213 protein-coding genes, 4 tRNA genes and 2 riboswitches (1 of these 219 only partly in view) are annotated in these 222634 nt (G+C 65.7%); of the genes, 103 read left to right on the forward strand and 114 right to left on the reverse strand.

Annotated features, from left to right (window positions below):
* Nucleotides 1–7 precede the first annotated feature (7 nt).
* Entirely contained in the window at nucleotides 8–667 is a 660-nt protein-coding gene (locus tag ACU0AG_RS01730; protein WP_482780531.1) for a hypothetical protein, read from the reverse strand.
* A 202-nt stretch (nucleotides 668–869) separates the two neighbouring features.
* A tRNA-Ser gene (locus ACU0AG_RS01735) sits at nucleotides 870–960 on the reverse strand.
* A 356-nt stretch (nucleotides 961–1316) separates the two neighbouring features.
* Here ACU0AG_RS01735 and ACU0AG_RS01740 point away from each other — a divergent pair.
* Nucleotides 1317–2414, forward strand: coding sequence for a peptidylprolyl isomerase (locus ACU0AG_RS01740; protein WP_482780532.1), 1098 nt, complete (start codon nucleotides 1317–1319; stop codon nucleotides 2412–2414).
* A 116-nt stretch (nucleotides 2415–2530) separates the two neighbouring features.
* Here ACU0AG_RS01740 and ACU0AG_RS01745 read toward each other — a convergent pair whose 3' ends face one another.
* The 3 genes from ACU0AG_RS01745 to hemF all read right to left on the reverse strand — a co-directional run bounded on the left by ACU0AG_RS01745 (nucleotide 2531) and on the right by hemF (nucleotide 6019).
* Nucleotides 2531–4621: a RelA/SpoT family protein gene (locus ACU0AG_RS01745; RefSeq protein ID WP_482780533.1), complete on the reverse strand. Its 2091-nt coding sequence runs from the start codon at nucleotides 4619–4621 to the stop codon at nucleotides 2531–2533.
* An 88-nt stretch (nucleotides 4622–4709) separates the two neighbouring features.
* Nucleotides 4710–5099 carry a hypothetical protein gene (locus ACU0AG_RS01750; protein WP_482780534.1) on the reverse strand — a complete coding sequence of 130 codons (390 nt, stop codon included), beginning with the start codon at nucleotides 5097–5099 and terminating at the stop codon, nucleotides 4710–4712.
* 62 nt (nucleotides 5100–5161) lie between these two features.
* Nucleotides 5162–6019 (reverse strand): oxygen-dependent coproporphyrinogen oxidase, encoded by an 858-nt coding sequence (gene hemF, locus ACU0AG_RS01755; protein ID WP_482780535.1) that lies wholly within the window; start codon nucleotides 6017–6019, stop codon nucleotides 5162–5164.
* Nucleotides 6020–6134: 115 nt separating this feature from the next.
* Here hemF and pdeM point away from each other — a divergent pair, with 115 nt between their 5' ends.
* Nucleotides 6135–6842, forward strand: coding sequence for a ligase-associated DNA damage response endonuclease PdeM (gene pdeM, locus ACU0AG_RS01760; protein WP_482780536.1), 708 nt, complete (start codon nucleotides 6135–6137; stop codon nucleotides 6840–6842).
* A 22-nt stretch (nucleotides 6843–6864) separates the two neighbouring features.
* Here the strand turns inward: pdeM and ACU0AG_RS01765 are convergent, their stop codons facing one another.
* Nucleotides 6865–7386: a winged helix DNA-binding protein gene (locus ACU0AG_RS01765; RefSeq protein WP_482780537.1), complete on the reverse strand. Its 522-nt coding sequence runs from the start codon at nucleotides 7384–7386 to the stop codon at nucleotides 6865–6867.
* A 281-nt stretch (nucleotides 7387–7667) separates the two neighbouring features.
* On the opposite strand from ACU0AG_RS01765, the gene infC reads away from it, so the two are divergent.
* The 7 genes from infC (at nucleotide 7668) to ACU0AG_RS01800 (ending at nucleotide 15270) form a co-directional block, all read left to right on the forward strand.
* Nucleotides 7668–8186, forward strand: a complete 519-nt coding sequence (gene infC / locus ACU0AG_RS01770; RefSeq protein ID WP_482780538.1) for a translation initiation factor IF-3 — start codon at nucleotides 7668–7670, stop codon at nucleotides 8184–8186.
* Nucleotides 8187–8449: 263 nt separating this feature from the next.
* Complete coding sequence (locus ACU0AG_RS01775; protein ID WP_482780539.1) at nucleotides 8450–9577, forward strand: DUF547 domain-containing protein; 1128 nt, start codon at nucleotides 8450–8452, stop codon at nucleotides 9575–9577.
* Between the two features lie 83 nt (nucleotides 9578–9660).
* Complete coding sequence (locus ACU0AG_RS01780) at nucleotides 9661–10773, forward strand: DUF547 domain-containing protein (protein ID WP_482780540.1); 1113 nt, start codon at nucleotides 9661–9663, stop codon at nucleotides 10771–10773.
* Nucleotides 10774–10892: 119 nt separating this feature from the next.
* The gene (locus tag ACU0AG_RS01785; protein WP_482780541.1) at nucleotides 10893–12086 is read left to right on the forward strand and encodes a DUF547 domain-containing protein; all 1194 of its coding nucleotides are present in this window, start codon (nucleotides 10893–10895) and stop codon (nucleotides 12084–12086) included.
* 89 nt (nucleotides 12087–12175) lie between these two features.
* Nucleotides 12176–13633: an SLC13 family permease gene (locus ACU0AG_RS01790; protein WP_482780542.1), complete on the forward strand. Its 1458-nt coding sequence runs from the start codon at nucleotides 12176–12178 to the stop codon at nucleotides 13631–13633.
* 17 nt (nucleotides 13634–13650) lie between these two features.
* On the forward strand, nucleotides 13651–14484 hold the full coding sequence (locus ACU0AG_RS01795) for an SDR family NAD(P)-dependent oxidoreductase (protein WP_482780543.1): 834 nt from the start codon (nucleotides 13651–13653) through the stop codon (nucleotides 14482–14484).
* A gap of 39 nt (nucleotides 14485–14523) precedes the next feature.
* On the forward strand, nucleotides 14524–15270 hold the full coding sequence (locus ACU0AG_RS01800) for a rhomboid family intramembrane serine protease (RefSeq protein WP_482780544.1): 747 nt from the start codon (nucleotides 14524–14526) through the stop codon (nucleotides 15268–15270).
* A 7-nt stretch (nucleotides 15271–15277) separates the two neighbouring features.
* Here ACU0AG_RS01800 and ACU0AG_RS01805 read toward each other — a convergent pair whose 3' ends face one another.
* On the reverse strand, nucleotides 15278–15811 hold the full coding sequence (locus ACU0AG_RS01805; protein WP_482780545.1) for a J domain-containing protein: 534 nt from the start codon (nucleotides 15809–15811) through the stop codon (nucleotides 15278–15280).
* Nucleotides 15812–15971: 160 nt separating this feature from the next.
* On the opposite strand from ACU0AG_RS01805, the gene ACU0AG_RS01810 reads away from it, so the two are divergent.
* Entirely contained in the window at nucleotides 15972–16121 is a 150-nt protein-coding gene (locus ACU0AG_RS01810; RefSeq protein WP_482780546.1) for a hypothetical protein, read from the forward strand.
* A gap of 3 nt (nucleotides 16122–16124) precedes the next feature.
* Here the strand turns inward: ACU0AG_RS01810 and pal are convergent, their stop codons facing one another.
* From pal to hisB, 12 genes are all read right to left on the reverse strand, one after another.
* The gene (gene pal / locus ACU0AG_RS01815) at nucleotides 16125–16643 is read right to left on the reverse strand and encodes a peptidoglycan-associated lipoprotein Pal (RefSeq protein WP_482780547.1); all 519 of its coding nucleotides are present in this window, start codon (nucleotides 16641–16643) and stop codon (nucleotides 16125–16127) included.
* An 81-nt stretch (nucleotides 16644–16724) separates the two neighbouring features.
* A complete protein-coding gene (gene tolB / locus ACU0AG_RS01820) occupies nucleotides 16725–18122 on the reverse strand; it encodes a Tol-Pal system beta propeller repeat protein TolB (RefSeq protein WP_482780548.1) in 1398 nt (465 codons plus the stop codon).
* Between the two features lies 1 nt (nucleotide 18123).
* The gene (locus ACU0AG_RS01825; protein WP_482780549.1) at nucleotides 18124–18987 is read right to left on the reverse strand and encodes an energy transducer TonB; all 864 of its coding nucleotides are present in this window, start codon (nucleotides 18985–18987) and stop codon (nucleotides 18124–18126) included.
* 11 nt (nucleotides 18988–18998) lie between these two features.
* Nucleotides 18999–19439, reverse strand: a complete 441-nt coding sequence (locus tag ACU0AG_RS01830) for an ExbD/TolR family protein (RefSeq protein ID WP_482780550.1) — start codon at nucleotides 19437–19439, stop codon at nucleotides 18999–19001.
* Entirely contained in the window at nucleotides 19439–20146 is a 708-nt protein-coding gene (tolQ, locus tag ACU0AG_RS01835; RefSeq protein ID WP_482780551.1) for a protein TolQ, read from the reverse strand. The genes ACU0AG_RS01830 and tolQ overlap by 1 nt, the downstream gene beginning before the upstream one ends.
* Nucleotides 20147–20150: 4 nt before the next feature.
* Nucleotides 20151–20612, reverse strand: coding sequence for a YbgC/FadM family acyl-CoA thioesterase (locus ACU0AG_RS01840; RefSeq protein WP_482780552.1), 462 nt, complete (start codon nucleotides 20610–20612; stop codon nucleotides 20151–20153).
* A 96-nt stretch (nucleotides 20613–20708) separates the two neighbouring features.
* Complete coding sequence (locus ACU0AG_RS01845) at nucleotides 20709–21089, reverse strand: histidine triad nucleotide-binding protein (RefSeq protein ID WP_482780553.1); 381 nt, start codon at nucleotides 21087–21089, stop codon at nucleotides 20709–20711.
* Between the two features lie 3 nt (nucleotides 21090–21092).
* Nucleotides 21093–21428, reverse strand: a complete 336-nt coding sequence (locus tag ACU0AG_RS01850) for a phosphoribosyl-ATP diphosphatase (RefSeq protein ID WP_482780554.1) — start codon at nucleotides 21426–21428, stop codon at nucleotides 21093–21095.
* A gap of 100 nt (nucleotides 21429–21528) precedes the next feature.
* Nucleotides 21529–22290 (reverse strand): imidazole glycerol phosphate synthase subunit HisF, encoded by a 762-nt coding sequence (gene hisF / locus ACU0AG_RS01855; RefSeq protein ID WP_482780555.1) that lies wholly within the window; start codon nucleotides 22288–22290, stop codon nucleotides 21529–21531.
* Entirely contained in the window at nucleotides 22287–23018 is a 732-nt protein-coding gene (gene hisA, locus ACU0AG_RS01860) for a 1-(5-phosphoribosyl)-5-[(5-phosphoribosylamino)methylideneamino]imidazole-4-carboxamide isomerase (RefSeq protein WP_482780556.1), read from the reverse strand. Before hisA ends, hisF begins: the two co-directional genes overlap by 4 nt.
* Nucleotides 23015–23641 (reverse strand): imidazole glycerol phosphate synthase subunit HisH, encoded by a 627-nt coding sequence (hisH, locus tag ACU0AG_RS01865; protein WP_482780557.1) that lies wholly within the window; start codon nucleotides 23639–23641, stop codon nucleotides 23015–23017. Before hisH ends, hisA begins: the two co-directional genes overlap by 4 nt.
* Nucleotides 23634–24242: an imidazoleglycerol-phosphate dehydratase HisB gene (hisB, locus tag ACU0AG_RS01870; protein WP_482780558.1), complete on the reverse strand. Its 609-nt coding sequence runs from the start codon at nucleotides 24240–24242 to the stop codon at nucleotides 23634–23636. Before hisB ends, hisH begins: the two co-directional genes overlap by 8 nt.
* Before the next feature lie 101 nt (nucleotides 24243–24343).
* Between hisB and ACU0AG_RS01875 the strand changes: the two genes are divergently transcribed.
* The 6 genes from ACU0AG_RS01875 to ACU0AG_RS01900 all read left to right on the forward strand — a co-directional run bounded on the left by ACU0AG_RS01875 (nucleotide 24344) and on the right by ACU0AG_RS01900 (nucleotide 27158).
* Entirely contained in the window at nucleotides 24344–24829 is a 486-nt protein-coding gene (locus ACU0AG_RS01875; protein ID WP_482780559.1) for an SspB family protein, read from the forward strand.
* Nucleotides 24830–24834: 5 nt separating this feature from the next.
* Nucleotides 24835–25254, forward strand: a complete 420-nt coding sequence (locus ACU0AG_RS01880; RefSeq protein WP_482780560.1) for a hypothetical protein — start codon at nucleotides 24835–24837, stop codon at nucleotides 25252–25254.
* Between the two features lie 42 nt (nucleotides 25255–25296).
* Nucleotides 25297–25947 (forward strand): guanylate kinase, encoded by a 651-nt coding sequence (gmk, locus tag ACU0AG_RS01885; RefSeq protein ID WP_482780561.1) that lies wholly within the window; start codon nucleotides 25297–25299, stop codon nucleotides 25945–25947.
* 247 nt (nucleotides 25948–26194) lie between these two features.
* Entirely contained in the window at nucleotides 26195–26407 is a 213-nt protein-coding gene (locus ACU0AG_RS01890; protein WP_069309421.1) for a cold-shock protein, read from the forward strand.
* Nucleotides 26408–26500: 93 nt separating this feature from the next.
* Complete coding sequence (locus tag ACU0AG_RS01895; RefSeq protein ID WP_482780562.1) at nucleotides 26501–26713, forward strand: hypothetical protein; 213 nt, start codon at nucleotides 26501–26503, stop codon at nucleotides 26711–26713.
* 91 nt (nucleotides 26714–26804) lie between these two features.
* Nucleotides 26805–27158, forward strand: a complete 354-nt coding sequence (locus tag ACU0AG_RS01900) for an HPF/RaiA family ribosome-associated protein (protein WP_482780563.1) — start codon at nucleotides 26805–26807, stop codon at nucleotides 27156–27158.
* A gap of 24 nt (nucleotides 27159–27182) precedes the next feature.
* Here ACU0AG_RS01900 and ACU0AG_RS01905 read toward each other — a convergent pair whose 3' ends face one another.
* Nucleotides 27183–28388 (reverse strand): hypothetical protein, encoded by a 1206-nt coding sequence (locus tag ACU0AG_RS01905; RefSeq protein ID WP_482780564.1) that lies wholly within the window; start codon nucleotides 28386–28388, stop codon nucleotides 27183–27185.
* A 70-nt stretch (nucleotides 28389–28458) separates the two neighbouring features.
* Nucleotides 28459–29694 (reverse strand): FAD-binding domain-containing protein, encoded by a 1236-nt coding sequence (locus ACU0AG_RS01910; protein ID WP_482780565.1) that lies wholly within the window; start codon nucleotides 29692–29694, stop codon nucleotides 28459–28461.
* Between the two features lie 65 nt (nucleotides 29695–29759).
* Between ACU0AG_RS01910 and ACU0AG_RS01915 the strand changes: the two genes are divergently transcribed.
* Together ACU0AG_RS01915 and ACU0AG_RS01920 are read left to right on the forward strand one after the other, a co-directional pair.
* Nucleotides 29760–30191 (forward strand): COG3650 family protein, encoded by a 432-nt coding sequence (locus ACU0AG_RS01915; protein ID WP_482780566.1) that lies wholly within the window; start codon nucleotides 29760–29762, stop codon nucleotides 30189–30191.
* Nucleotides 30192–30217: 26 nt separating this feature from the next.
* The gene (locus ACU0AG_RS01920) at nucleotides 30218–30625 is read left to right on the forward strand and encodes a GFA family protein (RefSeq protein WP_482780567.1); all 408 of its coding nucleotides are present in this window, start codon (nucleotides 30218–30220) and stop codon (nucleotides 30623–30625) included.
* Nucleotides 30626–30631: 6 nt separating this feature from the next.
* On the opposite strand, the gene ACU0AG_RS01925 is transcribed toward ACU0AG_RS01920, so the two are convergent.
* On the reverse strand, nucleotides 30632–32095 hold the full coding sequence (locus ACU0AG_RS01925; RefSeq protein WP_482780568.1) for a S41 family peptidase: 1464 nt from the start codon (nucleotides 32093–32095) through the stop codon (nucleotides 30632–30634).
* Nucleotides 32096–32346: 251 nt separating this feature from the next.
* Between ACU0AG_RS01925 and ACU0AG_RS01930 the strand changes: the two genes are divergently transcribed.
* Both ACU0AG_RS01930 and ACU0AG_RS01935 read left to right on the forward strand, forming a co-directional pair.
* Entirely contained in the window at nucleotides 32347–32940 is a 594-nt protein-coding gene (locus tag ACU0AG_RS01930; RefSeq protein WP_482780569.1) for a YbhB/YbcL family Raf kinase inhibitor-like protein, read from the forward strand.
* 27 nt (nucleotides 32941–32967) lie between these two features.
* Nucleotides 32968–33219, forward strand: coding sequence for an SWIB/MDM2 domain-containing protein (locus ACU0AG_RS01935; protein ID WP_482780570.1), 252 nt, complete (start codon nucleotides 32968–32970; stop codon nucleotides 33217–33219).
* Between the two features lie 40 nt (nucleotides 33220–33259).
* Here the strand turns inward: ACU0AG_RS01935 and ACU0AG_RS01940 are convergent, their stop codons facing one another.
* From ACU0AG_RS01940 to ACU0AG_RS01950, 3 genes are read right to left on the reverse strand one after another with little or no spacing between them, the layout of a single operon-like run.
* Entirely contained in the window at nucleotides 33260–33466 is a 207-nt protein-coding gene (locus ACU0AG_RS01940) for a DUF3253 domain-containing protein (protein WP_482780571.1), read from the reverse strand.
* A gap of 23 nt (nucleotides 33467–33489) precedes the next feature.
* Nucleotides 33490–33888, reverse strand: coding sequence for a DoxX family protein (locus ACU0AG_RS01945; RefSeq protein ID WP_482780572.1), 399 nt, complete (start codon nucleotides 33886–33888; stop codon nucleotides 33490–33492).
* A complete protein-coding gene (locus ACU0AG_RS01950; protein ID WP_482780573.1) occupies nucleotides 33885–34340 on the reverse strand; it encodes a cupin domain-containing protein in 456 nt (151 codons plus the stop codon). Before ACU0AG_RS01950 ends, ACU0AG_RS01945 begins: the two co-directional genes overlap by 4 nt.
* A gap of 52 nt (nucleotides 34341–34392) precedes the next feature.
* On the opposite strand from ACU0AG_RS01950, the gene ACU0AG_RS01955 reads away from it, so the two are divergent.
* The gene (locus ACU0AG_RS01955) at nucleotides 34393–35685 is read left to right on the forward strand and encodes a dipeptidase (protein WP_482780574.1); all 1293 of its coding nucleotides are present in this window, start codon (nucleotides 34393–34395) and stop codon (nucleotides 35683–35685) included.
* Here ACU0AG_RS01955 and ACU0AG_RS01960 read toward each other — a convergent pair.
* The 7 genes from ACU0AG_RS01960 to ACU0AG_RS01990 all read right to left on the reverse strand — a co-directional run bounded on the left by ACU0AG_RS01960 (nucleotide 35663) and on the right by ACU0AG_RS01990 (nucleotide 42424).
* Entirely contained in the window at nucleotides 35663–35815 is a 153-nt protein-coding gene (locus ACU0AG_RS01960) for a hypothetical protein (protein WP_482780575.1), read from the reverse strand. The genes ACU0AG_RS01955 and ACU0AG_RS01960 overlap by 23 nt on opposite strands.
* Before the next feature lie 84 nt (nucleotides 35816–35899).
* Nucleotides 35900–36340 (reverse strand): DUF1810 domain-containing protein, encoded by a 441-nt coding sequence (locus ACU0AG_RS01965; RefSeq protein ID WP_482780576.1) that lies wholly within the window; start codon nucleotides 36338–36340, stop codon nucleotides 35900–35902.
* A gap of 16 nt (nucleotides 36341–36356) precedes the next feature.
* The gene (gene dapD / locus ACU0AG_RS01970) at nucleotides 36357–37193 is read right to left on the reverse strand and encodes a 2,3,4,5-tetrahydropyridine-2,6-dicarboxylate N-succinyltransferase (RefSeq protein ID WP_482780577.1); all 837 of its coding nucleotides are present in this window, start codon (nucleotides 37191–37193) and stop codon (nucleotides 36357–36359) included.
* Nucleotides 37194–37258: 65 nt separating this feature from the next.
* The gene (locus ACU0AG_RS01975) at nucleotides 37259–38329 is read right to left on the reverse strand and encodes a phosphotransferase family protein (protein WP_482780578.1); all 1071 of its coding nucleotides are present in this window, start codon (nucleotides 38327–38329) and stop codon (nucleotides 37259–37261) included.
* Nucleotides 38329–39417, reverse strand: coding sequence for a Zn-dependent alcohol dehydrogenase (locus tag ACU0AG_RS01980; RefSeq protein ID WP_482780579.1), 1089 nt, complete (start codon nucleotides 39415–39417; stop codon nucleotides 38329–38331). The genes ACU0AG_RS01975 and ACU0AG_RS01980 overlap by 1 nt, the downstream gene beginning before the upstream one ends.
* A gap of 94 nt (nucleotides 39418–39511) precedes the next feature.
* A complete protein-coding gene (locus ACU0AG_RS01985; RefSeq protein WP_482780580.1) occupies nucleotides 39512–40849 on the reverse strand; it encodes an acyl-CoA dehydrogenase family protein in 1338 nt (445 codons plus the stop codon).
* A gap of 78 nt (nucleotides 40850–40927) precedes the next feature.
* Nucleotides 40928–42424, reverse strand: a complete 1497-nt coding sequence (locus tag ACU0AG_RS01990) for an MFS transporter (RefSeq protein WP_482780581.1) — start codon at nucleotides 42422–42424, stop codon at nucleotides 40928–40930.
* Nucleotides 42425–42647: 223 nt separating this feature from the next.
* Here ACU0AG_RS01990 and ACU0AG_RS01995 point away from each other — a divergent pair, with 223 nt between their 5' ends.
* The 3 genes from ACU0AG_RS01995 to ACU0AG_RS02005 all read left to right on the forward strand — a co-directional run bounded on the left by ACU0AG_RS01995 (nucleotide 42648) and on the right by ACU0AG_RS02005 (nucleotide 45908).
* A complete protein-coding gene (locus tag ACU0AG_RS01995; RefSeq protein ID WP_482780582.1) occupies nucleotides 42648–43841 on the forward strand; it encodes an acyl-CoA dehydrogenase family protein in 1194 nt (397 codons plus the stop codon).
* A 114-nt stretch (nucleotides 43842–43955) separates the two neighbouring features.
* The gene (locus ACU0AG_RS02000) at nucleotides 43956–45095 is read left to right on the forward strand and encodes an acyl-CoA dehydrogenase family protein (RefSeq protein WP_482780583.1); all 1140 of its coding nucleotides are present in this window, start codon (nucleotides 43956–43958) and stop codon (nucleotides 45093–45095) included.
* 3 nt (nucleotides 45096–45098) lie between these two features.
* Nucleotides 45099–45908, forward strand: coding sequence for an SDR family oxidoreductase (locus tag ACU0AG_RS02005; RefSeq protein WP_482780584.1), 810 nt, complete (start codon nucleotides 45099–45101; stop codon nucleotides 45906–45908).
* Between the two features lie 207 nt (nucleotides 45909–46115).
* Here the strand turns inward: ACU0AG_RS02005 and ACU0AG_RS02010 are convergent, their stop codons facing one another.
* From ACU0AG_RS02010 to ACU0AG_RS02035, 6 genes are all read right to left on the reverse strand, one after another.
* A complete protein-coding gene (locus tag ACU0AG_RS02010) occupies nucleotides 46116–46799 on the reverse strand; it encodes a hypothetical protein (RefSeq protein WP_482780585.1) in 684 nt (227 codons plus the stop codon).
* Between the two features lie 56 nt (nucleotides 46800–46855).
* Entirely contained in the window at nucleotides 46856–47401 is a 546-nt protein-coding gene (locus ACU0AG_RS02015) for a Swt1 family HEPN domain-containing protein (RefSeq protein ID WP_482780586.1), read from the reverse strand.
* A gap of 28 nt (nucleotides 47402–47429) precedes the next feature.
* Entirely contained in the window at nucleotides 47430–48083 is a 654-nt protein-coding gene (locus tag ACU0AG_RS02020; RefSeq protein WP_482780587.1) for a DUF5343 domain-containing protein, read from the reverse strand.
* Between the two features lie 464 nt (nucleotides 48084–48547).
* Nucleotides 48548–50419 (reverse strand): phosphomethylpyrimidine synthase ThiC, encoded by a 1872-nt coding sequence (gene thiC / locus ACU0AG_RS02025; RefSeq protein ID WP_482780588.1) that lies wholly within the window; start codon nucleotides 50417–50419, stop codon nucleotides 48548–48550.
* A 44-nt stretch (nucleotides 50420–50463) separates the two neighbouring features.
* Nucleotides 50464–50572: riboswitch (TPP riboswitch) on the reverse strand.
* A gap of 78 nt (nucleotides 50573–50650) precedes the next feature.
* Nucleotides 50651–51226, reverse strand: coding sequence for a hypothetical protein (locus ACU0AG_RS02030; RefSeq protein ID WP_482780589.1), 576 nt, complete (start codon nucleotides 51224–51226; stop codon nucleotides 50651–50653).
* Nucleotides 51227–51395: 169 nt separating this feature from the next.
* Entirely contained in the window at nucleotides 51396–52679 is a 1284-nt protein-coding gene (locus ACU0AG_RS02035; RefSeq protein ID WP_482780590.1) for a metal-dependent hydrolase family protein, read from the reverse strand.
* A 138-nt stretch (nucleotides 52680–52817) separates the two neighbouring features.
* Here ACU0AG_RS02035 and ACU0AG_RS02040 point away from each other — a divergent pair, with 138 nt between their 5' ends.
* Nucleotides 52818–53558, forward strand: coding sequence for a DUF2059 domain-containing protein (locus ACU0AG_RS02040; protein ID WP_482780591.1), 741 nt, complete (start codon nucleotides 52818–52820; stop codon nucleotides 53556–53558).
* A gap of 6 nt (nucleotides 53559–53564) precedes the next feature.
* Here the strand turns inward: ACU0AG_RS02040 and ACU0AG_RS02045 are convergent, their stop codons facing one another.
* Nucleotides 53565–54488: a MipA/OmpV family protein gene (locus tag ACU0AG_RS02045; protein ID WP_482780592.1), complete on the reverse strand. Its 924-nt coding sequence runs from the start codon at nucleotides 54486–54488 to the stop codon at nucleotides 53565–53567.
* A gap of 142 nt (nucleotides 54489–54630) precedes the next feature.
* On the opposite strand from ACU0AG_RS02045, the gene crtY reads away from it, so the two are divergent.
* From crtY to ACU0AG_RS02085, 8 genes are all read left to right on the forward strand, one after another.
* The gene (gene crtY / locus ACU0AG_RS02050; protein ID WP_482780593.1) at nucleotides 54631–55893 is read left to right on the forward strand and encodes a lycopene beta-cyclase CrtY; all 1263 of its coding nucleotides are present in this window, start codon (nucleotides 54631–54633) and stop codon (nucleotides 55891–55893) included.
* Entirely contained in the window at nucleotides 55890–57452 is a 1563-nt protein-coding gene (locus ACU0AG_RS02055) for a phytoene desaturase (RefSeq protein ID WP_482780594.1), read from the forward strand. Before crtY ends, ACU0AG_RS02055 begins: the two co-directional genes overlap by 4 nt.
* Nucleotides 57449–57871 (forward strand): hypothetical protein, encoded by a 423-nt coding sequence (locus ACU0AG_RS02060; RefSeq protein WP_482780595.1) that lies wholly within the window; start codon nucleotides 57449–57451, stop codon nucleotides 57869–57871. The genes ACU0AG_RS02055 and ACU0AG_RS02060 overlap by 4 nt, the downstream gene beginning before the upstream one ends.
* Nucleotides 57868–58449, forward strand: a complete 582-nt coding sequence (locus ACU0AG_RS02065; RefSeq protein WP_482780596.1) for an LOG family protein — start codon at nucleotides 57868–57870, stop codon at nucleotides 58447–58449. The genes ACU0AG_RS02060 and ACU0AG_RS02065 overlap by 4 nt, the downstream gene beginning before the upstream one ends.
* Before the next feature lie 10 nt (nucleotides 58450–58459).
* A complete protein-coding gene (locus ACU0AG_RS02070; protein ID WP_482780597.1) occupies nucleotides 58460–59413 on the forward strand; it encodes a phytoene/squalene synthase family protein in 954 nt (317 codons plus the stop codon).
* Between the two features lie 155 nt (nucleotides 59414–59568).
* Nucleotides 59569–60066 (forward strand): hypothetical protein, encoded by a 498-nt coding sequence (locus tag ACU0AG_RS02075; protein ID WP_482780598.1) that lies wholly within the window; start codon nucleotides 59569–59571, stop codon nucleotides 60064–60066.
* Entirely contained in the window at nucleotides 60063–61952 is a 1890-nt protein-coding gene (locus ACU0AG_RS02080) for an acetyl/propionyl/methylcrotonyl-CoA carboxylase subunit alpha (protein ID WP_482780599.1), read from the forward strand. The genes ACU0AG_RS02075 and ACU0AG_RS02080 overlap by 4 nt, the downstream gene beginning before the upstream one ends.
* 226 nt (nucleotides 61953–62178) lie before the next feature.
* Nucleotides 62179–63732, forward strand: a complete 1554-nt coding sequence (locus tag ACU0AG_RS02085) for an acyl-CoA carboxylase subunit beta (protein ID WP_482780600.1) — start codon at nucleotides 62179–62181, stop codon at nucleotides 63730–63732.
* An 87-nt stretch (nucleotides 63733–63819) separates the two neighbouring features.
* Here ACU0AG_RS02085 and ACU0AG_RS02090 read toward each other — a convergent pair whose 3' ends face one another.
* Complete coding sequence (locus ACU0AG_RS02090; RefSeq protein ID WP_482780601.1) at nucleotides 63820–65097, reverse strand: MFS transporter; 1278 nt, start codon at nucleotides 65095–65097, stop codon at nucleotides 63820–63822.
* 128 nt (nucleotides 65098–65225) lie between these two features.
* On the opposite strand from ACU0AG_RS02090, the gene dinB reads away from it, so the two are divergent.
* On the forward strand, nucleotides 65226–66344 hold the full coding sequence (gene dinB, locus ACU0AG_RS02095) for a DNA polymerase IV (protein ID WP_482780602.1): 1119 nt from the start codon (nucleotides 65226–65228) through the stop codon (nucleotides 66342–66344).
* On the opposite strand, the gene ACU0AG_RS02100 is transcribed toward dinB, so the two are convergent.
* From ACU0AG_RS02100 to ACU0AG_RS02130, 7 genes are all read right to left on the reverse strand, one after another.
* Complete coding sequence (locus ACU0AG_RS02100) at nucleotides 66341–66814, reverse strand: NUDIX hydrolase (RefSeq protein ID WP_482780603.1); 474 nt, start codon at nucleotides 66812–66814, stop codon at nucleotides 66341–66343. The genes dinB and ACU0AG_RS02100 overlap by 4 nt on opposite strands.
* On the reverse strand, nucleotides 66814–67428 hold the full coding sequence (locus tag ACU0AG_RS02105) for a 6-phosphogluconolactonase (protein ID WP_482780604.1): 615 nt from the start codon (nucleotides 67426–67428) through the stop codon (nucleotides 66814–66816). The genes ACU0AG_RS02100 and ACU0AG_RS02105 overlap by 1 nt, the downstream gene beginning before the upstream one ends.
* A gap of 71 nt (nucleotides 67429–67499) precedes the next feature.
* Nucleotides 67500–67961 (reverse strand): Dps family protein, encoded by a 462-nt coding sequence (locus ACU0AG_RS02110; RefSeq protein WP_482780605.1) that lies wholly within the window; start codon nucleotides 67959–67961, stop codon nucleotides 67500–67502.
* Between the two features lie 121 nt (nucleotides 67962–68082).
* Nucleotides 68083–68646: a hypothetical protein gene (locus ACU0AG_RS02115; protein WP_482780606.1), complete on the reverse strand. Its 564-nt coding sequence runs from the start codon at nucleotides 68644–68646 to the stop codon at nucleotides 68083–68085.
* 6 nt (nucleotides 68647–68652) lie between these two features.
* Nucleotides 68653–70017 (reverse strand): alkaline phosphatase PhoX, encoded by a 1365-nt coding sequence (locus ACU0AG_RS02120; RefSeq protein WP_482780607.1) that lies wholly within the window; start codon nucleotides 70015–70017, stop codon nucleotides 68653–68655.
* A 10-nt stretch (nucleotides 70018–70027) separates the two neighbouring features.
* Nucleotides 70028–71077, reverse strand: a complete 1050-nt coding sequence (locus ACU0AG_RS02125; protein WP_482780608.1) for a phytase — start codon at nucleotides 71075–71077, stop codon at nucleotides 70028–70030.
* 12 nt (nucleotides 71078–71089) lie between these two features.
* Nucleotides 71090–73918 carry a TonB-dependent receptor gene (locus ACU0AG_RS02130; protein WP_482780609.1) on the reverse strand — a complete coding sequence of 943 codons (2829 nt, stop codon included), beginning with the start codon at nucleotides 73916–73918 and terminating at the stop codon, nucleotides 71090–71092.
* Between the two features lie 198 nt (nucleotides 73919–74116).
* On the opposite strand from ACU0AG_RS02130, the gene ACU0AG_RS02135 reads away from it, so the two are divergent.
* The 5 genes from ACU0AG_RS02135 to ACU0AG_RS02155 all read left to right on the forward strand — a co-directional run bounded on the left by ACU0AG_RS02135 (nucleotide 74117) and on the right by ACU0AG_RS02155 (nucleotide 81018).
* On the forward strand, nucleotides 74117–74911 hold the full coding sequence (locus ACU0AG_RS02135) for an SDR family oxidoreductase (protein ID WP_482780610.1): 795 nt from the start codon (nucleotides 74117–74119) through the stop codon (nucleotides 74909–74911).
* 132 nt (nucleotides 74912–75043) lie between these two features.
* A complete protein-coding gene (locus ACU0AG_RS02140) occupies nucleotides 75044–76114 on the forward strand; it encodes an NAD(P)-dependent alcohol dehydrogenase (protein WP_482780611.1) in 1071 nt (356 codons plus the stop codon).
* A 250-nt stretch (nucleotides 76115–76364) separates the two neighbouring features.
* Nucleotides 76365–77339, forward strand: a complete 975-nt coding sequence (locus ACU0AG_RS02145) for a DUF6733 family protein (RefSeq protein ID WP_482780612.1) — start codon at nucleotides 76365–76367, stop codon at nucleotides 77337–77339.
* Nucleotides 77340–77815: 476 nt separating this feature from the next.
* Nucleotides 77816–78592 carry a TorF family putative porin gene (locus ACU0AG_RS02150; RefSeq protein ID WP_482780784.1) on the forward strand — a complete coding sequence of 259 codons (777 nt, stop codon included), beginning with the start codon at nucleotides 77816–77818 and terminating at the stop codon, nucleotides 78590–78592.
* A gap of 128 nt (nucleotides 78593–78720) precedes the next feature.
* Complete coding sequence (locus ACU0AG_RS02155; protein ID WP_482780613.1) at nucleotides 78721–81018, forward strand: penicillin acylase family protein; 2298 nt, start codon at nucleotides 78721–78723, stop codon at nucleotides 81016–81018.
* 6 nt (nucleotides 81019–81024) lie between these two features.
* On the opposite strand, the gene ACU0AG_RS02160 is transcribed toward ACU0AG_RS02155, so the two are convergent.
* The 5 genes from ACU0AG_RS02160 to rtcR are packed head-to-tail and all read right to left on the reverse strand — an operon-like array spanning nucleotide 81025 to nucleotide 88842.
* On the reverse strand, nucleotides 81025–82017 hold the full coding sequence (locus tag ACU0AG_RS02160) for a DUF2891 domain-containing protein (protein WP_482780614.1): 993 nt from the start codon (nucleotides 82015–82017) through the stop codon (nucleotides 81025–81027).
* On the reverse strand, nucleotides 82008–82958 hold the full coding sequence (locus tag ACU0AG_RS02165) for a DUF979 domain-containing protein (RefSeq protein ID WP_482780615.1): 951 nt from the start codon (nucleotides 82956–82958) through the stop codon (nucleotides 82008–82010). The genes ACU0AG_RS02160 and ACU0AG_RS02165 overlap by 10 nt, the downstream gene beginning before the upstream one ends.
* Nucleotides 82955–83626, reverse strand: a complete 672-nt coding sequence (locus ACU0AG_RS02170) for a DUF969 domain-containing protein (RefSeq protein WP_482780616.1) — start codon at nucleotides 83624–83626, stop codon at nucleotides 82955–82957. Before ACU0AG_RS02170 ends, ACU0AG_RS02165 begins: the two co-directional genes overlap by 4 nt.
* Entirely contained in the window at nucleotides 83623–87192 is a 3570-nt protein-coding gene (locus tag ACU0AG_RS02175; protein ID WP_482780617.1) for a hydantoinase B/oxoprolinase family protein, read from the reverse strand. The genes ACU0AG_RS02170 and ACU0AG_RS02175 overlap by 4 nt, the downstream gene beginning before the upstream one ends.
* A gap of 51 nt (nucleotides 87193–87243) precedes the next feature.
* On the reverse strand, nucleotides 87244–88842 hold the full coding sequence (rtcR, locus tag ACU0AG_RS02180) for an RNA repair transcriptional activator RtcR (RefSeq protein WP_482780618.1): 1599 nt from the start codon (nucleotides 88840–88842) through the stop codon (nucleotides 87244–87246).
* Between the two features lie 257 nt (nucleotides 88843–89099).
* On the opposite strand from rtcR, the gene ACU0AG_RS02185 reads away from it, so the two are divergent.
* From ACU0AG_RS02185 to rtcA, 3 genes are read left to right on the forward strand one after another with little or no spacing between them, the layout of a single operon-like run.
* Nucleotides 89100–90326, forward strand: coding sequence for an RtcB family protein (locus tag ACU0AG_RS02185; RefSeq protein ID WP_482780619.1), 1227 nt, complete (start codon nucleotides 89100–89102; stop codon nucleotides 90324–90326).
* 33 nt (nucleotides 90327–90359) lie between these two features.
* Nucleotides 90360–90782: a hypothetical protein gene (locus ACU0AG_RS02190; protein ID WP_482780620.1), complete on the forward strand. Its 423-nt coding sequence runs from the start codon at nucleotides 90360–90362 to the stop codon at nucleotides 90780–90782.
* A complete protein-coding gene (rtcA, locus tag ACU0AG_RS02195; protein WP_482780621.1) occupies nucleotides 90779–91807 on the forward strand; it encodes an RNA 3'-terminal phosphate cyclase in 1029 nt (342 codons plus the stop codon). Before ACU0AG_RS02190 ends, rtcA begins: the two co-directional genes overlap by 4 nt.
* Nucleotides 91808–92078: 271 nt before the next feature.
* Here the strand turns inward: rtcA and ACU0AG_RS02200 are convergent, their stop codons facing one another.
* From ACU0AG_RS02200 to ACU0AG_RS02215, 4 genes are all read right to left on the reverse strand, one after another.
* Nucleotides 92079–93293, reverse strand: a complete 1215-nt coding sequence (locus ACU0AG_RS02200) for a hypothetical protein (protein WP_482780622.1) — start codon at nucleotides 93291–93293, stop codon at nucleotides 92079–92081.
* The gene (locus ACU0AG_RS02205) at nucleotides 93290–93841 is read right to left on the reverse strand and encodes a hypothetical protein (protein WP_482780623.1); all 552 of its coding nucleotides are present in this window, start codon (nucleotides 93839–93841) and stop codon (nucleotides 93290–93292) included. Before ACU0AG_RS02205 ends, ACU0AG_RS02200 begins: the two co-directional genes overlap by 4 nt.
* A 115-nt stretch (nucleotides 93842–93956) precedes the next feature.
* A complete protein-coding gene (locus ACU0AG_RS02210; protein ID WP_482780624.1) occupies nucleotides 93957–95042 on the reverse strand; it encodes a hypothetical protein in 1086 nt (361 codons plus the stop codon).
* Entirely contained in the window at nucleotides 95039–95797 is a 759-nt protein-coding gene (locus ACU0AG_RS02215; protein ID WP_482780625.1) for a hypothetical protein, read from the reverse strand. The genes ACU0AG_RS02210 and ACU0AG_RS02215 overlap by 4 nt, the downstream gene beginning before the upstream one ends.
* A 346-nt stretch (nucleotides 95798–96143) precedes the next feature.
* Here ACU0AG_RS02215 and ACU0AG_RS02220 point away from each other — a divergent pair, with 346 nt between their 5' ends.
* Nucleotides 96144–97010, forward strand: coding sequence for a hypothetical protein (locus ACU0AG_RS02220; RefSeq protein ID WP_482780626.1), 867 nt, complete (start codon nucleotides 96144–96146; stop codon nucleotides 97008–97010).
* A 59-nt stretch (nucleotides 97011–97069) separates the two neighbouring features.
* On the opposite strand, the gene ACU0AG_RS02225 is transcribed toward ACU0AG_RS02220, so the two are convergent.
* Nucleotides 97070–98911 carry a sensor histidine kinase gene (locus ACU0AG_RS02225; protein ID WP_482780627.1) on the reverse strand — a complete coding sequence of 614 codons (1842 nt, stop codon included), beginning with the start codon at nucleotides 98909–98911 and terminating at the stop codon, nucleotides 97070–97072.
* Nucleotides 98908–99636 (reverse strand): response regulator, encoded by a 729-nt coding sequence (locus ACU0AG_RS02230; RefSeq protein WP_482780628.1) that lies wholly within the window; start codon nucleotides 99634–99636, stop codon nucleotides 98908–98910. Before ACU0AG_RS02230 ends, ACU0AG_RS02225 begins: the two co-directional genes overlap by 4 nt.
* A gap of 137 nt (nucleotides 99637–99773) precedes the next feature.
* Here ACU0AG_RS02230 and ACU0AG_RS02235 point away from each other — a divergent pair, with 137 nt between their 5' ends.
* Nucleotides 99774–100367, forward strand: a complete 594-nt coding sequence (locus tag ACU0AG_RS02235; protein ID WP_482780629.1) for a DUF3617 domain-containing protein — start codon at nucleotides 99774–99776, stop codon at nucleotides 100365–100367.
* Between the two features lie 243 nt (nucleotides 100368–100610).
* Here ACU0AG_RS02235 and ACU0AG_RS02240 read toward each other — a convergent pair.
* The 8 genes from ACU0AG_RS02240 to ACU0AG_RS02275 form a co-directional block, all read right to left on the reverse strand.
* Nucleotides 100611–100684, reverse strand: a tRNA-Gly gene (locus tag ACU0AG_RS02240).
* Between the two features lie 60 nt (nucleotides 100685–100744).
* Entirely contained in the window at nucleotides 100745–101863 is a 1119-nt protein-coding gene (locus tag ACU0AG_RS02245) for a cobalamin-independent methionine synthase II family protein (RefSeq protein WP_482780630.1), read from the reverse strand.
* Complete coding sequence (locus ACU0AG_RS02250) at nucleotides 101860–102669, reverse strand: alpha/beta fold hydrolase (RefSeq protein ID WP_482780631.1); 810 nt, start codon at nucleotides 102667–102669, stop codon at nucleotides 101860–101862. The genes ACU0AG_RS02245 and ACU0AG_RS02250 overlap by 4 nt, the downstream gene beginning before the upstream one ends.
* Nucleotides 102670–102696: 27 nt before the next feature.
* Entirely contained in the window at nucleotides 102697–103242 is a 546-nt protein-coding gene (locus ACU0AG_RS02255) for a VOC family protein (RefSeq protein ID WP_482780632.1), read from the reverse strand.
* Nucleotides 103243–103271: 29 nt separating this feature from the next.
* The gene (gene wrbA / locus ACU0AG_RS02260) at nucleotides 103272–103874 is read right to left on the reverse strand and encodes an NAD(P)H:quinone oxidoreductase (RefSeq protein WP_482780633.1); all 603 of its coding nucleotides are present in this window, start codon (nucleotides 103872–103874) and stop codon (nucleotides 103272–103274) included.
* A 16-nt stretch (nucleotides 103875–103890) separates the two neighbouring features.
* Nucleotides 103891–106113 carry a TonB-dependent receptor gene (locus ACU0AG_RS02265; protein ID WP_482780634.1) on the reverse strand — a complete coding sequence of 741 codons (2223 nt, stop codon included), beginning with the start codon at nucleotides 106111–106113 and terminating at the stop codon, nucleotides 103891–103893.
* Nucleotides 106114–106353: 240 nt separating this feature from the next.
* Complete coding sequence (locus ACU0AG_RS02270; protein ID WP_482780635.1) at nucleotides 106354–107172, reverse strand: IclR family transcriptional regulator domain-containing protein; 819 nt, start codon at nucleotides 107170–107172, stop codon at nucleotides 106354–106356.
* Nucleotides 107153–108313, reverse strand: a complete 1161-nt coding sequence (locus ACU0AG_RS02275) for a CaiB/BaiF CoA transferase family protein (protein ID WP_482780636.1) — start codon at nucleotides 108311–108313, stop codon at nucleotides 107153–107155. The genes ACU0AG_RS02270 and ACU0AG_RS02275 overlap by 20 nt, the downstream gene beginning before the upstream one ends.
* A 92-nt stretch (nucleotides 108314–108405) precedes the next feature.
* Between ACU0AG_RS02275 and ACU0AG_RS02280 the strand changes: the two genes are divergently transcribed.
* The 4 genes from ACU0AG_RS02280 (at nucleotide 108406) to ACU0AG_RS02295 (ending at nucleotide 113693) form a co-directional block, all read left to right on the forward strand.
* Nucleotides 108406–109188 (forward strand): citryl-CoA lyase, encoded by a 783-nt coding sequence (locus ACU0AG_RS02280; RefSeq protein ID WP_482780637.1) that lies wholly within the window; start codon nucleotides 108406–108408, stop codon nucleotides 109186–109188.
* A 57-nt stretch (nucleotides 109189–109245) separates the two neighbouring features.
* Nucleotides 109246–110613, forward strand: coding sequence for a M24 family metallopeptidase (locus ACU0AG_RS02285; RefSeq protein ID WP_482780638.1), 1368 nt, complete (start codon nucleotides 109246–109248; stop codon nucleotides 110611–110613).
* Nucleotides 110614–110694: 81 nt separating this feature from the next.
* On the forward strand, nucleotides 110695–112200 hold the full coding sequence (locus tag ACU0AG_RS02290) for a CoA-acylating methylmalonate-semialdehyde dehydrogenase (protein ID WP_482780639.1): 1506 nt from the start codon (nucleotides 110695–110697) through the stop codon (nucleotides 112198–112200).
* Between the two features lie 188 nt (nucleotides 112201–112388).
* Nucleotides 112389–113693: a lipopolysaccharide biosynthesis protein gene (locus ACU0AG_RS02295; protein ID WP_482780640.1), complete on the forward strand. Its 1305-nt coding sequence runs from the start codon at nucleotides 112389–112391 to the stop codon at nucleotides 113691–113693.
* Nucleotides 113694–113696: 3 nt separating this feature from the next.
* Here the strand turns inward: ACU0AG_RS02295 and gcvPB are convergent, their stop codons facing one another.
* From gcvPB to gcvT, 5 genes are read right to left on the reverse strand one after another with little or no spacing between them, the layout of a single operon-like run.
* Nucleotides 113697–115253 carry an aminomethyl-transferring glycine dehydrogenase subunit GcvPB gene (gene gcvPB / locus ACU0AG_RS02300; RefSeq protein WP_482780641.1) on the reverse strand — a complete coding sequence of 519 codons (1557 nt, stop codon included), beginning with the start codon at nucleotides 115251–115253 and terminating at the stop codon, nucleotides 113697–113699.
* Nucleotides 115253–116626, reverse strand: a complete 1374-nt coding sequence (gcvPA, locus tag ACU0AG_RS02305) for an aminomethyl-transferring glycine dehydrogenase subunit GcvPA (protein WP_482780642.1) — start codon at nucleotides 116624–116626, stop codon at nucleotides 115253–115255. The genes gcvPB and gcvPA overlap by 1 nt, the downstream gene beginning before the upstream one ends.
* A gap of 34 nt (nucleotides 116627–116660) precedes the next feature.
* Nucleotides 116661–117431, reverse strand: coding sequence for a hypothetical protein (locus ACU0AG_RS02310; RefSeq protein WP_482780643.1), 771 nt, complete (start codon nucleotides 117429–117431; stop codon nucleotides 116661–116663).
* 35 nt (nucleotides 117432–117466) lie between these two features.
* Nucleotides 117467–117835: a glycine cleavage system protein GcvH gene (gcvH, locus tag ACU0AG_RS02315; protein ID WP_482780644.1), complete on the reverse strand. Its 369-nt coding sequence runs from the start codon at nucleotides 117833–117835 to the stop codon at nucleotides 117467–117469.
* 3 nt (nucleotides 117836–117838) lie between these two features.
* Nucleotides 117839–118978, reverse strand: a complete 1140-nt coding sequence (gcvT, locus tag ACU0AG_RS02320) for a glycine cleavage system aminomethyltransferase GcvT (protein ID WP_482780645.1) — start codon at nucleotides 118976–118978, stop codon at nucleotides 117839–117841.
* 166 nt (nucleotides 118979–119144) lie between these two features.
* Nucleotides 119145–119245, reverse strand: a riboswitch (glycine riboswitch).
* Nucleotides 119246–119386: 141 nt separating this feature from the next.
* Between gcvT and ACU0AG_RS02325 the strand changes: the two genes are divergently transcribed.
* On the forward strand, nucleotides 119387–120586 hold the full coding sequence (locus ACU0AG_RS02325) for a cation:proton antiporter (RefSeq protein WP_482780646.1): 1200 nt from the start codon (nucleotides 119387–119389) through the stop codon (nucleotides 120584–120586).
* A 45-nt stretch (nucleotides 120587–120631) separates the two neighbouring features.
* Here the strand turns inward: ACU0AG_RS02325 and ACU0AG_RS02330 are convergent, their stop codons facing one another.
* From ACU0AG_RS02330 to ACU0AG_RS02360, 7 genes are all read right to left on the reverse strand, one after another.
* Nucleotides 120632–121840, reverse strand: a complete 1209-nt coding sequence (locus ACU0AG_RS02330) for a serine hydrolase domain-containing protein (RefSeq protein WP_482780647.1) — start codon at nucleotides 121838–121840, stop codon at nucleotides 120632–120634.
* A 31-nt stretch (nucleotides 121841–121871) separates the two neighbouring features.
* Nucleotides 121872–124484, reverse strand: coding sequence for a methionine synthase (gene metH, locus ACU0AG_RS02335; protein WP_482780648.1), 2613 nt, complete (start codon nucleotides 124482–124484; stop codon nucleotides 121872–121874).
* Nucleotides 124485–124578: 94 nt separating this feature from the next.
* Entirely contained in the window at nucleotides 124579–125622 is a 1044-nt protein-coding gene (locus ACU0AG_RS02340) for a homocysteine S-methyltransferase family protein (protein ID WP_482780649.1), read from the reverse strand.
* Complete coding sequence (gene metF / locus ACU0AG_RS02345) at nucleotides 125619–126551, reverse strand: methylenetetrahydrofolate reductase [NAD(P)H] (RefSeq protein WP_482780650.1); 933 nt, start codon at nucleotides 126549–126551, stop codon at nucleotides 125619–125621. Before metF ends, ACU0AG_RS02340 begins: the two co-directional genes overlap by 4 nt.
* Nucleotides 126548–127540: an ArsR/SmtB family transcription factor gene (locus tag ACU0AG_RS02350; protein WP_482780651.1), complete on the reverse strand. Its 993-nt coding sequence runs from the start codon at nucleotides 127538–127540 to the stop codon at nucleotides 126548–126550. The genes metF and ACU0AG_RS02350 overlap by 4 nt, the downstream gene beginning before the upstream one ends.
* An 83-nt stretch (nucleotides 127541–127623) precedes the next feature.
* A complete protein-coding gene (gene galK / locus ACU0AG_RS02355) occupies nucleotides 127624–128799 on the reverse strand; it encodes a galactokinase (RefSeq protein WP_482780652.1) in 1176 nt (391 codons plus the stop codon).
* 31 nt (nucleotides 128800–128830) lie between these two features.
* A complete protein-coding gene (locus ACU0AG_RS02360; protein ID WP_482780653.1) occupies nucleotides 128831–130300 on the reverse strand; it encodes a sodium:solute symporter family transporter in 1470 nt (489 codons plus the stop codon).
* 102 nt (nucleotides 130301–130402) lie between these two features.
* On the opposite strand from ACU0AG_RS02360, the gene ACU0AG_RS02365 reads away from it, so the two are divergent.
* Nucleotides 130403–132493: an alpha-galactosidase gene (locus ACU0AG_RS02365; protein ID WP_482780654.1), complete on the forward strand. Its 2091-nt coding sequence runs from the start codon at nucleotides 130403–130405 to the stop codon at nucleotides 132491–132493.
* Nucleotides 132463–134403, forward strand: a complete 1941-nt coding sequence (locus ACU0AG_RS02370; RefSeq protein WP_482780655.1) for a beta-galactosidase — start codon at nucleotides 132463–132465, stop codon at nucleotides 134401–134403. Before ACU0AG_RS02365 ends, ACU0AG_RS02370 begins: the two co-directional genes overlap by 31 nt.
* Here the strand turns inward: ACU0AG_RS02370 and ACU0AG_RS02375 are convergent.
* A complete protein-coding gene (locus ACU0AG_RS02375) occupies nucleotides 134400–135287 on the reverse strand; it encodes an NAD(P)H-binding protein (protein ID WP_482780656.1) in 888 nt (295 codons plus the stop codon). The genes ACU0AG_RS02370 and ACU0AG_RS02375 overlap by 4 nt on opposite strands.
* A gap of 109 nt (nucleotides 135288–135396) precedes the next feature.
* Between ACU0AG_RS02375 and ACU0AG_RS02380 the strand changes: the two genes are divergently transcribed.
* Nucleotides 135397–137121, forward strand: a complete 1725-nt coding sequence (locus ACU0AG_RS02380; protein ID WP_482780657.1) for an N-acyl-D-amino-acid deacylase family protein — start codon at nucleotides 135397–135399, stop codon at nucleotides 137119–137121.
* 17 nt (nucleotides 137122–137138) lie between these two features.
* Here ACU0AG_RS02380 and ACU0AG_RS02385 read toward each other — a convergent pair.
* Nucleotides 137139–137212: transfer RNA gene (locus ACU0AG_RS02385), tRNA-Cys, on the reverse strand.
* Nucleotides 137213–137350: 138 nt separating this feature from the next.
* Between ACU0AG_RS02385 and ACU0AG_RS02390 the strand changes: the two genes are divergently transcribed.
* The 6 genes from ACU0AG_RS02390 (at nucleotide 137351) to arsH (ending at nucleotide 141861) form a co-directional block, all read left to right on the forward strand.
* Nucleotides 137351–138130 carry an acyl-CoA thioesterase gene (locus ACU0AG_RS02390; RefSeq protein WP_482780658.1) on the forward strand — a complete coding sequence of 260 codons (780 nt, stop codon included), beginning with the start codon at nucleotides 137351–137353 and terminating at the stop codon, nucleotides 138128–138130.
* A 346-nt stretch (nucleotides 138131–138476) separates the two neighbouring features.
* Nucleotides 138477–139016: a hypothetical protein gene (locus tag ACU0AG_RS02395; RefSeq protein ID WP_482780659.1), complete on the forward strand. Its 540-nt coding sequence runs from the start codon at nucleotides 138477–138479 to the stop codon at nucleotides 139014–139016.
* Nucleotides 139017–139180: 164 nt separating this feature from the next.
* Entirely contained in the window at nucleotides 139181–139549 is a 369-nt protein-coding gene (locus ACU0AG_RS02400; protein ID WP_482780660.1) for an ArsR/SmtB family transcription factor, read from the forward strand.
* A complete protein-coding gene (locus ACU0AG_RS02405) occupies nucleotides 139542–140060 on the forward strand; it encodes an arsenate reductase ArsC (RefSeq protein WP_482780661.1) in 519 nt (172 codons plus the stop codon). The genes ACU0AG_RS02400 and ACU0AG_RS02405 overlap by 8 nt, the downstream gene beginning before the upstream one ends.
* Nucleotides 140057–141112: an ACR3 family arsenite efflux transporter gene (arsB, locus tag ACU0AG_RS02410; protein ID WP_482780662.1), complete on the forward strand. Its 1056-nt coding sequence runs from the start codon at nucleotides 140057–140059 to the stop codon at nucleotides 141110–141112. The genes ACU0AG_RS02405 and arsB overlap by 4 nt, the downstream gene beginning before the upstream one ends.
* Nucleotides 141109–141861, forward strand: a complete 753-nt coding sequence (gene arsH / locus ACU0AG_RS02415) for an arsenical resistance protein ArsH (RefSeq protein ID WP_482780663.1) — start codon at nucleotides 141109–141111, stop codon at nucleotides 141859–141861. Before arsB ends, arsH begins: the two co-directional genes overlap by 4 nt.
* An 11-nt stretch (nucleotides 141862–141872) precedes the next feature.
* On the opposite strand, the gene ACU0AG_RS02420 is transcribed toward arsH, so the two are convergent.
* The 7 genes from ACU0AG_RS02420 to ACU0AG_RS02450 all read right to left on the reverse strand — a co-directional run bounded on the left by ACU0AG_RS02420 (nucleotide 141873) and on the right by ACU0AG_RS02450 (nucleotide 146480).
* Nucleotides 141873–142697 carry a crotonase/enoyl-CoA hydratase family protein gene (locus tag ACU0AG_RS02420; RefSeq protein WP_482780664.1) on the reverse strand — a complete coding sequence of 275 codons (825 nt, stop codon included), beginning with the start codon at nucleotides 142695–142697 and terminating at the stop codon, nucleotides 141873–141875.
* A gap of 81 nt (nucleotides 142698–142778) precedes the next feature.
* Nucleotides 142779–143174 (reverse strand): winged helix-turn-helix domain-containing protein, encoded by a 396-nt coding sequence (locus tag ACU0AG_RS02425; RefSeq protein WP_482780665.1) that lies wholly within the window; start codon nucleotides 143172–143174, stop codon nucleotides 142779–142781.
* Nucleotides 143171–143593 carry a JAB domain-containing protein gene (locus tag ACU0AG_RS02430; protein WP_482780666.1) on the reverse strand — a complete coding sequence of 141 codons (423 nt, stop codon included), beginning with the start codon at nucleotides 143591–143593 and terminating at the stop codon, nucleotides 143171–143173. Before ACU0AG_RS02430 ends, ACU0AG_RS02425 begins: the two co-directional genes overlap by 4 nt.
* A 67-nt stretch (nucleotides 143594–143660) precedes the next feature.
* Nucleotides 143661–144176, reverse strand: coding sequence for a hypothetical protein (locus ACU0AG_RS02435; RefSeq protein ID WP_482780667.1), 516 nt, complete (start codon nucleotides 144174–144176; stop codon nucleotides 143661–143663).
* The gene (locus ACU0AG_RS02440; protein ID WP_482780668.1) at nucleotides 144173–144517 is read right to left on the reverse strand and encodes a hypothetical protein; all 345 of its coding nucleotides are present in this window, start codon (nucleotides 144515–144517) and stop codon (nucleotides 144173–144175) included. The genes ACU0AG_RS02435 and ACU0AG_RS02440 overlap by 4 nt, the downstream gene beginning before the upstream one ends.
* A gap of 27 nt (nucleotides 144518–144544) precedes the next feature.
* Nucleotides 144545–145159: a hypothetical protein gene (locus ACU0AG_RS02445; protein ID WP_482780669.1), complete on the reverse strand. Its 615-nt coding sequence runs from the start codon at nucleotides 145157–145159 to the stop codon at nucleotides 144545–144547.
* Between the two features lie 121 nt (nucleotides 145160–145280).
* Nucleotides 145281–146480, reverse strand: a complete 1200-nt coding sequence (locus ACU0AG_RS02450; protein ID WP_482780670.1) for an LL-diaminopimelate aminotransferase — start codon at nucleotides 146478–146480, stop codon at nucleotides 145281–145283.
* A gap of 173 nt (nucleotides 146481–146653) precedes the next feature.
* On the opposite strand from ACU0AG_RS02450, the gene ACU0AG_RS02455 reads away from it, so the two are divergent.
* The 6 genes from ACU0AG_RS02455 (at nucleotide 146654) to ACU0AG_RS02480 (ending at nucleotide 152973) form a co-directional block, all read left to right on the forward strand.
* On the forward strand, nucleotides 146654–148576 hold the full coding sequence (locus ACU0AG_RS02455) for a PHA/PHB synthase family protein (RefSeq protein WP_482780671.1): 1923 nt from the start codon (nucleotides 146654–146656) through the stop codon (nucleotides 148574–148576).
* 112 nt (nucleotides 148577–148688) lie between these two features.
* Nucleotides 148689–149438 carry a phasin family protein gene (locus ACU0AG_RS02460; protein WP_482780672.1) on the forward strand — a complete coding sequence of 250 codons (750 nt, stop codon included), beginning with the start codon at nucleotides 148689–148691 and terminating at the stop codon, nucleotides 149436–149438.
* A gap of 251 nt (nucleotides 149439–149689) precedes the next feature.
* Complete coding sequence (gene clpS / locus ACU0AG_RS02465; protein ID WP_482780785.1) at nucleotides 149690–150028, forward strand: ATP-dependent Clp protease adapter ClpS; 339 nt, start codon at nucleotides 149690–149692, stop codon at nucleotides 150026–150028.
* Nucleotides 150029–150118: 90 nt separating this feature from the next.
* Nucleotides 150119–151348 (forward strand): LptF/LptG family permease, encoded by a 1230-nt coding sequence (locus tag ACU0AG_RS02470; protein WP_482780786.1) that lies wholly within the window; start codon nucleotides 150119–150121, stop codon nucleotides 151346–151348.
* 6 nt (nucleotides 151349–151354) lie between these two features.
* Nucleotides 151355–152464: an LPS export ABC transporter permease LptG gene (lptG, locus tag ACU0AG_RS02475; RefSeq protein WP_482780673.1), complete on the forward strand. Its 1110-nt coding sequence runs from the start codon at nucleotides 151355–151357 to the stop codon at nucleotides 152462–152464.
* Entirely contained in the window at nucleotides 152461–152973 is a 513-nt protein-coding gene (locus tag ACU0AG_RS02480) for a GNAT family N-acetyltransferase (RefSeq protein WP_482780674.1), read from the forward strand. The genes lptG and ACU0AG_RS02480 overlap by 4 nt, the downstream gene beginning before the upstream one ends.
* Before the next feature lie 15 nt (nucleotides 152974–152988).
* On the opposite strand, the gene ACU0AG_RS02485 is transcribed toward ACU0AG_RS02480, so the two are convergent.
* Nucleotides 152989–154068, reverse strand: a complete 1080-nt coding sequence (locus tag ACU0AG_RS02485; RefSeq protein WP_482780787.1) for a fatty acid desaturase family protein — start codon at nucleotides 154066–154068, stop codon at nucleotides 152989–152991.
* 172 nt (nucleotides 154069–154240) lie between these two features.
* On the opposite strand from ACU0AG_RS02485, the gene ACU0AG_RS02490 reads away from it, so the two are divergent.
* Both ACU0AG_RS02490 and ACU0AG_RS02495 read left to right on the forward strand, forming a co-directional pair.
* Nucleotides 154241–155401, forward strand: a complete 1161-nt coding sequence (locus ACU0AG_RS02490; RefSeq protein WP_482780675.1) for an N-acetyltransferase — start codon at nucleotides 154241–154243, stop codon at nucleotides 155399–155401.
* Between the two features lie 421 nt (nucleotides 155402–155822).
* Nucleotides 155823–156611 (forward strand): response regulator, encoded by a 789-nt coding sequence (locus ACU0AG_RS02495; RefSeq protein ID WP_482780676.1) that lies wholly within the window; start codon nucleotides 155823–155825, stop codon nucleotides 156609–156611.
* 134 nt (nucleotides 156612–156745) lie between these two features.
* Here the strand turns inward: ACU0AG_RS02495 and ACU0AG_RS02500 are convergent, their stop codons facing one another.
* Entirely contained in the window at nucleotides 156746–158488 is a 1743-nt protein-coding gene (locus ACU0AG_RS02500) for a CHASE domain-containing protein (protein ID WP_482780677.1), read from the reverse strand.
* Nucleotides 158489–158652: 164 nt separating this feature from the next.
* Here ACU0AG_RS02500 and ACU0AG_RS02505 point away from each other — a divergent pair, with 164 nt between their 5' ends.
* On the forward strand, nucleotides 158653–158880 hold the full coding sequence (locus tag ACU0AG_RS02505; RefSeq protein ID WP_482780678.1) for a NepR family anti-sigma factor: 228 nt from the start codon (nucleotides 158653–158655) through the stop codon (nucleotides 158878–158880).
* Nucleotides 158877–159500 (forward strand): sigma-70 family RNA polymerase sigma factor, encoded by a 624-nt coding sequence (locus ACU0AG_RS02510; protein ID WP_482780679.1) that lies wholly within the window; start codon nucleotides 158877–158879, stop codon nucleotides 159498–159500. The genes ACU0AG_RS02505 and ACU0AG_RS02510 overlap by 4 nt, the downstream gene beginning before the upstream one ends.
* 165 nt (nucleotides 159501–159665) lie before the next feature.
* Here ACU0AG_RS02510 and ACU0AG_RS02515 read toward each other — a convergent pair whose 3' ends face one another.
* Both ACU0AG_RS02515 and ACU0AG_RS02520 read right to left on the reverse strand, forming a co-directional pair.
* Nucleotides 159666–160274, reverse strand: a complete 609-nt coding sequence (locus ACU0AG_RS02515) for a superoxide dismutase (protein ID WP_482780680.1) — start codon at nucleotides 160272–160274, stop codon at nucleotides 159666–159668.
* Between the two features lie 74 nt (nucleotides 160275–160348).
* Nucleotides 160349–161659 carry a dicarboxylate/amino acid:cation symporter gene (locus ACU0AG_RS02520; protein ID WP_482780681.1) on the reverse strand — a complete coding sequence of 437 codons (1311 nt, stop codon included), beginning with the start codon at nucleotides 161657–161659 and terminating at the stop codon, nucleotides 160349–160351.
* Nucleotides 161660–161757: 98 nt separating this feature from the next.
* Between ACU0AG_RS02520 and glmM the strand changes: the two genes are divergently transcribed.
* The 3 genes from glmM (at nucleotide 161758) to thiD (ending at nucleotide 164231) form a co-directional block, all read left to right on the forward strand.
* Nucleotides 161758–163095: a phosphoglucosamine mutase gene (gene glmM / locus ACU0AG_RS02525; RefSeq protein ID WP_482780682.1), complete on the forward strand. Its 1338-nt coding sequence runs from the start codon at nucleotides 161758–161760 to the stop codon at nucleotides 163093–163095.
* 96 nt (nucleotides 163096–163191) lie between these two features.
* Entirely contained in the window at nucleotides 163192–163416 is a 225-nt protein-coding gene (locus ACU0AG_RS02530; RefSeq protein WP_482780683.1) for a DUF1272 domain-containing protein, read from the forward strand.
* Nucleotides 163413–164231: a bifunctional hydroxymethylpyrimidine kinase/phosphomethylpyrimidine kinase gene (gene thiD, locus ACU0AG_RS02535; protein ID WP_482780684.1), complete on the forward strand. Its 819-nt coding sequence runs from the start codon at nucleotides 163413–163415 to the stop codon at nucleotides 164229–164231. The genes ACU0AG_RS02530 and thiD overlap by 4 nt, the downstream gene beginning before the upstream one ends.
* A gap of 6 nt (nucleotides 164232–164237) precedes the next feature.
* Here the strand turns inward: thiD and ACU0AG_RS02540 are convergent, their stop codons facing one another.
* A complete protein-coding gene (locus ACU0AG_RS02540; RefSeq protein WP_482780685.1) occupies nucleotides 164238–165125 on the reverse strand; it encodes an LOG family protein in 888 nt (295 codons plus the stop codon).
* 95 nt (nucleotides 165126–165220) lie between these two features.
* Nucleotides 165221–165294: transfer RNA gene (locus tag ACU0AG_RS02545), tRNA-Gln, on the reverse strand.
* Between the two features lie 185 nt (nucleotides 165295–165479).
* Between ACU0AG_RS02545 and ACU0AG_RS02550 the strand changes: the two genes are divergently transcribed.
* Together ACU0AG_RS02550 and ACU0AG_RS02555 are read left to right on the forward strand one after the other, a co-directional pair.
* The gene (locus ACU0AG_RS02550) at nucleotides 165480–166691 is read left to right on the forward strand and encodes a Ppx/GppA phosphatase family protein (RefSeq protein WP_482780686.1); all 1212 of its coding nucleotides are present in this window, start codon (nucleotides 165480–165482) and stop codon (nucleotides 166689–166691) included.
* A complete protein-coding gene (locus ACU0AG_RS02555; protein WP_482780687.1) occupies nucleotides 166688–167347 on the forward strand; it encodes an RlmE family RNA methyltransferase in 660 nt (219 codons plus the stop codon). Before ACU0AG_RS02550 ends, ACU0AG_RS02555 begins: the two co-directional genes overlap by 4 nt.
* A 34-nt stretch (nucleotides 167348–167381) precedes the next feature.
* Here the strand turns inward: ACU0AG_RS02555 and ACU0AG_RS02560 are convergent, their stop codons facing one another.
* Complete coding sequence (locus ACU0AG_RS02560; protein WP_482780688.1) at nucleotides 167382–168080, reverse strand: c-type cytochrome; 699 nt, start codon at nucleotides 168078–168080, stop codon at nucleotides 167382–167384.
* 119 nt (nucleotides 168081–168199) lie between these two features.
* On the opposite strand from ACU0AG_RS02560, the gene ACU0AG_RS02565 reads away from it, so the two are divergent.
* The 8 genes from ACU0AG_RS02565 to bla all read left to right on the forward strand — a co-directional run bounded on the left by ACU0AG_RS02565 (nucleotide 168200) and on the right by bla (nucleotide 176406).
* On the forward strand, nucleotides 168200–169093 hold the full coding sequence (locus tag ACU0AG_RS02565) for a prephenate dehydratase (protein WP_482780689.1): 894 nt from the start codon (nucleotides 168200–168202) through the stop codon (nucleotides 169091–169093).
* Nucleotides 169094–169165: 72 nt separating this feature from the next.
* The gene (locus ACU0AG_RS02570) at nucleotides 169166–169861 is read left to right on the forward strand and encodes a hypothetical protein (protein ID WP_482780690.1); all 696 of its coding nucleotides are present in this window, start codon (nucleotides 169166–169168) and stop codon (nucleotides 169859–169861) included.
* Nucleotides 169858–171141, forward strand: coding sequence for a DUF4350 domain-containing protein (locus tag ACU0AG_RS02575; protein WP_482780691.1), 1284 nt, complete (start codon nucleotides 169858–169860; stop codon nucleotides 171139–171141). The genes ACU0AG_RS02570 and ACU0AG_RS02575 overlap by 4 nt, the downstream gene beginning before the upstream one ends.
* Nucleotides 171138–172100 (forward strand): AAA family ATPase, encoded by a 963-nt coding sequence (locus tag ACU0AG_RS02580; RefSeq protein WP_482780692.1) that lies wholly within the window; start codon nucleotides 171138–171140, stop codon nucleotides 172098–172100. The genes ACU0AG_RS02575 and ACU0AG_RS02580 overlap by 4 nt, the downstream gene beginning before the upstream one ends.
* Nucleotides 172101–172104: 4 nt before the next feature.
* Nucleotides 172105–173478: a DUF58 domain-containing protein gene (locus ACU0AG_RS02585; protein ID WP_482780693.1), complete on the forward strand. Its 1374-nt coding sequence runs from the start codon at nucleotides 172105–172107 to the stop codon at nucleotides 173476–173478.
* Nucleotides 173475–174542 carry a stage II sporulation protein M gene (locus ACU0AG_RS02590; protein ID WP_482780694.1) on the forward strand — a complete coding sequence of 356 codons (1068 nt, stop codon included), beginning with the start codon at nucleotides 173475–173477 and terminating at the stop codon, nucleotides 174540–174542. Before ACU0AG_RS02585 ends, ACU0AG_RS02590 begins: the two co-directional genes overlap by 4 nt.
* Nucleotides 174539–175477, forward strand: coding sequence for an RDD family protein (locus ACU0AG_RS02595; RefSeq protein ID WP_482780695.1), 939 nt, complete (start codon nucleotides 174539–174541; stop codon nucleotides 175475–175477). The genes ACU0AG_RS02590 and ACU0AG_RS02595 overlap by 4 nt, the downstream gene beginning before the upstream one ends.
* Nucleotides 175474–176406 carry a class A beta-lactamase gene (gene bla / locus ACU0AG_RS02600; protein ID WP_482780696.1) on the forward strand — a complete coding sequence of 311 codons (933 nt, stop codon included), beginning with the start codon at nucleotides 175474–175476 and terminating at the stop codon, nucleotides 176404–176406. Before ACU0AG_RS02595 ends, bla begins: the two co-directional genes overlap by 4 nt.
* Nucleotides 176407–176541: 135 nt before the next feature.
* On the opposite strand, the gene ACU0AG_RS02605 is transcribed toward bla, so the two are convergent.
* A complete protein-coding gene (locus ACU0AG_RS02605; RefSeq protein ID WP_482780697.1) occupies nucleotides 176542–177609 on the reverse strand; it encodes an isoaspartyl peptidase/L-asparaginase family protein in 1068 nt (355 codons plus the stop codon).
* A 75-nt stretch (nucleotides 177610–177684) separates the two neighbouring features.
* On the opposite strand from ACU0AG_RS02605, the gene ACU0AG_RS02610 reads away from it, so the two are divergent.
* A complete protein-coding gene (locus ACU0AG_RS02610) occupies nucleotides 177685–178197 on the forward strand; it encodes a GNAT family N-acetyltransferase (protein WP_482780698.1) in 513 nt (170 codons plus the stop codon).
* Here ACU0AG_RS02610 and ACU0AG_RS02615 read toward each other — a convergent pair.
* Nucleotides 178194–179132 (reverse strand): alpha/beta hydrolase, encoded by a 939-nt coding sequence (locus tag ACU0AG_RS02615; RefSeq protein WP_482780699.1) that lies wholly within the window; start codon nucleotides 179130–179132, stop codon nucleotides 178194–178196. The two genes, ACU0AG_RS02610 and ACU0AG_RS02615, sit on opposite strands and share 4 nt — an antisense overlap.
* Nucleotides 179133–179191: 59 nt before the next feature.
* Nucleotides 179192–179929, reverse strand: a complete 738-nt coding sequence (locus tag ACU0AG_RS02620; RefSeq protein WP_482780700.1) for a hypothetical protein — start codon at nucleotides 179927–179929, stop codon at nucleotides 179192–179194.
* Nucleotides 179930–180076: 147 nt separating this feature from the next.
* On the opposite strand from ACU0AG_RS02620, the gene ispG reads away from it, so the two are divergent.
* Genes ispG through ACU0AG_RS02645 form a run of 5 tightly spaced genes read left to right on the forward strand, consistent with a single transcriptional unit; the run spans nucleotide 180077 to nucleotide 183987 of the window.
* Nucleotides 180077–181231, forward strand: a complete 1155-nt coding sequence (ispG, locus tag ACU0AG_RS02625) for a flavodoxin-dependent (E)-4-hydroxy-3-methylbut-2-enyl-diphosphate synthase (protein ID WP_482780701.1) — start codon at nucleotides 180077–180079, stop codon at nucleotides 181229–181231.
* The gene (locus ACU0AG_RS02630; protein WP_482780702.1) at nucleotides 181228–181743 is read left to right on the forward strand and encodes a thioredoxin family protein; all 516 of its coding nucleotides are present in this window, start codon (nucleotides 181228–181230) and stop codon (nucleotides 181741–181743) included. Before ispG ends, ACU0AG_RS02630 begins: the two co-directional genes overlap by 4 nt.
* Nucleotides 181740–182285: a manganese efflux pump MntP gene (locus ACU0AG_RS02635; protein WP_482780703.1), complete on the forward strand. Its 546-nt coding sequence runs from the start codon at nucleotides 181740–181742 to the stop codon at nucleotides 182283–182285. The genes ACU0AG_RS02630 and ACU0AG_RS02635 overlap by 4 nt, the downstream gene beginning before the upstream one ends.
* A gap of 7 nt (nucleotides 182286–182292) precedes the next feature.
* A complete protein-coding gene (locus ACU0AG_RS02640; protein ID WP_482780704.1) occupies nucleotides 182293–183240 on the forward strand; it encodes a histone deacetylase family protein in 948 nt (315 codons plus the stop codon).
* A 45-nt stretch (nucleotides 183241–183285) separates the two neighbouring features.
* Entirely contained in the window at nucleotides 183286–183987 is a 702-nt protein-coding gene (locus tag ACU0AG_RS02645) for a murein L,D-transpeptidase catalytic domain-containing protein (RefSeq protein ID WP_482780705.1), read from the forward strand.
* Between the two features lie 19 nt (nucleotides 183988–184006).
* Here ACU0AG_RS02645 and ACU0AG_RS02650 read toward each other — a convergent pair whose 3' ends face one another.
* Nucleotides 184007–185422 (reverse strand): L,D-transpeptidase family protein, encoded by a 1416-nt coding sequence (locus ACU0AG_RS02650; protein ID WP_482780706.1) that lies wholly within the window; start codon nucleotides 185420–185422, stop codon nucleotides 184007–184009.
* Nucleotides 185423–185616: 194 nt separating this feature from the next.
* Here ACU0AG_RS02650 and ACU0AG_RS02655 point away from each other — a divergent pair, with 194 nt between their 5' ends.
* From ACU0AG_RS02655 to ACU0AG_RS02675, 5 genes are all read left to right on the forward strand, one after another.
* A complete protein-coding gene (locus ACU0AG_RS02655; protein ID WP_482780707.1) occupies nucleotides 185617–186513 on the forward strand; it encodes a DMT family transporter in 897 nt (298 codons plus the stop codon).
* Nucleotides 186514–186633: 120 nt separating this feature from the next.
* On the forward strand, nucleotides 186634–189306 hold the full coding sequence (gene acnA, locus ACU0AG_RS02660) for an aconitate hydratase AcnA (RefSeq protein ID WP_482780708.1): 2673 nt from the start codon (nucleotides 186634–186636) through the stop codon (nucleotides 189304–189306).
* A gap of 7 nt (nucleotides 189307–189313) precedes the next feature.
* Entirely contained in the window at nucleotides 189314–189811 is a 498-nt protein-coding gene (locus tag ACU0AG_RS02665; RefSeq protein WP_482780709.1) for a rhodanese-like domain-containing protein, read from the forward strand.
* Nucleotides 189812–189988: 177 nt separating this feature from the next.
* Nucleotides 189989–190990 carry a hypothetical protein gene (locus ACU0AG_RS02670; RefSeq protein ID WP_482780710.1) on the forward strand — a complete coding sequence of 334 codons (1002 nt, stop codon included), beginning with the start codon at nucleotides 189989–189991 and terminating at the stop codon, nucleotides 190988–190990.
* A gap of 3 nt (nucleotides 190991–190993) precedes the next feature.
* Nucleotides 190994–191341 carry a hypothetical protein gene (locus tag ACU0AG_RS02675; RefSeq protein ID WP_482780711.1) on the forward strand — a complete coding sequence of 116 codons (348 nt, stop codon included), beginning with the start codon at nucleotides 190994–190996 and terminating at the stop codon, nucleotides 191339–191341.
* 567 nt (nucleotides 191342–191908) lie between these two features.
* Here ACU0AG_RS02675 and ruvB read toward each other — a convergent pair.
* A complete protein-coding gene (gene ruvB, locus ACU0AG_RS02680; RefSeq protein ID WP_482780712.1) occupies nucleotides 191909–192949 on the reverse strand; it encodes a Holliday junction branch migration DNA helicase RuvB in 1041 nt (346 codons plus the stop codon).
* A 115-nt stretch (nucleotides 192950–193064) separates the two neighbouring features.
* The gene (ruvA, locus tag ACU0AG_RS02685; protein ID WP_482780713.1) at nucleotides 193065–193673 is read right to left on the reverse strand and encodes a Holliday junction branch migration protein RuvA; all 609 of its coding nucleotides are present in this window, start codon (nucleotides 193671–193673) and stop codon (nucleotides 193065–193067) included.
* A gap of 248 nt (nucleotides 193674–193921) precedes the next feature.
* On the opposite strand from ruvA, the gene aroC reads away from it, so the two are divergent.
* A complete protein-coding gene (gene aroC / locus ACU0AG_RS02690; RefSeq protein ID WP_482780714.1) occupies nucleotides 193922–194992 on the forward strand; it encodes a chorismate synthase in 1071 nt (356 codons plus the stop codon).
* Between the two features lie 59 nt (nucleotides 194993–195051).
* Here the strand turns inward: aroC and ACU0AG_RS02695 are convergent, their stop codons facing one another.
* On the reverse strand, nucleotides 195052–195324 hold the full coding sequence (locus ACU0AG_RS02695; protein WP_482780715.1) for a hypothetical protein: 273 nt from the start codon (nucleotides 195322–195324) through the stop codon (nucleotides 195052–195054).
* A 474-nt stretch (nucleotides 195325–195798) separates the two neighbouring features.
* Between ACU0AG_RS02695 and ahpC the strand changes: the two genes are divergently transcribed.
* The 5 genes from ahpC to ACU0AG_RS02720 all read left to right on the forward strand — a co-directional run bounded on the left by ahpC (nucleotide 195799) and on the right by ACU0AG_RS02720 (nucleotide 202667).
* Nucleotides 195799–196365: an alkyl hydroperoxide reductase subunit C gene (gene ahpC / locus ACU0AG_RS02700; protein WP_482780716.1), complete on the forward strand. Its 567-nt coding sequence runs from the start codon at nucleotides 195799–195801 to the stop codon at nucleotides 196363–196365.
* Nucleotides 196366–196585: 220 nt separating this feature from the next.
* The gene (gene ahpF, locus ACU0AG_RS02705; RefSeq protein WP_482780717.1) at nucleotides 196586–198175 is read left to right on the forward strand and encodes an alkyl hydroperoxide reductase subunit F; all 1590 of its coding nucleotides are present in this window, start codon (nucleotides 196586–196588) and stop codon (nucleotides 198173–198175) included.
* Nucleotides 198176–198443: 268 nt separating this feature from the next.
* Entirely contained in the window at nucleotides 198444–200648 is a 2205-nt protein-coding gene (gene katG / locus ACU0AG_RS02710) for a catalase/peroxidase HPI (RefSeq protein ID WP_482780718.1), read from the forward strand.
* Between the two features lie 85 nt (nucleotides 200649–200733).
* Complete coding sequence (locus ACU0AG_RS02715; RefSeq protein WP_482780719.1) at nucleotides 200734–201378, forward strand: class I SAM-dependent methyltransferase; 645 nt, start codon at nucleotides 200734–200736, stop codon at nucleotides 201376–201378.
* 116 nt (nucleotides 201379–201494) lie between these two features.
* Nucleotides 201495–202667 carry a GNAT family N-acetyltransferase gene (locus ACU0AG_RS02720; RefSeq protein ID WP_482780720.1) on the forward strand — a complete coding sequence of 391 codons (1173 nt, stop codon included), beginning with the start codon at nucleotides 201495–201497 and terminating at the stop codon, nucleotides 202665–202667.
* A 10-nt stretch (nucleotides 202668–202677) separates the two neighbouring features.
* Here the strand turns inward: ACU0AG_RS02720 and ACU0AG_RS02725 are convergent, their stop codons facing one another.
* A complete protein-coding gene (locus ACU0AG_RS02725) occupies nucleotides 202678–204690 on the reverse strand; it encodes a hypothetical protein (RefSeq protein WP_482780721.1) in 2013 nt (670 codons plus the stop codon).
* A 166-nt stretch (nucleotides 204691–204856) separates the two neighbouring features.
* On the opposite strand from ACU0AG_RS02725, the gene ACU0AG_RS02730 reads away from it, so the two are divergent.
* The gene (locus ACU0AG_RS02730; protein WP_482780722.1) at nucleotides 204857–207178 is read left to right on the forward strand and encodes a trypsin-like serine protease; all 2322 of its coding nucleotides are present in this window, start codon (nucleotides 204857–204859) and stop codon (nucleotides 207176–207178) included.
* 103 nt (nucleotides 207179–207281) lie between these two features.
* Here the strand turns inward: ACU0AG_RS02730 and ACU0AG_RS02735 are convergent, their stop codons facing one another.
* Nucleotides 207282–207533: a hypothetical protein gene (locus ACU0AG_RS02735; protein WP_482780723.1), complete on the reverse strand. Its 252-nt coding sequence runs from the start codon at nucleotides 207531–207533 to the stop codon at nucleotides 207282–207284.
* Nucleotides 207534–207579: 46 nt separating this feature from the next.
* Complete coding sequence (locus tag ACU0AG_RS02740) at nucleotides 207580–209556, reverse strand: TIR domain-containing protein (RefSeq protein WP_482780724.1); 1977 nt, start codon at nucleotides 209554–209556, stop codon at nucleotides 207580–207582.
* Between the two features lie 232 nt (nucleotides 209557–209788).
* Here ACU0AG_RS02740 and ACU0AG_RS02745 point away from each other — a divergent pair, with 232 nt between their 5' ends.
* The 4 genes from ACU0AG_RS02745 to ACU0AG_RS02760 are packed head-to-tail and all read left to right on the forward strand — an operon-like array spanning nucleotide 209789 to nucleotide 211466.
* Nucleotides 209789–210622: an SPFH domain-containing protein gene (locus ACU0AG_RS02745; RefSeq protein ID WP_482780788.1), complete on the forward strand. Its 834-nt coding sequence runs from the start codon at nucleotides 209789–209791 to the stop codon at nucleotides 210620–210622.
* Nucleotides 210623–210628: 6 nt separating this feature from the next.
* Entirely contained in the window at nucleotides 210629–210844 is a 216-nt protein-coding gene (locus ACU0AG_RS02750) for a type II toxin-antitoxin system antitoxin (protein ID WP_482780725.1), read from the forward strand.
* Entirely contained in the window at nucleotides 210837–211130 is a 294-nt protein-coding gene (locus tag ACU0AG_RS02755) for a hypothetical protein (RefSeq protein ID WP_482780726.1), read from the forward strand. Before ACU0AG_RS02750 ends, ACU0AG_RS02755 begins: the two co-directional genes overlap by 8 nt.
* Before the next feature lie 39 nt (nucleotides 211131–211169).
* Nucleotides 211170–211466 (forward strand): hypothetical protein, encoded by a 297-nt coding sequence (locus tag ACU0AG_RS02760; RefSeq protein WP_482780727.1) that lies wholly within the window; start codon nucleotides 211170–211172, stop codon nucleotides 211464–211466.
* A 370-nt stretch (nucleotides 211467–211836) separates the two neighbouring features.
* On the opposite strand, the gene ACU0AG_RS02765 is transcribed toward ACU0AG_RS02760, so the two are convergent.
* The 10 genes in view from ACU0AG_RS02765 to tssB are tightly spaced (at most 59 nt apart) and all read right to left on the reverse strand, a layout consistent with a single transcriptional unit that may run on beyond the window.
* Nucleotides 211837–212904: a hypothetical protein gene (locus ACU0AG_RS02765; RefSeq protein ID WP_482780728.1), complete on the reverse strand. Its 1068-nt coding sequence runs from the start codon at nucleotides 212902–212904 to the stop codon at nucleotides 211837–211839.
* Nucleotide 212905: 1 nt separating this feature from the next.
* A complete protein-coding gene (locus ACU0AG_RS02770) occupies nucleotides 212906–213340 on the reverse strand; it encodes a hypothetical protein (RefSeq protein WP_482780729.1) in 435 nt (144 codons plus the stop codon).
* Between the two features lie 14 nt (nucleotides 213341–213354).
* Nucleotides 213355–216018 (reverse strand): type VI secretion system ATPase TssH, encoded by a 2664-nt coding sequence (tssH, locus tag ACU0AG_RS02775; RefSeq protein WP_482780730.1) that lies wholly within the window; start codon nucleotides 216016–216018, stop codon nucleotides 213355–213357.
* Nucleotides 216015–217058 carry a type VI secretion system baseplate subunit TssG gene (gene tssG / locus ACU0AG_RS02780; RefSeq protein ID WP_482780731.1) on the reverse strand — a complete coding sequence of 348 codons (1044 nt, stop codon included), beginning with the start codon at nucleotides 217056–217058 and terminating at the stop codon, nucleotides 216015–216017. The genes tssH and tssG overlap by 4 nt, the downstream gene beginning before the upstream one ends.
* Complete coding sequence (gene tssF / locus ACU0AG_RS02785; RefSeq protein WP_482780732.1) at nucleotides 217022–218878, reverse strand: type VI secretion system baseplate subunit TssF; 1857 nt, start codon at nucleotides 218876–218878, stop codon at nucleotides 217022–217024. The genes tssG and tssF overlap by 37 nt, the downstream gene beginning before the upstream one ends.
* Entirely contained in the window at nucleotides 218878–219408 is a 531-nt protein-coding gene (tssE, locus tag ACU0AG_RS02790; protein WP_482780733.1) for a type VI secretion system baseplate subunit TssE, read from the reverse strand. Before tssE ends, tssF begins: the two co-directional genes overlap by 1 nt.
* Before the next feature lie 2 nt (nucleotides 219409–219410).
* The gene (locus tag ACU0AG_RS02795) at nucleotides 219411–220202 is read right to left on the reverse strand and encodes a type VI secretion system accessory protein TagJ (protein WP_482780734.1); all 792 of its coding nucleotides are present in this window, start codon (nucleotides 220200–220202) and stop codon (nucleotides 219411–219413) included.
* 30 nt (nucleotides 220203–220232) lie between these two features.
* Nucleotides 220233–220715 carry an Hcp family type VI secretion system effector gene (locus ACU0AG_RS02800; RefSeq protein ID WP_482780735.1) on the reverse strand — a complete coding sequence of 161 codons (483 nt, stop codon included), beginning with the start codon at nucleotides 220713–220715 and terminating at the stop codon, nucleotides 220233–220235.
* A gap of 41 nt (nucleotides 220716–220756) precedes the next feature.
* Nucleotides 220757–222244, reverse strand: coding sequence for a type VI secretion system contractile sheath large subunit (tssC, locus tag ACU0AG_RS02805; protein ID WP_482780736.1), 1488 nt, complete (start codon nucleotides 222242–222244; stop codon nucleotides 220757–220759).
* Nucleotides 222245–222303: 59 nt separating this feature from the next.
* Nucleotides 222304–222634, reverse strand: partial view of a type VI secretion system contractile sheath small subunit gene (tssB, locus tag ACU0AG_RS02810; RefSeq protein WP_482780737.1) — the 3' portion only. The gene runs 188 nt beyond the window's last position; 331 of the gene's 519 nt are visible here — the last part of the coding sequence; its start codon lies beyond the right edge, outside the window; the stop codon is at nucleotides 222304–222306.

The following is a 222634-nucleotide window of genomic DNA, read 5'->3' on the forward strand; positions in this document are numbered from 1 at the left end:
GGAGGGATCAAGCGCCGGCGGGCCGGGCGACAGTGGCAGGTGGCGGAGACGAGGGCAGCGGCGGGGACGGGGGCGGGCTGTGATAGACCAGCGCGGACAGGCCCAGCCATGCGCCGAACATCAGCAGATAGGGCCAGCGGCGCGGCCACAAGGCGGCGACCAGCAGCGTCGTTGCCGCCGTGCCCCCCAGCGCCAGCAACACCGCACCCGCGCCGCCGGTGCCGCCTCTTGCAAGAGCGCTATGGATCGCGGTGCTGGCCCATTGCGCGGGCAGCAGCGCCAGCAGCCAGCGGGGCAAGGCATCGGGCGCGGCCCATGCCGTGGCCACCATCGCGCCCTCGCCCGCGACCACGGCCAGCGCGATCCACCAGCCCCGCGCTCCGGCAGAACGGGCAAACAGCGCGCCTCTCGCGGCAAAGCTGATGCTGGCGACAAGGCAGGCGAAGGCGGCGGAGATGGGATGCGCAGGCGGCGCCATGCCCAGCCAGTGCGCCAGCAGGGCCAGCCCTGCAGCCGCCACCAGCCCCGCCGCCACGCCGGCCCACAGACGCCCGGCGACAGCCGCCGCGATCATCCCCGCCCCCATCAGCGCGACTGCCAGCACCGGCGCGATCACCCCGCCGGCCCGCACGTCGCCCAGCAGCACAGCCGTGACAGGAAGGATCACGCCAGCCAGCAACGCAGCCAGCCAGCCCCGGCAAAGCAAGCCCCGAGGCCCGTCAGACGATAGGGATTTCATCGCCGCGACAGTGGTTCAAGTGCTGCGTGTTGTCGAGCGCCAACGCCCGCAGCGCAAGCCGCCGCGCCATCGGGCAACGCGAGTGATCGCGCGACTGTTACCGGCAACCCGGCGTCAGACAGATGGTAGGTGGCGGAGCAGGAGGGATTCGAACCCTCGATACGCTTTTGACGTATACACACTTTCCAGGCGTGCGCCTTCGACCACTCGGCCACTGCTCCGTGCTCCTTCGTGCGCTACCGCTTCGCTGCTTGAGCGCGAGGAGGTCGCCGTCGGGGGCAAGGCTGGGCCGATAGCGGCGAACGGCGCGCTCTGCAAGGCGACAGGTTTGGCCGCGTGCCGGAATCGTGGTAAGGGAGTCGCATTGGCCAGCGCTGCGCGGATCCGGCATTCCCTGCGAACGCTGCTATCGAGAACCCCTTTCCGCCCTCCAAAACGCGTGGAAAGGGGTTTTTGATTTTGGGGAATGGGTTTTAGGCCCACCCCCAACCCCTCCCGCGAGCGGGAGGGGAGCGAGACTTTGGCCGGATGCAATCCGGGCCTAGTCGCAGCGGGGTGGGCATGGCACTATGCCCGCATGAACAAAGCCTTCCTCGCCGCTGCGACGGCCCTCGCCCTTGCCCTGCCCGCTTCCGCTCAAGAGGAGCCGAAGGGGGCCCCCGCCCCATCCGAAATCGTCGCCGCCGCGCCCAAGAGCGAATGGGTGGCGATCCCGGCGGAGGATCTGCTGGTGATGACCCTTGCGCCCGATGCCGAGGGCAAGCCGCGGCAGGTGGTGATCCAGCTGATGCCCGCGCCCTTCTCGCAAGGCTGGGTCCACAACATCCGCCTGTTCGCCCGCGCCAAGTGGTATGACGGCATCTCGGTTAACCGGGTGCAGGAAAATTACGTCACCCAGTGGGGCGATCCCAACTACGACAATCCGGAAGCGACCGGGAAGCCGAAGCCGCTGCCCGAGGGGCTGAAGGTGATGGGAGAGGCGGAGTATCTCGCGCCCGATCTGCTCGCCGTGCCAGATCCGCGCGGGCGGCCTCGGATGAACTATAGCTTGGGTGCGACGATGATACGCAATGCCATGATCGCGACGAATGGCGGTGTGGTGGTTCCCGAAGCGTTTCGAGAAGCTCTGCAAAAGGGAACGCCTCCAGCCAGCGAAGAGCCGCCCCGGATGGGGGATGCCTATGCTGATTTTGTCACGCTGGCCTTGGGCTGGCCGCTTGGCGGAACCATGGGGGATGAAGGCAATCCGTTCTGGCCCGTCCACTGCTACGGCATGGTCGGCGTGGGGCGGAACTACTCCCCCGACACAGGCTCCGGCGCCGAGCTCTACACTGTGATCGGCCATGCGCCGCGCCACTTGGATCGCAACATCGCGCTCGTCGGCCGAGTGATCGAGGGGATGGAGCACCTCTCTTCGCTGCCTCGCGGATCGGGCGCGCTCGGGTTCTACACCGCCGAGGAAGCCGCCAAGCGTACCCCAATCCTGACGGTGCGGGTGGCGAGCGATCTTCCGGCGGGCGAGCAACCACGCTTCGAATACCTCTCCACCGAGAGCGGCACCTTCGCCCGCTATGCCGAAGCCATCGCCAACCGCCGCGATCCCTTCTTCATCGTGCCCGCTGGCGGCGCGGACATCTGCAACATCCGCGTGCCGGTGCGGCGGGTGGAGGAATAATCGTCATTGCGAGCGTAGCGAAGCAATCCATGGGCCGGCCTCGCCCCCGCTGATAGTTTAGGGCCATGGATTGCCACGTCGCCTGCGGCTCCTCGCAATGACGAGATAACGCGGCTTTACTGCCGCTCCGCCTGCGCCACCGCGTCGCTGGCGCGCAGGGCGGAGATGATGCGGTTGAGGTGCGCGGCGTCCTCCACCTCGACCTCGACATCATAGGTCACGAAGGGATGGTCGATCTGCGCCTGCATCAGGGTGATGATGTTGGCCTTGTTCTGGGCGAAGATGCCCGCCATTTCCGCCAGCGTGCCGAGCCGGTCGTAGATCGTCACCGACAATTGCCCCGCCGCCCCGACCGAACGGTTGCCCCAGGCAAGGTCGATCCAGTCGCTGTCCACCCCGTTCGCCAGTTCCATGCAGTCGATCGCGTGGACCAGCACGGTGTCGCCCTTGCGACGGATGCCGACGATGCGGTCACCCGGCACCGGATGGCAGCAGGTGGCGAGTTCGAAGGCGACGCCGGGCGTCAACCCGCGGATCGAGATGGCTTTCTCGCGCCGTTCCCAGTGCTCGTCTTCCTCGATGCCTGCGGTGCAGCCGGGGACGAGCGCCTCCATCACCTCGCGGTCGGCGATCTTGGCGGCGCCGATCGCGTACATCAGGTCGTCAGGCTCCTCCATGCCCAGCCGTTCGACAGCGGCGCGGATCGCCTTCTTGCCGATGCGGGCGGGGACGCGGGCGGCGATTTCATCGAACAGTTTCGATCCGATCGCGGCGACTTCGGCACGCTCCTTCATCCGCACGGCGCGGCGGATCGCGGCGCGGGCCTTGCCGGTGACGACAAAGCCCAGCCATGACAGCTGCGGCACGGCGTGGGGGTTCTTGATGATCTCCACCACATCGCCATTCGCCAGCGGGGTGCGCAGCGGCATGTGCCGCCCGTTGATCTTCACGCCCGCCGTCTGCGTGCCGAGATTGGTGTGCACCGCGAAAGCAAAATCGACCGCCGTCGCCCCCTTGGGCAGCTGGAACAGCGCGCCCTTGGGGGTAAAGGCGAAGATGCGATCCTGATAGATCGCCATGCGCGTGTGTTCGAGCAGTTCTTCGGCATCGTGGCTGGCATCGACAATCTCGATCAGGTCGCGCAGCCAGCCCACCGCGCCGTCGGGCTTGTCGCCCTGCTTGTAGGCCCAGTGCGCGGCGAGGCCGAATTCGTTGGTGCGGTGCATGTCCCGCGTGCGGATCTGCACTTCGACCCGCATCGAGTTTTCGTACATCAGCGAGGTGTGCAAGGACCGGTAACCGTTCGATTTCGGCGTCGAGATGTAATCCTTGAACTTGCCCGGCAGGAACTGCCAGGTGGTGTGCAGGATGCCCAGCGCCCGGTAGCAGTCCTCCTCGCTTTCGGTGATGACGCGGAAGGCCATGATGTCGGTCACCTGTTCGAAGCTGACATGGCGTTCGGCCATCTTGTGCCAGATCGAATAGGGGTGCTTCTCGCGCCCGTAGACTTCGACCTTCAGCCCCGCTTCGGCGAGGCGCTGCTTGATCCTGAGCGCGATGTCGTCAACCTGCCCGCCATCCTGCGAGCGCAGCTGTTCGAGCCTGCCGGTGATGGTGGCATAGGCCTCCGGCTCCAGCTCGCGGAAGGCCAGCGCCTGCATTTCGTGCATGTATTCATACATCCCCACCCGCTCGGCGAGGGGGGCGTAGATATCCATCGTCTCGCGCGCGATGCGCTGGCGCTTTTCGGGCTTCTTGATGAAGTGCAGCGTGCGCATGTTGTGCAGCCGGTCCGCCAGCTTGACCAGCAGCACGCGGATATCCTCGGACATGGCCAGCAGGAACTTGCGCAGGTTTTCGGCCGCGCGCTCGTTTTCCGGCATGGTCTCGATTTTCGAGAGCTTGGTGACCCCGTCCACCAGCCGCGCGACCTCGGGGCCGAAATGGGCCTCGATGTCCTCGATCGTGGCGAGTGTATCCTCGACCGTATCGTGCAGCAGCGCGGTGATGATGGTCGCCTGATCGAGCTTCAGGTCGGTCATCAGCCCCGCGACTTCGACAGGGTGGCTGAAATAGGGATCGCCGCTCGCGCGCTTCTGCGTGCCGTGCTTCTGCACGGTGTAGACATAGGCGCGGTTGAGCATCGCCTCATCGGCGGCAGGGTCGTAATCGAGGACCTTTTCGACAAGTTCGTACTGGCGCAGCATCACCGGATGATGTGCAGTCGCATCGGCCTATCGGCAAGTGGGCAATTGCGCGGGGCCAAGGTTTTTGCAGCCCCCGCAGACGGATGCCTCATCCGCCGAACGGCTCGCAGGCACCGGCGTAGCGTTCGACCAGCGCAAAGAAGCCCTCTCCGTCTTCCTTTTCCATGATGCCTTCGATTTCGGCCTGGATCCGGTTGGCCACGGCCTCGAAATCGGTGGCGACCTTCATCTGGTCATCCGGCTTTTCGGCCAGCGCAGCATTGATCCACTCTTCCCCCTTGGCGGCGGCAAGCTTCCCCTCCTCGGTCTCGTCCCCGAGAAACCCGGACATGAAGGCGTTGATCACCGCGCATTCGAGCTTGGTCTGGTACGGCGCTTCGGCCGGCGCGCGCTTGGCCGGTTCCTGCGCGGCAAGCCCCGCCGGAGCAAGGATCAGAGCGAAAGCCGGAGCCACCGCGAGAAATGAGCGAAACAGCATTGCGGGATACTCCGGCAAGGTGGTTGGGGTAAGTGCGGACGCGTTTGCGACAACGCCGCGCGTTATGACCACGTGGCTCTGGGCGGCAGGCTCATCAGAATGGCGTCGATATTGCCGCCGGTCTTCAGCCCGAAGATCGTGCCGCGGTCATAGACGAGGTTGAACTCGGCATAGCGGCCCCGGTATTCGAACATCTGCGCCTCGTCGGCGGCGTCGAAGGGGGTGTTCATCCGGCGGCGCACGATGCGCGGGAAGACATCGAGGAACTGCTCGCCGATATCCCTGATGAAGGCGAAATTGGCCTGCCAGCCTGCATCATCGGCGCATTCCAGATGGTCGCAGAAAATCCCGCCCACCCCGCGGTGGACCTGCCGGTGCGGGATGTAGAAATAATCCTCCGCCCACTTGGCATAGCGTTCGTAATAATCGGCCCCGTGCGGATCGCAGGCGGCCTGCATCGCGGCGTGGAATTCGACCGTGTCCTCGGCATAGGGGATCGGCGGATTGAGGTCCGCGCCGCCGCCGAACCACGCCTTGGTCGTCGTCAGGAAGCGGGTGTTCATGTGCACCGCTGGCACGTGCGGGTTGCTCATGTGCGCCACAAGGCTGATGCCGGTGGCGACAAAGCCGGGGTTTTCGGCGCTCGCGCCGTTGATCGAACCCGCAAACTCCTTGGCAAAGCTGCCGCGCACGGTCGAGACGTTGACCCCGACCTTTTCGAACACCTTGCCCTTCATCAACCCCTGCACCCCGCCGCCGGGATCGGGATTGCCTTCTTCCTCGCGCTGCCAGGGGGTGTAGCGGAAGGCAGCGTCAGAACCGGCCTCGCGCTCGATGCTCTCGAATTCGGCGCAGATCCGGTCGCGCAAGTCTTCAAACCACGTGCGCGCCTGCGCCGTGTAAGGTGTCCAGTCCGTCATACATCCCCGTCCGTCATTCAAACCGCACCATAGGCGAGCCAGCGCGTCGCACAAGCCAGACTTTTGCCCGCAGGCACGGTTGCAAAGCCCGGTCTTTGCAGGCAGAGCGGCGCAGATGGTTCCCGCTATGTTCGCCCCCTTCCCCTTCGCCGGACACGAGCTGCTGCTGGGCACAGGGCGTGCGCTTTACTGGCCGGCGGAACGGGCGCTGCTGGTGGCCGACCTGCATCTGGAAAAGGCGAGCTGGTTTGCCGCACGCGGCCAGATGCTCCCGCCCTATGACAGCCGCGACACGCTGGAGCGGCTGGCCGATGCCGTGCGGCAGACGGGCGCGCGGCGGGTGATCACGCTGGGCGACAATTTCCACGACGATGCGGGCGCCTTGCGGCTGGATGCCCATTGCACCGGGATGCTCGAGGCGCTCACGCGGTCGCTCGACTGGGTGTGGATCACCGGCAACCATGACGAGGAACTGCCCAAGGGCTTCGGCGGGACGATCGTGCCCGAACTGGAAGTCGGCGGTGTAATCCTGCGCCACGAGGCCCGCGCCGGAGAGACCGCGCCCGAGCTGTCGGGCCACTATCACCCCAAGCTGCGCGTCAATGTTCGCAACCGCCACATCGCCCGCCCCTGCGCCGTGCTGGGGCGCAGTGCCGGCGGGGCCGAGCGCATGATCCTGCCTGCTTTCGGCACGCTCACGGGCGGGATGGACGCGGGCGCTCCGGAAATCCTCGCCGCGCTTGCTCCGGCCCGGCGGATCGAGGCGCTGATGCCTGCCAAAGGGCGCATCGCCCGCTTTCCGCTGTGGCAGGCGGCAGCGTAGAACACCTGCCGCCCATACTGCCTCAGGCGCCCAGCGTTTCGAGGGCAGACCCGACTTGCAGCACACCCCTGCAGGTCAACCGGACGAGCGTTCGCCGCTTGTCGGCCTCGCACCCTTTACGCTCGACAAGACCCGCAGCTTCGAGCCGCTCAAGAATTCGTAGTGAAGTTGTTTCTGGGCACCCTGAAACAAGTTGAAGCGATTTCGTCGATGCGGGCACGCCTTTGTAGAAGTTTTGAAACAGCTCCAACAGCATGTGCCAGGCAGGCTGGCGGACAAATTCGCAACCGACAATACGCTCCCATTTTCTTGCCCTGCCGGCCTCCGCCGACGCAAGCTCTGCCAGTCTTGCCGCATCCTTGACGATTCGGCTGAACTTTTTCCATTCCGAGAAATCAAGCGGCGAATTATCATTTGTTGGTTCCGAAGAAAAATCGCCTGATGTTTTTATCAAACTATCTGCGAATCTGCTATTTTCGGCAGATTCAAATTCATCCTGAACCCACTCAGCAACTTTATTCACATCGGACATTTCGACCACCATCGCTTGAAGTCGCAACATCCCCCACCCCGCAATCAATCATCATGTAAATTCATGTTAATCACAAACAATACGGAATTGACAATGGAGTTTTTGCTTCTTCTTTCGATTCGCGGGACAAATTTGATCCATTCCGGTTGGAAACGGCCCATCATCGCGGATCGCGGCCACAGTTCAGCGGCACCGAGACTCCATCTAGCCTTCACTCGCGCTTTGGCATAAAGAGCGCGCAGCAAGCAGCTACCACAGGAGAACACCCCATATCACGTCCGCCCCGGCGCTCGTTGGCCCCGCCCGTAAAAAGTGGCCCTCGTTTTGATCAGATGATCAATGTCCCCAAGGTTCGCGTCATTGATGACGAAGGCGAAAACCTTGGCGTGATGTACACCCGCGAAGCGATCGAGCAGGCCAATGAAAAGGGCCTGAACCTCGTCGAGGTGTCCCCCAACGCGGACCCGCCGGTGTGCAAGTTCCTCGATGTCGGCAAGTATCGTTACGAGGCGCAGAAAAAAGCGAACCTCGCGCGCAAGACGCAGAAGACGCAGGACATCAAGGAAGTGAAGATGCGTCCGAACATCGACACGCATGATTATGATGTGAAGATGCGCAACGTGCACAAGTTCATCGAGAATGGCGACAAGGTGAAAATCACCCTGCGCTTCCGCGGGCGCGAAATGGCGCACCAGCACCTCGGCATGGATCTGCTGAAGCAGGTGCAGGACGACGTGGCCGAATATGCCAAGGTCGAAGCCTTCCCGCGGCTGGAAGGCCGCCAGATGCTGATGGTGCTCGCGCCCAAGTAAGGGTGCGCGCCATCCGGCAATGAGTCAGCATGAAGGGCGGGCCGCAGGGCTCGCCCTTTTTCGTTTCGGGCTTCCGACGAGCGGCATGGATGCTCGACAAAGTGCTGACGGAAACCGATTGCGGGCAACATCGTTGGCAGGGTTCATGCTATTGAAATCAGGATGGTGAAAAGCTCGCCAGACCCTGTCCAGACCCGTTTAGACCCAGCTTAGCCCCCTTTCAGGCCCCTTCGGGGGCATGTTTCACGGGAAACATTATCGCCATGCCGTTCCTGCCCCCGCTCCGCTCCGCCCTGCTTGCCGCAGCCGCCCTGCTGGCCGCCCCGGCCCTCGCCCAGACCCCGCTGGGCGAGGCCGAAGTGGCACGGTTTGCCCCGTCACAGAACCCGACCAATGACGGGATCGACTATTCGATCTGGGATGAAGCGATGAAGAACATCGTCATTTCCATGGGCCCGAGCCTGCGCGAAAGCGCCCCGCGGCCCGATCCCAGCTTTGGCACAAGGCGGCAATACGGCCATGTCTCGCGTTACCGGCTGGAAGGCACGCGGGTGATGTTCAGCTTCCTCGATGCCGATGTGATCGCCAGCTTCACCGAGTATCGCAAGGATCTGGAGAACACCGCCGATCTCGTTGATATCCAGTCGCTTTCCCGCAACGAACAGCTGGCTTACTGGATCAACCTCCACAATGTCGCGATGGTCGAACAGATCGCCAATGCATGGCCGATCCGCCAGCCGCGCGAGATCATGGTGGGCGGCGTCCCGCTTGATGAAGCCCGGTTCATCACCGTCGAAGGCATCAAGCTGTCCCCGCGCGATATCCGCGAGAAGATCGTCTATCGCCACTGGAAGGATCCGGCGGTGATCTACGGCTTCTGGCGCGGCGAGATCGGCGGCCCCTCGCTCCAGCGCGAGGCGTTCAATGCCGATAATGTCGGACGCCTGCTGCAACGCGGCGCGGCCGATTTCGTCAACTCGCTGCGCGGCACGCAGGAACTCGGCGGCCGTCTGCAAGTCTCGGAAATCTATCGCGAAGCAGCCCCGTTCTTCTTCCCCGATTTCGAGAATGATCTGCGCAACCACCTCGCCCGCTATGCGGACGAGGCGACCTCTGCGCTGCTGTCCAAGACCAGCGGAGCCGAACCGGCGATCGTCGAGCACGACATTGCCGATCTCGAAGGCGGCGTGCGCGAGCCGACCTATTCGAACATCACCTCGAACGGGGTCGCCACCAGTTTCCGCATCCCGCAGAGCATGGCGGCCCTGCTCAAGGAGCGCGAGACCAAGTTCCAGGAGATCATCCGTCAGGGCCGCACCGGCACGGTGACCTTCAGCAACATCGCCCTGCCCGATGATCCGGCGGACAAGGAAAAGGACGAGGTTGAATAGGATCCTCGCACAGGATCGGCTTATCCGTTTGAAGTAAAACACCCTTCCGGTTAAGGTTCACACGTCTGACCGGAAGGGATGCGATGTTGCGCGAAACGGCGATCTTGCTGGCAGCGGGAAGTTTTCTGGCTGCACCGGCGTATGCGACAAACCCTGCCGCGCCCGGCCCGGCAGCGGCCGAAGCGGATAGTTTTGCCGCATTTGCCCCCCGTCCCGACGGACGCGATCACCGGCTGGATTACGCGGTCTGGACCGAAGCTCTGGCTGCCTTTGTCGTGTCGATGGGCCCGCCGCTGCGCAAGGTTCCCCTCGGCGTCGCCGCTCCGCCCGGAACCCGGATCAAGCTGGGCCCCAACTCGTTCTACCGGCTTGACGGTTCGATGATCGGTTTCAGCATGATCGACCGCGAGGTGATGGCCAATATCGCCCGCTACCGCCGCGAGCTTCAGGCGGTGGCCGATACGATCGACATACAGGTCCTGCCGCGCAACGAACAACTCGCGTTCTGGATCAACCTCCACAATGTCGCGATGGTCGAAAAGATCGGCGAAAGCTGGCCCATTCGCCAGCCGCGCGACATTCTGATCGACGGCGCTCCGCTGGAAGATGCGCGCTTCATCACCGTGCAGGGCATGGCCCTGTCGCCGCGCGATATCCGCGAGCGGATCGTCTATGCCAACTGGAAGAACCCGGTGGTGATCTATGGCTTCTGGCGCGGCGAGATCGGCGGCCCTGCCATCCAACGGACCGCATTTGACGGGCGCGACATCGCCGGCCAGCTCGAAATGTCCGCCCGCGAATTCGTCAATTCGCGGCGTGGCACCGAAAAGCGCGGCGACACGATGCATGTTTCGCGGTTCTATACCGAGGCTTCGCCCTTCTATTTCCCCGATTTCGGCCCTGATCTGCGCGATCATCTGGCCCGCTATGTCGATGGAACAATGATCAAGGCGCTCGCGGAAACCTCGCTGATCAAAGCGACCATTTACGAATATGATATCGCCGATCTTTCCGGTGGGGCACGCTCGAACCCCTTCTTCGCATCCGGGCGCCTCGATGCCGGTGTGGCGCGAATGCTGGCCGAGCGGGCTCGCAAATTCGAATATATGCGCCGCGAGAAGATCCCGACCTATACCATCACCTTCAGCAATATCACTTTGCCCGGAGACCCGCCGGACAAGGGGGTAGTGGAATAGCAAATCTTCGTGAAGTTGCATTCATCGCAGGTTTATCAGATTGAGATAGCTTGCCTTTTGGACGGGCTGAACTTTCTGGTGGGAGAGATGGCATGCTGCCGAGAACCGTTGTTGCACTTATGGCCGGAACGTTCCTGGCCGTTCCTCAGATCGCCGCAGCCACAACGCCCGATGCGCACGGAAAGGCCGGAGAACCGCAACGCCATTTCGTCCCCGGCCTGCCATCGGCTGATGCCAAGGCGTCACCTTCCGATGCACGGCTGGCAATCTTCACGCCGACCAGCGATCCGATCCGCCACACCATCGATTACGAAATCTGGGACTTCGCGCTCAAGCAATTCGTCCTCGCGATGGGGCCGTCCGAACGCAAGGGCTCGTCATGGCCTGCGCCGATCGCAGGGACGCGGCTGAAACAGGGGCCGCAATCGCGTTACCGGATGGAAGGTTCGATGGTGCTGTTCCGCTTCTTCGACCAGAAGGTGATCGACAGCTTCACCGAATATCGCCAGGATCTGGAGAGCGTTACCGAACAGCTCGACATTTCGGCCCTGCCGCGCAACGAACAGCTTGCCTTCTGGCTGAACCTCCACAATGTCGCGCTGCTCGAACAGATCGCGCGGAGCTGGCCGGTGCGCGAACCGCGCGACATCATGGTCGGCGGCGAGCCGCTGGACGAAGCGCGGTTCATCACTTTGCGCGGGGTGCCGGTTTCGCTGCGCGATATCCGCGAGAACATCGTCTATCGCCACTGGAAGGATCCCAAGGTCATCTACGGCTTCTGGCGCGGCGAGATCGGCGGGCCCGCCTTGCAGCGCGACGCCTTCACGGGCGCCAATGTCAGTTCGCTGCTCGATGTTGCCGCAGCAGACTATGTCAATTCGCTGCGCAGCACCCAGAAAATGGGCCAGACGCTTCACGTTTCGCGCCTTTATGGCGAGGTCGCACCATTCTACTTCCCCGATTTCGAGAAGGATGTGCGCACCCATCTGGCGAAATATGCCGAGGAGCCGGTCGAAGCGGCACTGGCGAAGACGAGCGTAACCCGGGCGACGATCCGCGAGGCCGACATCGCGGACCTGCATGGGGGCACGCGCCCGATCAATTACATGTTCGGCGGCAGCCTGCCGGGCGCGATGGATGATCCGCTGGGCGAAGAGTGTGCCCAACTCATCGGACCGGCGGCGTGCAATGTGCTCAAGGAGCGGAACACCAAGCTGCGCCGGATGCAGCGCAACGATCAGCCGACTGCGCGGGTATATTTCTCCAATATCGATATGCCCGGCGATCCGCCGAACAAGAACGCGGTCGAATAGGGCGGCAGACCGGATAAGGCCATGGGGCTTGCCGCTGGCGGCGGCTTGCTGATAGGCCCTTGGCCCATGGGCAAGGGACAAAGCCAAGCATGACCGCACGCCGGATCGGCCTCGCTCTCGGCCCGCTGGCCTTTGCGCTGGCCGCGCTGGTTTCGCCGCCCGCCGGGATGCCGGCCGGGGCATGGCTGGTGGCGGGTCTGGTGGTGTGGATGGCGGCCTGGTGGATGACCGAGGCTGTGCCGCTGGCGGTCACTGCGATGCTGCCGTTCGTTGTGCTGCCGCTGGCAGGCGTGGCCAGCGCCGAGGCGACGGCGGCGACCTATTACTCCCCGATCCTGTTCCTGCTGCTGGGCGGCGCGTTCATCGCGCTGGCGATCGAGCGCACCGGGCTGCACCGGCGGCTGAGCCTTGCGATCCTGCGGGTGGTGGGAGCAAAGGGCGGCCCGGCGCGCTTGCTGCTGGCCTTCATGATCTCCGCCGCGCTGCTCTCGATGTTCATCTCGAACACCTCGACCGCGCTGATCATGATGCCGATGGCGCTCGCCGTCCTCGAAGGCGGAACGCCCTCAAGCAGCGAAGCGGTAGGGCAACACGCCCCGCCCTCAAGCAGCGAAGCGGTAGGCCAACAAGAAGGCATTTACGGCGCGCTGCCCATGGGGATCGCCTTTGCCGCCAGCATCGGCGGGCTGGGCACGATCGTCGGATCGCCGACCAACGCGATTGCGGTCGGCCTGCTCGACGAGATCGCCGGCGTGCGGATCACGTTTGCGCAGTGGTCGCTCTACGGAGTGCCGCTGGTGCTGCTCTCGGTGCCGCTGGCCGCATGGATCGTGGCGCGGGTGCAGCGGGTGGCGGCACATCCCTTCGATCTGGCCGCAGCGCGGGCGGCGATTGACAGCCACAGCGCCTGGAGCGCGCCCGAAAAGCGGCTCGCGCTGCTGGTGACGCTGACCTTTATCGGGTGGGTGACGCAACCGCTCCTCGCCGCACAGCTGCCCAAGGGCGCGTGGACCGATGGCACCATCGCGGTGATCGCGGCGCTCGCGCTGTTCCTGCTGCCCGATGGCACGGGCCGCCCGCTGCTGGTGTGGAAAGAGGCCGACCGCGCGCCGTGGAGCGTGATCTTCATGTTCGGCGGCGGGCTGGCGCTGGCAGGCGGGATGCAGGCTTCGGGCCTCGCGGAATGGATCGGGCAGGCCTTGCTGCCGCTGGAGGCATGGCCGCTGCTGCTGGTCGCACTGGCGGTGGTCGCGCTGGTGATCGTGGTGACAGAATTCGCCAGCAACGTCGCCACCGCCACAGGCATTATCCCTGTCGTGGCCGCACTGGTGGTGGCGCTGGGGGCCGATCCGGTGCTGCTCGCCCTGCCCGCCGCGCTGGCGGCCAGCTGGGGCTTCATGTTGCCGGCCGGAACGGGGCCGAATGCCATCGCATGGGCGACGGGCCGCATCCGGATCGAAGCGATGGTGAAGGCAGGCGTCCTGCTTGATCTGGCAGGAATCGCGCTGATCACCGGCGTGGTATGGGGCATCGCGGCGCTGACCTAGGCGCAAGGGAGACAATGATGACCGACAACCGCAAGCCCGTGTTTCTGGTGATCGGCGCAGGCGCAGGGATCGGCGGCAATGCCGCTTTGCGCTTTGCCACGGGCGGATACCACGCGGTGCTCGCCCGCCGCAGCGACGAGGCGGGGCTGGCGCGGCTGGTCGGAGCGATCGAGGCAGCGGGCGGCTCGGCCAGCGGAACGCTGCTCAACGCGGCAGAGGACGGCGCGATCGAGGAACTGGTCGCGCGCACCGAACGCGAAATCGGCCCGATCCATGCCGCGCTCTACAACCTCGGCGCACAGATCGGCAACCGTGCGCTGGACCAGACCCCGCACCGGATTTTCGAGCTCGGCTGGCGGCTCGGCACCTATGGCGTGTTCCGGCTCGCCCATGCGCTGTTCCCGGCGATGGTCGAGCGGGCGAAGACCGGCGCACACGGCACGCTGCTGGTCACCTCGGCCACCGCGGCAGTGCGCGGCAATGCCGGGCAGCACAGCCACGCGGCAGCGATGGGCGGGCGGCGGATGCTGTGCCAGACCCTCAACGCCGAATTCGCCCCCCAAGGCGTGCATGTGGCGCATGTGGTGGTTGATGGCGCAGTCGATGCCCCCGATACGCTCGGCAAGCTGCTGGGCGACCGCTACGAGGCGTTCAAGCAGCGCAAGGGCCGCGAGGGGATCATCGATCCGGCGGCGCTGGCCGAAACCTACTGGCATCTCGCCCACCAGCCGCGCAATTGCTGGAGCCACGAGGTCGATGTGCGCCCGTGGACCGACGTGCCGTGGTGGAACGACAACCCGGACCCGCAGATCGACAGCAAAGGGAAGGGGTTTGCAGGGCCAAAGGATTAGCAACCGGCGGCCGGTTCTGCGATACAGGCCGCCTCAGCCGTGACCGCAAAGACCCTGATGAGCTTTCTCCAGCGCCAAGAGCCCGAACAGCCCCCCGAACCGCTGTTCCAGCCGGAAACCTATGTCGATCGGGTGATCGAACGGCAGCGGCGCATCCCCGGCATGGTGCTGGCTGTGCCGATGGTGATCGCCTTTGGCTGGCTCCTATGGGATCAGGGCAGCATGATCGGCTGGGCGGTATCCGGGCCGCGTCTGGCCGAGGGGCGGTTCGAACTGATCGTGCTGCACATGTTTGCCCATGGCGGGCTGATGCACATCATCTTCAACCTTTCCGCGCTGGCGGCGCTGGGGCCTGCGGTGATGGAGCGGCTTGGCCCCTTCTCCCTACGCAGCTTTGCCGCTTTCATGGCGCTGTTCCTCGCCTCGGGCCTTGGCGGCATGGTGTTCTGGCTGGCGCTCAACCCTGCCAGCACGGTCCCGATGCTCGGCGCTTCAGGGGCGATCTTCGGACTGCTCGGGTTCCTGATGCGCCAGCCCGATCCGCACGGGGTGCCGGTGCCGTTGCTGAGCCCGCAGCTTGGCAAGGCCTTTGTCGAATGGTTCAAGCTGCACATTCCGCTGGTGGCGCTGTTCGCCATCCCGCTGCTGCTGGGCGGCAGCAATTTCGGGCTTGCGTGGGAATCGCACCTCGGCGGTTTTCTCGCCGGAATGCTGCTGTGCAAGGTGGTTTGGGGGTGGAGTGGCGGGCGCGCCGACTGGGTGCCTGCCGATAACGATCCGTTCTAGCGGCGGGTCACCCGCGCCATTCGCGGCGTTCTTCGGCAGCGCGCAGGACTTCGTAGCTGGTCTGGATCAGCTGGAACTGCCGCGCCGCCTCGGCATCGCCCGGTTTCACGTCGGGATGCACTTCCTTGGCGCGGGCGCGGTAGGCCTTCTTGATGGCGTTGAAGTCGGCATCAGCCTCCAGCCCCAGCACCTCCAGCGCGCGCATCTCATCGGCGCTGCGCGAACCGTCGCCCGATCCCGCCCAGCCATAATGCGCCGCCTCGGCATAGCCCGCGTTCTCGCGGCGTTCGGCCTTGGCGCGTTCTTCCTTTTCGGCCTGTTCAAGCCCTTCGAAGTAATCCCACTTGGAATTGTATTCAGCCGCGTGGCGTTGGCAGAAATACCACCGCTCGCGGCTGTTGGGGGCCTTGGGCGCCGGACAATTGCCCGGTTCATCGCAGCCGTGGCGGTCACAGATGCGCACCTGCGCGGCTTCCTGCGACGAGCCATAGGCTCGCCAGCGCGGAAAACCCCAATCGAGCGAACGCCTTGCGCGGGTCATCGCCGGGCACCGCCGGGGCGGAGAGATATGTCGTTGGTCGATGGCATCAGGCGCTCAATCTAGGCGCTGTGGCGCAACAAGGGAAGCGGTGAGAATACAGGAACCAGTTTCAAACTGAAATGTTGCACCGCAAAAGCCGATAGCCTAGAAAGACCGCGTGATGAGCCAGCAACTGACCCTGTCGAGCCTGTTTTCGGTGCTTGCGCTGGCCGCCCTGTGCGTCGTTACCAGCGTGCGCGATCTGGCGGGCGATGATGCGCCGGCGATCGCGGTGCAGGCCGAGCTTGCGCCCGGCCTGCTGGACAGCTGATCGTCAGTTGATGATCACGCTCGCGGCGCGGCGGTTCTGCGCCCACGCGCTTTCGTTCGAAGCCAGCGCCACGGGGCGTTCCTTGCCGTAGCTGACCACCGAAATACGGGCCGGATCAACGCCGAGGCCGACGAGATAGTTCTTGGCCGAATTGGCGCGCTTTTCGCCCAGCGCGAGGTTGTATTCGCGGGTGCCGCGTTCGTCGGCGTGGCCTTCGATGGTGAAGGTGATCTGCGGATAGCGCGCGAAATACTGCGCCTGTGCCTGCAAGGCGGCGGCATCCTGCGAATCGATGTTGAAACGATCGGTATCGAAATAGATCGTGGTCGAGTAACCGACGGCCGCGGCGAAGTGCGCCTGAGAGCCGACCTGCGGGCCGGTGGGCTGCACCTGCGGGGTCGGCTGCGGGGTCGGCGTGGTGTTCACCGGCGGCGGGGGAAGCTCCTCGGGCGCCTTCTTGGCGCAGGCGGCGAGCGTGGTGGCCGATGCCAGCAGCAGGATCGTTGCAAGCCTGGTGTTCATCACGTTTTCCTTTCTTGTTCTTGCGGGGGATTGAAACTGTGGGTTTCTACTGAGGAAAGGGGCGAAAATATGGTGGCGTAACTAAGGACGGATCGGGCCCCATGCCGGGTCGGATGCATCGACCGGCGTGGGCAGGCGGCGTTCGTTCTGGCCGGTCAGATCGACCTGCCAGATGGCCGAACGGCCGGTGTTCTGTTCGGTGCGGAAGAACTGGATGATGCGGCCGTTGGGCGCCCAGGTGGGGGCCTCGTCCTGCCAGCCGCGGGTCAGCACGCGCATGGCGCCGCCGCTGGTGTTCATCACCGCGATGTTGAAATCGCCGGCGATCCGCGTGAAGGCGATCTGGTCGCCGCGCGGGCTCCATTCGGGCGTGGCGCAGCGTCCGCCGAAGAAGCTGATGCGCTTCTGGTTCTTGCCGTCGGCATCCATGATGTAGCACTGCTGGCTGCCCGAACGGTCGCTTTCGAATACGATCTTGGATCCATCGGGCGAATAGCTGCCACCCACATCGATGCCGGGATTATCGGTCAGCTTGATGCTCGCACCGCCCGTGGCGGGGACACGGTAGATGTCGGTATTGCCCGCCACCGCCATTGAATAGAGGATGTATTTGCCATCGGGCGACCAGCGCGGGGCAATGGTGGGGTTGCGGTTTTCGGTCACCAGCGTCTGCTTGCCCGTGCCGATGTCATAGACATAGATGCGCGGGTTGCCGTCGACGTAGGAGAGGTAGAGAATCTTCGAATAGTCGGGCGAATAGCGCGGGGTCAGCGCGGTGGCGCTGCCCAGCGTCAGGAAGCGGTGGTTGGCACCGTCGCTGTCCATGATCGCCAGCCGCTTGACACGGCGATCCTTGGGGCCGGTTTCGGCGATGTAGGCAATGCGGCTGTCGAAGAACGGGCTTTCGCCGGTGAGCCGCGAGAAGATCAGGTCGGAGCACTTGTGCGCCGCGCGACGCCAGTCGGCAGGGCCCACCACCCAGCCTTCGCGCACCAGCTCGTTCTGGAGCGCCACGTCATAGAGATAGCAGCCGACCACCAGCCGCCCGTCGTCCCGTGCGCGGACATAGCCGTGCACCAGCATTTCGGCATTGCGCCCGCTCCACGTGCCGAATGCGGGCGCGGTGATCTGTGCGAAAGCGGGTTGGGGCAGGCTGTCGGGGCCGACCGGCTTGAACAGCCCGTTGTTCCTGAGATTGGCGGTGATCACACGGGCAATCTCGCGCCCCAGCGCGCCGGTGCCGTTCTCGTTCGCGGGCGTCGGACGTTCGCGGTCGGTGGCGAAGGCGGGGATGGCGATGCCGATGTCGGACCATGCGCTTTCATCGGTGACGGTGCCGCGCAGCGGGCCTTCATCGTCGCCTTCAACCGCGATGCTTTGCACCGGCGCGTCCTCACCCACCGGCGCGCCAAGGTCTTGCGCAGCGGCAGGCGCGGCAATCAGCGCGGCGGTAAGGAGCAGAAGATACGTCTTGGTCATGTCAGAGCCTTCGGTCGAATTGCCATTCGAGCGCTTTCCAGCGGTCGTAGAATTGTTCGGGCAGATTGAACGGTGCCGCCCGCTGTACGGCGCGGATCGCCCGCTCGCAATGAAGCCCGGCCTGCGGGCGGTTGCTCTCGGTCACGCTGGCCGGATCGGTGCGGCAGCGCGGGGTGCCGCGCAGGGTCCCGTCCGGAGCGAGATCCCAGCTCACGGTGGAAATGAGCAGCTCCGCCTCAAGCCCCGAAGGCGCGGTCCAGTGCGGACGCAACTGGCGGGTGATCGCCGATGACAGGGCGGCACGCTCTGCCGATCCGAACCTTGCAGCGGGAGCGCGGGTTTCCTGGGTGGAGGTGGAAGAGCCTTTGCCTTCGAGGAAGTCATCACCGATGCGGCTGCCCCCGCTGCGCTCGGCGGTGCGGGTCGGTGACGGACTGCTGCTGGGCCGCGGCGCGGGCGCCGAACTGGCGGTGGGCGCCGGCGTGCGATCAGGCCGCGACCGGTCGCGAGCGGGCGCGGGCGAGGTTGGTTTCGGCGTCGGACGCGGCGCCGCACTTGGCTGCGGCTTGGGCTGTGGTGCGGGCGTGCGTTCTGCCCGCTGGGGCGGCGCAGGAGCAGGTTCGGGCGCGGGCGCAGGCTCGGGCGCAAGCGTCGGCGCCACCGAAGCGCGGCTTTCGGCAACCGGATCGGGCGATGCCGCCTCCAGCCCCACCTCGGTCGCAAGGCTCACCGTCATCCGTTCGGGGAAAACCGAAACCTCGCTGCGGACCGTCTGCATCAGCAGCACGGCCACCAGCGCGCCATGCAGCACCAGCGCTGCGGCGAGGCCGATCTTCTCTTCGTTACGGAGCGCGGTTTCTCCCATCCTGTCCTCGGTTATGGGGCCGAAACTGAACCGTCGGTGACCAGCGAGATGGAAGTGAAGCCCGCACGCCCCAACTCGCCCATCACCGCCATCACGCGGCCGTAATCAAGGCTGCGATCACCGCGCAGCACGATCAGCGGCGGCTCGCCCCCGCGATCCAGCGCTTCGAGTGCGGCGGGCAGCCCGCCTGCGGGCACGGCGGCGTCTTCAATATAGATCACGCCCGCACGGTCGATCGAGATGGTGATCTGGTCCGGCTGCTCCTCCACCGGCGCGGCGCGGCTTTCGGGGAGTTCGACAGGCACACCGACCGCAGGCAGTGTCACCGTGACCATGAAGATGATCAGCAGCACCAGCATCACGTCGACCAGCGGCGTGACGTTGATCTCCGACATGGCTGCGCGGCGGCCGCGCTTGCCACGGCGGCGCGAAGAGGAAACACCCATGCCCATCAGGCGCGATCCAGTTCGCGGCTCAGCCCGGTGTGGAGCTTGTCGGCAAAGCGCTGGAGCCCCGCCTCGTAGCGATCCACCGCCCCGCCGAAGCGGTTATAGGCGATCACCGCCGGAATGGCCGCGAACAGGCCGATGGCGGTCGCAAACAGCGCTTCGGCGATGCCGGGAGCGACCACGGCGAGGCTGGCGCTCTGCTGGGCGCCGATCTGGAAGAAGCTGTTCATGATTCCCCACACCGTGCCGAACAGGCCCACGAACGGCGCAACCGAGCCGACCGTGGCGAGGAAGTTCAGCCGCCCGGCCAGCGCGTCGGCTTCCTCGGCGATCTGGCTGTCCATCGCCGCGCCAATCCGTTCGCGGGTGGCGTTGCGATCCACCGGCTGCTTGGCGGTGGACTTGCGCCATTCGTCCAGCCCTGCGGCAGCGACACGGGCGGCGGGCACTTCCTTGCGCACCGCCTTGGTCAGCAGCGCCTCGCGGTCGCGCTGTTCCCAGAACTCCGCCTCATACTCGCGCGACTTCTTCGTTAGCCCGCCGATCCGCATCGAGAACGAGACGATGATCATCCACACCCAGATGCTCGCAAGGATCAGCCCGATCATCACCGCTTGTACGATGATATCGGCCTGAAGGAAGAGCTCGACCGGATCGAGCCGGGTCGGAGCGGGGGCGGCGGCAGCGGCGCTGAGCAGGGCGAGCGTCACGGTGTCAGTTATCCTCGTTCATGAATGTCTGGAAAGCAGCGCGCCATGCGGCAGGCTGGCGGCGCGGGCGGCCATCGAGCGTGATGAAGCCAACGCGCAGGCTGGCCTCGCACAGGTCTTCGCCGCCGCGCGCCCCAATCCTTCGCGCAATCTGGTGCATCCGGCACGATGCCGCGCCCAGCTCGGTGCAGCGGGTTTCGATCACCACATCGTCATCGAGCCTGGCCGGGCGTAGATACTTCAGGTTGACCTCCGACAGCGCATAGGCCCCTTCGCCACTCTCGATCGCGGCGCGCTGGTCGATGCCCAGCAAGCGCAGCAGATCGGACCGCGCGCGTTCGAACCAGCGCAGGTAGTTGGCGTGGTAGGTGATCCCCGACAGATCGGTATCCTCGTAATAGACGCGCACCGCATAAAGATGCCGCGCACCATCGAGGATTCCGCCGGGAGGGTTCGGAGAGGTCATTTGGAGAGGCTCGAATACATCATTCGGTCAAAAGCCTGCCTTGGCTGAAGCTGCGATGAACGGTGCCTTATCAGCGCCGAATGGATGCAATTCTCGCTATCTGCGCAGGATCATCGGTCCCAGTGGCTGGCCGCCGAAGATATGCACGTGAAGGTGCGGCACCTCCTGCCCGCCGTGCTGGCCGATATTGGCGAGCAGGCGGTAGCCGGGTTCGACCAGCCCCTTCATCCGCGCCACTTCGCCCACCGCGCGCACGAACCCTCCGATTTCGGCATCGGAGGCCTTGGCGCTGAAATCGTCCCAGCTGACATAGCGGCCCTTGGGGATCACCAGTGTGTGCACTTCGGCCTGCGGGTTGATATCCTCGAAGGCGAAGGCCCAGTCATCCTCGTAGACCTTCCTCGAGGGGATTTCCCCGCGCAGGATCTTCGCGAAGATATTGTTGTCGTCGTAAGGCAGGGTCGGGTCGATCGGCATGGGTTACTCCGTGCGGGAGGCTTTTTCGGCGAGGCCGGACACGCCCTCGCGCCGGTCGAGTTCGGCGAAGACCTGTTCCAGCGCCACGCCCTTTTCGGCGAGCAGCACGATGAGGTGGAACAGGACATCCGCCGCCTCGCCCACCAACTCGGCCTCGCCCCCGGCGAGCGCGGCGATCACCGCTTCGGTGGCTTCTTCGCCGAGCTTCTGGGCGATTGTCTTGAGCCCCTTGGCGTGCAGCTTCGCGACATAGCTCTCCTCAGGCGAGGCGGTGAGGCGCTGGGCGATGGTCGCTTCGAGGCGGGCGAGGGTTTCGGACACTTCGGCTTCTCTCGTCATTGCGAGCGCCGCAGGCGCGCGGCAATCCATGGACCGCGCCGCGTCGCAATCGGACGGGTCTGGCCATGGATTGCCTCGCTACGCTCGCAATGACGATAATTCAACCGCGTGCGGGCAAACCTGCCGCCCGCAATGCCGCATGGGCCTCGGCGATGGTGTGGTGGCCGAAGTGGAAGATGCTCGCGGCGAGCACGGCACTGGCATGTCCCTTTGTCACCCCTTCCACGAGGTGTTCGAGGCTCCCTACCCCGCCGCTGGCGATAACCGGGACGCTGACAGAGTCGGCAATCTCGCGTGTCAGATCGAGGTCGTAGCCGGCTCTCGTGCCGTCACCGTCCATCGAGGTGACGAGCAATTCGCCAGCGCCCAGATCGGCGACCTTGCGGGCATACTCCACCGCATCGATGCCGGTGGGCTTCCTGCCGCCATGGGTGAAAATTTCCCAGTTGCCCCGCGGCGTGCGGCGCGCATCGACGCTGGCGACCACGCACTGGCTGCCGAAGCGCTCCGCGATCTCGCCCACCAGTTCGGGCCGCGCCACCGCCGCGCTGTTCACCGCCACCTTGTCCGCCCCCGCCAGCAGTAGCGCGCGCGCATCCTCGGCGCTGCGCACCCCGCCGCCGACCGTCAGCGGCATGAAGCACACCTCCGCCGTGCGCCGCACCATGTCGAGCAGCGTCCCGCGCCCTTCGTGGCTGGCGGAAATGTCGAGAAAGCACAGCTCGTCCGCCCCAGCGGCGTCATAGGCGCGCGCCTGCTCGACCGGATCGCCCGCGTCCTTCAGGTCGACGAAGTTCACGCCCTTGACCACGCGGCCATCGGCCACGTCGAGACAGGGGATGACGCGGATGCGGACAGTCATTGGGCGCGTGCGCCCATCGCAATCGCCGCTGCCAGATCGAGCCGCCCTTCGTAGAGCGCGCGGCCCGTGATCACCCCCTCGATCCCCTCATGCGCATGGAGCGAGAGGATGTGGATGTCGTCCAGCCCCTTTACCCCGCCGCTGGCGATCACCGGAATGTCGACGCGGCGGGCGAGGTCCACCGTCGCCTCGATGTTCACGCCCTTGAGCAGGCCGTCGCGGCCGATGTCGGTGAACAGCAGGCTGGCGACGCCTGCGTCCTCGAAACGGCGAGCGAGATCGGTGACGGGCACATCGGAGACCTCCGCCCAGCCCTCGGTCGCGACCATTCCGTCGCGCGCGTCCACGGCGACGACGATGCCGTTTTCCCATTCGCGGGCCATTTCGCGCACGAATTCGGGGTTCTTGAGCGCCGCCGAACCCATCACCACCCGCGCCACGCCGAGGTTGAACCAGCCCTCGACTGCCTTGGCATCGCGGATGCCGCCGCCGAGTTGCACATAGCCGGGGAAGGCCTTGACGATGGCCTCCACCGCCTCCCGGTTGCGGCTTTCGCCGGCAAAGCTGCCGTCCAGATCGACGACATGGAGGTGCTCCGCCCCGGCCTCGGCGAAGATCAGCGCCTGTGCGGCGGGGTCATCGCCGTAGATCGTGGCGCGATCCATGTCGCCTTCGGCAAGGCGGACGACCTGGCCGCCCTTCAGGTCGATGGCGGGGAAAATGATCAAGGGAACCACTCCAGAAAACGCCGGAGCGTGGCGAGGCCATAGGCCTGGCTTTTCTCCGGGTGAAACTGCACGCCGAGGATATTGCCCTTCGCCACGGCGGCGACCAGCCCCTCGCCATGATCGGTCATCGCGGCGATGTGGTGCGGATCGGTGGCGGCGAAATGATAGGAGTGGAGGAAATAGGCCTCCCCCTCATCGATCACCGCGTGATCGCGCGCATGGGGCAGCATGGCGACATCGTTCCAGCCCATGTGCGGCACCTTGATGCTCGCGTCCGAAGGCGCGATCAGCCGCACTTCGCCCGGAATCCAGCCGAGGCCGGGGGTCTCGCCATGCTCAAGGCCGCGATCCGCCAGCAATTGCATCCCCACACAGATGCCGAGGAACGGCGCGCCGCCCACATGGACGCGCTCGGTCATCGCTTCGACCATGCCCGAAATTGCGCCCAGCCCTTCGGCACAGGCCTTGAAGCTGCCGACGCCGGGTAGCACGATCCGGTCGGCCGCGCGCACGACATAGGGATCAGCGGTCACAGTCACCTGCGCCCCTGCTGCCTTCAAGGCATTGTGCACAGAATGAAGGTTGCCCGCGCCGTAATCCACGAGGGCGACCACCTCACCCACCGAGCTGCCCCTTGGTGCTCGGGATCGCGCCGCCCTTCCTCGGGTCGCGCTCGACTGCCTGCCGCATCGCGCGGGCGAAACCCTTGTAGAGGCTTTCGCAGATGTGGTGGTTGTTGGTGCCGTAGAGCAGCTCCATGTGGAGCGTGATCCCGGCGCTCTGGCTGACGGAGTGGAACCAGTGCTCGATCAGCTCGGTGTCCCATTCGCCGAGCTTTTCCTGCGTGAACTTCGCCTTCCACACCAGATAGGGCCGCCCCGAAATGTCGAGCGCGACGCGAGAGAGCGTCTCGTCCATCGGCGAATAGGCCGCGCCGTAACGCCCGATCCCGGCCTTGTCCCCCAGCGCGTTGCTGATCGCCTGACCCAGCGCAATCGCCGAATCCTCGGTGGTGTGGTGCTGGTCGACATGCAGATCGCCCTCCACCTTCATCGTCACATCGATCAGCGAATGGCGGCTGAACTGTTCGACCATGTGATCGAGAAAGCCGATCCCGGTCGAAACGTCATAGGCGCCCGTCCCGTCGAGATTGACGGCAATGGCGATCTTGGTCTCGGTGGTGTTGCGCTCTACCGAGCCGGTGCGGGCGGGGGAATTGGGCATAGGCCGCGCTATAGTCGGCTGCGCCGCCAAGACAAGTCATCCGCGAAAGACCCGCAAGGGGCTTGACCAAGGCCGCATGTCCCGCCACCAAACCAGCTATCATGAGCACCGAAACACCCGACAGCCTGATCCCCTACGACGAGATCGTGCAGGAAGCCCTGCGTGCCGTGGTCGGCCGGGTGCTCGGATCGATCGTCAGCGGCGGGGGCACGTTGCCGGGCGCGCACCATTTCTACATCACCTTCAAGACCGGCGCGCCGGGGGTTTCGATCCCGCCGCACCTGCGCGAACGCTTCCCCGATGAAATGACCATCGTGCTCCAGAACAAGTTCTGGGATCTGGAAGTCCTCCCCCACAGCTTTTCGGTCAGCCTTACCTTCAACCAGGTGCCGGCCAAGCTGACGATCCCCTTCGCCGCAATCACCGCATTCGTTGATCCGGCAGTGGATTTCGGGCTGCAATTCCAGGCTGCTGTCGAGGAACTCGAGCCCGAGGCGCACGAGGATGCCGAAAATGACGGGCCTGATGGCGACGGCGATGGCGATGGCTCTAACGTCGTCACCATCGATTTCGGGCGCAAGAAATAGGCGCCATGGCGCGGGGCAAGGGGCTGATCCGGCGGAAACGCGGCGGCGATCCGGCGCCCGTTCCCGCCGCACCCGACAAGGCCGAACCGACCGGTCCGGGCGGCCTGCCGCTGCCCAGCCCGGTCGCCGGTACCAATCTGGTGATCGCCGACATCGTGCTGCGTGCCGCAGGCGGTCTGCTGCGTGACCGGATGGAAAAGGGCCTGCTCATCAAATCCTATGACGAGGCCAAGGCGGAACGTCTGGTTGACGGCCGCAGCCTCGCAACCAGCATCGCGCTGTGGGGGGCCAGCAGCCTTGCCCGCAAGTCGCCTCTGGGGCTGGCCGTCGTGGCAGGAGGGCTCGCCGCCAAGGTCTTTTATGATCGCGGCAAGCGACTGGAAGCGAAACGCCGGGCGCGCAAGGACGGAACCGGCGAATCCTGACCGCCCCTTGATTTGTGCCGTCCGGTTGGGGCAACGGGGCCTATGGGCGACTCCACACACCATTCCGACGATCATCTCCACCGCCGCGGGCTGATGTTCATCCTGTCCTCGCCATCGGGCGCGGGCAAGACCACGCTGTCGCGGATGCTGCTGGCCAAGGATGCCGAAATCAAGCTGTCGGTCTCGGCCACCACCCGCCCGCCGCGCCCCGGCGAGGTGGACGGCGTGCACTATCACTTCGTCAGCTCCGAACGCTTCCAGCAGATGGTGGACGAGGATGATTTCTACGAATGGGCCGAGGTGTTCGGCCACCGTTACGGCACGCCCAAGGGGATCATCCGTGCAGCGCTGAAGGAAGGGCAGGATTTCCTGTTCGATATCGACTGGCAGGGCACCCAGCAGCTTTACCAGAAAGACCAGCAAGACGTGGTGCGGGTGTTCATCCTGCCACCTTCGATCGACGAGTTGCACCGCCGCCTGAAGGGCCGTGCCACCGACAGCGCCGAGGTCATCGCCGCCCGCATGGAGCGCGCCCGGGCAGAAATCAGCCACTGGGACGGCTACGACTACGTGATCATCAACGATGATGTCGATGTGTGCTTCGCCAAGGTCTGCGCGATCCTCGAAGCCGAGCGGATGAAGCGCCAGCGCCAGACCGGGTTGATCCCCTTCGTACGCGGGTTGATGGCTTAGGGCGGCACAGAGCAGTCCAGCGTGTATGGCCCGAAATTAGGTAATCGGGCAGACTTGTGCTAAGCACGTGCCGCTGACGTCGAAATTTGCGACGGACTTCGAAATTTGCGCTCCGCCGCTTGCCACGGGTTCAGCCCACCGGCCCCGGCGTTAACCAGACGACGACTTCCTTTCATCGGACGATAACGCACTACCCCTGCGCGCATTTCGCGTGCGGGCAACCAGTTGTTCTTGAAAGGAACATCGCATGAGCAAGACCGGAACCGTAAAGTTCTTCAACACCGACAAGGGCTATGGCTTCATCCAGCCCGACGATGGTTCGTCGGACAGCTTCGTCCACATCACTGCCGTGCAGGCCGCCGGCATGCACAGCCTCGATAAGGACCAGCGCCTGAACTACGAGCTCGAAAAGGGCCGCAACGGCAAGGAAAGCGCCGTCAACCTTTCGGCTGCCGACTAAGCGAATACCGGTCGGGCGGGGCGCGCATGATGCGTTCCGCCCGCCACCCAGAATGCCTCCCGCCTACCCCCCTCTCACGGCAGGACACCCCCGATGGCACAGACCTACGAATTCTACAGCGAACGCGCCGATGAAGCTGCGGTGCTCGCGGCCAAGGCGACGCTCGACAATGTGCGTGAACGCGAATTGCGTTCGGAAAAGACATGGCGCGGCCTCGCCGAACAGGCGCGCAAGACCGCCGAGGAACGGGTGAAGGCCGATGCCGTGCGCGCCGAAAAGCGTGCAGCAGAGAGCCTGATCTCCTGAACGGCCTGCCCGATTCCGCTGGAAAGCGGGGCGGGCGATCCCCATATTCTCCTTGGGCAACAGGTTACTGAACCCACAAGGAGACGATGCCATGAGCACCATGCAATTCCAGTTCAACACCGATAGTTCGGTGATGGGCACGCAGGAAGTCGCCACCCGGATCGAGGCGCAGGTGCGCCAGCGGCTTGCCCGCTTCGCCGACCGGCTGACGCGGCTGGAAGTGCATGTGAGCGACGTCAACGGCCGCAAGCACGGCGCGGATGACAAGCACTGCACGATCGAGGCACGCCCCCGCGGCAGTCGTCCGATCGGGGTCACCGGCAAGGCTGCCGATGTCGATGCCGCAGCGCGGATTGCGGCAAGCACGCTGGCCGAACGCCTGGAACGGGTGTTCGGCAAGGCCGAGCGGCACCGCCACGACCCCTCGCCCGACAAGCAGATCTGAACCCTCGGGGCGTGAGGGGCTAATTCACAGCCCCTTGCGCCCGAACACCCTGCCGCGCAGGCCGCGCCCGGAGAGGCTCGGCAGGCCCGGCTGGCCGGGGCTCGGCGCGATCACCGGTGCAGGCGGCGCGGGCTGCGGCGGCGGAGCATCGCCCCGGGTGCGCACTTCGAACCGCCCGCCGATCCCCTCGGCCAGCTTGCGCTTTTCACCCCATTCATTGGCAAGCGCCATCTTCGCGTCCTGATCCGCCGGCATGATTGCGGGCGGAAATGCGCGGTCGTTGAAGGCGTTGGCGTCCGGCACGTGGTCTTCGGCGACGAAGTTGTGCGCGACGTGTTTGAGCGGCACGAGTTCGTAGATCGGCATGTCCGCCGGTTCGGGCTCCGCATAGCCGATATCTGCACCGGCATCGTGGTGCAGCACGCGATAGGACAGGCTGCGGTCTTCCGGCCCGAAGGTGTCGCCATCGGGAATGACATAGCCGTTCGGCATGGTCGCCACCCGCAGGAAGGCAAGGATCGTTTCAAAATTGGCAGCCCAGGGCAGAACGCCGGGCTTGATCAGGATCTCGCGACCCAGCCAGTGGCGTGCGCCGAAGGTGCGGATGCCGACCAGCGACGGTTCCCCGGGCGCGGATTGCGGGCCGAACAGGAACGGGTGGATATGCAGCGGGCCGGGTGCGGGCATGGCGGCAAGCCTGTCGCAGGCCTCCCCCGCCAGAAGCTGGTCGGACTGGGTCCAGTGCACCGCCAGCGGCATCGCATCTTCAGAGGCGATGCGGGTCATCAGCGACAGCACGGCAAGTCGGCGTTCGAACTGGGCCTGCGTGGCACCTTCGCGCGGGCGCCCGATCTGCGCGAACATCGCGGCGATCTTCGGATCCTCGTCCACCCCGCCGAGCACCCCGTGCGAGACTTCAAGCAGGATGTGGCTTTGGGTGCGGGCAAGGCGCTGGCGGATATCGGGCGTGACAATGCCGGTGTAGGCCGAAGACAGTGCCCCGCGGAACACCTGCGCATCGCACGCGCCGTTCACATATTCGAAGGTCAGCATCAGTTCTTCCGCGCCGTTGAACAGGCGGTAGAAGCGGCCCGGATTGGCTTCGGAGACGTTGAAGCTGGCGCCCGATTTCATCCCCTCGATCCGTGCGAAGGTGCGCATGATCGCTTCGAGGTTGTCGAGCGGGCGGTCGAACAGCAGGGCGGCCTGAAGGCGGTTGGGGTAGAGCATTTCGGTGTGCGGCCCTTGGGCGGATAACAACGCCCCGGCTTACCCCAACAAGGTTAAGGCAGGGTTGAAACTATCCCGCGCCCCCGATGCCGCATTGCCGCAGAACGCCGTCAATGGCCTTGGCAACGCCGAAAAACCCTGCCTTGGCATGCGGCCATGTGGTGCGATCAAGCTCGCCGAGCAGGGTGACCACCCGCCCCTTGGCGACCAGCGGCGCAAGATCCGGCCACAATGCGTCGCGGGTCCAGCCGGCGGGAAGATAGGGCAGCGCGACCAGATCAACCCCGGCAGCATCCAGCATCGGCCTCAGCCGTTCACCCTCGCGCCATTGCACCCCCTGACAGCCGAACGCGGCGGCCGCTTCGGCCATGCCGCCGGCCACCGCCGCATCGGCAAAGCCCCGGGCCAGCGCGCCGACCTGACCGGGCGAACGGGCGCCGGGACGCGCCGCGCCGATCACCAGCTCCGGAGCCGCAGGCAGACCGAGCGGGGTGTGGTGCGCGGCTTCATCATGCAGCAACAAGGCAAAGGGCCGCGTCAGATCGGCGGCAGTGACCGGTGCCGGCAAATCGAGCTTCTGGCGGCCATACTCCTGCGCTTCTTCCAGCGGTTCGGCATCATCGGCCAGCCCCTGTGCGGCCAGCGGGCCGTGCGGATGTCCGGCGGTGTAGCGCGCGATATTGTCCGCCCGCGCAAGATAATGCTTGCCCTTGGTATGCAGGCCCCCGACCCAGCGCCACGACAGGTTGTTCGACGCCGCATCGCCATCAACCAGATGGCGCAGGAAGAAGTCCGCCCCCAACCGCCAGTCGAGCCGCAGGGTGAAAATCCAGATGCTGGCAAACCACATGCGGGCGTGATTGTGGAGATAGCCGGTCTCCACCAGTTCCCTTGCCCAGAGATCGAAGGCGGCGATCCCGGTGCGGCCCTCGGTCGCCGCAGTGTAAGCGGTGCGCAGCCCGGCATTGCGCTCCAGCGCCGCCAGAGCGCCGTCGCGGCCCGCGCAGTAATCGGCCCAGATCGCCGGGCGCTGTTCGAGATAGCCCTTGAAATAGACCCGCCAGAACACCTCGGCGATGAACTTTTCCGCCGCACGCGGGCTGTGCTGGCCGAGAACGGCGTCGAGCACTTCGGGTTCGCCGATCAGGCCTGCATGGAGCCAGGGCGAAAGCTGGCTGACATTCGCCCGCCCGCCCGGCGCAGGGCCATCATCGTGGTTGCGGGTATCGGCATAACGGCGACCGGCGGCGGGGAGAAATGCGGCTAGGCGGTTCAGCGCGGCGGCGCGGGTGGGGGCGAAGTCCATGGGCGGGCAATGCCTTGGCGGGCGCATGGTTCCGGCCTATCCTCTGGCATCAAGGAGAGACCGCCATGATCCACCGCCCTTCGCCCCTCGCTGCCGTTCTGGCGCTCGGCCTTGCAGCCTGCACCCCCGCGCAGGACGGGATCGACCCAGGCGGCGAAACTTTCGATCAGGTCGCCGCGGACGAGGTCGTCACGCTGGTCGGCACCGAACCCTTCTGGAATGTGCGGATCGATCAGGGCAGCGCCCGTTACAGCAACCCTGAACACCCCGAAGGCTTCGACTTCCCCGTTACCCGCTTTGCCGGAAACAACGGGCTCGGCTTTTCGGGTGAGTTGTTTGGCGACCCCTTCACCGCCACACTCACCCCCGGCGATTGCAGCGACGGGATGAGCGATCGCACCTTCCCCTTCGTCGCCACTATCGCTTTGGGTGAGGAAACCTTGCGCGGCTGCGGCTATACCAGCAGCCAGCCGTTCACCGGCGACGCTGCGCCATAGGGCGCGATGGAACAGGGGGAGAGACCATGACGATCACCGGAGGCTGCCTGTGCGGCAAGGTGCGCTACACATGCGAAAGCGATCCGCTGCTGTGCGTGACCTGCCATTGCAAGAATTGCCAGCGGCAGGCGGGCAGCAGCCTGTCGGTCATCATCGGCGTGCCCGAAACCGCCGTTGCCTTCGAAGGCGAGCTGACCACCTATAACGACACCGGCGATAGCGGCGCGACCGTGCGGCGGCAGTTCTGCGGCACCTGCGGCTCGCCCGTGTTCACGCGGGTCGAAAGCCCGCCGGGGATGATGTTCATCAAGGCCGGGACGCTGGACGACACCAGCATCCTCAAGCCCGCGTTCCATTGCTACACCAAGAGCAAGCAGGACTGGGTCGATCTCGGCGAAATTCCCGGCTTCGAAACCGTGCCCGAAGGCCTGTAACAGGGGTCAGAACAGGCCGGGCAGATCGTGCTGCGCGGCGTTGGGCCGTTCCGGCTGGAGCGGCTCGCGCTCGGGCAGATCAAGGCCCAGCCGCTGGCGCTGTCCTTCTGCGCCCTCGCCCTTGTCCGCCGCCTGCCCGCTGGCCGAAAATGCGGCGCACGATCGCCCGCCGAGGAAATCGAGTGCCGCCGCGATCGAGGCTTCGCGCGGGTCGCCGAAGGGACGCAGGATATCGTCCCCTGCACGACAGGCATTGGGCACCACGCTGGCAAGGCCGGTAAAGTAGTTGCCCTGATTGCTGGCGTTCACAGTCTGGAACGTCACCGCCCGCACCCGAAGGTCGCAGGCCGACAGGTCGAACCCGAACTGTCCCACCGGCTTGCCGAAGGAATTGCTCCCCACCAGCGCCATGTTGGTGCCGAGATAGGGGATCATCGAATTGATCACCAGCTCGCTGGCAGAGGCGCTGGCGCTGGTGGTAATGAAGGCGATGCGGGTCGGAGCGATGGCGTTGGCCTCGCTGCGGAAGGTGCGGGTCTCGTTCCGGTCAGCCTTGCTGGCGCGCAGCACCGTGCGGCTCCACACCTGCCCCACGCGCCCTGCGCCCATCAGGTCGCCCATTGTGTCGGCCACATCGACCAGCCCGCCGCCGTTGTAGCGCAGGTCGATGATCAGTTCGGTCACGCCCTGCGCGGCGAACTGGGCGAAGGCTTGCCGCAGCTGGTTCGACGCATCGGCGACGATGAAGGTGCGCAGGTTGAGATAGCCGACCCGCTTGCCGCCATCATTGAGGATCACCGCGCCATAGCGGTCGGAAACCGGATCGAGCGCGAAGTCGGTCTTGGTGATACTGCGCTCGATGGTGGTTCCGTCCGGCTGGACAAAGCGCAGGACCCGCGCCACCCCGGCAGTCGACGGGCCGAGCGCATTGACCACCGCCTGCGTGCCGCCGCTCGCGAACAGGCTCGACACGGTCTGGAGGTTCGCGCTGCTGGTGCCGATCGCGGTAATCTCGCTCCCGCGGTCGAGCCCGGCCGCCAGTCCGCTCGCGCCTTCATAGGCCTCCACCACGAACACGCGGCGGGCGGCGGTGTCATAGTTCAGGCGGATGCCGAACCCTGCGCTCGATCCGGAGTTGATGAGCGCATTTTCTTCGGCGATCGAGGTGGCGAAGGTGAAGCCGCGATCACGGCTCTGCGCCCGTGCAGGGGCCACGCGCGCGTCGAGATAGGATTGCAGGTCGCTGAAGGATGCCGGGTTGGCATTGGCCAGAAGGTCAGGAAACAGATACCATTCGTTCAGGACATTGTCGGCGAAGGTCTGCTGGTCGCGCAGGGCGCAGCCGTTCCCGCCCGTGGGCGGCGTTCCCCCGCCACCACCGGTCGGCGGGGTAGACGATGATCCACCGCCTCCGCAGGCGACAAGGCTGAAGGCCAGAACAAGGCTCAAAGCGGTGCGACCGGCGGTCATGTCAGGCGGCAACTCCGTGTTTCGCGGGCAGTCGGGACAGAGCGGTTTACCGCTGCCCGAGGGCGTGGGATGCAATTTTGCCCCGCATCGGGCAAGCGGCGGAGGGCGAAAATCATCCGGAAATCGCCAAAACCGTGACCATTTTGCCTGCTTTTGCAGGGTTTTCCGCAAAAACCGGCGAAAACTTGACCCTCAAGCCTCGTTTCTCGTGTCACGCTGGACTAGCACGGCGGGGATGGAACGACAGAATCATGACTGATTTTCCGGACTGGCTCGCATCTGCGGTGCCCGCGCCTGCACGTCATCCCGGTCTCGCCGTGGCGAAGCTGGGATCGGCGCAGACGCTGGCGCGCGGGGGTTTTGCGCTGACCAGCCCGGCCTTCCGCGCCGGCGACGAACTCGATCCGAGCTTCACCGCCTGCGAGGAAGATGCTGTTGCCCCGCCGCTGGAATGGAGCGCCCCGCCGCCCGGTTCGCAGGAACTGGTGCTGGTGGTGGAAGACGCTTCGGCCAAAGGTGCAGAACCCGCTTGCCACTGGCTGGTGTGGGGCCTTGCCGGACAACGCGGCAAGCTGCTCGAAGGCGAAGTGCCGCCGCGCACCGGCAAGAATGCTTTCGGCAATTCCGAATGGCTGCTGCCCGACCCGCCCGAGGGCGAGACGCGCCATTACCTGTTTCAGCTGTTCGCCACCGACCTTCCGCTCGTGCTGATGCCGGGCGCTGGCCGGGCGGAACTGCTCGCGTCGCTGCAAGGGACGGTCACGGCCTGCGCAGTGCTCCATGCCACCTTCACCGGCGGAGGAGAGGAGGATGCGGGCTGGGATGATGACGATGATCTTGATTAACCTGCCACAAAGACAAGGGAGTAAATGATGGCTGGAACGACCAACGCACTGCAAAAGCCGGTCAACCTTTCGGGTGATCTCGAAGCCGTGATCGGCAAGGGCCCGATGACCCGCGCCCAGGTGACTTCGAAGGTGTGGGAATACATCAAGGCCAACGGCCTGCAGGACACCACCGACAAGCGTCAGATCAATCCCGATGCCAAGCTGGGCGCGGTGATCGGCAAGGACCAGATCTCGATGTTCAAGATGACCGCAGCGGTCTCGAAGCACCTCAGCTAAGCCTGCCGGTGCCCCTGCGGCACCCGGCCATGGCCAGACATCAGCGGCGCGCGATCCGGTAGGGTCCGCGCCGCTTTTGCATGGGCAGGCCTTTCCACGAAAGCGCGATGTCCCCCGCGGCGACGAGGCTGTCCACTGCTGCGTGAACGGCGTCCATTTCACGGCGCCAGTCGCCATCCGGCCCGGCCAGACGGCGCGCTGCTTCGCTCGGGCAGATGGTCGCGCCCTCCGCTCGCTGGTCAAGCAATGCCCGGATTGCCCCGGCAGGCGTCAACCGCGGCTCCGGCGCAGCGGCAGGCATTCACCGACCCACAATGCCAGCCAGATGATCACCGGCTGCGCGATCATCCGCGGAATGTGATAGGCAAGACCCAGCCCTCCATCGGGCCGCGCCATGTCGATGATGAAGTGGTTGATATTGGCAGGCCAGACGCACAACGCATAGGCCGCCAGCCCCCGCCCTGCCGCCCGGCGCAGCGCGGGCGAGAAGGGCTGGATCAGCCCGATGCTGCCGAGCAGTTCGGCAATGCCCGTCCACAGCACCACGGCCTCCGGCGCGGGCACCCACGCGGGCATGATGGTGAGGAAAGGCTCAGGCCGGATCAGGTGGATGATGCCCGCCAGCGCATAGAACGCCGCGAGCAGCCAGCGGAAGACCGCGCGGATCACGCCGCCGCTCCCGCACCCGGTTCCCAGCCCGGCGGTGCAAGGGTGAACCCGGCAAAATCGAACCCCGGCACCACCACGCAGGACACCAGCGTGTAACCGAAGCGCGGCTTGCCGTGGCAGCGCGCCGCCTGCCATTCTCCCGGTTCGACCAGTCCCTGCAACTGCTGCCCGGCCATCACATCACTGCCGAGGATCACCGACCGCACCGGCCCCGCGTCACCAGCCGCCAGCCGCAGTTCCAGCGGATCGCCCGCCTGCCACAGCCACAGCTCGGCGGCATCGACCGTGTGCCAGTGCGAGGCCTCGCCAGCGCGGAGCATGAAGATGATTGCGGTGCCTTGGGCCCGCCCATCCGTCCCGACCTGCCCCCGCCAGGTTTCGCGATACCATCCGCCTTCGGGATGGGCGGCAAGGCGCAATTGTTCGATCAGTTCTGCCGCGCTATCACCCATCGCCTGTTCCTTGCCCGTGTTTCCGGGCGCTCTACCTTCGGGAGGCTTGCCCATGCAACTTTTCGCGCCCTCGCGCATCGCTCTTGTCGCCGCATTGCTGCTGGCGAACCCGCTGGCTGCGCAGGAAGCGCTGGTCGATCCCGCCACCGCGACCGCCAATGCCGCGCTGGAGGCCGCGCCGGTGTTTGACGGGCATAATGATGTGCCCAACCAGCTGCGCGCCCGCGTCGCCAACCAGATCAACGCTTTCGATTTCGAGGATACCACGCACACCGGCGCGGCCCATCCGCAAGGCGCGGTGATGCAGACTGATCTCGCCCGCCTCAAGGAAGGCAAGGTCGGCGCGCAGTTCTGGTCGGTCTATGTGCCCTCGAACCCCGACGAGCCCGAAGCGGTGCAGCAGGTGATCGAGCAGATCGACGTCACCAAACGGCTAATCGCCCGCAACCCGCAGGCCCTGCGCTTTGCCACCACTGCCGACGAAGTCGAGCGCGCCATGGCCGAGGGCCGGATCGCCTCGCTGCTGGGCATGGAGGGCGGACATTCGATCGGATCGAGCCTTGCGGTTCTGCGGCAGCTCCACGCGCTCGGCGCACGCTACATGACGTTGACCCACAACAGCAACACGCCGTGGGCCGATGCTGCGACCGACAATCCGAAACATGGTGGCCTCAGCGAATTCGGCAAGGATGTGGTGCGCGAGATGAACCGGCTGGGGATGCTGGTCGATCTCAGCCATGTCAGCGAGGAGACGATGCTCGATGCGCTGGACGTGGCCAAGGCGCCGGTGATCTTCAGTCACTCCGGCGCGCGGGCGGTGAACGGCCACCCGCGCAACGTGCCGGATTCGGTGCTACGGCGCCTGCCCTACAATGGCGGGATCGTGATGGTGGTGGCGCTGCCGGGCTTCCTCAACGAGGAGCGCCGCCAGTGGTTCGCCCGCCGCTCTGCCGAGGAAGCACGGCTGAAGGCGCTATGGCAGGGCCAGCCTGCGACGGTGAGCGAGGCGATGGCGGCGTGGGACAAGGCGCACCCCGAACCGGCAACGACGATCCAGCACATGGCCGACCATATCGACCACATCCGCGAAGTGGCTGGCGTCGAATCGATCGGTATCGGCGGGGATTTCGACGGGATGCCGTCCGGCCCGGTCGGGTTCGAGGATGTGCGCGGCTATCCGCTGCTGTTCGCGGAACTCGCACGGCGCGGCTATTCGCAGGCCGAGCTTGAAATGATCGCCAGCCGCAACGCGCTGCGGGTGATGCGCGCCGCCGAAGCCTACGCCGCCAGCGTTGCCGGCATGGCCCCGATCGAAACGCTGATCAGCGCGCCAGCGCCGGAATGATCCAGACCGCACTCATCGCGATCACGGCGAGCGCAAGGCTGTAACCCAGCACATAGCGCAGACCCGTATTGCTGACCGCGCCGCGGGCAGCTTCGTCGTTGATGCGGATTGCTTCGTTGTGATCGGCCATTGCTGCTCTCCCCGTTATTGTTGACGTTACGGAAATGCCTTCCGTAACGTCAATCAACCATGGGCGCGGCGAATGGTTCCGCAATCAGGATGATGGGCGTTCGAGCAGGGCAAGCGTGTGGGGATCGCGCTCGCCAGCAAACAGTCCTGCCAGTGCGCGGTCGAACAGAGCGTCGTCACCGGTCTGCGCAAACAGGGTGAGGCTGCTGCACAGCTTCAAGGCGTCAATCTCGCCCAGCATCTGGCGCGGTGTGCGCCGGGCGGCATGGCCCAGCAGAGTCTCCGCCGACCAGCGAAGTCTGTCACCCAGCAGGCTGTGGGCGAGATAATCGCGTGCCTCGTCCAGCCCCGAAAGCCCGTAGAACTGCGCCTCGGGGCTGGAACCAAGGCCACGCAACTGGGGAAAGACGAACCACATCCAGTGGCTGGTCTTGTAGCCCGTAATCAGTTCCTCGGTGACCCGCTCCCACACCCGCTCCTGCGCATCGACGAAACGCTGAAGGCTTCGGGATTGCGCGTCATCCATCCTGCCGCGCCCCGGATCAGTCGCGCAGCAGTTCGTTGATGCCGGTCTTCGAACGGGTCTGGGCGTCGACCGTCTTTACGATCACCGCGCAGTAGAGGCTCGGCCCCATGCTGCCGTCGGGCAAGGGCTTGCCGGGCATCGAGCCGGGCACGACCACGGCATAGGGCGGCACTTCGCCCATGTAGACCTTGCCGGTGGCACGATCGACGATCTTGGTCGAGGCGCCGAGGTAGACGCCCATCGAAAGCACAGCACCCTCGCCCACGCGCACGCCTTCGGCAACCTCGGCGCGGGCGCCGATGAAGGCGTTGTCGCCGATGATCACGGGTTCGGCCTGAAGCGGTTCGAGCACGCCGCCGATCCCCGCGCCGCCCGAGATGTGCACATTGGCACCGATCTGCGCACAGGAACCGACCGTGGCCCAGGTATCGATCATGGTGTTCTCGCCGACATAGGCGCCGATATTCACGAAGCTCGGCATCAGCACCACGCCCTTGGAGATATGCGCGCCGCGCCGGACCACCGCACCCGGAACCACGCGGAAGCCAGCCTCCTTGAAGCGGTTCTCGCCCCAGCCGGCGAATTTCAGCGGCACCTTGTCGAATGCCGCCTCGCCCGCTGCACCGCCTTCCATCACGCGGTTGTCATTGAGGCGGAAGGACAGCAGCACCGCTTTCTTGAGCCACTGGTTGACGGTCCAGCCGCCATTCCCGTCAGGCTGGGCGACCCGCGCCTCGCCGGAATCGAGCAGGGCCAGCGCATCGGCGACCGCATGGCGCACCTCGTGGCCGGGGGTGATGTCCGCGCGGTTTTCCCACGCTTCTTCGATGGCGGCGATCAGGGCGTCACTCATAGAGGGTCTCCGGCAGGCACGATTGCGACTGCGCGCCTAGCCGCACCGCGAGACCTCGGCAAGCGTTACGCTGGCATGCCTGCGGCACGGGCAAACTCGTAAGCCCGCTCGGCCAGCGGGCGCACCCGCTCGCTCATGGCCTGTGCGTGGGCGCTGGAGGCGGTGCCGTCGATCACGCGCTTCTTGATACCCTGCATAATCCCGGCGAGGCGGAACAGGTTATAGGCAAAGTACCAGTCCATCGGCGGCACGGGATAGCCGGTGCGCGCCACATACCGCTCCACCGCTTCATCCTGCGAGGGGATGCCGAGCGCGTCCAGATCCAGCCCCAGCAGCCCCGCACGCCCGTCAGCGGGATTGTGCCAGTTGAGCATCAGGTAGCTGAAATCGGCAATCGGATCGCCCAGCGTCGACAGTTCCCAGTCGAGCACCGCGATGATGCGGGGCTCGGTCTTGTGGAAGATCACGTTGTCGAGCCGGTAATCGCCGTGGACAACGCTAGAGCCGTGTTGCGGCGGGATGGTCTGCGGCAGCCATTCGACCAGCCGCTCCATTTCGGGCATCAGCTCGGTTTCAGACAGCTTGTACTGCTTGGTCCAGCGGGCGATCTGGCGCGCGCAGTAATCGGTCGGCTTGCCATAATCGCCCATGCCGATGGCCTGCGGATCGTTGCGATGCAGGTCGGCCATGGTGTCGATCAGCGCGTGGTAATGGGCACGGCGTTCGTCCGGCGTGAGACCGGGCAGCGCGCCGTTCCACAAGGAGCGCCCGTCGGCGAGGCTCATCACGAAGAACTTCGATCCGATCACGTCCACGTCTTCGCACAGGCCATAGGTGCGCGGCACGGGGAAGCCGGTGGGGAAAAGGCCCGTCATCGCCGCATACTCGCGATCGACTGCATGGGCCGAGGGGAGCAGCTTGCCGAAGGGCTGGCGGCGCAGCACGTAGGACGTCGCGGGCGTGTCGATCCGGTAGGTCGGGTTCGACTGGCCACCCTTGAACTTGGTGTAGCTGATCGGGCCTTCGAACCCTTCGACATTGGCCTCGAACCAGCGGGTCAGATTGCCAAGGTCGAGCGCGTCCTTCTCGGTCACTTCCACCGTGCCGACCATTTCCGTATCGAAATCGATTTCCATCAGTCGAACACCACCACTGTGCGGGCCGAATGGCCGGCGCGCATTGTGTCAAAGCCCTTGTTGACCTCGTCGAGGCTGATCCGCTCGGCGATGATCGTGTCGAGATCGAGCAAGCCGCGCAGGTAGAAATCGACCAGACGCGGCAGATCGACGGGGAAGTGGTTCATCCCCATGATCGCGCCCATCAGCTTCTTGCCGCCAAGCAGGTCCATCGCGCCGAGCCCGACCTTGCAATCCAGCGGCATCATGCCGAGGATCACCGCGGTCCCGCCGCGGCGCAGCGAGGCGACGGCGAGATCGGCCGAGACCTGACGGCCCACCGCCTCGATCCCCCAATGCACCCCGCCGCCGGAAATGGCGATGATCTGCTTCGCGGCATCTTCAGCCAAAGCATCGACGGTATGGGTCGCACCCAGCACTTCGGCGAGCGCGCGCTTTTCCGGCAGGGGGTCGGCGGCGATGATCTTGCCCGCACCCGCGATTTTCGCGGCGTTGATCGCGGCAAGGCCCACCCCGCCGCAGCCGACCACCAGCACGGTTTCGCCCGGCGTCACCTTGCAGGCGTTGAAGATCGTCCCCGCGCCGGTCGTCACCGCGCAGCCGAGCAGGGCAGCGCGATCGAACGGCATGGCCTTGTCGATGGCCACGCAGGCGTGTTCGTGGATCAACATCTGCTCGGACAGGGCCGAGAGGTTGAGCATCTGGTTCACGGGCGTCCCGTCGCCAAAGGCGATGCGCGAGGCGTCGCCCTTCTGGCGGCGCGTATCCCCGCCAAGGCACAGCGCCATGCGACCCGTCACGCAGAATTCGCAATGCCCGCAGAAGGCGCTGAGGCACGAGACGACATGATCGCCCGGCTTCACCGTGCGCACCTCGCTGCCGACCGCACGCACGATCCCCGCCGCCTCATGCCCCGGAATGGCGGGCAGGGCGTGGGGGTAATGCCCGTCGATGAAGTGCAGGTCCGAATGGCACAGCCCGCAGGCCTTGGTGTCGATCAGGACTTCATGCGGGCCGGGCTCGGCATAGGTGACCTCGGCAATGCGCAGGCCTTCGCCGGGGCGTTCAAGAATGGCGGCTTTTGCCATGAGTTTAGTTTCCGTTCGGTTCGAGCGCAGTCGAGAACCGTTCGTGTCGATGTGTCTCGACTACGCTCGACACGAACGGTGATGGATTAGCAGGTCAGCGCGCCACGCCCATGTCGCCCGAGCTGAAGCTCTGGCCGTCATTGGCGGCACGCCCGTGGTTGCCGCGCAGGGCGTTGGCCGTCGGGCCGGCAACCGGCGCGTGCTTGGCGAACTCCATGTGCGCGATCGAGCGAGCGTGGACTTCGTCCGGCCCGTCGGCAAGGCGCAGGGTGCGCTGGTGGGCATAGGCCGAGGCGAGACCGTAATCCTCAGACACACCGCCGCCGCCGTGGGCCTGAATGGCATCGTCGATGATCTTGAGCGCCATGTTGGGCGCCTGCACCTTGATCATCGCGATTTCCTGCTTGGCCGCCTTGTTGCCGACCTTGTCCATCATATCGGCCGCCTTGAGGCAGAGCAGACGGGTCATGTCGATGTCGATACGGGCACGCGCCACGCGCTCTTCCCAGACCGAGTGCTTGTAGACCGGCTTGCCGAAAGCCTCGCGCTCCTGCAGGCGGCGGCACATCTTGGCCAGCGCCTCTTCGGCGACGCCGATGGTGCGCATGCAGTGGTGGATGCGGCCCGGCCCGAGGCGGCCCTGCGCGATCTCGAAGCCGCGCCCTTCGCCCAGCAGCATGTTGGTGACGGGAACGCGCACGTTCACCATCTCGACTTCCATGTGGCCATGCGGAGCATCGTCATAGCCGAACACCGGCAGATGCCGGATGATGTTCACGCCCGGGCTGTCGATGGGCATCAGCACCATCGATTGCTGCGCATGGCGCTGGGCGTTGAAATCGGTCTTGCCCATCACGATCGCGATCTTGCAGCGCGGATCGCCGAGGCCCGAAGACCACCACTTGCGCCCGTTGATGACGTAGTGGTCGCCGTCGCGCTCGATGCGGGTCTCGATATTGGTCGCGTCCGATGACGCGGTGTAGGGTTCGGTCATCAGGAAGGCCGAACGGATCTCGCCGTTCATCAGCGGGCGCAGCCATTCTTCCTTCTGTTCGCGCGTGCCGTAGCGGTGGAACACTTCCATATTGCCGGTATCGGGCGCGGAGCAGTTGAACACTTCCGAAGCCCAGCCGATGCGGCCCATTTCCTCGGCGCACAGCGCATATTCGAGGTTGGTGAGGCCCGGGCCTTCGAATTCGAAGGTCTCGTCGACATGATGATGGCTGTCGTTGCGCGGCGGCATGAACAGGTTCCAGATGCCGGCTTCCTTGGCCAGCTTCTTCTTGTCCTCGATGATCTGGATCACCTTCCAGCGGTCGCCTTCGGCATCCTGCGCCTTGTAGACATCCATGTTGGGGCGGATGTGCGTTTCGATGAAGTCGCGCACGCGCCCGGCCCAGTAGGCCTGGCGTTCTGTGGGTTCAAAATCCATCGGGGGTTCCTCTCTCGTCCTGATTGGTCATCGAATCTGCGGGCAACCGTGGCAGAGCCTTTTGCGCCCGCCAAGCTCTCATTTGTGGGTCGCGGGTATGGCGGGCGGCGGTTCTTCGGGATCGCCATGACCTGCCGCTACGGCATTCCGGCGCGCGCTGGCGCGGCGTTCGGCAAGGCGTGAAACCCGCGCCTCGTGCTCGGCGCGGGTGATCGGAAAGCGCGCCAGCCAGAAGGCCGCAACCACCGCCAGCGTCAGCATCGCACCGCCGTAGCACAGCAGCAGCCGGGTCAGCACATCGGGCGGCACGCTGCCGGGCACTGCCTCGGGCGCAAGCTGCGAGAAGGCGATGATCTGGCCCGACAGGAAGATCCCCGCGCCTGTCGCGCATTTCTGCACCAGCCAGTTGCCCGAATAGAACGAACCCTCGGCACGCCTGCCGGTGCGTTCCTCGAAGGCCTCGACGATTTCGGCGATCATCGAAGTCGCCGAAACCAGCGAGATGATCCCCAGCCCCGTCGCCACCAGCGCGAAGGCATAGTACAGCGCTGCCGAAGCCGCGCTGCCGGGGGCAGGCCACAGGCCGGACAGCAGCAGCACAAACGGCACCATGCCCAGAATCGTGCCCGCAATCATCCCCAGCCCCGCCGACCGCGCCTTGCCGATGCGCTGGTGCAGCGGGCCGATGGTGACAAACATGAGCACCACCGCGCCCAGCAACACCAGCGGGAAGAACATCAGCTGGCCACTGCCAAGCTGCAGCACGAACAGGTTGATGTAATTGGTGATCGAGAAGTTCAGCCCCTGATGCACATAGGCCGCCAGACCACCGGCCGCGAAGATCAGGAAGGCGCGTTCGGAAAAGGCCTCGTGGATTTCGGCAAAGGCCCCCTTGATGGTGAATGGCGGCGGGCGGGTGTCGGGCAGGCGCGCAACCAGCCGGTGCTGGCCCAGTGCCGATCCGATCACCGAAACTGCCATCAGCACCGCACCGAATACTCCAAAGGCGTAATAGCCCTCGCGCCGGAGCATCCCGTCAGGCCCGGCGAGGAACACGGTGTAGGCCAGCGCCATCATGCCCAGCCCGCCGATCCAGCCGCCCAGTGCGCGGTACCGGAACAGCGTGGTGCGTTCGTCATAATCGGCAGTGATTTCCGGGACGAGGCTGATCGATGGCACCTCGCACGCCGAAAGCAGCACCCGCACCGCGATGGCGATGCCGACGAGGCCCGCAAAGCTCGGCGCCTCTCCGGCCGGCGGGCTCCACATCATCACCCATGCGAAGGCCAGCGGGACCGGCGCGGCATAGAGCCACGGCAGGCGGCGGCCCCAGCGGGTGTAGGTGCGATCCGACAGGTTGCCGAGCACCGGATCGATCACCGCATCCACCAGCAGCGCGATCAATAGCGCCAGGCTGACCAGCGCGGCATCCATGCCGAGCACCTGATTGTAGAAGATCAGCAGGAAGAACGAAAAGCCGTTATCCTTCACGCCGAACGCGACCGCGCCAAAGCCCTGAACGAGCTTCAGCCGCATCGGCAATTTGCCGGTCACGATTGCCGCGCCGCCATTCATGTCCTGACAGCCTCTCCGGCTGCCAGCCCGCCGAATCCGGCCAAGTTCTCTCTCCCCATTTCAGTTGCGAACCTAGACCGATTGCGCCCGCCGTCAATCGCGCAGCCGCCGGTAACGGGGCTGACGCTACGGCATCCGAAAGAGTGCGATCGGTGCTTGCAGGCCTCGGCAAAATGCCACTAACGTAAGCGTCAAGTGAGAGCTTGAGAGAGGAGACTCGGCCATGGCCGATCTGGAAACATTCCGTGCAGAAACCCGCAGCTGGCTCGAGGCGAACTGCCCCGCAGAAATGCGCGAACCGGTGCGCGACGATAGCGACATCTACTGGGGCGGGCGCCGCGCCACTTTCAAGAACGATGCGCAGAAGGCGTGGCTCGAAGCGGCAATCGCCAAGGGCTACACCGTGCCTTCGTGGCCGAAGGAATATGGCGGCGCCGGCCTGTCGCCCGCGGAAGCCAAGGTGCTGCGCGAGGAAATGGGCCGCATCAACGCCCGCCCGCCATTGAGCTCCTTCGGCATCTGGATGCTCGGCCCGGCGCTGCTGCACTTCGGCACCGAGGGGCAGAAGCGGCGCTTCCTTAACGAAATCGCCCGCGGCGAAATCCGCTGGTGCCAGGGCTATTCCGAACCCGGTTCGGGCAGCGACCTCGTGTCCTTGCAGACCTATGGCGAAGATCACGGCGATCACTGGATCGTCAACGGCCAGAAGATCTGGACCTCCTATGCCGATCATGCCGACTGGATCTTCTGCCTTGTCCGCACCGACAAGGACGACAAGTACAAGGGCATCACCTTCATGCTCTACGACATGGCGAGCGAAGGGGTGACGACCAAGCCGATCAAGCTGATCAGCGGCAATTCGCCCTTCTGCGAAACCTTCTTCGACAATGTGAAGGTGCCCAAGTCCTACGGCGATGACGTGCCGGCCTATGTCGGCCAGATCAATCGCGGCTGGGATGTGGCCAAGTATCTGCTTGGTCACGAACGCGAGATGATCTCGGGCGCGGACAACGGCGAACGCGCTGCCGCGATCGGTGCGGCGATGAAGCGTCATGCCGCCAAGACCGGCGACGAGATCGATCCGGTGCTGCGCGCAGAGCTGGCGATGTTCGATGTCGATGCGCTGGCCTATACCGCGATGGGCGAGAAATTCCTCGACGAGATCAAGGTCGGCAAGGCGCACCCTGCCCAGCCGAACATGATGAAGTATGCCGGCACCGAGCTGAACAAGCGCCGGCACGAACTGCTGATGGCGGTCGGCGGCTCGCGCAGCCTCGAATGGGACAGCGAGGCGACCGAGGGCGGCAAGCCCTCGCGCAGCTGGCTGCGGACCAAGGCGAACTCGATCGAGGGCGGCACATCCGAAGTGATGCTCAACGTCATCGCCAAGCGCATCCTCGACCTGCCGGGGGCGTAATGAAGGCGTTGCCCCGGACTTGATCCGGGGCCGCTCGCAACTGGCGCCAGGACGATGGCGATCCCGGGTCAAGCCCGGGATGACGATTTGAATTTCCGGGAGAGGGAAAAACCAATGCCCCTGTATCACAATGAAGATCAGGCGATGCTCGCCGACACCGCGCGCGGTTTCATCGCCGAGGAAGGCAATATCGCCAAGCAGCTGCGCCACTGGCGCGACCGCAATTGCAAGGACGGCTTCGGCCACGGCCTGTGGAAGCAGATGGCCGAGATGGGCTTCACCGGCATGCTGGTGGACGAGGCCGACGGCGGGCTCGGCATGGGCCATGTCGAGGCGGGGATCGTGCTCGAAGAGATCGGCCGCAACCTCACGCCCTCGCCGTTCCTCACCTCCTCCGTGCTTGCCGCAACCGCGCTCAAGCACGCCTCCGACGATCTGAAGGGCCGTTACCTGCCCGGCCTGATCGCGGGTGACAGCGTTTTCGCCGTCGCCATCGACGAGACCGCCAAGCACCGCCCCAGCCGCATCACCACCCGCGCCGAGAAATCGGGCAACGGGTTCAAGCTGACCGGCGCCAAGAGCTTCGTCATTCACGGCGCCAGCTCCGACATGATCGTGGTCGCCGCCCGGACCTCCGGTTCGGACGAGGATGCCGACGGGATCACCCTGTTCGCCGTCCCCAAGGACGCTGCGGGCATGAGCCATGATGCCGTGCGCCTCGTCGATTCCTCGATGGCGACCCACACGAAGTTCGACGGGGTCGAGCTCGATGGCGATGCCGTGATCGGCGAGATCGACGGCGGGCGCGCCGTGCTCGATGCCATGCTGCTCGCCGGACGGGTCGGCGCGGCGGCGGAAGGCGTCGGTGTCGCTCGCGGGGCGATGGACATGACCGTCGATTACCTCAAGCAGCGCAAGCAGTTCGGCAAGCTGATCGGCGAATTCCAGGCCCTCCAGCACCGCGCCAGCCACCTCTATTCCGAGGTCGAAATCGCCCGCGCCGTGACCATCAAGGCCCAGCAGCTGCTCGACGCGGGCAGCAGCCATGCCGAGCTGATGGCCAGCGTCGCCAAGGCCAAGGTCGCCAAGACCGCGCGTCTCGCGGTGCAGGAAGGCGTCCAGATGCACGGCGGGATCGGCATGACCGACGAATACGACATCGGCCTCTACATGAAGCGCGACCGCGCTCTGGCCGAATTCCTGGGCGATGCTTTCTTCCACGCCAATCGCGTGGCCACCCTGAGCGGATACTGACACATGGACATTCAATCACTCTTCAGCCTCGAAGGGCGCATCGCGCTCGTCACCGGCGGTTCGCGCGGCATCGGCAAGATGTTCGTCGAGGGCCTCCTCGCCGCCGGTTGCGCCCGGGTCTACATCTCGGCGCGCAAGGCCGACCAGATGCAGGAGACCATCGACCAGTTCGGCGCGGATCGGGTCATCGGCATCCCCGCCGACCTTTCCCAGATGGACGGCATGGTCGCCCTCGCCAACGAACTCAAATCCCGCGAGACCCGGCTCGACATCCTCATCAACAACGCCGGTGCCGCCTGGGGCCAGCCCTATCTCGAATTCTCCGAGGCCGGCTGGCACCGCACCATGGACCTCAACGTCAAGACCCCGTTCTTCCTCACCCAGAAGCTCCACGATCTGCTGGTCGCGGGCGGCAAGGCGGGGCATCCGGCCAAGGTCATCCACGTCTCCTCGATCGATGGCCAGCGCATCAACCCGTGGGAGACCTACGCCTATCAGGCCTCCAAGGCCGCAGTGATCCAGCTCACCCGCCGCATGGCCGCCCGCCTGATCAGCGACAACATCGTCGTCACCTCGATCGCGCCGGGCGCCTTCCCCAGCGAGATGAACCGCGCCGCCAAGGACGCGCCTGACGCCTCCGCATCGGGCATCCCGGCCAAGCGCATCGGCACCGCCGAAGACATGGCCGCCGCCGCGATCTACCTGTGCAGCCGCGCGGGCGACTATGTCGTGGGCGAGACGCTGACCGTGGACGGCGGCGTGGTCAACGCCCACCTGCCGAGCCACTTCGCGGACCCCGCCGGCGGGCATTAAGTCCAGCGCGCTAAGATGCTAGCGCATCACGCGCTGGAAATGCTCAGGCGCCGCACGGGCTTGACCGGATTGCAATGAGACTAGCTCATCACAATCCGGTGTGACGCCCGAAGCACCTATCACCAAAGGGGCTGCCGGAGCGATCCGGCGGCCCCTTTTGCTATCCGCGCCCTGCCCGCCCGCGTGGGTGACAAAGGTTACACCCTGTCACTCTTCCTCGTCCAATCCAAGCGCCTGAAGTTCAGCCATTAATTCCTCGTCCGTCATATCAGACAGACAGGGGATAGCCCCCTGTGTCGGGATCGCGAAGGAGCGGCGGTGCAGGCTCTCGATCTCGCCCGGCTGGTCCGGCGTCAGCGCGCCGGTCTCCACCGCATCGCCGCTTTCCACCCGCGCCAGCAGGCTTTCGAAATCGCGGGCGTGGCGCTCTGCCATCGGCCCCAGCCGCCCGAAACCGGGATTGCCGCCCATGGTAAAGCGCGACAGCAGCGCCACCGTCAGCCGCTCGTCAAAGCGGCGATAGGAACCCACCTGCTCGCCCTGAAAGAATACCGGCACCTCGACACCGTTGAGCGCCCGTTCGAGCGCGGTGTGGGCGAGCACATCATAGGAATGGTGAAAGGCGACCTCCCACGCGAGATCGAACGGCTGGCCCTTGAGGCGCGAGCGCAGCCGATAGGCCGACTGCCGGCTCATCCCGACAATCCGCGCCGCCTCCGAGACGGAATGCGAGGCCGAGAGCGCCCGCAAGAACCCCGCCTGCTTCTCGAGCGTCCACCCGTCAGCGCGGGCGACGGTCTCCGGCGGCGTGGCGGGCGCATGATTGGCAGGAACAGCGCGCAGCTTGGGAGCAGCGCGGCGGGGCGAGCGGGGGCTTTGGGCGCGGGTCATCGCGGGAGGATGACGCGGGGGTGGGGTGTAGGAAAGGGGGGGCCATCGATGCCCGCTTATGACATCGCGCGGAACCAATCCTTTACAGTCAATCGCAAGCGGTCAATTTCGTCCTCTGCAAGTGGACTGCAATGAGCAATCGGCCCCCGCAAGAGATTAAGACTATTCATTATTCGCTCAACCGCCCGTTTACTGGAAAAAATTGCACCGAATACATCCCAATTTGATGTAATGATTACAGATAATTCACCAAAATTTGTATAATCTATCTCTTGCTCTGAACGCAAACTGAAACCGCTGTCAAGCTCCCTTTGCATCCTCGATTTAACATCTTCCACGATTTTCGAAGGGACGGTAGAACTCCACCAATTTGATGAGGCCTTATCAATCAAAGCGCTTACTATAAGTTGACGAATGGACTGCTCGAGACAATAAAATAACTCATAGTGCGAAGCCATATCCCTTGCCTGCATCCGAATTATTTCATCAAACTGGGGGTAATATTTCGTCGTATCCGCTCGAACACCATCAGGACTCCCTAATGTGATTCCAAAGCGATCCTCAATGCGCTTCAGATCGTCCGCTATCTGTAGCGTCGACATGCCAAACGTTCGAAGTTGCCCCTCTGGACTAGACATCAGAGTCCTTTAACAGATTTTCCTTTAGGCTTTTGAAAATCGCATTGAACACCGCAATGTCCGTCGTTGCCGGCAGGTTTAGATTAATATTATACCCCACGCTCAACCCAATTGCGCGAGTCTTGTTTCCTGCGGGAATCTCGTAATTTCCTTGAGTTTCTCCCATTACAAGATCCTTAATGCCGTCGGCTTCGTTATCAACGATTTCAACCTGATCTCGGGCTCGAAAATCTGCATAATGCTTGAGCGATTTGATACAAGAAAGTATATACCCCGGCACACTAGATTCGACTGAAAGTCCCGTCTCCTCTAAAATTAAACCCTTTAGGTCCTTGTCCGATAATTCATGCAAAAATTCATTCTTCCGATATAACTGCGCATAGCCAAATTTGAGACTTTCTGCGGCTGCCCACCCTCTTTCAGATTGATTTCGAAATTTTTTATAAATTTCGGTGGGACTCCCCCCAGAGTCTGCGAAGCCTATCTTTCTCAAGAACGAAGTCATCTGATCTCCGGAACCCCCAGGAATCTTCAGTATCGTCTTTACAAAGTTCTGACTGACTTTTTCAGGCGTGGCAGCGGCAATTATTGCATCAAGTGCTTTTGGAACATTGCCGGGGGACACAACATACGGAAGATTTGACACATTAGCCTCCTCAGCTTGACGAATGTGTCCCGTTGTTCGTCAAATAAATCAATAGCTGGAATACAAGTCTCCACATGTCGGAAGCGCCATGTTTGAGTGCAAGGCGATTTCCTCCGCGTCTCGCTTCCCTCTGCGGTCTCTGCGTGAAACCCTGACCGGGTGCGGATGCGCGCCAACCCTTCGGATCAGCCGCGGCCGCCCCTCCACCACCCTGCGGGTGGTCCCCCTCCCCTAAAGGGGAGGACTGCAAAAGCCCCTTCCCTAGGGGGGAAGCGAAGCTGTCGCGTAGCGTCAACGGGTTGGGGATGGGGGTTCTGCGGGCGATTTGTCGCGCCACCCCTGAACCGTTGTTTCCCCTATCCTCGGGCCTTCCCCATAGGGAAGGGAGATAAGGGGCGCGGGCCTCACGGCCCCGCGCTCCCACCCCTAACCCCTCCCGTAAACGGGAGGGGGACTTTTGTGCCTCAATCGTGCTCGCGGTCGCCTGCGCCGACGTAGAGCTGGTTGCCGACTTCGCGGAACTTCGCGCTCATTTCCTGCATCCCCGCCTCCGCCTCGGCTTCGCTGGCGACGAAGGTTTCGATCCCCGCATTCTGCTTGGCGGCAAAGTCGCGCACTTCCTGCGTGATCTTCATCGAGCAGAATTTCGGCCCGCACATCGAGCAGAAATGCGCCGACTTCGCGCCTTCCGCGGGGAGCGTCTGGTCGTGATATTGCTCGGCGGTTTCGGGATCGAGGCTCAGGTTGAACTGGTCGCGCCAGCGGAACTCGAAGCGCGCCTTGGACAGCGCATCGTCGCGCACCTGTGCGGCCGGATGCCCCTTCGCCAAGTCGGCGGCGTGGGCGGCGAGCTTGTAGGTCACCACACCCACCTTCACATCGTCGCGGTCGGGCAGGCCGAGGTGTTCCTTGGGGGTGACGTAGCAGAGCATCGCCGTGCCATACCAGCCGATCTGCGCTGCGCCGATGCCGCTGGTGATGTGGTCATACCCCGGCGCGATGTCGGTGACGAGCGGGCCCAAGGTGTAGAACGGCGCCTCGCCGCAGGCCTCGAGCTGCTTTTCCATGTTCTGCTTGATCTTGTGCATCGGCACGTGGCCGGGGCCTTCGATCATCACCTGCACGTCCTGCTCCCAGGCGCGCTTGGTGAGTTCGCCGAGGGTGTAGAGTTCGGCGAATTGCGCTTCGTCATTGGCGTCGCGGATCGAGCCGGGGCGCAGGCCGTCGCCGAGGCTGTAGGCGATGTCATAGGCCTTCATGATCTCGGTGATCTCGTCGAAGTGCTCGTAGAGGAAGCTCTCCTTGTGGTGGGCAAGGCACCACTTGGCCATGATCGAGCCGCCGCGGCTGACGATGCCGGTGACGCGCTTGGCGGTGAGCGGGATGTAGGGCAGACGCACCCCTGCGTGGATGGTGAAGTAGTCGACGCCCTGTTCGGCCTGCTCGATCAGCGTGTCGCGGAAGATTTCCCAGGTGAGTTCTTCCGCGATGCCGCCGACCTTCTCCAGCGCCTGATAGATCGGCACGGTGCCGATCGGCACGGGGCTGTTGCGGATGATCCATTCGCGGGTGTCGTGGATGTTGCGACCGGTGCTGAGGTCCATGATCGTGTCCGCGCCCCAGCGGGTCGCCCAGACCATCTTGTCGACTTCCTGCGCCACGTTCGAGGCGACCGCCGAGTTGCCGATATTGGCGTTGATCTTGACGAGGAAGTTGCGCCCGATCGCCATCGGTTCGGATTCAGGGTGGTTGATGTTGGAGGGGATGATCGCCCGCCCCCGCGCGACTTCGCTGCGGACGAATTCGGGGGTGATCACATCGGGGATTTCCGCGCCCCAGCTTTCGCCGTCGCGGACAAGGTCTTTGGCGATCTCCCGCCCCAAATTCTCGCGCTCGGCGACATATTCCATCTCGGGGGTGATGATGCCGCGGCGGGCGTAGTGCATCTGGGTGACGTTCATCCCCGCCTTGGCGCGCAGCGGGCGCTTGACGACGTTGGGGAAGCCCGGAACCCCGCCCGAACGGTCGGGGCCAAGCTGGCCATTGTCCTCGGGCTTCACTTCGCGGCCCTCGTAATCCTCGACATCGCCGCGGGCGAGAATCCAGTCGCGGCGCAGCGGCGCAAGTCCGGCGTTGATGTCGATCACCGCTTGCGGATCGGTGTAGGGGCCGGAGGTGTCATAGACCCGCACGGAGGGCTCGCCGCCCTCAAGGTCGATCTCGCGCATCGCAACGCGGATGCCGGAACCGGTGCGCGCCCCGACATAGACCTTGCGGCTGCCACGGATCGGCCCGGTGGTGACGCCAATTTCTACCGGCGAGTTGATATCGGCCATGTGCTTTCTCTCTCCAGCGGGCGGAAGAAAAGCGGGTTTCATGGCGCACAGACCAGCCCACTCCCTCCGCCTGTGTTAACAGGTTCAGGTTCGACGGGTCGGATGGAGCTTACCCATCCCTCTCAGCCACAGCAGGCTCCCCGGGGATAGCCACCGATTAGAGGGTTTGGGTCAGGGTGTCGAGCCTCGCACGACACCCTGACATGTTTCGCAGGCGCGCAAACGCGCAGATCAGCTGATCACAGCGTCATCTTCAAAGGTTGCCAGAAACACATAGTAGGTTTCGACGCCCGGCTTGATCGCAGCGAATTGTTCCCTGGTGAACGGGTTCCAGTCGCTCACCACGTCATCGCCATAGGTGATTTCGTAGCGCCGGTAGATCGCCCAGTTGGCATAGGCCGATCCGGCCTTTCGATCCTTGCTGAACTTGATTTCCTTGGACGATGTGTGCCGGGTCATTTCCGAAATGCTCGACTTGAGCGAGGTGCTCAGCGAGGCTGTCATCGATGCTTCCGACACCAGACCTTTGACGGATGCCGATGCGGTGATGCTGGCAGACACTTCGCTTTCGAAAGAATTGAGCGTCTGGACCTCGGTTTCGTAGGAAAAGGTTTCTTCGTAGTGCAGATTGCTCGATTCACGGATCGGCGGCCCGAGCAGCTTCCACACCCGCCCTTCCTTCACCTGCGCCTTGACGACGCAGGGGGTATGGACATTCACAAGCGGCCTCGGATCCGGATTGAGGATCGTCTGACCGCTTCCGGTGATGATCCCGAGATACATCGGGGAGTCGGCAGCGATGAGCATCGACCTGCCCCTCCGGGGTTGCGTCAGGAAGTCCGCTGGCTGCGTTGCGGCACTTGCAGGGGCAACCAGCCCCTGCTGCGCGCCACGCCTTGCCAGCGGACTTCCTGACGCAATCAGGGTGATCCGGATTGGTCGGAAAGCGCTCTAGGTATTTTTTACAAGGCTGGGCCTATTCGATCACCCGCCCGCGCACCATCACGAAGTCGACATCTTCGAGCACAGTCACATCGGCCAGCGGATTGCCGTCGACCGCGATGATATCGGCCGAATAGCCGGGGGCCAGTCGCCCGATTTCCTTGTCGAGGCCGAGGATTTCCGCCGCCACGGTGGTTGCGCTGGCCAGCGCCTCGCGGTTCGACATGCCCTGTTCCACCATCAGTGCGAATTCCTCGGCGTTGCGGGCGTGGGGATAGACCCCGGCATCGGTGCCGAACGCGATCTTGACGCCATATTGCCGCGCCCGCTTCACCAGCGAGGACATGTAAGGCACCACGGCGCGGATCTTGGCTTCGACCACGGGGGTGTAGGTGCCCTTGTCCAGCCCCTCGCTCACGCCTTTCAGCGCCATCAGCGTCGGGATCAGGGTGGTGCCCTTCTCGCGCATCACCTTGGCCGCCTGTTCATCGAGATAGGTGCCGTGTTCGATGGTGTGCACGCCCGCACGCGCGGCCGCCTCGATCCCGCGGGCGCCGTGGGCATGGGCGGCAACCTTGAGGCCGAGCGATTCGGCGGTGTCGACGATCGACTTCATCTCGGCATCGGTGAAATGCGCCTCAAGCCCGCGCCCCTGCTGGCTCAACACGCCGCCGGTGGCGGTGATCTTGATCAGGTCGGCGCCGTATTTCGATGCCTTGCGCACCATCTCGGCGCATTCGACCGGGCCGGTGCAGGTGTAATCGGATGACAGCGCGTCATTGACGTGCTCGACAAAGCCGTTGGTGTCGCCATGCCCGCCGACAATCGCGATGGTGCGCGCCGAGGTGACGATGCGCGGCCCCGGCACCACGCCGGCGGCGGTGGCGCGGCGCAGGCTTTGCGTGACCTGATCGGTGCGCGAGCCGAGATCGCGCACGGTGGTGAAGCCCGCCAGCGCGGTGATCCGCGCGTTCTTGGCGGCGATCAGCGTGTACCATTCGCCCGGATCGACCGCGGCGCGCCAGAATTCGCCCGAAGGATCGCCCGAAAGGTGGGTGTGCAGGTCGATCAGGCCGGGCAGCACGGTCTTGGCCGCAAGGTCGATCTCGCGGTCGGCGGCCACCGCGCCATGGCCGGGAGTGATCGACACGATCTTGCCGTCGGTGACGAGGATCGTCGCAGGGCCGGTGGGATCGGCGGCGGCATCGGCGATCACGCTGCCCGCGCGGATTGCCACGGTTTCGGCCGCAAGCGGTGCCACTGCGCCCGTCGCCATAAGCACGGCGCCAGCCATAAGCGCGCTGCGGATTGCCTGCATTGTGTCTCTCCCCTGTCTGTTGCCCGCGGTGATGGCCCGCCGCTTGCATCATGGCAAGCCCCGCCGATTTCGCTTGGGGCCAAGGCAGCTTGCGACTATCCCTGAGGGCCTCAAATTGTGCCTGAAGGGACGCCTGCCATGATCCGGATTCCGCTTGTCCGCCCGCTGCTTGCCGCTGGCGCGCTGGCTCTGCTGCCGCTTGCCACGCTGGCCCTGCCTGCCCCCGCTGCAGCCCAGAACGAGACCGCGCAGGACCCGGCCTATGCCGATCTTTATGCCTCGATGGAGGAATCGCTCGATCAGGGCCGGATCATCGATTCCGCGCTGGCAGCGCTGGCGCGCGAATTTGCCAATACGCCCGAATTTTCTGCGGCTGAAGCCGCCAGCCCCGGCCTGATCGCCGAAGTGGTCGAAGGCCTGCGTCCGGTGTTCGTCGCGCAGAACGACCGCGTCAGGGCGCTGTACCGTCCGGCGACGATCGCCGTGCTCGCCAAGACCTTCACGCCGGCAGAGGCGACCAGCGTGGCGGCGTTCTATCGTTCCGATCTCGGCCGCAAGCTGATGGGCGGGATGTCGCAGAACTATGTGCCGCAGGATACGCTGGCGACCGTGCAGGACGGGACCGAAGTGACCCGCGAACAGGTGGAAGCCGATCTGGGCCGCGCCGCCAATGCCGCGGTGGCGGGCATGAGCGAGGCCGATCTGGAAGCGATGGGCCGCATGGCGCTGACCAATCCGGCGCTGCTCAAGCTGGGTCAGGTTGCAGGGCCGGTGCAGGGTATCCGCGTGCAGATGGAAAACGAGCCCCTCACCGCCGAGGAAAACGCGGCGGTGGTGGCGGTGATCGAGGGTGTGTTCAGCCGGCGGCTGGGGAAGTAGGCGGGATCAGAACGTAAAGGCGACCCCCAGCCCCGCGATGAACTGGTTCGGGTCGCCACGGACCTGCGTGTAGGGCGTGTCGGCCCCGTCCCCCACAAGCCGCGAATAGCCGCCGATCGCGGTCAGGCTCCACCCGCCGTTGAGCGGATTGCGATCGAGATCGTAGGACAGGATCGCCGTGGTGCCGACGCGGTTCAGCCCGCCATCGGCGCGATATTGCGGCAGGCCCGTCGCAAGCGCCTGCGCGGGCGAAACGGTGAAGTAGTAATCGGCGAAATTGTCGTCGATGAACTCGGCGCTGACCTGCGCCTGCACCACCATCGCCTTGCCCAGCGGAGCGCGGTAGCCGATCTGGGGTTCGATGATCACGCCGTCATGCGCGCCCAGTACATCGCCGCGCACCTGCACGCCGACGCTCAGCTGGTCGAAGGGCTTGACCACGCCGGGGAACGCCACCGCGACATTGCCGCCCACCTCCAGCGCCGCGTCCAGCTTGCCCGCGCGCGCCACCACTTCGTCGCTGATGCGGTTGTTGCGATCATTGCGGAAGCGGAAGGCCGGGCCAAAGCTGATGCGCGGCCCCTTGCGGGGGGCGAAGCTGGGCTTGGGCGAATTGAGATCGAGCACGAAGCCCGGCCCGTTGGGGCTGATGCCGATCCCGCCCACGCGCCCCACGATCAGCGGCAGCGGGAAGGCGATGTAATCATTGGAACCCGCATAGCTCGGCACCATCCCGACGCCGAGGCCGATGGTTGCCCAGGTCTCGTCGAACACCGGCTTGGCGAAGGCGAACGGCGGGGGCGCGGGCGGAGCGGCGGGCTGAACGCTTGCTTCGGTCTCTTCGGTGGCGGCGGCTTCATCGCCGGAGGCAAGGGCGGGGGCCGCATAGCAGCAGGCGACCAGTGCAATCAGGGCAAGACGGGGGGTCATGGGCGATCCTTGGCAGGGGGTTTGTGGGGGCAAACTCGTGCGCGCTCTATTGTTTCCGCGTCATGTTGCAACATTCTTTCGCGCGGATCATGCCAGCGGCATCATTGCCCATCGCCGCGCCCTGCCCTAGGGCCTTGGGGACATGGTCGACTCAGCCCGCAATTCCCAAGCATCCGCCACCGCTGCGCATGATGTGATCATCGTCGGCGGCGGGCTGGCGGGCGGACTGATCGCGCTGGCGCTGCACCGCCATGCGCCGGATTGCCGCTTCGCGGTGATCGAAGCAGGGCGCACGCTCGGCGGGCACCACCGCTGGAGCTGGTTCGAAACCGATATCCGCCCCGGCGCACGCCCGCTGATGGAAGGCTTTGCCCTCAATGGCTGGGACGAAGGCTACGACATCACCTTCCCGCGCCTTGGCCGCACCTTGCCGACCGCCTACCGTTCGCTCGCCAGCGCCGAATTCCATCGTGCCCTGAGCGAGGAATTGCCGGCTGACCGCGTGATGCTCTCCGCCAGGGTCGAAAGCCTCGATGCCGGCGGCGTGACGCTGGCCGATGGCACGCGGATAGCGGCAAAGCGCGTGGTGGATTGCCGCGCCTTCCGCCCGTCGAAGGCGCTCAGCGGCGGCTGGCAGGTCTTCCTCGGCCAGCAATTCCGCTGCGAGACGCCGCACGGCCTCACCCGTCCGGTGATCATGGACGCCAGCGTCGATCAGGTCGCCCCGCACGGCAACGGCGCGGCCTACCGCTTCGTCTATGTCCTGCCGCTGTCGCCCACCGATGTCTTCATCGAGGACACCTATTACGCCGACCAGCCGAAGATGGACGCCGAGGTGCTCAAGGGCCGCGTGGCCGAATATGCGCAGCGCAACGGGTGGAAGGGCGAGGTGGTCGATCAGGAAGCGGGCATCCTGCCGGTGATCTCCGGCGGGGATTTCGCCGCTGCCGCCGCCGAAGTGACGATCCCCGACGTCGCGCTGGCGGGCGCACGCGGCGGCTTTTCGCATCCGCTCACCAGCTACACCCTGCCCTTTGCGGTCGATAATGCGCTGGCGATCGCGCACCTGATCGCCCGCCGCCCCGATCTGTCGGGCGCGGAACTTGCTGCCTTCTGCCAGCGGCGCGCAAAGCGGCACTGGCGCGCCACCGCCTATTACCGGATGCTCAGCCGTATGCTGTTCGAGGCGGCCGAGCCGGACAAGCGCGTGGTGGTGTTCGAACATTTCTACGCCCTGCGCGGCGCGCTGGTCGAACGGTTCTATGCGGGGCGTTCGACATGGCCTGACCGGCTGCGCATCCTGACGGGCAAGCCGCCCGTAGCTATTCCGCGTGCGATCCGTGCGCTATTTTCCTCCGGGAAACCTTTGGACACCAAGCCTCTCAACATGGAGACTCCGGCATGAACGCCGACGCGAAGCTCAATCTTACGGGCGCGAAAGGCATCAACCCCGCCCTCGCCGAACGCTATGCCGGGCGCACCGCCTGCGTGATCGGATCGGGTTTCGGCGGCATGGCGCTCGCCATCCGGCTGCAATCGGCGGGCATCGCCACCACCGTGATCGAAAGCCGCGACAAGCCGGGCGGGCGCGCCTATTTCTGGGAGCGTGACGGCTTCACCTTCGATGGCGGGCCGACGGTGATCACCGATCCGCCCTGCCTTGAAGAATTGTGGCAGCTGACCGGCCATGACATTTCCGAAGATGTCGAGCTGATGAAGGTCATGCCCTTCTACCGCCTCAATTGGCCTGACGGCACCAACTTCGACTATTCGAACGATGAAGCCAGCCTCAACGCCGAAATCGCCAAGCTGAACCCGGCGGACGTGGCCGGATATGCCCGCTTCCTCGAATATTCCGAACGGGTCTACAAGGAAGGCTACCTGAAGCTCGGCACCAAGCCGTTCCTCGATTTCAAGTCGATGCTGAAGGCCGCGCCCGCGCTGATCAAGGAACAGGCGTGGCGTTCGGTTTACAGCATGGTCTCCAGCTATGTGCAGCACCCCAAGCTGCGCGAGGCGCTGTCGTTCCACACCCTGCTGGTCGGCGGCAATCCGATGAACACTTCGTCGATCTATGCCCTGATCCACAAGCTGGAAAAGGACGGCGGCGTGTGGTGGGCGCGCGGCGGCACCAACCGGCTGATTGCGGGCATGGTGCGCCATTTCGAACGGCTCGGCGGCACGATGCGCGTGGGCGATCCGGTGGTGCAGGTGCACACGCTCGGCACCAAGGCGACCGAGGTGGAAACGAAAAGCGGCTTCCGCCAGCGCTTCGATGCCGTCGCCAGCAACGCGGACATCATGCATTCCTACAAGGACCTGCTGTCCGGTTCCGAACGCGGACGCCAGATGGCGAAGTCGCTGAACCGCAAGAGCTATTCGCCCTCGCTGTTCGTGGTGCATTTCGGGCTGGAGGGCACCTGGCCCGGCATCCCGCACCACATGATCCTGTTCGCCAAGCGTTACAAAGGCCTGCTCGACGACATCTACAAGAACGGCGTGGTGCCGGAAGATTTCGCAATCTACCTCCACCACCCGACTGTCAGCGATCCCTCGATGGCACCGGCGGGCAAGAGCACGTTCTACGCGCTGGTCCCCGTCAGCCACATGGGCAAGATGCCGCTCGACTGGGACGAGGTTGGCCCGCGCCTCGAAAAGATGATCCTCGACGAGCTGGAGCGGCGGCTGATCCCCGACATCCATTCGCGGATCGTCACCAAGTTCAGCTACGCCCCGACCGACTTCAAAGCCGACCTGAACGCCCATATGGGCAGCGCCTTCAGCCTCGAACCGGTGCTGTGGCAAAGCGCATGGCTGCGTGGCCACAACCGCGATGACGTGATCGACAATTACTACCTCGTCGGCGCAGGCACCCATCCGGGCGCGGGTATCCCCGGCGTGGTCGGCAGCGCCAAGGCGACCGCCGGCCTGATGCTGGAGGATCTGGCCAAGGTGCCTGCATGATCGCGGCTCTGCTCGCGCTGGCCGGGGTGGTCAGCCAGCTCGGCCCCTCGCCGCTGGCGGCCGAAGGGCACCGGTCGCAATGGGAAACCATCGCGATCGACGATCCCGGCGAAGGCTGGGTCGATACCGGCTGGCGTGACCGCGCAACCATCGCGGGCCGCCCGGTCAATCTGGTCCTGTTGCGCATGAGCCTGACCGACAGCGACGGCCAGCCGATGGTGTTCGATGCGATCATGGCGGTGGATTGTCCCGCGCAGACCATCGGCATGAAGGAAAGCTGGCTGTTCCTGTCGCGCTACGGCAACAATTTCCGTGCGCCGATCAAAGATGTGACGATGGACTTTGGCGAAAACCCGCCCTCGATGGGCGACCTTGCGATCATGGCCCACGCCTGCACGGGGGCGGAGGCAGCACAATGAAACGTCTTGCAGTCTATTGCGGCTCGGCCTCGCCCGAGGATCCGCGCTATGTCCAGCTGGCCTATGATGTCGGCGCGGAGCTCGCCCGGCGCGGGATCGAACTGGTCTATGGCGGGGGCAAGCTGGGCCTGATGGGCGCGGTGGCCAAGGGCGCGAAGGACGCGGGCGGCTATGTCATCGGTATCATCCCCGAAAGCCTGGTGCGCGCCGAAGTCGCCAACCATGACTGCGACGAGCTCGTCACGGTCAAGGGAATGCACGAACGCAAGCAGAAGTTCACCGATCTTTCCGACGGCTTTGTCACCCTGCCCGGCGGTGTGGGGACGATGGACGAGTTGTGGGAAGCGATGAGCTGGTCGCAGCTTGGCTATCACTCCGATCCGGTCGGCATCCTCAACGCCTTCGGCTTCTATGACGATCTGCTGGCCTTCAATGCAAAAATGGCCGCGGTCGGCTTTGTCCGGCCCGCGCACCAGAACATCCTGATCGCGGCGACCTCGATCCACGAACTGCTCGCCAAGATGGAGGCCTATCAGCCGCACACACCCATCTTCCGCATGAAGGCCGAGGAGCTGTAGGGTTCGGGCAATGGCGGTCGATGCAGCAACCCGCGCCGCGCTGGTCGAACACGCCCGGCTGTCGATCAAGAAGGGCTCGCAGAGCTTTTCCGCCGCCTCGCAGCTGTTCGACAATGCGACCCGCGAGCGCGCATGGCTGCTCTATGCCTGGTGCCGCCGCGCCGACGACATTGCCGATAATCAGGACATGGGCGGGGTGCTGGGCGACCAGTCCGGACTGGCGGACCGGCTGGCGCTGATCCGCCGCCTCACCGCGCTGGCGTTCGAAGGCAAGCCCACCGGCGATCCGGCCTTCGATGCACTGGGCGTGGTCGCTGCCGAGGTGGGCCTCACCCCGCAAATGGCCGAGGACGTGATCGCGGGCTTCCAGCTCGACGCCGAAGACTGGCGCCCGCGCACCGAGGCCGACATGCTGCGTTACTGCTACCATGTCGCGGGCGCGGTGGGCGTGATGATGGCGGTGGTGATGGGGGTGTCGCCTGACGATCAGGAAACACTCGACCGGGCGAATGATCTGGGCCTTGCCTTCCAGCTTTCCAACATCGCCCGCGATATCGTCGAGGATGATGCGGCGGGGCGGTGTTACCTGCCGGTTGAGTGGCTGGTCGAACAGGATATCGAGCCCGGCCAGCACACCAAGCCGCACCACCGCAAGGAACTCGCCGAAATGGCCGCAAGGCTGGTGGCGCTGGTCGAAAAGCACGAGGCGGCGGCACGGGTGGGTGCGGCCAAGCTCCCCTTCCGCAGCCGTTGGGCGGTGCTTTCGGCAGCGCGGATTTACGGCGCTATCGGGCGCAAGGTCAGGGCAAGAGGGACCGAGGCCTGGGCAAGCCGCACCTATGTGCCCCGCAGCGAAAAGGCGCTGTATGGCCTGCGCGCCTTTCTTTCGGCGGTGCTCAACCGCGAGAAGATGCCGCCGGGCGGGATCGACTGGGGGATTGCCGATTTCCGGCCCAAGGGCTGATTTTCGTCATTGCGAGGAGCCGAAGGCGACGAAGCAATCCATGGCCAGACCCCGGCGCTTGAGGCGAAGACAGGCCATGGATTGGTTGACCTCTGGTCAGCTTTGCTTCCGCCTTCGGCTCGCAATGACAAAAAAAAGACGCTAATCCCGCCTCCATGAAAGCCATTCTCGCAACAGCAGTTCTCTGCGCCGCAGCACCGCTCGCCGCCGAATCCACGCCCGAACAGGCCCCCGAACAGGCGGAGGTGATCGCCGCAGCCGAAGCCTTCATGGCGGCCATCGGCAACCCTGATCGCAGCCGGATTGCCGATCACATGCTGCCCGAAGGCATGATCTTCATCCACAACCGCATGGACCCCGCAAACCCGCGCGTCGATACCGTGCCGGTGGCGCGGCATCTTGAGCGGTGGCTGGGCCGCTCGGGCCGTTTCATCGAGCAGATGCGCTACACATCGGTGCTGGTCGATGGCGACATGGCGCAGGTGTGGGGGCCGTACCGCTTCCTCGCCAACAGCGCGGTGTCGCATTGCGGGATCAACTCGCTGAGCATGGTGCGCACCGCCGGGGGCGCATGGAAAGTCGCCAACACCAGCTTCACGATGGAAAGCCCGAGCGAATGCGACCGCCTCGGCGCACCGGGAGACGGCCAATGATCCAGAAGCTCCTGATCGCCAATCGCGGCGAGATCGCCTGCCGGATCATGCGCACCGCGCGGGCCATGGGGATCGCGACGGTCGCGGTCTATTCCGATGCCGATGCCAAGGCGCTGCATGTGCGGAGCGCCGACGAAAGCGTGCATATCGGTCCCTCGCCTGCGGCTGAGAGCTATCTGGTGGGCGCGAAGATCATCGCGGCGGCCAAGCAGACGGGGGCGGATGCGATCCACCCGGGCTACGGGTTCCTCTCGGAGAACGCCGACTTCGCGCAGGCCGTCATCGACGCAGGGCTGATCTGGGTCGGCCCCAAGCCTGCCAGCATCCGCGCCATGGGCCTGAAGGACGCGGCCAAGCAGCTGATGCGCAGCGCAGGCGTGCCGGTGACGCCGGGCTACGACGGCTCCGATCAATCCGTGGAACGCCTCACCGCCGAGGCCGAGGCGATCGGCTATCCCGTCCTCATCAAGGCGGTCGCGGGCGGCGGCGGCAAGGGGATGCGCAAGGTCGATGCCCCCGCTGACTTCGCCGCAAGCCTCGAATCGTGCCGCCGCGAGGCCAAGGCGAGCTTCGGCAATGACGAAGTGCTGCTGGAGAAATGGATCACCTCGCCCCGCCATATCGAGGTGCAGGTGTTCGGCGATGCCCACGGCAACGTCGTCCACCTGTTCGAACGCGACTGCTCGCTCCAGCGCCGCCACCAGAAGGTGATCGAGGAAGCCCCCGCCCCCGGCATGGACGAAGCCACCCGCGAGGCAATCTGCGCCGCCGCCGTGCGCGCGGCCAAGGCGGTCGATTACGAGGGCGCCGGCACGATCGAATTCATCGCGGATGCCAGCGAAGGCCTGCGCGCCGACCGCATCTTCTTCATGGAGATGAACACCCGCCTTCAGGTCGAACACCCCGTCACCGAGGAAATCACCGGCGTCGATCTGGTCGAATGGCAGCTGCGCGTCGCGAGCGGGGAGCCGCTGCCCAAGCGGCAGGACGAGCTGTCGATCAACGGCCATGCGATCGAAGCGCGGCTCTATGCCGAGGACCCTGCCAAGGGGTTCTTGCCGAGCACGGGGCGGTTGAGCTCATTGATCCTAGATGATCGATGGGCGCGCATTGAAACCGGGGTGGAGGAGGACGACGCGGTATCGCCCTTCTACGATCCCATGATCGCCAAGATCGTCGTGCATGAAGGTTCGCGGGAGAAGGCGATCGAAACCCTCAAGCGCAGCTTGGATTATAGCTTGGTGGCCCCCATCAAGACCAACAAGGGGTTCTTGTTCGAATGCCTCGACAATGAGGATTTCGTTGCCGCGAGACTCGACACAGGGCTGATTGGGAATGCTGGCGACACGCTGATCTCGAAGCCTATCCCCGACAGCGTTATCGCAGACACAGCCGCGAAACGGTATAAATCGGACCGGTTCGACTGGAGTGGCTACAACCCCGTTGTCGACAAACTTTTCGGGTTTCGCCTGAACGCTTCGACGAAGGAGACGATCACCCTCTGGAGCGCAGGGGAATCGTTCGAAGCGACAATCAAGGGCGGCCGTAGCTGCGCAAACACCTACCCGAGTGAAGATGAGGGAATCATCGTCACGGATCGGGGCTTCGACTACACGCTCTTTCCTCACCCTCCCCGAGGCACCGGCCAAGCCTCCGCCGCAGACGGCGCGATCATCGCCCCGATGCCGGGCAAGGTCATCGCGGTCGATGTCGCCGAGGGCCAGGCCGTCACCGCCGGAGAGCGGCTCATGGTGCTGGAAGCCATGAAGATGGAACATGCCCTCACCGCGCCCTTCGACGGGGTGATCGAGGGGCTGGAGGTCAGCGCGGGGTCGCAGGTGCAGGTCGAGGCGGTGTTGTGCCGCGTGGTTCCTGCTTCGGAATAACCCGTCACCCCAGCGCAAGCTGGGGCCTAGAGCGGCAAGCGCTGCACCATGAGGCCCTAGGTCCCAGCTTTCGCTGGGATGACGAAGAGGGCTACCCTCTTTTCGTCATTGCGAGCGCAAGCGAAGCAATCCATCACCTGACCTCGCAACAGGGCGCGCCGTCCGGCCATGGATTGCCGCGTCGCCCCTTGCGGGGCTCCTCGCAATGACGAGGTGGGAGATTGGGATGTCGTGGCAAAAGGAACTCGAAGAACTGCGCCGCCGCGAGGCGCTCGCCGAGCAGATGGGCGGCGCGGACAAGGTGGCGCGGCAGCACGGGCGCGGGAAGATGGACGCCCGCGCGCGGCTCGCGGCGCTTTGCGACGAGGGCTCCTTCCGCGAGATCGGCAAGATCGCGGGTAGCGCCAAGTATGACGCGAGCGGTGACCTCCAAAGCGTCACCCCCGCCCCCTTCCTGTTCGGCAAGGCGCTGATCAATGGCCGGCCTGTTGTGGCCACCGCCGACGACTTCACCATCCGCGGCGGCGCGGCGGATGCGGGGATCGCGCGCAAGATGGTGCAGGCCGAGATGATGGCGCATCAGTTGAAGCTGCCCATCATCCGCATGATCGACGGCACCGGCGGCGGCGGCTCGGTGAAGACGCTGGAGCAAATCGGCGCGACCTATATCCCCGCCGTGCCCGGCTGGGGCGATGTGGTGACCAATCTCGACACCGTGCCGGTTGTGGCGCTGGCATTGGGTCCGACGGCGGGCCTCGGCGCGGCGCGGACCGTCGCCAGCCACTATTCGATCATGGTGAAGGGCCTCTCGCAGATCTTCGCGGCTGGCCCTGCCGTGGTGGATGGCCTTGGCGAGGCCTACAAGGGCGGCGCGGCCAATCACGAGGAGGCGAAGGAAGCGCTCGGCGGCTCGGCAATCCACACCCGCAACGGCGTGGTCGATGACGAGGTCGCCTCCGAGGCCGAAGCCTTTGCCCGCGCGCGGCATTTCCTCAGCTTCATGCCCGAATATGTGGGGCAACCGGCGCGGCGCTCGCTGTGCACCGATCCGGTCCACCGCAAGGAAGAGGCGCTGCTCAGCCTCGTGCCGCACGATCCGAAGCAGGTCTATTCGATGCGGCGCTGTCTCGACATAGTGTTCGACAGCGGCACCGTGTTCGAGATCGGCAGACACTGGGGCCGCGCCGCGATCACCGCCCTCGCCCGGCTCGATGGGTGGCCGGTGTTCGTCATCGCCTCCGATCCGAGCTATCTCGGGGGATCGTGGGAGGCCAAGACCAGCGAGAAGGTCGAACGCTTCGTGCGCCTCGCCGACCAGTTTCGCCTGCCCATCGTCCACCTCGTCGACAACCCCGGCTTCATGATCGGGCGCGAGGCGGAAATGGCGGGGACGATCCGTTACGGGGTCAACGCGATGAACGCGATCTACCGCGCCACGGTGCCGCTGGCGTCGGTGGTGCTCCGCCGCGCCTATGGCATCGCCGGAAGCGCGATGAGCAATGCCGACCGCTACCAGTACCGCTATTGCTGGCCGAGCGGCGACTGGGGGAGCCTGCCCATCGCGGGCGGCTTGGAGGTCGCCTACAAGGCGGAACTGGAAGCGTCCGAAGATCCTGCCGCTCTGCTGGAGGAAATCCGCGAACGGCTGGCCAAGGTCACATCCCCCTTCCGCTCTGCCGAGCGCTTTAATGTCGAGGACATCATCGACCCCCGCGACACGCGGCCACTGCTGTGCGAGTTTGCCGGGCTGGCTTGGCGGCGGTTGGAGAGCGAGCGCTAGACCCACCCCCGCCCCCTCCCGCAAGCGGGAGGGGAGTATCAGCGCTACCAGTCCCCCTCCCGCTTGCGGGAGGGGTTAGGGGTGGGCCTACTCCGCCGGTTCCCCGCGCATCCCCGCTTCGGCATCGCTCGGCCCAAACAGCCGCCCCTTTTCGCTCCACAGGACCAGCACCAGACACGCAAGGCCGCTCGCCAGCAGCGCCAGCGCCAGCGGGCGCGCCGTGCCGTCGAAGGCATAGCCGATCGCCCCGCCGAGCAGCGCCGCAGTGGTCATCCGCACAAAGCCGTGCGCCGAGCTCGCCGCGCCGGCGATGGCAAAGAACGGGTTCATCGCGATTGCGCCGAAGTTGGAGCCGATAAAGCCCAGCAGCGCCATGTTGATCGCCATCAGCGGCACGAACTGCCACAGGCTCTCGTCCGGCTGGAAGGCGAACATGACCTGCACCGCGCTCACCGCGATGAAGGCGAACAGCGCGGTGTGGCTGACGCGGCGCGCGCCGAAGCGTTCGACAATGCGCGAGTTCGACCAGCTCGCCAGCGCCATCGATCCGGCGCAGATCGCGAAGACATAGGTGAAGATATCGCCGGCGCCGAAAGTCTCGGTGATCAGCTGCTGCGAGGAATTGATGAAGCCGAACAGCGCGCCGAACACCAGTGCGGAGCCGATGACATAGCCGAAGGTGCTCGGCAGGGTCAGCGCCCGGCCCATATTGGCGGCGATGGTGCGCGGGAGGATCGGCTGGACATTCTCGGGCGTCAGGCTTTCGGGCAGGCGGACGAAGACCCAGGCCGCCATCAGCACGCCCAGCCCCGCGCTCGCCGCGAAGATTGCGCGCCAGCTGCCGAATTGCAGGATCGCCTTGCCGATGGTCGGCGCGACTGCGGGCACCATCAGGAAGATCACGAAGATCACGCTCATCATCCGCGCCATGCGGTCACCGCCCACGCGGTCGCGGATGATCGCGGGCGGCAAGGCGACGATACCGGCGGCGAAAAAGCCCTGCGCGGCGCGCACCGCGATCAGCGCGTCATAAGTTGGCGCGAGCGCGGAGAGGATCGACAGCACGATATAGACCGCCACCGATCCCAGCAGGATCGGCCGCCGTCCGAACCGGTCCGCCAGCGCGCCCGGCACCAGCGCGCCCATCCCTGCGGTGAGCAGATAGACCCCGATCACGAACTGCCGGTCATTTCCCGCGACCGCGAGATCGGCGGCGAGCGCATCGAGTGCGGGCAGAATTGCGTCGATCCCGAAGGCATTCAATGCCATCAGCATCGCCATCATCCACATCAGCTCGCGCTCGCCGAGGCTTTTGCGCAGCGGCGCGACGGGGGCAAGCGCAGGCGAGGCGGAGGGCGTGGCCATGGCAGGGCCTTTGCCCATGGGTTCGCCGGAAGACCACTGTTCTTTTCGCATGTGCACAAAATGGCAGGCGGTGTGAATTGTTCCAGCAACAGTTCCTTCGGCGCGCCCAAGGTTCTATTTGTGAAAGGATGACGTCCACGGCACCGCAGGATGACAGCCTTGATGCGCCCGGCCTGCGCAAGATCATCCATGTCGACATGGACGCCTTCTTCGCCAGCGTCGAACAGCGCGACAATCCTGATCTCAGGGGCAAGCCCGTCGCAGTCGGCGGCGCGGGCGGGCGCGGGGTGGTCGCCGCCGCCAGTTACGAAGCGCGCAAGTTTGGAGTGAGGAGCGCCATGCCCTCGATCACGGCGCAGCGCCTGTGCCCCGATCTGATCTTCGTGCGCCCGCGCTTTGATGCCTACAAGGAAGCCAGCCGCCAGATCCGCCGGGTGTGCGAGCACTACACGCCGGTGATCGAGCCGCTGAGCCTTGACGAAGCCTATCTCGATGTCACCGAAGACCGGCTCGGCATCGGCAGCGCCACCCGCATCGCCACGCTGATCCGGCAGGAAATCCGCGCCAAGACACAGCTGACCGCCAGCGCGGGGGTGAGTTACAACAAGTTCCTCGCCAAGCTCGCCAGCGATCAGAACAAGCCCGACGGGATGTGCGTGATCCGCCCCGGCGAAGGCGCGGCATTTGTGGCGGGCCTGCCGATCCGGCGGTTCCACGGGGTCGGACCGAAGGCGGAAAGCAAGATGCAGGCGCTCGGCATTGCCACGGGCGCAGACCTTGCGGCCAAGGACATCGCCTTCCTGCGCCAGCATTTCGGCAGCATGGCCGATTACTTGTTCCGCGCCGCTCGCGGTATCGACCTGCGTCCGGTCGCCGCGCACCGCATCCGCAAATCGGTGGGCGGGGAGCGGACCTTTTCCGAGGATATCGGCAGCGGCGCGGGCTTGCGCGAAACGCTCGAAAACATCATCGCCATCGTCTGGGACCGGATCGAGGCCAGCGGCGTGCGCGGACGAACGGTGACGCTGAAGCTGAAGTTCACCGATTTCCAGATCATGACGCGGGCCGCCTCGCTGCCTGATTTCGTCAGCGGACGCGAGCAGTTCGCCGCGCTCGCCCGCAGTCTGCTGGAGGCGGAATTGCCTCTGCGGGGGCCGATCCGGCTGATGGGGCTGACGCTGGGCAATCTCGAAGGTGCAGAGGACGAAAAACCGGCGCGCGACGAAGCGCAGTTGCGGTTGCTCTAGAGCGTTCCCCGCGCCCGCCATGCGTCGATCCGCGTGCGGGTGGTCCGCCCCAGCGGCTCGGGGAGCGAGTGCGAGGGGAAAAACCGTGCCTCTGTCACCTCGCGCCTGTCGGGGCGGGGGTGCTGGTCGCAGGTTCCGGCAAACAGATGCGCGGTGTGCGGCGCGCCGGAGATGACCTCCTCGATCACCGCGACCGGTTCGATCCGGGCCAGCGTGATGCCCAGTTCCTCGCGCACTTCGCGCACCGCAGCCGCCTTCGGGTCTTCGTTCCGGCCCAGCCCTCCGCCGGGCAGCGCCCAGACATCGGGGCCATAGGAATGCTTCAGCAGCAGCACATCGCCCGAAAGGTTGGTGACCACCACGCTGACCCCTGCAATCGGCGTCCCGCGCCAGCGCCGCCAGTGATGGCGCAGCCGGTGCGCCAGCGGCAGCAAGGCGCGGTGAAGCGGGGCGGGGAGAAACTGCGGCATCAGGCGAAGACAGTAACGGGGATGCCGCGCTGCTCCGCGCCGCGCAGCAGGCGGGCGACCGGCAGATCGTGCTCGCCGCGCATTGCCGCCTCGAACACGGCGCGCTTGTCCGCCGCGCCGCCCAGCGTGAAGACCAGTGCATCGGTGTCGAGCAGCGCAGGCAGCGTCAGCGTGATGCGGTCGAACGGGGCGTGGGCAGGCAGCGGATCGGGGGTCAGGCGGCGCAGGGCCTGCGGATCGCCGGCCTGCGGATCGGTGTTGGGGAACAGCGAGGCGATATGCCCGTCATGCCCCATGCCGAGCCATGTCAGCGCGAAATGCGGCGGCGCGGCATCTTCGGCCAGCGCGATGATCACCGCACCTGCCGGTTCCAGCAGGGCGCGGATCTTGCCGGTGTTCGAGGCTTCGTGATCTTCGGGCACGATGCGATCATCGTTGGGCCACACCTGCCAGCCGGTCCAGTTGACGCCGCCCGCCGCGATCAGCGCGGCAAGGATCGGGAAGGGGGTGGAGCCGCCGGGAATGGTGATCGCGCCGCTGCCTGCCAGATGCCCCGCCAGCCAGTCGGCAATCGCGCAGGGTTCCGCACCTTCGATGATCGTGATGTTGGCCATGGCGACCTGATAGCAAACGGGCCGCCCCCGGCAACAGGGACGGCCCTTCATGGATAGCTATGCGCGCAGGATCAGGCGAGCAGCGAGCGCAGGAACCAGGCGCGCTGTTCGGCCATGTCGGTCCAGTCGTCGAGCATGCCGTCGGTGGCATTGTCGCCCGCCTGTCCGGCAAGCTCCTTCATACCCTTGAGCCGGGCGATCAGCGTCTGGTTATCGGCCAGCAGTTCGGCGATCATGTCCTCTGCCGAAAGCGTGGCGCTGTCCTGATCCCTGATCTGCGTCGCCTGCGCCACGCTGCCGAGCGAGGTCAGGGTTTCGGCATCGAGCTTGCGCACGCGTTCGGCAATCAGATCGATCTGATCACGCACTTCCAGCGCCTGTTCGTCGAACAGCAGGTGAAGATCGCGAAAGCGCGGGCCCTTTACATGCCAGTGGAAATTCTTGGTCTTGATGAACAGCGCAAAGTGATCCGCCAGAAGCCCGTTGAGTTCGCCCACGAGCGCGGCTTTCGAATTGGTGTTGGCTTCGGCCATATATTCCTCCGTTTATTACTGGCGATGCGGCACTGACTGCCGCTTCCATGCTTGCCATTATAACGGATCAATCCGCATTTGGTTGCAGAAGAAACCAATTCGCAATGATCGAACAAAACGATCAATAGGCGGTATAGCGGGCGTTCAATCCGATGAAGATCGCCGCAACAACCAGTCCCGCCGCCATCGCCAGCCGCAGCGGGCGCAGCGGCCAGCGGGCAAGGCCCCGCGCGCCGATGCTCCATCCCAGCGTCACCGCCGCCGCCCCGCCCAGCGCTCCGCCCAGCCCGGCGGTCACCGGCAGCGCCGTCCATGCCGCCAGCGCGAAGACCACGAAGCGCGCCGCATCGCCGATCTGGCGCGCGAGCAGAACGATCGCGATCGCGCCAACCGATCGGGTCGGCTCCTCAGGCGTCTTGTTGCGCACCGGCCAGCCGAGTTCGAAGGCTGCGGCAGCGAGCGCGAAGGCGACCAGCATCTGCGCGGCGCGGCGCGGCAGCATCGCGGCAAATTCGGCGCCAAGCCACGCCATCGCGGCAGCGCTGGCGATCGCGCAGGCGACGCCCGCCGCCAGCAGCGCCGCGCTTTTGCCGAGCGCATCGGACCACTGCGCCACCAGCCACTGGTCACGCCCGCCCAGTGCCAGTGCAAACACCAGCAGCAGCGACAGCAGGAACCCGTCCACGCCGGATCAGGCCGCCCACGGCCCCGTGATCGCCAGTGTGGCGGTGGGAGAATAGACGTTGATGAACAGCCACTTGCCATCGGGCGAGAAACACGCGCCTGCCAGTTCGGTCTGCGCTTTCAGCCGCGCTACGTCATAGGCGCGGCCATCGGGCGTGATACCGCGAATGTGGTTGTCGACCACATCGGTATACTGGTCCTCGCACACGATCAGGTGGCCACTCGGCGCAACGCACAGATTGTCGCCATAGTTGAACTGGTCGGTGCTTTCGCTTTCGAAGAACAGCGTGACCGTGTCGGGCTGGCCCGCCTGACCGACCGTCAGCTTGAGGATCTGGCCCAGCTGCTTCGCGCCGCCGCTGGTGCAGCAGGCGAAGACTTCGGAGACCCCGCGATTGACGCCCATGTGCAGCCCCTCGCCCCGCGCCAGCAGCGCGGCGCCCTTAGCGGCGGCGCGCAGGCGCAGATCGTCCTTCGGCGCTTCGACATCATCCAGATCGACCCACGACACGCGATAGGGCTTGCCCACCATCATGCTTGCGCCGGTCCAGTTGCGGGTATCGGCCAGCCCCTCGATCACCATCGCCTGCAAGCGCCCGCCCTCGGCCAGCTTGCCCGGCAGTTTGGGGATGAAGCGATAGAGCACCCCGTCGTCGCGGTCTTCGGTCTGGTAGACGATGCCGGTGGCCGGATCGACCGCGGCGGCTTCGTGGTTGAAGCGGCCCATTGCGGTCAGCGGCACCGGATCGACCAGCCCGCGCGCCGATGCGGGCACTTCGAACACCCAGCCGTGATTGCGCTCCAGCCCGTCGCCATAACGCTGGCCGGGGCCGGTCGGGGCCTCCTCGCAGGTCAGCCAGCTGCCCCAAGGTGTGACCCCGCCCGAACAATTGCGGATCGTGCCGCCAAGGCTGCGGAACTGGCGCTTGACCGCCAGCGTCGCCGCATCGAGCACAATCGTGGTGGTGCCGCCGGGCACAAACTTGCCACCACGCTTGCCGAAACCCTTGGCAATCGGCCCGCCCGCATCGTGCTGCGGCTGGAGTTCGTGGTTGCGCACCAGCGCGATTTCGCCGTTACCGATTGCGAAACAGCCCATCCCGTCGGCACGGTCTGGCACCTTGCGGCCATCATCCATGGCTTCGCCAAGGCGCGAGATCACGCGGTAGGAAAAGCCCTGCGGCAGATCGATCAGCCCCGCCGGATCGGGGCCCAAGGCGCCGTAACCGGCAAATCCGCCCGAAGCGCGCGGCGCGGTGGCGGTCGCGCCGCTGCGCGTCATGCAGCCGCTCGCCGCCAGCGCGGCAAAGGCTGAGGCGGTGGCACCCAGAAAACGGCGGCGGTCGGGCGAGATCGTGATGGCGTGAGTCATGCCCATGACCCTACTGCCGCTCTCCCAGTGCGGCAAGGATGGCATGCCAGCGGACATATTTGAAGTTCTGGGCATGGGGCGGGTTCACCCCGTCCTGCGCGATGAAGATGCCGCCCGGAAAGTCGGGGCCGAAATCGCGGTTGTCGAGCTCGATCCCGTCGGTTTCCTCGGTGCTGCCGAAGCGGCCCGCCGCGATGCGGAAGCGGCCCACCGGTGCGTGATCGGGCAGGCGCCACACCGCATAGGCATTGTCGCCCTGCGATGATCCGACCAGATAGCCGCCATCGGTGCCTTCGGGCGCAAGTGCCAGACCTTCCAGATCGGCGACCAGCAGCCTGTTGTCCACGGCCGCGATCAGGCGCTTGGTGCCGGTGGCGGTATCGATCGCCCACAGCCCTGCGTCTTCCTCGCCGATATAGAGCGTGCCGGTGCGCGGATCGGCGATGCAGCCTTCGGGCTGGGTGGCGACAGTCGCGAGCGTGGTGGTGGAGCCGGCAAAGCCGCCCGCCGAACGGGTCACGACAGTGCGGTAGATCACCCCGTTCTTGGGCGCGTTGAACACGGTAAAGGCATTGCCCGCGACGGTGCCCGATTGCGGCTTGTCGATGCAGATGCCGTAAGCCTCGCCCGGCCCTACCGCGACCCTGCCCGCCGGGGTCAGCGCGCCGCTGGAACGGTCGAGCAGCGCCAGGAAGATATGCCCGTTCGCCAGATCGCTGCGATCGCTCGCCGCGACCACCACCGTGCCATCGCCCAGTTCGACCAGATCGACATTGTTCATGCCGGGCGCGGCCAGAAAGGCCTTCTGCGCGCCTTTCAGGTCATAGACGTAAAGCCCGCCCTTCTTGTCGGTGCCCACGATCAGGCTCGCCGCCGGATCGGCAGGGTTGCGCCAGATCGCCGGATCATCGGCGGCGTCCTCATTGACGGTGCCGACGGGCGGGGTTTCGGCGCTCGCCATGACGGTGACCGCCGGATCGCCGGTGATCGCGGGGACCGTCGCACAGGCGGCAGCGATCCCCAGCGATGCGAGTGCGAAGCCTTGGAAGGGTCTGATCATGATCGCTTCCCGTCAGAAGGTGAGACGGATGCCGCCCTTGATGGTCCAGTTGTATTTCTCGAATTGCAGCACATTCTGCCGCCCGCCCAGCCGGTTGAAGGCGAAGTATTCGGCGTCATTGATGTTGACCCATTCGAAATAGGCCTGGAAGTTCTTGTTGATATTGTAACGGCCCGAAAAATCGAGCTGGAAGAGACTGTCGACAATGCGGTCTTCGTCGGCTCCGCCCTGGATTTCGTCGAGGTACAGGTCGCGGTAAGTGCCTGCCAGACGCAGCGACACCGGGCCCTTTTCATAGCCGAGCACGCCGTTGAAGGTATGGCGGCTCGCGCTTGGCAGGGTGATTTCGCGGAACGCCGGCGTATCGGTGATGTCGTCGATATCGCCATCGGAAATCAGGCCTTTGGCATCGGTAAAGGTGTAGTTGGCCTGCACGAGGAAGCCCGACAGGAGCCCGGGCAGGAAATCGAGCTTTTGCGAGAAGCCGAGTTCCACGCCGAAGATTTCGGCCGTCCGGCCATTGAGCGTCGTATCCAGCCGGGTGATATCAACCCCCAGCAGCGGATCGGGATCGGTGATCCGCTGGCTGAAGATGAAGTTGTCGATTTCCTTGTAGAACAGGCCGGCGGTGATCGCGCCGTTGTTCGACATGTAATATTCGATCGTCGCGTCGAAATTCCACGCTTCGTAGGGCACCAGATTGGGGTTGCCAGCCTCGGCCTCGTCATCCTCGATGATGGTACGCGGGGCGAGATCGCCGATATTCGGTCGCACGAGACTGCGATAGGCCGCCGCGCGCAGGATCAGATCGGGCTGCGCGGCGTAGCGGATATTGAGGCTGGGCAACCAGTGATCATAGTTGCGCTCGAGATTGGTGGGCGTGACCAGCACGGTGTCCTCGGTCGCGATACCACCGCCCGGCAAGGTGCCGTCTTCCTCGACCAGCTGCACCAGATTGCCGGTCAAGCTATTGTAGGTCCGCTCGTAACGCACCCCCCCGATTACCAGCAGCTTGCTGCTTTCCCAGCGGCCAAGGAGGTAGCTGGCGAAGATGTCTTCATCGACCGAGAAGTTCTCGACATTGCTGGCAAGCGCGGTGTCGATCTGGTTGAGCTCGAAGGCGCCACGATTGGCGTTGAAGAACTCGGTCGCCTCGGTGAAGCCGGGCAGCGGGGAAATGTCGGCAAGACGATAAGTTTGCCCGGCGCCGAGGACATTGGCGAGGGTCAGATCGTCATTCTCCCAGAATTCGAACCGCCCGTTGAAGAACTTCTCGCGCCAGCGCGCCTTGGCCCCACCCTGGATCGTCAGCGTTCCGGCGTCGCTGTAGATTTCGTAGCCGAGGTCGAACCGCGCGGCGAACTCCTCGTCCTCCCCCAGCGAAGTTTCGGTGAATTCGATCGAGTTAAGCCCGTAATTGGCGGGGTTCAGGAAGCCGGCGCTGTTACCGGTGACCGAATAGAGCGGGACCCGCGGATCGCTGTAATCGAACGCGATTGCCATCCCGGAATTGCGGAAGTTGGCATCGAAGCGGGTCGGGTCGAGCGAGCCGTCCTTGGTTTCCGACGACTTGGCCCAGCTCATGGCATAATCGGCCTTGAGCGCGCCGAGCCGGCTTTCGCCGCCGAACACCACGGTGCGGATACGGCTAGATTCAAAGCGGTCCTTCACGCGGCGCCGGATTTGAATTCTGGCCCCGTTGCTGTCGTTGAACAGGGCATTGTCGCCGCTGCCGGAGACATTGGCGCGTTCGAGCCGGAAGATCACATCCCGGCGAAACTCCTGATCGTTGAATTCGCTGTAGACACCCTTGAGATAGAGCTCGGTGTGCTCGCCCACGCGCGCATCGAAGCCGAGCGTCGCGCTGATACGTTCACGCTCGACATCGTAATCGCGATACTGGACTTCCTCGGCATAGATCAGGCCGCCGTCCTGCTGCCAGCCATCGGCTTCGATGTTGTCGCTTTCGAATTCGCGGTTGTAGTATGACAGACCGCCGGTGATGCCGAAATTGTCGGAGAGTTTTGTTGCGAAATCGAACGCGACGTCGGGGGTCAGCGCGCCCGAATAGTCGTTATAGCTACCGCCCAGCTTGGCCACGTAGAGGTCTTTTTTGCGGTCAAAGGCGCTGGTCGTCTTGATTTCGATCGAAGCGCCGATGGTATCGGCGTCCATGTCAGGGGTGAGCGACTTCTTGACCTCGATCGATTCAATGATTTCAGAAGAGACCACATCGAGCGCCACGCCGCGTTCATCGATACCGGGAGCAGGCACGCGCACGCCGTTGAGCGAGGTCGCGTTGAGGTTGGGGTCGAGCCCGCGCACGGTCACGAACCGGCCTTCGCCCTGATCGTTGAGCACGTTGATACCGGGCAGGCGGCGAAGCGATTCGGCCACGTTCTGATCGGGGAACTGGCCAATCGCGTCGCGGGTCAGCACATCGGACACGCCATCGGCAGCGCGCTTGCGCGACAGTGCCGAGGCAAGGTTGGCACTTTGACCAAGCACGAGGATGTTGCTCCCCGCCGTGCCGAGGACGAAGTTCTGGTTGACTGTCCCGACCTCCGGCACGTCGATGGTGAACCGCACCGGATCGGCCCCGACATACCGCGCAGTAACGGTATAGGTTCCCGCGGGCACATCGTTGAACACGAACGAGCCATCGCCGCCCGTAACGGTGCGGCGGCCGAGCTCCTCGATCACGACTTCGGCCGCGCGCAAGCCTGCGGTATCGCTGGCATCGACGACCGTGCCAGCAACTTCGCCCGCCATGGCCGGTGCAGCAAGAACGGTGGTGAGAGCCAGCGCGGCGCTGCCGGCGAGAAGACGGGTGCGGATCATCGTGAAGTTCCCCTGTTCTGGCCATGATGACGGCCGGTATCGGGGCGGCCCCTAGGCCTGCGCCGTGACAGGTTGGCGACCGGTCAATGACGGATCGGAGACAGGTGCAATTGTTGCAGGAATGCCGCAAATTGGAGAGCTGGCGTTGAGCCCTGCGAACGCCTAACCTCGGGCAAAACATATCAGGAGAGGACAGCGATGAAGATCGAACCGGGCATGGCCGCCGTCGTCACCGGCGGGGCAAGCGGGCTGGGCAAGGCCAGCGCACAGGCCTTTGCCGATGCCGGCATGAAAGTCGCCATTTTCGACATCAACGACGAAGCGGGCGAGGCCCACGCCAAGGCCATCGGCGGCACCTTCCACCATGTCGACATCATGGACGAGGCGAGCGTCGAGGCAGGCTTCGCCGCCGCCCGCGCCGCCCACGGGCAGGAACGCGTGACGCTGCACTGCGCCATGGCATCGAAACGCGGCAAGACGCTGGGCTGGGACAAGGAGAGCGGGGCCTACAAGCGCCTTCCTACTGAAGACTACGCCTTCGGGGCGGAAGGGATTCTCGTCGCCAGTTACCGCGTCGCCAGCATCTCGGCGCTGGGGATGGCCAATGCGGAACCGGTCAATGACGACGGCGAGCGCGGGGCGATCATCCTCACCGCGAGCGTCGCCGCGCAGGACGGGCAGATCGGGCAGGTAATCTACGGCAGCTGCAAGGCGGGGGTGAACGGGCTGGTGCTGCCGATGGCGCGTGACCTGATGGATCTGGGCATCCGCGTGAACTCGGTCATGCCCGGCATCTTCGCCACTCCGCTGATGCTGGGGATGAAGGATCGCAACCCGCCGATGTGGGCGCAGCTCAATGCCTCCGTCCCCTTCCCCAAGCGCCTCGGCGAGCCGGAGGAATTCGCATCGCTGGTGCTGGAGATCGCCTGCAACAGCTACATCAACGGCCACCAGTTCCGGCTGGATGGGGCGATCCGGATGCCGCCGAAGTAAGGCACTTTTCCCGCGTCGTCATTGCGAGGAGCCGCAGGCGACGTGGCAATCCATGAACGAACATTGCCGCCTGCGGAAACGTCAGCCCATGGATCGCGTCGCTCCGCTCGCGATGACGAGGAGAAACAGGACATGGCCACTGCAACCAACGAATACCCCACCCGCGCCTATGGCGCGACGGCGCCCGATTCTGGCGTGGGGCCAATGCAGATCACCCGCCGGGGTCTGCGTCATGACGACGTGCTGATCGAGATCACCCATTGCGGCATCTGCCATTCCGACCTGCATTCGGCGCGCAACGATTGGGGCCGGACCACCTATCCGATCGTGCCGGGTCACGAGATCGTCGGCATTGTCAGCGCGGTCGGCGAGAGCGTCACGCGCCACAAGGTCGGCGACCGGGTGGCGATCGGCTGCATGGTGGATGCCTGCATGGAATGCGCCCATTGCGAGGCGGACCTCGAACAATATTGCCAGTCAGGCGGGATGACCGGCACCTATAACGGCACCGACCGGCGCGACGGCTCGCCCACCTATGGCGGCTATTCCGAAAGGATCGTCGCGCGCGAGGAATTCGTGCTCAAGGTGCCCGACGCCCTGCCGATGGCCGAGGCCGCGCCGCTGCTGTGCGCCGGGATCACTTCCTACAGCCCCTTGCGCACCTGGAAGGTCGGGCCGGGCAGCAAGGTCGCGGTCGCAGGGCTTGGCGGATTGGGGCACATGGGGGTCAAACTGGCGGCGGCGATGGGCGCCGAGGTGACCGTGCTATCCCGCAGCGAAAGCAAGCGTGCCGATGCGGAGAAGTTGGGCGCCCACGCGTTCCTCAACACCTCGGACAAGGACGCGATGAAGGCGGCGCGCGGCACGTTCGACATGGTGCTCAACACCATTCCCGTGCGCCATGATGTGACGCCCTATCTCCACCTGCTGCGGATCGACGGGGTGCAGGTGCTGGTCGGGATGATCGACATGATGCCCGAGGTGCACACCGGCGTGCTGCTGGGCCGCAAGGTGCTGACCGGCAGCGGCATCGGCGGGCTGGCCGAAACGCAGGAGATGCTCGATTTCTGCGCCGACAAGGACATCCTGCCCGACATCGAGATCATCCGGATGCAGGACATCGCCGCCGCCTATGACCGGATGGAAGCGAGCGACATCAAATACCGCTTTGTCATCGACATGGAGAGCCTGCGAGCCGGATAGGACAGGCTTACCTGCAAACCTTCAAGTCATACGATATTTGAATAATAATATATCGCATAAGTTTAATTTGTTTCATTGGTGCAACACAATAGAAGTAATCTGTGTTGCAAAGTAACAATTCGAATTGTGCGGCTGCGGCCAGCCGTTATTGCTTTTTCTTGCTGTGAACGAGACCCGTTCCTAACAAAAGAAGGCTCCGGCGCGGCACGCAGGGCGGAACGATCCCACCTCTCAATCAGGAGCGTTCCCTATGACAGTTCGATTTGCTTGCGCCGCTTCGGCGCTGACCCTGGCTTGCGCCCTGTCGGCTCCGGCCTTCGCGCAAGGTCCGGACAGCATCGCGGTTGAAGCCGCCGCAGCCATCGTCCCTTCGGCGCAGGTCGCCGGCAAGCACAACGCGGAAGATTTCGATCTGACCGCCGCCGCAGCACCCGCACTGCCGATCAGTTCGGCCACCTCGAGCGGCCTTGCCGTTGTCGGCAACGGCGAAGTCGTGGTCAGCAGCGCGGTGCTCGCCGCCGCGGCAGCCGCCGCACAGGATGATGGCAAGGGTGGCCGTTCGGACAGCTTCACTGTCACGCTCAACCAGGATTCTTTCTTCGGCTTCTACCCCGCCTTCAACGGGCTGATCCCGGTCAGCGAGAATGTGGATTTCAGCTTCTACGGGATCATCTGGACCACCGACGCCTTCGGCACCGGGCTCGGCTCCGATCTGTGGACCGAATTCGGCGTGGGCGCGGCGATCTACAGCGGCAATTTCGTGATCAAGCCGCAGGTCGGCATCACCAATGGCGCGCTGCTTTCGGGCGGGGTGGTCAACAACGCGGGCAACCCGACCGGCAGCGGCGGCAACTTTGCTGACGGCATCGTGCCGAGCCTGACAATCAACTATTCCGACGACACCTTCGAAGCGGAATATTACGGCGGCTATTATGCGGCCCTTCGCAACCGTAACGAGAACGCGGCGCTCGACTTCCTGCACACCTGGATCAACGCAGGCTACAAGTTCAGCGACAAGGTTTCGGCCGGTGCGCATTACGAGCTGCTGAGCAACACCCGCAACACCTTCCCCGGCGGCGGGACCGCGCGGGTGTATCAATGGGTCGGCCCCTATGTGCAGTTCAAGACCAGCAACGGCTTCTTCGTCCGCTTCACCGCCGGTGCCGACGTCGAGAGCGGCAATGACGGCGATTTCTACAAGCTGACCGCAGGCTTCACCTTCTGACAGGCTGACTGCATCATGCACGAAGGGGCGCTGCTACCGCCGGATGGCAGCGCCCTTTTGCGTTTGGCGTGGCAAGCCAGCGAAGCGTGCCGATATCTTCGGCTTCTCGTGTCTCGCAATCTTCAAACTGTTGCAGAACCGCCACGCAAGAAGATAATGTGAAAGCCTGCCTGCACATAATCTTTGTGCGCAGGTGCAGCATGGGAGATTATGACAGCGCTGTGATGGAAACCCGATTCACCGGATAAAATCTTCTGCGCAGCACGCAGGTGGAACGATCCAAACCTCTCTATGGAGCGTTCCTTATGTCCATTCGTTTTGCTTCGGCTGCCTCGGCCGTCGCTCTCGTCGCCTTCGTTTCCACTCCCGCTTTTGCCGGTGAGACGGAAGCTGCCATTGCCGCTCCGGCTGACGACACCGAAATCACCATCAGCGAAGACGCTGTCGTATCGCTCCGCGCCATTGCGCCGGTCGATATGGCAACCGCCAGCCATCAGGCCGACGAGCCCGAGCCCGCGATCACCATTTCGGGCAGCGCCACGCTGACATCGGATTACCGTTTCCGCGGCGTGTCGCAATCGGATGAAGGCATGGCCATCCAGGGCGGCTTCACCGTCAGCCACGCCAGCGGCTTCTATGTCGGCACCTGGGGTTCGAACCTCGCGGGCTGGGGCACCTTCGGCGGCGCCAACATGGAGCTCGACATTTTCGCCGGTTACGCCCTGCCGGTCGGCGAAGGCACGCTCGACATGGGCGTGACCTGGTTCATGTATCCCAGCGGTGCCGACACCACCGACTTTGCCGAGCTTTATGCCAAGCTGTCGGGCGATGTCGGCCCGGTCTCGCTGATGGCAACGCTCGCCTATGCGCCCAAGCAGGAAGCGCTGGGCAATGCGTTCCCCGTGGTCGGTCCGGCCAATCCGGGTGACAAGGAAGACAACCTCTACCTCGCCGCCGACGCGGTCTATGGCATTGCCGACACGCCGATCAGCCTGAAGGCCCATATCGGCTATTCGGACGGCAACCCCGGCCTTGGCCCGAACGGCACCAGCATCGCGCCCACCGGCACCTATTTCGACTGGCTGATCGGCGCGGACATCGCCCCGATCGAAGGCCTGACGCTGTCGGTCGCCTATGTCGATACCGACATCACCGAAGCCGAAGCCAACCTCATCCGCCCGAACTTCGCCACGCTCGCGGGCAAGTCGATTTCGGATGCGACCGTGGTGTTCTCGGTCACGGCAGCGTTCTGATCGCCTGATCTCCGAAGTGCGACCCGGAGAAGGGCGCTTTGCCACTGCGGCAGAGCGCCCTTTTCTTTTGTCCGCCGCGCCGATAGGTTTCGCTCGAAAACCCGATAAGGGGTGTGCGGAGAGGGATTATGATGCGCAAGGCGGTTTGGGCGGCAACGGCGGCTGCGGTTCTGGTTATGCCAGCCACCGGGGCGACGGCGGGCAAGCGGTATGAGGCGAGCATCACCCGCACCACTTACGGCATCCCCCATATCGAGGCGCGCAGCTGGCAGGGCGTCGGCTACGGCGTCGCCTATGCCTATGCCGAGGACAACCTGTGCCTGCTGGCCGAGGAATTCACCACGATCGCGGGCGAACGATCGAAGCATTTCGGGCCGGAGGCAAAGGCCACGCTGGGCTTTCAGGAGGTCGACAACCTGTCGTCCGACACATTCTTTCGCGGGATGATCGACCTTCCCGCGCTGCGCGAGGGTGTGAAGCGGCAATCGCAGGCCGCACAGCTGCTGGCCGAGGGCTATGTCGCGGGCTACAACCGTTTCCTGCGCGATGCGGGCGCTGACGGGGTGCCTGCCGAATGTCGCGGCAAGCCATGGGTGCGCCCGATCACCATGGACGACATGCTGCGGCTGACCGAAAAGCAGATGCTTCTGGCATCCTCGCTCGCGCTGGCCCCCGGCATCGCCAACGCGGCCCCTCCCGGCCCGGCGCAGGCCAAGGTTGCCGCCAGCACCTATGGCACCTTCCCGCGGTCCGACGAGCTTGGCATCGGCAGCAACGGCTGGGCGTTCGGGGGCGAGGCGACGGCGGACGGGCGCGGGTTGCTGGTCGGCAATCCGCACTTCCCGTGGAACGGGCCGAGCCGGTTCTGGCAGATGCATGTCACCGGCCCCGAGGGTTACAACGTGATGGGCGTGGGCCTTGCCGGAACGCCGATGCCGACGCTGGGCTTCAACAAAGACATCGCCTGGACCCACACCGTCACCGCAGCGCGCCATTTCACGCTTTACCAGCTGACGCTCGATCCGGCGGACCCGACCCGCTACATGGTCGACGGCGAAAGCGTGGCGATGGAACCGCGCAGCGTTACCGTGCCGATGCCCGATGGGACGCCCGATGTCACCCGCACGCTCTATTCCACCCGCTTCGGACAGGTGGTGGTGATCCCGGCATCGGGCGTGACATGGAGCGCCGCCAATGCCTTCGCGCTGAAGGATGCCAACCGCGGCAACCTGCGCGGGATCGAAACCTGGCTGAAGATCGGGCAGGCGAAATCGGTGGGCGAGATCAAGGCGGCCGTCAGCGAGACGCTTGGCATTCCGTGGGTCAACACCATCGCATCCGACCGCCATGGCGATGCGCTCCACGCCGATGTGACAGCCGTGCCGAATGTCTCGGCGGACAAGATCAAGGCCTGTTCAACCCCGATTTCGGGCCTGTTCGCGCAGCTCGCCACGCTGCTCGACGGGTCGCGTGCGGCGTGTGACTGGGATGTGGCCGAAGGCACCGCACAACCCGGCCTGATGCCTGCCAGCGATCAGGCTGCCACGATCCGCCGCGATTACCTTACCAATTCGAACGATTCCTACTGGATGAGCAATCCGCGCATCCCCCACCGCGCGCTCTCGCCGATCCTCGGCAAGCACGCGGCGGAGCTGACGCTGCGCAGCCGTTCGAACTTTACCGAGACCGAGGCGCTGCTCGCCAGCGGCAAGATCGATCATGCCCGCGCCAAGGCGATGGCCTTCGCCAACAAGACCCTCGCCGCCGACATGACTGCGGGCGAGATCGCGGTGCTGTGCACGACCGCAAGCGAACCTGCCGAAGCGGTGGTGCGCGGCTGCGCGGCGCTGGCGGGGTGGGATCGCCGCTTCGAGGCAGGCAGCAAGGGCGCAGCGCTGTTCCGCGCTTTCTGGGCGAGGGCAGGCAAGCTGCCGGGCCTGTGGCAGGTGCCGTTCGATCCGGCGGACCCGGTCAATACCCCGCGCGCGCTGGCGATTGACGGGGCCAAGGGGGAAAGACTGCTCGCGGCGCTGGCCGAAGCGGTGGCGGAACTCGACGCGGCGGGCATCGCGCTCGACGCCGAATGGGGCAGCGTGCAGCACTGGCCTGCGGGCGGAGAGCGCATTCCCGTCCACGGCGGCCCCGGCACCGCAGGCGTGCTCAACTATCAGGATGCCCGCCCGGCCCCTGCCGGCGGCGGCCTCGTGCCGGTGCACGGGACGAGCTACATCCAGATCGTCGGCTTTGACGACAGGGGCCCGGTCGCGGACGCGATCCTCAGCTACAGCCAGTCCACCAACCCCGCCTCGCCGCACTACGCCGACCAGACCCGCGCCTATGCGAGGAAGGAATGGCACCGCCTGCCCTTCCACAAGGCCGACATCCGCGCCGCCGCCATCGGCAAGACGCGGCGGATCGCGGAATAGGTCGGCTCAGCGCGCTTCCGGCAGCAACGCCAGCAGGGCAAAGCTGGCGAGCCAGTGTTCGCCCATGTAGTCGCCTTCGACATGGGGCAGCGCGGCGGCGAGGTGATCTTCGGCAAGGCGCTGCAACGGGTCTTGCGGCGCGCTGCGCCCCAGCGCCGTCGCAATGCCGCGCAGGCACCATGCGCGGCTGAGGTTCAGCCCGTCGAGATGGGCGATCTTGCCGTCGCTGCGGTCGGACACGGTGACCGGGCGGCATTCGCGCCCAAGCCAGCCATTGTCCTCCACCAGCGCCGCAAACCACGGCGCAAAGGCGAGATGCGGCAGCACCTCGCCCATCAGCAGCGCGGCGCTGAGCACGGGGGAGAGGAATTCATCGCCCCCCGGCTCCCACCCCGCGTAATCGCGCCGGTGGGCAAAGGCACGGGTGGCCCAATCGTCGATCAGCATCACCAGTCCGGGATCGCGCCGCTCCGCCCAGCGCCGCGCCAGCACCAGCGCGAAGGCGGTGTTGAAATGGGTGCCGACGGTGATCGGATAGGTGAGGATGCCGAGGTAATCGCGAAACCGCGCCGCAAAGGCCCGCGCCAGCGGTTCGAGCCGTGCGCCGCACTCTGCATCCTCGTGCCGTTCGGCCTCGTGATGCAGATAGAGCAGCCAGCCCCAGCCATAGGGCCGTTCGAACCCGCGGGCAGAAGGCCGGTCGAGATAGGCCAGTTCCACCGCGAGCTTCTCGGGGGTGAAACTCGCCTCGGCCAGCGCCTCGATCTCAGCCGCCTCGGGCATGGCGGGATAGAGCCGCCGCAGCGTCAGCAGGGTCCACCAGCCGTGCACGCAGGAATGCCAGTCGAAGCTGCCGAAGAACACCGGATGCGCGTCTTGCGGCAGGCGCAGATCGCCCTCGCCGGTGAAGACATGATCGTCCTTGTAGGGGAAAGGCCGCGCCACATGGCCCAGCGCGATGCGGGCAAAGTTGCGGGCGATATCCTCGGTCAGTTCCATAACAGGAAGGCCCCCACATAGATGATCACGACATTGCACGCCCACAGCGGCACGGCGGTGCCCACCTGCTGGCGGATGACCGCGTTCTGGTCCTTCAGTTCCAGCAGCGCGGCGGGCACGATGTTGAAATTCGCCGCCATCGGGGTCAGCAGCGTGCCGCAGAACCCTGCCAGCATCCCCACCGCGCCGATCACCGCGGGATCGCCGCCATACCCCTCGATCAGCAGCGGGATGCCGATGGCGGCAGCCATGACGGGGAAAGCGGCAAAGGCATTGCCCATGATCATCGTGAACAGGGCCATCCCGGCGGCAAAGACCACCACGGTCAGGAACACGCTGCCTTCGGGGATGATGCTGCCTGCGATCCCCCCGATAATCTCGCCCACCCCCGCAAGCGCGAACACCGCACCCAGCGCTGCCAGCATCTGCGGCAGGATTGCCGCCCAGCCGATCGAATCGAGCAGTCTGCGGCCTTCCTCGGCCGGGGCCAGCAGCGGCGGGCGCAGCCAGATACACGCGCCCGCCAGCGCGGCGATCACGCCGATGCCGAACAGGATCAGCGTTTCGCGCCGCGCCTCGAACAGGCCGGTCTCGCCCAGCGGGGTGTAATTATACAGCAGCGTCCCCGCGACTGCGGTCAGCGGCACCACCAGCGCGGGCAGGAACAGCCGGTTGCCGAGCCGCAGGGCATGAACCTGCCGCTCCTGGGGCGAGGTGGTCGGCGGATCGCTGCGCTTGAGGCCGCCCGCCCCTGCAATCGCGACCATCGCCAGCACCAGCACGCCGTTCGCCAGATCGGACAGGTGGCTGCCGAGCAGGAAACTGGCCGCAAGCAGCGCCCAGAAGGCGGCATTGCCGCGCCGCCCGTCCTTCAGCGATAGCGCCGCCCAGACCGCGAAGGCGCCGCCTGCCAGCACATAGAGCCATTCATAGGTGATCATCGCCGCCCCCTCCCCAGCCGCCGGTCGAAGGCGAGGATGCGCCCTGCGTGGATCACGAAGGCGCAGATCGCGGTCGGGATGGCCCAGACCGACAGTTCCAGCGGGGTCAGCGGGTAGCCCGCCGCCTCGAACACGCCCTGGATCAGCAGGATCGAGGCGATGGCGAAGAAGATGTCCTCGCCGAAGAACAGCCCGACATTGTCGGTCGCAGCGGCCATCGCCTTGACCTCGTCGCGTTGCGGTTCGGGCAGATCGCCGTGGGTCTTGACCGCCGCCGCCTCGGCCATCGGTGCGACCAGCGGGCGCACGGCCTGCGGGTGGCCGCCGATATCCTTCATCCCCAGTGCCGAGGCGATCTGGCGGAAGGCGAGATAGGCGACCAGCAGCTTGCCCATCGTCGCCCCGCGCATCCCTTCGATCACGGCGCGGGCGCGTTGCTGGAGGCCGTAGCGTTCCAGCAACCCGATCACCGGCAGGATGATCCAGGTGACCGAGATGTAGCGGTTGTCGTTGAAGGCCTTGCCCAGCGCCTCGATCACGGCGACGGGATCGAGCCCCGCCAGCACGCCGGTTGCCAGCGCCGCGCTGACCACCACCAGCAACGGATTGAAGCGCAGGGCAAAGCCCAGAACGACGATGGCGATCCCCGCCAGCGGCCAGTAATTCATGTCTCTGCCTCTCCAAAGCCCCCGCCGCCGGGCGTCAGGATCACGAAACTGTCGCCCGGCTGCATCTGTGCCGATCCGGTTGCCCCCAGTTCCTCGTGCGAGCCATCGGCCCGTTCGACCCAGTTGCGCCCCGGCAAAGCATCACCCCCGCCCGCAAGGCCACGCGGCGCGACCTTGCGGCGGTTCGCCAGCATGTTGGCGCGCATGGCTTCAAGGAAGGTCACGCGCCGCACCACCCCGTCACCGCCGCGCTGCCGCCCTGCCCCGCCCGATCCGCGCCGGATCGCAAACGCGTCCAGCCGCACCGGGAGGCGGGTTTCGAGGATTTCGGGATCGGTGAGGCGCGAATTGGTCATGTGGGTCTGCACCGCGCTGGTGCCGGGGTGATCCGGCCCCGCGCCCGATCCGCCGCAGATCGTCTCGTAATACTGGTGGGCTTCATTGCCGAAGGTGAAGTTGTTCATCGTGCCCTGGGCGGGCGCGAGGCGGCCTGTGGCGGCAAACAGCGCGTCGGTGACGACCTGACTGGTCTCGACATTGCCCGCCACCACCGCCGCGCCGGGGTGCGGGTTCAGCATCGAGCCTTCGGGCACCACCAGCGTCACCGGTCTGAGGCAACCGTCGTTCATCGGGATCGCATCGTCGATCAGCGTGCGCAGCACATAAAGCGCGGCGGCGCGGGTGATGGAGCGCGGGGCGTTGAAATTATCGGGCAGTTGCGCAGAGGTGCCGGTGAAATCGAACACCGCCGAACGCGCCTGCCGGTCGATCCGGATCGCGACACTGACAGTCGCGCCATTATCCATGGCATAGGCGAATTCGCCATCCTCCAGCCCGCCGATCAGGCGGCGCACGCTTTCCTCGGCATTGGCGAGCACGTGGTCCATATAGGCGGCGAGCACTTGCGATCCGTGCTCTGCCGCGGCGCCCGCCAGCAGCTCCGCCCCGCGGGTGCAGGCGGCGAGCTGGGCGCGCAGGTCGGACAGGTTGCGATCCGGGTTGCGCGCCGGAAACGCCGCTGCCGCCAGCACCTCGCGCACCGCCGCCTCGCGGAAGGTGCCTTGATCAACCATCAGCAGATTGTCGATCAGCACGCCCTCTTCGGCGATGGTGCGGCTTTCGGGCGGCATCGATCCGGGCGCGATCCCGCCGATATCGGCATGGTGGCCGCGCGCGGCGACAAAGGCGTCAGGCTCGTCGCCTTCCGCGCCATAGAACACCGGCACGATCACCGTGATATCGGGCAGGTGCGTGCCGCCGCGATAGGGATCGTTGAGGACATAGGCATCGCCCCTGCGGAAGCCCCGCCCGTCACGGCCTGCGCCCCGCGCTTCGATCACCCGCGCAATGCTGTCGCCCATGCTGCCCAGATGCACCGGAATGTGCGGCGCATTGGCAATCAGCGCGCCGTGCCGGTCGAACAGCGCGCAGGAGAAATCGAGCCGTTCCTTGATGTTCACAGACGTCGCGGTGGATTGCAGCACCACGCCCATTTCCTCGGCAATCGCCATGAACAGGTTGTTGAAGATCTCCAGCCGCACCGGATCGACCGCCGTGCCCGCCGCCCGTTCGCGGGCGAGCGGCGTTGTGCGGGTGAGGATCAGACTGCCCTCGTGCGCCCGCCGCGCCTGCCAGCCGTGTTCGACCACTGTGGTCGATCCGGGATCGATGATCAGCAGCGGGCCGTCTGCCACATCGCCTTCGGCCAGCGCGGTGCGGGCCATCACCGGCCAGTCGCCGGGCAGCAGCGCCGCAACGTCTGCCAGCGTTTCGGGGACGGCGCTCGCCGCCGCCAGCCCGCCCGCTGCGCCGCGCGCCTCGACGCTCAGCGCCTCGACAATGATCGCGCCATCGGCGTCGGAATAGCCGAAGCGCTGGCGGTGAAGCTGGCGGAAGGCCGCGTCCATCACCGCCGCTTCGTCACAAGGGATGGCGAGCAGACTGTCGCTTCCGGCAAAGCGCAGGCGGGCGACCGGCGCGATGGTGATCGCGTCGGCAGCGATGCCCTGCGCCAGCAGATCGCCCCGTGCCTGCGCCTCCAGCGCCGCCAGCTCGCCCGCGAAACTCTCGCCCAGCGGCCGCATCAGGGTGCGCTCGCGGATCACCTTCACCGGCGCAAGCCCGATGCCATAGGCCGACAGCATCCCGGCAAGCGGGTGGACCAGCACGGTCTCCATCCCCAGCGCATCCGCCACACGGCAGGCGTGCTGACCTCCGGCCCCGCCAAAGCAGGCGAGCGCATAGGCGGTCACATCATGCCCGCGCGCGACCGAAATCCTGCGGATCGCCGCCGCCATGTTGTCGATGGCGATGGCGAGGAAACCCTCGGCGATGTCCTCTAGCGGGCGGGGTTGCGGCAGAGTGGCAGCGACCTCCTCCAGCCGTGCACGGGCGGCCGCGAGATCCAGCGGCGCGTCGCCATCCGGGCCGAACACGGCGGGAAAGAACGCGGGGTCGATCCGCCCGAGAAACAGGTTGCAGTCCGTCACGGTCAGCGGCCCGCCCTTGCGGTAACAGGCCGGGCCGGGATCGGCACCGGCGCTTTCCGGCCCGACGCGGAAGCGCGATCCGTCAAACCGGCAGATCGAACCGCCTCCCGCCGCCACGGTGTGGATCTGCATCATCGGCGCGGCGACGCGCACGCCCGCCACCACGCTATCGCCGGTCAGTTCCACCTCGCCCGCATAATGCGCGACATCGGTGCTGGTGCCGCCCATGTCGAAGCCGATCAGCCGCCTGTGGCCAAGCGGTTCGCACGCCGCCACCATCCCCACCACGCCGCCGGCCGGGCCGGACAGGATCGCATCCTTGCCCCGGAACGCGCCGACCTCGGCCAGCCCGCCGTTCGATTGCATGAAGCGGAGCGCGCCGGTGGCGGGCAGGCTGGCTGCCAGCCTATCGGTATAGCGCTGCAGCACGGGGGAGAGATAGGCATCGACCACCGTCGTATCGCCGCGCGGCACCAGCCGGATCAGCGGGGCGACCTCGTGGCTGACGCTCACCTGCGCGAATCCGGCCTCGCGCGCCAGTGCCGCCAGCCGCGCCTCGTGGCTGCGGTGCTGCCAGCCGTGCATCAGCACGATGGCAAGGGCATCGAAGCCATCGGCGCGCAGGGCGCTGAAGGCAGCGCGGGCCGCACCCTCGTCAAGCGAACGCAGCACAGTGCCATCGGCAGCAATGCGCTCGTCGATTTCGACAATGGCGGCGGGGAGCTGTTCGGGCAGGACGATATGGCGCGCAAAGATGTGCGGCCGCGCCTGTGTGCCGATCCGCAGCGCATCGCCAAAGCCGCGGGTGATTGCCAGCGCCAGCCGCTCGCCCTTGCGTTCGAGCAGCGCATTGGTGGCGACCGTGGTGCCGATCCTGAGTTCGGCAATCGGGGCTTCACCATGCTCTGCCATCAGCCGCCGCACCGCCTCGCTTGCGGCGTCGGGATAGTGTGCCGGATTGTCCGAAAGCAGCTTGGCGGTCACCAGCCGGCCATCGGGGGTGGTGGCGACAACATCGGTAAAGGTGCCGCCGCGATCGACCGCAAAGCGCCAGGCGGGAACGTATGCTGCATTCATGCGCTGCTGTGTTGTCCAGCACCGGCAACAAAGCAACCGCGCTGACAGCGGTCAGCCGTGCAGCGGGCCTGCAACCGCGGCCCAGTCCAGCCCGAACTTCGCCAGATATTTGCGCAGCCGGTCGCCATCATTGGTCGAGCGGCGTTCGCGGCGCGAGGCGGCAAACAGCGTGCGGCCTGCTTCGGCGAGGCTGGCGCTGCGGCGGCACACGGTGACGACATAATCGAGCTGCACGCGGTCGAAGGGATCGATCCGGGCGAGCGCTTCTGCCCCAAGCAGGCCGTCCAGCCCATCGCCGCCCTTGCGCTCACCCTGCCACAGCCTCGCCAGCCGTGCGGTTTCCCGCTCGACCGCTTCGGCATCGATCCGCCCGGCTGGCGACAGCGTCGCCATGCGGGTGACGCTGGCGGCCAGATCGCGGAAATTGCCCGCCCACACCGCCGCCGCGCTGGTCGCAAAGGCGAGATAGCGCTCGCGCGCCTCGCGGTTGAAGGTGACGCGGGTGCCCTCGGCCTGCGCAAAACGGTCCAGCTCGAAATCGAGATTGGGTTCGATATCCTCGCGCCGCTCGGCAAGGCCGGGCAGCGTGAAGGTCCACAGGTTGAGACGGGCGAACAGATCGTCACGGAACTGCCCGGCGGCGACCGCCTGCACCAGATCGCGGTTGGTGCCCGCGATCAGCTGGAAGGAACTCGCCGCCTCGCTGTCCGCGCCCACCGGCAGGAAGCGCCCGTCCTCGATGGCGCGCAGGATCATCGCCTGTTCGTCCAGCCCCAGCTCGCCGATCTCGTCGAGGAACAGCACACCCTTGTGCGCCGCCTTGAGCAGGCCGGGGCGATCCGCGACCGCGCCGGTGAAGGCGCCCTTCCTGTGCCCGAACAGGGCCGACATCGCGCCGTCGCCCTTCAGCGTGGCGCAATTGACCTCGACGAAGGGGCCGGTGACCTGATGGCGCAGCTTCTTGAGTTCATAGACCTTGCGCGCCAGCTGGCTCTTGCCCGCGCCGGTCGGCCCCATCAGCAGGATCGGCGCGCGGCTGCGCGAGGCGACCTGTTCGATCTCGTCGATCATGCGGTTGAAGGCGGCGTTGCGGGTGTCGATCCCGCTCTTGAGAAACTGCGCGCTCTCGGCGCTCGCCTCGGCGAAGCGGGTGGCGATGCTGTCATACCGTGACAGATCGAGGTCGATCGCGTCCCACGTGCCGAGCGGCTGCGACATGCCGCGTTGGGGCTGGGTCTGGAGCAGGCGGCCGGGCAGGTAGCGCGCCTCGGTGAGAAGAAACAGGCAGATCTGCGCCACGTGCGTGCCGGTGGTGATGTGGACGAGATAATCCTGCGCCTCCGGATCGAAGGGGAACCCGCGCGCGAAATCGAGCAGCTTGCCGTACACCTCCTCGAAATCCCACGGATCGGCGAAGTCCATCACCTGCGGGGTCACTTCGGTTTCGGGCGAGACGCTTGCGATATCCTCTGCCACAGCCGCCGCGAGGCGGGCGTGCTGGCTGCCGTGGATCAGCACGAAGCGGTCGATCCGCAGGTCTTCCTGCATGCAGATGCTGACCGAGGGCCGCCACTTGTTCCAGCGTGCCGGGGTAAAGGGGCCGGCATCGAGCGTGGAGCCGAGAAAGCCGATGAGTGTGGTGGGGCGCATGAGAGGGACGATACAATTTTATCGTTGGCGATACAATGATATCCGATTTGCCATGCCTGAGCCTGTCCTGTCGATTTGGTCGCTCCGGATTTTCACTATGATCAACAGATGTTTACACCAATCTCGCAGCACAGCCGGCCAGTTTGGCACGCCCCATGCTGTATCATTCATGCCGGGCCGTCGAACACCCGGCAAGCAGCAGGACCAAGGGCGGCCGGAATGGGCCGGCCGCCCGGAACCTGGCAGAGGATTTTGCGATGACCGACACGACTTACGAATTTCAGGACGTGGCAGGCGGTGTGCCGATCAAGTCGTGGACCCGCGGCGTGCCGGTCGACGACAAGGCGCGCGAGCAGCTTGCCCGCGCGGCGCAGATGCCGTTCATCTTCAGGCATGTGGCAGCGATGCCCGATGTCCATGTGGGGATCGGCGCAACCGTCGGCTCGGTGATCCCGACCAAGGGCGCGGTGATCCCGGCGGCCGTTGGCGTCGATATCGGCTGCGGGATGATGGCGGCGCGCACCTCGCTCACCGCCAGCGACCTGCCTGATAACCTTGCCGGCATCCGTTCCGCCATCGAAGCGGCGGTGCCGCACGGGCGCACCGTGGGGCGCGGCAAGCGGGACAAGGGCGCGTGGGGCGAACCGCCCCGCGTGGTGGTCGACGCCTGGGCGAAGCTCGCCGAACGCTTCGGCCGGATCGTCGCCAAGCACCCGCGCCTGCGCAACACCAACAACCTCATGCACCTCGGCACGCTGGGGACGGGGAACCACTTCATCGAACTGTGCCTCGACGAGGAACAGCGCGTGTGGGTGATGCTCCATTCCGGCTCGCGGGGGGTGGGTAACGCGATCGGGACGTTCTTCATCGAACTCGCCAAGCAGGACATGCGCAAGTGGCACATCAACCTGCCCGATCGGGATCTCGCCTACTTCCCCGAAGGGACCGACCATTTCGACGATTATGTCGAAGCGGTCGAATGGGCGCAGGACTTCGCCAAGCTCAACCGGCAGGTGATGATGGCGCATGTGATCGACGCATTACGGTCACAGATCGCCAAGCCCTTCGATGCGGAGTGCGAGGCGGTGAACTGCCATCACAACTACGTGACGCGAGAACATCACTTCGGCGAGAACGTGCTCGTCACCCGCAAGGGGGCGGTGCGTGCGGCCAAGGGGACGCTGGGGATCATTCCGGGCTCGATGGGGGCAAAAAGCTTCATCGTGCGCGGGCTGGGCAACCCCGAGAGCTTCAACAGCTGCTCGCACGGGGCGGGACGCATCATGTCCCGCACCGAGGCCAAGAAGCTGGTGACACTCGACGAACACCTCGCCGATACGGCGGGGGTGGAATGCCGCAAGGACGCGGGCGTGATCGACGAAACGCCCAAGGCCTACAAGCCGATCGAAGCCGTGATGGCCGCGCAGGCCGATCTGGTGGAAATCGTCCACACGCTGAAGCAGGTGGTGTGCGTGAAGGGTTAGCGCCCTTCACGCCGCCATTTGGGGAGATAAGCCATGAAGGGCGTGTTTCATTGCACGAGTTGCGGCACCGCCCTGACCGGCGAGATCACGGTGCTGTCCACCAAGGATCCTGCTGTCACGCCGCCGCCTCTCAATGATGCACAGCCAGTCTGCGATCCCGGGATGGCGTTCAAATCATATAAGCCCTTGCAGTGGTCACATGATCCCGCACACCCGGCGCCGCTTGAATTTACCCCGCAGTTCTGGGCCAACCCCCGGGACTTCGAGGCCGCAATAAAGGAAACGCGGGACATTCGCCGCCTGGCGGGTTGCTGCGGCCTGGATGGCTGTAACGGGCCAAACATGGTGTGCCGCTTGTGCAAGGCAGAAGTCGGCACCATGCAGTCGGACTGCTGGACACCGCTGATCTTCGTGCCCGACCCGAACAATACCGAGTTTCGAAAGACTGACACATGATCACTATCGACGGTTCCGAAGGCGAAGGCGGAGGGCAGGTGCTGCGCTATGCGGCGGCGCTCTCGTTGCTGACGGGAGAGCCCTTCACCATCACCAGGATTCGCGGCGGGCGGGCCAAGCCCGGCCTGATGCGCCAGCATGTCACCGCGCTTGAGGCAGCGGCAGCGATCGGTTCGGCGGAATGTTCGGGGCTGGCGGTGGGCTCGACCGAGCTGACCTTCCGGCCCGGCGCGGTTGTGCCGGGGGACTACCACTTCGCTATCGGCACGGCAGGCTCAACCGCGCTGGTGGTGCAGACCGTGCTCGTGCCACTGGTGCTGGCAGACGCGCCCTCGCGCATCGTGATCGAGGGCGGAACCCATGCGTCCTCGGCCCCGCCCTTCGAATTTCTCCGCGATACCCTGCTGCCGGTGCTCAGCCGGATGGGCCCGCGCCTGTCGGTGACACTGGAGCGCCACGGCTTCTACCCGCGTGGCGGTGGACGGATCGTGCTCGACATCGCGCCCGCGCCGCTCGCACCCATCGAATGCCTTGATCGCGGCGCCTTCAAGGGCGGCAAGGTCGAGGCGCTGGTGGCCGGACTCCCTTCCGACATCGCCGAACGTGAGTTGAAGGCCGCCCGCAAGGTGCTGGCCGATTGGCCGGATGACGCCTTCATCCCCGTCAACCTGCCCGCCGAGCGCGGCCCGGGCAATGCGCTGCTGATCACGGCGGAATGCGAGCATGTGACCGAGGTCATGTCCACCTTCGGCCAGATCGGCGTGCCTGCCGAGCGTCTGGCGAAGACAGCGGCAAAGCGCATGGCAGGCTACCTCGCCTCAGGCGCGTTTGCCGGGCCGTTCCTGCAGGATCAGCTGCTGCTGCCCTTCGCCTTTGCCGGCGGCGGCGCCTTCACGACGGTCAAGCCGAGCGAACATACCCGCACCGCCATGGCCCTGATCGCCCGGTTCACCGCTTGCCACTTCACCCTGCGCGAAGACACAGACGGCAGATGGCGGGTGGAGGCGGCACAGACGCTCGCCTGAAGGCGAAGACAAGCCAATTCCCGGCGCGATATCCTGATCGATATTGTCGTGTCTTGCACCCAGGCTTTCGGAGGCCCCCAGATGGGCCGCTGAATGAACCGGATGCCCGCCGCGCTCGGTGTGCCTGGGTTGCGAGCTTATGGGGTCGTGACCGACCTTCAGGCTCGACAATGAAACCCACATCTCGCGCAGCCAGACTGCCGGATCGCTTTGCGCCACCAGCGCGGGGCGCGGGTCGTTTCGATCAGTCTGGTCGGCATCGCGCGGTTCCTCACAAGGCGTTCTCTCGCCCGCTTTCCCAATCGGCGCGCGTGAAATCGAAACGGATGTCAGACTTGGGGTCGTTGGCCGTGGCGGCGGCACGCAGCTTGCCGGTCACGGTTTGCCAGCCCTGGTCTGCCGCCATGCGCGCGCCGGTATCGGACGGCAGGCGCAGGCAGACGGTCCACCCACATTCCTGATCAGGCACCTGCGTGCTGCTGGCGCGCTTGTCCCATTGCCAGCTGAGATCGAGCGTCAGACCGGCGCTGCGGAGCGCCGCGACGCCCTTGTCGCCGTAGAGTGCCAGCGTCAGGCTGCCATCTGCTTCGCGGATCAGCACGGCATCGGCACGGATCGCGGTGCTGCCTGCACCCGGTTTGACAGCAATTCTGCGCGGCCCGCCCACAAGCCGCGCTGTCGGGGATGGTGTCGGCCCCGTGCCGGCGCTGCGCCGGATCAGTTCGATCACCCGGCTCATGCCCGAACCTTCCTTGGCGCTGTAGCCAAGATACCGCAGCTGCGGTGTCCAGCCCGCAGCGGTAGCCGCCGACTGAAACCGCAGCGCGGCGAACAGACCGGTTCTTTCGGGGCTGTCCACCGACATGAAGCGGACAAAGGGGGTCTGCGGGTCGAAGCGGCCGAACGCGGCCGTTTCCCGGACCTGCGCCAATGCCCCGCCGATCCGGTAGACCTCACCGACATCCTGCTGGTAGACCTGCTCGAGATTGGCCTGCGCCGCGCCGGCCAGGGCCATTTCCTCCTCGCTCAGCTTGTCGCCATAGACCTGGATCCTGACATCGAGCGCCTTGAGCATGGCTGCCAGTTCGACATTGAGAAAATCGCGGCCACGGGTCAGCACCGGAGCGGCGCTCTCGCCGCAGCCGAGCGCGCGCGCTCGGGCGATCCGGTCCTGGCGCAGGCGGTTGCGCACGGCCCTTTCGCGATCTGCCAGCGAACCCTGCGAGGCCGGGGCAGCGGCCGCCTCGCGGGTGACCTGCTTTTCTTCGGCCGAGCCGGGGTAGCGCATCCGTGCAGCCTGATCGAGCAGATGCTGCGGAAAATAGCCTGCCTGGCCGCATAACTGCGCGAGCTCCCTCGCCAGTTCGATCTCGCCATGCTCATCGCTGGCAGGGGAGGCGGGTGCCTGTGCCAAGGCAGGGCCGGCCGTGCCCAGCAAAGCGGCGAGCGTGAGCATGGCCCGCGAAGCAGGGCTGCGGCGCATCATTGCCCAGCCTCCGGCGCGGTGCTCAGATCTTTGGACGTGGCGGTGCGCGTGTCGTTAACGAGCTCTTCGCTCCCGATATCCGGACACATCGGCCAGACATCCTCGAACAGCGTCCTACGCAATTGCGCCTCGCCCCGGAGAGAGCCGGCCCAACCCATGCTCCGGCGCATGTAGGAATCTTTTGCGCTGTCGTGGATGCGCTGCAGAAGTGCACGGCACGTTGCCCGATCGATTGCCGCTGCCGTCTTGACCGTATCGCGAACCTCCCCTTCGCCGAAGCGATCGAGGGCGTCGGGGTCCAGCCGGCAATGCCTTTGCGCATCCGCGATGCGATCAATCACGAGCAGGACCCACCCTGCGCCCACCGCTTCGCGCGAAGGCTTCGAGGCTAGCACGCGGGGCGCTCCTGCCTCGACCATCTCCGTGGCAGCCTGTTCGAACATTTCGCGGGTCATCGCGCCTTCGAGACTGTCGAGGGACGCCCGGCAAACGGGTAAGGGATCCGATGTGCCTGCCTGCGCGGCAGCCGGATGGACCGGCAAGGCCATCGCACTGCCAAGAGCCAGAGCGACAAACGACGGCAAGATCAAGCAACGTGGCAAGGCCGGGATCTCCTTACAAGGTAACGGGGCGACGGGTTTGTCTCGGGTGATGCAAGCACGCTCAAGGCATATCGCCGGCAGGGGTGTGGATGCGCAGGCCGCGCAGCGCGGTTTCGATCCAGGCGGCAGAGGCTTGCGGGGCTGAACAGGTGACGCCAACATCGCTGCCACGGATCGGGATGATCAGTTCCCCGTCAACCATCGGGCGATCAGGCGCTTCGCCGAAGACGTTTTGCGGATCACGCTCGGTGTAGGCTGCAAACAGGAAACCAGCCTGTGGTTGTTCACCTGCGGCGCTGGCGGCAAGCGGGGTGATACCATAATTGAACACATTCTTGCGGACACCGGGGGTGTCGCTGCCAGAGACGACACGGCCCAGAAGCTGAAGCTTCTGCCTGATAGCAAGCTGGCCGTTGCTCATGGTTTGGCCGGCTTGCCTGTTCAGTTTCAGCAAGCAGCGAAACGCATTATCCGGTGTGGCGAAGCGGACCTGACCGGACCCGTCATAGCTCGGTTGCAGTTCAACAGGCACGATGAAGCTGAGCGCGCCGTCGCCGGAGACGTAAATCTTCTGGGCCGGGTTTCCGTCACCTTGGTTGGAGGTCTTGCCCCAGATTTCGCGCGACGTTGCAGGCCATAGGGCCCAGACTGGCGGCCGCTCGCGCCCGACGGCCGCCTGAATGGTATAGAGCCCTTTTTGGGCATTGGAGCGAACGACAACCTCATAGGTTCCGGTTTCGGGCAGGAAATATTCTATAAATGCATCACCCGGTGCATCCGGATTGGCTGCTCGGGTGGGCGCAGCCTCGGCCCAGGCGACGACCTTTCCCTTGTGCATGAGAAAGCCGTCCGCAGGAAAATCGCCCGAACGGATGTCGATGCGCACGCCCTGCCCGGCTTTCCCTTCAAGGCGCCAGCGATGGCGATCCTCGTCGTCAGGGCCGGTCAGATCTTCGGGAGTGATGCGTTCCTGATGCACCGTGCCGAACACAAGCGGATGCGGGTCGAAGCGGGCATCCCGGTCACTGGGCTGCGGCTTGAGGGTAGGCGCAGGCTGATCGCCGAGGCTCGCCTGTGCGGACAATGTCAGTGCTGCGTGCATGACGGCGAGAAGGCCGCATGCGATGCCAGCGCGAGGGAGAGTCATTGCGGCGTGTCCTTGCCTGCCAGAGCCAGGGCGATCTCTCGCCGCAGCCACCGGGCAGGAGCGCGCTGCGGCCCGCGGTTGCGTTCGATGTCCCGCACTCTCTCCCGCTCGAAGCGACGGTCATAGCGACGGGTGACGAAGTCCCCTTCGGGACCGGTATCGAAGCGCGACAATTCGCCGCCGACATCGGCACGCTCACCAACGAAATGCAGACTTGCCGTATCCCCCGGGCCCTCCATCTCGCGCCATGTCGTGATCAGCACGGCACAACCGAGCTTGCCATCGGCACGCGGAACGAATGCGTCCGTGCCCCAATCGGCAACCTCGGTCCGGGTGCCGAGATCGGACCATGAATCATCGAATACCGTCAACGTCCAGCTTTCCACCCCCATGCCCTGTCCTGACGTATTATGCGCCGCCAGCAGGATTTCGGGCCTTGCATCGCCGGATAACTCGACCCGCATCAGCATCAGGCCATCCGCCCCCCAAGGCGAGGGCATATCGGGCTGACGATAGATCACCTTGCCATCGCGCAGCACAAACAGGCCGTCCGTCATGGCGTCTGGTTCAACCTCGGCGTCGGTCGCACCCTCGGGCAAGCGCAGCGGGCAGCGCCACAGCGTGATCGCGCCCTCGCCCCGCCAGCCCATCCCGCCTTCGTCGCATTCGGCAGGCGGCGTGGCTGCGTTCGCGGCAGGCTCAAGGTTGACCGGCGTGACCGGGCCGCATGGCGCAGCCTGGGCGGCACCGGCCATCAAGGCCAGCACATGGCAGAGCAAGCCTGCACGCAAGACGTTCTGCCGCGGCAAGCCTGCCTTGCGGACGATCTGTCGCCTCACCCTCACCCCCTGATTGCTCGAGCCGGTCAATTATGCGACCGATATCACTCAGCTTCTTCAGCGCCCACCCCCGGTTCAGGGGGAATCCGCAGTTCGCTCGAAGGTCAATCGCGCCTCCCCGCCTTCCCTCGCTGTTGCGGCCGCCCGAAGCGTAGTCCCGGCGCGATGCCGGCTGCGGGGTCTGTTCGTCACTGTGCATCCCGTCATTGCGGCATGCCGCCGCTTCGGTTGATCGCCTAGGCTCTCGCACCCCTTAAGCGAGGTGGATGGAGAACTAGAAATGATGAGAGTTGGCGTAGCCGGCATTGTCGGCGCAGCAGGTCTTGCCGTTCTGGCAATCGTGCCGGAACCAGTCGATGCACAAGGTGTGCGCAACCGGATTGAACGCCAGGCCAAGAATTGCCCTCCGGGCTGGTCGAGCGACAAGGACTTCTGTGTCGCCAACTCCGGCAGTTCACCGGCGATCTATCACATCCCGCGCAACGGGCAGTGTGCCGAAGGCTATGATGACTGGGCAAGTCGCTGGTGCGTCGAGGACAAGTCCTATGCGCGCCGCAAGAGCAGCAGCGCCGGAAGCGCGTCGTCCTCCCCGGCATCGACGGCAAGCTCGGGCCTGCCGCAATCAGCCGGTCTGGTGCTTGCCAAAAGCAATCCGCAGCAGCTCTGTCCTTCAGGCTACCGCACCACAGGCAATGCCCAGCATTGCATCACGATCTACGAAAACGCACCTGCCTCCCGTGCCCGCCCTGCCGGCGGCTGCGCGTCTGACGAACTGGAGGAGTTGGGTGCATGGTGCACCTCGCGTGAAACCGGTCTGACCTGGCAGCAGATCGAATCCATGACGATGCAGGACGTCAACATCATCTACACCGTAACCAAGCAAAGGCCCTTCCCCGAGCGGGACGTTACGACCACGCCACTGATGGTCGAACTTCGCGGCACTGCAGTGCCGCAAACGGCATCGGGCACAACCTCCGGCAATCAACAGACCGCTTCCGCCGAGACCAGCGGCAAGGCGGCTTGCAAGAAGAGCAAGAAGGGTCAGGCCGTCCGTGCGCTGGGTGGCTTGATGGGCAAGAAGAGCGCAGCGGCGGAAGTCGCAGGCGCGGCACTGGATTGCGTCGACTGACGACCGGGCCCGGGAGCCGCATGGCCGAGGCACCGGCGGCTCCCATCCGGTTCCCGCTTTCAGCCGGTGGGCAGGACAAGCGTGGCACACGTGCGCCCGCCACCCGCCGTCACGCTGAACTGCCCGCCGATCTGGCCGGCGCGGCGCTCCATGTTGATGAGCCCCCGGCCAGCCTTCCAGCTGCTCCGATCGGTTGTCCCGTCGTCGAGGATGTCGATCACCACCGCGCCATCCTCGCGAAGGCTGATGCCTATTTCGACCCGGTCTGCGCCGGAATGGCGGACGGCATTGTTGATCGCCTCCTGCATGATCCGGTAAATCGCGAGGATCGTCCCCGGCGGCAGGGTCAGATAGGCGCCGGGCAGATCATTGCGCCACACCAGTTCCATCCCCGCCGCGCGCAGCTTCGCCTCGGCCCGCTCGCGGAACTGCCCGAGCGCGAAATCGAGCGTGTCCCCGACCGAATCCAGACTGTCGATCATCAGCCGAAGATCGGTGATGGCCTGTTCGACCGTCGCCTCGATTTCTTCGCGCGGGACGGCCGGGTTGCGCGCCTGCGTCAGCACCGACAGCAGATGGCCGCCCATGCCATCGTGCATGTCCTGCATGATCCGCGCGCGTTCGGATTGCACTGCAGCTTCGGCCTCGCGCTGGCGGAGCAGCTTCGCGGTGGTCTCGATCTCGGCCTGCTTGGCGCTGATCTCCCGTTCGAGGAGCAAGTTCGCATTTTCGAGGCGCATCGACAGCATCCGCCCGCGCCGGACAATCCCCAGAAGGAGCAGGATCGCGAGGCCGAACAGGCCAAGCGGCGCGCTGCTGAGCGTCAGCGGGTCCCGGTCAAGACTGTCGATCATGTCGGCAAGGCTGATGGTCGGCACCAGAAGCACGACCGCCGCATCGAGCGACCACCGCGCCCGGTCGATTGCCAGCCCTCGCCACACGCATGAGATGATCGCGATATTGGCGAACAGCACGATTGACACCTCAAGCCCTGTCCGCAAGGCCACAGGCGGTGGATCGGTCGCCCATGCCGACGCAAGGATCGGCACCGCCAAGACAGGGACCAGCATCGCCAGCCAGCGGTCAAACCCCGGCCCGCCCGGAAACCACCGGTCGACCAGCGCAACAAGTCCCGAAAAGGTCAGCAGCAGCGCAAACCATCCCGCGGCGATGAAAACCGGTTCACTGGTGGGGGTGAGGATGTCGATCTGCCACAACCCGCCCAATGCCAGCCCGGCGAAGGCCGCCGCCGCCGCAATCGCTTCGCGGCGATAGGTCGCCCCGATCGCCAACAGCAGGCAGGATCCGGCCCCGAAAAAGCCGAGCACCATGACCCCGAAGGCGGGGATCAGCGCCTGCAACCGCCACTGCCGGATCGCATCGTCGATGGTTCCTCCGGGCGCAGCGATGATGCCCGAGAGGAAGGCCTTGCAGCACTCCCGGCGGATCTCGACAATGATCGTGTTGTCGCCCTGACGCAGCATCGCCGGCGGCACCACCCATTTCGCGCCAAGGCGTCCGCCGCGCCAGGCAGGGGCATCGGACATCGGTATGGCGCGCCCGTTAACGGCAAGGCTGGCCCAGCGGTTGTAGCGCGGAGCGAAGACCACAAGTCCCCGATCTGGCTGGTCGACCCGCACCTGTGCCTTGAAACGCGCATTCGGCCCTGTGCCGAGATAATAGTCCGCCCGCCCGCTTGCCTCGGAAAGGACGCCGCCGGGCTGTTCCAGCTGGATGTTCGTCACGGCGTGCCGGGTAAGCCGCTGGTCGGCGACCGGCGGGCGAAGCATCAGGGCAATGCCCCAGAAGGCTGCCTGCACGCACAGTGCAAGGATCACAAAGCGGATGATGCCTCCGCGACCGGCGGACGCGGACGGCTTCTGGAGCGGGGCTGCGGTCATCGCGGGTCCATCTTGATCAGCCCGCTCTGGATCGCTTCGAACACGGCCTCTGAACGACTGTTGACCGCCATTTTCTGATAGATTGCCTTGACGTGGCTGACGATGGTGTGGGGCGACACGCCAAGGATCTGGGCCGCTTCACGCTGCGTGAAGCCGCGGGCGAGCGTCTCGAGCGTCTCGCGTTCGCGGCTGGTGAGGCCGAAATCTTCGACATCGGCTGGTCTGGTCGCCTCGGTCATCGCAGCGGCCGCCGCCTGTTCGCGGAAGGCGCGCAGCAATTGCGCAGCCGCCTTGGGACTGATCGGCACCCCGCCATCACGCGCGGCGCGGATTGCGCGTGCCAGTTCAGCCGGATCGGTGTCCTTCAAGATGAACCCGTCCGCTCCCACCGACAGCGCATTGTTGATCGTCTTGCGGTCGCCCAGCACGGTGAAGACCAGCACCTTGGCGGGCAATTCCCTTTGCCGGATCGTCCGGATGAGGTCGAGGCCGGAGCCGTCGGGCAGCCCGAGATCGACCAGCAGCACATCCGCAACGTGGCCCTTGGCATCGACGGCTTCGAGGGCTGCGGAAAGACAGTTGGCCTGTCCCGCCACCACGATGTCCGGCTCCTGCGAAATGCATTCGATCACGCTGGCCCTCAGCGCGGCGTCATCCTCCACGATGAAAAGACGGCAGGGAGAGACCCCGCTTTCTGCCGGTCGGACATCGTTCTCGTCATTCATCACTGCACACCTGCCACGGATGTCGCGCCCGAACGGGCCATATCGGGCACCGGGCGAGGAGTGAAAGCTGAAAAATAGCGGTCAATGCCAGCATGGCATCCCGCGAATGCGCGAGGCGCTCAACGCCGTGCAAGCCCATGAATACAAGGGTCATCGCCTTTGCAATCCCCGATAGGAGTGCCGCCTTGTTTGCTCGCTCGCTTGCGCCCTGTGCCTCCATCATCATTGCAGCCGCGCTGGCAGCACCCGGCGGCGGATCCGCATTGCGCGCCAACGAAGGGGTCTCCGCAGCAGAGGCACAGCCTCTTGGTCCGGGGATGTGGGAGATCGCGACGCAGATCGATCATCTCGCCATCCCCGGATTGCCGGAACCGATGGTGCGGAAGATTGCGGCCGACCCGGCCAACGCGACACCGCGCAAAGTGTGCATCGCCACCAAGGCGGGATCCCAGCCTCCCGCCGCTGTCTTTCATGGGCTGAATGGCGCGTGCCGCTACGAAACGTGGCAAGCCGAAGCGGGAAGCCTGCGGGCCGTGCTTACCTGCTACCCACCGGACGGCGGCGCTGGAGAAGCGCGGGTCGAAGTGAGCGGAAACTACGCAGGATCGGCCTTCGAGGTCACCTCGGAGACAATCGCCCGCGATGAGGCCGGAGCAATGCAGATGCATATGCGCTCGGTCCTTTCGGGAAAGCTCACATCCCCGGACAAGGGCTGCACGGCGCCGGACTGATGAACTGCCAATCGGAATGGTGGCAATGGCGGAGGCATACGCCTGGCAAGGCAAGGTTGCCTTCGCCGAAAATGATATCGGGCGCCGCGGTGCACGAGATGGCTGTGCCGGACCATGTCAGTGATCCCGCAGGCCGGACCTGATCAACCTCCATGCCGCAGCGGTCATCGTGCGAGAAGCTGTGGGTGAAGGTTGCGCATGCCGCCTCCGGAGTGGCGGTTTCCTGCGGCTATTTCAGGATTATGGAGCGGGTGAAGGGAATCGAACCCTCGTCGTAAGCTTGGGAAGCTTCTGCTCTACCATTGAGCTACACCCGCCCGGGCAGGGTCGTGCCACTGCCTCAAGCGGCGCGTTCGGTCAAGATGGGATGGCGCGGGTCAGTAGCGCTTGCCTGCGATTTCGGCGCCTTCGGCAAGGGCTGCCAGCTTCGCCCAGACGATTTCGGGGTCAAGCGCGTTGCTGCCCGCGTGGACCGAAAAGCCGCAATCGACGCCCGCCATCACCCGCTCTGCCCCCAGCAGATCGGCATAGCGGCCGATGCGCTGGGCGATCAGTTCGGGGTGTTCGATATAGGGGCTCTGCGGTTCGACCATGCCGGGGCACAGGATCTTGTCGCCCGGCAGCGGATGATCGGCAAAGAAGGCGAATTCATGCGCGTGACGCGGGTTCGCGCCTTCCAGAAGCACGGTCTGCGGCTTGGCGGACCAGACGATATCGGCAATCTCGCCCAGCGCCACGTCGCAGTGGTGCGGGCCGGGATAGTTGCCCCAGCACAGGTGCATCCGCAACTGTTCTGCCGGAATGTTCCGGAGCGCGTGGTTGAGCGCGGCGATGTTCATGCCGATCCGCTTGCGGAACTCCTCGGTGGAAAGTTGCGTGAACTGCACATGGCGGCCCATGGCAAGGTCCGGGCAGTCCACTTGCAGGGTGATGCCCGCCGCAGCGATCGTCTCGTATTCGTGGCGCAGGCCTTCGGCGAGGGCGAAGACATATTCCTCGTCTGTCGCGTAGAACTGATTGGGGAAGAACAGCGCGGTCACGCCGGGCGAGGCGGCGGACATGAAGGTGGCGTGACCGCCTGCCAGCCGCTTCAGGCGTTCCGCGTCGATACGCGGGGCTTCCATGTCGATCACTTCGATGGGCGCGGTGCAGGCGGGGGCAGAACGCTTGGCGCGGCCCTTGTTGCCGAACACCTGGGCCTTGGCGCCGGGGAAGGCTTCGAGGTCGGCAAATTCATACTGCCCCGCCTCGCCGCCGAAGCCCGACAGGCGGTGCTTGATATAGGTGGCGTAGGAGGGCTTGGACTGTTCGCCGTCGTTGACGATGCTGACACCGGCTTCGATCTGGCGCTTGATGACATAGGCGGTTGCGTCCTCGACCGCGGCGTCGAAGGCCTCTTCGGACACCGCTTCGCCCCCTTCGCGCGCGAAGACGAGATCGAGCAGGGCTTCGGGGCGCGGCAGGCTGCCGACGTGGGTGGTGCGGAAGGTGGTCATGGGCAGGCCTTTGGCTGAAGGAAGCGGGTGATCGCGGTGTTGAAGGCCGCCGGATTATCGGCGTTGGCGAGGTGGCCCGCGCCCGGAATTTCGGTGTGCCGCGCGCGCGGGGCGACGGCGGCGAGCGCCCGTGCACAGTCGCGCCGCCATGGCGTGTCGTGCGCGCCGGTCATCGCCAGCACCGGCATCGCCAGCATGGCGAGTGCCTCGCGCGGGAAGCCGGGGGGATCGCTTGGCGCGAGCAGATCGCGCCCGTCGTAGCCGGCGAGGATTTCGGCGATCAGCGCCCGCGCTTCGGGCCTGTGGGTCTGCATCAGCGGGTGGCGCGACCATTCGGCGCGCAGGGTGGCCATGTCCCCCGCCGCGGCAAGGGCGCGGAAGCGATCGAGATCGATCACCTCGTCACGCTCGACCAGGGCGGGAAGCGGCGCGCCCGACACCACAAGGCCGGTCAGCCGCGAGCCGAACCTGCGCGCCACATCGAGCGCGACCACCGCCCCGCGGGACAGGCCGACGAGGGCAAAGCGATCAAAGCCGAGGAAATCGGCGATGGCGATCACATCATCCGCCTCGCGCGGCAGATCGGGTGGTGCGCTGGCCTGTCCGCAGCCGCGCCGGTCGGGGGCGACGCAGAAGAAGTCCTGCGCAAGCCCGTCCAGCTGCGGCTGCCACATGCGGTGATCCAGGCTCCAGCCGTGGAGCAGGATCAGCGGCGTGCCCTCGCCCGGCCCTTCGTGAGCCATCCAGATCGGCAGGGTGCCGCCCGCCACCGCAACCTCGCCCTGCCACACGCGGTCGGTTGCCATAAGGCGGGCGGCGAGCATGGTCGCGCGTCAGGCCGCTTCGGCGGCGCGGAACGGGTTGTTGTTGTGGTGATCGCCCGCCAGCCAGCGCTTGAGTTCGGCATGCGCGCTGGCGCGGCGCTCGGCATCGAGCGGCTCGGCGCGGGGATCATCGTGGGTGAATTCGAGGATCATGCCGTTGGGATCGGTGACATAGACCGACTTGCAGTAGCCGTGCTCCAGCACATAGGTCTGCGGCTCCACGATACCGGCGGCGGCGATGCGGCGGGCGAGTTCGTCCTGCGCGTCCTTGTCCACCTGCAGGGCGATGTGGATGAAGGGGCTGGACGGGATCTCCGGCCCGAATTCGGCCTGATCGTCAGGGTCGGCGAACTGAAAGAAGGCCAGCGCAGAGCCATCGGCGAGTTCGAAAAAGCAGTGGCAATAGGTGCGCTCCTTGCCGAACAGCTCGTCCTTCTCGCAATAGGTCGCCATCAGGGGGAAGCCGAGGATGTCCTCGTAGAAGGCCCGCGTCGCTTCCAGATCCTTGGTCACATAGGCGGTGTGGTGGAGGCGGTTCGCCAGAATTTTGGTCATGTTGCTCTCTCCGTCAGTCCCGTGAAGTGTCAGGCGGCCAGCTTGCCCGCGATGGTGGCGACATGCGCGCCCTGGAAGCGCGCACCGGCCAGTTCGTTGGCGCTCGGCATCCGGCTGCCGTCATTACCAGCCAGCGTGCTCGCGCCATAGGGGGTGCCGCCGCTGATCTCGTTCATCTCGGCATTGCCTTCGAAGGTATAGGGCAGGCCCACGATCACCATGCCGTGATGCAGCAGCGTGGTGTGGAACGATGTGATGGTGGTTTCCTGCCCGCCATGCTGGCTGGCGGTGGAGACGAACACGCTCCCCACCTTGCCGACCAGCGCCTTGGTGAACCACAGCCCGCCGGTCTGGTCGAGGAAGTTGCGCATCTGCGCCGCCATGTTGCCGAACCGCGTGGGCGTGCCGAAGATGATCGCGTCATAATCGGCCAGCTCGTTCGGATCGGCGAGCGGCGCGGCCTGATCCACCCGGATGCCGGCCGCAGCGGCGACATCATCGGGCACCAGTTCGGGAACGCGCTTCACCACAACCTCGGTGCCGGGGACGCTGGCAGCGCCTTCGGCAACCGCAGCGGCCATCGCCTCGATATGGCCATAGCTCGAATAGTAGAGCACCAGCACCTTGGTCATTGGTTCTTGCCTTCCCTTAGAACTTGAAGCCGATTTCAACGCCGTAACGGCGCGGCCGGGCGCGGAACACGAAGCCGCCCGGCGAGAATTCGGCGTTGTAGATTTCGTTGAAAAGGTTGCTGGCGAACGCCGTGATCGACACGCCGTTGTCCATCGTCACACCCGCACGCGCATCGACGATGTCGACAGGGTTGCGCACCGTGGTGTTGAACGGTTCCCACCAGGTCTTGCCGGTGCGGCGGTAATCGATCCGCAGCAGACCATCGAGGCTGTCCGAAATCGGCCCGGCATATTGCGCGCCGAGATTGAGCGTATAGCGCGAGATCTGCGGGGCTTCGTTGCCGATCACCGTCGCATCGGGGAATTCCTTGATCTCGCTGTCGGTCACGCCGATCGCGGCGTTGATATCGAAATGCGGCGCGACTTCGGCGGTCGCTTCCAGTTCGAAACCGGTGAGACGGGTCTTCGGAATATTGCCGAGGTTCTGGGTCGAAGACTGGGCCAGGAAAACGAAGAAATAGGAATTCTTCGACAGCGTGGTGTAGGCCGCACCCGCCAGACGCACCGGGCCAAGCTGGGCCTTGGCGCCCACTTCGAAGGTATCGGCGGTTTCCGCACGGAAGATGTCGCCCACGCCGACAATGGCGTTGTTGACCGCTTCGGCACCGACGCCGGTCTGGTTGAAGCCGCCCGAACGGAAGCCGCGGCTGTATCCGCCATAGAGCGTCAGATCGGGGGTCGGTTCATAGGTCAGGGTGATCTTGGGCTGCCAGTCATCGAACACCGCGGTGCGCACTTCGCCGCTCTGCGCCTGCGGCACGCCCGGCACCACCGGCAGGAAGGCCTGCGGGGTCAGCGTGGTCTGGCGGCGCTTGTCACGGTCATACCGCAAGCTGGCATCGACGCGGAATTCCGGCGTGATTTCATAGCCCGCATTGGCAAACAGCGCCCAGGCGAAGTTGTCCTGACCATCGGCCAGATAGGAGAACTGCGGGTTGAGCGGATTGGTCGAAGGGCTGCGGAACACGGGGAAGACGCCGTTGCCGGTGTCGATCATGTTGCCGGTCGAGATGAAGCGGGTGGTATCGATCAGATAGCCGCCGACCATCCAGTTGAACGGACGGCCATCTTCGGGCGAGGCCAGCCGCACTTCCTGGCTGAAGGCCTTCACGTTCAGATACTGGCTCTGGTTGAGGTCAAAGCCGTTGCCGGGGCCGAACAGGAATTCGAACAGATTGAAGAAGAAGCTGTCGGGGATCGGCTGGAAATCGAAGGCATCGCCGGTCAGCACTTCGGTCAGCGTGTCATAGGACGACACCGAGGTCAGCACCGCATTATCGCCCGCATATTCGATCTTGAGCGAGGTGTTGTAGATATCGCGATCGTTCTGGCCGGGGTTGTTGACCCGCACCGGCGCCACCGTGTTCACATCACCCACGATGTTGTAATACAGGCCCTGCGTACGCAGCTGGTTGACACTGCCGCGCAGGTCGAAGGTCAGCCGGTCGGTCGCTTCCACCAGAAGATTGGCGCGAAGGGAGAAATCCTCGACCGGATCGGCCTTTTCATTGAGGAAAGTGTTCTCGATGAACCCGTCGGTGTTGTAATAGGACCCGGCGACACGGAAATAGGCGTTCTCGGCAATCGGGCCGCTGATCCCGCCGCGCAGGAAATAGCCGAAGCCATTGTCCACGCCCGCGGTGATGTTGCCCGAAAACTCGTCGGTCGGCTTCTTGGTGGTGATGATGATCGCGCCGCCGATGGCGTTGCGGCCATAGAGGCCGCCCTGCGGACCCTTGAGCACTTCGATCTGCTCGATATCGAACAGGTCCTGATTGAACTGCGCGGGGTTCACCTGCTGCACCCCGTCGACGATCACGGCAACGCTGGGTTCGGAATTGCGGTTCTGGGTGATGCCGCGGATGATGACGAAGGCGTTGCCCGCGTTCTGCGTCTCGACGAGGTTCACGTTGGGGGTGAGCGCGATGAAATCGCCCGGACGCTCGATCCCGGCATTGGCGATCGCCTGCGAATCGAAAGCGGTGACGGCGGCGGGGGTGTCCTGCAAGGTCTCGCTGCGGCGCAGGCCGGTGACGACGATGCCGCCGGCATCGGTCTGTTCGGCTGCAGCTTCGCCTGCATCCTGCGCGGCGAGCGGGGCGGCGGCCAGCGCGCCCGATGCGAGGGCGCCCCATGCAAGCGCATTGCTGCTGACAAGCGTCATGCCCGGAAACTTCATACAACTCTCCCCTGTCTGCGCATGGCGCGCATGATTTTGGCGACCCCTCCCGATGGGCGGCGTACAAACTTCGCAATGCGAAGTCAACTTCGATATGCGAAAACTTGGAAAGTGGGTAGCAAGGCCACACCGGGCCGGATTCCGGGCGCGGCCAGTCCCGGCCCAGACCCCCGCTAGACCCGTTTAGCCCCCCTCTAGACCCCTTTTAGACCCCGTTTAGGCCCGTCCAGACCCCCGTTTTTAGGGCCTGAGCGATGCTTCCAACGCGGGCCAGCGTTTGAGCGACGCCTCGATCTCGCCCGCTGCCTGACGCAGCAGGGGCAGACGGGTGCGCACCAGCTCGTCCTGCGAAATGCGGGTGGTGGAAGTGGAACAGTTGATGCTCGCAATCACCCGCCTGTCGCGCCCGAAAATCGGCACCGCGACCGAGACGATGCCGTAATCCAGCTCGTCGAGCGCCGAATCGTAACCGCGCTCGGCGATCAGGGCCAGCCGTTCGGCCATGGCTGCACCATCGGTGACAGTGCGCTCGGTAAACCTTTGAAACGGCGCCTGTTCCAGCAGGGCCGCGCGCTCGTCATCGGGCAGATGCGCGGCCAGCGCCTTGCCCAGCGAGGTCGCGTGAAAGGGAAAGCGCGTCCCCACCCCCGCCGCCACGCGGAACCGCCGGTCGGTGGAAACATGGGCGACATAGAGGATCTCTGCCCCCGAAAGCACGCACAGACTGGCGCTGTCACCGGTCTGGTCGCGCAGGGCCTGCAAGGGGGGCAGCACCACCTGTTCGATCTGCATCGAGGCAAGGAAGGCCGACCCGATCGTCAGCACCGCCGGGCGCAGCAGGAACTTGCGTTCATGCTGGCCGATATAGCCCAGTTCCACGAGCGTTATCAGACACCTGCGGGCAACCGCGGGCGGCAGTCCGGTCTTGGCCGCGACCTCCGACAGGGTCATTTCGGGGTGGTCTTCATCGAACGCCTTGAGCACGCGCAAGCCGCGCTCCAGCGTCGAGAGGAACTCCGGGTCTTTGTGTGTTGCGGCTTCAGCCCCTGCGGATCCCATGCACCGGCCTTTCGATGGAGCGGCGGATCGCCGCATCGTCTGCCCCCAATAGGGGCGGCGCGGTGACGCTGTCCATCCGCTCGCCATCGAAGGACAGGGGGAAACGGATGGTGCGGAAGGTGCCCTTCGGCCCGTCAGGATCGGCGACTTCGATGCCCAGCACCCTCGCCTGCTCGGTCGCGAGCACCTCGGTGGTGTCATAGACGGGCGAGTTCGGCACTTCGAGGCGGGTCAGCTCCGCCGTCCAGTGATCGCGCGACTGCGTGGCGAAGATCGGGGCGAGGAAGGCGACCACGTCCTCGTAATGGGCAATGCGCGCCTCGCGGCTTGCGAAGGCGGGCAAGGAGAGCATGTCGGGCCGGCCCACGGCGGTGGCGAGGTTCTCCCAGAACTTGGGCGGGGACGACATGTGCAGCGCAAGCCACTTGCCGTCCGAACACTGGAAGACATAGCTCTGGCTGACATGCGGGCGGCTGTAAGGCCCCATGACCTGATCGGCCGACAAGAGGTGCGTGAAATCGTCGAGGTTGAAGTGGCACATCGCCTCGAACATCGAGGTTTCGACAACCCGCCCCCGCTGCGTCGTGTGGCGCTCGTTGAGCGCGGCGAGGATGCCCAGCGCGGTGTAGAAGCCGGTCATGGCATCGGCGATGGCCGGGCCGACGACGCGGGGGTGCTCGGGGTTCACCAGCAGCCGCAGGAAGCCGCTGGCCGCCTGCGCAACCGTATCGAAAGCCGGACGATCACGCTCCGGCCCCTCGCTGCCGAAGCCCGAGATCGAGGCATAGACAAGGCGCGGGTTGATCCCCTGGAGCCGCTTCGCATCCACCTTCAGCCGATCGGCGACGCCGGGGCGGAAGTTCTGGATGAACACATCCGCATCCTCGACCAGCCGGTCGAGCACGGCGAGGTCTTCGGGGTTTTTGGGGTCGATGGTGATCGAACGCTTGTTGCGGTTATAGGTCTGGAAATGGGGGCTGTAGAGCTCGCCCTTGAAACTGCGGAACGGATCGCCGGTGCCGGGCTGCTCCACCTTGATCACATCCGCACCCAGATCGGCCAGCAGCATCCCGGCAGCAGGGCCGGTGATGAAGGTGCCCATTTCGAGCACGGTAACGCCCTGTAGGGGTCTTGCAGTCATCCAACACATCCCATTTGCTTGCCTTGATGCGAGAATGAACCTATATTCTTCGCATAACGAAATCAACTTCGAATATCGAAAAAGGAAACGCCATGCGCATCGGTAAGCAGGATAACGCCGTCACCTCGATCTGCACCTCGGATGCGACCAGCATCACGGTTCGGGGCATGGACCTGTGCTCCGAAGTGATCGGCCAGGTGGATTTCACCAGCTATTTCTGGCTTCTGGTAACCGGCACCATGCCATCGCCCCCGCAAAAGGCGCTGGCCGACGCAGTGCTCTGTGCGATTGCCGAACACGGGCTGGTGCCCTCCGTTGTCGCCACCCGCATGACCTATGCCGCTGCGCCCGAAGCCTTCCACGGCGCGGTTGCCGCAGGGCTGCTCGGCTGCGGCTCTGTGGTGCTGGGCAGCGCGGAAGTTGCGGGCAAGTTCTACGCACAGGTCGTGGATGACGCCGAGGGAGGCGATCACGCTGCCACCGCCATCGCCGCGATCAGGGCGCTGCGGGCCGAGAAGAAGGCGATCCCCGGCTTCGGCCACCCGCAGCATTCGGGCGGCGATCCGCGCGCGCACCGCTTGCTCGCGCTGGCCAGGGAGCATGGCATGGAAGGCAAGCACATCGCCATGCTGCGCACCATCGAACAGGTGCTGCCCGAGGCGATTGGCCGCAGCCTTCCGATCAACGTCAATGGCGCGATTCCCGCCGTGATGCTCGATGCAGGCTTCCCGCTTGCGGCCCTGAAGGGCATTTCGCTGCTCGCCCGCACCGCCAGCCTGATCGCCCACCTTCAGGAAGAAACCGAACGGCCCATCGGCTTCATCATGTCGGGCGCAGCGGCCGAGCGGATCGGCTTCGACGACGGGTCGGAGTAGCTTGATCCCGCCCCCTTGCTCCGCCACTGTCGCAAGGCACCGGAGAAAGGGACAGACATGATCGGGCGGCACTTCATCGCACTGGCGGCGGCGCTTGCAGCGTCAGGGACGCCGGCTCCTGCGCGGGCGGACGCACCGCTCGCTCTTTCCGAGATCGAGCAAGCCGCCCCCGCCCTTCCCCGCATCCTCGCCCCGCGGGAACGCGCCGACATCGAAAACCGCATCCTGCGCGAGCGGCTCGACACCCTGATCCCGCAGATCATGGGCGAGGAAGGGATCGACCTGTGGTTGCTGGTTGCCCGCGAGTATTTCGAGGAACCGGTGGTGGCATCGATGCTCGATGCCGAAAACATGCACGCCCGCCGCCGCACGATCCTGATTTTCCACGATCCGGGCGAAGGCAGGCCCGTGGAGCGCCTCACCGTCAGCCGCTATGGCCTTGGCGGGCTTTTCGAACCGGCATGGAACCCCGATACCCAGCCAGATCAGTGGCAGGCCGTGGCCGATATCATCGCCGCACGCGATCCGGCGAAAATCGCGATCAATTCGTCGGACCTCTACCAGTTCGCCGATGGCATGACGCTGAGCCAGTATGACCGCTTCATGTCAGCCCTGCCGCCGGCATTGCACGAACGGGTGGTGAGCGGGGAGAACCTTGCGATCCGCTGGCTCGAAACCCGCACCCCGGCCGAAATGGAACTATACCCCGCCATCGTGCGCACCGCCCATGCGGTGATTGCCGAGGCGTTCTCGCGAAAGGTCATCACACCGGGCGTGACCACGCCTGCCGAGGTGCAATGGTGGTATCGTGACCGGCTGATGCAGCTTGGCCTCGACCCGTGGTTCCACCCCTCGGTCGCGATCCAGCGACAGCACGTGAAAGGCATGATCGAAGGCGACGAAACGATCCAGCCCGGCGATCTGCTGTGGACCGATTTTGGCATCACCTACCTGCGGCTCAACACCGATACACAGCACCTCGCCTATGTGCTGAAGCCGGGCGAGACAGAGGCACCTGCGGGTCTGCGCGCCGGACTGGCGAACTCGAACAAGGTGCAGGATTTCCTCGCCCGCGCCTTCAAGGTCGGGCGCAGCGGCAACGAGGCCCTCGCCATCGCCCGCGCCGATGCCATCGCCGCGGGGCTCGACCCCTCGATCTACACCCATCCGATCGGCAACCATGGCCACGGCGCGGGCCCGGCCATCGGTTTCTGGGACAACCAGAACCCCGACCCGCGCGGGAGCGGGCCGATCCGGGCGAATACGGCATGGTCGATCGAGCTGACGTCTTACGCGGCAGTGCCCGAATGGGACGGGCAGCGGGTCGATTTCCGCACCGAGGAGGATGCCTTCTTCGATGGCAAGACGGTGCGCTACATCGACGGACGGCAGACCGAGATTACGCTGATCCCCTCTGCCCCGTAAGCACTTTTGAGGGGCGGCGCGCCCTTGCCAGCGCGCACGCCGGGGGGCATTGGGGCGGCAGAGACAGGAGAGACCACCCCCATGCGTCAGATCGACCACTTCATCGTCGGCGAGACCCCCGCCAGTTCCAATTCCTCTGGCCGCAGGCACGCCATCTGGAACCCCTCGACCGGCGAGGTTCAGGCCGAGGTTGCGCTTGGCGATGCCGCGCTGCTCGCCCGCGCGGTGGAGACCGCCAAACGCGTCCAGCCCGCATGGGCCGCCACCAACCCGCAGCGCCGCGCGCGGGTGATGTTCGCCTTCAAGCAGCTGGTCGAGGCGGAGATGCAGTCGCTCGCCGAGTTGCTCTCCAGCGAGCATGGCAAGACCGTCCCCGATGCCAAGGGCGATATCCAGCGCGGGCTGGAAGTGATCGAATATGCCTGCGGGCTGCCGCAGATCATGAAGGGCGAATACACCCACGGCGCAGGGCCGGGGATCGACGTCTATTCGGTGCGTCAGCCGCTCGGCATCGGGGCGGGGATTACCCCGTTCAACTTCCCGGCGATGATCCCGATGTGGATGTTCGGCATGGCCTGCGCGGCGGGCAATGCCTTCATCCTCAAGCCCTCGGAGCGTGACCCGTCCGTGCCGGTGCGGCTCGCCGAACTCTTCCTTGAAGCGGGTGCGCCCGAGGGGCTGCTTCAGGTGGTCCATGGCGACAAGGAAATGGTCGACGCAATCATCGACCATCCCGATATCGCAGCGATCAGCTTCGTCGGCTCGTCGGACATCGCGCAGTATATCTACGCCCGCGGGAGCGCGAACAACAAGCGCGTGCAGGCCTTCGGCGGGGCGAAGAACCACGGGATCGTGCTGCCCGATGCGGACTTGGATCAGGTCGTCACCGATCTGACCGGCGCGGCCTTCGGCTCGGCGGGCGAGCGCTGCATGGCATTGCCGGTGGTGGTGCCGGTGGGCGAGGAAACGGCGGAGCGGCTCAAGGAGAAGCTGCTCAAGTCGATCGCGGGTCTGCGCATCGGCGTCTCCAACGATCCTGACGCGGATTACGGCCCTGTCGTCACGCCCGAGCACAAGGCGCGGATTGAACAGTGGATCACCACGGCCGAGGAAGAGGGCGCAGAGATCGTCGTCGACGGGCGCGGGTATACCTTGCAGGGCCACGAGAAGGGCTTCTTCGTCGGCCCGACGCTGATCGATCATGTCACCCCGCAGATGAAGTCCTATCAGGAGGAAATCTTCGGCCCCGTGCTCCAGATCGTGCGTGCGAAAGACTTTGAAGAAGCGGTGCGCCTTCCCAGCGAACACCAGTATGGCAACGGCGTCGCGATCTTCACCCGCAACGGCCACGCCGCCCGCGAATTCGCGGCGCGGGTGAATGTCGGCATGGTCGGCATCAACGTGCCGATCCCGGTGCCGGTCGCCTACCACAGCTTCGGCGGGTGGAAGCGTTCGGGCTTTGGCGACATCGACCAGTATGGCGTCGAGGGTCTCCGGTTCTGGACCAAGAACAAGAAGATCACCCAGCGCTGGCCCGACGGCGGCGGGGATGGGTCGAACGCCTTTGTCATCCCGACGATGGGGTAAGCTCCGCCCCCTCCGTCCGTCGCCCCGTGCTTGACACGGGGCTCGGCTTCCTTTCTGGCGCGAGGGCTGGATGCAGGATGGTGGTCGCCATCGGATCGCTGGGTGAACCTCGAAATTGAACATCGAATTGGCCGCGAAGAAATGCCCAGCCCCGTGTCACGCACGGGGCGACGAGGCGAGTTTCTGACGTGAAGCGCGTTTTCGCCAATATGGGCTGGCTGCTCGGCGGGCGCGGGTTCAACGCGGTGCTGAGCCTCGTCTACCTCGCCATCGCAGCACGCACGCTCGGCACCGACGGGTTCGGCCATTTCGCGCTGATTATCGCGTTGGGGCAGGCGATCACCGGCTTTTCGAGCTTCCAGACCTGGCAGTTTATCGTGCGCTGGGGGGCCGATCCCGATGCGCCCGGCGTCGATATCGTGCGTGCACGCGAGGCGACGGGGTTTGCCGTGGCGCTCGATTTCCTATCGATGGCAGTCGGCACGCTCGCCTCGGCGGTGCTGGTACTGACCGCGCAGCTGTGGCTGGATGTGCCACCGGAACTGCTGGGGCTGACCTTCGCCTATTGCGTCATTTCCCTGCTGACGATCCGCACCACGCCGACAGGGATGCTGCGACTGCATTCGGAATACGGCAAGGCCACCGGCGCAGAAGCGGTGCAGCCGGTGATCCGTGCCGGGGGTGCGGTGCTGGCATGGTGGTTCATGCCCGATGTGACCGGCTTCATCCTCGCTTTTGCAGCCTCGGAGGTAGCGACCGCTCTGGCACTGTGGATCGTGGCGGCCCGGGTGCAACCGGTGAGCCTTGCCTCGATCAGCCTGAAAGCGATCCCTTCGCGCCACAAGGATGCGTGGAAATTCGTGCTGTCGACCAACATGTCGGGCAGCCTTGCGGTGGCGGGCAAGCAGGTGATGATCCTCCTGGTCGGCACCTTTGGCGGAGCCTATCTGGCAGGCGGCTTCCGCATCGCCAACCAGCTGGGCGTGGCCCTGATCGCGCTTGCCCAGACCATCTCCAAGGCGATCCTGCCCGAACTGGTGCAATCGCGCGACGGGGCGGTGGAGATCGCCCGGCGCATGGCCAATATCGCGGCACTGGCAGGCGTAACCGCGGTGATCACTGCAATCCTGTTCGGCCGTCCGGGCATCGCATTGATCGCGGGCGAGCAGTTCACCGGCTTTTACTGGGCAATGATCATCCTCAGCATCGCGGGCGCGGTGGAACTCGTGGGAGCGAGCCTTGAAAGCCTGCTGATCTCGGCCGGCAAGGCGCACGTGGCATTTCTCGTGCGGCTGTTCCCGACGATCCTGGCGCTGGTCATGCTGGAACTGGCGATCGACTGGAAGGGCGCACAGGGCGCAGGCTTTGCGGTGCTGGGATCGAGCGTGCTGACCGTGGTCGGCTTCTACCTGGCGATCGTGAACCTCAAGCAGTTCCGGCTGGTGGTCGCGCCGGAGGAGCAGGATACGCAGCCCACCCCTCCGGAACGCTGAGCCTTACCCTTCGTAAGCGAGCTTCGGCTTCCTCGCGGCCGCCGTTTCATCGAGCCGGCGACGCGGCGAGTAATAGGGCGCCTGCTTCAGCGCCTCGTCCCCGGCCAGCGCCCGCTCCACCACGGCGCGGAAGGCGGTGATGAACTGGTCGATCGCCGCCTTGCTCTCGGTCTCGGTCGGCTCGACCAGCATCGCGCCGTGGACCACCAGCGGAAAATAGACCGTCATCGGGTGGTAGCCCTCGTCGATCAGCCCCTTGGCCACATCGAGCGTTGTCAGCCCTTCGGTGAAGTCCTTGTCGCCGAACAGCGCCTCGTGCATGCACGGGCCGCTGGCGGCAAAGGGTGCGTGGAGAATGTCCTCCATCGAACGCAGAATGTAGTTGGCGTTGAGCACCGCATCCTCGGCCACCTGCTTGAGGCCGTCCGCACCGTGGCTGAGCATGTAGGTCAGCGCGCGGGTGAACATGCCCATCTGCCCGTGGAACGCGGTCATGCGACCGAAGCTCGGCCCGCGCTCCTCGCGGTTTTCTTCCTCGACGAGGTAGAAACTGCCCGCATCATCCTTGCGCACGAAGGGCAGCGGGGCAAAAGGTGCGAGCGCCTCCGAGAGAACCACCGGCCCCGACCCCGGACCGCCGCCGCCGTGCGGGGTCGAGAAGGTCTTGTGCAGGTTGATGTGCATCGCATCGACGCCAAGATCGCCCGGGCGCACCTTGCCGACAATGGCGTTGAAGTTAGCCCCGTCACAATAGACGTAGCCGCCCGCCGCATGCACCGCATCGGCGATCTCGCGGAAGTCCTTTTCGAACAATCCGCAGGTGTTGGGGTTGGTGATCATCACCGCCGCCACATCCGGGCCCAGGCGGGCCTTGAGCGCCGCGACATCGACGCGGCCTTCGGGCGTCGCGGGGATATCCTCGACCCTGTAATTGGCGAAGGCTGCGGTGGCGGGGTTGGTGCCGTGGGCGCTTTCGGGCACCAGCACCACCTCGCGCGCATCCCCGCGCGCTTCATGCGCGGCGCGGATTGCGAGGATCCCGCACAATTCGCCATGCGCGCCTGCCTTGGGGCTCATCGCGACAGCGGGCATGCCCGTAAGCTTGCACAGCCATTCGCCAAGCTGGTGAATCACCTCCAGCGCGCCCTGCACCGCGTTCTGCGGGGCAAGCGGGTGGATGTCGGCAAAGCCCGGCAGGCGGGCCATCTTCTCGTTGAGGCGCGGGTTGTGCTTCATGGTGCACGAACCGAGCGGGAAGAAGCCGAGGTCGATGCCGTAATTCTGGCGCGACAAGCGGGTGTAATGGCGCACCGTCTCCGGCTCGGTCAGGCCGACGAGGCCGATCGGTTCCGAACGGGCAAGGCCACCGAGACGGGTCGGCGCGGCGCTATCCACGGCAGGCAGATCGACGCCGGTTACATCGGCGCGGCCGATCTCGAACAGCAGCGGTTCTTCGAGCATCAGCCCGCGATTGCCGGTGGTGGTGACAGGGCCGCCCACAAAGCCGCTTGTCGCGACCTGCATTTCGGGCTTCCAACCAGACTTGTTGGGGGCGTTCATCACACGGTCTCCTTGATGCTGGCTTCAAGTTCTTGCGCAAGGCGCTCGATGTCGTCCTCGGTCGTGGTCTCGGTCACGGCGACGAGCAGCGCATGCTCCAGCGCCTCGACCCCGGGATAGAGCCGCCCGAGCGACACCCCGCCCAGCACGCCACGGTCAGCCAGATCGCGCACGATCTGCCGCGCCGGCTTGCCGCCGAGCATCAGGGTAAATTCGTTGAAGAAGGCGGTGTTGAGCACCTCCACCCCCGGCACCTTCGCCAGCCGGTCGGCGGCAAGGCAGGCGAGGCGGTGATTTTCTGCCGCCAGTTCGCGCAAGCCCCGCTCGCCCAGCAGGGTCATGTGGACCGAGAAGGCCAGCGCGCACAGGCCGGAATTGGTGCAAATGTTGCTGGTCGCCTTCTCGCGGCGGATGTGCTGTTCGCGGGTCGAGAGCGTCAGCACGAAGCCGCGCTTGCCCTCGGCATCCGTCGTCTCGCCGCACAGGCGGCCGGGCATCTGGCGCACGTGCTTGGGATCGCGCACCGCGAACAGGCCGAGGTATGGCCCGCCAAACTGCAGGCCGACGCCCAGCGACTGGCCCTCGCCCACGACGATGTCCGCGCCCATCTCGCCGGGAGAGCGGATCGCGCCCAGCGCCACCGGCTCGGTATTGACCACCACCAGCAGCGCGCCCTTCGCGTGCGCAGCCTCGGCCACCGGCGTCAGGTCGCTGATGCGGCCGAGGATGTCGGGATATTGCACTACCACGCAGGCGGTGTCCTCGTCGATGCGGGCGATCAGCCCGTCAAGATCGGGTTCGGCGGTGATCGCGGGCATGGCATCGGCGATGGTATCGCCGGTGAAATGGGCCATGGTCTTCACGACTTGCGCGTAGTGCGGATGCAGCGCGCCCGACAGCACAGCGCGGCTGCGACGGGTGACGCGGGTCGCCATCGCCACCGCCTCCCAGCACGCGGTCGAGCCGTCATAGAGCGAGGCATTGGCCACGGCGCAGCCATAAAGGCGGGCGACCTGCGTCTGGAATTCGAACAGCATCTGCAGGGTGCCCTGCGCGATTTCCGGCTGGTAGGGAGTGTAGGCCGTGAGAAACTCGCCGCGCTGGATGATCGTATCGACGCTGGCGGGCACGTGGTGCCGGTAGGCACCCGCGCCGAGGAAGAAGGGCACATCGCCCGCCGCCAGATTCCTCGCCGCCAGCGCCTTCATATGGCGTTCCACCGCCATTTCGCCGGCATGCATCGGCAGTCCGTGGATCGGGCCATCGAGGCGGGCGATTTCGGGCACGTCGACGAACAGATCGTCGACAGTGGCAGCCCCGATCTTGGCCAGCATCGCCTGCCGGTCGGTATCGGTGAGAGGGAGGTAGCGCATGGGTCTGGTTTGTCCGTGGCTGGTGGTGGAGAGGTCAGGCGGGAACGGGTGCGGCGCTCAATTGCGCCAGATCGGCCAGCGTGCCGCCGAAGCGGGCCGGGCCGGTGTGGGTGGTGCGCATCCACGGGGCGAGCCAGATGCGGAAACCGGCATCGCGCACGCGGCGGCAGAAGGCGTAATCATCGGAAAGCAGGTGCCCGGTATCGGGATCGATCATCGGCTGGAACAGCGCGCTAAGTTGCTCGCCTGCCAACCCGCTTTCGCGGTCAAGCGCATCGGCGGCATAACGCAGTTCGGGGTGCCGTTCGCACAGCGCCTCGATCACATCGCGGCGGATCACCATCAGACCGGTGCCGCTGCGCGCCAGTTCGAGCGGTTCGTCGATCCGGAAGCTGGCCTGAGGGTCAAGCGCGTCGAGCGTGAACAGGCCCGAGAACCGCTCAAGCGCGGCGGGATTGTCCGCTGCCAGCCCCTTGGCCGCCGCTGCCGCCACCAGCCCCCAGTTGACCCGGCGCTTGGGGCACGGCGCCGCCATAACCGCCAGCGCAGGGTCCGCCTGCATCAGCTTGACGAGGCCGAGCACATCTTCCGGCACAAAGCCGATATCGCCATCGATGAACACCAGATGGGTCGCATCCGATTGCAGGAAGGCGGCGGCGAGGACATTGCGCGCCCGGTCGATGGCGGCATTGTTGCTGAGCCAGGCGAAGGCGCAAGGCACCCCCGCCCGCTCCGCCGCGCCGGTCAGGCCGACCACGCTGCGCAGGTAATCGGCCTCGGCCCCGCCATACAGCGGGGTCGCCACCAACAGCCGCACAGGCAAGGTCGGCGGGCTTTGCGTCATAGGGCTTCGACGAAAGCCTTGTAGCCGTCTTCGTCCATCAGCCCGTCAAGCTCGGCTTCGGCGGCGATGGTCATCTTGAAGAACCAGCCGTCTTCCTCGGGCGAGGAATTGACCAGCGCCGGGTCTTCTTCCAGCGCGGGGTTCACTTCGGTGATCTCGCCGGTGATCGGGGCATAGACGTCAGAGGCGGCCTTGACGCTCTCGACCACGGCAGCGTCCTTGCCCTGCTGGATCATCGCGCCGACCTCGGGCAGTTCGACGAAGACGATGTCGCCCAACTGGCCCTGCGCATATTCGGTGATGCCGACAGTGGCGATGTCGCCCTCGACTTCGATCCATTCGTGTTCGTCAGTGTAGTAACGCATGGGTCAGCTCCCTCGGTAATAGCGGTGGGGTACGAAAGGCGTGGGCGAGACAGTGGCGGCAAGGCGCTTGCCCCGCACTTCCACTTCCAGCGCAGTGCCGATGGCGGCGTGCGCGCTGGCGACATAGGCCATGGCAATCGGCGCTTGCAGGGTGGGCGAGAAGCCGCCGGAGGTAACGGTGCCGATCTTGTCCGCGCCGCTGAACACTTCCGCGCCTTCGCGGGCCGGGAGGCGTCCTTCGATCTTCAGGCCGACCCACTTGCGCGCCGTGCCTTCAGCGATTTCGCGGATGATCCGGTCAGCTCCGGGGAAGCCCCCTTCGGCGCGACGGCGCTTGTTGATGCCGAAGGTGAGGCCCGCTTCGATGGGCGAGGTTTCGGGCGTCATGTCGTGGCCATAGAGCGGCAGGCCTGCTTCGAGCCTGAGCGAATCCCGCGCACCAAGGCCGATGGGCTTCACTTCCGGTTCGGCGCAGAGCAGGTCCGCGATCTCGGCGGCAGCTTCTGCGGGAAGCGAGATTTCGAACCCGTCCTCGCCGGTGTAGCCTGCCCGCGCAATCGTCACGTCATGGCCCGCCAGCTTGAACCGGCCGAACTTCATAAAGGTGAGCGCCGACAAGGGATGCTCCCCCGTCACATGGCGTGCCAGCGCATCCGCCGCCTTCGGACCTTGCAGCGCCAGCAGTGCGCGGTCATCGAGATAATTCAGAGTGATATCATCCGGCAACGCCTCGCGCAGCGTGCCCATATCGTCCCACTTGGTCGCTCCGTTGACCACCAGATAGAGCGCATCGGGCCAGCGCGAGACCATCAGGTCGTCGAGCACGCCGCCCTCGTCGTCCAGCAACAGCGAATAGCGCTGCTGGCCGAGCTTCAGCGTCGAAAGGTCGATCGGCAGCACCGCTTCGACCGCCGGATCCAGATCCGGCCCGGAGAGCAGCAGCTGCCCCATGTGCGACACATCGAACAGCCCCGCGTTCTCGCGGGTCCAGTTGTGCTCGGCGACGATACCCTCATACTGGATCGGCATATCATAGCCGGCGAAGGGCACCATCCGCGCACCACGTGCCCGGTGCCACGCATCCAGCGGCAGCGGATCGAGCGGCAGATCTTCGAGGTGGTCTTCGGTTTCGTGGTCGCTCATCAGGGGCCTTCCGGGCAGAATACGGCAGTCCGGCAGCGCGAAACGCGCCGCCACATAACTGCCCCCTCTGTCGGGTGACCTGAGAGCTTCGGCGGGCCGCATGGGCGACCAGCCTCCCCTTCGGTGGCCCCCTGCCCTGCGGCGGGGAGCGCTTTCCAGAGTGTCATGCAGCCGAGCGGTCCGGTGGCCTGAGAGTTTCCGGGGCGGTTGCTCCTTCGGCGCCTTTGCTCCCTTTACAGAAGCATCGGGCTCTCCCGCTCGTCTGCCCGCCACAGAATCGCTCCTGCGGCGGAAGACACCGCGGCGATGCTTGATTTGCTGCACCGCGTCAATCGGGCGAAGAGCGGATTCCCGTGTGGAAAACGCATTTGATTGCGCCCCCGCGCCGCAATAGACACGGCAGCGGCCATGAACCTCACCGAAATCTATCTGATCGCGCTGACGATCATCTTTGCCGTGCCGTGGATTGTGTGGCGGATTTTCCGCACCGATTACTGGGCGCCGCTGGTGGTGGTGCAGATTGTGGGCGGCATTCTACTCGGCCCGGGCGTGCTCGGCGCGGTGTTTCCGGAGTATTACGCCTTCGTCTTCCGGCCCGATGTGATCGTGGCGCTCAATGGCGTCGCGTGGTGGGCGGTGATGCTGTTCGTGTGGATCGCCGGGATCGAACTCGACCTGTCACAGGCATGGAAGCACCGCCGGGAGACGGGGCTGACGGCGGGGCTGGCGCTGGGAATGCCGCTGCTTGCGGGTACCGCAGCGGCTGCTGTGATCCTGCAATTCCCCGGCTGGCGCGGGCCGAACGGGCAATACTGGCAGGCATTGCTGGGCATCGGCATGGCCTGCGCGGTCACTGCGCTCCCCATCCTCGTGCTGCTGATGGAGAAGCTCGGCATCCTGCGCGAACAGCTGGGCCAGCGCATCCTGCGCTATGCGAGCCTCGATGATATCGCGATCTGGGGCGTGCTGGCGCTGATCCTGCTCGATTGGGAGCGGATCGGACGACAGGCGGTGTTCCTTGTCGGCTTCTCACTGGCGGCGTGGGCGGTGCGCTGGCTGATGGCGCGCCTTTCCGAAAGTGACCGCTGGCCGGTGGGACTGATCTGGCTGGCGCTCTGCGGGCTGGCGGGCGACTGGTCGGGGCTGCATTACATGGTCGGCGCGTTTCTGGCAGGCGTGGTGCTGGATGCGAAGTGGTTCGGCCACGAGGCGATGGACCGCTTCCGCAATGTCGTGCTGCTGACGGTGATGCCGGTGTTTTTCCTGTCCACGGGCCTGCGCACCCAGTGGGAGGGCGGCGGGCTCGCCGTGTTCGGCGTCGCCGCCCTGCTGCTGGCGGCGGCGGTGGGGGGCAAGCTGCTGGGCGTCCACATCGCCGGCAAGCTGCTGGGCTGGAGCCGCACCGAGGCAAGCCTCATCGGCTGGCTGCTCCAGACCAAGGCGCTGATCATGATCATCTTCGCCAACATCCTGCTCGACAAGGCTGTGATCACGCCGACGACCTTCACCGCGCTGCTGCTGATGGCGGTGGGCAGCACGATGCTGACCAAGCCCTTCGCCACGCCGTTGCTGAAGAAGCTGGGCGAGCGGGTGAAAGCCGAGGCGTGATTTTTCAAGGTTCGCTGGCGCGAACCGCAGACCTCCGGCCCGACGTCAATCGGACAACAAGGAAAGCGCCCGCGCCATCAGCGCCTTTTCGCGCTCCGTAAAGCCGCCGGTCTCCTCACCGCCCGGCGGGGGTGGGTTCTCGGTGGTGAAAAAGGCAAAGCTGGGCGCGCCGTCAGCAGCGATCCACAGGCCCGAGAGCAGCCCGTAGGCCTCGCCGGAATGACCGGCCCGGGTCGTCTCGCCACCAAACAGCGCATCGTCGCACTGCGAGCCGGGGAGATCGATATACTGGACATGCAGGGCATATACGCAGAACATCTGCTGGTTGGGGTGACGCTTGAACCCCTTGTCAGGCTCGCCGTCTTCGAAGGCCGCTTCGAAAAAGGCACGGCGGGCCCAAGGCGATCGGACGAACCCTTTGTCTACCAGCATCGCCTGCCCGATTGTCGCCAGATCGACCATCCCGATCCTGACGCCCCCCTGCGGCGAGAAGATCGAGGCATTGGTGCCGGGGACATAGTTTTCGAGGCTGCATTCGACGCCCTCGGCCACCGGGATCGTGCAGGCGGGCGGCAGCCGGTCCGGCCCGTCTGCTGCGACTTCGCCGGTGTGGCGGTAGAGGGTGACGGCGCGCGCCTGCATGTCCGGGCCGCAGCCGATCCAGTTGAGGCAGGCCTTCACGCCCAGCGGCGCGAACACGAGCCGTTCCACCAGCCGGTCATAGCGCTCGCCGCTTGCCGCTTCGAGCACGGTCGCCACCAGCGGCGAGCCGAGGTTGGCATACTCGAACGCCGCCTCCCCCGGCGCGCCGGTGTCACGCCATGAGGCTGGGTCGGCGAACTTCGCTTCCAGACCTTCGCCCAAAGGGATGACATAGCCCACCTTGTCGGACAGCCCCGCCCGGTGCGACAGGAGGTGCGCCAGCGTCACCGGCGCGTCGGGATGCCAGGGCGATCGCACCTTCCACCCGAGGTAATCTGAAACATCGCGATCCAGATCGACCTTGCCCTCGTCCACCAGCCGCAGCGCAGTGAGCGCCATGATCAGCTTGGAGATGCTCGCGATCCGCACCGGATCATTGGCCTCCACGGCGCGGCCGGCCTCCTTGTTCGCCAGCCCCTCGACGATCAGCGGGGTAATGGCCTCGCGGTCGAAGGCCACGACGACCGTGGCTGGCACCGTCGCGGGCGGCGGGGCGGCTTGGGCGACAACCGGGGCGAGCAGCGCCAGAGCGGCGAGGAGGCGGCGGATCATGCCGCGCATCATCGCGCGCGCGCGCGGCGCGTCAATCGAGATTCGGCCTGAGCCAGCGTTCTGCCGTCGCAAGATCGACGCCCCGGCGCGCAGCATAATCCTCCAGCTGATCGCGGCCCACGCGGGCGACGCCGAAATACTCGGCCTGGGGGTGGCCGAAATAGAAGCCGCTCACCGCCGCCGTCGGCCACATGGCGAAGCTTTCGGTGAGGGTCAGGCCGGTGTTCTTCGGTGCATCGAGCAGATCGAACAGGATCGGCTTCAGCGAGTGATCGGGGCACGCAGGGTAGCCCGGCGCCGGGCGGATACCGCGATACTGCTCGCGGATCAGCGCAGCGTTGTCGAACTGCTCGCGCGGCGCGTAGCCCCACAGGGACTTGCGCACATGCTGATGCAGCGCCTCGGCGAAGGCCTCGGCAAAGCGATCCGCCAGGGCCTTTAGCAGAATGTCCGAATAATCGTCCTTGTCCGCCTGAAAGCGCGCCGAATGCGGCTCGATCCCATGGATGCCGACCGCGAAGCCGCCGATCCAGTCGCCCGAGGGGTCGATGAAGTCGGCAAGGCACATGTTCGCACGGTCGCGGCTCTTCTTGACCTGCTGGCGCAGCATCGGGATGCGCACGCCATTGTCGAGCACCACGTCGTCCCCGTCGCGCCCGCAAGGCCACAGGCCACAGGCACCGCGCGCGGTCAGCCACTTTTCCGCGATGATCCGGTCGAGCATCGCATTGGCATCGGCGAAAAGCTGGGTCGCGGTTTCGCCCACCACTTCGTCGGTCAGGATCGCGGGGTAATTGCCGTGGAGTTCCCAGGCGCGGAAGAACGGCGTCCAGTCGATAAACTGGCGCAGGTGTTCGAGGCTCCAGTCGTCGAACACATGCAAGCCCGGCTGCGCGGGAGCATCGGGCTTTTCCGCAAGGTCGATCTGGAAGCCGTTGGCGCGGGCATCGGCGAGCGTGAGCAATTCGCTCTGCCCCTTTCCGCTGCGCGCATCGCGCACCGCGACATATTCGCCCGCCACTTCGCTGACGTAATCATCGCGCTGGGTGTCGGAGAGGAGCTTGGAGGCCACGCCCACCGCGCGGCTCGCGTCAAGCACATGGATGACGGGGCCATCATAGGCAGGGTCGATCTTCAGCGCGGTGTGCACCTTGGAAGTCGTCGCCCCGCCGATCAGCAGCGGCATGGTCATGCCGGCGCGCTGCATTTCCTCGGCAACCGTCACCATCTCGTCCAATGAGGGGGTGATGAGGCCGGAGAGGCCGATCATGTCGGCCTTGTTGTCATTGGCGCTGGCAAGGATCGTGGGCCAGGGCACCATGACGCCCAGATCGATCACCTCGTAGCCGTTGCACTGGAGCACGACGCCGACGATGTTCTTGCCGATGTCGTGCACATCGCCCTTCACCGTCGCCATGATGATCTTGCCCTTGGCCTTGCGGTCTTCCTCGGGCAGCAAGTCCTTTTCGGCCTCGATGAAGGGGATGAGGTGAGCGACCGCCTTCTTCATGACGCGCGCGGATTTGACCACCTGCGGCAGGAACATCTTGCCAGAACCGAACAGGTCGCCGACCACGTTCATCCCGTCCATCAGCGGGCCTTCGATCACCTCGATGGGCCGTCCGCCCTTGGCCGCGATTTCAGCGCGCATGATCTCCGTATCATCGACGATGTGCGCATCGATGCCCTTGACCAGCGCGTGTTCGAGCCGCTTTTCGACCGCCCAGCCGCGCCATTCCTCGGCGGCCTTTTCATCGGCGACGTTCTTGCCCTTGAAGCTTTCGGCGAGGGTAATGAGGCGTTCGGTCGCGTCGGGGTCGCGGTTGAGGATCACATCCTCGCAGGCTTCGCGCAGGGCAGGGTCGATCTGGTCGTAGACGTCCAGCTGCCCCGCGTTGACGATCGCCATGTCGAGCCCGGCGGGGATCGCGTGGTAGAGAAACACCGAATGCATCGCGCGGCGCACGGGCTCGTTGCCTCGGAAGCTGAAGGAGAGGTTTGACAGGCCCCCCGAGTAATGCGCGTGCGGGCACAGTTCGCGCAATTCGCGGACCGCCTCGATGAAATCGACGCCGTAATTGTTGTGCTCTTCAATGCCCGTCGCGACCGCGAAGATGTTGGGATCGAAAATGATGTCTTCTGGCGGGAAGCCCTCGGCCACCAGCAGATCATAGGCGCGCTTGCAGATTTCGACCTTGCGGGCCTTGGTATCGGCCTGCCCGGTCTCGTCGAAGGCCATGACGACCACCGCCGCGCCGTAATCCATGCAGATGCGCGCGTGCTCTAGGAACTGGGCCTCGCCTTCCTTCATGCTGATCGAATTGACGATGGGCTTGCCCGAAACGCACTTCAGCCCGGCCTCGATCACGTGGAACTTCGAGCTGTCGATCATCACAGGAACGCGGGCGATGTCCGGCTCGGCGGCGATCAGCTTGAGGAAGGTCGTCATCGCGTGGACCGCATCGAGCAGGCCTTCGTCCATATTGACGTCGATCACCTGCGCGCCGTTTTCGACCTGCTGGCGCGCGACTTCCACAGCAGCGGCATAATCGCCCGCCATGATCAGCTTCTTGAACGCTGCCGATCCGGTGACGTTGGTGCGCTCGCCGATATTGATGAAGCGGGAGGAGGAGGGTTGGGTCATTTTCTCAGGTTCTCAATTCCGTTCGCCTCAAGCGTAGTCGAGAGGCCCCGTGTATGTGTCTCGACTTCGCTCGACACGAACGGGCACAGGCGTCCTAGGCGGCGATGAAGGCTTCCAGTCCGGCCAGCCGCATCTGCGGCTCGGGCGAGGGCACGGCGCGCGGTTTGCTGTTCGCCACCGCCTTGGCAATCGCGGCGATGTGCGCAGGGCTCGATCCGCAGCACCCGCCGAGGATGTTGACCTGTCCGTGATCGGCCCAGTCCTTGACCAGCCCTGCGGTCGTCTCCGGCTGCTCGTCATATTCGCCAAGCTCGTTGGGCAGGCCCGCATTGGGGTAGATCATCAGCAGCGTGTCGGCGATCTGCGACAAGACCTTCACATGCGGGCGCAGCTGCTCCGCGCCAAAGCTGCAATTGAGGCCGATTGTCAGCGGCTTGGCATGACGCACCGCATACCAGAAGGCCTCGACCGTGTGGCCGGACAGGTTGCGGCCCGAAAGATCGGTGAGCGTCATCGAGATCATCACCGGGATGTCCCGGCCCAACTCGCGTTCCAGCTGCTTGACCGCCATGATGCCGGCCTTGGCGTTGAGGGTATCGAACACGGTTTCGATCAGGATGAAGTCCACACCGCCTTCGACCAGCGCGGCGGCCTGTTCCTTGTAGACCGCGACCAGCTCGTCAAAGTCGATCTCGCGGAAACCCGGGTCTTCGACATCGGGGCTGAGCGAAAGCGTCTTGTTGGTCGGGCCGATGGCGCCGGCGACGAAACGCGGGCGGCCATCCTTCGCCTCGTATTCCTCGACCAGCGCGCGGGCAATCCTGCCGCTCGCCAGGTTGATGTCGCGCACCAGGCCTTCCGCCGCATAATCCGCCTGACTGATGCGGTTGGCCGAGAAAGTGTTGGTGCTGACCACGTCCGATCCGGCATCCAGATAGGAGCGGGTGATGTCCGCGATTACATCGGGCCGGGTCAGGGCAAGAATGTCGTTATTGCCCTTCTGATCGGCGGCAAGACCAAGATCACCCGCGTAGTCCTGCTCGGTCAGCTTGCGGTTCTGGATCTGCGTGCCGAAGGCGCCGTCGAAGATCAGCACGCGGTTTGCAGCGGCGGCGAGCAGGCGTTCACGGGCGCTCATGCGGCTTCTCCGGCCAAGGCGGCTTGATGGGGGCGTTTGCCCAGCAGGTGGCAGATCGCATAGGCCAGATCGGGGCGGTTCAGGGTGTAGAAGTGGAAATCGCGCACCCCGCCCGCGTAGAGCCGGCGGCACAGCTCAGCGGCGACGGTGGCCGCGACCAGCTGGCGCGCGGCAGGCTGTTCGTCGAGACCTTCGAACAATCCGTCCATCCATGCCGGAATCGCCGCCCCGCAAGCCGAGGCAAACTTGCGCGCCTGGGCCACGTTGGTCACCGGCAGGATAGCTGCGTCGATCCCGGCTGCGGCACAGGCGTCGCGGAAGCGGAAGAAGGTTTCGGCCGAGAAGAAGAACTGGCTGATGGCGCGGGTGGCACCGGCATCCAGCTTGCGCTTCAGATTGTCGATATCCGCCTGCGGACTCGCCGCGTCGGGGTGTGTTTCGGGATAGGCCGCCACGCTGATCTCGAACGGGGCAATGGCCTTGAGGCCTGCGACAAGCTCCGCTGCGCTGGCATAGCCTTCGGGATGCGGGGTGAAGGGCGCACCGGGCTCGCCCGCATCACCGCGCAGCGCCACGATATGGCGCACGCCCGCTTCCCAGTATTGTTCGGCCACCTCACGGATTTCCGCCTTGCTGGCAGCCACACAGGTGAGGTGCGCGGCAGCGGGCAGCTTGGCCTCGGCGATGATCCGCGCGACCGTGGCATGGGTGCGCTCGCGGGTGGAGCCGCCCGCGCCATAGGTGACCGAGACGAAACTGGGCGCCAGCGGCTTCAGCTGGGTCACCGCATCCCACAGCTGGGCCTCCATCTTCTCGCTCTTGGGCGGGAAGAATTCGAAGCTGACAGCCACATCGCCCGGCAGGCCGGAAAACAGCGGCGCATCGGTGGCGGTACGGTATTCGTGGAGTTGCGACAGGGTCGGGGTCATCGGGCAGTTTCCAGAGCGGGGGTCTTGGCAGAAGCGGGAAGGTTGCGGCGTTTGGCGGTCCAGATCTTGACCACCAACTCCCCGCCTTCGAGCGCCAGAGGAGGGGCAGCGGTGAAACCGGCCGCCTTGAGCAGATCGGCCATCTGGCGGTCGGAAAAGCCGAGGCGGGCGTGCTGGTGGCGGGTGCGCAGTTCCTCGCGGTCATGGCTGGCAAAGTCGACAATCGCGATGCGACCGCCGCCGCGTAACACGCGGGCCGCCTCGGTCAGCGCAGGGGCAGGATCAGGGGCGAAGTGCAGCACCTGATGCAGCAGCACCGTGTCGAAACTGGCATCGGCAAACGGCAGATCGGCGAAATCGCCCTGCACCAGCTCGATCCGTGCGGCCGGAAGATGTTGCAGCTTGGCCCGCGCCACGCGCAGCATTTCGAGGTTCTTGTCGAGCGCGACCACCCGCTCGGCGCGGTCGGCGAAGAGTTCCGCCATGCGGCCGGTTCCGGTGCCGATATCGAGCAGCGCTCCGAGCGGGCTGTCCGCCAACGCGTCGGCCAGCCGCCGTTCGACCTCGTCATCGGCGCTGTGGAGCGCGCGCAGATCATCCCATTCACCGGCGTGACGGGCGAAATAGGTCTCCGCCGCGGCCTCGCGCGCTTCGCGGATCGCGGCGAGCTTGCGCCGGTCGGCTTCGCACAAGGCAGCGAAATCGGGTTCGGACTGTTCGGCAACCGCCAGCAGACGCTGGGTCGCCTCGATCACCGGGGTCGCCTGTTCGTCCGCCCCGGCCTGCCGCAGGAACACCCAGCTGCCCTCGCGCCGGCGCTCGGCCAGACCTGCGTCGCACAGGATCCCGACATGGCGCGAAACCCGCGGCTGGCTTTGCCCCAGCACCTGCGCCAGTTCGCCAACCGCCAGCTCCATCGTCCCCAGCAATCGCGCAATGCGCAGCCGCGTCGGATCGCCCAGCGCCTTGAAGATGTCCTCGATCACCATGCGCGGAGCATATAAAGATATTTTTATATCTGTAAATCACCCTCGGCACGAACCCGCGCAGAATCAGCGCGGCGGGCACCCTTTCACCCGGTGACGATCGGCGCCGCTCTCTTGCTGGCGCGGTATTGTTCGACCCGCGCAGGCAGATCGGCCTTGGCGTTATAGCGCGCCACGGCATCGTCGATCGCTGTCGCGGCGGCCTGACCGGTCACTGCGACCAGGCATCCGCCAAACCCGGCACCGGTCAAGCGCACCCCGCCCGCATTGCCGAGCGCTTCGGCCACCATACCGACCAGTTGATCGACCTGCGGCAGCGAAACGGCAAAGTCCCGCGCCAGCGATTCGTGCGCATCACTCATCAGATCGGCAAGCGCGGCAGTGTCGCCATGGGCCAGCGCGACCGCCACCGGCTCGACCCGCTGCATTTCCGACACGACATGACGGGCGCGGGCGTAGAGCGTGTCGGCAAGCCCCGCACGTCCCTGTTCCAGCAGATCCGGAGACAGGTCGCGGAGCGCCTTCACGCCGTAATGCAGCGCCGCGCCTGCGCATTCCTCGCGCCGCTGCCCGATTATGTTGTCTTCGATGTTGCGGCGCAGGCCGGTGTCGATCACGCTGATCGCCAGATCGTGGTGGAGCGGGATCGGCATGTGCTGGAGCGTCCGGCAATCGAGCAGCAGCGCGTTATCTGCGGTGCTGGCGGCTGCGGCCATGTGGTCCATGACCCCGCTCGCGGCCCCGACAAAATCCTGCTCGGCAATCAGCGCCAGCCGCGCCAGCATCTCGGCCGAGAGACTGAGGCCGGAATGTTCCGAACAGGCCAGCGCGACAGCCACGCCGAACGCCGCCGATGACGCCAGCCCGACGCCGATCGGCACATCGCCGGCAATCGCGATCCGCATCGGTTTGACCCGGTGGCCATAGCGCCCCAGCGCGTGGACGACGCCGCGCACGTGGTTCTGCCAGTTGTTCTCACCCCGCTGGATCGTTCCGCCGAGATCGAACCTGTCGCGGGCGCTGCCCATGTCGATGGCCACCGCCTCGATCACGGGCACCTGCGCATCCTTGTGGGGTGAGCCGATGGCAACGATACAGTCGCGGTCGACCGCGCAAGGCAGAACGTAGCCATCATTGTGGTCGAGATATTCGCCGATCAGATTGATCCGTCCGGGGGCCGATACGAACCGTGTCGGCTCGACCCCGTAGGCCAGCCGGTAGCCTTGCCGTGCGCGGGCGATCAGACGTTCGCGGCGATCCATTGCTTCCCCCAACTCCCGGCGCCCCGGTGCATCATGCAGAGCCTGCAAACATGGCCCGCGGCGCAAAGGTGGCGCGTTTGCCCAGGACAACACGGTTGAACGCCAGCGCCGCCGCCACGCTTGTCACAAGAGTTATTACCATGAAGTGGATGTAATGAAGCGTGATGATCCCCGCCGGTGAAAGGTGGAAGGTGAACAGGCCATAGAGCGCCACGCCCCATACCACCCCTGCAATCGCGGCGGGCGCGCCGACATTGCGGAACAGCAGCCCCGCGATGAAGGCGCTGAGGATCGGCATCGACAAGAGCCCGTTGAGTTGCTGGAGCAGGTTGATGATGCTGGTGGCGGATTGATACATCGGCACAAGCAGCACTGCGGCAAGCGTCAGCAGCACGGACACACCCGCTGCCAGCCGCCAGTGATCCCTGACCTCGCCCACGAACTGTTCGTGGAAATCGACCGCATAGAGCGCCACGCTGGAATTGAGCACCGCACTGAAGGTGGTGATCACTGCGGCGGCAACCATCGCGGCAAAGGCACCGGAAAGCCATGGCGGCAGAATCTCGGCCACCAGCATGCCATAGGCCTTGTCGCCCACCACGCCGAACAGCTTGAAGGCGACAATCCCCGGGATCACCACGATCGGCGGCACGATCAGGATGCGGATGATGGCGGCCACCATCACGCCCTTCTGCGCCTCGCGCACGCTGGGCGCGGCCATCGCTTTCTGGGTCAGGTTCTGGTTGGTCGACCAGTAGAAGATCTGGATGAAGATCATCCCCGTCAGCAGCGTTTGCCAGGGGATCGGGCTGTCGGGGCCGCCGATCATCGTGATCCGCTCTGCCGGAACGCCGGTGACGATGTCCCAGTCCACCGCCGCCAGCCCCAGCACCACGATCAGCATCGCAAGGCCAAGGATGCCGATGCCCGACCACGTGTCCATCACCGCCACCGCCCTGAGGCCGCCGAAGATTGTGTAGGCTGCCGAAATCACCGCCAGCAGGCCCGCAAACAGCAGCAGCGGCACGCCCTCGCCGAACAGCGATTGCATGAACAGACTGCCCGAATAGAGCGCGGCAGGCAGATAGATCAGCACGTTTCCAGCCAGAAACAGCCCCGAAATCAGCGTGCGGATGCTGCGCCCGCCATAGCGCTTTTCGAGCAGCTCGGTGACGGTCGTGCAGCCTTCACGATAATAGATCGGCACAAACACGAAGGCGAGGATCATCAGCCCGACAAACCCGGCAATCTCCCACCATGCCAGCAGGGCCATCTGGTTGCCGTTCATCCCTACCAGCTGATCGGTGGAAAGGTTGGTGAGCGTGATCGATCCCGCCACGAACAGCCAGCTCAGCTTGCCGCCCGCCAGATAGACATCCCGGCGCGAGCCATCGTGCCGGTCGCGCCGGATCGTCAGCCATGTCGCAAGGCCGACAAGGGCGGTCAGGGCGATGCACACCGCGATCTGCACAAGGCTACCCGTCGGCATGGCATCGAACATTTGCGCGCTTCCCCCTCCACTCCGGGGCGGTTACAGCGCATTACAGTCAGCCGGACAAGCCTTGGGGGGCAGATCATCACCGGCGCGGGAGGGAGTTCGGGCGTGGATTTCGTGCGGTGCGATGGCCCGGAGCTGACGCTGGTGTTCGCACTGGAAGCGGGCGGCGCAGCGGATGTCGTCTATTGCGGTGCGCGCCTTCCCGATGGCGAAGACCTCGCCGCCCTTGCCGCCGCTGCCGCGCGCGGGCGGCACGAAAACCAGCCCGATATGCCGCCGGTTCCCGGCATCTGGCCGCAGCGCACCGCTGGCTGGCAGGGCACGCCGGCCGCCCGGTTCCGACGCGTGACGGGCGAGCCCATCTCGACCGATTTCCGGCTGACCTCATGGTTCCACGACGGGTGCGAGTTGACCTGCCGTTTCGAGGACGCACGCGCCGGACTCCACGTGTCGACCCATTGGGCAATCAAGGAAAGCGGTGCCGTTGTCTGCCTTGCAGAAGGCTGGAACGAAAGCGGCGAGGCGATCATCCTGGAACATATCGCCTCGCTCAACCTGCCCGTCCCGCCGCGTTTCGACAGCTTCACGTCATTCAGCGGGCGCTGGGCGGGGGAGATGCAGGAAAGCCGTCAGCCCATCGCCCCCAATGGCCTCGCCCGCACGTCGGCCGGGGGCAAGCCCGGCTTCGGCGGGGGCAACTGGCTGTTGCTTCACGCGGGTGAGGAGGTGCTGGGTGCACATCTTGCCACCAGCGCGGATCACGAAACCCGGATCATCTGCGACAATGCCGGATCGGGCGATGGGCGGGCGATGCTGCAAATCGGGGCGGCGCTGGCGCAGGGCGGCGAGAGGATCGAACCCCGGGGCGCATTCGGCGGGCAACCGGTGCTTTTTGCCCTCGCGCCGGACCGCAGCGCGCTGGCGCAGACCTTTCACCGCCACCTGCGTCACAGCGTCCTGCCGAACCGCAAGGACTGGGGGCCGCGCAAGGTCCATCTCAATTCGTGGGAGGCGCTGGGCTTTGCCTTGTCCGAGCCTGCGCTGATCGCCCTTGCCGAAAGTGCGGCGGCGCTGGGGGTCGAACGCTTCGTGCTGGACGATGGCTGGTTTGGCGGGCGCAGGGACGATACCACCAGCCTCGGCGACTGGTTCGTATCGCCCGATGTCTTTCCCGATGGCCTCGCGCCGATCATCACCCGTGTCCACCAACTCGGCATGGATTTCGGCCTGTGGGTTGAGCCGGAAATGGTTTCCCCCGACAGCGACCTCTACCGGCAGCATCCCGACTGGTGTCTGCATATCGAAGGCGGTGCGCGGCCGACGATGCGCGGCCAGCTGGTGCTCGACATGGCCCGCACCGAGGTGCGCGAATACCTGTTCGAACGCATTGATGCGCTGCTCGGCGAATACCCGATCGCCTATCTCAAATGGGATCACAACCGCGATCTGTTTCCCGCAGCAACGGGGCAGACGCAGGGGTTCTACGCGTTGCTCGATGCCCTGCGCGCCGCGCACCCCGCCGTGGAGATCGAAAGCTGTTCCAGCGGCGGGGGACGGATCGACTTCGGTGTGCTGGCCCGCTGCACCCGCGTCTGGCCATCGGACAACAACGACGCCATCGAGCGGCTGCGCATCATCCCGGCGTGGAGCCAGTTTCTCCCCCTCGAAGTGCTCGGCAGCCATGTCGGCCCCTCGCCCAATCCGATCACGGGTCGGCGGCTCGCCATGGATTTTCGCGCCAAGGTTGCGTTGTTCGGGCACATGGGAGTCGAGGCTGATCCGGCCCGCATGACCGAAAGGGAGCGCACAATCCTCGCCGCGCACATCGCGCTCTACAAGGACTGGCGCGGGGTGCTGCATGAAGGCGCGCTCCACCGCCTCGCGCATCCCGACCCGAACGTGACCGCAATGATGGTGACGCATCAGGGCAAGGCGCTGGCGCTTGCCGCACAGACCGCTTTCTCGCCCCTGTTCGACGCCGCGCCGGTGCGCCTTGCAGGGCTGGTGCCGGAGGCGCGCTACCGCGTCACCCTGCCCGAACCCTGGCCGGCAAAAGCCCGCCACTACCTCGCCAATGCCGATCAATGGCGCGCCGGGATCACCCTGACCGGCAGCGCGCTGATGACCCATGGCCTTGCCCTGCCCCTCACCCATCCCGAAACCGCGTGGCTGATCGCGCTGGAGACGCTCTCGTGAAACTCGGCTGCTGCTACTATCCCGAACACTGGCCCGAAGACATGTGGCCCGAAGATGCACGGCGCATGGCGGCCATGGGCCTCAGCCTCGTCCGCATCGGCGAATTCGCGTGGAGCCGGATCGAGCCCGAACCGGGGCATTACGACTGGGGCTGGCTCGACCGCGCGATCGAGACGCTGGCGGCCGCAGGACTTCAGATCATCCTCGGCACCCCCACCGCCACGCCGCCCAAGTGGCTGGTGGACCGGATGCCCGACATGGTCGCCATCGACGAACAGGGCCGCCCGAGGGGCTTCGGATCGCGGCGGCACTATTGCTTCAGCCATGAAGGCTATCGCGCCGAGTGCCGCCGGATCGTGACCGCGCTGGCAGAGCGATACGGCGCGCACCCGGCGATTGCGATGTGGCAGACCGACAATGAATATGGCTGCCACGACACAGTGCTGAGTTTCTCGGACGCGGCGGCTTCGGCGTTCCGGGGCTGGCTGGCGGCGCGTTACGGCACCATCGCCGCGCTCAACGAAGCCTGGGGCAATGTGTTCTGGAGCATGGAATACCGCTCCTTCGCCGAGATCGATCCGCCGCACCTCACCGTGACCGAGGCAAACCCCGCGCACTGGCTCGACTACCGCCGCTTCGCCTCGGATCAGGTGGCGAGCTTCAACCGCGAGCAAGTGGCGATCATCCGCGCCCATGCCCCCGGCGTGGACATCACCCACAATTTCATGGGCTTCTTCACCGAGTTCGATCATCACACCGTGGGCCGCGATATCGATGTGGCGACGTGGGATTCCTATCCGCTCGGCTTCCTCGAACAGTTCTGGTTCTCTGCGCAGGAAAAAGCCGCGTATCTGAGGCAGGGGCACCCCGACATCGCTGCGTTCCACCACGATCTTTATCGCGGGTGCTCGAACCGGCGCTGGGGCGTGATGGAACAGCAGCCGGGGCCGGTGAACTGGGCGCGCTTCAATCCCGCGCCGCTACCGGGAATGGTCGCCCTGTGGACGCTGGAAGCCGCCGCGCACGGGGCCGAGTTCACATCCTATTTCCGCTGGCGGCAGGCCCCCTTCGCGCAGGAACAGATGCATGCCGGCCTGCTCCGCCCCGACAGCACCGAGGCCGAGGCCGTGCCTGAAGTGAAGCGGGCAGCGGCGATGCTGGCAGAGATCGGCCCGCAAGCCGTGGCAAAAGCTCCGGTGGCGCTGGTGTTTTCCTATGAGGCCGCATGGGTGATCGGCATCCAGCCGCAGGGGCAATCGTTCCGCTATCTGGAACTGGTGTTCGAACACTACTCGGCATTGCGGGCGCGGGGGCTGGATGTCGATATTGTGTCGCCGGACGCCGATCTGGCGGGCTACCGGATGGTCGTGGTGCCGACCCTGCCAATCGTGCCGGACGGCTTTGCCGGGCGGTTGGCAGCGCTGGATTGCCCCGTCCTGCTGGGGCCGAGGTCAGGCAGCAAGACGGACAGTTTCCGGATCCCCGATGGCCTTGCGCCCGGGGCACTGAAGGCGCTGATCCCGCTGACAGTCACCCGTGTCGAATCCCTGCGCGACGGGATCGCCGAACCCGGCACGGCAGAGCCTGATGGCTGGCACATCACCCGCTGGCGTGAAGACGTGCTGTGCCGTCTCATACCGGATGTCGAGGATCTGGCCGGTCGCAAGGTCGTGTGCCGCAACAACAACATCCGCTACTGCGCGATCTGGCCCGACCGCGCGCTGCTGCGGCTGCTGGTCGAACGCATGGCGGGCGAAGCGGGGCTCGACGTGCTCGATCTGCCCCAAGGCATTCGCGTGCGCCGCAGCGCCAGCCACCTGTTCACCTTCAACTATTCCGCCGGGCAAGTGTTCGTGCCGCACCTCGGCGAGACCCTCGATCCTGCCGACTGGCACATCGCGCCGCTTTAGATCAGTTTCCGGTAATGATCCGCCAGCGTCTCGCTGCCGAACTCCGGCGTGAGGTCGGCGGAGTAATCTCCCGTCGCCGGATCGAGCACCAGCATGCTTTCGGTCGCGTAGTAATGCGCGATGCGTGCATATTCGGCTTTCTCGGCAAGCCAGCCGGAAACCCCCGCGCCAAGGCCCAGCAGCCGTGCGGCAAAGGTGAACATTCCGGGCGAGACCGAAGTGAACTTCGGCGCCTTGCCCGCCGCCGCGAACAGCAATTCGCCCGCATCACGCAGGCTGATCGCAGGGCCGGGACCGCCAACGGGCAGGATCTTGCCCAGCGTCTCGGGATTGTCGATGCACCCCGCGATGAACCGCGCCAGATCGCCGTCGCTGATCGGCTTGCAGCGCGTGAGGTTCCCGTCGCCGAAGATCAGGAAGGGCTTGCCCGCCTTGACACGGCCTACCTGTCCCGACAGCGATTTGAAGAACGCCGTGGGCCTGACGATGGTGTAGCCGATCCCGCTTTGCGCCAGGGCCGCCTCGAACTTCAGCTTGGCGTGCTGGAAGGCGAGCAGCGGCTTCTGCACGCAGATCGCCGACAGCAGGATGAACTGCCGCGCGCCTGCCGCCTGCGCCGCATTCAGCACGGCGAGGTTGGCACGGTAATCGACCGCCTCGGCATCCTTGGGTGCGCCCGAGCGCGATGCGATGCAGGAGATGACAACCTCTGCGCGCGCCCCGGCCATGAACGCCGCAAGCGCACCTGCATCGGCCAGGGCGGAGCGGGGCAGCACGGTCACCGCCTCGCCATCGGCCTGCAACTGCCGCACCACCGCCGATCCGATCGTCCCGCTTGCACCTGCGATCAGGATGCGGCGCGGCGTGGTGCGGGATGCGGTCATGCCCGCACCCTAGCGCGGCCTTTCCCGACACAAAAGTAGGAGTTGCCGCCGCCACCGTTCTCGGCCAGCCTCGGCTTCGCGAGCGAGCGAGCGACGGGAGAGCAGCGCCATGCAGGCTGAGTTTGATCTGGTGATCCGCGGCGGCACGATTGCCGATGGCACGGGCGGCGATCTGGTCGATGGCGATGTTGCGATCAGCGGCGGGCGGATTGCCGCGATCGGCAAGGGCCTCGGGCGCGGCGCGGAGGAGATCGACGCCAAGGGCAAGATCGTCACCCCCGGCTTTATCGACGTGCACACCCATTATGATGGCCAGTGCATCTGGGCCGAGGAGCTGTCGCCGTCCTCCTCGCACGGGGTCACCACGGCGGTGATGGGCAATTGCGGGGTCGGCTTTGCGCCCTGCCGCAAGTCCGATCACGACATGCTGATCAACGTCATGGAAGGGGTCGAGGACATCCCCGGCGTGGTGATGACCGAAGGCCTGCCGTGGGACTGGGAGACCTTCCCTGAATATCTCGACACCGTCGCCGCCGGAAAGCGCGACATCGATATTGCCGCCTACCTGCCGCATTCTCCCTTGCGGGTCTATGCCATGGGAGAACGCGGCGCGGCGCGCGAGGTCGCCACCGAGGATGATCTCGCCCTGATGCGCCACCTGACCGCCGAGGCAATGCGCGCCGGCGCGATCGGCTTTGCCACCTCGCGCCTCAGCATCCACAAGACCGCCGATGGGGAAGCGATCCCGACCTTCGATACCGACATTGCCGAACTGGAAGCGATCACCCGCGGCATGGGTGATGTCGGCGCGGGGACGTTCCAGGTGGTGCTCGATGCCTTTGTCGGGTGGGACAAGGAATACCGCGTGATCGAGCGGGTGATCGCCGCATCTGGCCGCCCGGCGACCTTTACCCTTGCCTCCGGCAATGACGCGCCTCCGCGCTGGCGGCGGGTGCTGGAAATGCTCGAGGCGACCAATGCTGCGGGCGGCATTGCCCATGCCCAGGTGATGCCGCGCCCGATCGGGCTGATTGCGGGACTGGAACTCACGGTGCATCCTTTCGTGCTGTGCCCGAGCTGGAGCAAGATCGCCCACTTGCCCATCCCCGAACAGGTCGCCGCGATGCGCGATCCGGCCCTGCGCGCGGCGCTGCTGTCCGAGGATTTCACCCCCGGCCACCCCTTCAACGAACTCGCCCGCAACTGGCGCTGGCTGTTCCCGCTCGACAATCCGCCCGATTATGCGCCGCCTGCGCATATGAGCATGGCCGGGCAGGCCGCTGCCAGGGGCTGCACCCCGCAGGAGATCGCCTATGACCGCCTGCTGGAGACCGAGGGGCGCGGGCTGTTCCTCGCGGCGCTGGGCAATTACGAGAACGCCAGCCTCGCCAGCGCCCACGAAATGCTGCGCCACCCCTATTGCGTCCCCGGCCTTGGCGATGGCGGCGCGCATTACGGGGCGATCTGCGACGCCAGCTATTCGACCTACCTTCTCACCCGCTTCGTGCAGCAGCAGGGCGACCTGTCGCTTGGCCTTGCCGAGGCGGTCCACATGCTCGGTGCCAAGGCCGCGCGGGCGGTGGGCCTTGATGATCGCGGCACGCTGCGCGTCGGCGGGCGGGCGGACTGCAACGTGATCGACCTTGATGGCCTGACGCTCCACCTGCCCGAAGTCATCCGCGATCTGCCCGCAGGCGGCCGCCGCCTCCACCAGCGCGCCACCGGCTACGAGGCGACCATCGTGGCGGGCGAGGTGATCCGCCGCTTCGACCAGTCCACCGGAGCGCGTCCGGGCCAGCTGGTGCGCGGCGCAGCCTATCGCGCCGCCGCTTGATTGTGTCAGGGGGGAGGTGGAGGCCCGAGCCGGAATCGAACCGGCGTGCAAGGATTTGCAGTCCTCTGCGTAACCACTCCGCCATCGGGCCGAGCCATCCGGGACAAAGCCGCGGACAGAGCGGGGCCACTAGCGATTCGGCGCGGGCTTGGCAACGCATGATTACTGCACTCCTGTTGACGCAACGTCAGTCTGGACGGGCGCAGCGCAGCGCGGCATGGCAGCGGGCATGACCATTGCCAGCCTGCTCGAACCCGTCACCGGCCAGCCCGGCCCCGCCCGCCTTGCCCACGCACAGGACTGGATGCAGGGACGCACCCTCTATGGCGGCGCATCGGCGCTGGTCGCCTACACCATGGCCACCCGTGCCTTTACCGGCCTGCCGCCGCTGCGTGCCGCACAGGTCGCCTTTGTCGCGCCAGTGGGCGAGGACATCGAACTCGCCGCCGAAATCATCCGGCAGGGCCGCAACGTCACGCAGGTGCGCAGCGAAATCCGCAGCGAGGGCAAAATCGCCCTGTCGGCCTTCTGGCTGTTTGCCGAAGGACGCGAGGCCAACGCCCTGCACCCTGCCGCCCCGCCCGAAAACTGGCCCGGCCTGCCGCAGGACAACGAAATCGTGACGCACAGCTTCGCGCCCAGCTTCGTCGCCAAGAATTTCGAGCTGCGCTACGGCCAGCCCAAGGGCGAAGGCCGCGGCGCGACCGTGCGGCGCTGGGCCCGCCTGACCGAGGCGCACGATCTCGACCCCGTGTCCAAACTGGTGCTGATGGGCGATGTCATGCCGCCCGGCGCAATGCGCGCCATGCGCCGCGTCGGCCCGATCAGTTCGATCAACTGGTCGTTCAACGTGCTCGACACCGAAAGCCGGTCGCAGGACGGCTGGTATCTCGCCGAAAACGCCAGCCAGCACGCCGATGCCGGCTATTCATCGGAACGGCTGCGGATGTGGGACACCGAAGGGCGCCAGGTGCTCGACGGGATCCAGTGTGTGGCCGTGTTCGGATGATGCACTGCAGGTGACAAAGGTGACACCCTGTCACCCTGAGAGCGTCGCGATTATTGTTTCTTCTTCAAGAATTTAGGCCGAAGAACGCCCTGCGGACGGACAGGGGAAGCAGCCCCCGTTTGCCCCGCTGCGGTCTTGCGACCACCCCGCCAGCGATGTGAATGAGCCGCCTGCCGCTTTAGTCAACGACAGGCATGTAGGAAACCACCCCGCCCCCTCGTCGCCCCGTGCCCGACACGGTGCCACGACGGGTTGGGGATGGCGGCTTTGGCCTCGCCCGGCCAAAAGCGGACATTCTGGAAACGACCCCGTTGTCGTCATTGGCGGATTTGCTAATCTCCTGTCTATGAACCCTAACCGCCTGACGTTATTTAATCTCTTGCGGGGGAGCATTCCTTTCATTCTGACGGGCTACTATTTGGACCGGCGCAATCTTCTCAAGGCTCGGCGATGGTCTGATCGCTATCTTGGTCGATCAGAACGCCCATACTATGCTATAGGCTTGGCAACCGATGGCCTGCTGATGATCCTTGAGAACCGTCATTCGGATGCAAAGCAGCGGTTTGCCGAGAGCCTTATGGCACCGCGTGACATCTCTACCGATCACGACGATGAATACGTGCGGGGATACTCTCAGCTTTGGCTGTCCATCATCGCTAGCGCAGAAGACAATGCCGCCTTCGACAGGCTGGGTGGCTCCGCAGGGCTCGCGGCCATGCGCGATGTATTGGCAAGTGGACCCGCCGGTGATTGGCTCAAGCGAAGGTTACGGCTGCCTGACCGTTGCAAGCTGGACCTTTGGAAAGAGAGCCAGGACACCGATGTGCCGAAGTTCTCTGCTGCGGAGGCTTTGGTTCAGAAATCCGAAATTCAGTTCAGTTTTTGACGGCAGCTTCCCACCCACCTCCCGACATTCCGCAGCATCCGCCCCGCTCCCGAAAGCGGACGCCGGTCAGGGTGGCTGTCGCCCGAATATTCGATAGTTTTCGAATTATGGCTTGAAGTCTCTCCGTCAACAGGTATTTCGATATTTCTCGAAAGGTGGCGGTGATGGATGATCTGAGCACGCAGGTCTGGGCGGTGGATGCGCTGGGTGCGCTGGCGCACGAGACGCGGCTTGCCGTGTTCCGGATGCTGGTGAAGGCTGGCCCCGGCGGCATGATCGCAGGCGCGATTGCCGAGGATTGCGGTGTCCCGCCCTCCACCATGTCGCACCACCTTGCCACGCTGGAGCGCGCCGGGCTGGTGCAGTCGCAGCGCGAGAGCCGCCTGATCCACTATCGCGCCGACTTTGCCGGGATGCGCCGCCTGCTGACCTTCCTGATGCAGGATTGCTGTCAGGGCGCGCCGGAAATGTGCGGTGACATGATGGCCGCAATGACCTCCCGAACCCCTGAACTGCGGAATTGCGATGTCTGATACGCGCTTCACCGTGCTGGTGCTGTGCACCGGCAATTCCGCCCGCTCGATCCTTGGCGAGGCGCTGTTCAATCATCTGGGTGAAGGCCCAAGGCAAGGCGGCGTGCGGGCCTTCAGCGCGGGGAGCAAACCGAAGGGCGTGCCGCATCCCGGTGCGTTGCGGCTGCTGGCGCGGCGCGGGATCGACACCGCGCAGTTCCGCTCCAAGAGCTGGGATGAATTCACCGCTCCCGATGCGCCCCCGATCGACCTTGCGATCACGGTCTGCGGCAATGCGGCGGGGGAGGCGTGTCCGGTCTTCCCCGGCAGCCCGCTGAAGGCGCATTGGGGCCTGCCTGACCCTGCCGAAGCGACCGGCACCGATGCGGAGGTGGACGCCGCCTTCGAAGAGACCTGGCGCTTGCTGGAAATGCGGGTGCGGGCCTTCCTTGCGCTGGACCGGGCGGGGCTGGACGGGCGGCAATTGCAGGCCGCGCTGGCCGAAATCGGCGCGATGGAAGGTGCGGCATGAGCGCCGAGGCTTCGCCGCTCGGCCTGTTCGAGCGCTATCTTTCCGTCTGGGTGCTGCTGGCGATCCTCGCCGGGCTGGGTCTGGGCCTTGTCGCACCCGAAGCGGTCGGCGTGCTGGCGGGGCTGGAATATGCCTCGGTCAATCTCGTGGTCGCAGGTCTGATCTGGGCGATGATCTTCCCGATGATGGTCGGGGTCGATTTCGGCAGCATCCGCGACATCGGCAGGAAGCCCAAGGGGCTGGTGATCACGCTGGTGATCAACTGGCTGGTCAAGCCCTTCACCATGGCGGCGCTTGGCGTCTTGTTCTTCGATTATCTCTACGCCGGCCTGCTTCCCCGTGCCGACGCGCAGGAATACATCGCCGGGCTGATCCTGCTGGGCGCGGCGCCCTGCACCGCGATGGTGTTCGTGTGGTCGCAGATGACGCGGGGCGATCCGGCCTACACGCTGGTGCAGGTTTCGGTGAACGATCTGGTGATGATCATCGCCTTTGCGCCCATCGTCGCGCTGCTGCTGGGCGTGACCGCAATTGTCGTGCCGTGGGAGACGCTGCTGCTGTCGGTCCTGCTCTACGTGGTGATCCCGCTGGTGGCCGGGGCGCTGACCCGCGGACGGGTGATCGCCGGCCACGGCGGGGATGCAGCCGCGGTCGAAAGCTTCACCGCGCGATTGAAGCCGTGGTCGATCATCGGCCTGCTGGCGACAGTTGTGCTGCTGTTCGCGTTTCAGGCGGGCACGATCATCGCCAATCCCTTGCTGATCGCGCTGATCGCGGTGCCGATCATCATCCAGTCCTACGGCATCTTCGCCGCCGCCTATGCCTGGGCCTACATGTGGCGGGTGCCCCACGCCATCGCCGCGCCCTGTGCGCTGATCGGCACCTCGAACTTTTTCGAGCTGGCAGTCGCGGTCGCCATCGGGCTGTTCGGCCTGTCGAGCGGCGCGGCGCTCGCCACGGTGGTGGGCGTGCTGGTCGAAGTGCCGGTGATGCTCTCGCTGGTCGCATTCGCCAACCGCACCCGCGCCCGCTTTCCCGGAGAGACAGCATGACCCGGCACACCCGCCTGCGCCCGCTGCCCGATCCGGCGCATCTGCCTGCGCTTAAGCCTGACTATGTCCATGCCCGCCCGGCGCTCGGCCTTGGCCCGATGGACCCGCCGCCCCGCGTGCTGCTGCTTTACGGCTCGCTCAGGGAACGCTCCTTTTCGCGCCTTGCGGTGGAGGAGGCAGCGCGGCTGCTGCAGTTCTTCGGCTGCGAGACGCGGATCTTCGATCCATCGGACCTGCCACTCCCCGATCAATATGCCGGTGACGATCACCCGGCCGTCCACGAACTGCGCGAACATTCGCTGTGGTCAGAGGCGCAGGTGTGGTGCAGCCCCGAACGGCACGGCACCATCACCGGCATCATGAAGGCGCAGATCGATCACCTGCCGCTCGCCTACAAGGGCCTGCGCCCCACCCAGGGCCGCACGCTCGCGGTGATGCAGGTCAACGCCGGATCGCAGAGCTTCAACACGGTCAACACGCTGCGCATCCTCGGCCGCTGGATGCGGATGTTCACCATTCCCAACCAGTCCTCGGTCGCCAAGGCTTACGAGGAGTTCGACGATGCCGGGCGGATGAAGCCGTCCGCCTATTACGACCGGATCGTCGATGTGATGGAGGAACTGGTGCGCTTCACCGTGCTGCTGCGCCCCCATGCGGAGCTGCTGGTCGATCGCTATTCCGAACGGGTCGAGCGCGATCACCCGGTCGCCACGCCTGCGGACAAGGCGGGGCTGACCGCAGACCGCTGAGCGGCGGGGCCTCAGACGTCTTCGAAGTTCGGCTTGCGGCGTTCCATTTCGGCCATCACCGCTTCGACCTGGTTGCGGCTGCGCATGATGGCGTGCTGTTCGATGCTTTCCTCCATCAGGATCGCATCGGTCTCGCGCTCCCACATGCCGGCCTGAAGCCGCTTGGCGGCGCGGATCGCGTGGGGGTTCTTGAGTGCGATGGTGCGCGCGATTTCCAGCGCGCGTTCGCGGGGGTTTTCATCGCAATAGGTCGCAAGGCCAAGCACCTGCGCCTCCGCGCCTGAAAATTCGCGGTTGGTGTAGATCAGTTCGCGCAGCACGTCGTCGCGCACGAGGCCCCGCCACAGGGCATAGCCGCCCATGTCGGGCACCAGCCCCCACTTCATCTCCATGATCGCCATGCGGGTTGCGGGGTGGACGATGCGGATATCCGCGCCGCTGGCGATCTGAAGCCCGCCGCCGAAGCACACCCCGTGCACTGCGGCGATCACCGGCACCGGCAGCTTGCGCCACTGCATCGCCACCTGCTGCGGGCGGTTGGCATTGCCATAGGTGCGTTCGGTCAGGCCGGGTTCGTCCTCAGCCGGCTTGCGCGAGAAGTTCGACAGGTCGAGCCCGGCGCAGAACGCTCGCCCCTCGCCCGAAAGCACCACGGCGCGCAGGCCCTTCATCCGCTGGAGCGCGTGGCCCGCTTCGATGATGCGTTCGAACATCTCGTGATCGAGCGCATTCATCTTGTCCGCCCGCACAAACCGCACCTCGGCGACGCCATCCTCGCCAAGATCAATGGCGACGCGGTCATTGGCGATCGTGGTGGCAGTGGCGGTGGCGGACATGGCTGGATGATCCCTCAAGGCGTGATGATTGCCCGCAAGATTGGCGCAAGCCCTGCCTCAAGTCCAGAGCCGTGCGGCGGCTCAGGCAGGGGTGACGGGTGCCAGCGCAAAGCCGCCCTGCCCCGGCGGCGCATCGAGGAAATAGCCGCCTTCGGGATGGGTCGCGATCAGGCGGGCAAGGCCGAAAGGTTCCAGCTTGGCCCGCACCCGTGCCACGTGCACGGCGACGCTGTTGGTTTCCGGTTCGATATGGATGCGCCATACCTCGGCCAGCAGATCGCGGCGGGTCAGGCGCTCGCCCGGCGTTTCGGCAAGCCGCCACAGCAGCGCGAATTCGCGCGGGTGCAGGCCCAGCCAGCGCCCGTCGATCCGCCCGTCGCGGTGAAACAGGTCGAGCGTCACATCCCCCGCCTCGCGAAAGCGCGGCATCACCGCATCAGGGCCGGGAAAGCCGCCCTGCGTGACGGGGGCATTCACAGCAGCCCTCCGGCGCGCATCGAATAGACCGCCTCTGTGGTGAAGATCAGATGGTCGATCAGCTCGATATCGAGCGCCCGCGCAATTTCGGCCAGCCGGCGGGTGGCTGCGATGTCAGACCCGCTCGGGCGGCAATCGCCCGAAGGGTGGTTATGGGCAAGGATCATGCCCCGCGCGCCCAGCCGCAGAGCCTCGCCGAACACCTCGCGCATCCGCAGCGACAGGGCGCTGAAGCTACCCATGCCGATCGCCGTATCGCCGAGGTAGGAACGCCCTTCATCAAGAAAGATCACATGGCCGCGTTCGTGGCTGCTGCCCGGTGCCAACACCACCTTGCCGAGATAGGCGACCAGCGCGGACAGCCCGTCGGCCTGCGGCGCTCTGGCCTGCTGGCGGGTCTGGAGCGCGGCGATCACCACGATGGCGCACCTGCGCAGGGCGAGAACGGTTCAGGCAGCATCAGGACGCAAGCTCCCGCAGCATGGATCAGGTCTGGAAGTGCGGCGGCCGGGTGGCGGTGATCCGCCAGTCGCGATAGTCGCCGAAGCGCTGCCGCCGCCGGACATGGCGCACAAAACCGCCGAAGATCAGCAGCAGCTGGCCATAGGCGGGCCCCACCGACAGCAGCAGGTAGGCAAACGGCGAAATCGAATCCATCATCCCGCGTGCGCCATGCGCGCCCACCGCCACCAGCTGCAAACCGGCGACCCACAGCGGGTAATTGCGGTTGGCGTTGAGCGCGACCAGCACGAAGGCCGCCAGCGCGGCGGCATCGATTGTGACCCCCACCCAGGCGAGCGGGCCGAAGTGGATATTGCCGAGCGCCAGCGTCCGGAACATATAGATCGGCACGACCATCGCGACCACGAAGATACCGATCAGCCACCGTTCCGGGCCTGCCCCCCAGCGCCATATCGCCAGTGCCAGCATGACACTGGCGATATGCTGGGCCACAACCCGGTATTCGTTGAACAGATCGAGGATCATGAGGCCTGCAATCAAGCCGCGTTCAGGGCAGCCGGACGTTCCGGCGCGGCAACCGCGGTGGCCGGGATTTCGGTCGGCATGCCACCATCGCCACCGGCGTGGACGCGGGCGACCTTGCTGAGTTCGTCATGCACCCGCAGCAGGTTGGTCGACATCGACAGCGCCTGCGATTCGGCTTCGGTCAGCCGCATCAGCGCGCGCTGGCCGGTGTGCACCTCGACTTCGGGGTTCTGCCGCGCGGCGAGCATGGCCTGCTTCAGGCGCGCCATGGCGATGATCGCCTCATCGGCCAGCGCCTCGGCTTCGCGGATCAGTTTCTTGAGATTGTGAGCGTCGCTCAGGATACGATCGGTCATTGCAGTTCTTTCGACCCGCCGCGGTGCTCAGCCTGCGACTTTGGCATTTTCCACGGAGACGGTGGCCTTGCCTTCTGTCGCGTTGCTCAGGGTGACAGCGGCGACCACAGTCAGCACCACCGCCGCGAGAATCCCCGAAGCGATCCCGACGATCGCCCCCAGCCGGAACAGAACGGCATGCTCACCGTCGAGCACTCCGGGGACAACCCGCGGTTCTCCCGGCCTGAGCCAGGGCGCCTGTTCGATCAGGGGCCTCGCATCGCTCAGGACCAATCGGCCCGGGTCATCCCGGTCCGGCAGAAACCCCTGATCGGCCTCCGCGAAAATCTGCTTTTTGTTGTATGCAACTTCGCTGAAGGGCGCGCGCAGGTCTTCGGGCAGATCTTCAGGCGGGGTTGCGGCGGCGTCTGGCGAATCGCCCCCTGCACCTTCTTCAGGGGCCAGAGTGGCGCGGTAGTTTTCAACCAGTTCGCCAAGGCTGGCCGCTTCGTAAACATCCTTCAGGGCGCGGATGTGCTGGTTGATGCGGGTTTCGGACACGCCGAGTTCCTGCGCGATCACCTTGATCGGCACGCGCCTGTCGATGCGCTCCATAACGGCGCGCTGTCTGTCGGTCAGCCGGCGTGCGGCTCCGGACAACATCGATCAATCCTCCAGCAGTTGATCCCTGTTATCACGCTGTCTAACGCAATATGGACAGGATTTCTTCCGTTTTGGATAGAAGCGCCTTGCGCCCCGTCAAACGACGCGGGTCACATGCCGGTCAGCCCCCCGGACTGTTGACGCCCTTCGATTGCAGATAGCGCCTGATGTTGCGCGCAGCCTGCCGCAGCCGCTGTTCGTTTTCGACCATCGCGATCCGCACGAAGCCTTCGCCGTTCTCGCCATAGCCGACGCCCGGCGCCACCGCGACCTGTGCCTCGGTCAGCAATTGCTTGGAAAATTCGAGGCTGCCCATGCTCTTGAGCGCGGGCGGCAGGGGTGCCCAGGCGAACATCGAGGCTGGCGGCGCGGGGATATCCCATCCGGCGCGGCCGAAAGCCTCGACCATCACATCGCGGCGCTTGTGATACAGCTGGCGGTTGCTTTCGATAATGTCCTGCGGGCCGTTCAGCGCGGCACAGGCCGCGGCCTGGATCGGGGTAAAGGCACCGTAATCGAGGTAAGACTTCACCCGCGTCAGCGCCGCGATCAGTTTGCGGTTACCCACGGCAAAGCCCATCCGCCAGCCCGCCATCGAATAGGTCTTGGACATCGAGGTGAACTCGATCGCGACATCCTTCGCCCCCGGCACTTCCATGATCGAGCGGGTCGGCTTGCCATCGAAATAAAGCTCGGAATAGGCCAGATCGCTGACGATCCAGACCTGGTTTTCCTTCGCCCAGGCGACCAGCCTTTCATAGAAGGGCAGTTCGACCGTCTCGGCCGTGGGGTTAGAGGGATAACTAACCACCAGCACGCTGGGCCGCGGGACGGTGAAGTTCATCGCCCGTTCGAGCGATTCCCAGTAATGGTCATCGGGCGTGGTCGGCACCGAACGGATCGTGGCGCCTGCAATGATGAAGCCGAAGGTGTGGATCGGGTAGCTGGGGTTGGGGGCCAGCACCACATCGCCCGGCGCAATGATCGCCGTGGCGAGGCTGGACAGCCCCTCCTTCGACCCCATCGTCACCACCACTTCGGTTTCGGGATCGAGCTCCACCCCGAAGCGGCGGGCGTAGTAGCCGGCCTGTGCACGGCGCAGGCCGGGAATGCCCTTGGACTGCGAATAGCCGTGCGCATCGGGCTTGGCCGCCACTTCGCACAGCTTGTCGATCACGTGCTGCGGCGGGGGCTGATCGGGGTTGCCCATGCCAAGGTCGATGATGTCCTGCCCCGCAAGCCTCGCGGCATGACGCATGGCGTTGACCTCCGCAATCACATACGGGGGCATCCGCTTCATGCGATAGAACTGGTCATTCATCGTCTGTCATCACCTTGTCTTGCGGCGCCTTGATGAGCCTCGCGCGCCGGAATCCCCCTTGGCGAAGTTCGCGGGGAGAGGGAAGGCGTTTTCGCCAATTGCGGCACGCACGGAATGACGGCACTAAGGGCCCTGGCGCAAGGCATCGGCGCAATTCAGAGGACTTTCAGGCAATGGCAGACGACACCAACCCGATGGCGGCGGCCGCAGAAAACCTGCAGGGCTTCTTTGCCATGCAGGGCGAGGCGATGAAGGCCATGATGGCGGGCGAAGGCAACGAGGCGCTGCTGCCGCAGGGGTTCGATGCGGGCGATCTGGCCGAATGGACGGCGACGGCCGCGCAGCTCCAGCAATTGTGGCTCGATTTCGCGGCGCATCAGGCGCAGGCCGCTGCCGAGAAGGCCGCGAGGGGCGGCAACATGCTCGACCCGGCGCAATGGCTGGCGATTTCGCAGGGGATGCTGAGACAGATGCCCAAGGGCCTGATGCCTCAAACCTTGTTCGAAGCCTCTGGCAAGCTGATGCAGGACCAGATGCAGCTGTGGACCGGCGTGATGCAGTCGATGGTGGCCGGGGCAAGCGGCGGCAAGGCCTCCGAACCGCCCGAGGCTGCCAGCCTGCCCAAATCCGACCGCCGCTTTGCCGATCCGGCCTGGCGCGAACACCCCGCCTTCCTGCTGCTGCACCAGACCTATCTGATGCTCGCCGATCACTTCAGGCAGGCGGTGAGAGGCATGGAGGGTCTCGACAAGACCAGGCGCCAGCAGCTCGAATTCGCGGTGGGCGCGCTGGCCGAGGCGATGAGCCCTGACAATTTTCTCGCGCTCAATCCCGTGGTGCTCAAACGCACCATGGAGACCAAGGGCGCCAATCTGGTGCGCGGGATGCAGCACCTCATCAACGATCTCAAGCGCGGGCAGCTGACCCATACCGATCCCGACGCCTTCCGGCTGGGCGAAAACCTCGCCGCCAGCCCCGGCAAGGTGGTGCACGAGACCCCGCTCTACCAGCTGATCCACTACACGCCTTCAACCGAAAGCGTGCTGGAAGTGCCGCTGCTGATCTTCCCGCCGTGGATCAACCGCTTCTACATCCTCGACCTGACGCCCAAGAAGAGCTTCATCAAATGGGCGGTGGATCAGGGCATTTCGGTGTTCGTGGTCAGCTGGAAATCGGCTGATGAAAGCATGGCCGACATCGTCTGGGATGATTACATCCGCGCCCAGATCGAGGCGATCGACCATGTGCGCGCACGGCTGGATGTGCCCGCTGTCCACACCATCGGCTACTGCGTGGCCGGCACGACGCTGGCCGCAACGCTGGCGGTGCTGGCGCGGCGGGGCGAGGCGGACAAGGTCAAATCCGCCACCTTCTTCACCGCACAGGTCGATTTCGAGAAGAGCGGCGATCTGAAGAACTTCATCGACGATGGCCAGCTGGAGATGATCGGCAAATTGTCTTCCGGGCAGGGCTATCTCGACGGGCGCTATCTGGCGGCGACCTTCAACGCGCTGCGCGGGCGCGATCTGATCTGGAACTACGTCGTCAATAACTACCTGCTGGGCGAGGATTATCCCGCCTTCGATCTGCTGCACTGGAACGGCGACGTTACCAACCTGCCGTCGAAATGGCACAACGCCTATCTGCGCGACCTCTATCGCGACAACAAACTGGTGGTGCCCGATGCGCTGGAGGCGGATGGCACGCCGATTGACCTCACCCGTGTCTCTACCCCCAGCTTTGTGCAGGCCGGGCGCGAGGATCACATCGCGCCGGCCGAAAGCGTGTGGCGCATCACCCGGCATTTCAGCGGGCCGATGGAATTCCTGCTTGCGGGATCGGGCCACATAGCAGGCGTGGTCAATCCGCCTGCTGCGGGCAAATACCAGTACTGGGTGGGCGACAGCAGCGCCCCCTCTCTGAAGGCCTTTGTCGACAGCGCGACCGAACATCCGGGCAGCTGGTGGCCGCACTGGCTGGAATGGCTGCACCGCCAGTCCGACACCCGCGTTGCGGCCAGGGGCAAGCGCGTTCCCGGCGGCAAGGGCGACACCGTGATCGAGGACGCGCCGGGCCGCTATGTGAAGACCCGCTGATCCTCGACATTGATTTCAAAGGACTTTGCCAGTTTTTGTGCACTGCACAAAAATGCTTGACTTCGCAGCCGCACTCACTATTTTGTGCAGTGCAACATGAAGCGAGGTCATCATGTCCGAAGTTGAAACCACTGCTGCCGAGGTGAAGGCTCCCGTCGCCAAGATCGACGCCGCTGCCGAACAGGTTCTTGCCGAAGTCTCGGCCAAGACCGCCGCAGCGCCGAAGGTTGAAGCCGCACCGGCTGCCAAGAAGGCAACCCCGGTGAAGAAGGCCGCTGCCAAGACCGTCAAGAAGACGGCCGCCAAGAAGCCCGCTCCGGTCAAGAAGCCCGTGCTGGCGAAGAAGGCTGCAAAGCCCGCCGCCGCCCCCAAGGCAAATGCGCCCAAGACCAACCCCGTCATCAAGCTCAAGGATACCATCATGGCCACTGCCAAGAACACCGACATCACCGCCACCGCCAAGGAAATGCTGGCTGACGTCCAGACCCGCGCCAAGACCGCTGCCGCCAAGGGCACCGTGCTCGCCACCGAAGCGACCGAGTTCACCAAGGCCAACGTCGAAGCTGTCGTAGAAAGCGGCAAGATCTTCTTCGCCGGTGCGCAGGAACTGCTCAAGGACAACGTCGAAACCGGCAAGACCGTGCTCGAAACCGTCACCGAAGATGCCAAGAAGGTTGCCGCCGTGAAGTCGCCGACCGAGCTGTTCCAGCTGCAGGGCGAAATCGCCCGTCGCAACTTCGATGCCGTGGTCGCCTATGGCTCGAAGCGCACCGAAGCCTGGGTGAAGCTCTACAACGATGCCTTCGCCCCGATTTCGAACCGCGTCAGCGTCGCCGCCGAAAAGATCGGCAAGGCTGCCTAAGCGTTACAAGTTCCTGGACCGGGCCTCTCTCCTCTCTCTCCCAACCCGGTCCACGAGAGCGCGCTGAAAAGCGCCGGCCCGAGCAAGCCCTGCTTGCTCGGGCCTTTTCTTGTCGCGCGGGCGCGGGAAAATGAATCGCACCAATCGCTTGCACCTTTGCCTGCGAATCCCATAATGGAAGGCCCATGGTCGTATCGCCTGTCCCCACCCTGCCCGCTGTCGCCGCGCCGCTTGTCCGGCTGGCCCAAGGCGTGCGCGCGGGTGATGATGACGAGGGCAAGGACGGCGGCGGCGAAGGCCAGGTGGGCATCGCCACCAAGACCCGCGCCAAGCCCAAAAAGCCGAGCCAGTACAAGGTGCTGATGCTCAACGACGATTACACCCCGATGGAATTCGTGGTGCTGGTGCTGAAGCGGTTTTTCGGGATGGATCTCGAACAGGCCACCCGCGTGATGCTCCACGTCCATCAGCGCGGCGTCGGCGTGTGCGGGATCTTCCCCTATGAAATCGCCGAGACCAAGGTGAACCAGGTGATGGACTTCGCCCGCCAGAACCAGCACCCGCTGCAATGCACGCTGGAAAAGGCGTAAGCCCCTCACGCCGCGCCACCCCCAATTGAGGGCATGACGCGGGCGGCCAGACACGCTAGGGCCGCGGGGTTATCTACGGAACATCACGTGCTGAAACTGATCCCCAGCATCGACCGCTATATCCTGCGGCTCACGCTTGTGCCGATGCTGGGCGTGTTCGCTCTCGCCGCCAGCCTGCTGATGCTCGACAAGATGCTGCGGCTGTTCGATTTCGTCGCGGTCGAAGGCGGCCCTGTCGCGGTGGTGTTCAAGATGCTGGGCGCGCTGATCCCCGAATATGCCAGCCTCGCCATTCCGCTCGGCCTGCTGCTGGGCGTGCTGCTGGCCTTCCGCAAGCTGGCGACATCATCCGAACTCGACACCATGCGCGCGGTCGGCCTGTCGTATAACCGGCTGCTCAGGATGCCCTATGCGATCACGCTGGTGCTGGTCGCGGTCAATATCGCGCTGGTGTTCTACATCCAGCCGATCAGCCGGTATTATTACGAGCAGATGGAATACGAACTGCGATCGGGCGCGCTCGGGGCCTCGATCAAGGTCGGCGAATTCACCACGCTGGCTGACCGCATGGCGCTGCGGATCGAACAGAGCGAGGATGAAGGCCGCAAGCTGATCGGCATTTTCGCCCGCGTGTCGAACAGCAAGGGGCAGGTGCTTTCGATCAGTGCGCGCGAGGGGGCGTTTCTGGCGACCCGCGACAATCCCGATACCATCATCCTGCGCCTGACCGAGGGCACGATCATCCAGGATACCGGCAGCAACACGCCCCGCGTGCTCAGCTTCAGCCGCCATGATCTGCCGATCGACCTGCCCGCGATCGAGAAATTCCGCGCCCGCGGCGATGCCACCCGCGAATACATCCTGCCCGAATTGCTGCGGATCGGCTGGAACGACGAAAGCCCGCCGCAGGCCCGCGATGCCAGCCTTGCCAGCTTCAATTTCCGGCTGGTGGAAATCGTGATGATGCTGCTGATGCCGCTGCTGGCGGTGGCGCTGGCGATCCCGCCCAAGCGATCGACCAGCGCGCTGGGCGTGTTCGTGTCGATAGTGATGGTGGTCGCCTATCACAAGGTGAACCAGTATGGCGAAGATGTCGCCGCACTGGGCCGGATGGATCCGGTGCTGGCGCTGTGGGTGCCTTTCGTGCTGTTTGCCGCGCTGATCGTGTGGATGTATTACCGCGTCGCCTATGTCCCCGGCGGGCAGGCGATCGGGGCGCTGGAGACGATGTTCGCCAAGCTGTCGAAGCGGCTGGGCAAGCTGTTCGCCCGCCGCGCCCCCAAGGCCTATCGCAGACCGGAGGCCGCTCCGGCGGAATAAGGCGCAATGCAGCTCGATTTCTTCCCCTCGCGCACGCTGACGCTCTATCTTGCGAAGCTGTTTGTGGTGCGCATCCTTGCGGTGCTGGTGATGCTGGTGCTGGTGCTGCTGGCGCTCGATCTGCTGTCGGCCACCGGCAAGATTCTCGAAGCGCCCGGCAACGGGCAGGCCGAAATCCTCGAATATGCCTCGCTGCGCCTGCCGCAGCTGATCTCGCGGTTCCTGCCCTATTCGGTGCTGCTGGCGACGCTGATCACGCTGGTGACGCTGAACCAGAACAGCGAAGTGGTGGCGATGAAGGCAGCGGGGCTTTCCGCGCATCAGGTGCTCTCGCCGCTGCTGCTCACCGCCGCGCTGGTGTCGCTGGTCAGCTTCGGCTTCAACGAACGCATCGTCACCCGCGCCAATGCGACGCTCAAGGCGTGGGAAGCGGCGGAATACGGCCCGATCCCCGCTGCCGGCGACAGCAACGGCGGCGTGCGCTCCAATGTCTATCTCACCGATGGCGACAATATCCTGTCGGCGGCCACCCTCACCGGCAGCGGCAGCGGCATCGTGCTGTCGAACGTCACCTGGTATGCCCGTGCGCCGGGCGGGATCATCCGCGAACAGGTGCGCAGCCCGCGTGCGACCTTTGCCGCGCCCGGCTGGAAGCTGGAAAATCCGCAAGTCTTCGATGTCGCGGGCGCGCTGACCGAAACCCTGCCCGAACTGGTGGTAGGCAATGGCCTGACGCCGGAGCGGATCATGCTGCAATCGGTCGATGTTGACGGGCAGAGCTTCTGGGAACTGTCGCGCAGCATCGATGCCTATGAAGCGGCGGGGCGCAACACCGATGAAATGCGCGCCAAGTGGTGGCACCGCCTGTCCGGCCCGCTGTCCGCCTTGCTGATGCCGCTGCTCGGTTCGATCGCCGCCTTTGGCCTCGCACGATCGGGCCAGCTGTTCGTGCGCGCGATCATCGGCATGGCGCTGGGCTTTGCCTATTTCGTGGTCGACAATGCCGCGCTGGCGATGGGCAGCTTTGGGGGTTACCCGCCCTTCCTTGCGGCCTGGGCGCCGTTCTTCCTGTTCCTGCTGCTCGGCGAGACCGTGCTGATCCGGACCGAGGAGTGAGCCGCGACTGGTCGCTGCGGCTGGCACGGCCCGAAGATGCCGCCGCCATGCCGGGGATCGAGCGGGCGGCGGCGGCCGCCTTTGCGGGGGAGCAGTCCATCGATCCTGCCCATACCCGCAGCGAGGCGGATTATGCCCGCCTGATCCGCAAGGGCCACAGCCTTGTCGCCCATGCGGGTGAAAATATGGCGGGGTTCCTCGTCGCAGAACCCTTCCGGCGCGAATTGCACGTCTGGGAAATGGACGTCGCCCCCGCCTTCCAGCGGCGCGGGATCGGCGCAGGGCTGGTGCGTGCCGCGCAGATCGATGCGCGCAACACCGGCTTTACGGCACTGACCCTCACCACCTTCCGCGATCTCGCGTGGAACGGCCCGTTCTATGCGCGGCTGGGGTTCGAGGAAGTCACCGCGCTCGATGCCCATATCCGGCTGGCGGGCGAGCTGGCGGTCGAGGTCGACAATGGCCTGCCCGCCGACAGGCGCTGCGCGATGATCTGTTTTCTGGACTGAAGCAAGGACGCGGGCTTAACCCCTCTTCCCCATTGTGCTCTTGGCAATCCGGCCCACTAGCACCAGCATCCCCGGGTGGTTCGCCCCTTCATAGGTCGAACCCGTTCCCAATTCGCGGGCAAGCCGACGGTGCGCTTCCGGCAGATCGTGATAGGGCATCGAGGGCATCAGGTGATGCAGCGCGTGATAGCGCAGGCCGACCGGCGCCCAGATCTCCGCCGCCAGCCCCGGCGGGGGCACGTTGACGCTGTCGAGGAACTGCGCGGTCACCGTCATCGGCTCGCCCTCGTTCTCCCACAGGTGCGCGACCAGTGTGCGCAGCTGGTTGAGCACCGCGGTGAGCGACAGGATCGCCATGGCAATCGCCAGCGGCTGCCAGCCGATCAGCTGGGTGCTGCCGATCAGCGCCCACGACCACACGAACACGCCCGCTTCCTGCCAGCGCACGCGGGCGACAAATTCGCCTTCGGGGGGACGGCGGCGGAAATCGGGATTGATCGAAAGCGCCGAGAACCGCTCCCACGTGAAGGTGCGCACCGCCGGAATCAGCGCACCCAGCGGCACCAGCACGGCAGCGCGCACGATCAGCGCCACCGGCGCGAGCAGCGCCACGAGCACGAAGACCGGCAGGCTCCACGGCTTCATCAGCGCGAGCGGCAGGTATTCGGGATCTTCCACCGTGCCATATTGCGTGCGCTTGTGGTGGATGGTGTGCACGCCTTCATACATGAAGGACGGCGTCAGCAGCGGAATGCCCACCAGCAGATTCCAGCCGGTGCGAAAGCCGGGCAGCGCATCGCGGTGGATGTGGGTCAACTCGTGGATGAACATCAGCGCGCGGTAGAGCGCCAGCGCCGCGACCAGCCCCGCTGCGATCTGCACCGGAAGGCTGCCGCCAAGGATCGCCACCGCAATCCCGGCATAACCCACGCCGGCCGACAGCAGCATGTCGGGCCAGTAGACCGTTGCCTTCGCCTCGCCCAGCCCCTTGGTCAGATCGCGCGCGGCGCGCAGCATCGCCTTGTCATCCTCGACCATGAACTGGGCGCGAGTGGCCTTGGCGGGCTGCGGGTCGAGGGTCTGGTGGACGGTCATTTCCGGGGTCATTTTCAGCAAAATCCTGAGGCTCCCCTACGCCAAATCGCAAGGCAAGCCAAACGCGGGTTGTTGGTGACAGTGATCGATAGCCTTGCGTCAATGGCGCTGGCGGGACACAGACACCTTAACCCAACGCAAATACGGGAACAGCGGCGTGACGGATGTGGCAATGCGCGGATCTGAGATAGTTATCGAGCCGGTCAGCGGCAAGCAGCAGCGGCAAGCCTTCGTCGATCTGGGGCGGGCCTTTTCCGGCCGCCTGCCGCACTTCGTGCCGCAGATCCGCAGCGAGCAGCTGGAACTGGTCGATCCGGGCAAGAACCCGTTCTTCGGCCATGCCCGTGTGCAGCTGTTCATCGCAAAGCGCGGCGGCAAGGCCGTGGGGCGGATTTCGGCGCATATTGATGAACTCGCGCTCGCCATGCCGGCAAGCCAAGGCTTCGGCCCCGGCACCGGCTTCTTCGGCTATTTCGATGCCGAGGATGAAGACATCGCCCGCGCCCTGATCGCCGCTGCCGAGGCATGGCTGGCGGGCGAGGGAATGACCCGCGTGCTCGGCCCGATCTCGCTGTCGATCTGGGAAGAGCCCGGCCTGCTGGTGCGCGGGCAGGATCACGCGCCGATGATCATGATGGGCCATCATCCGGCGCATTATGCCGGCTGGATCGAGGCCGCGGGATATGCCCGCGCCAAGACGCTCTACACCTATGATCTCGATATCTCGAAACCCTTCCCGCCGCTGGTGCAGCGGATCGTGCAGTCGGGCGAACGCAATGCGCGGATCAACGTGCGCCGGGTGCGCAAGGCCGATTGGGATGCCGAGGTGGCGATCATCCTCGGCATTCTCAACGATGCCTGGTCGGACAATTGGGGCTTTGTCCCCTTCACCCCCGCCGAAGTCGCCTATGCCGGCAAGAAGCTGCGCGCGATCATCCACGAGGAACTCAACATGATCGCCGAGGTCGACGGGCGTCCCGTCGCCTTCATGCTGACCTTCCCCGATGTGAACGATGCGCTGGCGAAGATCAGGGGCAAGCTGTTCCCGTTCGGCTGGATCCACATGCTGCGCTGGCTGCGCCATCCGAAGGGCGCAGGCATGCGGGTGCCGCTGATGGGGGTGCTGAAGGAACTGCACAACAGCCGCCTCGCCAGCCAGCTGGCTTTCATGATGATCGAGAGCATCAGGGTGCAGGCCAACGGCAAGTTCGGATCGACCCGCGGCGAGCTTGGCTGGGTGCTGGAAGACAACCAGGGCATGGTCGCCATCGCCGACACGATCCAGAGCACGATCAACCGCGAATATGTGATCTACGAGAAGACGCTGGGTTGATTGGATTGTTTTGCGGTTTCGCTGACGCGAAACGCATACCGCCCGCCCCGCCTCCCCACCCGACCACCAAGAATACCATTACGGTATGGTGGTCGGGTGGGGAGGCGGGGCGGGAGGTATGCGCCGCCGAAGGTGGCCCAAACGAAAAAAGGCCTCCGTTGCGTAAACAACGGAGGCCTTTCGGGATCGTATCACCAGCCGCTTGGACGGGAGGGGGGTCTCGGCGGTGACAATGGGATAATGCTCGTCCCGAAAACCGGTTCCCGGCCCGCTCGAAATTTTTTTCACCCGCGTGCATTTTCTTGCAAATGCACGCGAATCGAGAGGCTTGCCGGATCAGCGCGACGGCAGGGCGGGGAACCGCTATGGCTGCGATTCGGTTATCCTGTCGCCTGCACCACACACCCTGCGGAGTTGCCCAATGTCTCTCGGAAGCCAGATCGCCGCACACTTGCCGTTCCTGCGCCGCTATGCGCGGGCACTGACAGGATCGCAGGCGAGCGGCGATGCCTTCGTGCGCGAAATGCTCGAAGCGGTGCTGGCTGACGATGCGCTGAAGGCCTCGCTGGCAGGCGGACGGGTGCCGCTCTACCGCGCCTTCGGCAAGGTCTGGGCGAGCGCTTCGGGGCAGGCCGCCACCGGCGCTGCCGCGTCCGAACACGAAGCCGGCGCGCAGGCGCGGCTGGGCACGATCACTCCGCCGGCGCGGCAGGCCCTGCTGCTGACCACGCTGGAGGATTTCTCCACCGCCGAAGCCGCCGCGATCCTCGATCGCACACCGCAAGAGGTCGAAGGTCTCGTCGCCGAAGCGATTGCCGAAATCGAACGCGAACAGACCACATCGGTGCTGATTATCGAGGATGAACCGCTGATCGCGATGCAGCTTGAAGACCTCGTCACCGGTCTTGGCCACACGGTCAGCGGCACCGCCGCCACCCGCACCCAGGCCCGCGCCGCCGTGGCCGAAGCGATGCCGGGGCTGGTGCTGGCCGACATCCAGCTCGCCGACGGATCATCGGGGCTGGATGCGGTGGACGACATCCTGTCTGTCGCCTCGATGCCGGTGATCTTCATCACCGCCTATCCCGAACGCCTGCTGACCGGCGACCGGCCCGAACCGACCTATCTCGTCACCAAGCCGTTTCAGGAAGCCACCGTGCGCGCCGCGATCAGCCAGGCGCTGTTTTTCGGGAGCACGCGGCCGCTTTGATTTGTGATCGCGCCAACGCGCGATGCATACCACCCGCCCCGCCTCCCCACCCGGCCACCATAGCATTGTGGTACTATTGGTGGCCGGGTGGGGAGGCGGGGCGGGTGGTCTGCGCAACCGAAGGTGGCCTGAAATTACTTCTTCCGCACCCGCCGGTCCGCGTCCTTTTCCCTGATCCGGAAATCGGCAGGCCGCCGCACCGGCACGCGCAGCACGCAGCGCACCCCGGTTGCTGCGAAATCGAGCGTGACCGGCTGGCGCAGTTCGTGCGCGACGACCTTCTCGATCAGATCGGTGCCGAACCCGCGGCGGCGCTGTTCGGGCACCGGCGGCCCGCCGCTTTCGCGCCATTCGACTTCGGCCCAGGCGATGTCGCCCGCTTCGTCCTCGCCCTTCTGCCAGCGGATCGTGACCTGCCCCGATGCCACGCTGAGCGCGCCATACTTGGCCGCATTGGTCGCCAGTTCGTGCACCGCCAGCCCGAAGGACAGGGCATCATTGGGCGCCAGTTCGAGATCCGGCCCGTCGAGCAGGATCGCATCGCCCAGCGCCACGCGGAAATGCTGCAATTCCGCCTCGATCACGGCGCGGATCGGGGTCGTGCCCCAGTCGGTCACGGTCAGCAGATCGTGGGTTGCCGAAAGCGCCCGGATGCGCCCTTCGAGACTGTCGGCGAAATCATCCAGCCCGCTCGCCCGGCGACGGGTCAGCGACAGGATCGACAGCACATTGGCCAGCGTGTTCTTGACCCGGTGGTTGAGCTCGCGGGTCAGCGAGTTGCGGATCGAGTGCTGTTCCTCGAAGAAGGCAAGCCGCGCCTGATCCTCGAAGGCCTGCTGGGTCAGCAGCCGCGCCAGCAGCATCAGCAGGCTCGCCAGCGCCAGCCCGAAACTCAGCGTCACCATCGACAGGGGCGAAAGCACCTGCGCATCGGGGCTTTCGATCACCAGCAGCAGCTTGCGGTCGGCAATCCGTACCTCCTGCTGCACGGTTTCGCTGGTGGCATCGCCGATCGAATGGGCGACCAGCAGGTGACCGGTGCTCGCCTCGCCATCGTAAAGCCGCACGCCGAACCTGCTCGCCCCCTCGCGGTCGATCGCGGCATCGAGGAATTCGCGGGCGCGGAACGGGGTATAAACGAAGCCCGCCAGCCGCCGTTCCTCGCCCGAGCCAAGACGGAACACCGGCATGTAGATCGCAAAGGCGGGCGCGGCGTTGCTGGTTTCCTGCGTCAGCACGATCCGGCCCGAGGCAGCCGGGCGCAAGGTTACCTCGGCCTCGGCCATGGCGGCGGCGCGGGCGGGATCGGAATACATGTCATATCCCAGCGCGCGGCGGTTGCGCGGGGATGCAGGTGCGAACATCGTCACCGGCGCGATCCGGCCCGTGTCGCTGGCCGGAACCGGGTAGATCGCGGGAAAATCGGGCTGGCGTGCGCGGGTGCGGGCGTAGAAATCCGGCAGGTCGGCCACTTCGAGCACGGGGATCCAGCCGATCCCTTCCGCGCCCGAATAATCGGTGTTGAGCTTCAGTGCGCGCACGAAATTGTCGAAGGTTTCGGGGCGCACCTCGTCAAGGCTGGAAAACAGCGCCGCTCCGGCGCGCAGATAGGACGAAAAACCGCTGCTGCTGCGGTCGAGCGCGGCGGCCACGCCTTGCGCATATTCGCGCATCAGGGCGCGTTCGCGGGCGCGGGCGTTGCTTTCGATAGCGAACACGCTGAGCGCGGTGATCGCGGCCAGCGCCAGGAAGATCACCAGCGGGATCGCCCGCGGATAGAGCACCAGCCAGCGCCGCGCCCGTCCCGACGAGGTCGGCGGCGGCAGGGCCGAAGGGTCGGTATCGGGGCTGGGTGCGAGCGGGTCGATGGCGGGCAATCCTGTCGGGCCGGGGGCCGGAGCGCGATGCTGCGGACGCTGGCGGAACCAAACTGGTAGCGCATCGTTCCCGAATCGTCCAAACCCGCTATTGCGCCAAGGGCAGTCGGCATTGGTTCCATCGGGGAACCGGACGACGGGATCAGGGACAAGACCGGGAGCACATGGCCTCGAACCGCAAACAGGGTGACAGCAATAACGACCGCGGCGGTGCTGCGTCCGGGCGTCCGCCCGAATGGGCCGACGGGCTGAAGCAGCTGTATGATTCGGTGGTCGAGGAAGACCTGCCCGATGCGTTCAAGGACCTGCTCGACCGGCTCGACGGGATCGACACGGGCCCGCCTGCCGCTGCTGACAAGCCATCCTCCGGCGACCGGAGCCCGCCGCAGTGAGCGCGGGCGGCCAGCAAGGCGCCACCCGCACCGCAAGCGAAAAATCCGATTTCAAGCGTGAGTTGACCGAGGTTGTCCCGCACCTGCGCGCCTTTGCGCGAGGCCTGTGCGGGCGTCCCGATCTGGCTGACGATCTGGTGCAGGAAACGCTGCTGAAGGCATGGGCGGCGCAGGACCGGTTCGAACCGGGCACCTCGATGCGGGCATGGACCTTCGTGATCCTGCGCAACGCCTATCTCACCGACATGCGCCGCAACCGCTTTCGCGGCGAATATGATGAAGGCGTGGCCGAACGCATTCTCACCGCGCCGGCCGGCCAGGAAGAACCGATCCACCTCAGCGATCTGCACCGCGCCCTGCTGACCCTGCCCGCCGAACGGCGCGAGGCGCTGCTGCTGGTGGGCGCGGGCGGGTTTTCCTACGAGGAAGCCGCCGCGATCTGCGGCTGCGCGGTCGGCACGATCAAGAGCCGCGTGGGCCGCGCCCGCGCCGCGCTGACCGAGATGCTGGCGAACGGCAACATCCCCCAGCGTTCAACCGGCGACGACATCGCCCACCGCGCGATCCTTGAGGAACTCGATATGGTCGCGGGCGGCAACGGGGTCAGTTCGCGGGGGTAATTCGCAATCCGTCACCCCAGCGAAAGCTGGGGCCTAGAGCCACAAAGGGCATCGCTTGCCGCCCTGGGTGCCAGCTTTCGCTGGGATGACGCAGAAAAAAGGCCCGAAGCATCGCTGCTCCGGGCCTTCCTTGTTCACGAGCCTGCAAAAATCAGGCGCCAGTCCTTACGCGTAAGTCCACACCGTCCCGCGCGCGAGGTTTTCGCTGGCGAAGGCCCAGTTGAGCTTGGTCTCGACCACAGCGTCGAGATAGGCCGGGCGCTTGTTCTGGTGATCGAGGTAATAGGCGTGCTCCCACACGTCGAGCACCAGCAGCGGGTTGAAGTCGCTGTCGGCCAGCGTGTCGGCATCGTGGGTTTCCTCGATGCTGAGCTTGCCGTCCTTTTCGGCCAGCCACACCCAGCCGCTGGCGAAGTGGCCGACGCCGCGATCCTTGAGCTGCTGCTTCAGGGCGTCGACCGAACCGAAGGCTTCGTTGATCTTGGCGACCAGTTCATCCGAAGGCGCGGTGGTTTCTGCCGCCATCGAGTGCCAGTAGAAGGCGTGGTTCCAGGTCTGGGCGGAATTGTTGAACAGGCCCTGATTGGTCCCGCGCGAGGCAGCGACGATCGCTTCCAACGAGGCATCGGCGTGCGGCGTGCCTTCGATCGCGGCGTTCATCTTGTCCACGTAAGTCTGGTGGTGCTTGCCGTGGTGGAACGACAGCGTCTCGGCCGAAATCGCCGGTTCAAGCGCGGTGTCGGCATAGGGCAGCGGGGAAAGTGCGAAAGCCATGGGTCATCCTCCGGAAGGCTGGGTTGAATGGGATCTCGTAACGCAAACGCAGATGTGGGCGAAGGGTTGCAGCTTCAAGTGGCTGCTGGTTCCGGGGCGCTCTCGCCCGTTCCTGTCGTCCGGTCAACCGCGCTTGTGACAGCCACGTTCATGGTGACATTGCCGAGCGTGCGCATCAGATCGGGCAGCATCTCCACCGCCACCAGCAGCGCCAGCGGTTCGACCGGCACGCCCATCGCCAGCGCGATCGGGCCGATCGAGACGACAAAGCTGATCGATCCGGGCAGGCTGACAGCGCTGAGGCTGATCACGCTCGCAATCAGGATCCCCGCAACCGCGATGGCGAACGGCACCTCGATCCCGGCAAGCGCGGCGATGTAATAGACCACCGCAAGGTTCATCGCCGCGCTTGTGGCGCGGAAGATCACCACCGCCAGTGGCAGCACGAATTCTGCCGTGGAGGCGCGCAGGCCCAGACGGCTGGCAGAGTCCAGCATGGCGGGCAAGCTGGCGAGCGAGGACTGGGTGGACAGCGCCACCGCCTGTGCGGGCAGAACCGCGCTGGCGAAACGTGCGCCGGTGCGGCCCAGCCCGATGGCGATGGCATAGGCCAGCAGCAGAACGAAGGTGCCCATCGCGGTCACTGTCAGCACATAATGCCCCAGCGCCGCAAAGGCTCCGCCGCCGCTCTGCACGCCGACACCGTAAGCCAGCGCGAACACGCCGACCGGCGCAATCGCCAGCACCCAGCCGATGATCAGCAGCATGACATTGCCGAGCGCGTGGAAGAACCCCAGCAGCCGGTCGCTCTGATCGGCGGGCAGGCGGGTAATGGCAACGGCGAACATCACGAAGAACAGCGTCAGCGGCAGCATCGCGGTTTCGGCTGCGGCGGCGATGATGTTGGGGGATACCAGCGATGCGGCAAAATCGAGCACCTTGGGCACCTCGCCCACATCCTGCGGGCTGTCGGCCAGAAAGGCGCTCGCGCCTTGCGGAACGGGGAAGGCCCTGAGCAGCGCGGGCATCGCCGCCGAGGTGAAGGCTCCGCCCGCCAGCTGCACCCCGACCATGATCGCGAGCATCCGCCGCGCTGCGGGGCCGACCCGCGAGGCGAGGATCATCTGCACCAGCCCCAGCACCAGCAGCGCCGCCACCAGCGGGATGATCGTCATCTGCAGGGCCTTGAGCCACAGCCCGCCGACCACCGCGGCGATATCGCCCGCCAGTTGCGGCGCGCCCAGCATCGCCCCCGCAATCCCGGCCCCCAGCCCGCCGACCAGCGCGGCGAAGGTCAGCGCCACCGGCAGGCGGATCGATACCAGCGCAAACTTGCCCTGACCCTGGCCTGCCGCGCCAGCGCCGCCGTTTTCACTTTCCAGCAATTGCTTGTCCTTTAAGTGGGCGCCTTGCCCTTCACATCGGGCGATAACCGCGCCAGAAGCGCGAGACAATCTTGTGAGGCAGGGGACGGGGATTTTTGATGGGTCGCAAGCTGTTTGGCACCGACGGGATCAGGGGCCGCACCAATGCGGGCGCGATGACCGCCGCCACCGCAATGAAGGTCGGGCAGGCAGCGGGAACATATTTCCTGCGCGGCGCGCACCGCCACCGCGTGGTGATCGGCAAGGACACCCGCCTTTCGGGCTACATGATGGAAAGCGCGCTGGTGGCGGGCTTTACCAGCGTCGGCATGGACGTGATCATGACCGGCCCCCTGCCCACCCCCGCCATCGCGCTGCTGACGCGGGAAATGCGCGCCGATCTCGGCGTGATGATCTCGGCCAGCCACAACCTGTTTGCCGATAACGGGATCAAGCTGTTCGGCCCCGATGGCTTCAAGCTGTCGGACGAGGCCGAAATCGCGATCGAGGCGCTGATGGAAACCGACATCGCGCTCGCCCCTGCAGAAAAGATCGGCCGGGCCCGCCGGATCGAGGATGCGCGCGGGCGTTATATCCACGCGGTCAAGCAATCCGTGGCGAGCGAGATCCGCTTCGACGGGTTGAAGGTGGTGCTCGATTGCGCCAACGGCGCGGCCTATCAGGTGGCTCCCTCGGCGATCTGGGAACTGGGGGCGGAAGTCGTCGCATTGGGCGTGACCCCCAATGGCACCAATATCAACGACGGGGTCGGCTCCACCGCGATTGCCGCGCTGCAGGCCAAGGTGGTGGAGGAAGGCGCGGATATCGGCATTGCGCTGGACGGCGATGCCGACCGGCTGATCGTGGTCGATGAAAAGGGCCGCGCGGTCGATGGCGACCAGATCATGGCGCTGATCGCGGGCCGGATGCAGGATCGCGGCAGCCTGAAGGGCGGCGGCATCGTGGCGACGGTGATGAGCAATCTCGGCCTCGAACGCTATCTCGCAGGCCGCGGGCTCACCCTCGAACGGGCCAAGGTGGGCGACCGCTACGTGCTCGAGGCGATGAAGGCGGGCGGATACAATGTCGGCGGCGAGCAATCGGGGCACATGATCCTGCTCGATCATGCCACCACCGGCGATGGCACGGTGGCGGCGCTGCGGGTGCTGGCGAGCCTGGTGCGCAGCGGCAAGCCGGCGAGCGAGGTGCTGCATCTGTTCGAACCCGTGCCGCAGCTTTTGAAGAACGTGCGCTATGAAGGCGGCAAGCCGCTGGAAAACGCGCGCGTGCAGGCCGTGATCGCCGAGGCCGAGGCCGGGCTGGCCGGCAAGGGCCGCCTCGTCATTCGCCCCTCGGGCACCGAACCGGTGATCCGGGTGATGGCCGAAGGCGACGATCAGAAACAGGTCGAAGCGGTGGTCGACGCGATCTGCGAAGCGGTGCGGGCGGCGGTCTGAACCTTGCCGTTCGTGTCGAGCGCAGTCGAGACACATCATGGCACCAGACAGGCCTCTCGACTTCGCTCGAGGCGAACGGGATAGGAGACGAAAATTATGCTCGAAATGCGCCCCGATTGCGAAATGTGCGGCGCGGGCCTGCCTGCCGAGGCACCCGGCGCCTTCATCTGCTCGTTCGAATGCACCTTCTGCGCCGAATGCGCCGAGGATCTGGACGACCGCTGCCCCAATTGCGGCGGCGAGCTGATGGACCGCCCGACGCGGGCCAAGGCACTCCACGCAAAGTTCCCGCCCAGCACCGAGCGCAAGCACAAGGGATGACCACCCCCGCACCCCCCCGCATCCTCTCCATCGCCGGTTCGGATTCCTCCGGCGGCGCAGGCATTCAGGCCGATCTCAAGACCATCGCCATGCTTGGCGGTTATGGCATGACGGCCATCACTGCGATCACCGCGCAGAACACCACCGGCGTGCAGGGTGTGGTGCCATTGTCGGGGGCCTTCGTGCGCGAGCAGATTGCCTCGTGCATCTCCGATATCGGGGTGGACGCGATCAAGATCGGGATGCTGCATGATGCGGAAGTGATCGCCGCCGTGGCCGAAGCGCTCGAAGGCGTCGCGGCGCCGGTGGTGCTCGATCCGGTGATGATCGCCACCAGCGGCGCGGCGCTGATCGCGCCCGATGCTGTCACGTCCTTGCGGGAGGTGCTGTTCCCGCGTGCGGCGCTGATCACCCCCAACCTGCCCGAACTCGCGCATCTTGCCGGCCGCCCGCTCGCCACCACGCAGGACATGATCGATGCCGCCACCGACCTTGCCGAAGCGAGCGGCACGGCGGTGCTGGCCAAGGGCGGCCATATGACGGACGGCGCAGACAGCGACCGCATCATCGATGTGCTGATCGCGCCCGGCGCAAGGGCGGTCGCCTTCGATCATGCCCGCATCGTCACGCGCCACACCCACGGCACGGGCTGCACGCTGTCATCAGCGATTGCGACGCTGCTCGGCCACGGCCAGCCGCTCGAACACGCGGTCAGGCTGGCGCGGCAATTCGTGGTGCAGGCGATTGCAGCCGCCCCCGGCTATGGCGCGGGCAACGGCCCGCTGGGCCATCAGGCGGTCCGGCGGCGCGATTGAGCGCGCTCAATCCTCTGCCGAAGGTTCCCTGATCTCGTAGAAATCGGCGATGCAGGCCCATGCCTCCTCGGCGGTTTCGCACCAGGTGAACAGGTCGAGATCGCTCTTGGAGATCGTGCCTTCCTCGGCCAGCGCCTCGAAATCGATCACGCGGGTCCAGAATTCCTTGCCGAACAGGATGATCGGGATCGGCTTCATCTTGCCGGTCTGGATCAGGGTGACGAGCTCGAAGAATTCGTCAAAGGTCCCGAAGCCGCCGGGGAACACCGCCACTGCCCGCGCACGCAGCAGGAAGTGCATCTTGCGCAGCGCGAAATAGTGGAACTGGAAGCTCAGATAGGGCGTCACATAGGGGTTGGGCGCCTGTTCGTGGGGCAGCACGATGTTGAGCCCGATCGATTCGCTCCCCGCATCCGAAGCGCCGCGGTTGCCCGCCTCCATGATCGAAGGCCCGCCGCCGGTGGTGACGACGAACTGGCGCAGGCCGTTCTCGATGATCCCCTTTTCCGACACCAGCCGGGCGAGGCGATAGGCCTCATCGTAATATTTCGCCTTTTCGGCAAGCCGCGCGGCGACCTTCTGGTCGTAGGCATCGCCGTTCTTTGCCGCCTCGATCCGCGCCTCGGCCTGCGCGGGACTGGGGATGCGGGCCGAGCCATACATCACCAGCGTGGAACCCACACGCGCTTCATCGAGCAGCATTTCGGGCTTGAGCAGTTCCAGCTGGAACCGCACCGGGCGCAATTCGTCGCGCAGCAGGAAATCGGTGTCGCGGAAGGCGAGTTTATACGCCGGATGGGCGGTCTGCGGCGTGCGTTCGGGGCCGCCCTCGGCAAAGCGGGTCTCTTCGCCCGCACGGTAAAATTTGCGGTCTGTCAGGTCTTTTTCGGTCATTCCAGACCCCTAGTAGACCCCCTCTTGCCCCGCAATAGGCTAGGCCTGCGGCATGTTTCACGTGAAACATTCGGGAATGGGGGGTGCGAAATGGCTGGATGCCCCGCAAGGATTCGAACCTTGATTGACGGAGTCAGAGTCCGCTCTCTTACCATTAGAGGACGGGGCATCGGCCTTGCTGCCGGAATCGGTCCGGCGGCAGCAGCGAGCGCGCTCCCTAGTTTTGTGCGGGCGCAAGGTCAAGCATCACCTTGTAAGGGGCCTTGCTTGCTCTCTCCGCGGGACTGGGGTAACCTTGCGTCAAGTGCTGCGTGCGCGATGTTCTGCGCGCAGTGAGATGAAAGTTTTGCGATCATGGCGGAAACACTCCCGCCGGACAGGAAGAACAGTGCTGGGAAACACCGGGGCGGCAAGTCCGGCAAGGTAGCCGATTTCCGCTACAAGCGCCCCTCCCAGCCCGATTCCCGTAACGGCAGCCGCGCCGGCCGCGGCCATTCCCCGCGTGCAGAGGCCGATCTGGCCGCCATCGGCGCGCTCAAGCCCGCGAGCCATGGCGAGGCCTATGCCGCGCTCGATCTCGGCACCAACAACTGCCGCCTGCTGATCGCGCGCCCTTCGGGACGGGATTTCACCGTGATCGATGCCTTCAGCCGGGTGGTGAAGCTGGGCGAGGGGCTGGCCACCAGCGGGCGCTTGTCCGATGCGGCGATGGACCGCACGCTCGCCGCGCTCAACATCTGCGCCGACAAGCTGCAACGCCGCAACGTCCGCCTCGCCCGCTCGGTCGCGACTGAGGCCTGCCGGCGGGCGGAGAACGGCCCCGAATTCATCGAACGGGTGCGGCGCGAAACCGGCATCGCGCTCGACATCATCAGCGCGGGCGAGGAAGCGCGGCTGGCGGTGCTGGGTTGCCACATCCTGCTGGAGGCCGGCACAGGCCCCGCGGTGATCTTCGACATCGGCGGCGGATCGACCGAACTGGTGCTGGTGGAGGCAAGCGACGAAAGCAGCCGCGTGCCGCGCATTCTCGATTGGCAGAGCGTGCCCTGGGGCGTGGTCTCGCTGACTGACACGGTCGGCCGCGGCGAGGATAGCGAAGCGGCGCGGATCGCCCGCTTTGCGCGGATGAAGCAGATGGTGGCGGAGAGTTTCGCGCCCTTTGCAGAGCGCGTGGCCGGTGCGGCGCAGCACGAGGACATCCGCCTGCTCGGCACCAGCGGCACAGTGACGACGCTCGCCAGCCTCTATCTCGAACTGCCGAGCTATGACCGCAAGGCGGTTGACGGGTTGATCGTTCCGGCCAGCGAAATGCGCGATATCAGCGCCCGGCTCAGCGTGATGACGCCCTTCGAGCGCGCCACGCTGCCGTGCATCGGGCAGGACCGTGCCGATCTGGTGGTGGCAGGCTGCGCGATCCTTGAGGCGATTCTCGATCTGTGGCCCGCACGGCGGCTGGGTGTGGCCGATCGCGGCATTCGCGAGGGCATCCTGCGCAGCCTGATGGCGGCAGAGCGCCAGTCCGACCGCGCCTTGCGCGCGCTCCACAAGCAGCGCGGCCGCGCATGACCCGCGGCAGCAAGGAACCCGGCAAGCGGGTCAAGACCGCCAAGGGCCGCACCGCATCGCAGGTGCGCTGGCTCGAACGCCAGCTCAACGATCCCTACGTCAAGCAGGCCAAGGCCGACGGCTATCGCAGCCGCGCGGCTTACAAGCTGATCGAGCTGGACGAGAAATTTGCGCTGCTGAAGGGCGCGACCCGCGTGGTCGATCTCGGCATTGCGCCCGGCGGCTGGACGCAGGTGGTGCGCGCCAAGAAACCCAAGGCCGAAGTGGTGGGGATCGATCTGCTTCCCGTCGAGCCGATCGAGGGCGTCACGATCTTCCAGATGGATTTCATGGCCGATGAAGCCCCCGCGAGGCTGGCAGAGGCGCTGGGCGGCCCGCCCGATCTGGTCCTGTCAGACATGGCGGCCAACACCGTCGGCCACAAGCAGACCGATCACCTGCGCACCATGGGCTTGGTCGAGGCGGCGGCGTGGTTCGCGGTAGAAAATCTCGCGCCCGGCGGAGCCTTTGTCGCCAAGGTGCTGGCGGGTGGGACCGATACCGACCTGCTGGCGCTGCTGAAAAAGCACTTCGCAGTCGTCAAGCACGCCAAACCCCCGGCGAGCCGCAAGGGCTCGTCGGAGTGGTATGTCATCGCGCAGGGGTTCAAAGGCTGAGGTTCTAAGGGCCGCCCGAGGCAGCCCGCCGCGCTTACTCGGTCGCAGCCGCCGCGTCGGTGCCCGCTTCGGCAGCGGCAACCGCTTCGGCCTCGCCCTCGGCAGCAGCCGATTCGCCTTCGGCCGGAGCAGCGGCAGCAGCGGGCGTGAACGCCGGCAGCGGCAGGTTCGCGCCCTTGGAATTGAGGTAGGCGGCCAGCGCGGCGCGATCTTCAACCTTGGACAGGCCGGCAAAGCTCATCTTGGTGCCCGCGACATAGGCCTTGGGGTTCTTGAGCCAGGCGTCCATCTTGTCCCAGTCCCAGGTGCCGCCGAGCGCCTTCAGTTCGGCGCTGTAGGCAAAGCCGCCCTTGGCTGCGACCGCACCGCCCATCACACCGGCGAGGTTCGGACCGACGCCATTGGCGCCGCCCGCATCAATCGTGTGGCAGCTCTGGCACTTGGCATAGGCCTTTTCGCCCGCCGCGATCAGATCGGCTGCGGGCATGGCGTTCAGCGCTTCGGCGATGGTCATCTGCGCAGGGCCTGCGCCTTCCTCGACCGCGCCTTCGATGACATAGCCGAGCTGTTCCGGACGCTGCGGCTTGTCACCGTGGAAATACTTGCCCGAGAGGATCGAAAGACCCAGCCCCAGGCCAGCCGCGAACAGCACCCAGCCGGCAGCAGTGTTGAACAGATCGCCGCCACCGTTCCGGCCTGCGGGCGTTTCCTGCGAAGAGTTGTCCTGTGTCATCCCGCCGGCTCCATAGTGTCGCCCTCGCAAGCGCGCAAGATGCATCGTGGCATCAATTCTTGCACCTTTTGCAAGCAGGCTTGCCGCGCCGCCTGCATCGCACTAGCAGCCTTGCCACCATGCGTTCCTTCCCTGCCCCTGCCGTAGCCATCGTCGACCGGATGCGCTCCGCTGCCGCTGCCGAGCCGGCGCGGGCGATTGCCTATCAGGGTTCGCCCGGTGCCAATTCGCACCGCGCCGCCACCGAAGCGCGGCCCGACATGCTGCCGCTGCCGTGCTTCAGCTTCGAAGATGCGCTGGAAGCGGTGAAGGACGCTCGCGCCGCGCAGGCAATCATCCCGATCGAGAATTCGCAGCACGGGCGCGTGGCCGATATCCACTTCCTGCTGCCCGAAAGCGGCCTTGCCATCATCGGCGAGTATTTCATGCCGATCCACCATGCCCTGATGGCGCTGGGGGATGGCCCGTTCGAGGCCGCTTACAGCCACCCGCAGGCGCTCGGCCAGTCGCGCCATTACCTGCGCGAACGCGGGATCGTGCCGCTCAGCCATGCCGATACGGCAGGCGCGGCAGCCTATGTGGCCGAACGCGGCGATCCCACCGTGGCCGCCATCGCCCCCGCCATCGCGGCGGAGCTTTACGGGCTGAAGATCATCGAGAACAATGTCGAGGACAGCCCCGACAACATGACCCGCTTCGTCATCCTCGCCCGCGAACCGCTCGCGGCAGGGGCGCTGGCGGGCAAGCCGGTGATGACGACCTTCATCTTCGAGGTGAAGAACATCCCCGCCGCGCTCTACAAGGCGCTCGGGGGGTTCGCCACCAACGGGGTCAACATGACCAAGCTGGAAAGCTACCAGCAGGGAACCAGCTTTGCCGCGACCACCTTTTACGCCGACATCATCGGCGCGCCGGGCGATCCGGCGGTGGACCGGGCGCTGGAGGAATGCGCGTTCCATTCCAAGGAATTGCGCATTCTGGGCTGCTACGAACAGGCCCGCGCACGGGGGTAAGGCGGGCGTCGCCGGGGATCGTGCCGTTTCTCGGTTGCGCAGGGCAGGCTGGCGTGTCACCACCTGCACCGAATGACCGCACCGGCCACGACCACCCCTGCCGAATCGCCAGCCATTTCAGGCGCATCCGACGTGAGCGGCTGGGCGGGTGTGCGCAATAATGGCGACATCCAGTTCGCACCGGTCAAAATCCCCGAAATCCCGCCGCGCCAGCCGAGCTGGTTCGAAGAGATGCTGGGCGATATGTTCCGCTTCCTCGCCGAGCTTTTCGCGCCGCTGGGGCGGCTGATCGGCGCGGCGTGGCCGTGGCTGCAATGGGTGCTGCTGGCGCTGGCGGTGAGTTTCGCGCTGTGGATGCTGGTGCGCACCTTCGGACCGGGCGGGCTGCGCCGGGAAAAGCCCGCCAGCGCGCCGCAAGACGAATGGCAGCCCGATCGCGCCGCCACGCTTGCGCTGCTTGAGGATGCAGACCGGCTCGCCGCGCAGGGCCGCTTTGACGAGGCGACCCGCCTGCTGCTGCAACGTTCGGTCGGCCATATCGCCGCCGCCCGGCCCGACTGGGTCGAACCATCGAGCACCGCACGCGAACTGGCCGCCCTGCCCGCCCTTCCCGATGCTGCCCGCGCCGCGTTCCGCGTGATTGCCGAGCGGGTGGAGCGCAGCCTGTTCGCGCTGCGGGCGCTGGAGCGGGCCGACTGGGAAGCCGCCCGCGCCGCCTATGCCGAATTCGCGCTGGCGCGCCTCAATGTCCGGGGGCAGGCGGCATGAGCAGCGCACCGCCGGTCGCCTTTTCGCGCTTCGGCGCTTTCGCGTTGGTCGCGGTCGGCTTTGCGCTGTTTCTCGCGATGATCTGGATGATCGCGGCGGGCGAGGAGTTCGGCGCGCGCGGCAGCAATGGCGAGGCCCATGCCGCTGCCAACGGCCTCAACGGATATAGCGGGCTGGTGCGCCTGCTCGATGCCGAGGGTTACGAGGTCACCCGTTCGCGCAGCCCTGCGGGCCTCGAAACCTACGATGTGCTGGTCCTCACCCCGCCGGTGTGGATGGACCCGGAGGAGTTCGGCGAGCTGTTGAAAAAGCGCGAATCCTATGGCCCGACGCTGGTGATCCTGCCCAAGTGGGACGCCAACCTGCCGCCCCCGCAATTGCCGGAGGAAGTGCGCGAGAAGTTCAAGCCGGGCTGGGTGATCCTCTCCGGCGCCTTTCCGGTCGAATGGACAGCGGAACTGCCCGCGCCCTACAGCCTCAAGCACGAACGCGCCGAGGTCGCCAAATCGCGCCGCCCGACATGGAGCGGGATGGGTCTTGAAGGCACCATGCCGACCCGCACCACGCTTTATGCGACCCCCAACCCCGAACAGCGCTCGCTGATCACCGATGCATCGGGCCGGGCGCTGGCAGTCATGGTCGAAGGCAAGGAAGGCAGCGATTTCTACGAGAACGCGCACTGGACGATCTTCGTCACCGATGCCGATCTGGTGAACAATTACGGCCTTGCCGACCGCACCCGCGCCGCAGCCGCGCTCGCGCTGGTCGAGGAACTGACCTATGAGGGCGACATCACCGCCGTCACCTTCGACATGACGCTGAACGGGTTCGGCGCTTCGGAAAACCTGCTGACCCTGGCCTTCCGCCCGCCGTTCCTTGCGGCGACGCTTTGCCTGCTGATGGCGCTGCTGATCATCGGCTTTCGCGCCTTCCAGCGGTTTGGTCCGGCGGCTGCGGCAGGCGGTCCGGCGATCGCCTTTGGCAAGCAGCGGCTGATCGCCAACGGCGCAGGGCTGATCCTGCGCGCACGACGGCTGCAATTGCTCGGCGCACCCTATGCCGCGCTGTCGGCCCGCCGGGTGGCCGAAAAGCTCGGCCTTGCGCGCCCCGACCGCGAGGCGATTGACGCAGCGCTCGCCCGCCGCCTGCCCGACGCGGAGCCCTTCACCCGCCGCGCCGCACGGATGGAAGCCGCCGCAAAACCCGCCGATATTCTCGCCGCCGCACAGTCGCTCGATGATCTTGCCACCAAGCTATCCCAGAGGGAAACCACCCGATGACCATGTCTCTTTCCGACGTCCGCACCCTTGCCGACGCGATCCGCGCCGAAATTGCCAAGGCGATTGTCGGGCAGGAAGGCATGGTCGACATGCTGCTGACCGCGCTGCTTTCCGAAGGGCACGTGCTGCTGGAAGGCCCGCCCGGCACCGCCAAGACCTTCCTCGCCAATGCCTTCGCCACCGCGCTGGGCCTCGATTTCGGGCGCATCCAGTTCACTCCCGATCTGCTGCCGGGCGACATTCTGGGATCGAACCTGTTCAACTTCCAGACCAGCCAGTTCACCCTCACCCGCGGGCCGATCTTCTGCGACCTGCTGCTGGCGGACGAGATCAACCGCACCCCGCCCAAGACGCAGGCTGCGCTGCTCGAAGCGATGCAGGAAAGGCGCGTGACGCTGGACGGTGAGACGCACCACCTGCCCGAACGCTTCATGGTGGTGGCGACCCAGAACCCGATCGAGAACCAGGGCGTCTATCCCCTGCCCGAAGCCCAGCTTGACCGCTTTCTGTTCAAGCTGCTGGTGCCCTACCCTTCCGAGGCCGAGGAAGCGCGGATTGTCGCCGCCTATGGCCAACGTTCCGGCCCGCAGCGCCCCGCCGATCTGGGCGTTTCGGCGGTCACCAACGCCGCAGGGCTGATCGCGGCGAGCGGTGCGCTGTCGCAGGTCACCGTGGCGGATGAAATCACCGCCTATGTCGTGCGCCTGATCCGCGCCACCCGCGATCATGCCGATCTTACCGTGGGCGCGAGCCCGCGTGCCGCCGTGCTGCTGGCAGGCGCCGCCCGCGCTCGCGCCGCGCTGGAAGGGCGGAGCTATGTGATCCCCGATGATGTGAAGGCGCTCGCCGTGCCGGTGCTGCGCCATCGCCTCACCCTGTCGCCCGCCGCCGAGATCGAGGGCCGCGACATGGAGGCGCTGGTGGCCGAACTGGTCGAAAGCACCGAGGCACCCCGCTAGGCCGATGGACGCGCTGCTGCGCCTTCTCGGACTGATCTTCCGGCCCCTGCGGCCGCTGCTGATCATCGCCCCGACCGAGCGGGCGGCGTGGCTGGTGGCAGGGCTTGCGCCGGTCGCGCTGGTGATTGCCGCCACTGCCCCCGGCGCGTGGGTGATCGCCCCGCTGGTGGCGGCTGCGCTGCTGGCGCTGATCATTGCCGATGCCGTGCTGGCAGGGCGCAATGACGGGTGGGCATTTCATCCGCCCGCCGATGTCGAGGTGGGCCAGCCTGCCGGCCTTGTGGTCACGGCGCGCTTCGCCAGCGGCAGGCAACGCCACGTCGCCGCCGCGCTGGCCTGCGATCCGCGCCTTGCACCGGGCGGGCGGATCACCGTGAACCTCGCGCCCCGCCCGGACGACGCCGACTGGCGCGGGGAAACCACGCTCACCGCAGACCGGCGCGGCACTGCCGAGGTCACCCGCGCATGGCTGCGCTGGGAAGGGCCGCTCGGCCTCGGCGCGCGGCAGGTGGACTATCCGCTCGAACAGGCGGTGCGCATCTGGCCTGACCTTTCGCCGGTGCGTTCGCCCGATTTGCAGACCTTCCTGCGCAATGCCCAGCTTGGCCTCATCGCCCGGCGCATCCGCGGCGAGGGCACCCAGTTCGAGGCGCTGTCCGAATACGAACCCGGCATGGACCGCCGCCGCATCGACTGGAAGGCCAGCGCCCGCCACACCCGCCTGTTCGCCCGCGAGAACGAAAGCGAGCGCAACAACCAGATCGTGTTCGCTTTCGATTGCGGGCAGGCAATGTGCGAGCCGGTGGACGGCCTGCCGCGCATCGACCGCGCCGTGTCCGCCGCGCTGACCTGCGCCTATGTGGTGCTGAAAGGCGGGGATCGCTGCGCGCTGTTCGGCTTTGCGCAGTCCCCGCAGATCATGACCCCCTTCATCGGTGACCCCCGCGCCTTCCACCGGCTGCAAAGCGCCGCTGCGGGCCTCGATTACACCGCCGCCGAACCCAATTTCACGCTCGCCCTCGCAACGCTGACATCGAAGCTCAAGCGCCGTTCGCTCGTGGTGCTGTTTTCCGATTTCACCGATCCGACCTCGGCCGAACTGATGGTCGAAAGCCTCGGGCGGCTGGTGGACAAGCATCTGGTGCTGTTCGTCACCATCACCGACAGCGAGATCGAACAGCTGGTCACCGCGCACCCCGGCGATATCGCCACGCTCGCCCGTGCGGTCACCGCCGACACCCTGTCGCAGCAGCGCAAGCTGGTGCTGACGCGGCTGCGGCGCATGGGGATCGACGTGATCGAGGCGCCGTGGGAAACGATCGGCCCGCGCCTGATCGACCGCTATTTCGCGATCCGTGCCAGCGAGGCGATAGGATGAAGGCTCCCGTTATCTCGTCATGGTTCGGGCGCGGTGCGATTGCCGCGCCGCCCGATATCGAAAGCGCCGCGCTGCGCTCCGACCGGTTCCGGCTGGAACGCGAAGGCGAATGGCGCCGGCTGGAGGATATCGTCAAGCGGATGGAAGGCGGCGGCCTGAAGCGGATTGCCGACGACGATCTGCTCGCCCTGCCGACGCTCTATCGCACCGCGGCCTCCAGCCTTGCGGTGGCCCGCGAAACCAGCCTCGATGCAGGCACGCTCGCCTATCTCGAAGGGCTGGTGCAGCGCGCCTGGTTCCAGGTCTATGGCCCGCGTCAGGGCTTTGCCAGCTGGCTGCGCGGGTTCCTGCTGGGCGGATGGAGCCGCGCCGTGCGCGAAATCTGGCTCGACCTGTGCATCGCGCTGTTCGTGATGGTGGCAGGCGCGGTTGTCGGCTGGCTGCTCGTCGCGCAGAGCGAGGAGTGGTATTACCGCCTCGTCCCCGGCGGGCTGGCCGACACCCGCGTGCCCGGCGCGAGCCGCGAGGAATTGCTGGCGACCCTCGGCACAGAGGAAAGCGCGGCCGGACTTTCGACCTTTGCCGCGCAGCTGTTCAGCAACAATTCGGCGGTGTGCATCCTCGCCTTTGCCTTGGGCTTTGCCTTCGGCATCCCTTCGCTGATGCTGCTGGTGCACAACATGGCGATGCTGGGCGCGGTGCTGTGGCTGTTTGACGGGCAGGGGCTGCTGGTCGAGATTTCCGCATGGCTTTCCGTCCACGGCACGACCGAAATCTTCGGCATCCTGCTGTCGGGCGCGGCGGGGCTGCATATCGGGCGGGCGATGGCCTTCCCCGGCACGCGGCCCGTGCTGGATGCGGCGGCAGAGGCCGGACGGCGCGGCGCGGTGGTGATGGTCGGCGTGGTGATCATGATGATCGTCGCCGCCTTTCTCGAAGCCTTCCCGCGCCAGTTGGTCGAAGGCAGCGCCAACCGCTTCATGATCGGAGGAGCGATGCTGCTGTTCTGGCTGAGCTATTTCTTCCTCTACCGCCCGCGCCCGGCGGTGGAGAGCCAGGGATGAGCGCGGCGCTCGCCTCTCCGCTCGCCGAAAAGCGCGCCCGCACGCTGGTGACGCCCGAAGGCATTGCCCTGCCGATCGCGCTGGCATCACGCGGCGCGCGCGCCGGGGCGCTGATCCTTGATGTGATTTTCATCTTCGTCGGTCTGCTCGCCTTTTACCTGACCCTCGCCTGGATTGCCGGGGGGCTGCTCGACGGCACCGATCTCGATCCCGCCGCCGCCCCGCGCGGCGCCCGTGAATTCCTCCAGATCGTGCTGGTGCTGATCGGGTTCTTCACCTGGTACGGCTATTTTCTGGTGCAGGAACTGGGGCCGCGCGGGGCGACGCTGGGCAAGCGCCTGGTCGGCATCCGCGTCGCGGCGCGGGGCGGCGGACGGCTGACGCCCGAAGCGGTGATCGCCCGCAACCTGCTGCGCGATATCGAAATCTTCTATCCGCTGCTCACCTTGCTGATCCTGCTGGTGACAAGCGCCGACAATAACGAGGAGGTCGGCCCGCTCGGCTGGGTGATGACGGGCTGGTTCACGCTGTTCCTGGTGTTCCCGTTCTTCAACCGCGATGCCCTGCGCGCCGGCGATATCGTCGCGGGGACATGGGTGGTGGAACGCCCGCGCACCAAGCTGGGCGAGGCGCTGAGCACGCAGGGCGCCGCCGCGGCGCGCCGCACCAGCGATCTCACCGGCGTGCGCTACGAATTCGGCGAGGCGGAGCTGGCCGTCTATGGCGAGAAGGAATTGCAGACGCTCGAAAGGATGCTGCGCGATGCCCAGCCCGATGCGTTGTCCGCCGTCCACGCCACGATCTGCCGCAAAATCGGCTGGGAGCCCGGCGCGGGCGACGAGCGGGCTTTCCTCGAAGCCTTCTATGCGCAATTGCGGGCAAAACTCGAAGGCGAGATGCGCTTCGGCAAACGCAAGGCGGACAAGTTTTCATGACCATGGACAGACGCTTCTTCATCGGCGGCAGCCTTGCGCTGGGGGCTTCGGCCTGCATCCCGCCTGACCAGAGCCCGATCGGGCGGCTGGCGGCAGAGCTGCGGATCATCGAGGCGGCCGGCGGCGGGACGCTGGGGGTCGAGCTTTACGACACGGCCACCGGCATGTCGGTCGGCATCAACCGCGACCGGCGCTTCGGCCATGCCTCCTCGTTCAAGTTCAGCCTCGCCGCGCTGTTGTTGCAGCGCCATGCGGCAGGGCAGATCGATGCCGACCGGAAGGTGACATGGACGCAAGCCGACATGATGCACCACGCGCCCTTCACCTCCGAAAGGCTGGCGACCGGCGCGAGTTTGCGCGAGCTGGCGCGGGCGACGCAGATCACCTCGGACAATCCGGCGGCCAATATCCTGCTGCGCGAACTCGGCGGCCCGGCGGCGCTCACGGCTTTCTGGCGCAGCCTTGGCGACGAGGTCAGCCGCGTCGACCGTTACGAGCCGGAGATGAACAACGTTCCTCCCGCCGAATTCCTCGACACCACCACGCCCGCCGCCATGGCGCGGACGGTGGCCAAGATCGTCTATGGCGACGTTCTGCCGGCGGCCGAGCGGGCCGAGCTGAAAGGCTGGATGATCGCCACCGAAACGGGCCTGCGCCGTGTCCGCGCCGGCCTGCCCAAAGACTGGGTGGCGGGCGACAAGACCGGCACCAGCGGCAAGATCGGCCCCGATTACAACTATATCGACATCGGTTTCGCCGAAGGGCCGAAGGGCCAGCCGCCGATCACCTTCGCCTGCTATTTCCGCGCCCGGCAGGCGGAAGATTCGATGCAGCCGCTGGGCGAACTGACCCTCGCCCGTGTGGGCCGCGTGATCAAGGAATTCGCCGAGCCGGAGCGCGGCCTGCCGCTGGTGGGGAAGCTTTACTGACCTTCTCCCCTCCCGCTTGCGGGAGGGGTCGGGGGAGGGCCCGCGAAGGCGAAGCCGAGCGCCAGCTGCCACGCTGCGAGGCCTGCGGCCTCGCCCCACCCCCGGCCCCTCCCTGAAGGGAGGGGAGCCTATGCTTCAATGATCCGGAGTGGCCGTGGCCTTGTCCTCGCCGCCGAAGATCGCCACTTCGCGCACCCCCGCGCTGGTCGCCCGCCCGCGATACATGCCCGTGGTGTTGAAGCTGTAGAGCGCATGGCCTTCCGGTGTGACGAGGATCACCCCGCCATCGCCGCCGAGAATGGCGACATCGGCCATCACGGCATCGGCGATATACTGCGCCTCCTGCGCACCGACCGGCTGGGGATCAGCATCATCCTGCGCCATCACGGCCTTGGCTTCATCGGTGGCCCTGAGCCGGGCACAGATCTCGTGCGCCACCCCGACCCTGAGGAAATACTCCCCCCACCCCGTCGCCGAGACCGCACAGGCGCGATTGTCCGCATAGGTCCCCGCGCCGATCACCGGCGCATCGCCCACGCGGCCCCAGCGCTTGCCGGTCATCCCGCCGGTCGAGGTGCCCGCCGCCAGATTGCCGTTCTGGTCGAGCGCCACCGCGCCCACCGTGCCGAACTTGTGATCGACATCGAGCGCCGACAATTGCTTGGCCTTCATCCGCTCCAGCGCCTCGCGCCGCGCCGGGGTGGCGAAGTATTCGGGCGGGGTGACGGCAAAGCCCTTCTCCTGCGCAAAGGCTTCCGCGCCTGCGCCCATCAGAAACACGTGCTCGCTCTGGGTGCGCACTGTGTCGGCCAGCAGGATCGGGTTTTTGACCGTCTTGACCCCCGCGACCGCCCCGGCGCTACGGTCACGCCCGTCCATGATCGAGGCGTCGAGCTCGTTCGTCCCGTCCCACGTGAACACCGCGCCCTTGCCGGCGTTGAACAGCGGCGAATCTTCCATCGGGATGATCGCGGCCTTCACCGCGTCCATCGCGCTGCCGCCCTCGGCCAGCACCTTGGCGCCTGCATCGAGCGCCTGCTGCAACGCCGCCTCATACTCCGCGCGCTTTTCCGGCGTCATCGCCTTGGGGTCGAGCGTCCCGGCCCCGCCATGAATCGCCAGCGACCATTTAGGGGCTGCGTCCTCGGCCAGAGCGGGTTGGGACAGCAGGGCGAGCGCGACAGCGGCAATGAGGTTCTTCATGGCCGCAAGGCATAACGCGCCCTTGCCCCTTTCGCCAGCTTCTCAGCATCGCCCATCCCCGCTAGGGCGCCTGCCATGATCTACCGCGCCGCCACCATCGCCGATGCCCCCGCGCTTGCCACGCTGGGCCGCAACACCTTCGTTGCCGCCTTCGGCCACCTCTACCGTCCCGAAGACCTCGCCGCATTCCTTGCCGAGGTGCACAATCCCGATGCCGTCGCAGGCGAGATTGCAGGCGATGAATGCACCCACCGGCTGGTGGAGCACGAAGGCGCGCTCGTGGCCTTCTGCAAGCTGCGTTATCCCACCAAGTTCGGCGCATATTCCGACGCGGCCAACCCGATCGAACTCGGCCAGCTTTACGCCCTGCCCGGCTATACCGGCAGCGGGATCGGGGCGCAGCTGATGGACTGGGCGCTGGCGCAGGCCCGCGAAGGGGAGCACGATGCGGTGCTGCTATCGGTCTATTCCGAAAACTTCGGCGCGCAGCGGTTCTACCAGCGCTACGGCTTTGCCAAGATCGCCGACATCACCTTTCAGGTGGGCGAGCACCTCGATCCCGAATTTCTCTACGAGCTTAAACTCTAGCTTTCGAGGAATTCACGCAGCAGGGCGAAGACGTCCTTCGCCTCGCGGGTGGCGGTGATCGCCATGAAGACGTGCGGCGCGGCCTCGTATTCATAGAGCTTGGCATCCACCCCCGCAGCCCGCAGCCGCGCTGTGAAGGTGCGCGAATCGATGATGAACAGGTCGTGCCGCCCGGTCCAGATGCGGGTCGGCGGCAGCAGGGCAAGGATATCGGTCGCGGTGTAAAGCGGGCTGACCTCGGCGCTGCCGGGATTGCGCGAGGCGGCCACCATCTCCCCGCAAGCGCGCAGCGTGCCGATCTTGAGCATCAGATCATGCGGTTCGACCGCTTCGATATCGGGGTCCGCCAGCGTCAGATCGAGCCACGGCGCAAACAGCGCCAGCTTGCCCGGTCGCGGGCCGCCTTCCTGCACCAGCCGCAGCGCGAGCGACAGCGCCATGTGCCCGCCCGCGCTGTCACCGTTGAGGATGATGCGCGCCGGATCGTGCCGCGCCGCCAGCTCGGCATAGACCGCATCGGCGAGGCTGTCCTGCGCGGTGTGCGGGGCTTCGGGCACCACGGCATAAAGCGGCACGGTGACGCTGATCGCGCAGGCATCGACCATCGCGGCGACCAGCGGCCAGTGCACCTTGAACATCGGTTGCACAAAGCCGCCGCCATGGAAATAGAGCATATGCCACGCGCCGGGGCCGCTTTTGGGGTGGAGCGTGATCACCCGCTCGCCTTCGATCAGACGTTCCTCGACATTGTAGCGGCGGCGGAAGGCAGGCGGCATCGGCGCATCCTGCGGAATGGCGCGTCCGGCCATGCGCTGGCGGAAGCCTTCGGCATCGTGGGGGAAAACCGGGCGGGTGTGCGCCAGGACGAATTTCACCGCACGCAGCAGCAGGCTTGGCGCATTGCTGCGCACTTCGATCGAATTTCCGGTCAGCATTGCGTATCCCTCCGCCGCGCCAGAGTGCCGCAGCGGTGGGCCAAGTCAAGCGGCGGCGATCAGGCCGGGCGTGCTTTCCATGCGCCATCCGGTGCAGCCAGCGCAGCGATCCGGTGTTTCTCGACATCGTAAATACCGACACTCAGCGCGAACATGATGATGATCATGGCGAATTCGCCCTCGTCTTCGATGAAGGCCAACAGGTTGGTTTCGGCCGCAGAATGCACGCCCCATGATGTCACCAGGTCAACCGCCACCCCGAACACCGCAGCGCCCGCGATCGAGGCCGCAATCAGCATCCCGTGGATCAGAGCGCGGGAATCGGCCTGCCGCACGGCATAAGCCATGCCCGCCAGCCACAGCACGCCGACCACCGCGAACACCAGCGATTCGGCCAGATGATGCGGCTGGATCGGCAACCAGTCGAACTGCGACAGCCCGCTTGCGAGGGTGAAACCGAGCTGTTCGTGCACCTCGCCCCAGTTATCCAGCGTCATCCACACGAACAGCAGCGCGCTGGTGAGATAGACCGGCGAGCGCATCCGCCGCCACACCAGAAACAGCAGCACCGCCGCTGCGGCGGTCAGCGAATATTCGAGGAATTCGGCGAAAGAGCCGTCCTGCGACATGAAGAACTGGGTCGGCAGCGCCGCGCCCGTGGCATCGCCGTAATGCGCCGCCACATCCAGCCCCACCAGCACGCAGGCATAGGGCACCACCAGCACCAGCGCGATCCGCAGGGCGGATGAACGCAAAAGCTCTCCGCAGGCGCTCACAACATCACCGGGCCTGATCATCGCGCAACCATCCATTCCCCGCCGCACGGCGACGTCCGCGATGGTTTATGACAGTCATGTGTAAATTAAGCCTTTGCGCCCCTGCCTCTGCGCCGCGCCATGCGTTGTGTCATTGCCCCTTCACGCGGGCGCAGGTATAGGCGGGCCATGTCTTCTATCCGTCCGTGGCGCACAATCGAACGGCGCAAATGTCGCCAGATCATGGTGGGGAATGTCCCCGTGGGCGGCGATGCCCCCATCTCGGTGCAGACCATGACCAACACCCCGACAGAGGATATCGTGGCGACGATCGACCAGATCCGCCGCTGCGAGGAAGTGGGCGCGGACATCATCCGGGTCTCCTGCCCGACCGAGGAATCGACGCGCGATTTCAGGAAGATCACCCGCGCCGCGCGCATCCCGATCGTGGCCGACATCCATTTCCACTACAAGCGCGCGCTCGAAGCCGCCGATGCCGGCGCGGCGTGCCTGCGCATCAATCCGGGCAATATCGGCTCGGCCCAGCGCGTGGCCGAGGTGGTGCGCGCCGCCAAGGCCAATGGCTGCGCGATCCGCATCGGGGTGAACGCAGGGTCGCTCGAAAAAGACCTGCTCGAAAAATATGGGGAACCCTGCCCCGAAGCGCTGATCGAAAGCGCATTGGATCACATCAAGCTGTTGCAGGATCACGATTTCCACGAATTCAAGGTGGCGGTGAAGGCGTCGGACGTGTTCCTTGCGGTCGCGGCCTATCATGGCCTCGCCGAAACGGTCGATTGCCCGCTGCATCTCGGCATTACCGAGGCAGGCGGGCTGATCGGCGGCACGGTGAAATCGAGCATCGGGATGGGCAGCCTGCTCTGGGCTGGCATCGGCGACACGATCCGCGTCAGCCTCTCGGCAGAGCCGGAACAGGAAATCAAGGTCGGGTTCGAGATGCTGAAGGCCCTCGGCCTGCGCACTCGCGGCGTGCGGATCGTCTCGTGCCCCTCGTGCTCGCGGCAGGGCTTCGATGTGATCCGCACGGTCGAGGCGCTGGAAGCGCGGCTTGAACACATCAAGACCCCGATGAGCCTTTCGATCCTCGGCTGCGTGGTCAATGGCCCGGGCGAGGCGAGGGAAACCGATATCGGCCTCACCGGCGGCGGGGCGGGCAAGCACATGGTCTATCTGCGCGGGGTGACCGATCACACCATCGAGAGCGAGGACATGCTCGATCACATCGTCCGCCTCGTCGAGCAAAAGGCCGCCGAAATCGAAGCGGGCGAGGCGACCGCCTTCGACCCCCACGCCGCGCCGCAAGCGGCAGTCGCCGCAGAGTGATCCGCGCTGCCATTGCCGCAGGTCTGGCGCTGGCGCTGGCTGCCTGCGCTTCGACCGCAACGCCGCCAGCCCCGCGTGCCGCGCCCGCCCATCCCGAAGCGCGCGCCTATGCCGTGACGCCGGACGCGATGGGCGATGTCGATGCCGCGCTCGCCCGCGCTGCCGAAGGTGGCAAGCGGGTGCTGCTGGTGCTGGGCGCCAACTGGTGCCACGATAGCCGCGCACTGGCCGGATGGCTCGAAACCCCGCGCTTTGCCGCGCTGGTGGCGGAGCGTTACGAACTCGTCTTCGTCAATGTCGGGATGCCGCAAACCGGCGACGGGCATAACCTCGCCGTGGCGCAGCGCTTTGGCCTCGGCGCAGTCCCCGGCACCCCCGCATTGCTGGTGCTGACCGCGGAAGGCAAGGCGGTGAACCTCGACACCGCAGCCAGCTGGCGCAACGCTGCCAGCCGCTCCGAGGATGCGATTTTCGCGGAGCTGTCGGCTCTCGCAGCCCAACCGGCACAATGATCGAAGCCCTGCTGCTCGCGCTCGCGCTGGCGATGGACGCCTTTGCTGTCGCCCTGACGCAAGGCGCGAAGTTCCGGCCCACGGTGCGCGGCGGATTGGCGATTGCGCTCACCTTCGGGGTGTTTCAGGCGCTGATGCCGCTCGCCGGATGGGTGATCGGCGCGGTGGCGCTGATCTATATCGAAGCCATCGATCACTGGATCGCCTTCGGGCTGCTGACGTTCCTCGGAGTGCGGATGCTGGGCGGCCATGTCGGTGACGAGGAAGCCTCCCACGCGCTGACCGGGCGCGCCTTGCTGCTCGCAGGCGTTGCGACCAGCATCGACGCGCTGGCCGCCGGGATCACACTGCCGACGCTCGATGCGGCCCCTCTGGTCGCCGTGGCGCTGATCGGCCTTGTCACCTTCGCCATGAGCGGTGCAGGGGTCGCGCTGGGGCGGGTCGCGGGCGACCGTTGGGGCGAATGGGCCGAGCGCGCCGGCGGCGTGATCCTGATCGCGCTGGGCTGCAAGATCCTTGCGGAACACACCGGATACCTCTGAGGCGGCGATGCTCCACGTCGTCCATCACGCCGACTACATGGCCCCCCGCCCCGAACGCGGCAGCTTCAAATTCGATAAGTATTACCTCGTGATGGAGCAGCTGCGCCGCAGCGGCGCGGCGATCACCGAACACGCGCCCGATCCGATGCCGAGGGAATGGCTCGAAGCGGTGCATTGCCCCACTTACGTCGATCAGGTCTTCCGCGCTGAAGTCCCGCGCGAGAAGGAACGCCGCATCGGCTTTCCTGTCACGCCCGCGATCACTTCACGCGTGCAGCACACCAACGGCGGGACATGGCTGGCGGCGCAGCTGGCGCGGGAACACGGCTATGCCGCCAATTCCGCCGCCGGAAGCCACCATGCGCTGCACGATACCGGCGCGGGTTACTGCGTGTTCAACGACCTCGCCGTGACCGCCAATCGCCTGATCGCCGAACGCCACGCCGCCCGTGTGCTGATCGTCGATCTTGACGTGCATCAGGGCGATGGCACCGCCAGCCTGACGGCGGGGCGCGAGGATATCTTCACCCTGTCGCTGCACGCGGAAAAGAACTTTCCGGTGCGGAAAGCACGCTCCAGCCGCGATGTCGGCCTGCCTGACGGGGTGGACGATGACGGCTACATGGCAGCCCTCACCCGCCACCTGCCGGAAGTGCTGGCAGACTTCGCGCCCGACTTCGTGCTCTATCAGGCGGGCGTCGATCCCCATGCCGAGGACAAGCTGGGGCGGCTGGCGCTGAGCGATGCGGGGTTGGCAATGCGTGACCGCTTCGTGATCGCCGAAAGCCGCCGCCGCGGCCTGCCTGTCGCCAGCGCGCTGGGCGGCGGATATGGCGACGACCAGCGCGCCGTCGCCGCCCGCCATGCCGCCTCGATGCTGGCGATGGCGGCGCAGAACGCGGCGTTTCCGGCACCTTCTCCCACGAACCGAGGCAAGGCTGCGATGAACCGTTAGCCGCCTTATTGGGATCGCGCAGGCTGCGGGTTACGTTACGACATAATGAAGCGTCGCGATCTTCTGAAGGGCACTCTGGTGGCGGGCGCAGCGCTCGCGCTGCCTTCGCGCCTGTTCGCGTCGGTCGCTGCCGGCACGCCGCGTGACCGCATCCTGTTCGACATCGCCCGGCGCGAACTGGCGCGGGCGGGCAATGCGATCTGGAAGCACGACATTGTCGGGATCGCCGATTTCGGGCTCCATTCGGCCAAGCCGCGCTTCCATTTCGTGAACCTCGAACGCGGCGAGGTGCAGTCCTACCACGTCAGCCACGGCAGCGGGTCCGACCGGCAGCATGATGGCTGGCTCAAGGAATTCTCGAACACCGAAGGCTCCAACGCCACCAGCCGCGGGGCTTACGTGACGTGGGAATGGTACAAGGGCCGCTATGGCACCTCGGTGCGCCTCGGCGGGCTGGACGAAACCAACGACGCTGCGCTGCAACGCTACATCGTGATGCACCGCGCCGATTATGCCGAACCTGCGCATCTCGAAAAGTGGGGCCGCCTCGGCCGCTCCAACGGCTGCTTCGCGATGGGCGAGCAACAGTTCCGCATCGCGCTGATGCACCTTTCGGGCGGGCGGCTGCTGTTTGCCGACAGCCTGGGGCTGGAGGAGGACGGCAGCATCCAGCCGGTGCCCGAGCTTGCCCGTTACGAGCGCAAATCGCTGCAATTCGGCCCAAGCGCCGCCGCCAGCGCGTTCTGAACCGCGCCAGCCGCGGGGGTCAGCTGTCCCTGAGATCGTCCTCGATCACGATCACCTCGTCGGTCGGCACGTAGGTGCGTTCACGCACGCGCGGCTTGTCGAGGCTGGCGAGCACCTTGGTATCGCGGCCATAGATGTCCTTGAAGGTCGCCATCTCGCCGTTGATGTCCGACGCCATGGTGAAATAGGTGATGTAGGCGGGCCACTGCTTTTCGAGCATCACCTTGGTGTATTTGCCCGATTGCGAGATCGCCACCGCTTCTTCCTTGGTCGCCCCCTTGCCGAGGATCGCCATCGTCATCGCCAGCTCCAGCGCGCGCTCTGTGCGCACGCAGCCGTGCGACAGGGCGCGGAAATCATTGGCGAACAGGTGGCGCGACGGGGTGTCGTGGAAGAAGATCGCGTGTTCGTTGGGCATTTCCAGCTTCATCATGCCCAGCGAATTGCCCGGGCCCGGCTGCTGCACCACGGTGACATAGCCGTTCGCGCCGCGTGTGCCGACATAGCCGTTGCGCTTGGCCCATGCGGGGTTGGCGAGCACCTTTGCGCCAAGCCCTTCGCCCTTCACGATCGATTGCGGCACGGTCCAGGTCGGGTTGAACACCACGCCTTCGACCATCTCGGCCAGTTGCGGGGTCGCGGTGCGGCCCGGCTTGCCGACGACCGTGCGATAGGTGCTGATGATCTTGTTCTTGACCGTCAGGCGCAGCTGGAATTCCGGCACGTTGGTGATCAGGTATTGCGAGCCGAGATCGCGCTGGAGCCAGCGCCAGCGGTCCATATTGGCGCGGATCAGCTTGCGGCGCGCCACATTGGCCGCCGGGGTCTTCGCCAGTTCGGCACGCAGGCGGGCGTAATCGGGATGGGTCGGGTGCAGCTTGGCCAGCGTGCCCGCGATGTCGCCGGTGCTGACCGCTTCGGCAAGGATATCGCCGGTGCGATAGGTATCGCGGTCGGGATCGATCACGAACCACTGCTCGCGTGCCGACATCGGCGTGCGCCCGTCGCGCAGATCCTCGACCAGCCAGACAAAGCTTTGCGAGGCAAGCTGGTTCAGCTCGTCCGAAGGGCCGGAAGCGAGCGCGACCTTCAGCGGCGCGAGATCATAGTCGGCAGGGTCCAGCCCCTCGGCCCCGATGCCTTCGATCACCGCGACCAGCTTTGCCGCATTGGCGAGGCTCCACGCCTGCACCAGCGGCGCGGGGGTTTCCATGCCGGACTGCACCACCGGTTCGGACACGGTCTGGGGGAAGACCTGCGAGAACGCCTCGGAAGGCTTGGCCGGAGCGGCAGGCAGCTGCGCGGGCTGCGGGCCGCCCTGCTGCTCGCTGCGGGGGAGCATCGGCGGGCGGGCGCCATCCTGCGCCAGTGCCGCCGTGGCGACCAGCGCCGCAATCGCGACGCCACCTGCGAGTTTGCCCGGTAACCTGATCATTTGCCTTTGCCTTTTGCCCCGTGTCGCTGCCATCCGCAGCGCCGATCCGTCATGGCCTGTCATACTCCGGACCGCCGCGCCCTATCAACCACCTTGGCTTTCGGGCCGATGAATGTGCACAGCCCCTTGCAGTCGGGCAACAGCCTGCGTGACCTTGCCGCCACAGCCGCCTAAGAGGCGCGCACGAAGAGCCCATGACACCTGACCGCAACCATCCCCTGCTGCCCTTTGCCGCCGCGCTGGCAGGCGTCGGCTTCCTGTCGCTGATGGATGCCTTCATGAAAGAGGCCGCACTGCTGACCGGCGCCTACACCGCCACAGTGCTGCGCGCTTTCATCGGGGCGGGGCTGATCGCGCCGGTGTGGCTGTCACGCGGGCCCGCCATGCCGAGCCGCGCCTTGTGGAAGCTGCATATCGAACGCGGGATCGTGTCGGCCTTCATGGCGCTGACCTTTTTCTTTTCGCTGACCAAACTGCCGCTGGCCGAGGCCATTGCATTGAGCTTCATCGCGCCGCTGCTGGCGCTGTATCTGGCCCGCGTGCTGCTGGGCGAGGTGATCAGCCGCGCTGCCATTTCGGCCAGTGTGCTGGGCTTTGCCGGAACGCTGGTGATCGTCGGCGGGCGGATCGGGCAGGGCCGGTTCGATGAAGGCGCGGCGCTGGGGATCGCCGCGCTGTTCGTCTCGGCCTTGCTCTATGCCTATAATTTCATCGTCATCCGGCGGCAGGCGCAGCTGGCCGGGCCGCTGGAGATCGCCACCTTCCACAGCGGCATCGGCGGGCTGGTGCTGCTGACGCTCGCGCCGTTCCTGTGGGAGCCGCCATCGGGCGATGCACTGGTGCCGCTGCTGGCGGCGGGCGCGCTGACCGTGGCCGGATCGCTGGCGATTGCCTGGGCCTATGCCCGCGCCGAGGCGCAGGCGCTGGTGCCGACCGAATATTCGGGCTTTGTCTGGGCTGCGCTGTTCGGCTGGCTGTTCTTCCGCGAGGATGTGTCCTGGCCGACCCTGCTCGGCACGGCGCTGATCGTCGGCGGGTGCTGGCTCGCCACCCGCAAGCCTCCCGCACAGCCGGACAAAGCTGCAACCTAAGACATTTTGCCGAGGGGCTACCCCTTGACCTCGCGAGCGAGTCAGCGCAGGTGCGCGAGCGAAAACCGCGCCCTTGGTGGATCGGGGGCGGGTCTAGCAAAAAAGGATGGAACCCCTCCCATGACCGCAATCGGCCAGGATTCGCTCGGCACCCGCCAGACCCTCAATGTGGGCGGCAAGGAATACGCCTATTATTCGCTCGCCAAGGCGGCGGAACAGCTGGGCGATATCAGCAAGCTGCCGATTTCGATGAAGGTGCTGCTGGAAAACCTGCTGCGCTTCGAAGACGGCGGTTTCACGGTCGATCGCAAGCATATCCAGGCGATTGTCGACTGGCAGAACAACCCCACCACCGGCGAGGAAATCCAGTATCGCCCGGCGCGCGTTCTGCTTCAGGACTTCACCGGCGTGCCCTGCGTGGTCGATCTGGCCGCGATGCGCGATGCGATCAAGAAGCTGGGCGGCGACACCGCCAAGATCAACCCGCTGGTGCCGGTCAATCTCGTGATCGACCATTCGGTTATGGTCGACGAATTCGGCCACCCCAAGGCGATGGAAGCCAACATGGCGCTCGAATACGAGCGCAATGCCGAGCGTTACGACTTCCTCAAGTGGGGCTCCAAGAGCTTCCAGAACTTCACCGCCGTGCCCCCGGGCACCGGCATCTGCCACCAGGTGAACCTTGAACACCTCGCCCGCGCGGTGTGGTCGTCCGAAGGGCCGGACGGCGTGATGGTCGCCTACCCCGACACCTGCGTCGGCACCGACAGCCACACCACCATGATCAACGGCCTCGGCGTGCTGGGCTGGGGCGTGGGCGGGATCGAGGCGGAAGCCGCGATGCTCGGCCAGCCGGTGTCGATGCTGATCCCCGAAGTGGTCGGCTTCTACCTCGAAGGCCGCATGGCCGAAGGCGTGACCGCGACCGATCTGGTGCTGACCTGCGTGCAGATGCTGCGCGAAGTCGGCGTGGTGGGGCGTTTCGTGGAATTCTACGGGCCGGGCGTTGCCAACCTCACCCTCGCCGACCGCGCCACCATCGCCAACATGGCCCCCGAATATGGCGCGACCTGCGGCTTCTTCGGGATCGACGACAAGACCATCGAATACCTGCGCCTGACCGGCCGCAGCGAGGAAACCATCGCGCTGGTCGAAGCCTACGCCAAGGCGCAAGGCATGTGGTTTGACCCCGCCAACGTGCCGGTGTTCACCAAGACCCTCAGCCTCGACATGGCCGCCGTCGTCCCCAGCCTCGCCGGTCCCAAGCGCCCGCAGGACAAGGTTGTGCTCGACAAGGTGGACGAGCTGTTCAACGGCGATCTCACCAAGGTCTACGGCAAGGCAGCCCCCGCGCGCGTCGGCGTTGAAGGCAAGGATCACGACATCGGCGACGGCGACGTGGTGATCGCCGCGATCACCTCGTGCACCAACACCTCGAACCCCGATGTGCTGATCGCTGCCGGTCTGGTGGCGAAGAAGGCCAACGAGCGCGGGCTGAAGCCCAAGCCGTGGGTCAAGACCAGCCTCGCCCCCGGCTCGCAGGTCGTCACCGATTACCTCGTGAAGTCGGGCCTGCAGGAGCATCTCGATGCGGTCGGCTTCGACCTTGTCGGCTATGGCTGCACCACCTGCATCGGCAACTCCGGCCCGCTGGCTGCGCCGATTTCGGCTGCGATCAACGGCAACGACATTGTTGCCGCCTCGGTGCTGTCGGGCAACCGCAACTTCGAAGGTCGCGTCAGCCCCGACGTGCGCGCCAACTTCCTCGCCTCGCCGCCGCTGGTGGTGGCCTATGCGCTGAAGGGCACCGTCACCGAAGACATCACCACCACCCCGATCGGGCAGGACCAGAACGGCAATGACGTGATGCTGGCCGACCTGTGGCCGACCAATGCCGAAATCGCCGAACATCGCGCCGCCAATATCGACCGCACCATGTTCGAAAGCCGCTACGCCAACGTCTATGACGGTGACGAGCACTGGCAGGCGATCACCGTCGAACCCTCGGACACCTACCAGTGGCGCGCCGGTTCGACCTATGTCGCCAACCCGCCCTATTTCGAGGGCATGACCATGACCCCGGCGCCGGTTACCGACATCGTCGATGCCAAGCCGCTGGCGATCCTCGGCGATTCGGTCACCACCGACCACATCTCGCCGGCCGGCTCGATCAAGGAAGACAGCCCTGCGGGCAAGTTCCTGATGAGCAATCAGGTCACCAAGAAGGACTTCAACTCCTACGGCTCGCGCCGCGGCCACCACGAAGTGATGATGCGCGGCACCTTCGCCAACATCCGCATCAAGAACGAAATGGTGCCGGGCGTCGAAGGCGGCTTCTCGACCTATGGCGGCGAGACCATGCCGATCTACGACGCGGCGATGAAGCACAAGGAAGCCGGCACGCCGCTGGTGGTGATCGGCGGCAAGGAATACGGCACCGGCTCGTCGCGCGACTGGGCGGCCAAGGGCACGATCCTGCTCGGCGTGCGGATGGTGATCGTCGAGAGCTTCGAGCGTATCCACCGCTCCAACCTCGTCGGCATGGGCGTGCTGCCGCTCCAGTTCAAGGAAGGCGACACCCGCGAGACGCTGGGCCTTTCGGCGACCGACAGCTTCTCGATCCGCGGCCTTGCCGATCTGACCCCAGGGCAAGACGTCACGGTCGAAGTCACCCGCGAAGACGGCACGCAGTTCAGCTTCACCGCGCTGTGCCGCATCGATACCGCGAACGAGATGGAATATTACCGCCACGGCGGGATTCTCCATTACGTTCTGCGCAAGCTTGCGGCATAATGCCCGCATGACCGCGCACCGCTCCACCCTGCTCGCTGCTGCCGCCATGCTGGCGCTGGCCGCTTGCGGGGGTGAGCGGGACGGGGATGGTGCGGGCAGCCCTTCCGCGCCGTTCGGGTTCGAGCTGGCAATGGCGGCGACGCCTGCGGCTGACGACAGCGGGGCGGATAGTGCCGCGCCGGTGGCGGTGCCGATGGTCGATCTGACCGCCGACGAACTCGCCGCAAGGCTCAAGGCGGGCAATATCCGGCTGATCGACGTGCGCACCGATGCCGAAGTGGCCGAAGGCGTGATCCCCGGCGCCGAACACATCCCGCTCGACCGGTTCGACCCTGCCAGCCTCGACCTTTCGGACGGGCGCGAAGTGGTGCTCTATTGCCGATCGGGCCGCCGTTCGACCAAGGCGGGCGAAATGCTCGCTGCGGTGACGGGCAAGCCGGTGGAACACCTCGCAGGCGGCATCACCGCGTGGGAAGCCGCAGGCGAGCCGGTCGAAAAGCGCTAGAACACCTTACCGACGCCAAAACAAAAGGGGCGGCCTGTTCAAGGCCGCCCCTTTGTATTTGTGCACCGGTGTGCAGCGGATCAGGCCGCGCCGGGGAACTTCCGGCGGCCGAGGATCGCGGCGGCGGCGAGGCCGAACAGGATCATCATCGGCGGCGCGGGGACATCATGCCCGCCGGTGCTGCCGCTGGTGCTCGACGAAGAGGACGACGAGGAGGAAGACGACGAACTCGTGCTGGTGCTGCCCGACGAACCGCTGGTGGTCGACGAGCCGCTGCTGCTGCCCGAGGACGAGCTGCTGGTGCTGGTGCCCGTGCTGCCGCCGGTCGAACCGCTCGACGAGGACGAGGAACTGCCCGACGACGAGCTGGTGCTGGTCCCGGTGCTGCCACCCGACGAGCCGCTCGACGAAGACGAGGACGAGCTGCTGCCCGAAGAGCTGCTGCTGCCCGAGCCACCCGAAGACCCGCTCGACGAACTGGAACCCGACGAGGACGACGACGAGCTGCCGCCGCTCGAACCCGACGAACCGCCGCTGCTGCCCGAGGAGGACGAGGACGAGGAGGACGACGAGGAGCTGCTGCTGGTGCTGCTGGTCAGATCGCCCGACGAGCTGGTGCTGGTCGCACCGCCGCCCGAGGACGAGGAGCTGCTGCTCGACGAGGAGGAGGACGACGACGAGCTGCTGCCCGAACCGCCGCTGCTGCCCGAGCTGCCGCTGCCGCCCGAGGAGGACGAACTCGACGAACCCGAGGAAGACGAGCTCGACGAACCCGAGCCGCCCGACGATCCGCCCGAACCGCCGCTCGACGAGCTGGACGAGGAAGACGAGGAACTGCCCGAAGAGGACGACGACGACGAGCTCGACACATTGCCGCTCGACGAGCTGACGTTGCCGGAGGAACTGGACACGTTGCCCGAGCTGCTCGACACATTACCCGAGGAGCTGGAAACGCTGCCCGTGCTGCTCGACACGTTGCCCGAAGACGACGTCACCCCGCCCGACGAGCTCGACACAGCCCCGGTCGAGGACGACACCCCGCCGGTCGAACTGGACACCGCACCGGTGGACGAGCTGACATTGCCCGAAGACGAGACCGCCCCGGTCGAGGAGCTGACGTTGCCCGAGGAGGACACCGCGCCGGTCGAGGAGGACACATTGCCCGACGACGACACCTGACCCGTGCTCGACGAGACCTGCCCGGTCGAGGTCGAGGTCGAAACCTGGCCGGTCGAGGAGCTGATCGTGCCCGAGGACGAGGTGGTCGAGGTGGAATTGTCGATGTCGATGTCGATCACGACACCGCTCGATCCGCCGGTGGTGCCGCTGGTGCCGCCCGAGGTCGAGGTGGTGGTCGAGACCGACACATCGCCCGAAGACGAACCGCCGCCACCGAAGAAGCCGCCGAAGAAGCCGCCGCCAAAGCCCAGACCGCCGCCAAAGCCGCCGCCGAAACCGCCGCCCCAGCCACCGCCGGGGCCGCCGCCACCCGAAACCGGCGGCAGCGGGGGAAGCGGTGCGGGCATATAGGCAACCTGCGCGATCGGCGGGCACTGTTCCGGATCGAAATAGGCCTGCACCGCACCCGCAGGCATCGACGCGGCACCGGCTGCACCGGCCATACGCGGGCCGACCGGCTGGCATTCGATGGTGCGTTCGACAATCCGGCGGCGGCGCTCTTCCGGCATCGGGATCACGCGCTCGCGGGTCTTGATGTAGCGTGCGCCGGTCACCGGATCGACGGCGATCATCTTGCTGTCGATCTTGCTGCTGAAATCGGGCGCGTTGGTGTTCATCGGCTCGGCCATGCGCACGGCCCCACCTTGCAACAACGCAACACCCGCAGCGGCGGCGGAAAGCTTCGCGATGGCCAGTTTGAGCGACATAGTCGAGAACCCTGTTTGCCTGTGTCGGGGAATGCGGACAGCCCGCACCTCCTCCAAATCCAGCGTTCTTTTGATGTCAGAAAGTGTCAGCGGGCAATCCGCTTAACCATGGACTCACGCCGCAAAGGCGCGGAATCGCCGGAGAATCGGCCAGATTCCGGCAGGCTGTCCCGATCTGGCACCGAAATCGGGGCCAAGGTTAGCCGAAAGGTTAACGATCCTCGCCGAACAGACCGCCCTGCTGCGGCGGCGAATCTGCGGGGCGCGCCATGTCGAGGTGTTCCCACCCGGCATCATTGAGCACGCGGCCGCGCGCGGTGCGGGCGATCAGACCCAGCTGGATGAGGTAGGGTTCGACCACCTCCTCCACCGTGTCACGCGGCTCGGCAAGGCCCGCTGCGATCGTCTCGATCCCGACCGGGCCACCCTTGTAAGTGGTTGCAATCATGTCAAGATAGCGCCGGTCCATGGCATCAAGGCCAAGCCGGTCGATCTCCAGCCGGGTGAGCGCTTCGTCTGCCACATGGCGGGTGACCGAGGCCGCACCCGCGACATCGGCAAAGTCGCGCACACGCCGCAGCAGCCGCCCCGCGACTCGCGGGGTGCCCCGCGAACGCCGCGCAATCTCGTGCGCGCCATCGGGCGCAATCGCGAGGCCGAGCAGCCCGGCGGCGCGGGTGACGACGCGCTCCAGTTCCGCGTGGGTATAGAAGTTGAGCCGCACTGGAATGCCGAAGCGATCGCGCAGCGGCGTGGTCAACAGGCCCTGCCGCGTGGTCGCCCCGATCAGGGTGAAGGGCGGCAGGTCGATACGGACAGAACGCGCCGACGGCCCCTCGCCGATAATGAGATCGAGCGCGCGGTCCTCCATCGCGGGATAGAGCACCTCCTCGACTTGCGGCGAGAGGCGGTGGATCTCGTCGATAAACAGCACATCATGCGGTTCGAGATTGGTGAGCAGCGCGGCGAGATCGCCCGCCTTGGCGATGACCGGGCCGGAGGTGGCGCGGAAGCCCACGCCCAGCTCGCCCGCGATGATCTGCGCCAGCGTGGTCTTGCCGAGGCCGGGCGGACCGAAGAACAGGGTATGATCCATCGCCTCCCCCCGCGCGCGCGCGGCGGCGATGAAGACGGCAAGGTTACCCTTGGCCGCCTCCTGCCCCACGAACTCGGCGAGACGGCGCGGCCGCAGGGCTGCGTCAGGGTCGCCGGGTTGGCGGGTGGGGGTGTGGAGGGGGGCGGGGTCAGTCATAGAATCTCGTCATGCTGAACCTGTCTCAGCATGAATTCTCCGGCTCGCGGCTCGGGTGTGAAAGGAGAAATGGACCCTGAAACGAGTTCAGCATGACGGGATTGGGCGACAACCATCACCCCGCCGCCTTCTTCAGCGCCACGCGGATAAGATCACCCTCGCTCGCGCCCTCGCCCAGTTCCTCCAGCGCCCGCGCCACGGCCTGTGCGGCCACCGCGGGCTTGAAGCCGAGGTTTTCCAGCGCGCTCGCCGCGTCCGCGCCCTTGCTGCCTGCGGGAGCAGCGGCGGCCGAGACCGCAAAGCCGCCTGAGCCGCCGGGCATCGCGCCGGCCTTGTCCTTCAGTTCGTTGACGATCCGGCCTGCCAGCTTCGGCCCCACGCCCTGCGCCCGCGCCACCATTGCTGCGTCGCCACGCCCGCAGGCGTCGCGCAGTTCTCCGGTCGAGAGCGCCGAGAGGATCGCCAGCCCCACCTTGCTCCCCACGCCCTGCACGCCGGTCAGCAGCCGGAACCAGTCGCGCTCCGAGCTTTCCGCGAAGCCCAGCAGACGCATGTCGTTCTCGCTCACCTGCAATTCGGTGTGGACGGTGCAGGCCTCGCCCACCTCGCCCAAGGCGACAAGCGTGCGGCTGGAGCAGTGGACGAGATACCCCACTCCGCCGACATCGACGATGGCCCAGTCCTCGCCCGTGGCATCGAGCCTGCCGGATAGCTTTGCGATCATGGTATGTTCCTGCCGCAATCGGATTGGCTTGGCTAGAGCCGCGAAATAGTTTTCACGCGAAGGCACGAAGGCGCGAAGATTTGGGTGACCGAGGCCACTCTACTGCACAGCAGCAATCCCAAGCGAGGAACGTATGCCTGCGGCGCCATCGATCAGTGCACAACATCTTCGCGCCTTCGTGTCTTCGCGTGAACCAAAAAATGCCGGACGCTCGACACGAACGGGACTTTGGGTAAAGGGACTCGCCCATGAGCTGGAACACCTTCGGGCGCGTGCTGCGCTTTACCACTTGGGGAGAGAGCCACGGGCCCGCATTGGGCGCGGTTGTCGACGGGTGCCCGCCGGGCCTCGCAATCAGCGAGGCGTTCATCCAGCCCTTCCTCGACGCCCGCAAGCCGGGAACGAGCCGCTTCACCACCCAGCGGCGCGAGGATGATCTGGTGCGCATCCTCAGCGGCACTTTCGAAGGCAAGACCACCGGCACGCCGATCAGCCTGATGATCGAGAACACCGATCAGCGGAGCAAGGACTACAGCGAGATCGCCCAGCGTTACCGCCCGGGCCATGCCGACTACGCCTATGACGCCAAATACGGCATCCGCGACTATCGCGGCGGCGGGCGCTCTTCGGCGCGCGAGACAGCGGCGCGGGTGGCGGCGGGCGCGGTGGCGCGGCTGGTGATTCCGGAGGTCACGATCACGGCCTACGTGTGCGAACTCGGCGGTGACCGGATCGATCCGGCGAATATCGACTACGCCGAGATCGCCAACAACCCCTTCTTCTGCCCCGACGCTGCTGCCGCCAAGCGCTGGGAGGAGAAGGTCGATGCCGCGCGCAAGGCCGGATCATCGCTCGGCGCGATTGTCGAATGTGTCGCCACGGGCGTCCCCGCCGGCTGGGGCGCGCCGATCTATGCCAAGCTCGACAGCGATCTCGCCGCCGCGATGATGAGCATCAACGCGGTCAAGGGTGTCGAGATCGGCGACGGCTTCGACGCCGCACGCCTGACCGGCGAGGAAAACGCCGACCGGATGCGCCCCGGTCCGGATGGGAAGCCCGTCTACCTCGCCAACCATGCAGGCGGCACGGCGGGGGGCATTTCGACCGGGCAGCCGGTGGTGTGCCGCGTGGCCTTCAAGCCGACCTCCTCGATCCTCACGCCGGTGGAATCGATCAATTCAGCCGGCGAGGCGGTAGAGGTGGTCACCAAGGGCCGCCACGACCCCTGCGTCGGCATCCGCGGCACGCCCGTCGTCGAAGCGATGATGGCGCTGGTGCTGGCCGACCACAAACTGCTGCACCGGGGGCAAGTGGGGTAAGCGTAGCGCGGCAGAGACACGGGCGGGTGGGGTAAGCGTAGCGCGAGACTCGAGCCCGCTTACCCGCAGCAGGTGCAGCGGCGCTGGCCTGCGCCGATGATCGCGGTGCGCAGCGCGTGGGCCAGCTTGCCTTGCGCAACCTCTTCCAGCACATCCTGCTTTGCCACGATCAGCGCCGGATCATCCGATCCCAGCTCTTCATACGAAGCCTGCACGATGCCCAGCACATCCTTGCGTGACAGCCTCAGGGAGGTGTCACCTTCCGTCAAAACGGAATTTTCGAAGTCAAAGCCAAGGCGGTCCAGTCGCGGCGAGCGATAGTCGTCTGTCATGCGCACTCCGAAAGCAGCCTGGTCGGGCTGCGTTCATTTTTGATCAGGATCAAATTTCCCCGCCCGAGGGCTTTCTGGCATGCCCATGGCTGACGCGCAAACCGGAGCCGGACCGGTCGCCCGAAGTTAACCGCGGTTAGACCGGATTTGCCCTGCGAACACGCAATTTTCTTTCGCGGCACAATCGAATGGGCGAGGAAAATTACCCTCTCGCGGCGTTGCGAACGGTTCGCGGCGGAATTGCCACGACTTGTCCCGTCCACGGCAGGGATACGATAGCTCACCGCGTCAAACACAGGTGCAATCGTTTGTCCGCCATGACTGACGCAAAAAATCGATCGGGTTCCCGCCCCACTGATTGAAAAAAGCGATGCTCGCAATCGCAACAATCAACTTTTGTGCAGCGCAAAAGGCTCTATTTGGACAGCATCAGTTCCAACCCACCTCTCAACCCCATCAAAAGGACAAACTCCCATGGGTATCATCGGTTCGACCATCCAGCCCTTCACCGCCACTGCCTTCCAGAAGGGCAAGGACTTCTTCACCGTCACCGAAGCCGATCTCGCCGGCAAGTGGTCGGTGTTCTTCTTCTACCCGGCCGACTTCACCTTCGTGTGCCCGACCGAACTGGAAGACATGGGCGAAAAGTACGCCACCCTCCAGTCGATGGGCGTTGAAGTCTACGCCGTCTCGACCGACACGCACTTCAGCCACAAGGCCTGGAGCGACACCTCGGACAAGATCGGCAAGCTGACCTTCCCGTTCCTGGGCGACCAGAACCACGTGCTGTCGAACAACTTCGGCGTGCTGCGTGAAGGCGTTGGCCTGGCTGACCGTGCGACCTTCGTGGTCGATCCGGACGGCGTGATCCAGATCATGGAAATCACCTGCGAAGGCGTGGGCCGCAATGCCAACGAACTGACCCGCAAGATCAAGGCCGCACAGTATGTGCGCGCCAACCCCGGTCAGGTCTGCCCGGCGGCGTGGGAAGAAGGCAGCGACACGCTGGCCCCCTCGCTCGACCTCGTCGGCAAGATCTAAGACCGTTTACCGAACCGGCCAGCGCGGGGTTCCCCCCAACCCTATCCCGCGCTGACCGAAAATCCCGAGAGCCATTCAAATAGCCCTCGGGTCGTAGCCGGGACCGGATGTGCCCGCCCCGCCCCTTCCCCCCCTTTGCGGGCCGGGCAGGGCATCGTCCGGTCCCGTGTTACCCTCTCCCCATCCGCCATCAGAGCGCGCCCAGCGCCCGGAGGACACCATGCTCGACGCCGCCATGCAGGCCCAGCTCAAGACCTATCTCGGAAACTTGCGCGAAGGGATCGAACTGGTCGCTAGCCTCGATGACAGCGAGAAGTCGCGCCAGACGCGCCAGCTGATCGAACAGATCGCCGCGCTGCACGACCTCGTCACCGCCCGTTTCGACGGCACCGACGATCGCAAGCCCAGCTTCATCATCCGCCGCGCCAGCGACGCGGAAAAGTGGGTGCGCTTTGCCGGCCTGCCGATGGGCCACGAATTCACCTCGCTTGTGCTCGCGCTGCTGTGGGCCGGCGGGCATCCGCCCAAGGTTGACGCCGACCTGATCGAACAGGTGCGCGCGCTGGAAGGCGACTATCATTTCGAGATGTTCTTCTCGCTGTCGTGCCACAACTGCCCCGATGTGGTGCAGGCGCTGACGCTGATGGCGCTCGAAAACCCGCGCATCACCGCGACTCTGATCGAGGGCGGCACCTTCCAGGACGAAGTCGAGCGCCGCGACATCATGGCGGTGCCTGCGACCTTCCTCAATGGCGAGCCGTTCTACAACGGCAAGATGGAGCTGGCCGAGATCCTCGCCAAGCTCGACGTCAATGCCGATGCCAGGCAGGCCGAGAAGCTCAGCGCCAAGGCGCCCTTCGAGGTGCTGGTGATCGGCGGTGGCCCCGCCGGTGCGGCGGCGGCGGTCTATACCGCGCGCAAGGGCTTCCGCACGGGAATCGCGGCAGAACGCTTCGGCGGGCAGCTGATGGACACGCTGGGGATCGAGAACCTGCCCGGCACGCCCTACACCGAAGGCCCCAAGCTGACCGACAGCCTCAAGCAGCACGTCGGCGAATATGACATCGACCTGATGGACTTGGCCCGTGCGGTCGAACTCAAGCCCGCCAAGGACGTTGGCGGCTATCATGAAGTGGTGATGGCCAACGGCGCGAGCCTCAAGGCGCGCTCGCTGATCCTTTCCACCGGCGCACGCTGGCGCAATCTCGGCGTGCCGGGCGAGGCGGAGTATCGCAACAAGGGCGTGGCCTATTGCCCGCACTGCGATGGTCCGCTGTTCAAGGGCAAGCGCATCGCTGTGATCGGCGGCGGCAATTCGGGTGTCGAGGCGGCGATCGACCTTGCCGGGATCGTCGGCCACGTGACGCTGATCGAGTTCGACACCAAGCTGCGGGCCGACGAGGTGCTCCAGCGCAAGCTGCGCTCGATGCCCAATGTCGAGATCGTTACCAACGGCCAGACCACCGAAATCCTTGGGCAAAACGGCAAGGTCAGCGGGCTGGTGGTGAAAGACCGCGCCAGCGGCGATGAACGCCGCATCGCGCTCGAGGGTGTGTTCGTGCAGATCGGGCTTGTCCCCAACACCGAATGGCTGCGCGAGACAGGTCTGACCTTGAGCAAGTTCGGCGAAATCGTGACCGACAGTCACGGCGCGACCAACCTGCCCGGCATCTATGCCGCGGGCGACTGCACCACCGTGCCGCACAAGCAGATCGTCGTCGCCATGGGCGAAGGTGCGAAGGCGGGCCTTGGCGCGTTCGACTTCCTGATCCGGAATGAACCGGTGGAAGAGGTCGCTGCGGCGGCGTGAGGCACTTGCCCACCCCTAACCCCTCCCGCAGGCGGGAGGGGGACTGAAAGCGCCAAAACTCCCCTCCCGCTTGCGGGAGGGGCTGGGGGTGGGTCCGAAATGGCCCGCCCTTTTTCGTTGGTCCGCCCAACCGCTCTAATCGCCCGCCTCAATCAATCCCTGCGCATTAATCGATTGGACGACCCAACCCGAAAGCGTAATCTTCCTCTCATAGGCCTGTCCCCGCGGGGCGAGTCTGAGACGATAACAGTCGAGAGGAGAAACGATCATGGATGCCAAGACCGGAGAGATGAGCGGCGGGTGCCCGTTCCACGGCAGCGGTGAGATGCGCAGCCTGCTGGGCCGCACCAACCGCGACTGGTGGCCCGAGGCCCTGCAACTCGACATCCTCAAGGAAGGTGGCCGCAGCGCCAATCCCTATGGCGAGGACTTCGATTACGCCGAAGCCTTCAACACCCTCGATTATGCCGCACTGAAGGCCGATCTCACCGCGCTGATGACCGACAGCCAGCCGTGGTGGCCGGCGGATTACGGCCACTATGGCCCGTTCTTCATCCGCATGGCCTGGCACGCGGCGGGCACCTATCGCACCGGCGACGGGCGCGGTGGTGCGGGCAGCGGGCAGCAGCGGTTCGCTCCGCTCAATTCCTGGCCCGACAATGGCAACCTCGACAAGGCGCGCCGCCTGCTGTGGCCGATCAAGCAGAAATATGGCCGCAACATCAGCTGGGCCGACCTGTTCATCCTCGCCGGCAACGTCGCCATCGAAAGCATGGGCGGCCCGGTGTTCGGCTTCGGCGGCGGCCGCGCCGACGTTTACGAGCCCGAAAGCGTCTACTGGGGCACCGAGGAACAGTGGGTCAACGAAGGCGTTGCCACCCGCATCCGCCCGAAGGACGGCGCGGCGCTCGATAACCCGCTGGCCGCGATCCAGATGGGCCTGATCTACGTCAACCCCGAAGGGCCGGGCGGCAATCCGCACGATCCCGAAGGCATGGCCCGCGACATGCGCGAAACCTTTGCCCGCATGGCGATGAACGACGAGGAAACCGTGGCGCTCACCGCGGGCGGCCATGCTTTCGGCAAGGCGCATGGCGCGGCCCCGTCCGACACCTTCGGCGGCGCGCCCGAGAGCGAGGAATTGCACCTGCAAGGCTTCGGCTGGCTGGTCGATCAGGACGAGATTTCGGCTGGCAACATCACCACTTCGGGCATCGAGGGCAGCTGGTCGAACAACCCGACCGCGTGGAGCCACGATTACTTCCGCCTGCTGTTCAAGTACGATTATGAACTGGTGCAGTCGCCCGCAGGCGCCAACATGTGGACCCCGATCAACCCCGATCCGGAAGACCTCGCCCCCGACGCACGCGATCCGAACAAGCGCGTGCCGACGATTATGACCACCGCCGACATGGCGCTGAAGAACGATCCGGAATATCGCAAGATTTCGGAACGCTTCCTCGCCGATCCCAAGGCGCTGGACGATGCCTTCGCGCGCGCATGGTTCAAGCTGTGCCACCGCGATATGGGGCCGAAGATCCGTTACATGGGCCCCGAAGTCCCCGCCGAAGACCTGATCTGGCAGGATCCCGTTCCGGCAGGCACCACGCCTTCGGATGCGGAGATAGAACGCTTCAAGGCGGCGATCCTCGGTTCGGGCCTGACCGTCTCCGAAATGGTCAAGGCGGCGTGGGCCTCGGCCTCGACCTATCGCAACTCGGACCATCGCGGCGGTGCCAATGGCGCGCGCGTGCGGCTTGAACCGCAGCGCGGCTGGGCCGCCAACGATCCGGACGAACTCGCCCGCGTGCTGAACGTGATCGAACAGCATCGCGGCAGCCTCAGCATGGCCGATGCGATCGTGCTGGCGGGCGGTGCCGCGATCGAGAAGGCGGCGAAGGACGCCGGGATCGAAGTGACCGTGCCCTTCATGGGCGGTCGCGGCGATGCGGGCGATGAACACACCGATGCCGCCAGCTTCGAGCCGCTGGAACCGTTTGCCGACGGTTTCCGCAACTACCTCAAGACCAAGGCCGATGTCCGGACCGAGGAAATGCTGATCGACAAGGCGCACCTTCTGGGCCTGTCGATCCCCGAAATGGCCGTGCTGGTCGGCGGGATGCGGGTGCTCGGCGCGAACAGTGGCAACCGCAAGCATGGCGTGTTCACCGACAAGGTCGGCACGCTGACCCCGGATTTCTTCCGCAACCTGCTCGACATGGGCACGAAGTGGACCCCGGTGGCTGGCAGCGGCGACGAGGAATATGTCGGCACCTGCCGCACCACGGGGGCGGAGAAATACCGTGCCACCCGGGCGGATCTGGTGTTCGGCTCCAACTCGATCCTGCGCGCCCAGGCCGAGGTCTATGCCGAGGCCGGGAACGAGGGCAAGTTCGTGTGCGACTTCATCTCGGCCTGGAACAAGGTGATGAACGCAGACCGCTTCGACGTGACGCACGCCAAGTATCACTGAGCAGCAGGTGCATGAACACAAGGGCCTCCGGTGGCGACACCGGGGGCCTTTTGCTATGGTGCTGGGGGGCAGAGAGAGGCAGGCCATGACCGATCAGCGCGAAGCGCACTGGCACACCGTCTATACCGAAAAGCAGCCCGATGCGGTCAGCTGGTTTCAGGCGACACCGGAACAATCTCTGGCAGCGCTCGACCGGTTCGGGGTGACGCCCGACCAATCGCTGGTCGACATTGGCGGCGGCGCTTCGAGGCTGGTCGATGCGCTGCTGCAACGCGGCTGGGACGATGTGACGGTGCTGGATGTTGCTGCACCTGCCCTCGCCGCATCGCAGGCGCGGCTGGGCGATGCGGCGGCAAGCGTGGCATGGCACGTCGCCGACATCACCGCATGGCAACCGCAGCGGCGTTATGATGTGTGGCACGACCGTGCGGTGTTCCATTTCCTGACCGCGCCCGATCAGCGCGCTGCCTATCTGCACGCACTCGGCAAAGGGCTGGCGGCGGGAGGGCTCGTGATCATCGCCACCTTTGCGCCTGACGGGCCGGAGAAATGCAGCGGCCTGCCGGTGGAGCGTTATGACGCGGCCAGACTGGCGCGGACGCTGGGGCCGGGATACCGGCTGGAAGCCGATTGGCGCGAGGAGCATGTGACCCCGTGGGGTGCTTCGCAGGCCTTCACGTGGTGCGTGCTGCGCGCCGTCTCTCACCACGATCCTGACGGAATGCGTTAACGACCCTTTCACCGGAATCGGCTAAATTGCTGAAATCGGGATGGGAAATTCGTAACAGGTTCGCAGATCATGTCACTGAGAGGTCGCAGCGTCAGTGCCGCACGGGAGTGCGCACGATGAAGCGCTATGACGAAAAGGACTTCCGCATCGATGCGGAGGCCACCGCCGCCTTGCTGGCGCTGTCGCGCCCGCAGCGTGACCGCGGCTTGCGGGTGGAGTTGTGGCGCCCGCTGGGCCTGCCCGAGGCCGAACGCCGCCGCTGGGCGGAACTGAGCGCACGGGCGACGCCGGGCAATATCTTCGCGCAGGACTGGTTCATGGAACCCGCGCTGCGCCACTGCGGGACGCAATGGTCGCTGCGGCTGGCGGTGGTGCGGCAACCTTCGGGCGCGTGGCTGGGGGCCTTGCCGCTGACACTGGAGCCCGCGGTGCGCGGCGTTCCGGCCCCGTGCTTCAGGGGTTGGCACTCCGCCGACCAGCGGCTCGGCACCCCGCTGGTGCTGCCGGGGGCGGAAAAGGCGTTCTGGCAGGCCCTGCTGGCGCGGCTCGACCGCAAGCCCGGCGTGGCGATGGGCCTGTCATGCGGGCCGATGCCGGTGCGCGATCCGGTGACGCTGGCGCTTGCCAGCCTGTGCGCCGAACAGGGCCGCCCGCTGCATGTCGGCCAGAGCTTTGCGCGCCCCGCCCGCCTGCCCGCCAGCAAGCCCGATGCGCAAGGCATCGCAAAACTCGACCAGCGGCTCGACCGGCTGGAGGAGAAGCTGGCCGAAGCGCTCGGCCCGGTGCGGGTGGTGATGCATGGCCGCGAGGAAGGCTGCGATGCATGGCTCGCCGCGTTCCTCGCGCTCGAACGGGCGGGCTGGAAAGGCCAGAGCGACAGCGCCATCGCCAGCCACAGCGGGAAGACCGCGTTGCTGCGCGAGGTGATCGGCCACGGCCACCGCGCCGGCACGCTGCGGCTCGCCAGCCTGATCGCGGGGGAAACCGTGGTGGCGATGTCGAGCTGGTTCATCGCGGCCGGGCACGGCTTCGGCTTCCGGATGGCGATGGACGAGGCTTGGCGCAGCGCCGCGCCGGGACGGCTGCTGATGCGCCACGTGGTGCGCTCGCTGGAAAGCGAGGGGCCGGTGCTGTTCGATACCTGCACCGCGCCCGATTCCCCCACCGATGCGCTGTGGCCCGACCGGCGGGAAATGGGCAGCTTTGCCGTGGCCATCGGCGGCAAGGCGCGGCGGCGGATGTTCGACAGCCTGATGCAGGCGCGGGCGGAAAAGCGGAAGGCGGGTTAGGTAGAGCGCTCTAAGCTGGCAACGCTAAGTGCTTGCCCCCGAACACCGCCTGCCAGCCGGCAATCTCGTCCACCACGGCTTCATCCAGCGCATGCACCAGATCTGCGGCAGCAGCATAGGTCAGCGCGCTGTCTGCGCCTGACAGCAGCAGCGTGATGCGCGCCTCGATCTCGCCGAGCCGCTCTGCCGCCACCCGCGAAATCGCGCCGAAGCGTTCGAAGTCGCCGAAATAGCGGATCCCGGCGAGGTTCGCGCCCAGTGTCGGGAAGGCGACGCCGAGGAAGGTGAACAGCGGCGAGAGGTCGCCCGCCAGCGGCTTGGGCACCACGCCTGCCACCCCGCCGCCCTTCAGCAGCAGATAGGCCAGCACCGATACCACCGCCAGCGCGAAGCAGCTTTCCGCCGCGCGGTCGAGCCCGTGGTGCACCGCTTCCAGCCGGTGGGCCTTGGCCTCGTGATAGGCGCGCTGCGCGGCGAGATGCGGCAGGGCGACCTCCGCCAGCCCGACGCGCAGATAGTCCCGCGTGACCTTCGCGCGTGGCAGGCCGACATCGCGCAGCGCATGGCGGGCGAAATGTTCGGGCCATTCCGCGCCCTCCCCGCCCGATCGCGGCCAGCGCCCGGTCGGCCGCGCCACGCCGAGCAGCAGCAGCGCGGGCGCATGGCGCAGATATTCCGCCACGCGCCGCAGTTCGAACCAGCGCCGGTGCCAGCCGAGCCGCGATCCCGCCGCTGTCAGCACCAGAATTCCGCCCAGTAGCAGCAGTTCGACCCCGGCGAAGATCCACTTCACTGCGCCGAGGCCAGCGGGCAGGAAAGCCAGGCCGATGATCACCGCCAGCGCCGCCAGCACGAAGTTGACGCACATCCCGCTGCGATAGGCATCGGCGAGGCGGCTGGCGATCCCGTCGGCCCAGGCGAAGGCGGGCAGCACATCACCGGTGATCGCGGCGGCCATCGCGCTATCCCCGCCGGGCATGGTCTGCGCCGCCTGCGCGATCCCCGCGCCGCTGCCGGTGGCGATCGCCGCGGGCGCTTCGTAATCGATCCGCAGCGAGCCGAACGCCGACCCGCTGCTGCCGCCGCCGCCGAACACCCGCTCGATCCGGCGGTAGAGCCCGAACATCCGGCTGCTGCGCGCCCGCCACACCTCGCGGGTCAGCTGCGCAGGGGCCCAGCCCTCCACCACCATCGCGGCGCGGATGATCGCGGCGAGCCGCGCTTCATCGGGCGGGGCGGCAGGATCGGCCGGGTGGCCCAGTTCTTCCGGACGGGTGAGGATGCGCCAGCTTGCCGAAGCGGCGGGATCGATCAGCAGCACCGGCGTGCCCATCGCCAGCGCCGCCACCACCGTGTGGCCGGTGCCACCGGGCAGATTGGCAACCTTGCCGTCCCACACCGCGACCACCAGATCGGTCCGCTCGATCATCACGCGGCCCGCCAGCGCGACATTGTCCGACACCAGCGCATCGAAGGTCCGCGCCGCCGCCCGGTCATCAGGCGCGGCGAGGCTGGCGAGCCACAGCGCCTCGACCTCGGCATCGCGGTCGGCCAGTTCGAACAGCTGCGCGCGCGCGGTGATCGCCCGGATCGCCGCCGCCCGCGCCTCCACCGCCGGATCGCCCGAAGGCCCGCCCGCCAGCATCGCCGCAGCATCGGCGGCGGTGGCCGGATGGGCGTTGATCGCGTTGTTGAGCCGCTCGCCAAAGGGCAGCGGCACCACCAGTTCCCAGCTCCGCGCCAGCGCCAGATCGGCGGCGATCTGGTCGGTGCCGTCCACCAGCAGTGAATGCAACCGCACCGCGCCCTGCGTGCCCGGCAGCGCGCCCGCCAGCGCTTCGATGCGGGCGAACAATTGCGCCAGCGCCTCAGCAATCGCCGCGCTGTGCGCCGCAAAGGAGGGGTTGGAAGCACGGTGGCCGGTGATCCCCAGCGCCAGATGCGGCTGCCAGCTGTCACGGATCATCGCGCCGGTCTGTGCAGCCCCGTTATCTGGCCCGTTATGTGGCCCGTTATCCGGCATCACCCAAAAGCCCCCCGCCCGCGTCCGATAGCAGGCCGCACCATGCTTAAGCCCTTGTCCTTGCCGCTTACAAGCCCCGTCCGCTGCGCGGTTTGACGCTCGTGGGGGAAAGGCGCATTATCCGCACCGCTTGGGGGGACAGGCGATGCGGCGATGGCAGGCGATAGTGCTCGGCGGGATCCTGGCGCTGACAGGCGTTCCGGCGCTCGGCCAGACGGATGATGGCCCGATCCCGCGCTCCTACCCCGAAAGCACTTCGATCCGCGCCCGGCCCGACCAGCCCGCCGATGAGGCCACCCGCCAAGCCGCCGAGGCCGAGGCCGCCGCCAACCGGTGCGCAGCGGGCGATTTCGCCGGATGCACCGCGGTTGCCGAAGCCCACCACTATGGCCGCGGGCGCCCGCAGAACCGCCCGGTGGCAGAGCTGCTCTACCGCCGCGCCTGCAACGCCGCCGATGCGCAAGGGTGCTATGGCCTCGGCCAATTGCTGCGCAGCACCCGCGAGACGCATGACGCGATCATCGCCAACGCCTATTTCGTGCGCGCCTGCCGCCTTGGCGCGCTGGAGGCCTGCGTAGCCGAGGCTGACGATCTCGCCAGCGGCATCACCGCCCCGCCCGACCGCAAGGCCGCCGATGCGCTGCGGCGCGCCACCTGCGCCAAGGGCAGCGCATCCGCCTGCCGCACGCTGGCCGAACTGCTCGTCGGACAAGATCGCAGCGCGGCCGAACAGGCGGAAGGCCTCGCCCTGCTCGACCGGATGTGCCGCCGGGGCGACAAGGACGCCTGCCGCAGCGCCATTGTGCACTGGCGGGATGACGAAGGCAGCGCGCAGGCGGATGAATACCGCCGCATCGGCTGCGCGGCGGGGGACGCCTGGCCCTGCACCGACCTTGGCCATGCCGAACTGCGGCGCGACCGGCGCGCACCGGCCCGCGAACGGGCGCTGGTGTTCTATGACCGCGCCTGCACGCTGGCGCCCTATTACTGCCAGACTGCCGCCGATATCCGCGCCATTCCCGCGCTGGACGCCGCCTGCGCTGGCGGCGAGCGCGCCGCCTGCATCGCGGCGGGCAAGATCCATTCGCAATCGGGCGGCCCGCTGGAAGACAGGGCCTATGCGCTCACCCTGCTCGGCCCAGCCTGCGACACGGCGCCAGCGGCAGGCGATGCGGCCGAGGTGTGCGAACTGGCCGCCTTCCGCGTGTTCGATGTGTGGCGCGCAACCGGCATCCCCGATCCCGCGCGCGCCGAAGCCTACCTCTCGCGGGCCTGCGATGCCGGATCGGACGGCGCGTGCAGCACTCTGGCGGAAGAACTGATGTCGGGCACGCGCCTGCCCGCCGATCCGCCGCGCGCACTCGAACTCACCGCGCGCCTGTGCGATGGCGGGGACGAGATGGCCTGCAAGAGCCTCGAACGCGCCATCTTCGACGATCCGGCCACCCCGCTGGTGCTGGCGGGCGACAGCTACGTGCCCGAACTCACCCCCGAAGAGGCCGCCGCACAGCAGGCCGAGGATGATGCCGAAGAAGAGCGGGCAGAGGCCGAATATCGCGCCAGAATCTGCACCAACACCACGGTGATTTTCGCAGGCGTCAGCTACACCGATACGCTGTGCGACAATCTGGTGCGGGTGCGGCGCGGTTTCATGGTTGAGCCGGGCGCTGCGCCATGGCAGGCGCTGATCTGGCGGCCGGCGATGCGCGGGCGTTCCCCGCTGTCGGACCCGGACCGGGTGCTGTGCGGCGGGTCGGTGATCCGCGAAGGCTGGATCCTGACCGCCGCGCATTGCGTCAACGACAAGCACATGGGCGGGGTATCGATCAGGACAGGCGGGCACGTGGTCCGGCTGGGCATGGTCAAGGCATTCGGCAATGACGGCTTCAGCTACCCGATCATCGCCACTTTCAGGCACCCGGATTACGATCCGGCCAGCCTCGCCTTCGATATTGCGCTGGTGCAATATGATCCCGGCAGGGGGAAGCGCGGCGCCGATGTGCTGGTGCCGGCGCGCATCCGGCTTGATCCCGTGCCGCTTCACGCCCGCAAGGTCGAAACGCTGGGCCGCGTCGTCACCTATGGCTGGGGCCTGACCGCCGTGGCGAATGGCACGATCCCCGATCGCCTGCGCGGCGGGCGGGTGAAGCTGCGCGATCTGTCCAGCTGCACGGCAGAAATCGTCAGCTTTGCCGATCGCAAGCGGCGGGTGACCGATCCGGCGCAGCGGTTCGACGGGCCGGTGCGGCGCGATTCGGTGCTGTGCGCCGATGAAGGGCGCGACGCGGAAGGCGGGCAGGCATGCAGCGGCGACAGCGGCGGCCCGCTGGTTTCCTACAGCGATCCCGACAAGGTACCGACATTGATCGGGGTGGTGAGCGGCGGGGTCAAATGCGGGACCACCGGCAGGCCGAGCCGTTTCATCCGGGTGGCCCATCAGCGGGTGCAAAGCTGGCTGAAGGCAACCCTGCCGCCTGTGCGACGATAGGTGGCCTTAGACCCCTCTTAGGTCGTCCTAGACCCCTTCTAGACCCCTTTCAGGGTCATCCCGCGCAATGTTTCACGTGAAACATTGCGCGGGCGATCATGGCTTATTCTGCGGCCGGAGCGGCTTCGGCAGCAGCGCCTTCGGCCGGTGCGGCGGGTGCATCCATGCCGATCGGATTGCCGGTCGGATCGAGTTCCTCTTCCGCCGTTGCGGTGGCTTCGCCTTCGGCCGGTGCTGCCGCTTCGGCGGGTGCTTCGGTGGCGGCGGCTTCTTCGGGTGCCTTGGCGGTTTCGCCGCTGCACGCTGCCAATGCCAGCGCGCCGCCTGCCAGCGCGATCGTCACAATTTTCTTCATGCTGAGTACCCCCATATTGCGCCCTGTGCGGGCGGTGCCAGAGGTATCACGACCCGAGGCGCGAAAGCAAATCCCCGAAGGCCGCCTCACCGCGCAGGGGATCGAGCAGCGGATCATTCGGCGTCCACAGCAGTCCGGGATCGAGCGTGCCGAAAGCGGTATCGAGCAGCGCCAGCGCCTTGTCCGCCGCACCGCGCTGGGCATGGACCTGCGCCTGCTGGTAACGGCTGTCGGCATAGTCGCGCTCCAGCCTGGCCAGCGCCGCATCGGACTGCGCGCCGTCGCCCAGCCGGTGCGCGGCAATCGCGGTGGCGGTGAGGGCATAGGCCTCCCCCGGCTCGGCCTTGGCGGAGGCCAGCGCGCCTGCCGCATCGCCCTGCATCAGGCGCGCAATCGCAATCGCAAAGGGCGCGCTGGCGAGGCCGGGGTTCAGTTCCAGCGCCCGCTCCATCTGTGTCACCACCTTGGGGAAATCCCGCGCAAACAGCGCGATATAGCCCGCCGAACGGAAGGCGCGGGCGTTGAGCGGATCGAGTTCGAGCACCTGCGCGATCATCCGTCCCGCCAGCGCATGATCCTTGCCATAGGCATGGAAGGTCGCCGCGCTGCGCAGGATATCGGCATCGCCCGGCGCATGTTTTTGCGCCGCGAGATAATGCGGCACCGCCTCGGCCCGCTTGAGCCAGCCATTGGCGAGCGCGAAGCCCTTGGCCAGATGCCCGCGCGCCAGCCGCTCCTCCAGTTCCAGCGACCGCTCCGCCGCAGCCATCGCCTGCGTGAACAGGCGCCGCGATTCCGCGCCGTCGCTGGCGGCATTGGTGGCGAGCGAGGCGAGAATGCCCGATCGCATCGCATGGGCCGCGGCATAGGCGGGGTCCTGCGCGATCGCCGCATCGAACTGCACCAGCGCATCGCGATAGGCCTGCTCGCCCGAGCCCAGATCATAGAGCGCCATGCCGCGCAGGAAGGCCTCGTAAGCGGCGACATTGGCGGTGCCGCCGACCTGCTGCTGCGCGGCCACCGCCTGCTTCGCCTCGCCGTCAGAGGCCACCTTGGCGACCAGTTCCAGCGCCACGGTTTCCGCGATTTCGGACTGCACCGCAAAGACATCGTCCAGCGCGCCGTCATACTTGCCCGACCAGAGCAGTTCCCCGCCCTCGATCGCCACCAGCTGGGTCAGAACGCGCACCCGCATCGCGTCACGCTGCACAGAGCCGCGCAGGACGTGGCCGACGCCGAGCGTGCGGCCGATGGCGAAATCATCCTGCCCCTCGATCGCGCCGGAGGACGTCGGCGCCGCCACCTTCAGCCGCGGATTGCGGGCGAGGACCGATCGCAACTCGTTGGAAAGGCCGTCGGAAAACCACTTCTGGTCATCGTCCCCGCTGAGGTTGGCAAAGGGCATCACGACCATCGAGATCACCCCGTCGCCCCCCTTGCCGAACAGCCCGGCCTGCCATGCGCCGAGCAATCCGGCCGCCCCGGCCAGCCCCGCTCCGCCGAGCATGAGCGTGCGGCGCGAGAGCGCGAAACCGCGCACCTCCGGCGCGGGAGGCGCTGTCAGGAGAGGCTCTGGGCGCAGCATAGCGGGGTCCGGCGCACCACCCGTCCGCGCCCGCACCGCAATCAGGATCCGTGCCGCTTCCGGGGCATCGGGCTTGCCGTTCCAGCCGCTGATGTCGAGCAGTTGCACCTGCCGGAAGCCCAGCGGTGCCATCGTCCCGTCAATCGTCAGCGGCACCAGACAACCGCGCTCGCGCCCGCGCTGCGCCTCGTCGCGCACCCAGTGCGATTGCGTCGACGTTGCCGACCACAGCACTACCACTGCCGCTGCCCCTTCGAGCGCGGTCTCGGTGGTCTGGAGGTAGTTCTCGCCCCCCTCCAGCCGCCCGTCCCACCACACATCGAACCCTGCTGCCTCCAGCAGATCGATGACAGGGCGGGCCTTGGGAAGATCGGTGCGCGAATAGCTGAGGAACAGCAAAGGGCGCTGCGGCGGAGCGGTTTCATCGCCGGTCTGCACTGCCCTTGCCCCCTCCCGCACACGCCAGAAACCACGTGCTACCGCGAAACAGGGGCGCACGCCAAGCGCGTTGCGCAGGTGTGCCGCCCAAATCCGCTTGACGGGCGCATGGCCTGATATAAATATGATATCATAATTATATCGCACATGGAGATTCGTCATGGCCTCTGTTGATACACCTGCCCTCAATCGCAGCCGGGAAGTTCCGGCCACCACGCAGAGCGGATACGTGATGCTGCTGGTCAGCCTGGTGCTGGTGGCGGCCGCGGTGTGGATGTTCATCCGCGCCGTCGCTCCCGATCCTCACGTGGACGGCCTGATGATGATCGGCGCGCTGGTGACCGGCGTGATCGGCCTGTTCATCCTCACCGGCTTCTACATGATCAACCCCAATGAAGCCGCCGCGATCCAGCTGTTCGGCGCCTACAAGGGCACCGACCGCAACGAAGGCCTGCGTTGGGTGCTGCCCTGGCTGGCGCGCAAGAAAATCGCGGTGCGCGCCAACAACGTGATTTCGGAAAAGATCAAGGTCAACGACGCGCGCGGCAACCCGATCGAGATGGCCGCGCAGGTCGTCTGGCGCGTGACCGACACCGCGCAGGCGCTGTTCGATGTCGATGATTACCGCGAATTCGTCACCGCCCAGATGGAAGCCGCGGTGCGCGCCATCGGATCGCGTTACCCCTATGACGATATCGAGCATCTCGAAATCACCCTGCGCGGCAATCACGAGGAAGTGGGCGTGGAACTGCGCGCCGCCCTGATCGAGCGGCTGTCGGTGGCGGGCATCACGGTCGACGAATGCGGCCTCACCCACCTTGCCTATGCCCCCGAAATCGCCAGCGCGATGCTGCGCCGCCAGCAGGCCGAAGCGGTGATCGCCGCCCGCGCCAAACTGGTCGAAGGGGCGGTGTCGATGGTCGAAATGGCGCTGACCCAGCTCAGCGAGAAGAACGTCGTCGAACTGGATGACGAACGCCGCGCCGCAATGGTTTCGAACCTGATGGTGGTGCTGTGCGCCGAACAGGAAGCCCAGCCGGTGGTCAACGCGGGCTCGCTCTACTGACCGGTCATGGCCGCGAAGAAAGCCTTTCCCCTGCGCCTCGATCCGGCGCTGCACGATGCGGTCCAGCGGATGGCCGATGCCGAGCTGCGCAGCGTCAATGCCGAGATCGAGGTGCTGCTGCGCGAGGCACTGGCGCGGCGCGGGGTGAAGGTGGCGGTCAGCAAAACACCCAAACGCGGCCGTCCGGCGGCTGCGGGCAACGAGGGGACAGGCGATGCGTAACGAGGAAAAGCCTTTCGTGATGTATCGTTCTTCCAACGGCAGGTTCAGGGTTACCCCCCGCAACGCGCAAGGGCGACGACAGACCTATGCCTGGGAGGCAATCCTGCTGGGGCTCGTCGGCCTGTTCGTGTGGTTCATGTCACGTGAACCATCCGGTCCTGAATTGTATCTCGGATTTGCGGGTTTCCTGTCGGCGACCGCCGCGTGCCTCATCGGCATGATGCGCTGGATGCGGGCGCGAGCGGAAATCATCGATCTGGACAAGCACAAGCCGAACAAACGCTGACAGGAGCCTGAAATGCGTAACGAGGAAAAGCCATTCATCATGACCCGCTACGCATGGGGCGGGTTCAATATCGAACCGCGCAATGCCCGCGGCTGGCGTCTGCTGCTGGGGTGGATTTCGCTGTCGCTGCTGATGATCGGCGGCTTTGCCCTGTTCAGCGAGGGGCAGCACAGCCAGAGCACCTTCGCCATCGGTCTGGCCGTGTTCCTGCTGGGGTTGGCCGTGTGGACCGTGGGCGGCATCATCTGGATGCGCGCCCGCTCCGAAGTGGTCAATGTCGAGGATCTGCTGAGGCTGAAGCGCGAGGCCGAGCGCAACCGGCGCCGGGGGCGTTAAACCCAGCGTGCTAGAGCGGTTTCCGACCATTCTGACCCACCCTGACGGAGCCGAATTGGGCTGAGGGCAAGGCGCGAGGAGCGAGCGATGCAGCGCATCGCGAGCGACGAGCAACGTGGCCCTCAGCCCAATTCGGCCCGCCGCGGAGGGGTCGCGCTCTGAAGCCCGCTGGCTTCGTCACGGCGCTTGCAGGGGCAACCCCAGCCCCTGCCGCGCGCCATTCCTGTCCAGCGGGCTTCAGAGCGCGATCAGGGCGGGTCAGAATGGTCGGAAACCGCTCTAAGATGCTGACGCATCACGCGCTGGAAATGCTCAGGCGCCGCACGGGCTTTACCAAGGCACGATGAGACGAATTCATCGCGCCTTGGTATCAGTTCGTGCGCAGCTTCTTGAAGTAGGCGAAGGCATCCTCGCCAGCGGTGTAGATTTCGTCGCCCCATTTGCCCCAGACGTGCTTGCCGGCTTCCTCGCCGACCGCGCCGCCCGCGATCGAGCCGACCACCACGCCGCCGATCGCCACCGCGACAAAGCCGAGGCCGCCGGTGCCAACCCCGAAGGCGGCCATCGCCGCGCCCGCAGCCCAGCCCCCCGCCGCGCCGCCAAGCCTGCCGCCCAGCGCGCTACCCGCAAGGCCGAAGCCTTCCTCGCCGGTTTTCATCAGGCCTTTCTTGGTGCCGCCAGTGGCGAACTCCTCGCCGATCTCGGTCACAGTGGCGCCGACCGAGACGATTTTCAGCACCGTGCCACCCTTTTTGAGGTGCGATGAGATGCCCTGCGCCTTCTTGGCGGCAGCCTCGATCTTTTCCAGTTCCTTCAGGTTCTTGCCCAGCTTGACCTGGTTTTTCAGCGCCTTGTGGCTGATGCCGAGCTGATCTTTGATGTTGGCGGTGTGGGGACGGTCGAGAAAGCTTGAGCGGGTGATCCCGGTCAGCTGCGCCTGAAGCTCGCGATCAAGCATCGCCCGCGCGCTTTTGGCGGCGCTGTTCTGGTAGAAGCCCTGCGTCTTCACCGTCAGGTCATAGGTGCTCTTGTATTGCCGGAAGGTGGTGGCGATCTTTTCGGCGCGCTTCTCGAAATATTCGAGCGTCCCGGCGACCGTCTCCATCCCGGCCTTGGTCGCATCGCTGGTGAGCAGATCCTTCATCCAGCCGAAATTGGCGTTGAATTCGTCCGCCGCCGGTTCGGTGCGCTGGTTGCGGGTGGCGAAGTTGGTCTGCGAGACCATCTTGCCGATCATCCCCGGCTCCATCCGCGGGCCATCGCCAAGACCGGGAATGGCATAAAGCTCCCCGCGCATCAGCCGGTCGGTCGGCTTGGCAAAGGCATTGGCCTGCAAAAACCGCTGCGCGATATCGCCATCGGGCGAGAGGTAACTCTGCCCGATCAGATCCTGTGCACTGCAGGAATTGCGCGCGCTGAGGAGATAGAGGTCGGTCATGTCAGGAGGCGGCACTCCGCTCGACCTGCGGCCCGACGAGATTTGCCTGAGACTGCGGCGTCGGGGCGCTCTGATTGCCCGTGGCCAGCATCTGCCTCAACCCGGCAAACGTCGTCAGCGTCTGCTGCTCGTTTGTGAAATTGCCGTAGAGGTGCATCGCCTCGATGGCGTTCTTGGCTTCGTTGTGGGTGATCCTCTCGCCCGCCATCAGCTTCTTTTTCACAGCCGGGGCGAGATAGGGGCAGGCCAGATATCCCGCCACGTAACCCAGGGCTCCGCCGGCCGCCATCAGCACCGGCACCGAAAGGCCCGCAGTAAGCGCGGCTCCGGCACCGCCGGTAATCCCGCCAGCACCCACTCCGACGACAGACGTGGCCGCAACGCAGGCTTCGTATTCGGCGCTGTCACGCTCCACTTTTTCCCAACCGAAAGGCATGTCCTTCTCCCCCCTCACCCGAAATCGTAGATGAACCCGCTGTCCCCGGCCTTGACCGTGATGGTCGATACCGCCGCGCCGTCCATCTGCTTTTCCAGCAGTTGCACCGACATTTCCGGCAGCATCGTGTTGGTCAGGATGTTGTCGATCATGCGCCCGCCCGAATCCCCGTCGGTGCAGCGCGCCACGATATATTCGATCACATCGTCGCCATAGGTGAAGGCGATCTTGTGGTTGCCGTGGATGCGCTTCTTGATCCGGTCGAGCTGGATGCGCACGATCCCACCGAGCATTTCCTTGCTCAGCGGCACATAGGCGAGCTGCACCGTGCGCCCGATCAGCGCGGGCGGGAAGACCTTGAGCAGTTCGGGCCTGAGCGCCTGCGCCATGGCTTCGGGTTCCGGCATCAGTTCCGGATCGGCGCACATGTCCATGATCAGATCGGTGCCGCAATTGCTGGTCAGCAGGATCAGGGTGTTCTTGAAGTCGATATACCGCCCTTCGGCATCGTTCATGAAGCCCTTGTCGAACACCTGGAAGAACATCTCGTGCACATCGGGGTGGGCTTTTTCCACCTCGTCCAGCAGCACCACCGAATAGGGCCTGCGCCGCACCGCCTCGGTCAGGACGCCGCCCTGTCCATAGCCGACGTAACCGGCAGGCGCGCCTTTCAGGGTGGAGACAGTGTGCGCTTCCTGGAACTCGCTCATGTTGATGGTGATCATCGATTCCTCGCCGGCAAACAGCAGCTCGGAAAGGACCACCGCGGTTTCGGTCTTGCCGACGCCCGAAGGGCCGCACAGCATGAACACGCCGACCGGCTTGTTCGGATTGTCGAGCTTGGCGCGGCTGGTCTGGATACGCTTGGCAATCGCGTCCATCGCGTGATCCTGCCCGATCACGCGGGCCTTCATCCGTTCGGCCAGATCGAGCGTCGATTTGATCTCGTCCTTGACCATGCGGCCCACGGGAATGCCCGTCCAGTCGGCGACGACGGCCGACACCGCATCGCCATCGACCACGCCGAACACCATCGGATCATCGCCCTGCGCCTCATGGAGCGCATCGAGCGCCTCTTTCAGCGCGGCCATGGCGGCGGCTTCATCGCCCGCAGGCTCCGCGCCGTCTTCCACCGGCGCGCGGGCGGCAGTCAGGGCGTCGCGGGCTTCGACCACTCTGGCGAGCGCAGCTTTTTCGCCCTCCCACTTGGCCATCGCCTCATCGAGCGAGGCCCTCGCCTCCTCGATCTCGGCGAGGATCTTCTCGTGGCGATCGTCGCTGCGGTATTGCGCGCCGCGCTCGCGCTCGACCACCTCGCGTTCGACCTCCAGCAGTTCGAGCTTGCGCTTGCGATCCTCGACCCGCGCCGGGGTGCCGTGCTGCGAGACGGCGACCCGCGCCGCTGCGGTATCGAGCAGGCTTACCGCCTTGTCGGGCAGCTGGCGGGCAGGCACATAGCGCTGCGACAGGGTGACAGCGGCATCGACCGCCTCGTCGAGCACCACGATCTTGTGGTGGTTTTCCATCATCGGCGCGATCGAGCGGATCATCAGGATCGCCTTTTCGCGGTCCGGCTCGGCAATATCGACCGTCTGGAAACGGCGGGTCAGCGCCGGGTCTTTCTCGAAATACTGGCGATATTCGGCATAGGTGGTCGCGCCGATTGTGCGCAAATTGCCGCGGGCCAGCGCGGGCTTGAGCAGGTTTGCCGCATCGCCCGTGCCCGCCGCACCGCCTGCGCCAACCAGCGTGTGAATCTCGTCGATGAACAGGATGATCGGGGTGGCCGAGCCTTCGACCTCGTCGATCACCGCGCGCAGGCGCTTTTCGAACTCGCCCTTCACGCTCGCCCCCGCCTGCATCATCCCGATGTCGAGCGTGCGCAGGGTGACGCCCTGCAGCGCGGGCGGCACATCGCCTTCGGCCAGCCGCTTGGCAAAGCCTTCGACCACCGCGGTCTTGCCCACGCCCGCCTCGCCGACGAGAATCGGATTGTTCTGGCGGCGGCGCAGCAGAATATCGACCAGCTGGCGCACTTCGGCATCGCGGCCGATAATCGTCTCGATCTTGCCGTCCCGCGCCGCTTGCGTGAGGTCGATCGAAAATTGCGCCAGCGCGCTGCCTTCGCCCGTCGCGCTGCCCGCACCCGCGCCCGATCCGCCACCGCCCGCATCGGCCGCCGCGCCTGCCACCTGCGTCGTCTCGGTCGATCCGCGCATCACATTCTCGAAATCGCTCGCCAGCCGGTTCGCGTCGATCTTGCGGAATTCGAGGCTGATGTTCTGAAGCGCGTTCCTGAGCGTGTTGGTCTTGAGCATCCCGTAAATCAGATGCCCGCTGCGCACCTTGGCCGCGCCGAATTGCAGCGAGGCATAAAGCCAGCCCTTCTCGATCGCTTCCTCGATCTGGGGCGAAAAATCCGAAATCGCGCTCGCCCCGCGCGGCAGCGCATCGAGCGCGGCGACCGTATCGCGTGCCAGCTGGGTATCGTCGATGTTGAAGGCGCGGCGGATCGCGGCGACATCGTTCTGGGCGTCTTGCAGCAGGATGTGCACCCAGTGCACCAGCTCGACATAGGGGTTGCCGCGCATCTTGCAGAAGCCGGTGGCGCTTTCGATCGCTTTCAGGGCGGTCGGGTTAAGGCGCCCGAACAGGGCTGAGCGGCTGATTTCGGTCATGTCATCTGTCCCCCAAGACGCGCGCCCTTCTGCATTGCGGCAGAGTGGCGGCGCAAATGTACATCGCTGCGAAGATCGTCATTGGCTGGCTTGCCGATCCATGAAGACCAGCCAAGCTGCGCATTGTCGCCCAGCCGCGCCGGACGCACCTCTGCCTGTGGCAGGCACAGGGTCACGCCCCATTCGAGGTGCGACGGAGCCAGCGCATCGAGCGCTTCTGCCGCCAGTGCGAACTGGTCACCACCGGGAAGCAGGCGGCGGAACTGCTGATGGGTCTGCGCGGTGATCCGCACCTCGAACCGGTCGGCCACCAGATAGACCTGCCGCCCCAGCAAGGCATCACCCAGCCGGTGGTGGCATACCCCCAGCCGCGTCTGGTCCTCGGGTGCGATGTCGCGCATCACCGGCACGAATTCGCGCAAGGTCACCGGCAGGCCGAGCAGGTGCTGCAATCCGCCGGCAATCGCCCCGGCGCTGCGGCGCGAGGCGAACAGCGCGGCATAGTGCAGGCGCGTGTTGGCAGAGAAGGCCGATTGCTCGCTCGCCCCTTCGCGCGCGCCGGTCAGCGCGCCGATGTAGTCGGCGAAATTGTCATCTTCCAGCCGGTCCGCCTGCACCGCCGGCTGCGACACCGCCCATGCGCGGTAGAACAGTTGCAGGAAGCGCCCGGCCAGCAGGTCGAGGAAGTCGCCGAAGGGATAGGACTTGGCATATTTGCGTTCATAGGCCGCAAATTCGGTAAGATGCAGCGGCAGCGGCGACATCGGCCCGGTCAGGCCCAGCCAAAATCCCGAAGCCTCGGCCCGCCCCGCCGCCACATCGACTGTGTCGAGCGTCGCTGCGGGAAAGCGGGTGTGCGGCACCTGCCGCAGCCGCACCACATCCTGCGAAGGCAGGCGGCTGCGCCCGACCGGCGGCTTGCCCCGCGCCCGCGCCGCCAGCCCGCGCACAAGCGCGAACAGGCTGAACCGCTGCGGCGCGGCCGCTGCACGTTCGGCGAAGGTCAGATAGGCTCGCGCGTCCCGATCCTCGGCGGCCATACGGCGACCTCCCCCTGTTGCTTGGTGAAGAAATGGGTCTCGGTGAAGGAATTGACCGTCACGAACCCGGCGAGGAACCGTTCGATCACCGCACTGAACAGGAAGATGCGCGATTGATCGAAGGCGGCATCATCCAGCTCGACATCGATGCGCAGCCCCCGCGCCAGCGCCATCCGGCCCAGCCCCGGCACGCGGCGGGTAACGTGGGTGCCCCTGACCCCGACGATCCCGTCGATCTGCGAGCGCATGACCGGATCATCGGCCCGGCCATAAAGCGCAAGGTGGTTGCGCAGCATCTCGCCATCGCCGCTGCCTTCGCCCACCAGCGTGGCGTAATTGGGGGTGAGATGCCCGATCACCCGCCATGCCGCATCGCCAAGGCCCAGCGGCGGCAGCGGGCGGGTGGGCGAGCGCAGGATCTTGATCGCCCGCGCCGCGACACTGGGCGCGGACAGGTGGAAATCGCCCGACACCTTCATATCGACCGGCAGTTCGCGGTTGGTCACCAGCGCCCGCAGCGCCAGATCGTGCACACTCTCCAGCCGCTCCGGATCGCCGGGACTGGTCAGCGAGATGAACATATCCGTGCCGATATAGTCCTCTCGCCCGCGCAGCCGCCGTTCCTTGCGCGACATTTGCCGCAGCCGCAGCCGCGTGGTGTAGAACAGCGCCGATTTGTAATCATACAGCAGCGAGCCATAGGAATAGAGCGGCGCAACCTCGCGCGGGTTCTGGTTCTGGCGATCGAACGCCTCGACCCTGAGCAGGCGGAACACCTCGAAATCGAGCGGCCCGTCGCGGTCGGCCACCACCTGGAATTCGTGGCTTTCCTCGCTGAAGGGGATGCGGCTCAATGGCTTTTCGAACAGGTTGATCGCAGGCGTGGCGAACAGCCGCAGATTGCTTTCCCCCACCGATTGCACCAGCACATCGGACGAGCGCGAAAACAGGATGGTGATCTCCACCGCCTTGCTCGACAGCGCCAGCGCCCGCTGCAACGAGCGCAGCTTCACGAAGCGGAAGCGTTCGGGGCAGGCGAAGTATTCGGTCAGCAGGCGATAGGCAGACAGCGTGCGGCCATCATCGGGCAGCAGCGCGCAATCTTCGCCAAAGCCGTGCTGCGCCGGTGTGTCGAGCAGGACGTGCGCAGCCCCTGCGACATCCAGCGGGCGGGCGACCACCGCAATCGCCTCGCCGATCAGCTGGCGATAGAGCTCGTTCGCCACGCCCTCGCCCCCGTCGAGGTAGATTGGCAGTTCCTCTGCCGCGATGGTCGAAAGGTCGATCCCGTCCTGCGCCTCAAGCCGGATGGTCAGCGCCGCCTGCGCCCGCACACCCGCCAGATCGGCATAGCGCGCCGCGCCCGCCCGGCTGCCGACATATTCCGCCGCAGCAATCCTGAGCGGCCAGAGCGTCACCGCCTGTCCGCTTTCGAAGATCACCGGAGTGCGCGATTTGCCCTGCGGCTCGGCCGAAAACTGGGTGCGGCGCGGGATGGTATGGCCGCGGGCTAGGCCCGGATCGCCGACCACCGGATCGACTCCGACAATGCAGATCGACGGGGTGGGCGAAAGGTAATGCGGCTGCACCGCCTGAAGCAGGTGCTGGGTGAATTCGGGAAACTGGTCGTCGAGCTTCAGCTGCACCCGGCTCGACAGGAAAGCCACGCCTTCGAGCAGGCGTTCAACATAAGGATCGCGCTCCCCGCCGGTCAGGCCGAGGCGGGTGGCGACGGTTTCGTGCTTTTCGGCAAATTCCAGCGACTGGACGCGCAGATATTCGAGTTCGGCCTCGTAATATTCGACCAGCCGGGGATCCATCACTCGCTCACTTCGACGGTCATGGTTTCCAGATCGACATCGGTCTTCAGGCGGACGGGCATCAGTTGCGGGCCGCCGGTGATCTCGCCCTCGATTACGAAGCCGACCTTGCCCGATCCGTCCACCCGCCCGCGCGGTTCGACCCTCAAGCTGGCCGGATTGATGCGCGGTTCGAACCGCAGGATCGCGCGGCGGATCTCGCGGGCCTGTTCGCGTGCGGCATCGCGCCCCAGCGACCGCCCGGCAAAATCCCGCACCCCGAAATTGAGCACCGAATCGCGCACCTGCGTGTGGCGCGACAGATCCTGCGTCGATTCGAACGAGATCGTGTTCAGCAACCACGCCAGATCGCGCATAACCGAGGCGCGCAGCGACTTTTCCGAAAAGCGTTCAAGATTGGCGACCGCGAAATTGCGGAAGTCCTCGCGCCCCACCGTGGGCATGTCGGCATCGGCAGACAGGCCGCCGAAATCATTGCCCGATGCCAGCTTGTCGAACAGCGTTGGGGTGAGACGGACCTTGACCGACATCGTCAGCCCGTTCGCAAGGTCAATTCGCGCAGTTCCTGCACCGGCACTTCGCTGCCGTCGGAGAAGGCGAACAGCCGGTGGCCGAGGGGATATTCCCCGTGATCATCGGCCAGCCAGCCGGTGGCGGTGCCGCGCACCATAGCGGCGTCGTTGGCCGCTTCGCTGCCGGGATAGCGCAGCGGGATGAACCCGGCGACGCGGGCGCCCTGTGCGAGGCCGAATTCGGCCTGGATCCACACCGTGTCGCGCAGATCGACCGGCGCATTGATAGTGAGGCTTTCCAGCGCGCAGAACGGCATCAGTCCGTAACGTCCGGCGATGATCGCCTCGGTTACAGGGCCAAGCCGCGGATCGGCATCGGCAATCCAGTCAAACTCATGGCCCGCATCGGTGGTGCCCGCGGTCGTCGGCGCGGCATCGAACACCTGTGCGTAAAGCGCGTCGGCATCGCCCGCACCGGACTGGCGGGCCTGCAGGGCCGCGGCGAGCGCATCGCCCCATTCGACCTTGGAAAGGATCGGCGCGGGAAGCTTTCCGGCGAACACATCAGCCCGCACCGCTTCGGCAGCGATGCACTGGGTGTAGGCGACCGACAGCATCCGCGCTTCGGGATCAAGCCGGGCCAGCGTTTCCAGCTGCGCCTTGGCCCTGTCCCATTCGCCCAGCAGGGCGCACATCTGGAACAGAAACATGCGAACCCCGACATTGCCGGGGTTCGCACGCACTTCTTCGATCAGTTGCTGGCGGGCAGCGGCAACATCGCCTGAGGCAAGCAGTTCATCAGCCTTGACCATTTCTTGCCTCGCTGCCCCCCGACAGGCCGATTAGCCAGCCTTGTTGAGCAGAACGTCGAAGTAGCCTTCGACCTTGCCCTTCGACGTGCCCTTTTCATCGCGCTGGTCATAGACCTGCGTGATCTTGGCATAGGTGAGGCTGCCGCTTTCGTCGGTCATGCTCGCGGCCGAGAAGTTGTAGTTGTTGATCACCACATTCTCGAGCTCGTACTTGAGGAAGTCGATCTTCTTGTCGTCGCCGACGTTCGACTGGAACGAGATCACGCCCTTGGGGATGACCTTGCCCGAAGCGCAGGCCTTGAACAGCGCGACCGAAGTCTTGTCGACTTCCTTCGAGAAGGCGATGTCGCCCATATTGGCCTGACCCTTCGAAACGGTCTTCGAAGCGTTGTTGTACGACGAGGAGTTGAAGGCCGAGAAGCTGCAGCTGCTCAGCTTGATTTCGTTGGTGTGACCGTCATCGGTCGATTCGCCCTCGATCCCGTCGAGTTTCAGAAAGATCGAAACTTCCATGTTATTTCTCCATCGCTTGGAACTGCATCACGCCATTCAAATTACTTGCCCTGCGGCAACTGCGACACCATGCTGACGCTCACATCCATGCCTTCCAACTGGTGGTGGGGCACAAACAGGAAGCGGCTCTTGTAATAGCCCGGATTCTCGGGATCCGGTTCGACAGTGACTTCGGCACGCTTCAGCGGCAAACGCGCCTTGGTATCTTCGCCCGCTGAATCCGGGTCCGCTGTAACATACTGGTGCACCCAGTCGCTCAGATCCGCCTGAAGCTGCGGGCCTTCGCGGGTGCCCCCCACCCAGTCACGCACCATGCACTTGAGATAGTGTGCGAAACGGCAGCTGGCGAACAGATAGGGCAAACGCGCAGCCAGCCGCGCATTGGCGGTGGCGTTGGGATCGTCGTATTTGGCCGGCTTGTGCACGGTCTGCGATCCGATGAAGGTCGCATCGGTGGTGCCCTTGCGGTGGATCAGCGGGATCAGGCCAAGATCGGACAGCTCGGCCTCGCGGCGATCGGAAATCGCCACTTCGGTCGGGCACTTCTGGTCGACACCGCCATCATCGGTCGGGAAGGTCGCCATCGGCAGATCCTTCACCGTGCCGCCGGATTCAACCCCGCGGATGCGCGTGCACCAGCCATATTCGCGGAAGGCCGCGTTGATCCGCACCGCCAGCGCATAGGCCGAATTGACCCACAGGTGCTTGTCATGCTGGCCGTCGGTGACTTCGTCGAACACGAACTCCTCGATCGGATTGTCCTTCATCGAGTAGGTCGCACGGCCAAGGATGCGCGGCATCGTGAGCGCGAGATACTTGCTGTCGTCCGAGCTGCGGAAGGCATTCCAGGCAGCATGTTCGGTGGTGTCGAAGCGGTTGGCCAGATCGCGCGGATCGGACACCTCGGTCCAGTTGTCCATGCCCAGCAGGTTCGAATCCGCCGCCGCGATCATCGGTGCGTGCGAGGCTGCGCCGATGCGGGCGAGGCCCTTCATCACGTTGAGGTCCTTCGACGAATGGTCGAAATACATGTCGCAGACAAAGGCGCCGAAAGGCGTGCCGCCAAGCTGGCCGAATTCGGATTCGTAGACCTTCTTGAACAGCGGGCTCTGGTCCCAGGCATTGCCGCGATACTGCTTGAACATCGCCGAGAGTTCGGACTGGCTGATGTTCATAACCCGGATCTTGAGATCCTGTCCGGTCTCGCTGCCCGACACCAGATAATCGAGCCCGCGCCAGGCCGATTCCAGCGCCTGAAGTTCGGGGTGATGCAGGATCGCGTTCATCTGCTTCGAAAGCTTGCGGTCGATTTCCGCCACCATCGCATCGATGGTCGAGAACACATCGTCGCCCATCTTGACCGCGCCCGACAGCGCCTGCTGGGCGAGTGTCTTGACCGCGGCTTCGATCTGGGTGCGCTTCTCGTCAGAACGCGGCTTGAAATCGCGCTGGATCAGCTCGGCGAAATCATCAACCGAGATCGCTTCCGCGACCTGTGCCTGATCCAGTTTCGATGGATCCGATGCCATCATGTCCTCCGTTACGAACTCAAAAAACAAGCGCCCGAAGGCGCTTGCGAAGAAAGGGTTTATTCGCCGGCTTCCGGAGCGGCGGAGTCTGCGGCCTGAGCCGCGCTGAGCGCCTTGAGCAGGTTCTCATCCTGCATCACCTTTTCCAGCAGCTCGGTGGCGTTCTGCTTGCCGTCCATGGCGATCAGCAGATCGTTGAGCTGGCGGCGCGCTTCGAGCAGCTTGGCCAGCGCCGGCACGTTTTCGGCAATCTTGCCCGGATCGAAATCGTCCATCTTCTTGAACGTCAGGTCGATGCCGATCTTGCCTTCGCCTTCGATCTCGTTGTCGACGAGGAAGGCCGCGCGCGGCGCAATCGCGGCCATGCGCTTGTCGAAATTGTCGACATCG

Source organism: Erythrobacter sp. RANMB8 (assembly GCF_056848235.1).

Excerpts from the sequence above, each read along its gene's own strand:
- ACU0AG_RS01740 (WP_482780532.1), top strand. The coding sequence starts at position 1,317 with ATGAACAAAGCCTTCCTCGCCGCTGCGACGGCCCTCGCCCTTGCCCTG.
- ACU0AG_RS01745 (WP_482780533.1), bottom strand. The coding sequence starts at position 4,621 with ATGCTGCGCCAGTACGAACTTGTCGAAAAGGTCCTCGATTACGACCCT.
- ACU0AG_RS01750 (WP_482780534.1), bottom strand. The coding sequence starts at position 5,099 with ATGCTGTTTCGCTCATTTCTCGCGGTGGCTCCGGCTTTCGCTCTGATC.
- hemF (WP_482780535.1), bottom strand. The coding sequence starts at position 6,019 with ATGACGGACTGGACACCTTACACGGCGCAGGCGCGCACGTGGTTTGAA.
- pdeM (WP_482780536.1), top strand. The coding sequence starts at position 6,135 with ATGGTTCCCGCTATGTTCGCCCCCTTCCCCTTCGCCGGACACGAGCTG.
- ACU0AG_RS01765 (WP_482780537.1), bottom strand. The coding sequence starts at position 7,386 with ATGGTGGTCGAAATGTCCGATGTGAATAAAGTTGCTGAGTGGGTTCAG.
- ACU0AG_RS01775 (WP_482780539.1), top strand. The coding sequence starts at position 8,450 with ATGCCGTTCCTGCCCCCGCTCCGCTCCGCCCTGCTTGCCGCAGCCGCC.
- ACU0AG_RS01780 (WP_482780540.1), top strand. The coding sequence starts at position 9,661 with ATGTTGCGCGAAACGGCGATCTTGCTGGCAGCGGGAAGTTTTCTGGCT.
- ACU0AG_RS01785 (WP_482780541.1), top strand. The coding sequence starts at position 10,893 with ATGGCCGGAACGTTCCTGGCCGTTCCTCAGATCGCCGCAGCCACAACG.
- ACU0AG_RS01790 (WP_482780542.1), top strand. The coding sequence starts at position 12,176 with ATGACCGCACGCCGGATCGGCCTCGCTCTCGGCCCGCTGGCCTTTGCG.
- ACU0AG_RS01795 (WP_482780543.1), top strand. The coding sequence starts at position 13,651 with ATGACCGACAACCGCAAGCCCGTGTTTCTGGTGATCGGCGCAGGCGCA.
- ACU0AG_RS01805 (WP_482780545.1), bottom strand. The coding sequence starts at position 15,811 with ATGACCCGCGCAAGGCGTTCGCTCGATTGGGGTTTTCCGCGCTGGCGA.
- ACU0AG_RS01810 (WP_482780546.1), top strand. The coding sequence starts at position 15,972 with ATGAGCCAGCAACTGACCCTGTCGAGCCTGTTTTCGGTGCTTGCGCTG.
- pal (WP_482780547.1), bottom strand. The coding sequence starts at position 16,643 with ATGAACACCAGGCTTGCAACGATCCTGCTGCTGGCATCGGCCACCACG.
- tolB (WP_482780548.1), bottom strand. The coding sequence starts at position 18,122 with ATGACCAAGACGTATCTTCTGCTCCTTACCGCCGCGCTGATTGCCGCG.
- ACU0AG_RS01825 (WP_482780549.1), bottom strand. The coding sequence starts at position 18,987 with ATGGGAGAAACCGCGCTCCGTAACGAAGAGAAGATCGGCCTCGCCGCA.
- ACU0AG_RS01830 (WP_482780550.1), bottom strand. The coding sequence starts at position 19,439 with ATGGGCATGGGTGTTTCCTCTTCGCGCCGCCGTGGCAAGCGCGGCCGC.
- ACU0AG_RS01840 (WP_482780552.1), bottom strand. The coding sequence starts at position 20,612 with ATGACCTCTCCGAACCCTCCCGGCGGAATCCTCGATGGTGCGCGGCAT.
- ACU0AG_RS01845 (WP_482780553.1), bottom strand. The coding sequence starts at position 21,089 with ATGCCGATCGACCCGACCCTGCCTTACGACGACAACAATATCTTCGCG.
- ACU0AG_RS01850 (WP_482780554.1), bottom strand. The coding sequence starts at position 21,428 with ATGACGAGAGAAGCCGAAGTGTCCGAAACCCTCGCCCGCCTCGAAGCG.
- hisF (WP_482780555.1), bottom strand. The coding sequence starts at position 22,290 with ATGACTGTCCGCATCCGCGTCATCCCCTGTCTCGACGTGGCCGATGGC.
- hisB (WP_482780558.1), bottom strand. The coding sequence starts at position 24,242 with ATGCCCAATTCCCCCGCCCGCACCGGCTCGGTAGAGCGCAACACCACC.
- ACU0AG_RS01875 (WP_482780559.1), top strand. The coding sequence starts at position 24,344 with ATGAGCACCGAAACACCCGACAGCCTGATCCCCTACGACGAGATCGTG.
- ACU0AG_RS01880 (WP_482780560.1), top strand. The coding sequence starts at position 24,835 with ATGGCGCGGGGCAAGGGGCTGATCCGGCGGAAACGCGGCGGCGATCCG.
- gmk (WP_482780561.1), top strand. The coding sequence starts at position 25,297 with ATGGGCGACTCCACACACCATTCCGACGATCATCTCCACCGCCGCGGG.
- ACU0AG_RS01890 (WP_069309421.1), top strand. The coding sequence starts at position 26,195 with ATGAGCAAGACCGGAACCGTAAAGTTCTTCAACACCGACAAGGGCTAT.
- ACU0AG_RS01895 (WP_482780562.1), top strand. The coding sequence starts at position 26,501 with ATGGCACAGACCTACGAATTCTACAGCGAACGCGCCGATGAAGCTGCG.
- ACU0AG_RS01900 (WP_482780563.1), top strand. The coding sequence starts at position 26,805 with ATGAGCACCATGCAATTCCAGTTCAACACCGATAGTTCGGTGATGGGC.
- ACU0AG_RS01905 (WP_482780564.1), bottom strand. The coding sequence starts at position 28,388 with ATGCTCTACCCCAACCGCCTTCAGGCCGCCCTGCTGTTCGACCGCCCG.
- ACU0AG_RS01910 (WP_482780565.1), bottom strand. The coding sequence starts at position 29,694 with ATGGACTTCGCCCCCACCCGCGCCGCCGCGCTGAACCGCCTAGCCGCA.
- ACU0AG_RS01915 (WP_482780566.1), top strand. The coding sequence starts at position 29,760 with ATGATCCACCGCCCTTCGCCCCTCGCTGCCGTTCTGGCGCTCGGCCTT.
- ACU0AG_RS01920 (WP_482780567.1), top strand. The coding sequence starts at position 30,218 with ATGACGATCACCGGAGGCTGCCTGTGCGGCAAGGTGCGCTACACATGC.
- ACU0AG_RS01925 (WP_482780568.1), bottom strand. The coding sequence starts at position 32,095 with ATGACCGCCGGTCGCACCGCTTTGAGCCTTGTTCTGGCCTTCAGCCTT.
- ACU0AG_RS01930 (WP_482780569.1), top strand. The coding sequence starts at position 32,347 with ATGACTGATTTTCCGGACTGGCTCGCATCTGCGGTGCCCGCGCCTGCA.
- ACU0AG_RS01935 (WP_482780570.1), top strand. The coding sequence starts at position 32,968 with ATGGCTGGAACGACCAACGCACTGCAAAAGCCGGTCAACCTTTCGGGT.
- ACU0AG_RS01950 (WP_482780573.1), bottom strand. The coding sequence starts at position 34,340 with ATGGGTGATAGCGCGGCAGAACTGATCGAACAATTGCGCCTTGCCGCC.
- ACU0AG_RS01955 (WP_482780574.1), top strand. The coding sequence starts at position 34,393 with ATGCAACTTTTCGCGCCCTCGCGCATCGCTCTTGTCGCCGCATTGCTG.
- ACU0AG_RS01960 (WP_482780575.1), bottom strand. The coding sequence starts at position 35,815 with ATGGCCGATCACAACGAAGCAATCCGCATCAACGACGAAGCTGCCCGC.
- ACU0AG_RS01965 (WP_482780576.1), bottom strand. The coding sequence starts at position 36,340 with ATGGATGACGCGCAATCCCGAAGCCTTCAGCGTTTCGTCGATGCGCAG.
- dapD (WP_482780577.1), bottom strand. The coding sequence starts at position 37,193 with ATGAGTGACGCCCTGATCGCCGCCATCGAAGAAGCGTGGGAAAACCGC.
- ACU0AG_RS01975 (WP_482780578.1), bottom strand. The coding sequence starts at position 38,329 with ATGGAAATCGATTTCGATACGGAAATGGTCGGCACGGTGGAAGTGACC.
- ACU0AG_RS01980 (WP_482780579.1), bottom strand. The coding sequence starts at position 39,417 with ATGGCAAAAGCCGCCATTCTTGAACGCCCCGGCGAAGGCCTGCGCATT.
- ACU0AG_RS01985 (WP_482780580.1), bottom strand. The coding sequence starts at position 40,849 with ATGGATTTTGAACCCACAGAACGCCAGGCCTACTGGGCCGGGCGCGTG.
- ACU0AG_RS01990 (WP_482780581.1), bottom strand. The coding sequence starts at position 42,424 with ATGAATGGCGGCGCGGCAATCGTGACCGGCAAATTGCCGATGCGGCTG.
- ACU0AG_RS01995 (WP_482780582.1), top strand. The coding sequence starts at position 42,648 with ATGGCCGATCTGGAAACATTCCGTGCAGAAACCCGCAGCTGGCTCGAG.
- ACU0AG_RS02000 (WP_482780583.1), top strand. The coding sequence starts at position 43,956 with ATGCCCCTGTATCACAATGAAGATCAGGCGATGCTCGCCGACACCGCG.
- ACU0AG_RS02005 (WP_482780584.1), top strand. The coding sequence starts at position 45,099 with ATGGACATTCAATCACTCTTCAGCCTCGAAGGGCGCATCGCGCTCGTC.
- ACU0AG_RS02010 (WP_482780585.1), bottom strand. The coding sequence starts at position 46,799 with ATGACCCGCGCCCAAAGCCCCCGCTCGCCCCGCCGCGCTGCTCCCAAG.
- ACU0AG_RS02015 (WP_482780586.1), bottom strand. The coding sequence starts at position 47,401 with ATGTCGACGCTACAGATAGCGGACGATCTGAAGCGCATTGAGGATCGC.
- thiC (WP_482780588.1), bottom strand. The coding sequence starts at position 50,419 with ATGGCCGATATCAACTCGCCGGTAGAAATTGGCGTCACCACCGGGCCG.
- ACU0AG_RS02030 (WP_482780589.1), bottom strand. The coding sequence starts at position 51,226 with ATGCTCATCGCTGCCGACTCCCCGATGTATCTCGGGATCATCACCGGA.
- ACU0AG_RS02035 (WP_482780590.1), bottom strand. The coding sequence starts at position 52,679 with ATGCAGGCAATCCGCAGCGCGCTTATGGCTGGCGCCGTGCTTATGGCG.
- ACU0AG_RS02040 (WP_482780591.1), top strand. The coding sequence starts at position 52,818 with ATGATCCGGATTCCGCTTGTCCGCCCGCTGCTTGCCGCTGGCGCGCTG.
- ACU0AG_RS02045 (WP_482780592.1), bottom strand. The coding sequence starts at position 54,488 with ATGACCCCCCGTCTTGCCCTGATTGCACTGGTCGCCTGCTGCTATGCG.
- crtY (WP_482780593.1), top strand. The coding sequence starts at position 54,631 with ATGGTCGACTCAGCCCGCAATTCCCAAGCATCCGCCACCGCTGCGCAT.
- ACU0AG_RS02055 (WP_482780594.1), top strand. The coding sequence starts at position 55,890 with ATGAACGCCGACGCGAAGCTCAATCTTACGGGCGCGAAAGGCATCAAC.
- ACU0AG_RS02060 (WP_482780595.1), top strand. The coding sequence starts at position 57,449 with ATGATCGCGGCTCTGCTCGCGCTGGCCGGGGTGGTCAGCCAGCTCGGC.
- ACU0AG_RS02065 (WP_482780596.1), top strand. The coding sequence starts at position 57,868 with ATGAAACGTCTTGCAGTCTATTGCGGCTCGGCCTCGCCCGAGGATCCG.
- ACU0AG_RS02070 (WP_482780597.1), top strand. The coding sequence starts at position 58,460 with ATGGCGGTCGATGCAGCAACCCGCGCCGCGCTGGTCGAACACGCCCGG.
- ACU0AG_RS02075 (WP_482780598.1), top strand. The coding sequence starts at position 59,569 with ATGAAAGCCATTCTCGCAACAGCAGTTCTCTGCGCCGCAGCACCGCTC.
- ACU0AG_RS02080 (WP_482780599.1), top strand. The coding sequence starts at position 60,063 with ATGATCCAGAAGCTCCTGATCGCCAATCGCGGCGAGATCGCCTGCCGG.
- ACU0AG_RS02085 (WP_482780600.1), top strand. The coding sequence starts at position 62,179 with ATGTCGTGGCAAAAGGAACTCGAAGAACTGCGCCGCCGCGAGGCGCTC.
- ACU0AG_RS02090 (WP_482780601.1), bottom strand. The coding sequence starts at position 65,097 with ATGGCCACGCCCTCCGCCTCGCCTGCGCTTGCCCCCGTCGCGCCGCTG.
- dinB (WP_482780602.1), top strand. The coding sequence starts at position 65,226 with ATGACGTCCACGGCACCGCAGGATGACAGCCTTGATGCGCCCGGCCTG.
- ACU0AG_RS02100 (WP_482780603.1), bottom strand. The coding sequence starts at position 66,814 with ATGCCGCAGTTTCTCCCCGCCCCGCTTCACCGCGCCTTGCTGCCGCTG.
- ACU0AG_RS02105 (WP_482780604.1), bottom strand. The coding sequence starts at position 67,428 with ATGGCCAACATCACGATCATCGAAGGTGCGGAACCCTGCGCGATTGCC.
- ACU0AG_RS02110 (WP_482780605.1), bottom strand. The coding sequence starts at position 67,961 with ATGGCCGAAGCCAACACCAATTCGAAAGCCGCGCTCGTGGGCGAACTC.
- ACU0AG_RS02120 (WP_482780607.1), bottom strand. The coding sequence starts at position 70,017 with ATGACTCACGCCATCACGATCTCGCCCGACCGCCGCCGTTTTCTGGGT.
- ACU0AG_RS02125 (WP_482780608.1), bottom strand. The coding sequence starts at position 71,077 with ATGATCAGACCCTTCCAAGGCTTCGCACTCGCATCGCTGGGGATCGCT.
- ACU0AG_RS02130 (WP_482780609.1), bottom strand. The coding sequence starts at position 73,918 with ATGATCCGCACCCGTCTTCTCGCCGGCAGCGCCGCGCTGGCTCTCACC.
- ACU0AG_RS02135 (WP_482780610.1), top strand. The coding sequence starts at position 74,117 with ATGAAGATCGAACCGGGCATGGCCGCCGTCGTCACCGGCGGGGCAAGC.
- ACU0AG_RS02140 (WP_482780611.1), top strand. The coding sequence starts at position 75,044 with ATGGCCACTGCAACCAACGAATACCCCACCCGCGCCTATGGCGCGACG.
- ACU0AG_RS02145 (WP_482780612.1), top strand. The coding sequence starts at position 76,365 with ATGACAGTTCGATTTGCTTGCGCCGCTTCGGCGCTGACCCTGGCTTGC.
- ACU0AG_RS02150 (WP_482780784.1), top strand. The coding sequence starts at position 77,816 with ATGGCAACCGCCAGCCATCAGGCCGACGAGCCCGAGCCCGCGATCACC.
- ACU0AG_RS02155 (WP_482780613.1), top strand. The coding sequence starts at position 78,721 with ATGATGCGCAAGGCGGTTTGGGCGGCAACGGCGGCTGCGGTTCTGGTT.
- ACU0AG_RS02160 (WP_482780614.1), bottom strand. The coding sequence starts at position 82,017 with ATGGAACTGACCGAGGATATCGCCCGCAACTTTGCCCGCATCGCGCTG.
- ACU0AG_RS02165 (WP_482780615.1), bottom strand. The coding sequence starts at position 82,958 with ATGATCACCTATGAATGGCTCTATGTGCTGGCAGGCGGCGCCTTCGCG.
- ACU0AG_RS02170 (WP_482780616.1), bottom strand. The coding sequence starts at position 83,626 with ATGAATTACTGGCCGCTGGCGGGGATCGCCATCGTCGTTCTGGGCTTT.
- ACU0AG_RS02175 (WP_482780617.1), bottom strand. The coding sequence starts at position 87,192 with ATGAATGCAGCATACGTTCCCGCCTGGCGCTTTGCGGTCGATCGCGGC.
- rtcR (WP_482780618.1), bottom strand. The coding sequence starts at position 88,842 with ATGCGCCCCACCACACTCATCGGCTTTCTCGGCTCCACGCTCGATGCC.
- ACU0AG_RS02185 (WP_482780619.1), top strand. The coding sequence starts at position 89,100 with ATGACCGACACGACTTACGAATTTCAGGACGTGGCAGGCGGTGTGCCG.
- ACU0AG_RS02190 (WP_482780620.1), top strand. The coding sequence starts at position 90,360 with ATGAAGGGCGTGTTTCATTGCACGAGTTGCGGCACCGCCCTGACCGGC.
- rtcA (WP_482780621.1), top strand. The coding sequence starts at position 90,779 with ATGATCACTATCGACGGTTCCGAAGGCGAAGGCGGAGGGCAGGTGCTG.
- ACU0AG_RS02200 (WP_482780622.1), bottom strand. The coding sequence starts at position 93,293 with ATGATGCGCCGCAGCCCTGCTTCGCGGGCCATGCTCACGCTCGCCGCT.
- ACU0AG_RS02205 (WP_482780623.1), bottom strand. The coding sequence starts at position 93,841 with ATGGCCTTGCCGGTCCATCCGGCTGCCGCGCAGGCAGGCACATCGGAT.
- ACU0AG_RS02210 (WP_482780624.1), bottom strand. The coding sequence starts at position 95,042 with ATGACTCTCCCTCGCGCTGGCATCGCATGCGGCCTTCTCGCCGTCATG.
- ACU0AG_RS02215 (WP_482780625.1), bottom strand. The coding sequence starts at position 95,797 with ATGGCCGGTGCCGCCCAGGCTGCGCCATGCGGCCCGGTCACGCCGGTC.
- ACU0AG_RS02225 (WP_482780627.1), bottom strand. The coding sequence starts at position 98,911 with ATGACCGCAGCCCCGCTCCAGAAGCCGTCCGCGTCCGCCGGTCGCGGA.
- ACU0AG_RS02230 (WP_482780628.1), bottom strand. The coding sequence starts at position 99,636 with ATGAATGACGAGAACGATGTCCGACCGGCAGAAAGCGGGGTCTCTCCC.
- ACU0AG_RS02235 (WP_482780629.1), top strand. The coding sequence starts at position 99,774 with ATGAATACAAGGGTCATCGCCTTTGCAATCCCCGATAGGAGTGCCGCC.
- ACU0AG_RS02245 (WP_482780630.1), bottom strand. The coding sequence starts at position 101,863 with ATGACCACCTTCCGCACCACCCACGTCGGCAGCCTGCCGCGCCCCGAA.
- ACU0AG_RS02250 (WP_482780631.1), bottom strand. The coding sequence starts at position 102,669 with ATGGCAACCGACCGCGTGTGGCAGGGCGAGGTTGCGGTGGCGGGCGGC.
- ACU0AG_RS02255 (WP_482780632.1), bottom strand. The coding sequence starts at position 103,242 with ATGACCAAAATTCTGGCGAACCGCCTCCACCACACCGCCTATGTGACC.
- wrbA (WP_482780633.1), bottom strand. The coding sequence starts at position 103,874 with ATGACCAAGGTGCTGGTGCTCTACTATTCGAGCTATGGCCATATCGAG.
- ACU0AG_RS02265 (WP_482780634.1), bottom strand. The coding sequence starts at position 106,113 with ATGAAGTTTCCGGGCATGACGCTTGTCAGCAGCAATGCGCTTGCATGG.
- ACU0AG_RS02270 (WP_482780635.1), bottom strand. The coding sequence starts at position 107,172 with ATGGGATCCGCAGGGGCTGAAGCCGCAACACACAAAGACCCGGAGTTC.
- ACU0AG_RS02275 (WP_482780636.1), bottom strand. The coding sequence starts at position 108,313 with ATGACTGCAAGACCCCTACAGGGCGTTACCGTGCTCGAAATGGGCACC.
- ACU0AG_RS02280 (WP_482780637.1), top strand. The coding sequence starts at position 108,406 with ATGCGCATCGGTAAGCAGGATAACGCCGTCACCTCGATCTGCACCTCG.
- ACU0AG_RS02285 (WP_482780638.1), top strand. The coding sequence starts at position 109,246 with ATGATCGGGCGGCACTTCATCGCACTGGCGGCGGCGCTTGCAGCGTCA.
- ACU0AG_RS02290 (WP_482780639.1), top strand. The coding sequence starts at position 110,695 with ATGCGTCAGATCGACCACTTCATCGTCGGCGAGACCCCCGCCAGTTCC.
- gcvPB (WP_482780641.1), bottom strand. The coding sequence starts at position 115,253 with ATGAACGCCCCCAACAAGTCTGGTTGGAAGCCCGAAATGCAGGTCGCG.
- gcvPA (WP_482780642.1), bottom strand. The coding sequence starts at position 116,626 with ATGCGCTACCTCCCTCTCACCGATACCGACCGGCAGGCGATGCTGGCC.
- gcvH (WP_482780644.1), bottom strand. The coding sequence starts at position 117,835 with ATGCGTTACTACACTGACGAACACGAATGGATCGAAGTCGAGGGCGAC.
- gcvT (WP_482780645.1), bottom strand. The coding sequence starts at position 118,978 with ATGAGCGACCACGAAACCGAAGACCACCTCGAAGATCTGCCGCTCGAT.
- ACU0AG_RS02325 (WP_482780646.1), top strand. The coding sequence starts at position 119,387 with ATGAACCTCACCGAAATCTATCTGATCGCGCTGACGATCATCTTTGCC.
- ACU0AG_RS02330 (WP_482780647.1), bottom strand. The coding sequence starts at position 121,840 with ATGATCCGCCGCCTCCTCGCCGCTCTGGCGCTGCTCGCCCCGGTTGTC.
- metH (WP_482780648.1), bottom strand. The coding sequence starts at position 124,484 with ATGACCCAACCCTCCTCCTCCCGCTTCATCAATATCGGCGAGCGCACC.
- ACU0AG_RS02340 (WP_482780649.1), bottom strand. The coding sequence starts at position 125,622 with ATGAGCGCCCGTGAACGCCTGCTCGCCGCCGCTGCAAACCGCGTGCTG.
- metF (WP_482780650.1), bottom strand. The coding sequence starts at position 126,551 with ATGACCCCGACCCTGTCGCAACTCCACGAATACCGTACCGCCACCGAT.
- ACU0AG_RS02350 (WP_482780651.1), bottom strand. The coding sequence starts at position 127,540 with ATGGTGATCGAGGACATCTTCAAGGCGCTGGGCGATCCGACGCGGCTG.
- galK (WP_482780652.1), bottom strand. The coding sequence starts at position 128,799 with ATGGATCGCCGCGAACGTCTGATCGCCCGCGCACGGCAAGGCTACCGG.
- ACU0AG_RS02360 (WP_482780653.1), bottom strand. The coding sequence starts at position 130,300 with ATGTTCGATGCCATGCCGACGGGTAGCCTTGTGCAGATCGCGGTGTGC.
- ACU0AG_RS02375 (WP_482780656.1), bottom strand. The coding sequence starts at position 135,287 with ATGACCGCATCCCGCACCACGCCGCGCCGCATCCTGATCGCAGGTGCA.
- ACU0AG_RS02380 (WP_482780657.1), top strand. The coding sequence starts at position 135,397 with ATGCAGGCTGAGTTTGATCTGGTGATCCGCGGCGGCACGATTGCCGAT.
- ACU0AG_RS02390 (WP_482780658.1), top strand. The coding sequence starts at position 137,351 with ATGACCATTGCCAGCCTGCTCGAACCCGTCACCGGCCAGCCCGGCCCC.
- ACU0AG_RS02395 (WP_482780659.1), top strand. The coding sequence starts at position 138,477 with ATGAACCCTAACCGCCTGACGTTATTTAATCTCTTGCGGGGGAGCATT.
- ACU0AG_RS02400 (WP_482780660.1), top strand. The coding sequence starts at position 139,181 with ATGGATGATCTGAGCACGCAGGTCTGGGCGGTGGATGCGCTGGGTGCG.
- ACU0AG_RS02405 (WP_482780661.1), top strand. The coding sequence starts at position 139,542 with ATGTCTGATACGCGCTTCACCGTGCTGGTGCTGTGCACCGGCAATTCC.
- arsB (WP_482780662.1), top strand. The coding sequence starts at position 140,057 with ATGAGCGCCGAGGCTTCGCCGCTCGGCCTGTTCGAGCGCTATCTTTCC.
- arsH (WP_482780663.1), top strand. The coding sequence starts at position 141,109 with ATGACCCGGCACACCCGCCTGCGCCCGCTGCCCGATCCGGCGCATCTG.
- ACU0AG_RS02420 (WP_482780664.1), bottom strand. The coding sequence starts at position 142,697 with ATGTCCGCCACCGCCACTGCCACCACGATCGCCAATGACCGCGTCGCC.
- ACU0AG_RS02440 (WP_482780668.1), bottom strand. The coding sequence starts at position 144,517 with ATGACCGATCGTATCCTGAGCGACGCTCACAATCTCAAGAAACTGATC.
- ACU0AG_RS02445 (WP_482780669.1), bottom strand. The coding sequence starts at position 145,159 with ATGTTGTCCGGAGCCGCACGCCGGCTGACCGACAGACAGCGCGCCGTT.
- ACU0AG_RS02450 (WP_482780670.1), bottom strand. The coding sequence starts at position 146,480 with ATGAATGACCAGTTCTATCGCATGAAGCGGATGCCCCCGTATGTGATT.
- ACU0AG_RS02455 (WP_482780671.1), top strand. The coding sequence starts at position 146,654 with ATGGCAGACGACACCAACCCGATGGCGGCGGCCGCAGAAAACCTGCAG.
- ACU0AG_RS02460 (WP_482780672.1), top strand. The coding sequence starts at position 148,689 with ATGTCCGAAGTTGAAACCACTGCTGCCGAGGTGAAGGCTCCCGTCGCC.
- lptG (WP_482780673.1), top strand. The coding sequence starts at position 151,355 with ATGCAGCTCGATTTCTTCCCCTCGCGCACGCTGACGCTCTATCTTGCG.
- ACU0AG_RS02485 (WP_482780787.1), bottom strand. The coding sequence starts at position 154,068 with ATGACCGTCCACCAGACCCTCGACCCGCAGCCCGCCAAGGCCACTCGC.
- ACU0AG_RS02490 (WP_482780675.1), top strand. The coding sequence starts at position 154,241 with ATGCGCGGATCTGAGATAGTTATCGAGCCGGTCAGCGGCAAGCAGCAG.
- ACU0AG_RS02495 (WP_482780676.1), top strand. The coding sequence starts at position 155,823 with ATGTCTCTCGGAAGCCAGATCGCCGCACACTTGCCGTTCCTGCGCCGC.
- ACU0AG_RS02505 (WP_482780678.1), top strand. The coding sequence starts at position 158,653 with ATGGCCTCGAACCGCAAACAGGGTGACAGCAATAACGACCGCGGCGGT.
- ACU0AG_RS02515 (WP_482780680.1), bottom strand. The coding sequence starts at position 160,274 with ATGGCTTTCGCACTTTCCCCGCTGCCCTATGCCGACACCGCGCTTGAA.
- glmM (WP_482780682.1), top strand. The coding sequence starts at position 161,758 with ATGGGTCGCAAGCTGTTTGGCACCGACGGGATCAGGGGCCGCACCAAT.
- ACU0AG_RS02530 (WP_482780683.1), top strand. The coding sequence starts at position 163,192 with ATGCTCGAAATGCGCCCCGATTGCGAAATGTGCGGCGCGGGCCTGCCT.
- thiD (WP_482780684.1), top strand. The coding sequence starts at position 163,413 with ATGACCACCCCCGCACCCCCCCGCATCCTCTCCATCGCCGGTTCGGAT.
- ACU0AG_RS02540 (WP_482780685.1), bottom strand. The coding sequence starts at position 165,125 with ATGACCGAAAAAGACCTGACAGACCGCAAATTTTACCGTGCGGGCGAA.
- ACU0AG_RS02550 (WP_482780686.1), top strand. The coding sequence starts at position 165,480 with ATGGCGGAAACACTCCCGCCGGACAGGAAGAACAGTGCTGGGAAACAC.
- ACU0AG_RS02555 (WP_482780687.1), top strand. The coding sequence starts at position 166,688 with ATGACCCGCGGCAGCAAGGAACCCGGCAAGCGGGTCAAGACCGCCAAG.
- ACU0AG_RS02560 (WP_482780688.1), bottom strand. The coding sequence starts at position 168,080 with ATGACACAGGACAACTCTTCGCAGGAAACGCCCGCAGGCCGGAACGGT.
- ACU0AG_RS02565 (WP_482780689.1), top strand. The coding sequence starts at position 168,200 with ATGCGTTCCTTCCCTGCCCCTGCCGTAGCCATCGTCGACCGGATGCGC.
- ACU0AG_RS02570 (WP_482780690.1), top strand. The coding sequence starts at position 169,166 with ATGACCGCACCGGCCACGACCACCCCTGCCGAATCGCCAGCCATTTCA.
- ACU0AG_RS02575 (WP_482780691.1), top strand. The coding sequence starts at position 169,858 with ATGAGCAGCGCACCGCCGGTCGCCTTTTCGCGCTTCGGCGCTTTCGCG.
- ACU0AG_RS02580 (WP_482780692.1), top strand. The coding sequence starts at position 171,138 with ATGACCATGTCTCTTTCCGACGTCCGCACCCTTGCCGACGCGATCCGC.
- ACU0AG_RS02585 (WP_482780693.1), top strand. The coding sequence starts at position 172,105 with ATGGACGCGCTGCTGCGCCTTCTCGGACTGATCTTCCGGCCCCTGCGG.
- ACU0AG_RS02590 (WP_482780694.1), top strand. The coding sequence starts at position 173,475 with ATGAAGGCTCCCGTTATCTCGTCATGGTTCGGGCGCGGTGCGATTGCC.
- ACU0AG_RS02595 (WP_482780695.1), top strand. The coding sequence starts at position 174,539 with ATGAGCGCGGCGCTCGCCTCTCCGCTCGCCGAAAAGCGCGCCCGCACG.
- bla (WP_482780696.1), top strand. The coding sequence starts at position 175,474 with ATGACCATGGACAGACGCTTCTTCATCGGCGGCAGCCTTGCGCTGGGG.
- ACU0AG_RS02605 (WP_482780697.1), bottom strand. The coding sequence starts at position 177,609 with ATGAAGAACCTCATTGCCGCTGTCGCGCTCGCCCTGCTGTCCCAACCC.
- ACU0AG_RS02610 (WP_482780698.1), top strand. The coding sequence starts at position 177,685 with ATGATCTACCGCGCCGCCACCATCGCCGATGCCCCCGCGCTTGCCACG.
- ACU0AG_RS02615 (WP_482780699.1), bottom strand. The coding sequence starts at position 179,132 with ATGCTGACCGGAAATTCGATCGAAGTGCGCAGCAATGCGCCAAGCCTG.
- ACU0AG_RS02620 (WP_482780700.1), bottom strand. The coding sequence starts at position 179,929 with ATGATCAGGCCCGGTGATGTTGTGAGCGCCTGCGGAGAGCTTTTGCGT.
- ispG (WP_482780701.1), top strand. The coding sequence starts at position 180,077 with ATGTCTTCTATCCGTCCGTGGCGCACAATCGAACGGCGCAAATGTCGC.
- ACU0AG_RS02635 (WP_482780703.1), top strand. The coding sequence starts at position 181,740 with ATGATCGAAGCCCTGCTGCTCGCGCTCGCGCTGGCGATGGACGCCTTT.
- ACU0AG_RS02640 (WP_482780704.1), top strand. The coding sequence starts at position 182,293 with ATGCTCCACGTCGTCCATCACGCCGACTACATGGCCCCCCGCCCCGAA.
- ACU0AG_RS02645 (WP_482780705.1), top strand. The coding sequence starts at position 183,286 with ATGAAGCGTCGCGATCTTCTGAAGGGCACTCTGGTGGCGGGCGCAGCG.
- ACU0AG_RS02650 (WP_482780706.1), bottom strand. The coding sequence starts at position 185,422 with ATGATCAGGTTACCGGGCAAACTCGCAGGTGGCGTCGCGATTGCGGCG.
- ACU0AG_RS02655 (WP_482780707.1), top strand. The coding sequence starts at position 185,617 with ATGACACCTGACCGCAACCATCCCCTGCTGCCCTTTGCCGCCGCGCTG.
- acnA (WP_482780708.1), top strand. The coding sequence starts at position 186,634 with ATGACCGCAATCGGCCAGGATTCGCTCGGCACCCGCCAGACCCTCAAT.
- ACU0AG_RS02665 (WP_482780709.1), top strand. The coding sequence starts at position 189,314 with ATGACCGCGCACCGCTCCACCCTGCTCGCTGCTGCCGCCATGCTGGCG.
- ruvB (WP_482780712.1), bottom strand. The coding sequence starts at position 192,949 with ATGACTGACCCCGCCCCCCTCCACACCCCCACCCGCCAACCCGGCGAC.
- ruvA (WP_482780713.1), bottom strand. The coding sequence starts at position 193,673 with ATGATCGCAAAGCTATCCGGCAGGCTCGATGCCACGGGCGAGGACTGG.
- aroC (WP_482780714.1), top strand. The coding sequence starts at position 193,922 with ATGAGCTGGAACACCTTCGGGCGCGTGCTGCGCTTTACCACTTGGGGA.
- ACU0AG_RS02695 (WP_482780715.1), bottom strand. The coding sequence starts at position 195,324 with ATGACAGACGACTATCGCTCGCCGCGACTGGACCGCCTTGGCTTTGAC.
- ahpC (WP_482780716.1), top strand. The coding sequence starts at position 195,799 with ATGGGTATCATCGGTTCGACCATCCAGCCCTTCACCGCCACTGCCTTC.
- ahpF (WP_482780717.1), top strand. The coding sequence starts at position 196,586 with ATGCTCGACGCCGCCATGCAGGCCCAGCTCAAGACCTATCTCGGAAAC.
- katG (WP_482780718.1), top strand. The coding sequence starts at position 198,444 with ATGGATGCCAAGACCGGAGAGATGAGCGGCGGGTGCCCGTTCCACGGC.
- ACU0AG_RS02715 (WP_482780719.1), top strand. The coding sequence starts at position 200,734 with ATGACCGATCAGCGCGAAGCGCACTGGCACACCGTCTATACCGAAAAG.
- ACU0AG_RS02720 (WP_482780720.1), top strand. The coding sequence starts at position 201,495 with ATGAAGCGCTATGACGAAAAGGACTTCCGCATCGATGCGGAGGCCACC.
- ACU0AG_RS02725 (WP_482780721.1), bottom strand. The coding sequence starts at position 204,690 with ATGCCGGATAACGGGCCACATAACGGGCCAGATAACGGGGCTGCACAG.
- ACU0AG_RS02735 (WP_482780723.1), bottom strand. The coding sequence starts at position 207,533 with ATGAAGAAAATTGTGACGATCGCGCTGGCAGGCGGCGCGCTGGCATTG.
- ACU0AG_RS02745 (WP_482780788.1), top strand. The coding sequence starts at position 209,789 with ATGCTGCTGGTCAGCCTGGTGCTGGTGGCGGCCGCGGTGTGGATGTTC.
- ACU0AG_RS02750 (WP_482780725.1), top strand. The coding sequence starts at position 210,629 with ATGGCCGCGAAGAAAGCCTTTCCCCTGCGCCTCGATCCGGCGCTGCAC.
- ACU0AG_RS02755 (WP_482780726.1), top strand. The coding sequence starts at position 210,837 with ATGCGTAACGAGGAAAAGCCTTTCGTGATGTATCGTTCTTCCAACGGC.
- ACU0AG_RS02760 (WP_482780727.1), top strand. The coding sequence starts at position 211,170 with ATGACCCGCTACGCATGGGGCGGGTTCAATATCGAACCGCGCAATGCC.
- ACU0AG_RS02765 (WP_482780728.1), bottom strand. The coding sequence starts at position 212,904 with ATGACCGACCTCTATCTCCTCAGCGCGCGCAATTCCTGCAGTGCACAG.
- ACU0AG_RS02770 (WP_482780729.1), bottom strand. The coding sequence starts at position 213,340 with ATGCCTTTCGGTTGGGAAAAAGTGGAGCGTGACAGCGCCGAATACGAA.
- tssH (WP_482780730.1), bottom strand. The coding sequence starts at position 216,018 with ATGACCGAAATCAGCCGCTCAGCCCTGTTCGGGCGCCTTAACCCGACC.
- tssG (WP_482780731.1), bottom strand. The coding sequence starts at position 217,058 with ATGGCCGCCGAGGATCGGGACGCGCGAGCCTATCTGACCTTCGCCGAA.
- tssF (WP_482780732.1), bottom strand. The coding sequence starts at position 218,878 with ATGGATCCCCGGCTGGTCGAATATTACGAGGCCGAACTCGAATATCTG.
- tssE (WP_482780733.1), bottom strand. The coding sequence starts at position 219,408 with ATGTCGGTCAAGGTCCGTCTCACCCCAACGCTGTTCGACAAGCTGGCA.
- ACU0AG_RS02795 (WP_482780734.1), bottom strand. The coding sequence starts at position 220,202 with ATGGTCAAGGCTGATGAACTGCTTGCCTCAGGCGATGTTGCCGCTGCC.
- ACU0AG_RS02800 (WP_482780735.1), bottom strand. The coding sequence starts at position 220,715 with ATGGAAGTTTCGATCTTTCTGAAACTCGACGGGATCGAGGGCGAATCG.
- tssC (WP_482780736.1), bottom strand. The coding sequence starts at position 222,244 with ATGGCATCGGATCCATCGAAACTGGATCAGGCACAGGTCGCGGAAGCG.